This is a genomic window from Arthrobacter sp. Soil762 (assembly GCF_001428335.1).
Lineage (GTDB): Bacteria > Actinomycetota > Actinomycetes > Actinomycetales > Micrococcaceae > Arthrobacter.
Genome location: NZ_LMSG01000018.1, coordinates 1 through 225,166 on the forward strand (window position 1 = coordinate 1; position 225,166 = coordinate 225,166).

The 225,166-nt window shown below is 65.8% G+C and carries 214 protein-coding genes, 1 tRNA gene and 2 pseudogenes (1 of these 217 cut by a window edge); 112 read left to right on the forward strand and 105 right to left on the reverse strand.

Annotated elements, in window-relative coordinates; translation table 11 throughout:
* From ASG77_RS12605 to ASG77_RS12645, 9 genes are all read right to left on the reverse strand, one after another.
* Positions 1–228, reverse strand: a 228-nt coding sequence (locus tag ASG77_RS12605; protein WP_156380326.1) for a hypothetical protein, incomplete at its 3' end; no start/stop codon positions are given.
* Between the two features lie 209 nt (positions 229–437).
* The gene (locus ASG77_RS12610; RefSeq protein ID WP_056345995.1) at positions 438–1,136 is read right to left on the reverse strand and encodes a maleate cis-trans isomerase family protein; all 699 of its coding nucleotides are present in this window, start codon (positions 1,134–1,136) and stop codon (positions 438–440) included.
* 40 nt (positions 1,137–1,176) lie between these two features.
* Positions 1,177–2,619 (reverse strand): amidohydrolase family protein, encoded by a 1,443-nt coding sequence (locus ASG77_RS12615; protein WP_056345997.1) that lies wholly within the window; start codon positions 2,617–2,619, stop codon positions 1,177–1,179.
* A gap of 10 nt (positions 2,620–2,629) precedes the next feature.
* Positions 2,630–3,436 carry an aspartate/glutamate racemase family protein gene (locus tag ASG77_RS12620; protein ID WP_056345999.1) on the reverse strand — a complete coding sequence of 269 codons (807 nt, stop codon included), beginning with the start codon at positions 3,434–3,436 and terminating at the stop codon, positions 2,630–2,632.
* On the reverse strand, positions 3,433–4,116 hold the full coding sequence (locus ASG77_RS12625; RefSeq protein WP_056346001.1) for a GntR family transcriptional regulator: 684 nt from the start codon (positions 4,114–4,116) through the stop codon (positions 3,433–3,435). The genes ASG77_RS12620 and ASG77_RS12625 overlap by 4 nt, the downstream gene beginning before the upstream one ends.
* Before the next feature lie 103 nt (positions 4,117–4,219).
* Positions 4,220–5,569 (reverse strand): MFS transporter, encoded by a 1,350-nt coding sequence (locus ASG77_RS12630; protein WP_056346004.1) that lies wholly within the window; start codon positions 5,567–5,569, stop codon positions 4,220–4,222.
* Between the two features lie 394 nt (positions 5,570–5,963).
* Positions 5,964–6,305 (reverse strand): hydroxyisourate hydrolase, encoded by a 342-nt coding sequence (gene uraH, locus ASG77_RS12635; RefSeq protein ID WP_056346006.1) that lies wholly within the window; start codon positions 6,303–6,305, stop codon positions 5,964–5,966.
* Positions 6,302–6,799, reverse strand: coding sequence for a 2-oxo-4-hydroxy-4-carboxy-5-ureidoimidazoline decarboxylase (gene uraD / locus ASG77_RS12640; RefSeq protein WP_056346007.1), 498 nt, complete (start codon positions 6,797–6,799; stop codon positions 6,302–6,304). The genes uraH and uraD overlap by 4 nt, the downstream gene beginning before the upstream one ends.
* 171 nt (positions 6,800–6,970) lie before the next feature.
* On the reverse strand, positions 6,971–7,942 hold the full coding sequence (locus ASG77_RS12645) for a matrixin family metalloprotease (RefSeq protein WP_235564514.1): 972 nt from the start codon (positions 7,940–7,942) through the stop codon (positions 6,971–6,973).
* Positions 7,943–8,150: 208 nt separating this feature from the next.
* Here ASG77_RS12645 and ASG77_RS12650 point away from each other — a divergent pair, with 208 nt between their 5' ends.
* From ASG77_RS12650 to ASG77_RS12660, 3 genes are all read left to right on the forward strand, one after another.
* Positions 8,151–8,924 carry an oxygenase MpaB family protein gene (locus tag ASG77_RS12650; protein WP_056346012.1) on the forward strand — a complete coding sequence of 258 codons (774 nt, stop codon included), beginning with the start codon at positions 8,151–8,153 and terminating at the stop codon, positions 8,922–8,924.
* Positions 8,925–9,036: 112 nt separating this feature from the next.
* Positions 9,037–9,606 (forward strand): GNAT family N-acetyltransferase, encoded by a 570-nt coding sequence (locus ASG77_RS12655; protein ID WP_056346013.1) that lies wholly within the window; start codon positions 9,037–9,039, stop codon positions 9,604–9,606.
* A gap of 99 nt (positions 9,607–9,705) precedes the next feature.
* Positions 9,706–10,389, forward strand: a complete 684-nt coding sequence (locus ASG77_RS12660) for a DNA alkylation repair protein (protein ID WP_056346015.1) — start codon at positions 9,706–9,708, stop codon at positions 10,387–10,389.
* An 84-nt stretch (positions 10,390–10,473) separates the two neighbouring features.
* On the opposite strand, the gene ASG77_RS12665 is transcribed toward ASG77_RS12660, so the two are convergent.
* Together ASG77_RS12665 and ASG77_RS12670 are read right to left on the reverse strand one after the other, a co-directional pair.
* Entirely contained in the window at positions 10,474–10,671 is a 198-nt protein-coding gene (locus ASG77_RS12665; protein ID WP_056346018.1) for a hypothetical protein, read from the reverse strand.
* Positions 10,672–10,856: 185 nt separating this feature from the next.
* On the reverse strand, positions 10,857–11,399 hold the full coding sequence (locus ASG77_RS12670) for a TspO/MBR family protein (protein WP_056346481.1): 543 nt from the start codon (positions 11,397–11,399) through the stop codon (positions 10,857–10,859).
* A 141-nt stretch (positions 11,400–11,540) separates the two neighbouring features.
* Here ASG77_RS12670 and ASG77_RS12675 point away from each other — a divergent pair, with 141 nt between their 5' ends.
* Together ASG77_RS12675 and ASG77_RS12680 are read left to right on the forward strand one after the other, a co-directional pair.
* Positions 11,541–11,873 (forward strand): ArsR/SmtB family transcription factor, encoded by a 333-nt coding sequence (locus ASG77_RS12675; protein ID WP_056346020.1) that lies wholly within the window; start codon positions 11,541–11,543, stop codon positions 11,871–11,873.
* 12 nt (positions 11,874–11,885) lie between these two features.
* The gene (locus tag ASG77_RS12680; RefSeq protein ID WP_056346022.1) at positions 11,886–12,383 is read left to right on the forward strand and encodes an SRPBCC family protein; all 498 of its coding nucleotides are present in this window, start codon (positions 11,886–11,888) and stop codon (positions 12,381–12,383) included.
* A gap of 87 nt (positions 12,384–12,470) precedes the next feature.
* On the opposite strand, the gene ASG77_RS12685 is transcribed toward ASG77_RS12680, so the two are convergent.
* Both ASG77_RS12685 and ASG77_RS12690 read right to left on the reverse strand, forming a co-directional pair.
* Positions 12,471–13,763, reverse strand: a complete 1,293-nt coding sequence (locus ASG77_RS12685; RefSeq protein ID WP_056346024.1) for an MFS transporter — start codon at positions 13,761–13,763, stop codon at positions 12,471–12,473.
* 26 nt (positions 13,764–13,789) lie between these two features.
* On the reverse strand, positions 13,790–15,010 hold the full coding sequence (locus tag ASG77_RS12690; RefSeq protein ID WP_056346027.1) for a M20 metallopeptidase family protein: 1,221 nt from the start codon (positions 15,008–15,010) through the stop codon (positions 13,790–13,792).
* A gap of 145 nt (positions 15,011–15,155) precedes the next feature.
* Here ASG77_RS12690 and ASG77_RS12695 point away from each other — a divergent pair, with 145 nt between their 5' ends.
* Both ASG77_RS12695 and ASG77_RS12700 read left to right on the forward strand, forming a co-directional pair.
* Positions 15,156–16,193 carry an Lrp/AsnC family transcriptional regulator gene (locus tag ASG77_RS12695; RefSeq protein ID WP_082576022.1) on the forward strand — a complete coding sequence of 346 codons (1,038 nt, stop codon included), beginning with the start codon at positions 15,156–15,158 and terminating at the stop codon, positions 16,191–16,193.
* Positions 16,194–16,298: 105 nt separating this feature from the next.
* Entirely contained in the window at positions 16,299–16,892 is a 594-nt protein-coding gene (locus ASG77_RS12700; RefSeq protein ID WP_056346031.1) for a J-domain-containing protein, read from the forward strand.
* An 85-nt stretch (positions 16,893–16,977) separates the two neighbouring features.
* Here the strand turns inward: ASG77_RS12700 and ASG77_RS12705 are convergent, their stop codons facing one another.
* Positions 16,978–19,323, reverse strand: a complete 2,346-nt coding sequence (locus ASG77_RS12705; RefSeq protein WP_082576023.1) for a transglycosylase domain-containing protein — start codon at positions 19,321–19,323, stop codon at positions 16,978–16,980.
* 229 nt (positions 19,324–19,552) lie between these two features.
* Here ASG77_RS12705 and ASG77_RS12710 point away from each other — a divergent pair, with 229 nt between their 5' ends.
* Positions 19,553–20,194, forward strand: coding sequence for a PadR family transcriptional regulator (locus tag ASG77_RS12710; protein WP_056346033.1), 642 nt, complete (start codon positions 19,553–19,555; stop codon positions 20,192–20,194).
* Between the two features lie 21 nt (positions 20,195–20,215).
* Here the strand turns inward: ASG77_RS12710 and ASG77_RS12715 are convergent, their stop codons facing one another.
* Together ASG77_RS12715 and ASG77_RS12720 are read right to left on the reverse strand one after the other, a co-directional pair.
* The gene (locus ASG77_RS12715; RefSeq protein WP_056346036.1) at positions 20,216–21,517 is read right to left on the reverse strand and encodes an ammonium transporter; all 1,302 of its coding nucleotides are present in this window, start codon (positions 21,515–21,517) and stop codon (positions 20,216–20,218) included.
* 354 nt (positions 21,518–21,871) lie between these two features.
* Positions 21,872–22,666: a carbon-nitrogen hydrolase family protein gene (locus ASG77_RS12720; RefSeq protein ID WP_056346037.1), complete on the reverse strand. Its 795-nt coding sequence runs from the start codon at positions 22,664–22,666 to the stop codon at positions 21,872–21,874.
* Between the two features lie 32 nt (positions 22,667–22,698).
* On the opposite strand from ASG77_RS12720, the gene ASG77_RS12725 reads away from it, so the two are divergent.
* Positions 22,699–23,355, forward strand: coding sequence for a GntR family transcriptional regulator (locus tag ASG77_RS12725; protein ID WP_056346039.1), 657 nt, complete (start codon positions 22,699–22,701; stop codon positions 23,353–23,355).
* 85 nt (positions 23,356–23,440) lie between these two features.
* Here ASG77_RS12725 and ASG77_RS12730 read toward each other — a convergent pair whose 3' ends face one another.
* Complete coding sequence (locus tag ASG77_RS12730; protein WP_056346041.1) at positions 23,441–24,832, reverse strand: MFS transporter; 1,392 nt, start codon at positions 24,830–24,832, stop codon at positions 23,441–23,443.
* A 150-nt stretch (positions 24,833–24,982) separates the two neighbouring features.
* Here ASG77_RS12730 and ASG77_RS12735 point away from each other — a divergent pair, with 150 nt between their 5' ends.
* Together ASG77_RS12735 and ASG77_RS12740 are read left to right on the forward strand one after the other, a co-directional pair.
* The gene (locus ASG77_RS12735) at positions 24,983–25,669 is read left to right on the forward strand and encodes a DUF2848 domain-containing protein (RefSeq protein WP_056346043.1); all 687 of its coding nucleotides are present in this window, start codon (positions 24,983–24,985) and stop codon (positions 25,667–25,669) included.
* Between the two features lie 53 nt (positions 25,670–25,722).
* Complete coding sequence (locus ASG77_RS12740) at positions 25,723–26,121, forward strand: hypothetical protein (protein ID WP_056346045.1); 399 nt, start codon at positions 25,723–25,725, stop codon at positions 26,119–26,121.
* 14 nt (positions 26,122–26,135) lie between these two features.
* Here ASG77_RS12740 and ASG77_RS12745 read toward each other — a convergent pair whose 3' ends face one another.
* The gene (locus ASG77_RS12745; RefSeq protein ID WP_056346047.1) at positions 26,136–27,029 is read right to left on the reverse strand and encodes a hypothetical protein; all 894 of its coding nucleotides are present in this window, start codon (positions 27,027–27,029) and stop codon (positions 26,136–26,138) included.
* 105 nt (positions 27,030–27,134) lie between these two features.
* Positions 27,135–27,473, reverse strand: coding sequence for a YnfA family protein (locus ASG77_RS12750; RefSeq protein WP_056346483.1), 339 nt, complete (start codon positions 27,471–27,473; stop codon positions 27,135–27,137).
* A gap of 75 nt (positions 27,474–27,548) precedes the next feature.
* Between ASG77_RS12750 and ASG77_RS12755 the strand changes: the two genes are divergently transcribed.
* From ASG77_RS12755 to ASG77_RS22250, 7 genes and pseudogenes are all read left to right on the forward strand, one after another.
* Positions 27,549–28,583, forward strand: a complete 1,035-nt coding sequence (locus ASG77_RS12755) for an LLM class flavin-dependent oxidoreductase (protein ID WP_056346485.1) — start codon at positions 27,549–27,551, stop codon at positions 28,581–28,583.
* Positions 28,584–28,685: 102 nt separating this feature from the next.
* A complete protein-coding gene (locus ASG77_RS12760; RefSeq protein ID WP_056346049.1) occupies positions 28,686–28,889 on the forward strand; it encodes a hypothetical protein in 204 nt (67 codons plus the stop codon).
* A 133-nt stretch (positions 28,890–29,022) separates the two neighbouring features.
* Entirely contained in the window at positions 29,023–30,120 is a 1,098-nt protein-coding gene (locus tag ASG77_RS12765) for a ferredoxin reductase (RefSeq protein WP_056346051.1), read from the forward strand.
* Positions 30,121–30,133: 13 nt separating this feature from the next.
* Positions 30,134–31,321, forward strand: coding sequence for a fatty acid desaturase family protein (locus ASG77_RS12770; RefSeq protein ID WP_056346053.1), 1,188 nt, complete (start codon positions 30,134–30,136; stop codon positions 31,319–31,321).
* 97 nt (positions 31,322–31,418) lie between these two features.
* Positions 31,419–31,568 (forward strand): annotated as a pseudogene (locus tag ASG77_RS23040) (helix-turn-helix domain-containing protein); the annotation flags it as partial.
* Positions 31,569–31,580: 12 nt separating this feature from the next.
* On the forward strand, positions 31,581–31,907 hold the full coding sequence (locus ASG77_RS22245; RefSeq protein ID WP_200950763.1) for a helix-turn-helix domain-containing protein: 327 nt from the start codon (positions 31,581–31,583) through the stop codon (positions 31,905–31,907).
* Between the two features lie 14 nt (positions 31,908–31,921).
* Positions 31,922–32,758 (forward strand): IS3 family transposase, encoded by an 837-nt coding sequence (locus ASG77_RS22250; protein ID WP_056346057.1) that lies wholly within the window; start codon positions 31,922–31,924, stop codon positions 32,756–32,758.
* Between the two features lie 563 nt (positions 32,759–33,321).
* Here ASG77_RS22250 and ASG77_RS12790 read toward each other — a convergent pair.
* The 8 genes from ASG77_RS12790 to ASG77_RS12825 form a co-directional block, all read right to left on the reverse strand.
* Positions 33,322–34,167 (reverse strand): alpha/beta fold hydrolase, encoded by an 846-nt coding sequence (locus tag ASG77_RS12790; protein ID WP_056346061.1) that lies wholly within the window; start codon positions 34,165–34,167, stop codon positions 33,322–33,324.
* 106 nt (positions 34,168–34,273) lie between these two features.
* The gene (locus tag ASG77_RS12795) at positions 34,274–34,471 is read right to left on the reverse strand and encodes a hypothetical protein (protein ID WP_056346486.1); all 198 of its coding nucleotides are present in this window, start codon (positions 34,469–34,471) and stop codon (positions 34,274–34,276) included.
* 312 nt (positions 34,472–34,783) lie between these two features.
* Entirely contained in the window at positions 34,784–35,593 is an 810-nt protein-coding gene (locus ASG77_RS12800; protein WP_082576024.1) for an alkaline phosphatase family protein, read from the reverse strand.
* Entirely contained in the window at positions 35,590–36,675 is a 1,086-nt protein-coding gene (locus tag ASG77_RS12805) for an ABC transporter ATP-binding protein (RefSeq protein WP_056346065.1), read from the reverse strand. The genes ASG77_RS12800 and ASG77_RS12805 overlap by 4 nt, the downstream gene beginning before the upstream one ends.
* The gene (locus ASG77_RS12810) at positions 36,672–37,586 is read right to left on the reverse strand and encodes an ABC transporter permease (protein ID WP_156380316.1); all 915 of its coding nucleotides are present in this window, start codon (positions 37,584–37,586) and stop codon (positions 36,672–36,674) included. Before ASG77_RS12810 ends, ASG77_RS12805 begins: the two co-directional genes overlap by 4 nt.
* Positions 37,574–38,497 (reverse strand): ABC transporter permease, encoded by a 924-nt coding sequence (locus ASG77_RS12815; protein WP_200950764.1) that lies wholly within the window; start codon positions 38,495–38,497, stop codon positions 37,574–37,576. The genes ASG77_RS12810 and ASG77_RS12815 overlap by 13 nt, the downstream gene beginning before the upstream one ends.
* On the reverse strand, positions 38,494–39,657 hold the full coding sequence (locus tag ASG77_RS12820) for an ABC transporter substrate-binding protein (protein WP_200950765.1): 1,164 nt from the start codon (positions 39,655–39,657) through the stop codon (positions 38,494–38,496). Before ASG77_RS12820 ends, ASG77_RS12815 begins: the two co-directional genes overlap by 4 nt.
* 172 nt (positions 39,658–39,829) lie before the next feature.
* Positions 39,830–40,621 (reverse strand): GntR family transcriptional regulator, encoded by a 792-nt coding sequence (locus tag ASG77_RS12825; protein ID WP_056346070.1) that lies wholly within the window; start codon positions 40,619–40,621, stop codon positions 39,830–39,832.
* A gap of 287 nt (positions 40,622–40,908) precedes the next feature.
* On the opposite strand from ASG77_RS12825, the gene ASG77_RS12830 reads away from it, so the two are divergent.
* Positions 40,909–41,604, forward strand: coding sequence for an HAD family hydrolase (locus ASG77_RS12830; protein ID WP_056346072.1), 696 nt, complete (start codon positions 40,909–40,911; stop codon positions 41,602–41,604).
* A 185-nt stretch (positions 41,605–41,789) separates the two neighbouring features.
* Here ASG77_RS12830 and ASG77_RS12835 read toward each other — a convergent pair whose 3' ends face one another.
* From ASG77_RS12835 to ASG77_RS12845, 3 genes are read right to left on the reverse strand one after another with little or no spacing between them, the layout of a single operon-like run.
* Complete coding sequence (locus ASG77_RS12835) at positions 41,790–43,388, reverse strand: carbohydrate-binding domain-containing protein (protein WP_056346074.1); 1,599 nt, start codon at positions 43,386–43,388, stop codon at positions 41,790–41,792.
* 34 nt (positions 43,389–43,422) lie between these two features.
* On the reverse strand, positions 43,423–44,208 hold the full coding sequence (locus ASG77_RS12840) for a polyphosphate polymerase domain-containing protein (RefSeq protein ID WP_056346076.1): 786 nt from the start codon (positions 44,206–44,208) through the stop codon (positions 43,423–43,425).
* Positions 44,205–44,930: a DUF4956 domain-containing protein gene (locus ASG77_RS12845; RefSeq protein WP_056346079.1), complete on the reverse strand. Its 726-nt coding sequence runs from the start codon at positions 44,928–44,930 to the stop codon at positions 44,205–44,207. Before ASG77_RS12845 ends, ASG77_RS12840 begins: the two co-directional genes overlap by 4 nt.
* A gap of 335 nt (positions 44,931–45,265) precedes the next feature.
* On the opposite strand from ASG77_RS12845, the gene ASG77_RS12850 reads away from it, so the two are divergent.
* The gene (locus ASG77_RS12850; RefSeq protein ID WP_235564521.1) at positions 45,266–45,859 is read left to right on the forward strand and encodes a lytic transglycosylase domain-containing protein; all 594 of its coding nucleotides are present in this window, start codon (positions 45,266–45,268) and stop codon (positions 45,857–45,859) included.
* A gap of 39 nt (positions 45,860–45,898) precedes the next feature.
* On the opposite strand, the gene ASG77_RS12855 is transcribed toward ASG77_RS12850, so the two are convergent.
* The 4 genes from ASG77_RS12855 to ASG77_RS12870 form a co-directional block, all read right to left on the reverse strand.
* The gene (locus ASG77_RS12855; RefSeq protein WP_056346081.1) at positions 45,899–46,999 is read right to left on the reverse strand and encodes a bifunctional glycosyltransferase family 2/GtrA family protein; all 1,101 of its coding nucleotides are present in this window, start codon (positions 46,997–46,999) and stop codon (positions 45,899–45,901) included.
* 8 nt (positions 47,000–47,007) lie between these two features.
* Positions 47,008–47,988, reverse strand: a complete 981-nt coding sequence (locus tag ASG77_RS12860) for a phosphodiester glycosidase family protein (RefSeq protein WP_056346083.1) — start codon at positions 47,986–47,988, stop codon at positions 47,008–47,010.
* A 229-nt stretch (positions 47,989–48,217) separates the two neighbouring features.
* On the reverse strand, positions 48,218–48,625 hold the full coding sequence (locus ASG77_RS12865; protein WP_056346085.1) for a response regulator transcription factor: 408 nt from the start codon (positions 48,623–48,625) through the stop codon (positions 48,218–48,220).
* Between the two features lie 132 nt (positions 48,626–48,757).
* Entirely contained in the window at positions 48,758–49,501 is a 744-nt protein-coding gene (locus ASG77_RS12870; protein WP_056346087.1) for a GAF and ANTAR domain-containing protein, read from the reverse strand.
* 450 nt (positions 49,502–49,951) lie between these two features.
* Here ASG77_RS12870 and ASG77_RS12875 point away from each other — a divergent pair, with 450 nt between their 5' ends.
* The 7 genes from ASG77_RS12875 to ASG77_RS12905 all read left to right on the forward strand — a co-directional run bounded on the left by ASG77_RS12875 (position 49,952) and on the right by ASG77_RS12905 (position 56,731).
* Positions 49,952–50,407: a hypothetical protein gene (locus tag ASG77_RS12875; protein ID WP_056346089.1), complete on the forward strand. Its 456-nt coding sequence runs from the start codon at positions 49,952–49,954 to the stop codon at positions 50,405–50,407.
* A gap of 90 nt (positions 50,408–50,497) precedes the next feature.
* Complete coding sequence (locus ASG77_RS12880; RefSeq protein WP_235564525.1) at positions 50,498–51,328, forward strand: COG1470 family protein; 831 nt, start codon at positions 50,498–50,500, stop codon at positions 51,326–51,328.
* Between the two features lies 1 nt (position 51,329).
* Positions 51,330–51,830 (forward strand): hypothetical protein, encoded by a 501-nt coding sequence (locus ASG77_RS12885; RefSeq protein WP_056346090.1) that lies wholly within the window; start codon positions 51,330–51,332, stop codon positions 51,828–51,830.
* On the forward strand, positions 51,827–53,089 hold the full coding sequence (locus ASG77_RS12890) for a hypothetical protein (RefSeq protein ID WP_056346093.1): 1,263 nt from the start codon (positions 51,827–51,829) through the stop codon (positions 53,087–53,089). Before ASG77_RS12885 ends, ASG77_RS12890 begins: the two co-directional genes overlap by 4 nt.
* Before the next feature lie 146 nt (positions 53,090–53,235).
* Positions 53,236–53,826 carry an adenylate kinase gene (locus ASG77_RS12895; protein ID WP_056346496.1) on the forward strand — a complete coding sequence of 197 codons (591 nt, stop codon included), beginning with the start codon at positions 53,236–53,238 and terminating at the stop codon, positions 53,824–53,826.
* A complete protein-coding gene (locus ASG77_RS12900) occupies positions 53,823–54,695 on the forward strand; it encodes an NAD-dependent epimerase/dehydratase family protein (RefSeq protein WP_056346094.1) in 873 nt (290 codons plus the stop codon). The genes ASG77_RS12895 and ASG77_RS12900 overlap by 4 nt, the downstream gene beginning before the upstream one ends.
* A gap of 185 nt (positions 54,696–54,880) precedes the next feature.
* Positions 54,881–56,731: a S8 family serine peptidase gene (locus ASG77_RS12905; protein WP_235564527.1), complete on the forward strand. Its 1,851-nt coding sequence runs from the start codon at positions 54,881–54,883 to the stop codon at positions 56,729–56,731.
* Here the strand turns inward: ASG77_RS12905 and ASG77_RS12910 are convergent.
* Entirely contained in the window at positions 56,728–57,546 is an 819-nt protein-coding gene (locus ASG77_RS12910) for a FadR/GntR family transcriptional regulator (RefSeq protein ID WP_082576026.1), read from the reverse strand. The two genes, ASG77_RS12905 and ASG77_RS12910, sit on opposite strands and share 4 nt — an antisense overlap.
* Before the next feature lie 135 nt (positions 57,547–57,681).
* Here ASG77_RS12910 and ASG77_RS12915 point away from each other — a divergent pair, with 135 nt between their 5' ends.
* The 8 genes from ASG77_RS12915 (at position 57,682) to ASG77_RS21945 (ending at position 65,070) form a co-directional block, all read left to right on the forward strand.
* Positions 57,682–58,977 (forward strand): ABC transporter substrate-binding protein, encoded by a 1,296-nt coding sequence (locus tag ASG77_RS12915; protein ID WP_056346096.1) that lies wholly within the window; start codon positions 57,682–57,684, stop codon positions 58,975–58,977.
* Positions 58,978–59,108: 131 nt separating this feature from the next.
* Complete coding sequence (locus tag ASG77_RS12920; RefSeq protein ID WP_082576027.1) at positions 59,109–60,050, forward strand: carbohydrate ABC transporter permease; 942 nt, start codon at positions 59,109–59,111, stop codon at positions 60,048–60,050.
* Positions 60,047–60,946, forward strand: coding sequence for a carbohydrate ABC transporter permease (locus tag ASG77_RS12925; RefSeq protein WP_056346100.1), 900 nt, complete (start codon positions 60,047–60,049; stop codon positions 60,944–60,946). Before ASG77_RS12920 ends, ASG77_RS12925 begins: the two co-directional genes overlap by 4 nt.
* Before the next feature lie 7 nt (positions 60,947–60,953).
* The gene (gene dgoD / locus ASG77_RS12930) at positions 60,954–62,102 is read left to right on the forward strand and encodes a galactonate dehydratase (RefSeq protein WP_056346102.1); all 1,149 of its coding nucleotides are present in this window, start codon (positions 60,954–60,956) and stop codon (positions 62,100–62,102) included.
* Between the two features lie 5 nt (positions 62,103–62,107).
* Positions 62,108–62,842: a bifunctional 4-hydroxy-2-oxoglutarate aldolase/2-dehydro-3-deoxy-phosphogluconate aldolase gene (locus tag ASG77_RS12935; RefSeq protein WP_056346501.1), complete on the forward strand. Its 735-nt coding sequence runs from the start codon at positions 62,108–62,110 to the stop codon at positions 62,840–62,842.
* Entirely contained in the window at positions 62,839–63,822 is a 984-nt protein-coding gene (locus tag ASG77_RS12940; RefSeq protein ID WP_235564529.1) for a sugar kinase, read from the forward strand. Before ASG77_RS12935 ends, ASG77_RS12940 begins: the two co-directional genes overlap by 4 nt.
* A 59-nt stretch (positions 63,823–63,881) precedes the next feature.
* Positions 63,882–64,772, forward strand: a complete 891-nt coding sequence (locus ASG77_RS12945) for a helix-turn-helix transcriptional regulator (RefSeq protein ID WP_056346104.1) — start codon at positions 63,882–63,884, stop codon at positions 64,770–64,772.
* Positions 64,773–64,848: 76 nt separating this feature from the next.
* A complete protein-coding gene (locus tag ASG77_RS21945; protein ID WP_156380317.1) occupies positions 64,849–65,070 on the forward strand; it encodes a hypothetical protein in 222 nt (73 codons plus the stop codon).
* 193 nt (positions 65,071–65,263) lie between these two features.
* Here ASG77_RS21945 and ASG77_RS12950 read toward each other — a convergent pair.
* The 4 genes and pseudogenes from ASG77_RS12950 to ASG77_RS12960 form a co-directional block, all read right to left on the reverse strand.
* A pseudogene (locus ASG77_RS12950) lies at positions 65,264–65,932 on the reverse strand (SDR family NAD(P)-dependent oxidoreductase); the annotation flags it as partial.
* 12 nt (positions 65,933–65,944) lie between these two features.
* Complete coding sequence (locus tag ASG77_RS23045; protein ID WP_442854245.1) at positions 65,945–66,103, reverse strand: hypothetical protein; 159 nt, start codon at positions 66,101–66,103, stop codon at positions 65,945–65,947.
* 25 nt (positions 66,104–66,128) lie between these two features.
* Entirely contained in the window at positions 66,129–67,166 is a 1,038-nt protein-coding gene (locus ASG77_RS12955) for a zinc-dependent alcohol dehydrogenase family protein (protein WP_056346106.1), read from the reverse strand.
* 118 nt (positions 67,167–67,284) lie between these two features.
* Positions 67,285–68,406: a hypothetical protein gene (locus ASG77_RS12960; protein ID WP_056346108.1), complete on the reverse strand. Its 1,122-nt coding sequence runs from the start codon at positions 68,404–68,406 to the stop codon at positions 67,285–67,287.
* 129 nt (positions 68,407–68,535) lie between these two features.
* Between ASG77_RS12960 and ASG77_RS12965 the strand changes: the two genes are divergently transcribed.
* Both ASG77_RS12965 and ASG77_RS12970 read left to right on the forward strand, forming a co-directional pair.
* Positions 68,536–69,315 (forward strand): phosphatase PAP2 family protein, encoded by a 780-nt coding sequence (locus tag ASG77_RS12965; protein WP_056346111.1) that lies wholly within the window; start codon positions 68,536–68,538, stop codon positions 69,313–69,315.
* 5 nt (positions 69,316–69,320) lie between these two features.
* Positions 69,321–69,647 (forward strand): MmcQ/YjbR family DNA-binding protein, encoded by a 327-nt coding sequence (locus ASG77_RS12970; RefSeq protein WP_056346112.1) that lies wholly within the window; start codon positions 69,321–69,323, stop codon positions 69,645–69,647.
* Here the strand turns inward: ASG77_RS12970 and ASG77_RS12975 are convergent.
* A complete protein-coding gene (locus ASG77_RS12975; RefSeq protein ID WP_056346114.1) occupies positions 69,644–69,964 on the reverse strand; it encodes a MerR family transcriptional regulator in 321 nt (106 codons plus the stop codon). The genes ASG77_RS12970 and ASG77_RS12975 overlap by 4 nt on opposite strands.
* Positions 69,965–70,104: 140 nt before the next feature.
* Here ASG77_RS12975 and ASG77_RS12980 point away from each other — a divergent pair, with 140 nt between their 5' ends.
* The 3 genes from ASG77_RS12980 to ASG77_RS12990 all read left to right on the forward strand — a co-directional run bounded on the left by ASG77_RS12980 (position 70,105) and on the right by ASG77_RS12990 (position 71,390).
* Positions 70,105–70,527: an Hsp20/alpha crystallin family protein gene (locus ASG77_RS12980; RefSeq protein ID WP_056346505.1), complete on the forward strand. Its 423-nt coding sequence runs from the start codon at positions 70,105–70,107 to the stop codon at positions 70,525–70,527.
* 76 nt (positions 70,528–70,603) lie between these two features.
* On the forward strand, positions 70,604–70,969 hold the full coding sequence (locus tag ASG77_RS12985; protein ID WP_056346116.1) for a J domain-containing protein: 366 nt from the start codon (positions 70,604–70,606) through the stop codon (positions 70,967–70,969).
* A 43-nt stretch (positions 70,970–71,012) separates the two neighbouring features.
* Complete coding sequence (locus tag ASG77_RS12990; RefSeq protein WP_056346119.1) at positions 71,013–71,390, forward strand: hypothetical protein; 378 nt, start codon at positions 71,013–71,015, stop codon at positions 71,388–71,390.
* Here the strand turns inward: ASG77_RS12990 and ASG77_RS12995 are convergent.
* The gene (locus ASG77_RS12995; protein WP_056346129.1) at positions 71,382–72,863 is read right to left on the reverse strand and encodes an AAA family ATPase; all 1,482 of its coding nucleotides are present in this window, start codon (positions 72,861–72,863) and stop codon (positions 71,382–71,384) included. The genes ASG77_RS12990 and ASG77_RS12995 overlap by 9 nt on opposite strands.
* Before the next feature lie 96 nt (positions 72,864–72,959).
* Between ASG77_RS12995 and ASG77_RS13000 the strand changes: the two genes are divergently transcribed.
* The gene (locus tag ASG77_RS13000; protein ID WP_056346136.1) at positions 72,960–74,507 is read left to right on the forward strand and encodes a GH1 family beta-glucosidase; all 1,548 of its coding nucleotides are present in this window, start codon (positions 72,960–72,962) and stop codon (positions 74,505–74,507) included.
* On the opposite strand, the gene ASG77_RS13005 is transcribed toward ASG77_RS13000, so the two are convergent.
* From ASG77_RS13005 to ASG77_RS13015, 3 genes are all read right to left on the reverse strand, one after another.
* Positions 74,504–75,355, reverse strand: a complete 852-nt coding sequence (locus tag ASG77_RS13005) for a formate/nitrite transporter family protein (protein ID WP_056346143.1) — start codon at positions 75,353–75,355, stop codon at positions 74,504–74,506. The two genes, ASG77_RS13000 and ASG77_RS13005, sit on opposite strands and share 4 nt — an antisense overlap.
* Before the next feature lie 39 nt (positions 75,356–75,394).
* Positions 75,395–76,477, reverse strand: a complete 1,083-nt coding sequence (locus ASG77_RS13010; RefSeq protein ID WP_056346145.1) for an App1 family protein — start codon at positions 76,475–76,477, stop codon at positions 75,395–75,397.
* A 66-nt stretch (positions 76,478–76,543) separates the two neighbouring features.
* Entirely contained in the window at positions 76,544–77,275 is a 732-nt protein-coding gene (locus ASG77_RS13015; RefSeq protein ID WP_056346147.1) for a DUF72 domain-containing protein, read from the reverse strand.
* 150 nt (positions 77,276–77,425) lie between these two features.
* Between ASG77_RS13015 and ASG77_RS13020 the strand changes: the two genes are divergently transcribed.
* The 3 genes from ASG77_RS13020 (at position 77,426) to ASG77_RS13030 (ending at position 80,367) form a co-directional block, all read left to right on the forward strand.
* Positions 77,426–79,237: a glycoside hydrolase family 15 protein gene (locus ASG77_RS13020; RefSeq protein WP_056346148.1), complete on the forward strand. Its 1,812-nt coding sequence runs from the start codon at positions 77,426–77,428 to the stop codon at positions 79,235–79,237.
* 114 nt (positions 79,238–79,351) lie between these two features.
* On the forward strand, positions 79,352–79,645 hold the full coding sequence (locus ASG77_RS13025; RefSeq protein ID WP_056346150.1) for a YegP family protein: 294 nt from the start codon (positions 79,352–79,354) through the stop codon (positions 79,643–79,645).
* Positions 79,642–80,367, forward strand: coding sequence for an HAD family hydrolase (locus ASG77_RS13030; protein WP_235564534.1), 726 nt, complete (start codon positions 79,642–79,644; stop codon positions 80,365–80,367). Before ASG77_RS13025 ends, ASG77_RS13030 begins: the two co-directional genes overlap by 4 nt.
* 88 nt (positions 80,368–80,455) lie before the next feature.
* Here ASG77_RS13030 and ASG77_RS13035 read toward each other — a convergent pair whose 3' ends face one another.
* The 3 genes from ASG77_RS13035 to ASG77_RS13045 are packed head-to-tail and all read right to left on the reverse strand — an operon-like array spanning position 80,456 to position 83,465.
* Positions 80,456–80,833, reverse strand: coding sequence for a sterol carrier family protein (locus ASG77_RS13035; RefSeq protein ID WP_056346152.1), 378 nt, complete (start codon positions 80,831–80,833; stop codon positions 80,456–80,458).
* 1 nt (position 80,834) lies between these two features.
* Complete coding sequence (locus ASG77_RS13040; protein WP_056346154.1) at positions 80,835–81,851, reverse strand: asparaginase; 1,017 nt, start codon at positions 81,849–81,851, stop codon at positions 80,835–80,837.
* A gap of 36 nt (positions 81,852–81,887) precedes the next feature.
* Positions 81,888–83,465, reverse strand: a complete 1,578-nt coding sequence (locus tag ASG77_RS13045) for a molybdopterin-dependent oxidoreductase (protein WP_056346156.1) — start codon at positions 83,463–83,465, stop codon at positions 81,888–81,890.
* A gap of 105 nt (positions 83,466–83,570) precedes the next feature.
* On the opposite strand from ASG77_RS13045, the gene purD reads away from it, so the two are divergent.
* Both purD and ASG77_RS13055 read left to right on the forward strand, forming a co-directional pair.
* Complete coding sequence (gene purD, locus ASG77_RS13050; RefSeq protein ID WP_056346510.1) at positions 83,571–84,899, forward strand: phosphoribosylamine--glycine ligase; 1,329 nt, start codon at positions 83,571–83,573, stop codon at positions 84,897–84,899.
* A gap of 1 nt (position 84,900) precedes the next feature.
* Complete coding sequence (locus ASG77_RS13055) at positions 84,901–85,854, forward strand: phosphoribosylaminoimidazolesuccinocarboxamide synthase (RefSeq protein ID WP_056346158.1); 954 nt, start codon at positions 84,901–84,903, stop codon at positions 85,852–85,854.
* A 37-nt stretch (positions 85,855–85,891) separates the two neighbouring features.
* On the opposite strand, the gene ASG77_RS13060 is transcribed toward ASG77_RS13055, so the two are convergent.
* The gene (locus tag ASG77_RS13060; RefSeq protein ID WP_056346161.1) at positions 85,892–87,166 is read right to left on the reverse strand and encodes a helix-turn-helix domain-containing protein; all 1,275 of its coding nucleotides are present in this window, start codon (positions 87,164–87,166) and stop codon (positions 85,892–85,894) included.
* 132 nt (positions 87,167–87,298) lie between these two features.
* Between ASG77_RS13060 and ASG77_RS22255 the strand changes: the two genes are divergently transcribed.
* Entirely contained in the window at positions 87,299–87,472 is a 174-nt protein-coding gene (locus ASG77_RS22255) for a hypothetical protein (protein WP_200950766.1), read from the forward strand.
* A gap of 182 nt (positions 87,473–87,654) precedes the next feature.
* Here the strand turns inward: ASG77_RS22255 and ASG77_RS13065 are convergent.
* The 5 genes from ASG77_RS13065 to ASG77_RS13085 form a co-directional block, all read right to left on the reverse strand.
* Positions 87,655–87,731 (reverse strand) — tRNA-Pro (locus ASG77_RS13065).
* A gap of 81 nt (positions 87,732–87,812) precedes the next feature.
* Positions 87,813–89,711, reverse strand: coding sequence for an ABC transporter ATP-binding protein (locus tag ASG77_RS13070; protein WP_056346163.1), 1,899 nt, complete (start codon positions 89,709–89,711; stop codon positions 87,813–87,815).
* The gene (locus ASG77_RS13075) at positions 89,708–91,516 is read right to left on the reverse strand and encodes an ABC transporter ATP-binding protein (RefSeq protein ID WP_056346166.1); all 1,809 of its coding nucleotides are present in this window, start codon (positions 91,514–91,516) and stop codon (positions 89,708–89,710) included. The genes ASG77_RS13070 and ASG77_RS13075 overlap by 4 nt, the downstream gene beginning before the upstream one ends.
* Positions 91,517–91,598: 82 nt before the next feature.
* Positions 91,599–92,546 (reverse strand): metallophosphoesterase, encoded by a 948-nt coding sequence (locus ASG77_RS13080; protein ID WP_056346167.1) that lies wholly within the window; start codon positions 92,544–92,546, stop codon positions 91,599–91,601.
* Positions 92,547–92,553: 7 nt separating this feature from the next.
* The gene (locus tag ASG77_RS13085) at positions 92,554–94,821 is read right to left on the reverse strand and encodes a transglycosylase domain-containing protein (RefSeq protein ID WP_056346511.1); all 2,268 of its coding nucleotides are present in this window, start codon (positions 94,819–94,821) and stop codon (positions 92,554–92,556) included.
* Between the two features lie 37 nt (positions 94,822–94,858).
* On the opposite strand from ASG77_RS13085, the gene ASG77_RS21950 reads away from it, so the two are divergent.
* From ASG77_RS21950 to ASG77_RS13095, 3 genes are read left to right on the forward strand one after another with little or no spacing between them, the layout of a single operon-like run.
* Complete coding sequence (locus ASG77_RS21950; RefSeq protein WP_099093395.1) at positions 94,859–95,014, forward strand: DUF4177 domain-containing protein; 156 nt, start codon at positions 94,859–94,861, stop codon at positions 95,012–95,014.
* 2 nt (positions 95,015–95,016) lie between these two features.
* The gene (locus tag ASG77_RS13090) at positions 95,017–95,574 is read left to right on the forward strand and encodes a RidA family protein (RefSeq protein WP_056346169.1); all 558 of its coding nucleotides are present in this window, start codon (positions 95,017–95,019) and stop codon (positions 95,572–95,574) included.
* 17 nt (positions 95,575–95,591) lie between these two features.
* Positions 95,592–96,503 (forward strand): NUDIX hydrolase, encoded by a 912-nt coding sequence (locus ASG77_RS13095; protein WP_056346170.1) that lies wholly within the window; start codon positions 95,592–95,594, stop codon positions 96,501–96,503.
* A 106-nt stretch (positions 96,504–96,609) separates the two neighbouring features.
* Here ASG77_RS13095 and ASG77_RS13100 read toward each other — a convergent pair whose 3' ends face one another.
* Positions 96,610–97,287, reverse strand: a complete 678-nt coding sequence (locus ASG77_RS13100) for a Crp/Fnr family transcriptional regulator (protein ID WP_011693220.1) — start codon at positions 97,285–97,287, stop codon at positions 96,610–96,612.
* A 264-nt stretch (positions 97,288–97,551) separates the two neighbouring features.
* Between ASG77_RS13100 and ASG77_RS13105 the strand changes: the two genes are divergently transcribed.
* Positions 97,552–98,736: a MarP family serine protease gene (locus tag ASG77_RS13105; RefSeq protein ID WP_056346172.1), complete on the forward strand. Its 1,185-nt coding sequence runs from the start codon at positions 97,552–97,554 to the stop codon at positions 98,734–98,736.
* A 45-nt stretch (positions 98,737–98,781) separates the two neighbouring features.
* Here ASG77_RS13105 and aroQ read toward each other — a convergent pair whose 3' ends face one another.
* The 5 genes from aroQ to ASG77_RS13130 form a co-directional block, all read right to left on the reverse strand.
* A complete protein-coding gene (gene aroQ, locus ASG77_RS13110) occupies positions 98,782–99,240 on the reverse strand; it encodes a type II 3-dehydroquinate dehydratase (RefSeq protein WP_056346174.1) in 459 nt (152 codons plus the stop codon).
* Positions 99,241–99,360: 120 nt separating this feature from the next.
* Positions 99,361–101,553 carry an alpha-galactosidase gene (locus tag ASG77_RS13115; RefSeq protein WP_056346176.1) on the reverse strand — a complete coding sequence of 731 codons (2,193 nt, stop codon included), beginning with the start codon at positions 101,551–101,553 and terminating at the stop codon, positions 99,361–99,363.
* A 95-nt stretch (positions 101,554–101,648) separates the two neighbouring features.
* On the reverse strand, positions 101,649–102,992 hold the full coding sequence (locus ASG77_RS13120; RefSeq protein ID WP_056346178.1) for an ABC transporter substrate-binding protein: 1,344 nt from the start codon (positions 102,990–102,992) through the stop codon (positions 101,649–101,651).
* A gap of 48 nt (positions 102,993–103,040) precedes the next feature.
* A complete protein-coding gene (locus tag ASG77_RS13125; RefSeq protein ID WP_056346179.1) occupies positions 103,041–103,967 on the reverse strand; it encodes a carbohydrate ABC transporter permease in 927 nt (308 codons plus the stop codon).
* A gap of 9 nt (positions 103,968–103,976) precedes the next feature.
* Positions 103,977–104,918: a carbohydrate ABC transporter permease gene (locus ASG77_RS13130; protein ID WP_056346181.1), complete on the reverse strand. Its 942-nt coding sequence runs from the start codon at positions 104,916–104,918 to the stop codon at positions 103,977–103,979.
* Positions 104,919–105,131: 213 nt separating this feature from the next.
* Here ASG77_RS13130 and ASG77_RS13135 point away from each other — a divergent pair, with 213 nt between their 5' ends.
* On the forward strand, positions 105,132–106,331 hold the full coding sequence (locus ASG77_RS13135) for a Gfo/Idh/MocA family protein (RefSeq protein ID WP_056346183.1): 1,200 nt from the start codon (positions 105,132–105,134) through the stop codon (positions 106,329–106,331).
* 17 nt (positions 106,332–106,348) lie between these two features.
* Positions 106,349–107,368, forward strand: coding sequence for a LacI family DNA-binding transcriptional regulator (locus tag ASG77_RS13140; RefSeq protein ID WP_056346513.1), 1,020 nt, complete (start codon positions 106,349–106,351; stop codon positions 107,366–107,368).
* On the opposite strand, the gene ASG77_RS13145 is transcribed toward ASG77_RS13140, so the two are convergent.
* The 5 genes from ASG77_RS13145 to acs all read right to left on the reverse strand — a co-directional run bounded on the left by ASG77_RS13145 (position 107,365) and on the right by acs (position 113,749).
* Positions 107,365–108,153 carry a DeoR/GlpR family DNA-binding transcription regulator gene (locus ASG77_RS13145; protein ID WP_056346185.1) on the reverse strand — a complete coding sequence of 263 codons (789 nt, stop codon included), beginning with the start codon at positions 108,151–108,153 and terminating at the stop codon, positions 107,365–107,367. The two genes, ASG77_RS13140 and ASG77_RS13145, sit on opposite strands and share 4 nt — an antisense overlap.
* 54 nt (positions 108,154–108,207) lie before the next feature.
* Positions 108,208–109,122, reverse strand: a complete 915-nt coding sequence (locus ASG77_RS13150) for a carbohydrate ABC transporter permease (RefSeq protein WP_056346187.1) — start codon at positions 109,120–109,122, stop codon at positions 108,208–108,210.
* The gene (locus ASG77_RS13155; protein ID WP_056346189.1) at positions 109,119–110,090 is read right to left on the reverse strand and encodes a carbohydrate ABC transporter permease; all 972 of its coding nucleotides are present in this window, start codon (positions 110,088–110,090) and stop codon (positions 109,119–109,121) included. The genes ASG77_RS13150 and ASG77_RS13155 overlap by 4 nt, the downstream gene beginning before the upstream one ends.
* 130 nt (positions 110,091–110,220) lie before the next feature.
* Entirely contained in the window at positions 110,221–111,531 is a 1,311-nt protein-coding gene (locus ASG77_RS13160; RefSeq protein WP_056346191.1) for an ABC transporter substrate-binding protein, read from the reverse strand.
* Positions 111,532–111,739: 208 nt separating this feature from the next.
* Positions 111,740–113,749: an acetate--CoA ligase gene (gene acs / locus ASG77_RS13165; RefSeq protein WP_056346515.1), complete on the reverse strand. Its 2,010-nt coding sequence runs from the start codon at positions 113,747–113,749 to the stop codon at positions 111,740–111,742.
* 407 nt (positions 113,750–114,156) lie between these two features.
* Here acs and ASG77_RS13170 point away from each other — a divergent pair, with 407 nt between their 5' ends.
* Genes ASG77_RS13170 through ASG77_RS13180 form a run of 3 tightly spaced genes read left to right on the forward strand, consistent with a single transcriptional unit; the run spans position 114,157 to position 116,932 of the window.
* Positions 114,157–115,425 carry an ABC transporter permease gene (locus ASG77_RS13170; RefSeq protein WP_056346193.1) on the forward strand — a complete coding sequence of 423 codons (1,269 nt, stop codon included), beginning with the start codon at positions 114,157–114,159 and terminating at the stop codon, positions 115,423–115,425.
* An 8-nt stretch (positions 115,426–115,433) separates the two neighbouring features.
* The gene (nth, locus tag ASG77_RS13175; protein WP_056346195.1) at positions 115,434–116,258 is read left to right on the forward strand and encodes an endonuclease III; all 825 of its coding nucleotides are present in this window, start codon (positions 115,434–115,436) and stop codon (positions 116,256–116,258) included.
* On the forward strand, positions 116,255–116,932 hold the full coding sequence (locus ASG77_RS13180; protein WP_056346197.1) for an NUDIX hydrolase: 678 nt from the start codon (positions 116,255–116,257) through the stop codon (positions 116,930–116,932). Before nth ends, ASG77_RS13180 begins: the two co-directional genes overlap by 4 nt.
* Here ASG77_RS13180 and ASG77_RS13185 read toward each other — a convergent pair.
* Entirely contained in the window at positions 116,929–117,159 is a 231-nt protein-coding gene (locus tag ASG77_RS13185; protein WP_327019626.1) for a YegP family protein, read from the reverse strand. The genes ASG77_RS13180 and ASG77_RS13185 overlap by 4 nt on opposite strands.
* A 102-nt stretch (positions 117,160–117,261) precedes the next feature.
* On the reverse strand, positions 117,262–118,974 hold the full coding sequence (locus ASG77_RS13190) for a bifunctional 3'-5' exonuclease/DNA polymerase (RefSeq protein WP_056346199.1): 1,713 nt from the start codon (positions 118,972–118,974) through the stop codon (positions 117,262–117,264).
* A gap of 96 nt (positions 118,975–119,070) precedes the next feature.
* Here ASG77_RS13190 and ASG77_RS13195 point away from each other — a divergent pair, with 96 nt between their 5' ends.
* The 8 genes from ASG77_RS13195 to ASG77_RS13230 all read left to right on the forward strand — a co-directional run bounded on the left by ASG77_RS13195 (position 119,071) and on the right by ASG77_RS13230 (position 124,727).
* Entirely contained in the window at positions 119,071–119,286 is a 216-nt protein-coding gene (locus ASG77_RS13195; RefSeq protein ID WP_056346200.1) for a hypothetical protein, read from the forward strand.
* A gap of 116 nt (positions 119,287–119,402) precedes the next feature.
* On the forward strand, positions 119,403–120,563 hold the full coding sequence (gene ssd / locus ASG77_RS13200) for a septum site-determining protein Ssd (RefSeq protein ID WP_082576031.1): 1,161 nt from the start codon (positions 119,403–119,405) through the stop codon (positions 120,561–120,563).
* Positions 120,560–121,813: a TadA family conjugal transfer-associated ATPase gene (locus ASG77_RS13205; RefSeq protein WP_082576032.1), complete on the forward strand. Its 1,254-nt coding sequence runs from the start codon at positions 120,560–120,562 to the stop codon at positions 121,811–121,813. The genes ssd and ASG77_RS13205 overlap by 4 nt, the downstream gene beginning before the upstream one ends.
* Entirely contained in the window at positions 121,810–122,691 is an 882-nt protein-coding gene (locus ASG77_RS13210) for a type II secretion system F family protein (protein WP_056346202.1), read from the forward strand. The genes ASG77_RS13205 and ASG77_RS13210 overlap by 4 nt, the downstream gene beginning before the upstream one ends.
* A complete protein-coding gene (locus ASG77_RS13215; RefSeq protein WP_056346203.1) occupies positions 122,688–123,296 on the forward strand; it encodes a type II secretion system F family protein in 609 nt (202 codons plus the stop codon). Before ASG77_RS13210 ends, ASG77_RS13215 begins: the two co-directional genes overlap by 4 nt.
* Before the next feature lie 173 nt (positions 123,297–123,469).
* Positions 123,470–123,832, forward strand: coding sequence for a DUF4244 domain-containing protein (locus tag ASG77_RS13220; protein ID WP_156380318.1), 363 nt, complete (start codon positions 123,470–123,472; stop codon positions 123,830–123,832).
* 89 nt (positions 123,833–123,921) lie between these two features.
* Positions 123,922–124,371, forward strand: a complete 450-nt coding sequence (locus ASG77_RS13225; protein ID WP_442854247.1) for a TadE family type IV pilus minor pilin — start codon at positions 123,922–123,924, stop codon at positions 124,369–124,371.
* The gene (locus tag ASG77_RS13230; protein ID WP_082576034.1) at positions 124,368–124,727 is read left to right on the forward strand and encodes an Rv3654c family TadE-like protein; all 360 of its coding nucleotides are present in this window, start codon (positions 124,368–124,370) and stop codon (positions 124,725–124,727) included. Before ASG77_RS13225 ends, ASG77_RS13230 begins: the two co-directional genes overlap by 4 nt.
* Here ASG77_RS13230 and ASG77_RS13235 read toward each other — a convergent pair.
* Positions 124,700–127,129: a DEAD/DEAH box helicase gene (locus ASG77_RS13235; RefSeq protein ID WP_235564536.1), complete on the reverse strand. Its 2,430-nt coding sequence runs from the start codon at positions 127,127–127,129 to the stop codon at positions 124,700–124,702. The two genes, ASG77_RS13230 and ASG77_RS13235, sit on opposite strands and share 28 nt — an antisense overlap.
* 27 nt (positions 127,130–127,156) lie before the next feature.
* The gene (locus tag ASG77_RS13240) at positions 127,157–127,849 is read right to left on the reverse strand and encodes a GNAT family N-acetyltransferase (RefSeq protein WP_056346207.1); all 693 of its coding nucleotides are present in this window, start codon (positions 127,847–127,849) and stop codon (positions 127,157–127,159) included.
* 95 nt (positions 127,850–127,944) lie between these two features.
* Between ASG77_RS13240 and ASG77_RS13245 the strand changes: the two genes are divergently transcribed.
* Both ASG77_RS13245 and trhO read left to right on the forward strand, forming a co-directional pair.
* Positions 127,945–128,403 carry a hypothetical protein gene (locus ASG77_RS13245; protein WP_056346210.1) on the forward strand — a complete coding sequence of 153 codons (459 nt, stop codon included), beginning with the start codon at positions 127,945–127,947 and terminating at the stop codon, positions 128,401–128,403.
* A 51-nt stretch (positions 128,404–128,454) separates the two neighbouring features.
* Positions 128,455–129,348 (forward strand): oxygen-dependent tRNA uridine(34) hydroxylase TrhO, encoded by an 894-nt coding sequence (gene trhO / locus ASG77_RS13250; protein ID WP_056346211.1) that lies wholly within the window; start codon positions 128,455–128,457, stop codon positions 129,346–129,348.
* A 51-nt stretch (positions 129,349–129,399) separates the two neighbouring features.
* Here the strand turns inward: trhO and ASG77_RS13255 are convergent, their stop codons facing one another.
* Both ASG77_RS13255 and ASG77_RS13260 read right to left on the reverse strand, forming a co-directional pair.
* A complete protein-coding gene (locus ASG77_RS13255; protein ID WP_056346213.1) occupies positions 129,400–129,993 on the reverse strand; it encodes a hypothetical protein in 594 nt (197 codons plus the stop codon).
* A gap of 131 nt (positions 129,994–130,124) precedes the next feature.
* Positions 130,125–130,562, reverse strand: a complete 438-nt coding sequence (locus tag ASG77_RS13260) for a hypothetical protein (RefSeq protein ID WP_056346215.1) — start codon at positions 130,560–130,562, stop codon at positions 130,125–130,127.
* A 138-nt stretch (positions 130,563–130,700) separates the two neighbouring features.
* Between ASG77_RS13260 and ASG77_RS13265 the strand changes: the two genes are divergently transcribed.
* The 5 genes from ASG77_RS13265 (at position 130,701) to ASG77_RS13285 (ending at position 137,703) form a co-directional block, all read left to right on the forward strand.
* Positions 130,701–131,537 carry a MerR family transcriptional regulator gene (locus ASG77_RS13265; RefSeq protein ID WP_056346217.1) on the forward strand — a complete coding sequence of 279 codons (837 nt, stop codon included), beginning with the start codon at positions 130,701–130,703 and terminating at the stop codon, positions 131,535–131,537.
* A complete protein-coding gene (locus ASG77_RS13270) occupies positions 131,530–133,260 on the forward strand; it encodes a DUF7059 domain-containing protein (RefSeq protein ID WP_056346219.1) in 1,731 nt (576 codons plus the stop codon). The genes ASG77_RS13265 and ASG77_RS13270 overlap by 8 nt, the downstream gene beginning before the upstream one ends.
* 156 nt (positions 133,261–133,416) lie before the next feature.
* Positions 133,417–136,146 (forward strand): type I DNA topoisomerase, encoded by a 2,730-nt coding sequence (gene topA, locus ASG77_RS13275; RefSeq protein ID WP_056346221.1) that lies wholly within the window; start codon positions 133,417–133,419, stop codon positions 136,144–136,146.
* Between the two features lie 47 nt (positions 136,147–136,193).
* Positions 136,194–136,646: an SseB family protein gene (locus ASG77_RS13280; RefSeq protein WP_056346223.1), complete on the forward strand. Its 453-nt coding sequence runs from the start codon at positions 136,194–136,196 to the stop codon at positions 136,644–136,646.
* A gap of 52 nt (positions 136,647–136,698) precedes the next feature.
* Complete coding sequence (locus ASG77_RS13285; protein ID WP_056346226.1) at positions 136,699–137,703, forward strand: Ppx/GppA phosphatase family protein; 1,005 nt, start codon at positions 136,699–136,701, stop codon at positions 137,701–137,703.
* 42 nt (positions 137,704–137,745) lie between these two features.
* Here ASG77_RS13285 and ASG77_RS13290 read toward each other — a convergent pair whose 3' ends face one another.
* The 5 genes from ASG77_RS13290 to ASG77_RS13310 all read right to left on the reverse strand — a co-directional run bounded on the left by ASG77_RS13290 (position 137,746) and on the right by ASG77_RS13310 (position 144,818).
* Positions 137,746–139,191 (reverse strand): amidase, encoded by a 1,446-nt coding sequence (locus tag ASG77_RS13290; RefSeq protein WP_056346227.1) that lies wholly within the window; start codon positions 139,189–139,191, stop codon positions 137,746–137,748.
* Positions 139,188–140,453, reverse strand: a complete 1,266-nt coding sequence (locus ASG77_RS13295; RefSeq protein ID WP_056346229.1) for a M20 family metallo-hydrolase — start codon at positions 140,451–140,453, stop codon at positions 139,188–139,190. Before ASG77_RS13295 ends, ASG77_RS13290 begins: the two co-directional genes overlap by 4 nt.
* Positions 140,454–140,498: 45 nt before the next feature.
* Positions 140,499–141,863 (reverse strand): MFS transporter, encoded by a 1,365-nt coding sequence (locus tag ASG77_RS13300; protein WP_082576035.1) that lies wholly within the window; start codon positions 141,861–141,863, stop codon positions 140,499–140,501.
* A 379-nt stretch (positions 141,864–142,242) separates the two neighbouring features.
* The gene (locus ASG77_RS13305) at positions 142,243–143,160 is read right to left on the reverse strand and encodes a LysR family transcriptional regulator (RefSeq protein ID WP_056346231.1); all 918 of its coding nucleotides are present in this window, start codon (positions 143,158–143,160) and stop codon (positions 142,243–142,245) included.
* Positions 143,161–143,195: 35 nt separating this feature from the next.
* Positions 143,196–144,818 carry a PucR family transcriptional regulator gene (locus ASG77_RS13310; RefSeq protein WP_082576036.1) on the reverse strand — a complete coding sequence of 541 codons (1,623 nt, stop codon included), beginning with the start codon at positions 144,816–144,818 and terminating at the stop codon, positions 143,196–143,198.
* A 126-nt stretch (positions 144,819–144,944) separates the two neighbouring features.
* Between ASG77_RS13310 and ASG77_RS13315 the strand changes: the two genes are divergently transcribed.
* The 3 genes from ASG77_RS13315 (at position 144,945) to proC (ending at position 148,990) form a co-directional block, all read left to right on the forward strand.
* Complete coding sequence (locus tag ASG77_RS13315; protein ID WP_056346233.1) at positions 144,945–146,432, forward strand: CoA-acylating methylmalonate-semialdehyde dehydrogenase; 1,488 nt, start codon at positions 144,945–144,947, stop codon at positions 146,430–146,432.
* A gap of 29 nt (positions 146,433–146,461) precedes the next feature.
* On the forward strand, positions 146,462–147,853 hold the full coding sequence (locus ASG77_RS13320; RefSeq protein WP_056346235.1) for an aspartate aminotransferase family protein: 1,392 nt from the start codon (positions 146,462–146,464) through the stop codon (positions 147,851–147,853).
* Between the two features lie 303 nt (positions 147,854–148,156).
* Positions 148,157–148,990 carry a pyrroline-5-carboxylate reductase gene (gene proC, locus ASG77_RS13325; protein WP_056346237.1) on the forward strand — a complete coding sequence of 278 codons (834 nt, stop codon included), beginning with the start codon at positions 148,157–148,159 and terminating at the stop codon, positions 148,988–148,990.
* Here proC and ASG77_RS13330 read toward each other — a convergent pair whose 3' ends face one another.
* Positions 148,991–149,677, reverse strand: a complete 687-nt coding sequence (locus tag ASG77_RS13330; protein ID WP_056346240.1) for a potassium channel family protein — start codon at positions 149,675–149,677, stop codon at positions 148,991–148,993.
* On the reverse strand, positions 149,670–151,103 hold the full coding sequence (locus tag ASG77_RS13335) for a TrkH family potassium uptake protein (protein WP_056346242.1): 1,434 nt from the start codon (positions 151,101–151,103) through the stop codon (positions 149,670–149,672). The genes ASG77_RS13330 and ASG77_RS13335 overlap by 8 nt, the downstream gene beginning before the upstream one ends.
* Before the next feature lie 103 nt (positions 151,104–151,206).
* Here ASG77_RS13335 and ASG77_RS13340 point away from each other — a divergent pair, with 103 nt between their 5' ends.
* Complete coding sequence (locus ASG77_RS13340) at positions 151,207–152,418, forward strand: acetoin utilization protein AcuC (protein ID WP_056346244.1); 1,212 nt, start codon at positions 151,207–151,209, stop codon at positions 152,416–152,418.
* 79 nt (positions 152,419–152,497) lie between these two features.
* Positions 152,498–153,040 carry an ArsR/SmtB family transcription factor gene (locus ASG77_RS13345; RefSeq protein ID WP_056346246.1) on the forward strand — a complete coding sequence of 181 codons (543 nt, stop codon included), beginning with the start codon at positions 152,498–152,500 and terminating at the stop codon, positions 153,038–153,040.
* Positions 153,041–153,136: 96 nt separating this feature from the next.
* Here the strand turns inward: ASG77_RS13345 and ASG77_RS13350 are convergent, their stop codons facing one another.
* On the reverse strand, positions 153,137–154,474 hold the full coding sequence (locus ASG77_RS13350; protein WP_056346248.1) for an alpha-hydroxy acid oxidase: 1,338 nt from the start codon (positions 154,472–154,474) through the stop codon (positions 153,137–153,139).
* A 96-nt stretch (positions 154,475–154,570) separates the two neighbouring features.
* Here ASG77_RS13350 and ASG77_RS13355 point away from each other — a divergent pair, with 96 nt between their 5' ends.
* Complete coding sequence (locus tag ASG77_RS13355) at positions 154,571–155,293, forward strand: FadR/GntR family transcriptional regulator (RefSeq protein WP_056346532.1); 723 nt, start codon at positions 154,571–154,573, stop codon at positions 155,291–155,293.
* 6 nt (positions 155,294–155,299) lie between these two features.
* Here ASG77_RS13355 and ASG77_RS13360 read toward each other — a convergent pair whose 3' ends face one another.
* Entirely contained in the window at positions 155,300–156,334 is a 1,035-nt protein-coding gene (locus ASG77_RS13360) for a LacI family DNA-binding transcriptional regulator (protein ID WP_056346250.1), read from the reverse strand.
* A 307-nt stretch (positions 156,335–156,641) separates the two neighbouring features.
* Here ASG77_RS13360 and ASG77_RS13365 point away from each other — a divergent pair, with 307 nt between their 5' ends.
* From ASG77_RS13365 to ASG77_RS13385, 5 genes are read left to right on the forward strand one after another with little or no spacing between them, the layout of a single operon-like run.
* Positions 156,642–158,078: a Gfo/Idh/MocA family oxidoreductase gene (locus tag ASG77_RS13365; protein ID WP_056346252.1), complete on the forward strand. Its 1,437-nt coding sequence runs from the start codon at positions 156,642–156,644 to the stop codon at positions 158,076–158,078.
* Positions 158,079–158,105: 27 nt separating this feature from the next.
* Positions 158,106–159,074, forward strand: a complete 969-nt coding sequence (locus ASG77_RS13370; RefSeq protein ID WP_056346254.1) for an NAD-dependent epimerase/dehydratase family protein — start codon at positions 158,106–158,108, stop codon at positions 159,072–159,074.
* The gene (locus ASG77_RS13375; protein ID WP_056346257.1) at positions 159,071–159,976 is read left to right on the forward strand and encodes a 5-dehydro-4-deoxyglucarate dehydratase; all 906 of its coding nucleotides are present in this window, start codon (positions 159,071–159,073) and stop codon (positions 159,974–159,976) included. Before ASG77_RS13370 ends, ASG77_RS13375 begins: the two co-directional genes overlap by 4 nt.
* The gene (locus ASG77_RS13380) at positions 159,976–161,085 is read left to right on the forward strand and encodes a mandelate racemase/muconate lactonizing enzyme family protein (RefSeq protein ID WP_056346259.1); all 1,110 of its coding nucleotides are present in this window, start codon (positions 159,976–159,978) and stop codon (positions 161,083–161,085) included. Before ASG77_RS13375 ends, ASG77_RS13380 begins: the two co-directional genes overlap by 1 nt.
* Before the next feature lie 60 nt (positions 161,086–161,145).
* On the forward strand, positions 161,146–162,597 hold the full coding sequence (locus tag ASG77_RS13385) for an aldehyde dehydrogenase (NADP(+)) (protein ID WP_056346261.1): 1,452 nt from the start codon (positions 161,146–161,148) through the stop codon (positions 162,595–162,597).
* A 28-nt stretch (positions 162,598–162,625) separates the two neighbouring features.
* Here ASG77_RS13385 and ASG77_RS13390 read toward each other — a convergent pair whose 3' ends face one another.
* The 11 genes from ASG77_RS13390 to ASG77_RS13440 form a co-directional block, all read right to left on the reverse strand.
* Positions 162,626–163,555, reverse strand: a complete 930-nt coding sequence (locus ASG77_RS13390; protein ID WP_056346263.1) for a carbohydrate kinase family protein — start codon at positions 163,553–163,555, stop codon at positions 162,626–162,628.
* Complete coding sequence (locus ASG77_RS13395; protein WP_056346264.1) at positions 163,552–164,904, reverse strand: glycoside hydrolase family 32 protein; 1,353 nt, start codon at positions 164,902–164,904, stop codon at positions 163,552–163,554. The genes ASG77_RS13390 and ASG77_RS13395 overlap by 4 nt, the downstream gene beginning before the upstream one ends.
* A gap of 61 nt (positions 164,905–164,965) precedes the next feature.
* Positions 164,966–166,330 (reverse strand): glycoside hydrolase family 172 protein, encoded by a 1,365-nt coding sequence (locus ASG77_RS13400; protein WP_056346266.1) that lies wholly within the window; start codon positions 166,328–166,330, stop codon positions 164,966–164,968.
* Positions 166,331–166,361: 31 nt separating this feature from the next.
* Entirely contained in the window at positions 166,362–167,264 is a 903-nt protein-coding gene (locus ASG77_RS13405) for a carbohydrate ABC transporter permease (protein WP_056346268.1), read from the reverse strand.
* Entirely contained in the window at positions 167,257–168,210 is a 954-nt protein-coding gene (locus tag ASG77_RS13410; RefSeq protein ID WP_056346270.1) for a carbohydrate ABC transporter permease, read from the reverse strand. Before ASG77_RS13410 ends, ASG77_RS13405 begins: the two co-directional genes overlap by 8 nt.
* Positions 168,207–169,511: an ABC transporter substrate-binding protein gene (locus ASG77_RS13415; protein WP_056346272.1), complete on the reverse strand. Its 1,305-nt coding sequence runs from the start codon at positions 169,509–169,511 to the stop codon at positions 168,207–168,209. Before ASG77_RS13415 ends, ASG77_RS13410 begins: the two co-directional genes overlap by 4 nt.
* A gap of 92 nt (positions 169,512–169,603) precedes the next feature.
* A complete protein-coding gene (locus tag ASG77_RS13420; protein WP_056346274.1) occupies positions 169,604–170,599 on the reverse strand; it encodes a LacI family DNA-binding transcriptional regulator in 996 nt (331 codons plus the stop codon).
* A 155-nt stretch (positions 170,600–170,754) separates the two neighbouring features.
* The gene (locus ASG77_RS13425) at positions 170,755–171,759 is read right to left on the reverse strand and encodes a LacI family DNA-binding transcriptional regulator (RefSeq protein ID WP_056346276.1); all 1,005 of its coding nucleotides are present in this window, start codon (positions 171,757–171,759) and stop codon (positions 170,755–170,757) included.
* Between the two features lie 131 nt (positions 171,760–171,890).
* On the reverse strand, positions 171,891–172,127 hold the full coding sequence (locus ASG77_RS13430) for an alpha/beta fold hydrolase (protein ID WP_056346278.1): 237 nt from the start codon (positions 172,125–172,127) through the stop codon (positions 171,891–171,893).
* Positions 172,128–172,231: 104 nt separating this feature from the next.
* On the reverse strand, positions 172,232–172,654 hold the full coding sequence (locus ASG77_RS13435; RefSeq protein WP_056346280.1) for a DUF309 domain-containing protein: 423 nt from the start codon (positions 172,652–172,654) through the stop codon (positions 172,232–172,234).
* Positions 172,655–172,856: 202 nt separating this feature from the next.
* On the reverse strand, positions 172,857–173,294 hold the full coding sequence (locus ASG77_RS13440; RefSeq protein WP_056346282.1) for a VOC family protein: 438 nt from the start codon (positions 173,292–173,294) through the stop codon (positions 172,857–172,859).
* A gap of 181 nt (positions 173,295–173,475) precedes the next feature.
* Here ASG77_RS13440 and ASG77_RS13445 point away from each other — a divergent pair, with 181 nt between their 5' ends.
* Positions 173,476–174,402 (forward strand): SDR family oxidoreductase, encoded by a 927-nt coding sequence (locus ASG77_RS13445; RefSeq protein ID WP_056346285.1) that lies wholly within the window; start codon positions 173,476–173,478, stop codon positions 174,400–174,402.
* A gap of 52 nt (positions 174,403–174,454) precedes the next feature.
* Here ASG77_RS13445 and ASG77_RS13450 read toward each other — a convergent pair whose 3' ends face one another.
* The 4 genes from ASG77_RS13450 to ASG77_RS13465 all read right to left on the reverse strand — a co-directional run bounded on the left by ASG77_RS13450 (position 174,455) and on the right by ASG77_RS13465 (position 179,466).
* The gene (locus ASG77_RS13450) at positions 174,455–174,781 is read right to left on the reverse strand and encodes a YegP family protein (protein ID WP_056346287.1); all 327 of its coding nucleotides are present in this window, start codon (positions 174,779–174,781) and stop codon (positions 174,455–174,457) included.
* 245 nt (positions 174,782–175,026) lie between these two features.
* On the reverse strand, positions 175,027–176,187 hold the full coding sequence (locus ASG77_RS13455; RefSeq protein WP_056346288.1) for a M24 family metallopeptidase: 1,161 nt from the start codon (positions 176,185–176,187) through the stop codon (positions 175,027–175,029).
* The gene (locus tag ASG77_RS13460) at positions 176,184–178,280 is read right to left on the reverse strand and encodes a DUF6807 family protein (RefSeq protein WP_056346290.1); all 2,097 of its coding nucleotides are present in this window, start codon (positions 178,278–178,280) and stop codon (positions 176,184–176,186) included. The genes ASG77_RS13455 and ASG77_RS13460 overlap by 4 nt, the downstream gene beginning before the upstream one ends.
* Positions 178,281–178,296: 16 nt before the next feature.
* Positions 178,297–179,466 carry an acetylxylan esterase gene (locus tag ASG77_RS13465; protein ID WP_056346292.1) on the reverse strand — a complete coding sequence of 390 codons (1,170 nt, stop codon included), beginning with the start codon at positions 179,464–179,466 and terminating at the stop codon, positions 178,297–178,299.
* Positions 179,467–179,853: 387 nt separating this feature from the next.
* Here ASG77_RS13465 and ASG77_RS13470 point away from each other — a divergent pair, with 387 nt between their 5' ends.
* From ASG77_RS13470 to ASG77_RS13480, 3 genes are all read left to right on the forward strand, one after another.
* Positions 179,854–180,798: a carbohydrate ABC transporter permease gene (locus ASG77_RS13470; protein ID WP_056346294.1), complete on the forward strand. Its 945-nt coding sequence runs from the start codon at positions 179,854–179,856 to the stop codon at positions 180,796–180,798.
* Positions 180,788–181,738, forward strand: a complete 951-nt coding sequence (locus ASG77_RS13475; protein WP_056346296.1) for a carbohydrate ABC transporter permease — start codon at positions 180,788–180,790, stop codon at positions 181,736–181,738. Before ASG77_RS13470 ends, ASG77_RS13475 begins: the two co-directional genes overlap by 11 nt.
* A gap of 266 nt (positions 181,739–182,004) precedes the next feature.
* Positions 182,005–183,312, forward strand: a complete 1,308-nt coding sequence (locus ASG77_RS13480; RefSeq protein WP_056346298.1) for an ABC transporter substrate-binding protein — start codon at positions 182,005–182,007, stop codon at positions 183,310–183,312.
* An 804-nt stretch (positions 183,313–184,116) separates the two neighbouring features.
* Here the strand turns inward: ASG77_RS13480 and ASG77_RS22590 are convergent.
* The 3 genes from ASG77_RS22590 to ASG77_RS13495 form a co-directional block, all read right to left on the reverse strand.
* The gene (locus ASG77_RS22590; RefSeq protein WP_056346299.1) at positions 184,117–185,073 is read right to left on the reverse strand and encodes an HNH endonuclease signature motif containing protein; all 957 of its coding nucleotides are present in this window, start codon (positions 185,071–185,073) and stop codon (positions 184,117–184,119) included.
* Entirely contained in the window at positions 185,070–185,591 is a 522-nt protein-coding gene (locus ASG77_RS22595; RefSeq protein WP_056346301.1) for a hypothetical protein, read from the reverse strand. Before ASG77_RS22595 ends, ASG77_RS22590 begins: the two co-directional genes overlap by 4 nt.
* 231 nt (positions 185,592–185,822) lie before the next feature.
* On the reverse strand, positions 185,823–187,856 hold the full coding sequence (locus ASG77_RS13495) for a beta-galactosidase (protein WP_056346303.1): 2,034 nt from the start codon (positions 187,854–187,856) through the stop codon (positions 185,823–185,825).
* Positions 187,857–188,035: 179 nt separating this feature from the next.
* On the opposite strand from ASG77_RS13495, the gene ASG77_RS13500 reads away from it, so the two are divergent.
* The 6 genes from ASG77_RS13500 (at position 188,036) to ASG77_RS13525 (ending at position 194,626) form a co-directional block, all read left to right on the forward strand.
* On the forward strand, positions 188,036–189,319 hold the full coding sequence (locus tag ASG77_RS13500) for an ABC transporter substrate-binding protein (protein WP_056346304.1): 1,284 nt from the start codon (positions 188,036–188,038) through the stop codon (positions 189,317–189,319).
* 45 nt (positions 189,320–189,364) lie between these two features.
* Positions 189,365–190,315, forward strand: coding sequence for a carbohydrate ABC transporter permease (locus tag ASG77_RS13505; RefSeq protein WP_056346306.1), 951 nt, complete (start codon positions 189,365–189,367; stop codon positions 190,313–190,315).
* Positions 190,312–191,229 (forward strand): carbohydrate ABC transporter permease, encoded by a 918-nt coding sequence (locus ASG77_RS13510; protein ID WP_056346308.1) that lies wholly within the window; start codon positions 190,312–190,314, stop codon positions 191,227–191,229. Before ASG77_RS13505 ends, ASG77_RS13510 begins: the two co-directional genes overlap by 4 nt.
* 28 nt (positions 191,230–191,257) lie before the next feature.
* Entirely contained in the window at positions 191,258–191,917 is a 660-nt protein-coding gene (locus ASG77_RS13515; protein WP_056346310.1) for a hypothetical protein, read from the forward strand.
* A 42-nt stretch (positions 191,918–191,959) separates the two neighbouring features.
* On the forward strand, positions 191,960–193,219 hold the full coding sequence (locus tag ASG77_RS13520) for an MFS transporter (protein ID WP_056346312.1): 1,260 nt from the start codon (positions 191,960–191,962) through the stop codon (positions 193,217–193,219).
* A 117-nt stretch (positions 193,220–193,336) separates the two neighbouring features.
* Positions 193,337–194,626, forward strand: coding sequence for an ABC transporter substrate-binding protein (locus ASG77_RS13525; protein WP_082576039.1), 1,290 nt, complete (start codon positions 193,337–193,339; stop codon positions 194,624–194,626).
* Here ASG77_RS13525 and ASG77_RS13530 read toward each other — a convergent pair.
* From ASG77_RS13530 to ASG77_RS13545, 4 genes are all read right to left on the reverse strand, one after another.
* The gene (locus tag ASG77_RS13530; RefSeq protein WP_056346317.1) at positions 194,619–195,824 is read right to left on the reverse strand and encodes a Gfo/Idh/MocA family protein; all 1,206 of its coding nucleotides are present in this window, start codon (positions 195,822–195,824) and stop codon (positions 194,619–194,621) included. The genes ASG77_RS13525 and ASG77_RS13530 overlap by 8 nt on opposite strands.
* 295 nt (positions 195,825–196,119) lie before the next feature.
* Positions 196,120–197,523: an FAD-binding oxidoreductase gene (locus ASG77_RS13535; RefSeq protein ID WP_056346319.1), complete on the reverse strand. Its 1,404-nt coding sequence runs from the start codon at positions 197,521–197,523 to the stop codon at positions 196,120–196,122.
* Between the two features lie 105 nt (positions 197,524–197,628).
* Positions 197,629–198,093, reverse strand: a complete 465-nt coding sequence (locus ASG77_RS13540; protein WP_056346322.1) for an iron chaperone — start codon at positions 198,091–198,093, stop codon at positions 197,629–197,631.
* 90 nt (positions 198,094–198,183) lie between these two features.
* Positions 198,184–199,215 carry a LacI family DNA-binding transcriptional regulator gene (locus ASG77_RS13545; protein WP_056346323.1) on the reverse strand — a complete coding sequence of 344 codons (1,032 nt, stop codon included), beginning with the start codon at positions 199,213–199,215 and terminating at the stop codon, positions 198,184–198,186.
* 150 nt (positions 199,216–199,365) lie between these two features.
* Between ASG77_RS13545 and ASG77_RS13550 the strand changes: the two genes are divergently transcribed.
* The 8 genes from ASG77_RS13550 (at position 199,366) to ASG77_RS21410 (ending at position 207,226) form a co-directional block, all read left to right on the forward strand.
* A complete protein-coding gene (locus ASG77_RS13550) occupies positions 199,366–199,713 on the forward strand; it encodes an L-rhamnose mutarotase (protein ID WP_056346326.1) in 348 nt (115 codons plus the stop codon).
* A 95-nt stretch (positions 199,714–199,808) separates the two neighbouring features.
* Positions 199,809–200,987 carry an L-rhamnose isomerase gene (rhaI, locus tag ASG77_RS13555; protein WP_056346329.1) on the forward strand — a complete coding sequence of 393 codons (1,179 nt, stop codon included), beginning with the start codon at positions 199,809–199,811 and terminating at the stop codon, positions 200,985–200,987.
* A 3-nt stretch (positions 200,988–200,990) separates the two neighbouring features.
* Complete coding sequence (locus ASG77_RS13560; RefSeq protein ID WP_056346331.1) at positions 200,991–203,057, forward strand: bifunctional rhamnulose-1-phosphate aldolase/short-chain dehydrogenase; 2,067 nt, start codon at positions 200,991–200,993, stop codon at positions 203,055–203,057.
* Positions 203,054–204,526 carry a rhamnulokinase gene (locus tag ASG77_RS13565; protein ID WP_056346332.1) on the forward strand — a complete coding sequence of 491 codons (1,473 nt, stop codon included), beginning with the start codon at positions 203,054–203,056 and terminating at the stop codon, positions 204,524–204,526. Before ASG77_RS13560 ends, ASG77_RS13565 begins: the two co-directional genes overlap by 4 nt.
* A gap of 44 nt (positions 204,527–204,570) precedes the next feature.
* Positions 204,571–205,245: an acetylxylan esterase gene (locus ASG77_RS13570; protein ID WP_056346335.1), complete on the forward strand. Its 675-nt coding sequence runs from the start codon at positions 204,571–204,573 to the stop codon at positions 205,243–205,245.
* Positions 205,246–205,508: 263 nt separating this feature from the next.
* Positions 205,509–206,615 carry a 3-deoxy-7-phosphoheptulonate synthase gene (locus ASG77_RS13575; protein ID WP_056346337.1) on the forward strand — a complete coding sequence of 369 codons (1,107 nt, stop codon included), beginning with the start codon at positions 205,509–205,511 and terminating at the stop codon, positions 206,613–206,615.
* Between the two features lie 143 nt (positions 206,616–206,758).
* Positions 206,759–206,971: a helix-turn-helix domain-containing protein gene (locus ASG77_RS13580; RefSeq protein ID WP_056346339.1), complete on the forward strand. Its 213-nt coding sequence runs from the start codon at positions 206,759–206,761 to the stop codon at positions 206,969–206,971.
* A gap of 156 nt (positions 206,972–207,127) precedes the next feature.
* The gene (locus ASG77_RS21410; RefSeq protein ID WP_003792170.1) at positions 207,128–207,226 is read left to right on the forward strand and encodes a 30S ribosomal protein bS22; all 99 of its coding nucleotides are present in this window, start codon (positions 207,128–207,130) and stop codon (positions 207,224–207,226) included.
* A gap of 88 nt (positions 207,227–207,314) precedes the next feature.
* On the opposite strand, the gene ASG77_RS13585 is transcribed toward ASG77_RS21410, so the two are convergent.
* Positions 207,315–208,133, reverse strand: coding sequence for an HAD family hydrolase (locus ASG77_RS13585; protein ID WP_056346534.1), 819 nt, complete (start codon positions 208,131–208,133; stop codon positions 207,315–207,317).
* Between the two features lie 150 nt (positions 208,134–208,283).
* On the opposite strand from ASG77_RS13585, the gene ASG77_RS13590 reads away from it, so the two are divergent.
* On the forward strand, positions 208,284–208,538 hold the full coding sequence (locus ASG77_RS13590) for a glutaredoxin family protein (RefSeq protein ID WP_056346340.1): 255 nt from the start codon (positions 208,284–208,286) through the stop codon (positions 208,536–208,538).
* A gap of 90 nt (positions 208,539–208,628) precedes the next feature.
* Complete coding sequence (locus tag ASG77_RS13595) at positions 208,629–209,354, forward strand: redox-sensing transcriptional repressor Rex (RefSeq protein WP_056346342.1); 726 nt, start codon at positions 208,629–208,631, stop codon at positions 209,352–209,354.
* Positions 209,355–209,409: 55 nt separating this feature from the next.
* Here the strand turns inward: ASG77_RS13595 and ASG77_RS13600 are convergent, their stop codons facing one another.
* The 3 genes from ASG77_RS13600 to ASG77_RS13610 all read right to left on the reverse strand — a co-directional run bounded on the left by ASG77_RS13600 (position 209,410) and on the right by ASG77_RS13610 (position 211,787).
* Positions 209,410–210,228: a hypothetical protein gene (locus tag ASG77_RS13600; protein ID WP_056346344.1), complete on the reverse strand. Its 819-nt coding sequence runs from the start codon at positions 210,226–210,228 to the stop codon at positions 209,410–209,412.
* Between the two features lie 180 nt (positions 210,229–210,408).
* Positions 210,409–211,128, reverse strand: a complete 720-nt coding sequence (locus tag ASG77_RS22600) for a hypothetical protein (protein WP_156380321.1) — start codon at positions 211,126–211,128, stop codon at positions 210,409–210,411.
* A gap of 110 nt (positions 211,129–211,238) precedes the next feature.
* Positions 211,239–211,787 carry a YceI family protein gene (locus tag ASG77_RS13610; RefSeq protein ID WP_056346346.1) on the reverse strand — a complete coding sequence of 183 codons (549 nt, stop codon included), beginning with the start codon at positions 211,785–211,787 and terminating at the stop codon, positions 211,239–211,241.
* 202 nt (positions 211,788–211,989) lie between these two features.
* Here ASG77_RS13610 and ASG77_RS13615 point away from each other — a divergent pair, with 202 nt between their 5' ends.
* From ASG77_RS13615 to ASG77_RS13660, 10 genes are all read left to right on the forward strand, one after another.
* Positions 211,990–212,670 (forward strand): histidine phosphatase family protein, encoded by a 681-nt coding sequence (locus tag ASG77_RS13615; RefSeq protein WP_056346348.1) that lies wholly within the window; start codon positions 211,990–211,992, stop codon positions 212,668–212,670.
* A gap of 1 nt (position 212,671) precedes the next feature.
* Positions 212,672–213,307 carry a TlpA family protein disulfide reductase gene (locus tag ASG77_RS13620; RefSeq protein ID WP_056346349.1) on the forward strand — a complete coding sequence of 212 codons (636 nt, stop codon included), beginning with the start codon at positions 212,672–212,674 and terminating at the stop codon, positions 213,305–213,307.
* Between the two features lie 15 nt (positions 213,308–213,322).
* Positions 213,323–214,078 (forward strand): cytochrome c biogenesis CcdA family protein, encoded by a 756-nt coding sequence (locus tag ASG77_RS13625; RefSeq protein ID WP_056346351.1) that lies wholly within the window; start codon positions 213,323–213,325, stop codon positions 214,076–214,078.
* Positions 214,078–215,835: a cytochrome c biogenesis protein ResB gene (gene resB, locus ASG77_RS13630; protein WP_056346353.1), complete on the forward strand. Its 1,758-nt coding sequence runs from the start codon at positions 214,078–214,080 to the stop codon at positions 215,833–215,835. Before ASG77_RS13625 ends, resB begins: the two co-directional genes overlap by 1 nt.
* Positions 215,835–216,986, forward strand: coding sequence for a c-type cytochrome biogenesis protein CcsB (gene ccsB, locus ASG77_RS13635; protein WP_056346355.1), 1,152 nt, complete (start codon positions 215,835–215,837; stop codon positions 216,984–216,986). The genes resB and ccsB overlap by 1 nt, the downstream gene beginning before the upstream one ends.
* Positions 216,987–217,141: 155 nt before the next feature.
* Complete coding sequence (locus tag ASG77_RS13640; protein WP_056346539.1) at positions 217,142–219,241, forward strand: Hsp70 family protein; 2,100 nt, start codon at positions 217,142–217,144, stop codon at positions 219,239–219,241.
* 3 nt (positions 219,242–219,244) lie between these two features.
* Entirely contained in the window at positions 219,245–221,299 is a 2,055-nt protein-coding gene (locus tag ASG77_RS13645; protein WP_056346357.1) for a LuxR C-terminal-related transcriptional regulator, read from the forward strand.
* Positions 221,300–221,463: 164 nt separating this feature from the next.
* Positions 221,464–222,561 carry an IniB N-terminal domain-containing protein gene (locus ASG77_RS13650; RefSeq protein ID WP_056346360.1) on the forward strand — a complete coding sequence of 366 codons (1,098 nt, stop codon included), beginning with the start codon at positions 221,464–221,466 and terminating at the stop codon, positions 222,559–222,561.
* Between the two features lie 111 nt (positions 222,562–222,672).
* Positions 222,673–224,697, forward strand: a complete 2,025-nt coding sequence (locus tag ASG77_RS13655; protein WP_082576040.1) for a dynamin family protein — start codon at positions 222,673–222,675, stop codon at positions 224,695–224,697.
* Positions 224,694–225,166: the beginning of a dynamin family protein gene (locus ASG77_RS13660; protein ID WP_056346361.1), read on the forward strand. 1,021 nt of this gene lie beyond the right edge of the window; only the first 473 of its 1,494 coding nucleotides appear in the window; the start codon lies at positions 224,694–224,696; the stop codon falls past the right edge of the window. Before ASG77_RS13655 ends, ASG77_RS13660 begins: the two co-directional genes overlap by 4 nt.

Here is a 225,166-nt window from a genome sequence, read left to right on the forward strand (position 1 = left end):
CGGGATGGTGTTCACGTAGTCCGTGGTGGTCACCATCGGCACGCCGACGCTCTGCGCGCCGGCGCGCTGCAGCAGGCTCCGCATGATGTATTGGGCACGCTCGGTGCCCTGTTCCTGAATCAGGGCATCCAGGGACTCCAGCCATTCGGCGGTCTCTTCCGGATCACGATCGGGCAGCTGGTTTGTCAACCCGCTGAGGATATGGGAGGTCTCTTCTCCTGCAGCCACGTCCAGCCTCTTTTCATCGTTGAATGGTTGGCTCAAGTTTTCGTTCTGTGAGAAAACTTTATTGCATCTCGAGATTATCTAGGTGACGATCCGCGCGTCAAGGCGAGCTGGCGGTCACATTTGGCTGCTAACGGAGCCACAAGCAACGCGGGGTCGGATACGGCCCATTAAGCCGCCCAGAATCGGCCGTATCTGACCCCGCGTTGCTTTCAGGCGGACGTGAGGAGCCTGCCCCAGCGCCGGTCCAGCAGCGGTGCACCCGCCATCCTGAGGCAATGCCACAGGGTTACGGCCACCGAGTCCAGGACCGGTACACCGGTTCGCTCCTCCACTTCGGCCGTGATGTTGGCACCGTACAGGTTGGTGCACAGGTAGATCAGAGCATCCGGATTCGAGGCTGCGAGTTCCAGCGAGCCCGGCAGCATCTCGGCGTCGGTGACAGAGGCGAAGGACTCGTTGTCGCTCAGGTCCAGGTGCCGGTGGTCGATGGTCTTGACGCCGGCCTGCGCGTAGGACTCGATCACGGCCTCGTTGACGTCCCCGGTGTATGGAGTGAAGAGCCCGATGCGTTCGGTGCCGAAGGACTTGAACGCCTCCATGTACGCCAGGGTGGACGTGGTGGCCGGGATGCCCGTGGCGTCCGTGATTCCCTGCACGAGCCGGCGGTCATGGTCGGCGCCGAGCCAGGATCCGGAGGTGCCGTTCCAGGCAATGACGTCCACGTCCGACGTTGCGAGCAGTTTCGCGGCGGCGTGCATCCCGGCGGCGTCGAACTGCTTGTCCGAGGAATCATCCAGCGCGATGCGGGTGACATTGATGCGGGTGAAGTGCAGCGTGACGTCGCGGCGGTCACCCAGGATGCGGTAGCTCTGCGGCTCCAGGCACGTGTTGGAGGACGGCACGATCATGCCGATACGGATGGGGCGGTTGGCGGAAGGTATGGGGCTCCTAGGCAGAAATCGTGACGGTGGCGGGCGCTGCAGGGGTCAGCGGGGACAGGGCGTCGCGGTGTTCGGTGAAGCCGTTGCGGGCCACCAAGCGGCCCACGGGGCCGGGATCGTGGAAACCGCCGGTGTCCAGCACCACGCGCCCGGAGGAGACGACGACGGCGGGCCAGCCGGTCAGTGCCTTCCCGTCGAACGGCGAGAAATCAGTTCCCATGTGCAGCGCACCGCCGTCGACGAGGCGTTCGGTGGCGGGATCGAAAACGACGAGGTCGGCGTCGAACCCTTCCACGATGGCGCCCTTGCGCGGCAGTGCGTTGATCCGTGCGGGACCGGCGGAGAAGACCTCCACGAAGTCCTCCACGGAGCCGCCGGCCGAGGAAAGCGCCGTGAAGGTCACCGGCATGCGGGTCTCGACGCCGGGCAGGCCGTGCGGCATGAAGCGGACGTCGTCCGTGCGGTCGCGTTTCTGCGAGAGGTCGTAGCAGGAGTGGTCCGAGGCCACGGTGTGGATCGCCCCGGCGGCGAGGCGTTCCTTGAGGGCGGCTACGGTTTCGGCGCTGCGCATGGGCGGGCAGCAGGCGTACCACTCGGGGAACGTGCCGCCGTAGACGGTGTCATCCAGGCTCAGGTAGTGCGGGCATGTCTCGGAATAGGCTTCCTGGCCGCGGCTGCGGGCCTCGGTGACCAGGTCCACGGCGCCGGGAGTCGACTGGTGCACGAAGTAGACCGGCGCCCCGGTGTATTCGGCCATGGCGAGGGTTTCCCTGACGGAGATTTCCTCGGCCAGCTCGGGGCGGGTCCGGTGCAGGTGCTCGATGGCGATGCGTCCGTCCGCGGCGTGCTGCTCTGTGCAGTCGGCAATGATGGGGTCGTGCTCGGCGTGGATGTAGGTGAGGCCGTCCAGGCGGACCATTTCACGCATGACCTTGAGGATGGTGTCGCCGTCGGCCATGGTGGAGCCGCGGTTGGTGGTGTACATCTTCACGGAGCGCACACCTTCGGCGGCGAGCTGCTCCAGCTGCCACGGCACGGTTTCGTCCCAGCTGACCACGGAGCCGTGCAGTGCCACGTCGCAGCGCGATTCGGCGGCCAGGCGCTTCTTGTTCAGCACGGCGTCCAAGGGGGTTTCCTGGGCGTCGCGCGGGATGCCGAAATCGATGATGGTGGTGGTGCCGCCCCACAGCGCTGCCGTGGAGGTGGTGCGGTAGTCGTCCAAGGTGCGGAAGCGGCCGGTCACCTGGGCCACGTGGCAGTGGCCGTCCACGCCGCCGGGGATCACCAGCTGGCCGCTTGCGTCCACGGTGCGTGTTGCTGCGGGCACGGGCTCGGAGGCGTCGAGCAGCTGCACGATGCGGCCGTCCCGGACCACAATATGGGCCTGTTGGCGGCCGAAGCTGTTGACCACGGTGCCGTGGGCGACGACGAGATCTGGGGTGTGGGACATCGTTGTCCTCCTACTTCTGGGTGGCGGGCTGGGCGGTCGAGATAACGGCGGCGTTCGACTGGGCGGCGGCGTTCTGCGCGTCGGCCAGGGCGGCGTCGAGGTTTTCGGACAGTCCGCTGCGGCGCTTGACGGGCGGCGGAGCAAAGGCGCCCTGCCGGTGGAAGCCCGACTGCAGGGCAACCACGGCTTCGGTCATCCGGATGCCGGCGGAGATGCCGTCCACCACGGGAACGGGGATCTGTCCCTCAAGTTCGCGGGCGAGCCCGGCGAGCGGGGCACCTGCCAGGATCACGACGTCGGCCCCGTCCTCCGCGACAGCCTGCCGGCTGAGTGCCAGGAGTGTGTCCTTGAAGTCGGCCTGGACGGAGCCGATCGAGTTGAGGCTCTGGTTGATGGAACGGATCGAGGCCAGGCGGCCGCCGAGCCCGAAGTGCTCAACGCAGTCCCGGTACCAGGCGGTGATGCGGTCCGAGATGGCGATGATGGAGAAGCGCTGGCCCTGGAGGGCGGCGGCGCAGAGGGCGGCCTCGGTGATGCCGATGACCGGCACATCCACCAGTTCCTTGAGGGCCGGCATGCCGGGATCGCCGAACGCCGCCACCACGACGCCATCCACCTGGCCGTGATACTCGGCGATGATTTCGGCGACGGCGCCGGCGGCGATGAGGGATTCGAAGCGGGTTTCGATGTACTCGACGCCGTGCCCGGCGGTCCGCACGAGCAGTTCGGTGTCCGGCCCGGCCGAACGCACGGCCTCGGCTTCGATCAGCGCCGTGACGTCGGCACTGGTGTTGGGGTTGATGACCAGGAGTTTCATGGTTTTTTCCGATGCTGCTTGGGCTCGGCGGCGGTGGAGTCTTCGGGGAACTGCTCGCGGTACTTGCCGATGTGCGACGCCGATTGGGCGGCGGCGCGTTCCGGGTCGCCGCTGGCGATGGCGGCGTACAGGTCGCGGTGTTCCTGGATCAGTTCCGGGAGGTCGCTGACGTGGCGGAAGAGCCAGTGCATGCGGCCCTGAAGAGGTTCCAGCGCTGAGCGGAGAAAGTCGTTGTTGGCGATGCGGGTGATGGCGTCGTGGAATTCGCTGTTGGCGCGGTGGGCTTCCAAGATGGATCCCTTGGCGAGGCAGCGGTCGGCCTCGTCCAGCAGGCCCTGGAGTTGTTCGAGGTCCTGGGCCGTGGCGCGGGCCGCGGCCAGCCGGCAGGCGAGGACCTCAAGGGACTGGCGGACGTCAAAGAGGTCTTCCACATCTTTGGCGCTCAGTCCGCTGACCTCCATGCCGCGGGAAGCGCGGTCCCTGGTCAGGCCTTCCTGGCGGAGCATCCGGAGGGCCTCGCGGACGGGAAGGCGCGAGACGTTGAATTCGGCGGCGAGATCCCGCTCCACCAGCCGGGTGCCGGGCGCATAGTGGCCTTCGAAAATCCTCGTACGGAGCGTGTCACGCACGGTCTCCCGGAGGGGGCGGTCCGTGTTGTTCGTGTCGTCTGCGATAAGCAATTCTGGCTCCATTCGTGGTTCTTTCAGGCAGTGCGCCCGGCGTTCCCGGCCGGTGTCCGGCCTTTCGGCGGTACAGGCCGTCGGGCCGGCCCGGTCAGGCGAGTTAGACCGGGAGGCGCTTGTTGTAGTTCAGTGTCAGCACGGAGACTCCCATGATGACCGCGGATCCTACAAAGTACAGCAGTGCCCAGGTGTAGGAGCCCGTGGCCCCGACAATCAGGCCTACCACAATCGGGGTGACGAAGCCCGCGATGTTGCCGCTGAAGTTCATGGCGCCGCCCAGGACGCCGGCATTGGTCCGGCCGCCCAGGATGGAGGGGATGCTCCAGAAGAGGCCCACCCAGCGGAGGAAGAACATGACCACGGACAGCAGGACTACCGCCGTCGTCGGATCCGCCACGATGGTGACGCCTACCAGGCCGCCGATGACCACAACGCTGGAGATGCCCAGCAGGGTACGCATGACCAAGTTGGCCGAGGCGCCGGAGTTGCGCCACTTGTCGGCGATGTGGCCGCCCAGGATTTCACCGACGAAACCGGCTCCGAAGATCACGAAGGTGGACCAGCCGATGGTCTTCAGGTCGAAGCCCTTGGCCTGGGCGAGGTAGAGCGGGCCCCAGGTGAGCAGGCCGTAGAACACGCCGTTGAAGCCCAGCCAGCCGAAGCACATGGCCCAGAAGGAACGGAACTTCAGGTACGGGAGCAGGGCGCGCTTGCCCGAGGCACCTTCCTTCGCGGCTTCGGCATCTTCCGCGGCGTGCGAGGCCTCAATGTATTCGGCCTCGGCGGCGTTGACGCCGCGGTGCTGGCGGGGGTTGTCCCGGATGTACCACCAGACGGCCAGACCCATGAGGACCGTTGCGGCGCCGGCGATGATGAATGCCGTGCGCCAGCTGCCGGTTGACGCGATGAGCCCGGCGATCAGGATGCCGCCCAGACCCGCCCCGAGGGGGGCGCCGGCGTCCAGGATGGTGGCGCCGCGGCCGCGTTCCGACTTGTGCATCCAGATGGCGTTGAGTTTGCCGCCGGCCGGCATCACGCCGGCTTCGGTGACGCCGATGCCGAGCCGGGCGATGAACATGCTCAGGAAGCCGCCGGCCAGGCCGGATGCGGCGGTTGCTGCACCCCAGCCCACGCAGGAAGCTGTCATGACCTTGCGCGGACCGAACTTGTCGATCAGCCAGCCGACCGGGATCTGCATGAGCGCGTAGGTCCAGAAGAAGGCCGAGAGCAGGAGGCCCACGAGCTCGGGGGCGAGATTGAATTCCTTCTGGATGATGGGCAGGGCCACCGAGATGGAGCCCCTGTCGATGTAGTTGACGGCGACGAGGACCAGCAGGAGCAGGAACATTTTCCAGCGGACGTTGGTGCGACGTTGCACGCCGTCCTTGCCGGTTTTGCCGGTTTTGTCGTCGGGAAGCGGTACAGCGGTTTCAGTATTTTGAAGAGACACAACTTCTCCTTTGCAGAGAGGAAGATTGCAGACGGGAAGAAAGGCTGGGTGTTCGCGGGGCAGGAGGCCGGCTGGTGGGGCGTCCTGGAGCCTAAATCCGGAGAAGCCTGGTTACGAACTGCGGCTTGGGACCCGGATCGCGATCTTTTGGGATCCCAAGTTGGGATCCCAAAATTTAGAATAGAAGTGACCCGTACCACTGTCAAGGAATTTGTTCCGTTATGGCCCACCCGGGCCAAATTACCGATTGTGACCGCTGCCGGCGTTCCGGCTGGCGGTGCGGTCGCGGCCGACGTGGAGACGTTGGGGAGCCGGACGATGGGCGCGCGAAAGGGCCCGCGGCGTCGCCGCGGACCCGTTCCGGCATGGCAGTTTCCGGCAGGGGCCGGTGGGCTCAGCTGCCCCGGTACGTGGAATAGGCGAACGGGCTCAGCAGGAGCGGCACATGGTAGTGGGCCTCCGATTCCACCACGTCAAACGTGAGGGTCACCTCCGGGAAGAACGTTTCGGTGCCGGTGGCGGCGTAGTACTTGCCCGTGTCGAACGCCAGGCGGTAGGTTCCCGAAGGCAGTCGCTGAGGTCCCAGCTGCTTGATGCGTCCGTCCGCGTCGGTGGCGCCCCCGGCGATCCGGACCCAGCTCTCGCCGTCGAGTACGTGGAGGGTCACCGGGACCTCGGCCGCCGGTTTTCCGGAGCCTGTATCGAGTACATGGGTGGTGACGTGGGAGGTGCTCATCTGCCCATCAGTCCTTCGAGTCGGAGCAGTGCGATTTCCCGCAACTGCTGGCCAATGATTGATTGTTCCGCTTCGGGGGTATGGGTGAGCCGGGTGTTGAGCGCGGCCAGGATCTCCTCGCGGCTGCGGCCGGCGGCGCGGATAAGGAACACCTGCCCGAACTTCTCCTCGTAGGCCCGGTTGCCTTCCGCCAGGGCCTCGGCCACGGCAGCGTCGGCCACGCCCAGTCCGGCTTGTTCCGACTGGGACAGCTTCGCTTCCGCGCTGTCTCCCTGCGCCCGCTCGCCGATCCGCGGGTGGTGGGCGAGGGCTGCTTCGATCTCCATCGGGGTGAAGGGGTTGGCTGCGCCGCCGCCCGCCGCCAGGAGCGCGTTGAGGCTGGAATAGGGCCGCGCGTCGGCGAGCTCGTCGATCCAGCGTTGGATGTCCAGGCAGGGGCGCAGGAAATCGGCAGCCTCCGGGCGGCCAGCCGTGTTGAACTGTTCAAGGTGCATAAAACAGATCCTCGTGTTTGATGCTGGCATCCACGGTGTAGGGCTATGCGGATACTTTATTCCGCATCATGGAACTGTTATTTCAGCATATGCAAAAGTCAACCGCACGCGCCAGCGGGTGTCAACTGACCCGCAAAACGGTCAGCCGCACCGACGTGAATACGTCGGGGATTACAGCCGCGGGACGCATTCCCCGGTTCCCAGCAGCGCCAGCCCGGCGCGGTCGCCATCGCCGAAGTCGAACTGCCCGCTGTTTTTCTCATGCATCAGTTGCGTGGAATCGTCCACGTGGTCCAGCCCCAGGACGTGCCCCAGCTCGTGCATGATGATGGCGCGGATGTGGGCAGGTCCCTCCGGCCAGGCCAGTGTTTCCGCGAGGCCCGGCGCATCGAGGGTCACCTGGCCGGCGACGTACACATAGGGCTCGCCGGGAATATGGGCGTAGGAGCTTCCACCGGTCCCTGCAACCTTCCCTGCCAGCTTGGGTGCTTCCGCCGGGGACGACCACGCAATGAGAATCGGCGCCCATTGCTTGCCGTAGCGCGCTGGCTGGTACGCTTCGCGGGCTTCGGATGGCGCCTCGGACGTGGTTCCGTCATACACGAACTGCAGTCCCGAGGCCGCGGAAACTGCGGACACGGCCTCCTCGATAAGTACGTCTGTTCCTGGCGGCGCGTAGTCCGGCCGGACTACGTAGTGCAGCGGACGGCAAGGGTCATAGGCCACAAAGGCCTGGCCCGGTTCCGGGGATTTCTGCAGGACATAGGCGGTGGATCCGCTGGTGGCTGGCGGCAGTCCGAGCGGGGCTGATGCGGCCTCGAACCCTGGTGGCGGCACTTTGGCGCCTGGCAGGTGGGGCATGGCTGCCGGCAACACATACCGGTCGAAGAGGGTCGGCGTGAAGTAGAGACCCACCACGAGGGCGATGCCCAGGACCGTGGTGGTGCGCGATGTCCACTTGCGCCCGCGGACTTTCCGGCGGTGGACGGTCCTCTTTGCCGAGATTGGCGAGATGGGGGCACCGCGCCACGGCTCGGGCGCTGGCGGCTTGCCCAGTGCCTCATCGATTGCCCATTGCGGAATGCGCCCGCTGGGCGAACGGCGGATGCGGGGAAACTCCCTGTCGCCAGAATCTGATTCCAACAGTTCCCCCTTGCGCTGCCGTGCCATCTCCTTTGATGGTCTGCCCAGCATAGCGGCGGTCCCGTTGATCCGTACGAGATTACCCGTGAAGTGCGGGGCTACTCCTCGATGGTCACGCAGACGGGATACATGTCGCTGTCCTTGAGGTAGCCCGCATTGACGGAGTCGCGGGGGAAGTAGTGGTTGCCTTCTCCGGTATCGTGGGTCCATGGTGCGGAACCTGGCCGACATAGGCGCTGAAGGTGTATTGCTCGCCGGGGCGGGCCGCGCCATCCTGCTGCAGATCGCGAACCCCGCGGTGGGCCATGGCGTCGCCGAGCACAGTGACTTTATTGCCCGTCCCCTGGACCGCTTCCGGGCCACCGTCACCTACGTCTACGCGGTCGTTTACGGAACAGAGGCGCAGGTCGCGGCCGTTCGCCGCAGCGTCAACCGGGCCCACTCCACGGTCCGCCGCAAGCCCGAAGCCGGCTCCCACGGGTACAGCGCGTTCGATGCCCAGGCGCAATTATGGGTGGTGGCCACCCTGTACGACACAGCCATCACCGTCTACGAGAAAATCTACGGCCCGCTGGACGACGAGGCAGCCGACCTCATGTACAGCGACTACGCAAGAATCGGCACCGTCCTGCAACTGCCGGCGAACCTGTGGCCGGCCGACCGCGCAGCCTTCAGGACATACTGGGACACGTCCCTGCTGACACTGGAACTGGACGCCGTCACCGCCGGCGTCGGCCGCAACCTCCTGTACCCGCCGGCCGGGCCGCTCTGGCTGCGGATGAGCATGCCCCTGATCCGGTTCATCACCGCCGGGCTGCTGCCGGACCACTTGCGCGCCGGCTTCGGGCTGCCGTGGAGCGACCGCCACAGCCGCCTGTTCGACCGCACCACCCGGTGGTCCGCCCTGGTGTATCCACGGCTGCCGCGGCCGGTCCGGCACTGCGTCAAGAACTACTGCCTCGGCCGGCTCCGCACCTCGTAGGACCCCCCCGCGCGGGGAAGCGGACGACGGCGGGGGGCGCCGTCGTCGTCTGTCCTCGCCTGGTCTCAAATAGGATTGACGGACGATCGAAATCGAAGGGTTTGAGCTGTCCATGAAGGTCACCACCACAACGCTCCAGATGCTCCAACCGCCAGCTTGGACGGCGCGCCCGTTGCACGATGAGGCACGGCTGGACCGGGCTGTTGGGGTCACCCCGGAGTATGCCCGTTTCCTCTATGGCCTGGTGGGCGGACCGTGGCACTGGACGGATCGGCTCGAGTGGACACGGCAGCAGTGGGCCGAGGAGCTCGCCGTGCCGGGGACGGAATTCTGGGTCCTCTATGGGGAGGGCGTGCCGTGGGGCTATGTCCACCTTCAGCCCGTCGTCGCCGAGGATGGAACGCACGTTGAGGTCAGGTACTTCGGCCTCTCAGAGCAGGCGATCGGACGGGGTCTCGGCGGCGGGCTGCTGGAACACGCCATCACGGCCGCATGGTCGCTGGCACAACGCTGCGGCCTCCCGCAGGTGTCCCGTGTCTGGGTCCACACCTGCACGCTGGACGGTCCCGCGGCCCTGGCAAACTACCAGTCCCGCGGGTTTGTGCCCTGCGGGACCGAGGACGCGGACACGGAAGTGGCGGAGGAGCCGCTCGGTTCCTGGGTGGCCACCGGCGGTCGGTAATGGCCGCATAACTGACGCGGACCACTGACGGCCGCATCTGCTGCAAACCCGCTGGCAGCCGTAGGCTGGAACCGACAAAAGGGTGACCGAAGGGGTGACATGTCGGAAACGATAACGGCCGGGCTGCTGGGCGAAGTGATGGCCGAGCTGGCCGTGCTTGAGGACCCGAAGATGCGCGAGGCGAACGAGAAGCGCGGCGACGACCACGGGGTGAACCTGTCCAAGCTGCGCGCGGTCGCGAAGCGGCTGAAGACCCAGCAGGAACTCGCGCGCGAGCTCTGGTCCACGAACGACACTCCGGCCAGGCTGGTGGCCCTGCTGATCTGCCGGCCAAAGGCCTTCGAACGCGACGAACTGGACACCATGCTCCGCGAGGCGCGCGCCCCCAAAGTGCACGACTGGCTCGTGAATTACGTCGTGAAGAAGAGCCCGCACGCCGAGGACCTGCGCGTGGCCTGGATGGCTGATCCGGATCCGGTGGTCGCCAGCGCCGGCTGGGCCCTGACCAGCGAACGGGTGGCGAAAAAGCCCGCAGGGCTCGACCTCCCTGGGCTGCTGGACATTATCGAGGCCCAGATGAAGGACGCCCCGGACCGGCTGCAGTGGGCCATGAACCACACGCTGGCCTTCATTGGGATCGAGCATCCCGAGCACCGGGCCCGGGCGCTCGATATCGGCGAACGGCTCGAGGTCCTCAAGGACTACCCGACGCCCCCGAACTGCACGTCACCCTTCGCGCCGGTCTGGATCAACGAGATGGTGAGCCGCCAGGCCACCGCGTAAGGCTGTCAGCCCGGAAGCAAAACGAAAGCGGACGACGCCGGGAACCTCCCGCCGTCGTCCGCTTCAGTTTTAGCCGTGAACCGATCAGACGGTGACGAGCTGGCGTTCCTGGCCACGGACGCTGACCGTGAAAGTGTTGGGGCCGCTGCACTGGACCGCAATGCGGCATTTGGTGGTGTTCGCCTTGACCGAGAGGTCGTGCACAACGCTCTCAAGGGTGTGCTCAAGGGAAGACCGGTCCCAGATTTTCAGCGTGATGGAGTCAGTGTTCTCAAACGTCATTGTCAGTACTTTCGCTCATGCAGTTAACGGCTCCGCGTCGTCCTTGAGGGGGCCGCATCCTCGTCGGTGAGGATTGCTGATCTTGGTAGTGCGGGAACGGGGTCCCGATCTCATGCTTCATGCTCGCCGCCGACATTTGCAACCGAAACGGCGAAAGTGTGAGCGATTACACGCTCGGGCCGGCCTTAGTTACTGACGGCAGCGTAAAGGTTCAGGGACGCCGAAAACACCAGCCACGAGACGTTCGGCAGCATCAGCAGTCCAGCCGTTGGGCTGATGGGTCCAAAGCGCAGAACTGTCAGGGCCGCTGTGAGGAAGAGGGCGGCGAGGACGGCCAGGGCCAGCCAGAGCGCCGCGGTCCCCAGTATGGGATACAGCCCGAAGAACGTCATGGGCCAGATTAGGTTCAGGGCCAGTTGGAGCCCATAGAGCCTTAGTGCGCGGCGGCGGGGGTGGCGCCGCTGCCGCCACACCAGCCATGCCGCCACGGCCATTGCCGCGTAAAGGACCAGCCAGACCGACGTGAACATCAGCCCGGGAGGCGTCCAGGGGGCTTTGTCCGCCAGGGCGTACCAGCCGCCGGCAGCCGTTCGGATCGGGAGGGACCCCACGAACGACACGGCCCAGGAAAGCGCGAGGAAGCCGATCAGGGCGGCAACCTGCCGCCGTCGGGACGGCCCGTCCGGGACTGCCGGACCTTGCGCTTCGGTGGGGACAGTGTCAGGCACTGACCCACTGTGGACAACGGCGGGTACCCGCGTCAAACCCGGAGGCATCGGAGGTCTCCGTCAGGGTCCCTTCGAGATGGCATTTCGGGGGCAGCATTCAAGCCTTGACACCCCTCCGCCACCGGCGTATCGTACAACCAAATGGTTGTAGATCAGCTCAGAGACGCGGACGTGGGCCGCCTGTTCCAGGCGCTCGCGGACGCCACCCGGAGGGACATTGTCCGGCGGGTGACGGCGGGGGAGTCTTCCGTCTCCGGCCTCGCCGCCCTCTACGCCATGAGTTTCGCCGCCGTCCAGAAGCATGTGGCGGTGTTGGAGCGCGCTTCCCTGGTGACCAAGGAGAAACGCGGAAGGGAGCAGATTGTGCGGGGAAACCACGAAGGACTGGAAAAGGCCCGCCGGCTGCTTGACGAGTATGAAGCGATCTGGCGGCAGCGCGCCGAGCGGATCGCAGACATTCTGGCTGAAGGATAGGAAGGTTGCGCAATGCCTGTTATCGGTTCCACCAAGAATCTCGAGGCACTCAGCCTCACCCTCGTGGCGGAGTTCGACGCCGTCGTCGAGCGCGTCTGGCAGATCTGGGAAGACCCGCGCCAGCTGGAGCGCTGGTGGGGTCCGCCCAACTATCCGGCCACGTTTGACCGGTTCGACTTCCAGCCCGGCGGGCGGGCCGGCTATTACATGACCACGCCCGAAGGCGAGAAGCCCCGAGGCTGGTGGAAATTCAGAACCATCGAGGCACCGCGCAAGCTCGAATTTGATGACGGCTTCGCTGACGAAACCGGAGCGCCCGTGGATGCCATGGGCAGTGCCCATGCCGCTGTTGACCTCGAGGATCTGGGTGGCCGCACCCGGATGACCATTATGTCCACGTTCGACTCCGAAGAGCAGATGGAAGAAATGGTCAAGATGGGCATGGAGGAAGGCATAAAGGAGGCTGCCGGCCAGATCGACGCCGTCCTCGCCGAACACGCCCGCGCCTGAATAGCGCTGACGGTTTTCACTCAAAAGGGGAGAGTACGACGGCGGGACGCCCCGCCGTCGTGCTCTCCCCTTTGTTGTGGGTACCGCTTAGTGTGTCAGGTCCTTGCCCTTCGTCTCCGGGATGGTGAACACAAACGCGATGCTGATGGCCAGCAGGACCACCGCGTACACGTTGAAGAGGTTGCCCTGTCCGATGGAGCCAAGCCAGGCCTGAAGGTACGGTGCGGTACCCCCGAAGACTGCGACGCAGATGGAATACGGGACGCCCACGCCGACCGTGCGGATCTTGGTGGGGAACAGTTCGGCGTATACGGCCGGGACGATTGCTGCGCTGCCGGCGATGAAGAACAGCATGACGGACATGGTGACCGCGAGCTGCCACGGAGAGTCCTTCAGCAGCCAAGTCATGGGGAAGTGGAACAGCGCGGCGCCGGCGGCGCTCATGATCATGACGGGCTTGCGGCCGATACGGTCCGAGAGTTTGCCCCAGAACGGCAGCGCGGCGATGAACAGCACGTTGGCGATCACGCTGGCCCAGAGGGCCTCGCCGCGGTCCATCTTGAGGACCGACGCGGCATAGCTGGGAGTCACGACGCCCCAGATGTAGTAGGTCACAGTCAGGCCGACGGTCAGGCCAATCACCTGCAGGGCCTGCTTGCGGTGCTGGTAGATCTGTGGCCACATCGGCTCGTGCTTTTCCTTGGGCGATTCTGCCTCGAACGCCGCCGTTTCCTTCATGCGGGCCCGCATGAACAGGGCGTAGAGGCCCATGGCGCCGCCGATAAGGAATGGCACCCGCCAGCCCCAGGCGTTCATGTCGGCCGTGCTCAAGACGTTGGAGAGGATGGCGCCGAGCATGGTTCCGGCCAGGATGCCGACCGTGCCGGACGTATAAATGAGCGTTGCCCAGAATCCGCGCTGTTCCTTGGGCGCCATTTCCGAGAGGTAGGTCTGCGACGACGGCAGCTCTCCGCCGTGGGCAAGGCCCTGGATAAGCCGGGCCACCAGCAGCAGGACCGAGGCGAAGGCACCCACGGCCTCGAAAGTGGGGGCGACGCCGATGATCAGGCTGCCCAGGGCGGCGAGGCCCACCGCGAACGTCATGGACGTCTTGCGGCCGATCCGGTCACCGATCCAGCCGAAGACGAAGCCGCCGAACGGGCGGGCGACAAAGCCGACGGCGAAGATCGCCAGGGTGGCGAGGAAGGCCGACGTCGGATCCGCCTTGCTGAACAGTGCGCTCGCGATGAACGGCGAGAACGTGGCATAGATGGCCCAGTCGTACCATTCAACGGCGTTGCCGATGCCGGTGCCGACGAGGGTGCGCAGGTGGGACTTGTGAACCTGGACGTCGGCTGGGACGCCTGCAGTAGTGGTCATCGTGTGCTCCAAGAAGTGAGGGAAGGTTAGTTGGCCGAGGCCAGGGCCGCGATGCGGGAGACGGCCAGCTCTGCGTAGAGAGCGGTTCCGTCGGACAGCACTCCGTCGTCAAAGGCTGCGTACGGGGAGTGGTTGAAGGAGGTTTCGGTGTGGTCGGCGCCGGGGGCGACGGCGCTGAGCCCGATAAACGTCCCGGGTACTTCCGCCAGCACCCTCGAAAAATCTTCAGAGCCACTGAGCGGGGTGGCCCAGCGGGTGAGCCGAGAGGTTCCAAAGAGGTCTTCGATGGTCTTCTCCGCGGTGCGTGTCTCGTCGTCGTTGTTGACGGTGAGGGGGTACTCGTGACGGTAATCGACGTCCACCTCGAGGCCGTGGGCGGCGGCGATGCCTTTCAGCAGCGTGGGAGCGGCGGTCATCATCCGTTCCCTGGCGGCGTCCGAGAAGGTCCGGATGGTGGCTTCGATGCGCGCCGTTTCAGGAATGATGTTGCGTTTTGTGCCGGCCTGGAGGACGCCGACGGTCAGGACCACTGGATCGAACATGTTGAACTGGCGGGTGATCATGACCTGCAGGGCAGTCACCATTTCTGCGGCCGCCGTGACCGGGTCCTTGGCCGTGTGCGGGGCCGAGCCGTGGCCGCCGGCGCCAAGAACCGTGACAGTCAGGGCATCCGAAGCGCTCAGCATCACCCCTGGCTTGGTGCAGAACCGGCCGTGCGGCTCAAGGGCGGAAAAGACGTGCATCCCATAGGCGGCATCAACCCGGCGCCCGGCCGCCTCCAGCACGCCCTCGCGGATCATGTGGCTTGCTCCGTCAAAGCCTTCCTCGCCTGGCTGGAACATCAGCACAACGTCGCCGGCCAACCGGTCCCGGCGCTCCGCCAAAAGCGTGGCTGCTCCGGCGAGCATGGCGGTGTGGAGGTCGTGGCCGCAGGCGTGCATGGCGCCGTCGATCTTCGATGAGAACGGGGCACCGGTCCGCTCCTGGACAGGGAGGCCGTCCATGTCGGCACGCAGGAGGACCGCTGGTTTCGTTGCCGATGCGTGCGGCGCGGAGCCGCGCAGGACCGCGGTGACCGACGTCGTGCTCTTGCCCAGGGTGATTTCGAACGGCAGGCCGTCGAGCGCCTTGAGGACTTTTTCCTGGGTCCGGGGGAGGTTCAGCCCGATCTCCGGCTCCTGATGCAGCTCGTGGCGGAACCGGGCGATCTCGCCCTGCAGTTCCTTGGCGTCGGTGGTGATCGACATCTGCTCTCCTAATTTCTGAACGGTTGGTCAGTGACCCGCTTCCATTGTGAAGTGATGCGGTTCACAAGCTGCGAAATAGCTGGAAAAAATCAAAAGTATGATGGAAATGGCAGGATTCATTCACTGAAGCGTGGGGAGTGGCGAGGTGGTGCTCAGCGAGGAAGACCTGGCCCTGATCAACGTGCTGCAGATTGCACCGCGGATCAGCTGGTCCGATGCGGCCACGGTGCTGGGAGTGCACGCCACCACGCTGGCCGCACGCTGGGACAGGCTGAGGTTGTCCGGGGCGGCCTGGACGACGGCCCACCTGATCGGCGATCCCAAGCAGATGTGCCTGGCGTTGGTGGACGTGGACTGCGAAATGCGGCTGCGGGACGACGTGACCGCGGCGCTCGCCGCCATCCCGGAAGTGGTCACGGTGGAGGAAGCTGCAAGCAACAGGGACCTCATGCTGACAGTCATAACGCCCACACTGGCCCGGTTCACGGAGGAGGTGCTTCCGCGGTTCAAGGAGATCCCCGGACTGCTGAAGTACCGGACCTCGTTGTGCACCCGACTGCACTCCGGTGGCTATACGTGGCGGCTCAACATTTTGGACAAGGCGAAGCAAAAGGCGCTTTATGCCTTAGCCGGCCCCGAGGCCACCGGCTCGGCGGCCCCGATGACCGGAGCTCCACTCCCGCCCAGCCACCTGGATCTGATCCCGTTCCTTGCGCGGGACGGGCGCGCGGGCGCCGCGGACATCGCCCGGAGCCTGGGCAGGAGCCCGGCGACAGTCCAGCGGCAGCTAAACAGGGTGCTGGCCAGCGGGCTGCTGTCCTTCCGTTGTGAAATTGCCCAGAAGCTCTCCGGCTATCCGGTGAGCTGCCAGTGGTTCGCCAACGTGCCGGCGGGCCAGCACGAGGCTGCTGCCGCCGAACTCCGCAGCCTCCGCACGGTCCGGCTCAGCGCGTCCACTACAGGGAGCACAAACTTTGTCATCCTCATGTGGCTGCATTCGCTGGCCGATGTGATGAACGCCGAGTTGGCCCTCCAGCAACGTATCCCGCAGATCGAACTCGTGGAGAGCGTCGTGATCCTGAACACCGCCAAGCGGGTGGGCTGGATGCTGAACCCGGATTCGACGGCGAGCGGCGCGGTGGTGGTCTCCGGCACGGAGCTGCCGTCTTTGGGGCTCCAATAAGCCGTGGTGTCCGCCGCGAGTGTCCGCTCCGTTGAAACCTGCGGTCCACGCCTGAATACTGGAAGCCTGAAGGGTCGGGACGGGCAAGGAGGCGGTGAAGGGACCATGGGCGGCGGAGACAGTGCCTTCAAGCGCCGGCTGGAACGGGCTGCGGAAGTGCGCTCCTACCGCGGGGCCGGCATCAGTGCCGAGGAAGAGGCCGAACTCGAGGCCGCCGAGGCCAAGGAACGGGACAAGCGCATAAAGGTCGACGATGCGCGGCGGGCGGAGTACCTGATCCGGGACGCCATGGCACAGGGCAAATTCGACAACCTCAAATACGCCGGCAAGCCCATCCCCGGACTGGGGGAGGCCTACGATCCTGACTGGTGGGTGAAGGGCCTGATCCAGCGCGAGAACATCAGCGGGCTGGGCCCCAAGGCCATCCTGCTCCGCACCGAAGACGCCGAACTGGACGGCCGCCTTGATGCCCAGTTCACCGAAAAGCAGGTCCGCGACATCCTCGCCGACTTTAATGCCCGGGTGATCGACGCCCGCCGCCAGCTCCAGGGCGGCCCTCCCGTCATCACCAAAACGCGGGACGTCGACGCTGAGGTGGCGCGCTGGCACCAACGCCGCGCCGCCCGCTCACAGGATGCCCTGCCTGAACCGGAGCCGCAGCGCTCCTGGTGGCAGCGGCTCTGGCGCGGCACCACATAGCTGAGCGGGCGAGGGGAACGCGCGACGTAGGTAACGGTCGACGGCGGTGCCTCCCGCCGTCGTCGGCTGTCAGGGTCTTCGGCTCCTAGCGTCTTCCGCCCGGGAAGCCGTTCTGAGGCGGAATGCCCGGAATCTCGGGCATGGGCGGCGGGACGGGCGCGGGCTCAGGAGCAGGGGCAGGAGGTGGCGCGGGTGCGGGCTCGGGCGCGGGGACGGGAGCTGGTGCGGGCGCCGGGGCGGGTGCAGGCCTCGGCGCGGCCGGTGCGGGAGTCGGTTTCGGCGGAGCAATCATGGATGCCGGCGGGGCCGGGAACGGGTTTGCCGGGTAGAGCGGGGCGGCCTGGAGCATGTAGTTGACCCACTGCGGCCCGGCGATCATGTAGCCGTCCAGACGGGGGTAGAACTGGCCGTTGATGGTGACGTTCTGGCCGGGGCGGTTCTGGCCCTCCAATGCGTCGCCAAAGAAAGACGCTGTAGCCAGCCCCGACGTATAGCCCACCACCCAGGTGGAGCCGTTGTTGTTGGACGTGCCGGTCTTGGCGGCAACGGGCATCAGCGTGTGGATTTTGGGGTTGATCCACACGCCGGAGCCGACCTTCAGCACGTCCTGGAGCACCGCGTTGACGCCTCGGGCAACCTCCGGTTTGACGGCGTCGCGGCACTCGCTGGTCTGGCCCGGGAGTTTCCCGCCCGACACGTCCGTCACCTCAAGCACGGCAATGGGGGCGCAGTACCGGCCGTCGTTGGCGAAGGTGGCGAAGGCATTGGCCAGGTGGACCGGGGCGACGCCGATGGCGCCGAGGAGATTGCCCAGCTGATGCATGTTGATCTGCGCGCCATCGAGTCCGCTGTGCAGCCCCACGGTGTCCACCATCTTCTGGATGCCGCAGAAATCGAGCTGGGTGGCCGATGCGAAGGTGGCCGTGTTGATCGAGTTGTACAGCCCGTAGTTCACCGGCATGGGGCGGTAGTAACCCAGATCGGCATTCTGCAGGTCATCGGCGGCGCCCAGTTCAGGGTTGTTCTGGGCCGTGCTGTAGGCGCCCAGCACCCTTCCGCAGCTGGAACGCCACGGGAAGCCCAGCGGATACACCCGGCGGGACGCGTCCACCATCCCTGTCAGCGGCTTGCCCTCATTCAGCCACTCTGCGAAGGTGAACGGCTTCATGGTGGAGCCTGGCTGGAAGCCGCCCGCGCCGTTAAGGTCATTGCCTTGCGGATCGCGGGAGTCCACATTGAAGTTCAGTTGGGTATCGAACCTGCCCTCGGCCGGCAGGAACACCGTGTTCTGCGCCATGGCCAGGATTTTCCCGGTGCCCGGCTGGACCGTCACGAGGGAGGCGCCCCAGCGGTCAGGATTCGCCCCGGCGGTGGCGTCCACCTGCGCCTGGGCCGCCGCCTGGAGCCTGCTGTCCAGCGTGGTGACGATGGTGAGCCCGCCGCGGTACAGCTTCCGCTCGCGCTCGATCAGGGTGGTGCCGTAGGCCGGGTTGTTCAGGATCAGATGCGAAATGTAGTCGCAGAAGTAGGGTGCCATCTGGGCGTGGGCGCAGCCCTGCTTCCCCGGACTGAGTTTGAGTTCGATGGGCGTGGCCGCGGCGGCGTCGTGGTCCGCCTGGGTGATCTTGCCCGTGGCCAGCATCTCGGAAAGGACCTGGTTCCGGCGGCTGGTGGCCTGCTCCGGATTGACCGCGGGGTTGTAGTAGCTGGGGCTGTTGACCAGCCCGGCCAAGAGGGCCGCCTGCGGCAGGTTGAGATCCGCGGCCGTGGTGCTGAAGAAATACCGTGCCGCCGCCTCGATTCCGTACGCCTCGCGGTTAAAGAACACGATGTTCAGGTAGCCCTCGAGGATCTGGTCCTTGCTGAACTTTTTCTCCAGCGCGATGGCCAGCTTCATCTCCCGGAGCTTGTCCCCGATGCTCTTCTGGCCGCTGAGGATCACCTCGTCGGTTTTGTCCTGGGATACGAAGGACTCGTTGATCACGTTGGTGACGTACTGCTGGGTGATGGTGGAGGCGCCCTGCCTGCCGGCATTCGTGAGGTTGAAGATGGCAGCCCGGACGATCCCCTGCGGGTCGATACCCGGGTGCTCGTAAAAGCGGCTGTCCTCGATGGCCACGATGGCATCCCGGACAAAAGGCGATATCCGGTCCAGGGGGATCCTGGTCCGGTTCTCGGTATAGAACGTGGCGATCGGCTGGCCTTCGGAGGTGAGGACTTTGGTGGATTGCGACGGCGGCGCGACGATCAGTTCCGAGGGCAGATTTTCAAAGTAGCTGATGGAGGTGCTGACTCCGTAGCCGACAGTCGCGACAGCGGGGACCACCAGGCTTGCGGCCAGGACGCCGCACATGGCGCTCGCAGCAAAGAATCCGATGACCCTTCCCAGGGCGGCGGCCAACCGGTGCCTGCGTTTCTTTTGCTGCGCCATTGTTCAGCCCCAAGCTCGCGACGTGTGAACAGGATACGCCGCTGCACCTGCAGCATCCAGATGCTGGACGAACTGATGCCAAGCCGGTACTTTCCGTCCCTAAGTCCGCTCCGGGCCTTGTTGCGCGATACATACCGATATATCGTTAAGTGTCGGTGAGTAGTTGACCGATAACCATTCAACAAGGGCCAAGAAGCATTCAAAAAGACAGAGAAGGGACGATGCCACCATGAAAGGCATTCACGACGACAAGTTTTTGGAACCGCTGTTCGGGCGGGGACAGTTTGAGCGCGGACGGTTTGAGCGCGGCAGGGGCCGCCGCGGACCGCACGGGCACCGCGGGGGAGGGGTTGGCCCGGGCTTTGGCCCACGGGGCGGATTTGGTCCCGGTTTTGGACCTGGCGGAGGGTTCGGTCCCGGCTTTGGGCCCGGTCCCCGGCGGGCAAGCAGGGGGGACGTCCGGTGGGCCATCCTGTCACTGCTGGCCGAGGCCCCGTCCAACGGTTATGGGCTGATCAAGACCATCGCGGAGAAAACATCCGGCGCATGGCGGCCCAGCCCCGGGTCGATCTACCCCACACTCCAGCAGTTGGTGGACGAGGACCTCATTGCGCCCCTCAGCGAGGGCCGGCGGACCGACTTCACCCTCACCGACGCCGGCAAGGCCTACGTGGCCGAGCATGCGGAGGAACTGGAGAATGCGTGGAACAGCGATGCGGAAGGATCCGGACCCGCCTTCCACCAGAGTGTGGGCAAGCTGATGGGGGTCATCCATCAGTTCCGCACGGCCGCTACGGAAGAACAGCGCAATGCTGCGGTGGAAAAGCTCGACGAAACCCGCCGCGCGCTCTACCGGATCCTGGCCGACTGAGCGCTTTTGAAGCCTGTGGCCTCAGGCGAACGTGTCTTCCTTGGCGGGAGCGGCAGCAGGTGCCGTGACGCCGCGACCCAGCGGGTTGAAGTGGCTACCCAGCCCGCCGAAGGTGTAGGCGGTCTCGGCATGCTCGGAGAGATCCACCCCCGCCATCTCGGCCTCGTGGCTCACCCGGAACCCGATGGTCCTGTTGATTGCCCGGCCGATCACCAGGGTCACACCGCCGGAGAGAACTACGGTGACCACTACCGCCACGGCCTGTGCCGTCAGTTGCTGGAGACCGCCGCCGTAGAAGAGGCCCCCGCCCTGGCCGTCCACGGGGAGAGCGACGAAGCCCAGGGCGAGTGTGCCGATGAGCCCGGCGCCGAGGTGCACTCCCACCACGTCCAGGGAGTCGTCCAGCCCGAACCGGTACTTCAGGTCAACAAACACGCAGCAGGCTGCACCGGCCACCAGGCCCAGGCCGATGGCGGCCACTGGGCTGATGTTGGCGCAGGACGGTGTGATGGCCACCAGGCCGGCAACGACGCCGGACGCGGCACCGAGGGAGGTGGGGTGGCCGTGCCGGATCTTTTCGACGACCAGCCAGCTGAGCATGGCCGCGGCGGGGGTGACCAGGGTGTTGATCCAGATCAGGCCTGCCTGCTCCGCGGTGGTGGCGGCGCCGCCATTGAATCCGAACCAGCCGAACCACAGGATGGCCGCGCCGAGCATGATGAAGGGGACATTGTGCGGGCGGTGGCTGGGATCCTTGGCGAAGCCGTGGCGCTGGCCAACCACCAGGGCCAGGACCAGGGCGGCCGTCCCGGAGCTGATTTCCACCACTGCACCGCCGGCGAAGTCGATGACCTGGCCGAAGGTCTCGGTGATGGCGCCGCCGGCGCTCATAAGCCCGCCGCCCCAGATCATGTAGGCCAAGGGGCAATAAACCAGCGTGACCCACAGCGGCACGAACACTGCCCAGGCGCTGAACTTGGCGCGGTCGGCGATGGCCCCGCTGATGAGCGCTACCGTGATGATGGCGAAGGTGGCGCTGAAGCCTGCCTTGATGAGGTCAGGGGAGCCCATGAGGTTCTGCAGCCCGAAGTTGGCGAAGGGGTTGCCAAAGACGCCCAGGATTCCCTCGCCGGTGGTCATCGAGTATCCCCACAGGACCCACACAACTCCCACGATGCCGGCGGAGATGAAGCTCATCATGATCATGTTCAGCGCTGCCTTGGCGCGCGTCATGCCGCCATAAAAGAGACCAAGTCCGGGTGTCATAAGCAGCACCATTGCCGCCGCGATCATCATCCAGACGTGTTCCGCAGTGATCTCCACCGGTGGGTCCCTTCCATTGATCCTGAATACGGGGACTTTCCTACCTGGCCCGCGCAATCCCCTCGATCAATATTTGTCGCCGCGTGTTTCCGTTTGCGCTTCGCTAAGTTGCGGATACGTTACGGCCCGGCGGCTTGCGTGAAGATCGCATGACGGTGATGTTTCCGGCGTGTAAACGGGACCTGTTGAACGGCGCCGGGACGGGAAGCCCTGAGACTCCGATGCCAGCGATGGCGGGCGCCGGTCCGCGCACGAGGTGAGAAGCCGCCGTCGGACGCTGAAAGGTCAACGTTTCCTGAAAGTGAACGGCGGCTCACTGCCGTGGGGCGCCGCGGGAGAGGCCGCTCGGCGGGGTCAGAAGGTCCGGGCGTTGGCCAGGACGGGCAGTTGGCCGCGGACCTCGGCAATGACGGCCGGGTCAATGTCGACGACGGCGAGTTCCGGTTCGCCGCCGAGGGCCAACAGGGCGGCACCCAGGGGAGAGATGACGGCGCTGTGGCCAACGCCGGTGGGAGCCTTGCCAGCGGAGGCGATGCCGACGCTTGCCGGGTCGCCCTGTCCGCAGGCCACCACGAAGGTGGTGCTGTCCAGCGCGCGGGCCCGGACCAGGAGGTCCCACTGTTCAGTCTTGCCCTCGCCGGCACCCCACGAGGCGCAGACGATGTTGGCCTGGGCGCCGGCTTTGGCGTTGGCCGTGAACAGTGCCGGGAAGCGCACGTCGTAGCAGGTGGCCAGGCCGAAGGTGGTGCCGTTTACCTCGAAGGTCACGGGGGCTGTTCCGGCGTCGACGGTATCGGACTCCGCGAAACCAAAGGCATCAAAGAGGTGGATCTTGTCGTAGGAAGTCTCGACGCCCGGGCCGGTGACCAGCAGGGTGTTCCGCACGCGGCCGCCGTCGCCCGGGGTGAACATGCCCGCCACTACCGTGATGTCCAGCCCTTGGGCAATGCTGCGGACGGCGGCGGCCCACGGCCCGTCCAGCGGCTCGGCAATGTCCTTCAGGCTGTTGCCGAAGGCGCGCATGGCGGCTTCCGGGAACACCACGAGCTCCGCTCCGGCGGCTTTGGCCCGCGTGGCGTAGTCTCGGATGAGCTCCAGGTTGGCGGCCAGATCGGCTCCGGTGATGATTTGGGCCACTGCTAAACGCATGAAATTACTCCAGTCTGTTGTATACATAATGTATGCGAAAAAGTTCGGGGACGGCGGCGTCCGGCCGCGAGAAGGCGTACGCGTACCTGCGCGAAAACATCCTGGTTGACCCGGAGGTGCAGGGGAAGTTCCTGAACGAGCAGGAGCTGGCCGCTGAGATCGGCGTCTCGCGAACTCCGGTCCGGGAGGCGCTCCTGCTCCTCGTCTCCGACGGCCTGGTGGAGCTGATTCCGCAGCGCGGGGCGTATGTTCCGCCCGTGACGGGCCGTGAAATGTCGGAACTGATGGAACTCCGGGGTGTGCTGGAAAGCCATGCCGCCCGCCTGGTTATCGAACAGCGCCGCGTTCCTGCGAAAACGATGCAAGACACCCTTGACCAGCAGGCCCAGCTTCCCGAGGAGCTGAATGCGGAGGCTGCGCAGGAGTTCATCCGGCTGGACACCCTCTTCCATCAGCTTCTGATCGACGCCGCAGGCAATGAGCTCATCTCCCGAACGTACAGCAAGCTCCATGTCCGGCAGATCCTGGTGGGCGTCTCGGCCTTGTTCCGCACCGGAGACCGGCGCGGACAGGTGTGCGCCGAACATCAGGGCATCCTCGATGCCCTGATGTCCGGCGACGCCGCGAAGGCGCAGGAGGCCATTGACCATCACCTGGCTGTCACCCGGGATATCCTGCTCCGCACCTGAGGGAGTTTTTGTCCACATAACGCGAGTTGAGAGTCGTTTGGGTGCATTGTGTGGACAAAAACTCCGGTCTTGTGAGTGGGAATCGTCAGTTGCCGTGGCCGATAGCCGACTGCTGGCGCTCCAGTGCGGATCCTTCCAACAGCAGGCGGTAGTCCTCGTCCTCCACAGTGTTGGAATCGCGGCCGAGGGCCAGGCCCACGGCGGTGACGCCTGCGGCCACGGCCACGTAGATGGCCACCGGAATCCAGGTTCCGAACTGGGCCAGCAGCAACGTGAACATCAGGGGTGCGATGGCGCCGCCGATCACACCGGCGAAGGTGTAGGCCAGGGAGCTGCCGGTGGAGCGGAGCCGGGGTGAGAACTGTTCCACGATGAAGGCAGCCTGGGGGCCGTACATAAACGAGTGCGCCATAAGGCCCAGCACAATGCCGATGATGAGCATCGGTTGGTTGTCGGCGCCCAGGACGCCGAAGAAGACGAACGTCCACACCGCGCCCACCACTGCTGCGGTGCCGTAGACCTTACGGCGGTTGAATCGGTCGGACACGGCGCCGGCCAGCGGGATCATAAAGAGCTGGAATGCTGAGCCGATCAGGACTGCCGTGAGCACCTGGCTGCGTTCGTAGCCGAGCGTCTGGATGCCGTAGGTGAGGGTGAAAACGGTGAACAGGGCGTAGAGCACGTCCGGGCCCACCCGACACAGCGTGGCGGCGATGAGGGGCCGGAGCTCAGTGCTGAAGACCTCGCGGACAGGGGCGTGGGGCTGCTCGCCGTGGGCCTCGATGGCCTTGAAGATGGGGGTGTCTTCCAGCTTCAGGCGGATCCAGAGACCGAAACCGACCAGCACGGCCGAGACCAGGAACGCGATGCGCCAGCCGAAACCGATGAACTGTTCCTCGGTCAGTGCGAGGGTCAGGACGGCAAGGGCGCCGTTGGCCATCAGGTTGCCGGCGGGCGGGCCCACCTGGGCTGCAGACGCCCAGAACCCGCGGCGGTGGGGATCGCCGTATTCACTGGAGAGCAGGACGGCCCCGCCCCATTCGCCGCCGACGCCCACACCCTGCGCGAAGCGGAGCAGCACCAGGATGATCGGGGCAGCGATGCCGATGGTTGCGTAGCCTGGCAGCACGCCGATCAGGACGGTGGCCACACCGATGATCATCAGGGTGGTCACCAGCACCTTCTTGCGGCCGATCCGGTCACCCAGACGGCCGAAGATGATGCCACCAACAGGCCGGGACACGTAGCCCACCGCATACGTGGAGAAGGCCAGGATAGTGCCCGTCAGGGGATCGGATGACGGGAAGAACACGAGGGGAAATACGACGGCGGCCGCGGCCGAGTAGACGGCGAAGTCATACCACTCGAGGGCGGTGCCGGTGAGGCTGGCAGCGAAGGCCTTGTACAGGCCCTTGGGGTGAATCGGCTTGTCCGGACGCGGCGCTGCGCCGGAAGCCGGAACTGGGACGTTAGCCATGGGTGTTGTCCTCCACGAGATGTTTACGGGTGACGCCTGTCACGCTGGCGTTAAATGTATACATTACGCATACTGGATGTACATTGGCCACCGTTTCCGGTTTCCAGTTTGTAAATTTCTCCAGCAGGACACGCAAAGGATGGACAGAACATGACGACTCTGAGCTTCGAACTTCCCGACGGCAGCACCAAGACAGTCCAGGTCAAGCACCTCCTCAACGCCGGCTACGCAGGGCGCGAGCAGGAGGAAGTGCAGGCCCATATTGCCGAACTGGCTGAGCTGGGCGTTCCGGGCCCTACCACCACGCCGGCGCTCTACCCGGTCTCGCCGTACCTGGCGCAGCAGGTTTCCGAAGTCCGCGTGCAGCATGCCCGGACCTCCGGGGAAGCCGAATGGGCGCTGGTAATCACGGACGACGGCGTACTTCTGACGGTCGCATGCGACCACACGGACCGCGAGCTTGAGGTCCATGGGGTGGCCTGGAGCAAGAACGCCAGCCCGGACGTCCTGGGCCGCAAGGCGTGGCGGCTGGAGGACGTGCGCGGCCACCTGGACCAGATCACGCTGAAGGGCTGGGTGGGCGAGGGCGAAACCCCGGACACGCTGATCCAGGACAGCTCGCTGGAAGCCCTGCTGACTCCGGACTACTGGCTGGAGGTGCTGACCGAGCGCGGCCTGAACGAGCCGGGGACGGTCCTCATTTCCGGCACGGTGGCCATGACCAGCGGCGTGAACCAGTTCGCCCGCAGTTGGAAAGTGGAGATGACAGACCCCGTGACAGGAGCCACCGTGGATGCCCAGTATCTGGTGGAGCAGATGGCCGAGCCCATCGGCTGATTCCGCCGGACGGGGGCACGTTGGGGGGCGAAACTCCCGGTAGCATCATTGCTATGCCCACTGCGCTTGAAATGGCAGGTCCCATCCTGGAAGTGATGACCTGGCTGTGCCTTCCGCCGGGGCTTGCCCTGCTGTTCTACTCGGGCATCCTCCGGCGGTTTGTGCACCCCTGGACCGTTTCGGAAGCGGTGGTCTATGCAGACGCGACCGGCACGGGCTTCCGCTGGTTTGACCGCAAGTTCCAGGTCCACCACGCCCCGATGTCACCCCACGACATCAAGGACCTGGCCGTGGGCGACACCCTGCCGATCTACTACCACCCCAAGCGCCCCACTCAGTGGCAGACCGCAGCGCCCGAACCGGTGGGGCGGACCGCCGTCGTGCTTGGCCGCGTGCTCACCGGGATCGGTGCCGCGGCACTTATTGCCGGCTTCCTGCTGCCCATGTTCTGAGCCTCCGCGGCTGATCAGCCCGCCCGGGACGAGATGGAAACCACCGCGCTGATGAAAACAGGAAGCGCGGCGGCGCTGATCAGCACTATCGCCCCGGCACCCACCCAAGCTGGCACTGTCCGGCGGGGCCGCGCGGATCTCAGCCAGGAAACCGGAACGACGCTCAGCCAGAGGAACAAGAGGAGGTACCCAAGGACGACGAGGACTGCGAACGGTGGAAACAAGATGGCACCAGCGAGCAACGGAACATAGAATTTAGCCGCTCCTGGGCGCCACAGCGGAAGGCGCCTACTCCACCAACCCGCCGCGGCAGCGACTACGGCGCCGTGAAGGAGGGCGAGTCCGGCATACAGTGCCACCGACAGCCAGCCGGGCCCAACGATGTTGAAATCGATGTTGTCCGCGCGCAGGGGATCCATCAGGGACCCCACCCACACGAGCAGGAGCAAACCGAACAGCGGTCCGGCGAGGCGTCCGCGCGGGAGCCAGCGGCGCACGAGGGGAAACAGGATCGCCGCCAAGAAGCCGGCGGGCAGGGCTCCAAAGAACAGCAGGGCCATGGTCCCCCCAACGCTGGGAATTCCCACGAATGCCTGGGCCTCCGTTAGCCGGCCCTGTGCGGAAGCGGGGGATGTGTCCGCCAAAATGCGCATGACCAGCCGCCCGCCGGGCCAGGCGGCAAGCAACGCCGAGACCAGTGCGGAAAAGGACACGACGTTGGCCCACCAGAGAAACCGGCGCAGCGCGTGCAGCTTGAAGTCAGTCCTGAAGTCCTGCTCCGTGGTACCCATGGAACGGTGGGGCCGTGCGCTGGACGGCTCACGGATGCTGCGGCCTCCCCACAGCACCACCACCAGCAGGCCAAGGAGCAGAAGAAGGGTGGACCCCACCACGATTGTCATGGCCATCGCTGATCACCATCCACATCCATCCAAACGATGGATCAATTGTGCTCTTGATTGGGGGCGCTGGCTACCGGTATTGGGCGTTTCCGAGCGCGGTGAGATACCGCCTCAGCCCCCGTTCCGCGGGGCAAACATGATCACAGCCACCCCGACCAGGCAGATGACGGAGCCCGCGATGTCCCACCGGTCCGGGCGGAAACCGTCGAAGATCATCCCCCACGCCAGCGAACCAGCCACAAACACGCCGCCGTAAGCGGCAAGGATCCGGCCAAAATGGGCATCAGGCTGCAGGGTGGCCACAAAACCGTAAAGGCCCAGGGCAATGACACCCAGCCCTGCCCACCACCAGTCCTTGCCCTCACGGACTGACTGCCACACGAGCCACGCGCCGCCGATCTCGGCAGCAGCGGCCAGGACGAACAGCACAGTCGTTTTGGCGATCGCCACGGTTTCAGCAGGAATACTCACAGGCTCATCATGCCAGCCGGGAATGCGGCCACCCGGCGGGAGGTTGGGCCTTACATGCAACGCATCGGATTCCTTTCCTTCGGCCACTGGGGCCCCGGCCAGGGCTCCCGCACCAGAACCGCCGGCGAGGCCCTGCGCCAGGGCATTGAGCTGGCGGTGGCCGCCGAGGAACTCGGAATCGACGGCGCCTTCTTCCGGGTGCACCATTTCGCCCGTCAGCAGGCGTCTCCCTTCCCGTTGCTGGCAGCCATCGCGGCCCGGACCAGCCGGATAGAGATGGGCACGGGCGTGATCGACATGCGGTACGAAAATCCGCTGTACATGGCCGAGGAAGCCGCCGCCACGGATCTGATCAGCGGCGGCAGGCTGCAGCTGGGCATCAGCCGTGGTTCACCCGAGCCCGCCCGGAACGGGGCCGCCGCCTTCGGCCACCAACCGGCCGCAGGGGAGACCGCCGCGGACATGGCCCGCCGGCACACAGCCCAGTTCCGGCACGCCATCAGCGGCGCCGGCGTGGCCGAGGCGGACCCGCGTTACGCCGGCGGAGCCATTGGCCTGTTGCCGGTCCAGCCGCAGTCGCCGGGCCTCACAGAGCGGATCTGGTGGGGCGCCGGAAGCCGCAACACCGCCGTGTGGGCGGCCGGCCTGGGCATGAACCTGATGAGCTCCACCCTGCTCACCGAGGACACCGGCGTCCCCTTCGACCAGCTGCAGGCGGAGCAAATCCAACTCTTCCGGGAGGCCTGGACCGCGGCAGGACACAGCCGCCAGCCGCGGGTCTCCGTCAGTCGGAGCATCCTGCCAATCGTGGACGACGAGGACAGCAGGTATTTTGCGGGCAGCGCGCTGCGGGACAGCCGGGATCAGGTGGGCGTCATCGACGGCCTGACGGCACGCTTTGGCAAGACCTATGCGGGCGCTCCGGATGTCCTGGCCGAGCAGTTGGCGGCGGACGCCGCGGTCCAGGCCGCCGACACGCTGCTGGTGACAGTGCCCAACCAGCTGGGTGTTGACTTCAATGCCAAAATGCTGGGAAACATCGCCCGGTACATTGCGCCCGCCGTCGGCTGGACCCCGGCCCGTTCCTGATCCGGCGTAATTTCCGCTGGGTGATCCGCCCGGAAGGGAATATCCTGAGAAGGTGCGGGCCATTGAGGCCCGGTTATTACTCACGGCCTAGAGAGGCTCACCATGTCCGAAAAACTACACCTGACACCGGAAGACGAGTTCCCGGATGATCTTTCCAGCATCCCGGACCGGGAGCTGCAGGTTCTGGACAGCCAGGTGCAGCGTCAACTGGACTATGAGTACGTGGCCGACGGCGAACCGAATCCGGAGACGGAGTTCCGGCACCACGACCTTGATGAGGAATTCGAAGACCGGGACGCCCGCTGACCCGGGAACCATCAGCAAGCCACAGCCGTTAGGCTTGTAGCGGGCTTGGGGGGCTAAGGCCCCAACATTACTGCGTGACTGCGGAACGGTCAGGAGAGAGACATATGGCTCGCGCCGCTTTAGGTTTGACTGCATGATCCGGTTACGTCAGCTGGCACAGGCGGCTTCCGTACTGACAACGCCATTGGCACCGGAAGATATTCTGGCGCTCTTTAACCCTGTTTTCTCCGCGCGTCAGCTGCGTGGAGTGGTGACCCGTGTGGTCCAGGAAACGGCACAGTCGGCCACCATCTTTTTCCGTCCCGGCCGCGGCTGGCATTCCCACCTGGCTGGCCAGTGGGCGCGCATCGGCGTTGAGCTGGACGGCGTCCGCCACTGGCGCTCGTATTCGCTGAGCGCCCCTGCCGGCAAGGACCCGGCCATCACCGTCACAGACGTCGGCGCTGTTTCCGGAACCCTGGTCCGGACCACCAAACCGGGCGACGTCCTTTTCCTGGCACCCCCGCAAGGCGACTTTGTCCTGCCCGAGCACCCCAGGCCGCTCCTGATGATCACCGCCGGCAGCGGCATCACTCCGGTGATGTCCATGATCCGCACGCTTGTTCCCCGCCGCCCGGATGCCGACGTCGTTTTGGTGCACTCAGCCCGCACGCCCGGCGACAGCCTCTTCCGCGAGGAACTCGCCGAACTGGCTGACCAGTTCCCCAACTTCCGGCTGGCCCACTGGTACACCGGCGAGCAGGGCCGGATGGACCTGACCAACACGGCCGAGCTCGATGAGATCTGCCCGGACTGGAAAGAGCGTGCCGCCTACGCCTGCGGTCCGGACAGTTTCCTGGACGATGCCGAGGCCCTGTGGAAGCAGGCGTCCCTCACCGCCGGCGCGCCCGGATCAGAGGTTGCGCTCGCCGGCGATCCCGGCAACTTGATGATTGAGCGGTTCAACACCACCTTCGCCGGGGGTGTAGGGCACGACGGCGGCCTGGTCACCTTTGAGGCGTCGGACCGGGAAGTTGACGCCGACGGCGATACCCCGCTGCTCGACGTCGGCGAAGACGCCGGGGTGCTGATGCCCAGCGGCTGCCGGATGGGAATCTGCCACAGTTGCCTGACTCCGCTCCTGGCCGGACAGGTCCGTGACCTTCGCACCAACGAGGTACACGGCGAACCCGGCCAACTAATCCAAACGTGTGTCTCGGCAGCCGCCGGACCCGTCAACCTCGAACTCTGAGGAGCAATACCGCATGTCAGTAGTTTCAGAAAGCAAGAAAGTTTCCGAAGGCAGCACCGCCCCCACCGGAGCGGCAAAGACGCGACCCGGAGCGCTGGCCGAGTCCGGCAGCCCATTGGTCCGCCCTCCTGCCGCAGCGCACCTTAGCGACGAACAGGTAGCTGAGCTGGGCCGCGAACTCGACGCGATCCGCGACGAAATCCTGGCCAAGCGCGGTGCCTCCGACGCCGCCTACATCCGACGCATGATCAAGATCCAGCGCGGGCTGGAGATCTCCGGCCGCGCGGCACTGCTGGTCAGCAAGAACAAGGCGGCCTGGGTCACCGGCACCACACTGCTGAGCCTGGCCAAGATCCTGGAAAACATGGAGCTCGGCCACAACATCCTGCACGGGCAGTGGGACTGGATGCGGGACCCCGACATCCATTCCACCACCTGGGAGTGGGACTTCGTCACCCCTGCGCGCGCCTGGCAGCACACCCACAACGACCTCCACCACCGCTGGACCAACGTGGTGGGCAAGGACAACGACGTCGGGTACAACCTCCTGCGTATGGACGAGAACCAGCCGTGGAAGCCCCATAACCTGGGCAACCCGCTGTACAACGCCATCCTTTCCCCGCTCTTCGAATGGGGCATCGCGATCTACGACCTCGAGCTTGCTGAGTACCAGGCAGGCAAGAAGTCCAAGGAAGCGCTCGTCAAGGACCTCAAGGCCCTGGGCCGCAAGGTGGTCACCCAGTTCACCAAGGACTACGCCGCCACTCCGGCGGTCGCCATGCTGACCGGTTCCGGTAAGCAAGCGCTCTACGGCACCCTGACTGCCAACGCCGTCCGCAACGTGTGGGCACACGCCGTGATCTTCTGCGGCCACTTCCCGGAAGGCGCTGACACCTTCACCGAGGAAATGGTGGAAGGCGAAACGCGCGGTGACTGGTACGTCCGCCAGATGATCGGCTCCGCCAACATCTCCGGTTCCAAGTTCATGCACCTGATGACCGGCAACCTGTCGCACCAGATCGAGCACCACCTCTTCCCGGATCTGCCGTCCAACCGCTACGCCGAGGTTGCTCCGCGGGTCCGCGAGATCTGCCAGCGTTACGGCCTGAACTACACCACGGGTCCGCTGCTGAAGCAGGTGGGATCGTCCTGGGCGAAGGTCTTCAAGCTGGCGCTGCCGGGCAAGGCTGCCAGGGCTTGAGCTGACTAAGCCTTAACGAGTGGAAGGGCCAGGCGAAATGAACTGCTCCCCGAAAGTTGGACTGAAAATTCAGTTCTGACTTACGGGGAGCAGTTTCATGTTAAAGGGCAGTTCGTTGTCTGAGGAGCAGCGCGAGGCCGCTGTGGCGCTGTTTGAGATCGGTTGGGGCGCCAGGGCTGTAGCGAAACGGCTCGGGGTGGGTACGAAGGCAGTCCTCCGCTTGTACGACAGATGGCGCGTTCGCGGAGATACTGCTCTAGTGACCAAACCAGGCAACCGGGTGTATTCGTTCGAGATCAAGCTCAACGCTGTGCAGCGATATATTTCCGGCGAGAACAGGATTGCTCTTGCCAAAGAGTTCGAACTGTCCTCGCCACACTTGATTACCGTGTGGGCCGGCCACTACCGAGCTCAAGGCGAGGAAGGCCTGCGCCCGAAACCGAAAGGCCGGCCCAGGACAAAACCAGAGGCGCCAGCGCAGCCGGAACCGGAGCTGCAGCGGTTACGGCGTGAGAACGAACGCCTGCGTGCAGAGGTGGCCTTCCTGGGAAAAGTAAGGGCCTTGGGGGACGGGGAACAGCGCTAAAGGTTCGCGCTGTCATGGCTCTCAAGGCTGAGCATCGGTTGGAAGTTCTTTTGGACGTAGCTGGGTTACCCCGGTCCACGTTCTTCTACCACCAGGCCCGCCTTCAAGACCCCGATCCACGGGCATCTCTGAAGGCCGCCGTCACGGAGATTTTCGAGAAGAACCACGGCCGGTACGGGCACCGCCGGATCCATATCGAACTGCTCAAGCAAGGGTGGACGGTCGCCAAGAAGACCGTGCTGAAGCTGATGCGTTCCCTGCGGCTGGTCTGTAAGGTCCGAAGCAGGAAGCGGTATAACTCCTACCAGGGCGAGCAAGGCGTTGTGGCCCCGAACCTGCTGAAACGCCAGTTCGACGCGGATGTTCCAAACCAGAAGTGGGTTACCGACGTAACGGAGTTCAGCGTGGGTGACCGGAAGCTCTACCTCTCACCGGTCATGGATCTTTTCGACCGGCAAATTATCTCCTACACCATTGGCACCTCGCCCAATCTGGCGCTGGCCAACGACTCGCTGCGTGCCGCTTTGGCCACACTGGAGGACGGTCAAGAACCACTCGTGCACTCCGACCAAGGATTCCAGTATCAACACAACTCCTGGCGCTCCCTCCTGGAGAACGCCGGCGCGGTCCAATCGATGTCCCGCAAAGCCAACTGCTACGACAACGCCGTCATTGAGAATTTCTTCGGACACCTCAAGGAAGAGCTCTTCCACCGGGTCCGGTTCCTCAGCACCGACGCACTCGCAACAGCGCTGCACGAATACATCCGCTGGTACAACACCGAGAGAATTTCGACCAAGCTGAAGGGCCTGAGCCCGGTACAGTACCGCGCTCACGCCCTCGCGGCTTAGGCCACCAAGTCACCGCTGGGGCGATAGCTGGCCCATTTCCAACCTTCGGGGTGTCGGTTAGGGTTGGGCCATGACGCGCGGCGGGCGCCGCAACTCTTGGTTGCGGATGACGGACTCGATGGGCTTGACCGAGCCTGGAAAAAAGCCTGAGATGCCTGGGCCGCGGCTCCTTCTGTTCCAAGTCGTCCTGTGGTTTGCGATGACTTTGGTCTGGATTGGGATGCTCACTCAAACGCAGGGTGAGGATGCGCAGGTTCTGTATGGAGCCCTGGTTGCGCTGTCTCTCGTGTTAACCGTGGCCAACTTCGTTTTGTTGCGCCGGGCCAGGAAGCGTACGGACAACTCAGGGGCCGACGGACAGGCTGATAAACCCACACGATAATGTCACGCAGACGGCGACCTGTTGACGGTGGGAGTACGGCAACGCGAAGAAGGCTCCGTCCCACTTGGGACGGAGCCTTCTTAGAAGAGCCGATCGATGGCCGCTAAAGTGGAGACATCGCATTTGCGAGTCCAACTTTCGGGGACCAGTTCAAAACGCCTGGCCCTTCCACTCTTTTTTGTTATCCGGTCTGCTTCTTCAGGAAGGCGAGCAGGGCTTCGTTGACTTCCGCGGCGTGCGTCCACAGCAGCCCGTGCGGGGCGCCGTCGATCTCCACGTACTCCGCTGACGGCAGGGCCTTGGCGAACCGGCGGCCGGTGACGTCGATGGGGAGGATGTTGTCCTCGGTGCCGTGGACAATCAGCGCGGGGACATCGATCCGGGGGATGTCGCCGCGGAAGTCGGTCAGCCAGGTGGGCTGCGCGGCGACTGATGCGGTGGCGCCGGCTCCTGCGGCGATTTTCCAGCTGGCGTCCAGGACTTCCTGGCTGAGCCGCGGCGTGCCCAGGAACGTGTCCGAGTTGTAGAAGTTCTTGAAGAATTCCGTGAAGAACGCGTACCGGTCCGCGGTGACGGCTTCGGTGAGCCCGTCAAAAACGTCCTGCGGTACGCCTTCCGGGTTGTCCCCGGTTTTCAGGACGAACGGTTCCAGCGATCCGAGGAACACTGCGCGGGCCACCCGGGCGGAGCCATACGTGCTCAGGTAACGGGCAACCTCGCCGGTTCCCATGGAGAAGCCCACCAGCACGGCGTTGTTGATGTCCAGCGATTCCAGGAGGGTTTTGAGGTCGGCGGCGAACGTGTCGTAGTCGTAGCCGCTGGTGGTCTTGCTGGACTTGCCGAAGCCGCGGCGGTCGTAGGTGATCACGCGGTAGCCGGCCTCCAGAAGGGCGGTGGTCTGCTTTTCCCAGGAGGATCCGTCCAGCGGGTAGCCGTGGATCAGGACAACGGGCTGGCCGCTCCCGTGGTCTTCGTAGTAGAGCTCGGTATCGGTGCTGTTCTCGGTTCCAACGGTGACGAATGCCATCTCGGCGGTCCTTTCGAATCTTCGGGATCAGTTTCGGGCGCAAGCAAAAGCCAGCACCCGGCATTCCCTACTCTAGGGACCGCCCGCCGGGGCACCAAGGAAATGGCTACTGGGAGGGTTGGGGCAGCTCGCAGCCGACCTGCGGGTTGACGCCCAGGTAGTTCAAGGGCCCGGCGACGATGGTCACGGCCACCGTTCCCGCCGCGGCGCAGGACCCTGGAGCCCCGCCGAAATAGCCGCGCTGCCAGGCGGCGATTCCTCCGATGATCAGCCAGATGACAATCAGTGCTCCGAGAAACTTCATGGTGTCCTCCCATGTCGTGGCCGCCTGTGCGTTCAAGTATGCGCCGATATCCGGAAAGCTCACAGGACCAAAAACGCCGGCCCCCTCCCACCCCCGGACGCTCTCTCACTTAATACCACTTAATTCGCAACGCTCTCTCACTTAATGTGGTGAAATCACAATCGCTCTCTCACTTTTCCAATGAAGACGTCTCCGGCCATCGGCCATCGGCCGATGGCACCCCGGCGACGGCAAGAAGGGCTGACCGGACCTGGTTGTCCATGGATGGGTCCACCACGCGCAGGGCATCGGAAGCCCCGCCGCCGAGAAACTTTAGTCGGAGAGGCAGCTCAACAGCAGGGGGGCAAGCTGACTGGGCGTCAGCGTGGCCGGCCAGCCCGCCAGGGAGCCGCCGAAGCGGGTGGCTGCCACAAAGGATGTCCGCTCCACCTGGCTGTCACCGCCGTGTCCGCCCTCATCCAGGTGCCCGTGGTCAGTCGTCAGCACCATGAACCAGTCCTCGCCCAGAACCTCTACCCTGTACCGGATAGCGGACCGGATCCGCGCAAGATGGTTGTCCACCCGGCCCATGGCTGCCGCGTACTCCGGTGTGTGCGGCCCGTAGACATGCCCCTCGTCATCGGCGTCGCAGAAGTAGACAAAGGACAGGTCCGGCCCCCGCCCGGAAATCGCATCGACGGCATGGTCTGCGACCTCGGCATCGACGAGTTTGTAGCCGTAGGTCTCGCCGTCGCGGGCAATCACCCGATGCTGCCCGGAGCGCTGCTGCTCGCGCCGCTCCCAGATCACGGGACCGATACCCGACGGGTCCACCAGCGGGGGCCAACCCCCTGCGGCCAGGGTGGTGGTGGTTTGGTCCGCAAAGTAGGCCTGGCTGAGAAAATCCGGGCAATGCAGCAGGGCATGGCCCACGAAGTGGTTGTCCTTGACCTGATGATCGGCATGGGGACGGCCCGTCAGCAGGGTGGACCAGCCGGGTCCGGACAGCGTCGGCACCTCCATGCGCAGCTCGTTGAAGACCCCGTCAGCGATCACCGCATCCAGGGTTGGCATCAGGCCGCTGCCCCGGGCCAGGTCCACGCGCAGGCCGTCGATGCCCACAAGGCAAATTTTCGGGCTCACGCGGCGACCTCTTCCTTGGCCTCGGCACCGTTGCGGACCCCATCCACCAGCGCAGTGTTGTGCCTGGGGGAGACGTCCACGCGCTGGGCAATGGTGAAGTTGGCCGCCTCATGCGAGGGCAGGTCCACGCGCAGCATTGAGCCGCCAAGCGAGACATTCGCACTTGTCACGGCGCCGCGCAGCACCAATGACCTGATGACGCCCGGCCCGTCGCCTGCCCCCTTCAACTCCAGGTCTTCCGGGCGCACCAGGGCCTCCAATTCCGTGGCCGGCAAGGCCTCCGGGGCCGCGTTGGATATGGCCATACGCCGGCCCAGAACCAGCACCTGGGCGCCGAACCGATCCGCCGGTATGCGGTTCACGGCTCCGACAAACTCGGAAATGAAGGCCGTCCGGGGACGCTGGTAGACATCCTCCGGCGTGCCCAACTGCTCGATCCGGCCGTTGAGCATCACGCCAACTCGGTCGGCCACGGTCAGGGCTTCTTCCTGGTCGTGGGTCACCAGCAGCGTGGTGGTTCCTGCCTGTGTCTGGATCCGCCGGATTTCGTCGCGCAGATGCACACGGACCTGGGCATCGAGTGCGGAGAGCGGCTCGTCAAGCAGCAGCACGCGTGGCTCGATCGCCAGCGCGCGCGACAGGGCGACGCGCTGCTGCTGGCCCCCGGAGAGCTGTGAGGGGTATTTGTCCCGATGTTCGCCCAGCCCGACCGTCTCGAGAAGTTCCGTGGCCCGCGCCGTGCGTTTTCCCGCGCTGGTTCCCCTGATCCGCAGCCCGTAGGCGACGTTTTCCAGGGCCGTCATGTGCGGGAACAGGCTGTAGGCCTGGAACACAATTCCGATTCCACGGTTGCGCACGCTGGTATGGGTCACGTCCCGGCCGGCAATCCGCACCGTTCCGGCATCCGGGGATTCCAGGCCGGCCAGGACACGCAGGATAGTGGTCTTGCCACACCCGGACGGTCCCAGCAGCGCCAGGAGCTCTCCGCCATCGAGGGTCAGGTCCAGCCTGTCCAGCACCACGCGGCCGCCGAAACTCTTGCTGATTCCGGTCAATGAAACTTCGGCTGCTTCCCGGGTCATCGGGATATTCCTTTCGTAGCGGAGCTCTGCTCCGCGGGGGTGGACTCTTGAGTTGGCAGGTCCTTGGAGGTCTGCCGTGTGGAGCGTGCCGGGCCACTTTTCCGGGTCCGTTTGGCGGAGGCCCCGGAGAGGGCGGCCAGCAGCAGCCAGGTGACGACGATGGACAGGAAGGACAACGCCGCAGCAGCGCGCGGCTGGTTCATGCCCACCTGCACCATGAATACCGGAAACGTTGAATGGAGCAGCAGGCTGGCGAGTGCGTATTCGCCCAACACCAACGCGCAGGACAGCAGGCTTGCCCCCAGCATCGAGGCACGCAGATTGGGCAGAATGATCCGCGCCAGGGTCTGCAGGGGCGTGGCTCCCAGACTGGCGCTGGCCGCGAACAGGGTCCTGATGTCCAGGGCCCGGATACCGGCATCCAGCGTCCGGTACACCAGCGGCAGGGTCAGCACCATGTAGAACGGCACCAACGAGTACGTGCTGACCAGAAAGCCGGGGGCCATGTTGCGGAAGAACAAGTTGGCGCCGCTGACCAGGGCGATGGCCGGCACCACGTAAGGAACCACGGAGAGCCATTCGGTCAGCGGCAGCATCCTGGGCGCACGGAGGTGCAGGAAGAGCAAGGTGGGCACCAGGAGAAGCAGTGACGCCAGGGTGCTGAGCGCGGCCAGCTGAAGGGTGCTGGACAGCTGCGGCAGGAAGCTGGTGTTCTGCACGGCGACGTCAAGGGAATCCAGGGTGAATCCCTTGCCCGGGAGCGTGAAGCCGAAGGCCGCGGAGGCCACCAGCGGCGTGAAAAAGAGAATGAGAGCGACGGCGAAGATGGTCGCCTGGGCCGCGCCCGTCACACGGGGGCGGCGGCGCCCCGACAGGGGCTTCGCTCCAGCGGGGGTGTCTAGCGCAGCCATTTGTTGCTCCTCCGTTCCAGCAGTGTCCTCAGGCCCATGGCAGCGACCACGATAACGATCATGCCCGTGACCAATGCGGCGGCGAAGCTGTCGTCCGTCATCACGTTGCCGGAGATGAAGAATCCGATCAGGATCGGCACCAGGTTGACCCGGCCGCCGGCCAGTGCGTAGGCCGTGGCATAGGCGCTGAAGGAATTGGCGAACAGGAGCAGGAGTGCGCCGATAATAGGCGGCCACATGATGGGGAATGCGATGTCCCTGAGGTAGCGGAACCGGCTGGCGCCCAGACTGTACGCGGCCTCGGACCACTGCTTCTTCAGGGCACCGAAGGCCGGCAGCATCAAGATGGCCATCAGCGGAACCTGGAAATACAGGTAGACCAGTGCGATGCCCCAAAAGGACGCCAGCTGGATGCTGTCACTGAGGCTCCAGCCGGTCAGGCTGAGAATCATCCGGGTCACCAGGCCCTGGACCCCGATGGCGGCGACGAACGCGAATGCCAGTGCCACACCGCCCAGTTGGGACGCCACTGCCGAGAAGGAGAGCACCAGGTTCCGAAGCCACTTGGGCCGCTCGGACGTGGCCAGGGCCCAGGCCAGAATGAGCCCCAGCACGCCGCCGGCCCCGGCGGTCAGCAGGGAAAGCCGGATGGTCTGCATAAACGCATCCCGGTACTGCGGTTCGAAAAGCCTCGCCATGGAGGCAAGCGAAAAGCTCCCGTCCACCTGGAAGCTGGTCCACACGTTGGTGGCAATCGGGGCAATGAGGAAGACTGCCAGGAACAGCAGGTACGGCATGGCCCCCAGCCAGCCGGCCACGCGGCCAAACCGGCGCCGCGTCGCCGTCGGACGCTCATGTCCCGACGGCGCCGCACCGGCCGCACCTGTGGCGCGTTCGGCTTGGAGCGTCACAGCGAGGCGACCTTCGGGCCCCACTGGTCGATGATCAGGGCGCTGGCAGCAGCCCCCTGCGCAATCGTCGGGAACTTGATCTTGGCAATCACGTCCGCGCTGGGCAGCTTGGCCAGCGCCTCATCCGAGAGCTTGCCGGCAGCCTTGAGCTGGACGAACCGTGCAGGCACGGCACCGCCCAGGGCAAATTGTTCGGATCCTTCGTCGCTTGTCAGCCAGTCCACCCAAAGCCGCGCGGCGTTGGGCCGCGGGCCCTTTGTGGTGACCGGTTGGGCGTAGTAGTTGCCAAAGACGCCTTCGGAGAACACCTGGGTTTCCAGCGTGGCGCCGGATTTCGCCAGTTCGCCTGCCATGCCCAGGAAGTTGTAGTTCCAGTCGAAGACGACGGCGGCCTGGCCGGTGCTCAGTGCCGAGACGGGAGAAGTGATGCTCGCCAGGTTCCCGGATTTGGCCAGCTTTTCGAAGAAATCGATGCCCGGCTGGATGTTGTCCAGGCTGCCGCCGTGCGCCAGGGCCGCCGCGTAGACGGCCGCGATGGACGAGGCACCCTTGCGGGGATCACCAGGGAGGGCGATTTTGCCCTTGTACTTCGGGTCCAGAAGATCGGCCCAGGACTTGGGGCTTTCGACGATCTTGGTGTTGGTGCCGACCTGGACCACGCCGTAGTACGCCCCGACCCACATCCCGTCGGGGTCCTTCAAGTCGGCCGGGATCTCCTCGAAGTTGCTCGGCTTGTAGGCCTCGATCAGCTTCTGGTCGATGGCGGGCTTGGTGAAGGAGTAGCCGATATCAATCACGTCTGGCTGGGTGTCCTGCCCCTTGAGGTTTTTCACCGCAGTGAGCTCATCGGCGCTGGAGGCGTCCGGGTTGGCGACCGGGGTCTCGATGCCGTACTTCTTTTTGAAGCCCTCGAACTGACCCTTGTAGTTGGCCCAGTCCCCCGGCACGGCGATCAGCTGGACCTTGCCTTCCTTCTGGGCGCCGGCGATGATCTCAGCCAGGTTGGTTCCTGCTGTGGCGGTGCCACCCTGCGTGCTGCCGCAGGCAGTCAGGGAGCCGCCCACTGCGGCAAGGCCTGCCAACCCCAGGGCGCCGCGCATCAGTCCGCGGCGGGAGACTGCTGACGAAGGTGAAGCCGTCGAAATGGCTTGGGGATTCATTGGTGTTCTCCAGGTTTCTAGGCGGCGCAGAGGCCGGCGGGGAGACTCCAACGTCGCAGCGCAATGTTGCTTCCTGATGAAGGCAAAGTGTCATGCAAATGAACTATGGTCTAGACCATAGTTCATCTGCATGAGTCCACTATGGCCTAGGGTCGGGCGGGAGATTCGGCGGCTACCGCCCGGAGGGGTCCACTCGGCCGGAAACGATGATCCGCAGCCGATCAGTGCGGATCACATCCTCCGAGTACTCCACCGGCCGGCCGTCCTCGCAGAGAGCGGTTCTCTTGATGGTCAGCACCGGAGCGCTGGGGCCGATTTCCAGCAGCTTCGAATTCGCCGGGCCAGCCACGGAGGGGTTCAGCTCTTCAATGGAGGAGAACGGCGCGAGGCCATACTCTTCGCCCATAACCGCATACATTGAACCGGTGAGATGCCGGCTCAGCAGCCCGGGGAACAGGTCCGCCGGGAAGTGCGATTCCTCCAGGACCACCGGCGTCGAGGCGGCGTAACGGAGGCGGCGAATCCTGTGCACTTCAGCGTCGGGCGGCAGCTGCAGGGCCTCCGCAACCAGCCTGCCGGCGGGGCCGGTTTCGGCGTCGAGCAGGCGGGAGGACGCGCTGTGGACGCTCTTGAGCAACTGGGCACTGAGCCCCATCAGATTCGAGATATCCACCGAGGCCCTGGGCTCCGAAACGAAGGACCCGCCGCGGCCGCCAACGGCCCGGATGAGGCGCCCTTCATGCTGCAGGGTGTCCAGGGCCTGGCGGAGAGTCATCCGGCTGATGCCCAGTGCACTCGCCAACTGCCGTTCGGGGGGAAGCTTGCTGCCCAGGGTCAGCGAGTCGGCCAGAATTAGGTCCGTCAACCAGCCGTGGACCACCTGATGGGCCGGCAAGGACGGATCGAAGGTGAGATTCTGCGCCTGCTCCAGCAACTCGTCGGTGTTGATTTTCGACTCCTTCATAGCGCCCCGGTGAGGCCTCCAGTGAAGCGAATGGCCCCGAAACCAAGCATAGGTCCATTCGCCGGCCAGTTTCCGGCCAGCCGCGGCGCAGCTCCGGCGGGCGTACGCAGGCGTCCGTCGGGAGTGTCCGCGGGGGCGTGGGCGGCGGCGGATTAATCCCGGCTACACTGTCATGCGGGACCAAATGGTCTAGACCAAACGTTGCTTGTCGTTGAGCGCACTGAACGGCGGTCGCGCCGCAAAAATTGCCGCCGGAAGCACCACCATCTGCAGATTGGAATCACGCTATGGGCGCAGCCGCCGCCAGCACCACATCAACCCTGGCCACCTTTGATGGCGCTCTCTTTGACTTCAACGGCACGCTCTCCGATGACGAGAGCGTGCTGCGGGATCTGTTCATCGAACTGGCCGACACCGAATGCGGCGTCACCATCACCGAACGGCAGTACCAGGAGGACCTGGCGGGCCGCAGCGACCGCGAAATCATGGCTTTGATCCTTGCCCTGGCCTCCGGACCGGCGCGCAGGGTGGATGAGTTCCTGGGACTCATCGACGCGTCCTACAGTGCCCGGGTGGCACGCGAGAGCCTGATCCGGCCGGCCACTTGTGAGCTGGTGCGCGCCCTTCACGCCGCGGGACTGAAGTTGGCCGTGGTGACAGGGGCCAGCAGACCGCAGGTACTTCCTGCCTTGGAACGGGCGGGCCTGCTGGACCTGTTCGGCGTCGTCGTGACGGACGAGGATGTTTCGGAGGGCAAGCCGCATCCGGAAGGATTCCAGCGCGCTGCCGCCGCGCTGGGGCTGGAGAACCCTGCCCGCATTGCCGTGTTTGAGGACTCGCTGCCGGGCCTGGGCGCCGTGGCTGCCGCGGGCATGGTTGCCATCTGCGTCGAGGGCACCCATCCCCGCGAGGTACTGGCGCAGCACGCCCGGATCCTGGTCCCGGCGCTCGGACCTGAATGCCTGGAGCTGGAGTTGGGGTAATTTCGGATCGAGTTCCGTTAGGTTCTCAGGTCTACGGGCAGGGCCGCGGCCCCGCCATTCAGGACGCTCTCTCACTTAATGCCACTTAATTCGCAACGCTCTCTCACTTTCTTGAAAAAAGTGAGAGAGCGTTGGTCAAAAACCTGCGTTAAGTGAGAGAGCGTCTGAAGGGGCAGGGGGTGGGATTAGGGGCGGGCGCCGAAACCGCCGCCGCCGCCCGGGCCCTCGGAGGCGGTGTACTCGCCGGCGGTCACGGTGCCCACCTGATCGGCGCCGTCCAGGGAACCTTCGCCTACCCCGGCGCTGACCGTGGCCGTGCCGCCGGTGTAGACGGTGTACTCCTCGCCTTCAGTGATCGAGGCGAAGGAGAACACGAGCGACGCCGTCGCCTTGGTGGTCACGAAGGCACCCACCACGTTGCCCGCGGAATCGGCGATCTGCACCACCGTGCCGGCCGGAACAGCCGATCCGAGGGTGACCTGCACGCCGGACTGCGTCGAAGAGGTGCCCGGCGTGATCACCATGGCCACGCTGCCGGCCGCTGCCACGGTTCCGCCGGTGACGGTCAGTTCGCCGTTGACGTCCAGCGCCCCGTTGCCGGAGTTGGTGGGGCCGTTGACCACCACGGTGCCGCCGGAGATGCTGGCGTTGCCGTTGGAGTCCAGGCCGTCGCCCTGCGAGTTGATGGTCAGTGAGCCGCCGGTGATGTCCACGGTGTAGTCGCCCACGGCCATCTCGCCACCGCCTCCGCCCATGCCGCCTTGGGCCGAGATGGAGGTGGAGGACCCTCCAGACGCGTTCACGCCGTCGTCGTTCGCGGTGACGTTGGCCGTGCCGCCGGACATCACGATGTGCTGGGCCTCCAGGCCTTCCTCGGACTCCTCGACGGTGGTGACGCCGGCGGCGATGGTGAGGGTGTTGAAGGCCTTGATGCCGTCGTCGGCCGCGCTGACGTTGAGGGTTCCGCCGTTGATGAGGACCCAGCCGCGGCCTTCGTCTTCCTCGTTGTCGGACTTGAAGCCGTCGTCGCCGGCGGTCACCTGGTAGGCGCCGTCGAGCAGGACCGCGTAATCCTTGCCGACGATGCCGTCGTCCGTGGCGTCCACGGTGACGTTGCCGGCGGCCAGCACAAGTCCGTCCTTGGAGGAGATGCCGTCGTTGAAGTTGCCGTCCACGCTCAGCGAACCGGTGCCGGCGATGGTGAGGTCCGCCTGGGAGTAGAGTGCCGCGTTCGGGGCGTCCGCGGCCGTGTCCGTGTAGGTGGAGGCGTCGCTCAGGGAGTTTGACGTGCCGTCCTTAAGGAACACGATGGCCTCATTGGCGCTCTGCACCACAAACGGTGATCCGGTGGAGCTGGAGATCTCGGCACCGTCCAGAATGATGCGCACCACGTCTTCCGCGCCGGCGGCCACCACCACCTGCCCGTCGGACAGCGATCCGCTCAGGCGGTAGGTGCCCGACGCGCTGATGGTGACCGTGTCGCCGTCGACCGTTGCAGCGTCCGACGACGCCCCGGAGGCGACGCTGCTGGCACCGTCCGCCAGGGTCACGGCTACTTCGGCGGCCGCGTCCCAGGTGAGGTCATCGGCGTCGTAGTGTGTGTCGGCGGCGAGGGTGTCCAGGGAAACCGCGGCCTGTGCCGTGCCGGAGGTGGTGGACGAGCTGCCGTTGGTGGTGGTCCCGGTGATGGACGTCCCCGTGGCGGTGCCGGCGGCGGAGCAGCCGGCCAGCCCAACGGCGAGGGCGAGGGCGGTGACGGACAGGACGCTGCGGAAGCGGTTCATGGTGTGTTCCTTCGAAGTTGGTGGGGGAGCCGGGTCAGGCGGCGGGGCGGAGGTTCATGGTGCGGCGGAGCGTGCGGTTCCAGCGGTTGGCCGGCAGGTCCGGGCAGAGCGCCGCCATGCCGGTGGCGAACTTGGAGATCCTGGAGGGCCGGACGCCGTGGGCCCAGAGGTGCCGGTCCAGCGGGCCTGAGGCCGAGCCGGACTTGGTTTCCAGGATCACGGCGCCGTCCAGGACCCACGCCTGCTCGCCGGGCCGCTGCCAGGTGACGTCGGTATCGATGGTGGCCCGGCTGCCGGATTCCGGGAGGTAGAGCGTGGTGCGGTGGTAGCGGGTTTCGAGGACCGGCCCTAGGGGTCCGGCGGGCGCTCCGCCCACGGCGGCGAGGGTTTCGTGGACGTAGTCCAGGCCTTCCGCGGTCATGCGGGCGCGGTCCGTGAGCTCGTAGGGGATGCGTTCCTTGACGGTGGCTTCGCGGGCGCCTTCGGTTTTGACCTCCAGGAAGCTGATGGCGCTGTCCACATACGTCCTGGTGCGGACCTTGTACCGGCGCCGGCGGCCGTGGGCGGCGAGGAGATAGCTGTCCAGCTGCGCGGTGTCGAAGTAGACGGAGTCGTAGGCGAAGCAGCGGGAGCCGTCCATCTCCAAGACCCGGACCTCGGCGTCGAACGTGGCCAGGAGCTGCTGAGCCAGGTCCTCGGGGACCACGTACTTGCGGTCCACCCGGGTCTGCAGCGCGGCTTCGGCGTTCAGTTCCTCCAGCCCCACGGCCGGCAGTCCGCCCAGGCTGCTCACGACGCCGGCGCCTGCTGGGGCGTTCATGCCGCACCGGCCGAGGCATGGACGGGAGCGGACGCACGGTCGGGAGTAACGACGGGAGCGGCCGACGGCGGCGCTGTTTCCTCTGCCGGGACCGTCACCGGAGGTGCCGGTACTGCGTGCCGGGGCGCCGCCGTCGTGATGGCTGAGATGGTGGCCTGAGCTGCAGGCTGGACGATGCGGGGGGTGTAGGCGTAGCGCACGTCCACGATAGTTTTGTCGTTGACCAGGTCCAGTTCCTGGACGGTGGCGGTGTGGACCTTGCCCTGCAGGACTTCCTCGAGCCGTGCGTACAGTTCGCCGTCCTCCGCCAGGGCCCGGTCCAGGATGACCGTCTGGTGCCGGTGGGCGGGGAGCACCCGGGGGTGGTCGCCGACGAACATCACCAGCAGGATCAGGCCCATCAGCGAGGCGGTGAGCCACACCGGCTCGATGCCGAGGCCGGCGATCAGTCCGAGCGCCAGGGCCGAGAAGTAGTAGGCCACCTCGTGCTGGGCCAGCTCGGTGGAGCGGAGCCGGATGATGGACAGGACGCCGAAAAGGCCAAGTCCCAGGCCAAGCCCGGCGGCGGAGCCGGACAGTGCTGTGGCCACGGCCAGGACGCCCACATTCATGCCCAGGTACGAGACCACCAGGTCGCGGCGACGGTGGCGGCGGAGGTAGAGGACGAACGTGAGGATGCTGATGGCCGCAAGGTCTGCGGCGATGAAAATGAGCGAAGTCATCGGGATTCTCCGGAATCTGTTGGTGGGCTGTTCTCTACAATCCCGGGCCAAACTGTGCAGGTGCTGTGACGGAACCTAGGCCCGAATATGAGTGCCGGCTGGGCGCTCGACTGCTGTTTCCCGGGCGAAATTGATCGATAAGATCAAACCCGTGACTGACTCCCGCACCACCGCAGTACTCCGCATGAGACGCCTCTTGGTTTTCTGCGTGTTCGCGATCTGCGTCATCACCGCGGTGTCATTCTGGGGCACTCGGACAGCCCGGTGGGGACGCCCGCGGGGCTCTTCCTCCTCCGCCACGGTCGGAGGCGAAACTCGAAACGCTCGCCACCGGCATGTCCCCTGCCGTGAATGTCACCCGGAACGCGGACGCCGAGTGGCTTATCCGGGCTGCCGCGCAAACCGGTATACCCGCCCGCGCGCTTCGGGCTTACGTGGGCGCGGCCGGTGCGGCCAATCATTCCGCTCCGGGGTGTGGGATCGGCTGGAATACGGTGGCGGCAGTCGGCTTCGTCGAATCCGCCCACGGAGCTTACGGCGGCGGAACCCTGACTCCCGCAGGGCAGGCGAGCGGGCCAATTGTCGGCCCTAGCCTGGACGGGAACGGATTTGCCGCCATCGCAGACACGGACGCCGGCGTCCTGGATGGCGACCCTCACTGGGACCGCGCCGTCGGACCCCTGCAGTTCATTCCCTCCACCTGGGAGCTTGCGGGACGAGACGGGAACGGTGACGGCGAAGCGGATCCCTTCAACATCGACGATGCCGCCGTCAGCGCGGCCGGCTACTTGTGCGCCCATGGCCGCGACCTCACCGCCGCGAACGGATGGACTGATGCCATCTACTCCTACAACCAGTCCGATTCCTACGTGGACCAGGTGCGGCACCAAGCCACCTCCTACGCAGAGAAGACGGGCACCACCGGATAAGACAACGCGGCTGCTGCCGTCGCAAGAGCAGTACCTCGACTACCGGCGCAACGGCCCGGGGTGGTGGCCGCGGCTCAGGTCCAGAGCCTGGTCCTGGGACTCCCGTGCGGCGCTCCTGGCCGTGCGCCGGGAAAAGAGAAAGCGCTGCTGCACCACGTAGCTGACGGTCAGGAGCGCGATTTCGGCGAGGATTTTCGCCGGCAGAGCGGCCACGGAGAGGGCGTCCAGGGCGTAGATGAGGCCGTAGTTGGCGGGCAGCAGGACGAGCACCAGGCTGAAGTAGCGCAGCCCTGCGGCAGCGGCGGGCCTGTCCCGGCCGTGCTGGAACACCACCCGGCGGTTGACGAGGAAGTTCACGGCCGAGCTCACGGCCCGGGATCCCACCACGGCGAGCAGCAGCGAGTCGGTCACGAGGGTCAGGAGCAGGAACACCACGGTGTCCACGAGAAACGCGGTGAAGGAGGACGCCAGGAACTTCAGCAGCGGCGCGTAGATGCGGACCGAGTCCGCCACCGGCCGGAAATGGGACCCCGAATTGTGGTCCACATAGACCGTGGCGATGTCCACCGTGGTGATCGCATAGCCGGCCTGTTTGGCTTCGAGCAGGAGGTTCAGTTCGTATTCATAGCGCTCGCCACGGACGGACCGCAGCCACGGGAGCATGGCTGCCGGGTAGCCGCGGAGGCCTGTCTGGGTGTCGGAAATGCGCTCGCCGGTGGCCAGCGTGAACAGCAGCCGGGTGGCGCTGTTGCCGAATTTGCTGCGGGCCGGGACGTTGCCGGTGAAGTTCCGGGTCCCCAGCACCATGGCGGGAGAGCCGGGCTGCACCGCTGCCGCAACGCGGAGAATGTCCACGATGGTGTGCTGGCCGTCGCTGTCAGCACACACCACGTTCCGGTCCGGGAGGTGGTCGGCGATGAACCCGAACCCGGTCTTCAGCGCGAAGCCCTTTCCCCGGTTGCGGGAATACCCGATGACGTGGCACCCGAGTGCCTTGACGCCGTCGAACACGTCCTTGTACTCAGGCCCGCTGCCGTCATCAACCACCACCACGGTGGCCCACGGCTCGGCGTCGCGGATGGAACGGATCAGGGCCGGCAGCTGCTGGTCCGGCTCGTACGCCGGGATCAGGATGATCATGGCGGGCCCTACTCCGCGATGTAGAGGATGTCGGAGGTGCCGCGTTCCTTGTTTTCGCCCAGCGGGTTGTTGACCAGTTCGCCATTGAAATACATGGTGGACGACCCGCCGCCGTCGAGGTTGTACGCGGTGGTGGCGCCAAGGCCCTGCATGATTTCCGCAAGCCCGGTCATGGTGACGCCGGCGCTGTAGCCGGGGCTGCGGCCGTCCACCACCACAAACACCAGGTGGTTCGCGTCGATGATGCCGACGGCGGTGCGCGGCTGTTCGCCCTGGATGGAGTGGTTGCCGAAGTTGGTGTCCACCTCCACGTCCTCGATGCCCGCAGCCACCTCGCCGTTGTCCAGCAGGGACGGGCCGAAGGAGAGGGTGTTCCAGACTCCGTCCGCCACCAGCTGGGCTGCGGTGGTGGCGGTTTCGTCGTAGACCTTGACGGTGCCGTCGCGGTAGAAGGCCAGGCCCTGGCGGGCGCCGTCGTCGCGGAACACCACGCCGTTGCGGATCACGATGCCCGTGTCGCGGAAGCCGTAGTAGTCGCCGTTAATGGCGAAAATGGCGTCCTTGGCCGCCGCGATGGCGGACGTGGTTTCGGTGATGTTCTCGCCGAAGCTGTTGTTGGCGAAGGCTGACTGGAGGGTGGTGGCATCGCCAAGCACGACGTCGGCAACGTAGTAGGTGACGGTGCTGTCGCCGCTGCCGGTGGTCGCCGTGGAGATGTTGATGTTCGAGCTGTCCGACACGTAGGACGTGTCCGTGGTGACCGCGGTGGCGCTGGAGTCAGTGGTCGTGTCCGCCGTCGTGCCCTGGCTGGTTCCCGTTTGGCTGGCCTGGTACGCGGAGACGTCCGAGATTTCCACGTGCTGGACCACAAACCGGTCCAGCGCCCAGGCCGTGGCACCTCCTGCCGAAAGCGTCAGGGCCACGGCCCCGGCGACGACGGCGCGTCGGACGCGGCTGCCCTTGCGTGGTTTGTTCTTGAGAGGAGTCATGCCTCATTTGTAGGCAGCCAAGCTATCGCTTCGATTTGCCGATGATGTGCTGAGGCTGTGAATGGGGGCGGACCTTCTCTACGGCCAGGTGGCTCCAGACGCCTGGGCCGGCAGCGGAGTCGCCGGAGAGCGTCCTGGAAGCCGGAAGGCTCCCGGCGGACGGGCAGCTCTCCGGCGAATTCGCGCAGGATGGGGTGGGCAAGCGAGTGGGCAGGCGCCAGGGCGCCGCTTACTGCTGCCGTTGCGGTGTCGACTGCTGGCGGGCGGGGGCATCCGCAGGGCAGAGCTGCAGTGCGAGCTCCTGCAGTTCCTTGGGGTGGAACGGCTTGGTCAGGTAGGCGGCAGCGCCGGAGGCCATTCCGGCCAGTATGTCGTCTTCCTCGGACCTGGCGGTGAGGAACAGCATGGGAGCGGTGCTTAAGGCACGGATTGCGCGGGCTACGACGTGCCCGTCCATGTCCGGCAGGCCAAGGTCCAGAGTGATCAGCGCAACCGAGGGTTCAGCGGCCGCGGCAATTCCTTCGGCGCCGTTGGCAACCGAACGAACGGAAAAGCCTGCGCGGGTCAGGACCACCGTGATGAGACCGCGGATGTCATCGTTGTCCTCGATGACAAGACAGATGCGTTTTGTTTCCATGAAAGCCCCTCAGCCAACCTTGCCCCAAGTGTACGGGGCCGGTGGGGGGAAGGGCGTCATTATGACGTACGCCGCAAACCGCCGCCGGTCACCTCGCGGACACCTCGATGGCCGCCGCCGGCGGGGCCGGGTTCAGCCGTCGTAGTGCGTCCGGGCCGGCCCCTGGCCCAGCGCATTCACCACGTCCGCGGCGACGATATGCAGCTTGGAATTACGGGTGCTGGACGCCGCTTTGAGGAGCTCGAACGCGTCCTGCTGGCTGCACCGGTTCTGGGCCATGATGATGCCCACCGCCATGTCGATCACCGTGCGTGATTCGAGGGTGGCACGCAGATGCGCCGCAGTCTCGCTGTAATGCGCGAAACGCACCGCAAGCCGCAGGGCAAGGGAGGTCTGGCGGACGAAATCCTCGGCAGCCTTCAGGACGCGGCCTTCGAAGCGGGAGGTCCGGTGGGAGTAGACGAGCAGGGTGGCTTTGGTTTCCCCCTCCAGCCGGAACGGGATGGCCAGGACTGACCGGATGCCTTGGTCCAGGACGGCTTCGCAGTATTCGGGCCAGCGCGCTTCGTCTTTCATGTCAGGAACATGGACTGTCACCTGCTCCAGCGAGGCAGCCATGCCCGGGCTTTGCTCGGACTGGTATTCAATCTGGCTGACAGCGCCAGCAGCGGCGCCGCTGCTGGCAATAGTGGCCGCCTTGCGCTGACGCAGGAGAGTGATGCCGCACAGTACTTCGTCGCCGGGTTCGGAAAGGGTGCGGGCCGACACCCGGGCGAGCTCATCCAGGAACTCCTCCACGTCGGAGCTGTTGAGGAGTTCTTCGTGGAGGTGCTCGGTGATTGATGTAGCTGTTTTTGCTGTTGACTCGCTGGCCACGGTTCTTAGTGCCATTCGCTCAGGTCAAACGACCCGGTAACCCTCCGCATAACCCTGCCGTAGTGGCAAAAGGGTGGCGACGGTCGCTGGGTCGACGAACTGTCCAACGGCCTGCTGCTAAACCGATATCCAGAAGTATATACAGGCCAGAGCCTTGGGAAGCGCCACAAGGCGGCCAGGCCAGGGAGGGGTTCCCGAGCGCCCGCGCGAGAGTCCTTGCACATCGGACACCTCACGCCTCGTCGACGAAAACTGAGTACCCTGCCCGTCATCCAAGAGGTCGTCGCCGGCGAAGCCCGCAAAAGTCCAGTACTGCTACGCGTTGTTGGGATCACCAGCGCCGGGAAGTATGGGCGTCATCGATCAGCCGGAAGCAAGGTCCCTTAGTGGTTCCCGATGGCCGTGCGTCTCAGCATCTGTCTTTATCCCCCAGCCAAAGGAGTCTCTCTCATGCGCAAAATGACCAAGAAGAACAAGGTCCTGGCAGCAGCCGGTGCCATGGCACTGGTAGCCGGCGGCGGCGGTGCCGCCTACGCCTACTGGACAACACTCGGTTCCGGTTCCGGCGAAGCCACCAACTCGGAAGGGAAAGGCAAGGTGGACCTGACTGCCCACTTCGCGGGCGGGCTGGCCCCGGGAAACACTGTTGACGTGGTCTACAAGGCTGACAACGGAACCACCAGCAGCACCAGGGTGGGCGAGTTGACCGCCAACGTGACAACGAGCGACGACCTCTGCCTCTCTGACTGGTTCCATGTCTCTGCCCTAACCGACGACGCCCTCGTGGCAGCCACCTCGACTGGGACAACGGTGGGCAGCGGAGTTCTCGAATTCTTTGACCTTCCGGACGTCGACCAGGAGGCCTGCAAGTCCGCAGTGATCACGGTTAACGTCACCAGCGTCTAAGAAGCTTCGCCGGCGGGGAGGAGCAGAACCTCCCCGCCGGCGAATTCCACCTCCTCCCACTCAATTAAGAACTTGCCAGAAGGGCTGAACGTGCAGAAATATTCTGGGTACTTCCGCACAGTCATGCGAAGAACCACCACCGTAGCGAAGGTGCTGCTGGTGGGTCTTGTAGTGATGCTCGTTTCGGCGGGCACTATCTTCGCGGCCAGCCAGGGCAACAACACTAAGGGCGTCACCATCCAGGTGAATCCCTCCAGCCGGACGGTTGACCGGGGCGACCCGGTCAACTATTCGGTGTCCCTGACCTCCACCAACGGGTTCAGCGGCAGCGTCACCCCCACTGTTTCGGGCCTGCCGGCCAGTACGACGGCGGCCTTCGCACCGGCGTCGGTGACGCTCGCTTCGGGCAAGACCGCCGCCGTCACGCTCACGGTGGCGACGTCGGCAACCACTCCGGACGGCAAAGCGGACCTGACCATCACCGCGGCCATCGGCGCAAGCCAGGCCGCCGCCGTCGTGGTCCAACTGCACGTCCTTTCGTCCAAGAAGTCCTTCACCATTTCCGGGAATCTGGGCACACAGCTCACGCCGGGTGCCACGCTGCCGCTGAATCTTTCTTTTGCCAATCCCAACAACAAGAGCCTGGCGCTGACCAGCCTGTCCGTCGCCATCACCGGCATCACCCGGACCCAGGCGGCGCTGGCAGCCGAGCTTCCCTGCACGGCGTCGGACTACGTAGTGACCAACTACGCCGGCTCCTACCCCTTGACGGTTCCCGCGGGCTCCCAGTCGCTCTTTTTACTCGACATCCGTGAGGACCTGTGGCCCAAAATCGCCATGCTGGACACAGCGCTGAACCAGGACGGCTGCAAGGGCGCCACCCTCCAGCTCGCCTACTCCGGAGCAGGAGAGGGGAACTGAGATGACACGCACAACGAAAACCACCTCCCGACGGCTGGCTGCCAGAACTGCGGCAACAACCGTCACCCTCTGCCTCGCCACGGGAGTGGGGGGCGCGTACGCCTACTGGGCCACGGTGGGTGCCGGGTCGGGTGCTGCAACCAACGGCACCATGGCAACCGTCACCGTAGAAGCCCTCGTGGCCGGCGACACCCCGCAGAACACCCTCGTCCCGGGCGGCACCGCCGATGTTGCCGTCCGGGCGCACAACCCGAACAGTTACCCGGTGCAGGTTTACGCCATCCGCGGCAATGGCGCCGTGACCGTCGACGCGAACCACTCTGCCTGCACCGGCGTGACCTTCACCAGCCCTGCGGCCCCACTGAACCCGGTGGTCAGCATTCCGGCAAACTCATCCGTCGTGATCACGTTGCCAGGCGCCGCCGCCATGTCCTTGAACTCCCCGTCAATTTGCCAAGGCGCCACGTTCAGCCTGCCCGTTACTTTGGAGGCACGGAAATGAACCGCCCCATCCCTCCCAGGCGGCCGGTGTTTGAGCCTGTCGAAACCAGGCCACGACTGCTCCGCCCGAATCGTAAGGCCCGGATTGCCGGCGTTGTGGCTGCGGCACTCGTCATTTCCTGGGGCGCCCCGGCGGCCAACGCCTACTGGCAGACACTCAGCAGCAACAACGGCGGCGCCAGAGCCGATGCCATCCTTGCCGTGGCCGCTCCGACGGCGTCCCCTTCGGCAGGTGCCGCCTCCGTCAGTTGGGCCCAAAGCACGACGGCGGCGGGCCGGCCGGTCTCCGGCTACACCGTTGCCCGCTACTCATCCCCGACCGGCGGGACCAAAGTTGCCGCCGGGGGAGGCTGCGGGGGAACCATCGCAACGCTGACCTGCAGCGAGGCTGCACTGCCCGCCGGCACCTGGTACTACACGGTTACGCCGGTTCTGGCATCGTGGACCGGGGTTGAAAGTGCCCGCAGCGCCGGTGTCACGGCCGCGGATACGACACAGCCTGACGCGCCTACGATCAGCGCTCCCGCGATCGTGAACAGCGCGAACGTTACCAGCGTCCCAGTCAGCGGAACAGCAGAAGCTGGCTCGTCCGTGACCGTTTCCGGCACGGATGCAGGAGCTGCACACACGTCCTCGCAGACGCTGACTGCCAACAGCTCCGGCCAATGGACGGCTGCCGACTTCAACCTGACGTCGTTCAACAATGGCACGATCACCTACACGGCCTTGGCAACTGATGCGGCAGGCAACGTCAGTGATCCTGGAACGGCGACGTCGACCAAGGACACGGTGGCGCCCGCCGTAGTGAGCGTTTCCCTCTCCAACGGCGGAACCCAGTTCACGCCTGACGCCGGCGACAAGGCCGTGCTGACATTCTCGGAGCCGCTGCTTCCCCCGACCATTTGCGGTAATTGGACGAACACTTCCGGCAGCCAGACGGCGAACGGCACCGTCACTATCGCCGCCGGCAACGCCCTGAGCTTCGCCGCGACCGACCCTGGCTGCCCTTCCGTCAGGTTCGGGTCGGTGGCGCTGAGCAGCAGCTACTCTGCGGGAGGTGCTCTGACCTTCAATTCGTCTCTGACGTGGAACTCGGGCACACGTCAACTCACCGTCACCCTTGTTAGTTTGACTGGCGGCATTCCGGTATCGAAAACCGGGAACGTCACGCCAACCTACACTTCGCCCTCCGGGCTGACGGATGGCGTCGGAAATCCGCTTCCCACGACGCCGTTCGCCGGGTCCAACTCCCGGTTCTAACCGCCCCCCAATCCAACGCCAGCCTCCAGGTGCCCTCCCGGAGGCTGGCGTTGTGCTGCGACTTGTGGGCAGAATGAAGGACACGTTGGCGCTGCCGACAGTGGACCCGAGACCAGCCGGCAAGGACGCCGTGGAGGGACATGAAAATGACCAGACTGCTCATCATCGGGCCGCCGGGCTCAGGGAAAGGCACCCAAGCGGTGCAGATCGCCAAGCACTTCCGCATTCCAACCGTATCCACGGGCGAAATCTTCCGGATCAACGTCAGCCACGCGACGCCGCTGGGCATAGAGGCCGCCAAGTATCTCGACGACGGCGCTTTTGTCCCGGACCATCTCACCAACGCCCTGGTCAAGGACCGGCTCCTCGACGCAGATCTGCAGCCCGGTTTCCTGCTGGACGGATACCCCAGGACGGCTCCCCAGATCATGGAACTGGACAACATACTGGCGTCCCAGGGCCACCGCCTCGACGCCGTGGTGGAACTCCGCGCACCGGATTCCGAACTGGAGCAACGGATGCTGCAGCGGGCCAAGGAGCAGGGCCGGAAGGACGACACCATCGAAGTGTTCCGGCACCGGCTGGACCTCTACCACCGCGAAACCCACGAGGTCGTGGCGGTCTACGCCGGCCGGGGCTTGCTGGTTTCGGTGGATGGCAGCGGTGACCCAAGTGCCATCACCACACGCGCCATTACCGCCGTCGAAAAGTTCCTGTCCACCCGGGTGTCCCCATGAGAATTGCAGTGACCGGCGGCAGCGGAAAACTGGGACGGCATGTGGTCCGCAGGCTGACCAACGACGGCCACCAGGTGCTGAACCTGGACCGGGCGGGGGAGCGGCATCGCGGGTTGGCAATCGTGGACCTGCGCAACTACGGCCAGGTCCTTGACGTGTTCCTGGGTCTCGACGACCGGCATGACGGCTTCGACGCAATCGTCCATCTGGGAGCCATTCCGGCGCCTGGCATCATCCCGGATGCTGCCACCTTCGAGAACAACATGCTCTCGACCTACAACGTCTTCCAGGCGGCGCGGCGGGCCGGCATCAAGAAGGTGGTTTACGCCTCCAGCGAGACGGTGCTGGGACTGCCGTTCGACGTCTACCCTCCCTACATCCCGGTGGATGAGGAATACCCGGCCCGGCCGGAGAGCACGTACTCACTCGTGAAGCACCTCGAGGAGCAGATGGCGATCCAGCTGACGCGCTGGGATCCGGAGCTCAGCATTGCGGGCCTGCGGTTCTCCAACGTTATGGATCCTGAGGACTACGAACGGTTCCCGTCGTTTGATTCGGACGCCAGTGCGCGGAAGTGGAACCTCTGGGGCTACATCGACGGGCGCGACGGCGCACAGGCTGTTGCGCGTGCGCTGGAAAACGGCCAGCCCGGGTTCCAGGCTTTCATCATCGCGAATGCGGACACTGTCATGACGCGTTCCAGCGCCAGCCTCGCCGCGGAGGTGTTCCCCAACGTCACTGTGACCAAGGAGTTGGGCGAACACGAGACTATGTTGTCCATCGACAAGGCCCGGCGCCTGTTGGGCTACGAGCCCGAACACTCGTGGCGGACCTACCACTCCAACAGGACCACGCCCACGGAAGACTGAATCGCGGAAGGCTGAACCCGAAAGCAGGCCACTGGGGGGTCCCTCAAGAATTCCGCAGGCGCCGAAAGGTTGGCGCAGGATCAGCTCAATTCCCGGCCGCGGCGCATGGGGGGCTCCTAATCTGGTGATAGGCGGGGATTTGTTGCCGCCAGCATCAATCCAGACCGTCACACTAGGACCCCGCCATGCGCACCTTCCGTTTTGTGCTGACCGCTGCCGCCATGCTGATTTCCGCGGTGGCCCTGACCGCCTCGGGCCTGCCCGCCGCCGCCGTTGCACCGCCCCTTGCCCCGGCCGGCAACGACGCAAGCGTCCGCTATCTGGTCCGCTTCACCGCGGAAACGGACGTCCCGGCCGAGGCGGCGCGCCTCAAGTCCCAGGGCCTCGGCGTCGGCCGCTCCTTTTCGCACGCCCTGCGTGGCGCCGTGGTTACGGCGACGCCGGCGCAAGCCGCGGCATTGTCCCGTGCGGCGGGCGTCGCGTCGGTTGAGGTGGATGCGCCCATCACACTCTCCACAACGCAGCAGCCCGCGCCATGGGGGTTGGACCGCGTGGACCAGCGGCCCCTGCCCCTTTCGGGTTCCTATACGTGGACCGCCGCCGGCGCCGGAGTCAACGCGTACGTGGTGGACACAGGCGTGCTCGCCTCCCACTCAGAGTTTGCCGGCCGCGTGGCAGCAGGCTGGACGGCCGTGGCCGATGGCCGCGGATCCGGCGACTGCAACGGCCACGGCACCCATGTGGCCGGAACCGTGGCCGGGACCACCTACGGCGTGGCAAAGGCGGCGACGATCGTCCCCGTCCGGGTGCTGGACTGCTCCGGCTCCGGCTTCAACTCCGACGTCGTTGCCGGCCTGGACTGGATCGCCGCCAACCACTCCGCGGGAGCTCCCGCCGTGGTGAACATGAGCCTGGGCGGAGTGGCCAGCGCGGCCGTGGATTCGGCGCTCCAGGGTGTCATTAACGACGGCGTTACTGCAGTGGTTGCCGCCGGCAACTCTGCCGCGGACGCCTGCGGGAGCTCGCCGGCGCGGCTCCCCGCAGCGGTCACGGTGGCAGCCAGCGATTCCGCCGACCGTCAGGCCTCCTTCTCCAACTTCGGTTCCTGCGTGGATCTGTATGCACCCGGCGTCGGCATTGTCTCCGCGTCGTACAGCTCGGCCACCGCAACCGCCTCCATGTCCGGCACGTCCATGGCAGCGCCCCACACGGCAGGCGCCGCGGCCGTGTTGCTGTCCCAGAACCCGGCGCTTACACCTGCCCAGGTCGCTGCGTCGTTGACCTCGAACGCCACTGCCGACGCCATCACGGGCATCGGAACCGGCACGCCGAACCGCCTGCTTTACGCCGCCGCGGCGGCTCCGGCACCTGCGCCCGCACCGGCTCCCGTGGCGCCTGCCCCCACAGTTACGGCCAAATCACCCGCAGCACAGTCGACGGCGGTACCCGTGGCCAGCAATGTGACGGCCACGTTCAGCCAGGCCGTCCAGGGTGTTGGTGCCGGAACATTTATGCTCCGGAACGCCGCCGGCACCGCCATCCCGGCAACGGTCAGCTACAACGCGACAACGAAAACGGCCACCCTCGATCCCTCCGCCAACCTGGCCGCGGACGTCACCTTCACGGCGACGCTGGTGGGCGGCGCCACCGCCATCCGCGACACCGCAGGCACGCCCTTGGCCAGCACGAGCTGGACGTTCACCACCGGCCCGGCGCCCACGGTCACGGGGTTCACGCCGGGCAGCAACTCCCAACTGGTCAGGCGGAACAACAACCTGTCGGTGACCTTCAGTGAGCCGGTCCAGGGCGTCAACACCGCCACGTTCACGGTGAAGAACGCGGTCACTGGGGCTCTGGTCCCGGCTGCCGTCTTCCGCAACGGAACCACCAATCAGTGGATCCTGGACCCGCAGAACACTCTGGCAGCGAAGACGAAATACACGGTGACCGTGACCGGGGGCGGAACGTCCATCCGCGACCTCGCAGGCAATCAGTTGGCCACGAAGACGTGGCAGTTCACCACGGGTTCGTTCTAGCTGTCGGTTGTGGAAAGGGAGGCCGACGGCGGCAGTTGGGGGGCGCCGTCGGCCTCTGTTGTGTGTTGCGGGAAAGTATCCGGCGTCACGCCCTGATGGTGCTTGGACCAGATATGGCCCACCTCCTCAGCGAACTGTTCCATGATCCTGCTCATGGCGGCATGGGCGGCGTCGGCCTCACCGCGCTGGATGGCGCTGGCCACGTCAACGTGAAGCTGAAGTGCTTCGTGGTGCGGCAGGTCTGGCATCAGGCCGTGTTCCGTCCGGCCGGTGAGGACCTCGGCCACAAGATTCTGGAGCTGGGCAAACATGGCGTTGCCGGAAGCCTTGAGCACGGCGGCATGGAACTCCACGTCCAGGCGGAGGAACTCCTCCTGCTCTCCGCGCTGGCCCGCGGCCCACAGCCGCGCAGCCAGTGAGACAAGATCGCTGCCGGCATCCCATGAGGCCCGCTCGGCTGCGAGCCGGGCGGCCTGCGGTTCGATCGCGCCACGGAGCTCGTTGAGGGCCTGAAGCTGCTCCAGCCGCCGGGACGAGGCCAGTCGCCAGCGGATCACCTGGGGATCGTAAAGGTTCCAGGCCTCTTCGGGCTGCACCACGGTGCCGAACCGCCTGCGGGATGCCAGCATGCCTTTGGATGACAGAACCCGGGCCGCTTCCCGGACCACCGAGCGGGAGACCTTGTGCTGCGCCTCCAGCTCGTCCAGCCGCACCACCGAATTCGGCGCGAGTGTCCCCTCGGCAATGGCGAGTCCCAAACTCTGGACCAACGCGGTATGCCGGTCGGTAGGGGACTCCGCCTTTGGGGTTTTCATAAATAAATCATACTGGTTACCAAAAGGGGTTGTTTAAGTCTGCCTTATTTACCTATGCTCTCTTCCAGAGCAGATGTAAAGATGCATTTGTAGACGGCTGGACAGTGACGTCAGCCTCGAAGCAAGGGAGTCGTCATGAAGCGACGTTCAGTAATGAAGTACGCGGCAGTCGCCGCGGCACTTTCCATGGGGCTCACCGCCTGCGGTGGCGGCAGCGGCAGCAGCGACGCCAAGGAATCCGGCATCGTCCGGGTAACTCTCGCAAACCACGTCTGGACCGAAGGCATCAAGGCCGCCATCCCGGAATTTGAGAAGTCCTCAGGGCTCAAGGTCGAACTGACCCAGCTCGGCGAAGACCAGCTCTCGGACCAGTACAACGTCAAGCTCAACGCCGGCAGCGACGAGATCGACGTGATGATGTACCGCCCGCTCCAGGAAGGCAAGGCGTTCGCGAAGAACGGCTACCTCGCGGACCTGACCAGCAAGGTCTCCTCGGATTCCGGCTGGGACTGGAAGGACTACCAGGAGGGCCCGGTCAAGGCCACCACCGCTGACGGCAAGGTTGTGGGCGTCCCCATCATCACCGAGCGCGAAGTCCTCTACTACCGCAAGGACCTGCTCAAGGCCGCCGGCCTTGAGGTCCCCAAGACCATGGAGGAGCTTGAGGCGGCCGCCAAGGCCATTAAGGAATCCAACGCGGACACGGCCGGCTTTGTGGCCCGCACCGGCAAGTCCGCCGCCGTCACCCAGTTCTCCAGCTTCCTGTACAGCTTCGGCGGCGACTTCACCGATTCCAGCGGCAAGTCCACCGTCAACTCGGACGCCGCCAAAGAGGCCTACGCGTACTACGGCGGCCTGATCAAGAACTACGGCCCCGCCAACGTCAGCACGGATATGAGCTGGCCCGAAGCGATGGCCATCTTCACCCAGGGCAAGGCCGCCTTCTACACCGAGGCAGACTCGCTCTACAAGAACGCCACCGATCCGGCCAAGTCCAAGGTGGCCGAGACTGTCGGGTTCGCCGCCCTGCCTGCCGGTCCCGCCGGTTCCAAGCCGTACAACATCCCGTCCTGGGGCCTGGCAGTGAACGAGGCTTCGGGCAACCAGGACAACGCCTGGAAGTTCATCCAGTGGGCCACCAGCAAGGAACGCACCCTGGCCGCACAGAAGGCCGGCGTCCCCGGACCCCGCGCCTCCGTCTGGGCTGACTCCGCGGGAACTTCCACGTACCCGAAGGACCTGGCCGAAGCCATTGCCGCCAGCGCCAAAAACGGTGTGGGGCACGACCGTCCCGAGGTAGTCACCGTTGGCAAGGCCCGCGAAATCGTGGGCGAGCCGATCGTTGCCAGCATCACCGGCGCTGACGCTTCCGCCGCAGCCGACTCGGCCCACGTGGCCTTCCAGAAGTTCCTGGACAGCGAAAAGAAGTAACGCACGCGGTGCACGGGGCCTCAGCCAATGAGGCCCGGTGCACCCAACAGCCCCGGCGGGACGGCAGTGACGCTGCCGTCCCGCCCCGGCCACTCTTCACCCCCCAACTCCTTAGGTGAACCATGTCTGTAATGACTCCTCCCCGCAGCGCGGCCCGGAACGCACGCCGTGCTCCCGGTGCCCGCGAAAAATTCTCTGACTGGGCCAACCGGCACCGCAAATGGCTCTTCGCAGCCCCGGCGATGGCCTTCGTCGGCGTCCTGATCATCTTCCCGCTGGCCTGGACGCTGTACCTGAGCCTCACCGATTCGCAGGGCTCCGTCCGCGCAGCCACCGAGTTCATCGGCCTGGAAAACTACCTGACGGTCCTGTCCGACGTCGAACGCTTCTGGCCCGCTGTGGGCCGCACACTCACCTTCACCGGCATCGCCCTGGTCTGCGAAGTGGCCCTCGGCATGGGCATCGCCCTGCTGCTGTGGCGGCCCTTCCGCGGCGAGAAGTGGGTCCGCGTGGCCATCCTGCTGCCGCTCGTGGCAACCCCGGTAGCCGTCGGCATGATGTGGCGGCTGATCTTCGACCCCAACATCGGGTTCGCGAACCAGCTGCTCGCCGCTGTGGGCATCCCCGCCCAGCCCTGGCTCTCCGGCCAGGACACCGCGCTCGGCACCACCATCTTCATGGACGTGTGGCAGTGGACCCCCATGGTGGTCCTGATCCTGCTCGCCGGCCTGACCTCCCTCTCCGAGGAGCCCGACGAGGCGGCACGCATGGACGGAGCCAACGCGTTCCAGCGATTCTTCTTCATCACGCTGCCCCTGATGATGCCCACCGTGATTGTGGCCATCCTGCTCCGGGGCATCGACGCCCTGAAGACCTTCGACATCCTGTACGCCACCAAGGGCAAGGGCGGCGGGTCCTTCCACGAGGTGGAGACCCTGAACGTCTACGCCTACGGCCTGAGCTTCGACTACAACCAGTACGGGTTGTCCTCCGCAGTGCTGATCCTGTTCTTCATGATCATCATCGGCTCCATGTGGCTGCTGACCATGCGCAAGAAAGCGGTAAGCAAATGACCGTCCTGAACGAAAACACCAAAACCCAAACGTCCGCCGGGCAGCCCCGGCAGCCCCGGCCGGTCCGCCGCCCGAAGAAGCCCCTCGGCACCCGCGCCTACAAGGTCTTCCGCGTCGCGGCCCTGATCGCCGTGGTGCTGTTCCTGGTGGCACCGCTGTTCTGGATGCTGCTGGCCTCGCTGAAGACCAACGTGGACATCTACGACACCGCCAAATCGTTCATCTTCAGCCCCACGTTCGAGAACTACGCAAACGTGCTGCAGCGCAACAACTACTTCGTCTTCATCTTCAACAGCTTCTGGGTGGCCTTTGTCTCCACGGCCCTGTCTCTGGTGCTGGGCGTCCCGGCCGCGTACGCCATGAGCCGGTTCACCATGCACCGCTCAGCCCTGGTGGTCCTGATGGCCCGCGTCATCCCGGGTGTCTCCCTGCTGGTGCCCTGGTACTACGTGTTCTCCAACCTGAAAATGGTGGGCGGGTTCGAGGTGCTGATCCTCAGCCACATGTTCGTTGCCCTGCCGCTGATCGTGTACATCATGATGAGCTACTTCGATTCGCTCCCGCTGGAACTGGAGGAATCGGCGCAGGTGGACGGACTCACCCCCATCGGCGCGTTCCAGCGCATCACGCTGCCGCTGTCCGTGGCCGGCATGGCCACCGCCGGCATCCTGTCCTTCATCTTTTCCTGGAACAACTTCATGTTCGCCCTGGTGCTCTCCGGGTCCAAGACCAAGACGCTGCCGGTGGCCATCTTCGACTTCGTCTCCTACGCCAGCATCGACTGGGGCGGGCTGATGGCGGCCGCCACCGTGGTGACCATCCCCATCATGATCATCGCGCTCTTCACGCAGAAGTACATCGTCTCCGGCATGACCGCCGGAGCTACCAAGGGCTAGGTCCGGCATGACACTCATCAGCAGAATAGAAACCTTCCTCGTCGCGCCGCGGTGGCTGTTTGTCCGGATCGAGACCGAGAGCGGGATTGTCGGCTGGGGCGAGGCAACCTGCGAGGGACGCAGCGAAACGGTCCGCACCGCCGTCGGCCAGCTCTCGGAGCTGCTGATCGGCAACGACGCCCTCCGGATCGAAGACCACTGGCAGGTCATGACCAAGGGCTCCTTCTACCGCGGCGGACCCATCCTGGCCAGTGCCGTCTCCGGGCTGGACCAGGCCCTCTGGGACATCGCGGGCAAGCACTTCAACACCCCCGTGCACCAGCTCCTGGGCGGCCACGTCCGCGACAGGATCCGGATGTACGGCTGGGTGGGCGGGGATGAGCCGAACGAGGTGGCGGACCAGATCAGCGCCCAGCTGGAAGTGGGCCTGACCGCCGTCAAGATGAATGCCAGCGGCCGGATGAGCCCCGTCGCCTCGGTGGCCGAGATCGAAGGCGTTGTCCGCCGTGTTGCCGCGGCCCGTGAGGTGCTGGGGGACCACCGCGACGTCGCGGTGGACTTCCATGGCCGCTTCAGCCTGGCCAACGCCCGCCGGGTGGCGCCGCTGCTGGAACCGTACCGGCCGTTCTTCCTCGAAGAACCCGTGGTTCCGGAAAACACGCACCTGCTGCGCGAATTCACGTCCTCAACCACGACGCCGGTTTCCACCGGTGAGCGGCTCTACAGCCGGCAGGAATTCCTGCCCGCCCTGCAGGCCGGCATCGCCGTGGCCCAGCCTGACCTTTCACACGCCGGCGGCATCACCGAGGTCCGCAAGATCGCCTCGCTCGCCGAAATCTACGACGTCCAGCTGGCCCCGCACTGCCCGCTGGGGCCGCTTGCCCTGGCAGCCTGCCTGCAGGTGGGCTTCGCGACGCCCAACTTCCTGATCCAGGAACAAAGCATCGGAATCCACTACAACAAGGGCGCCGAAGTCCTGGACTACGTGGTGGACAAATCCCCGCTGAAGTTCGTGGACGGCCACATTGAACGGCTGACCGGCCCCGGCCTCGGCATTGAAATCGATGAGGCCGTGGTCCGCGCGGCGGACAAGCGCGGCCACGCCTGGCGCGGGCCGGTCTGGCGCCACTCGGACGGAGCATTTGCAGAATGGTAAACAACATGACTGACAGCACTGACGTTTCTAACAGCACTGACATCACGCCCGAAAGCCTGCTGGCCGGAATCCGGGAGTCGCGGCTTGTGGGAATCGTGCGCGGCACGGACGGGCCGGCCGCGGCGCAGGCGGCCCTCGCCGCGATGGCGGAAGGGTTCAGGTTCGTCGAAATCGCCCTGACCACGCCGGGGGCGCTGGCGGCGATCCGGGAGGTCCGCGCAGCCGCACCGGCGGGCTGCTACGTCGGCGGCGGAACCGTGCTGACCATGCAGGACGTGGACAACGTCTCCGAGGCCGGCGGCCAGTTCATGGTCACGCCGTCCCTGGCCGCATCCATCCAGGAATCGGCGCGGCAGGGAATCCCAGTCCTGGCGGGCGCCCTGACGCCCAGCGAGGCGTACGAAGCGATGAACCGCGGGGCCACAGCCATCAAGCTGTTTCCCGCCTCCATCGGAGGCCCGGGCTACCTCAAGGCGCTGCGTGATCCCTTCCCCGGGATCCCGTTCATCGCCGTGGGCGGCGTGGGTCTCGACGAAGCCGCAGGTTACTGGGAAGCCGGCGCGATCGCCGTCGGGCTCGGCGGGCCGCTGTTCGGTGATGCCGGCTCCGGCGGCGACCTCGCCCCGATGCGCGGGCGTGCCCGAGCCTTTGTGGACCTGGCGGACTCCTTTGCCCGCCGGACGGCCGCAGCGGCCGCCGCAGTGACCGCCGCCGCAACCGCCGCAGCGGGCGTGCGGTGAGCGCCGCCGTCGACCTTCTGACCTTCGGCGAATCCATGGTGTCGCTGCGGTCAGCCGGGCCGCTGTCCACCGGCGGCAGCCTGGCCATGCATGTGGCCGGTGCTGAATCGAACGTCGCCGTGGGCGTCGCACGGCTGGGACACACAGTCACGTGGGCCGGTGCAGTTGGCTCCGATCCGCACGGCGAATTCATCCTGCGGCAGCTCCGCTCCGAGGGCATCGGGACGCAGTGCCGGGTGGATCCGTACCGCAGCACGGGCGTGATGTTCCTCGAACAGCGGACCGCGGACGTCACCCGGGCCTTCTACTACCGTGCCGGTTCGGCCGGTTCCACCGTCAGCCGGGACGACGTGGACAGTGCCCTCGCTGCCGGCCCCCGCGTGCTGCACCTGACCGGCATCACCCCGGCGCTCAGCCCGGAAGCCCGGAAGGCGTTTGAATACGCTGCCGAGCGCGCCGCAGCCGACGGAGTGGTGATCTCCCTTGACGTCAATTACCGCAGCCGGCTCTGGACCCGGGACGAGGCCCGTGCCGTGCTGGGCCCCATCGCCCGGCACGCCAGCATCCTGATAGCGTCCGACGACGAACTGGACCTCGTGGCGTCCGCCGCCTTGAGCGGCTCCGATTCCCTGGGGAACGACGACGCCGAAACCGCGCTCGCTGTCTCGTTGCTGGAGCAGGGGGTCGGGGAAGTCGTGGTCAAGCGGGGAGCCGCCGGCGCCGGCGTCCACACCGCCTCCGGACGGTTCGAGGCGCCCGCCATCTCGGTGACAAGCATCGATACCGTGGGCGCCGGGGACGCCTTCACGGCCGGCTACCTCTCTGCCCTGCTCGACGGCGAGGACGTTGCCGGCCGCCTGCAACGCGGCGCCGTTATGGGGGCCTTCGCCGTCAGCACGGCCGGCGACTGGGAGGGCCTGCCCAGCCGGGCTGAGCTCGCCATGTTGGGCACCACCGCCAGCGGAACCACCCAGCGGTAGGAGCAGGCAGGTACTGACAGTGCCTGCCGCCCGGGACCGCTGGCGCTTACCGTAGGGGTATGGGAGACGTGCGCGCGGACATAAAGGAGTTTCTAAGTTCCAGGCGGGCGCGGATTTCGCCCGAGGAAGCCGGGTTGCCTGCGTATGGCGGGAATCGGCGGGTAGCCGGCCTGAGGCGTGAGGAAGTGGCGATGCTGGCCGGCGTGTCCGTGGACTACTACGTGCGCCTGGAACGCGGCAACCTCGCCGGGGCGTCCGATAGCGTGCTGGATGCCCTCGCACGCACGCTGAAGCTGGACGAAGCCGAGCGGGAGCATCTTTTTGACCTCGCCCGCGCCGCCGGGCCGGCTCGCAGGAGCCGGAGCAAGCCGTCCGGTACTGTCCGCACTGAAGTCCAGCAGGTCCTCGATGCAATGGCTGACGCGCCGGCGTGGGTCCGCAACGGCCGCCATGACATCCTGGCTGCAAACCGGATGGGGCGGGCACTTTACGCACCCGTGTTCAAAAGTGCGCACCGGCCAGTGAACACCACCCGGTTTACCTACCTTGACCCGGCGGCCCGGGAGTTCTGGCGCGATTACGATCAGATCGCCAACGATGCCGCCGCGATGCTGCGGCTTGAAGCAGGCCGCCACCCGCACGACCCCGAACTGATCCGGCTCGTTGGCGAACTGTCGACACAGAGCGAGCTGTTCAGGGACCGGTGGGCTTCCCGGGACGTGGTCTTCCACCGCAGCGGGCTCAAGCGGCTGCATCACCCGGTGGTAGGTGACCTCGACCTGAACTACCAGTCCATGGAGCTTCCCAGTGAGCCGGGCCTGGTGCTGAACGTCTACACCGCAGCTGCGGGCTCCCCGACGGCCGACGCCTTGCAGCTTTTGGCCTCCTGGGCTGCCACGCACGATGACGAGTTCGCCGAACCAGCACCAACTGCCAAGCACCCGCAGTAGGGGAGGCCAACAGAATGAACAAGATGAAAGTGTCTTTCATGATTGCGGCCGTGTGGCTACTTGCCGGGGTACGAAATTGACGGTCCGCGAAGTCTACAAGGGTGACTTAAAGCCTGGTGACCGGGTGAACTATTCACGGGTCGGTGGAACCGTGATCTTCGATGAGTACTGGAGCAGCCTAAATCAGCAGCAGAGAGACAAAATCCTCCATCTGAATAACGGCCAGAGGCCGACTGCGAAGAAGTACATCCAAAAGAAGGTTCTCGATGATGTCGACATCGAGGCCGGCAAAGAGTAATTTGTCTTCCTCTCACCGCAGTCCTCCAAAGATGGAAAACTCCACGAACATTCCATGGACGGGTTTCAGTTCGGGCTCAGAGAGGTGAAAGGCTCCGGTGCTGAGACGACGGTTCTCAACAATGAGACCAAAACCTGGGAGAGCCTCGATAGTCTTGCAAAGCTGCCTTAAGCCTGCCCTTGCTTCTGCGTGCTCATCGTTGGTCTGCTCCGATGCCGGTGCTGATGCTGACGTCCCGCCATTGGTCCAGCTGGGTGCGCTCGGCCTGCGCGACGGCGGCGAACAGGTCAAACGCATCGTTGCCGAGCACCATCAGGGCTGGCGGGTTGGGGCTTTCGGCGACCGCCAGGATGGCTTCCGCTGCCTTGGCAGGGTTGCCCGGTTGCGTGCCGTGCATCGTGTCATTTTCCTTGCGGCGCTTCCCGGCTGTCTCCGCGTAGTCCCCGATCGGCGTCGCTGACTGGGCCAGCGAGCGGCCGGCGAAGTCGGTGCGGAACGCGCCGGGCTCGACGACGGTGACGTTGATCCCGAGTGGCTTCAGTTCCTTGTGGAGGGAGCCGGACAGGCCCTCCAGGGCTGCCTTGCTGGCGGAGTAGTATCCGGATCCGGCCGGTGAGATGCGCGCCCCAATGGAGGAGATGTTCAGGATGGACCCGGCCCTGTTGGCGCGCATTCCGGGGAGGACGGCTTTGATCATGCTGACAGCGCCGAAAAAGTTAGTGTCGAACAATTGCCGGATGTCGGCGTCGTCCGCTTCTTCAACCGCGGCACGGTATCCGTAGCCGGCGTTGTTGACCAGCACGTCGATGCTGCCGAAGCGCGCCCTGGCCTGCTCGACAACAGCGCCGATCTGGGCGGTATTGGTGACGTCGAGCTAAAGGGGGAGGGCGATGTCCGGGTAGGCGGCTGCGATGTCTTCCACGGCGGCGACGTTTCGGGCGGTGACGACGGCGTTGTGGCCGTTGGCGAGCACGGCCTGGGCGAGTGCGCGCCCGGTTCCGGTGGAGCAGCCTGTGATGAGCCAGGTAGTCATGGCGTGTTTCCTTTCGAGAATGACGCTACGGACGGACCAGGACCTTCAGGGCTTGGCGGGAATCCATGGCGCGGTAGCCGTCGGGCACGTCGTTCAGGCTGATGGTGCGGTCGAACACCTTGCCCGGGTTCACGGTGCCGTCCAGGACGCCGGGCAGCAGCGTCTCAATGTAGGCGCGGACGGGGGCGGGGCCGCCGGTGAGCGTGATGTTCGGGCCGAACATGGAGCCGAAACCGATCGGAGCGTCCTCGTACTGGGGCACGCCTACCCGGCTGATGACGCCGCCGGGGCGGATCACGCCGAGGGCCTGGTCGTACGCCGGCCGGTGCCCCACGCACTCAAGAACGGTGTGCGTTCCGTCGCCGCCGCTGAGCTCGCGCACTTTCTCGATGCCGGCCTCACCGCGCTCGGCGACGACGTCGGTGGCACCGTATTCGAGGCCCAGGTCGGTGCGAGCCTTGTGCCGGCCCATCAGGATGATCTGCTCGGCACCCAGCTGCTTGGCGGACAGCACCGCCATCAGCCCGACGGCGCCGTCACCGATGACCGTGACAGTGGTCCGGGCGTTGACGCCTGCCTTGATGGCGGCGTGGTAGCCGGTGCCGTAGACGTCGGAGAGGGTCAGGAGCGAGGGCAGCAGCTCGCTGTCCTCACCCACCGGGGCCTTGACCAGGGTGCCGTCGGCGAACGGGACGCGGATGGCCTCGGCCTGGGCGCCGCCGATTCCGTTCGAGGCCCAGAACCCGCCGTGGCGGCAGGACGTCTGCAGGCCTTCGCGGCAAAAGACGCAGGTCCCGTCGGACCAGGCGAACGGCGCGATGACGAAGTCGCCCTTTTTCAGGGTGGACACGTCCTTGCCCGTTTCCTCGACGACGCCGATGAACTCGTGGCCCATGGGGCTGCCCTGCCGGGACGAGGGCATGCCGTGGTAGGGGTGCAGGTCGGAGCCGCAGATACAGGAATTGACGATCCGCACGATGGCGTCGGTCGGATTCTGGATGACGGGATCGGGCACGTTCTCCACGCGCACGTCACCGGCGCCATACATGATGGTTGCTCGCATTTTCGTTTCCTCATCACTTCGTCGGGGGCTGGAGCCCGGGTGTTCCTTTAATAGCCAACCGCACATTGCGCACGTGTGGGAGTGGCTGTTGATACAGGTACCCGCAGTGCCTCACAGCTCAGACGTGCAGCTCAAACTCCGTATGTCCGTGCCGGATCCCGTTGATCTGGAGCTCCAGTGCGTGGACGCCCGCATGGTGCACCCGGGTGGTCATCTGCCGGAAGGCATGACGCTTCGACAGTGTGCGGGTCTCACCGGCGGCGAGGGTGAGCGCCGCGATCTTGAAGACCTTGGCCGATTGTGTGCCGTTGGCTTTGACGTAATGGACCACGTAGTCCACGGCGAGCCGGGCGTCGTAGTTCCCCGTGTTGGCGATCGCGAAGTCGAAAGCCAGTTCTCCCGGTATTGCCACCGAGTTCCGGTCCAGCCGGGGCCCCGTGACAGCCACCGACGCCGGCGTGAACCCCTGCAGCGCGAGCGCACCGGGGTGGGCCTTCTTGATCAGAGTCCGCAAGCCATGCCTGACCACCCATGCGGTGTTGGCGTCCGGGGCGGCCAGCCAGCGAGCCGCCGTTGCCACCACCAGAGCGGGCGCGTGCCGCGCCACGTCGTTGAGGTGGTTCGCCACCGAGCGCCGCACGTACTCCGAAGGGTCCCGGTACAGGGCGTCCAGAATCGGGAGGGACGCCTCCGGATGAAGGACGACGGCGGGTACCCGTACCGCCCAGGGGAGGTACGGCCGGGTCCCCTCGCTGGCCAGCCGTCTGACATGCTCGTCCGGATGCCCGGTCCAGTCCCGGATGATCTCGAGGGAATGCTCCAGGTCCGAGGCCAGTAGCCGGCGGATGGCGAATTCGCCGGTGAGCCTCGGGGTCAGTTCGGCCAGGAGGGCCAGGCAGTCGTCAAAGTCGCGGCCGGGCTTCACTCCGTCACTCGGTTCAAGCGCCAGGGTGACGGCGGCCTCGGACACCGGCCAGAGGATCCACCCCGTGAAACCGGCTCCGGCAAGGGCGCTCCGGAAGATGCGTGCCGCCGTCGGATATCCCCGCTCCGGAAGCTGCCGTACATCCGACAGCAGCGCACTGCTGACCGCATCGGTCCGGCCGCGCAGGCTCAACTCATCCAAGTGTGCGGCGGCAGCAGCGACGTGCGGCCAGTCCGATCCGGGAGCGGCCTCCGCCAGGATTCCGGCCAGAGTTTCCACGCCCTGCCGGTTGATCAGCTCATTCATCGCGCCCATTGAGTCAGGCTACCCCGGCGGGCTGACGCCCGGCGGGAGGGCCAGCGCTGTGCAGGGCAGGGCCAACTCCATCCGGAAGGGATAATCTTCACGTTAAGCACTCGTCAACGGCGCACGGACGGAAACACAGTGGCAGAGCAGGCAGGCAAGAACAGTTTTTGGCGGACCTTCAATGACAAGTTCGTGGTGGAGGAACGCTTTATGGAACCGGCCGCACGCAAGGCCCTGTACCGGACGGCTGTGGTGCTCATTGGCGTGGGCGCCCTGCTGTTCCTCGCCACCCTGGTGGGCGTTCTGCAGAGCAACACCGGCCCCTGGGGTCCCGACGAATCCATCCGCGACTGGCTGCTCTCGCTCCGGTCAGAGGCCCTCACTGCCGTGATGATCTTCCTTGCGGTGATCTTTGGCCCTGTTGCGCTGCCCATCATTGTGCTGGTGGTGACGGTGGCCTGGGGGTTCGCGGCAAGGCACGCGTGGCGGCCCATCCTGCTCGCTGCCGCGATGCTCACCGGCGTCGTGACATCGCAGATCATTCTGGCGATCGTCCAGCGCTCGCGGCCACCGGTGGAACTGATGCTGTTCGGCGCCGACCACACGTACTCGTTTCCGTCCGGCCATGTGCTGGGTGCCTGTGACTTCCTGCTGGTGACCACCTTCCTGGTGTTCTCCCGGCGGAAAAACCCGAGGTCGGCCGTCATCGGCTTCGTGGGTGCGGGCATCGGCGTTGTCCTGGCAGCGCTGAGCCGCCTGTACCTCGGCTACCACTGGCTCAGCGACGCCATGGCCTCGGTCTCCCTCTCGCTGCTGATCCTCGGTGCCGTCATCGCCCTGGATACGTGGCGGACCGCCCGGATCCCCGGCGAACGGATCACGGGCGAGCTGTCCAAAGCGGACGCTCCGGGGGACTAGCAACGATGGCAACCGAGTCGGATGTCCGCAGCATGTGCCTCGCCCTGCCCGGTGTCACCGAACGCAGCAGCTGGGACCAGCCGGCGTGGTTCGCGAAGACCCTGATGGCGCGCATGTGGGAGGACGGCGTGCTGACGGTGAAGACCACCGAGCGGGAGGCCTTGGCGGGCACGGAGCCCGACACGTATTTCTGGACCCCGCACCATGAGCGTTCGCCGCAGCTGGTGCTGGTCCGGCTGGCCCGCATCGGAACTGAGGAACTCGGAGAGCTGCTCGAGGAGTCCTACCGGCTGGCGGGCGGTCTGGGGTCCGGACCAGCCGCAGGACACTAGAGCCCGGGGAATGACCGCGCACGCTTGAGGGCACGGTGCAGCCTGGCGTTGGCGGCCTCAAGTTCCAGGACTTTTGCGATGCCGGCCAGGTTGAGTCCTTGCTCCAGCAGTTCCCCGATGTGCAGGAGTACGGCGATATCGGCATCACTGTACTGGCGGGTACCACCTGAGGTTCGGGCGGGCGTGAGCAGGCCCCGTGTCTCGTAGAGCCGGATATTCTGCTGGCCTGTGCCTGTTAGCTGGGCCGCCACGGAGATGGCATACAGTGCCCGTCCTGCCGTGGGCAGCGGTTCACGCCCTGAAGTGGACCCTGTCATGTCAGCTCCAAATTTCCTCCCAAGTGCCTTGCTTCAGTTTCCCACAAGTGCTATAAAAAATCTGTATCAACCACCATAGATATGCGGGTGGTGGGTATGTGATCAAAATCAACAACTTCACGCTGAAGGAGTGGGAAATGATGTTAATGCGTACGGACCCGTTCCGTGAGCTGGACAGGCTCACCCAGCAGGTCTTTGGAACCGCGGCCCGGCCGGCGGCAATGCCCATGGATGCCTGGCAGGAAGACGGCGAATTCGTGGTCGCGTTCGACCTCCCGGGCGTCAAGGTGGACTCCGTGGACCTGAACGTCGAGCGCAATGTCCTGACGGTCCGGGCGGAGCGCCTTGATCCGACCCAGCCCAACGTTGAGCTGGTGGCCTCCGAACGCCCACGGGGTGTGTTCAGCCGCCAACTGATCCTCGGCGACACCCTGGACGCGGACCACATCAAGGCCAGCTACGACCAGGGCGTCCTGACACTACGGATCCCGGTGTCGGAGCAGGCCAAGCCGCGCAAGATCGAGATCGAAACAAAGAGCCAACTGCACGAGATCGGAAGCTAGCCGTTCCCCGGGGCGCGGGCAGCCTGCTGCGCGCGCCCCGGCGCAGTGCCGACGAGAATTCTTCCGAGAAGCCGCCATGACCACCCAGCCGGACTACTATGACGTGCTGCGGGTGAGGCCCTCCGCCAGCCAGCAGGAGATCTCCCGTGCCTATCGGGCGCTCATGCGCACCCATCATCCGGATCTCGACGGCGGTGCAACAGGCGGCGCAACAGTTGGCCGCGACCTGTCGCGTGCCGAGCTGCTGCAGATCATGCAGGCCTACTCCGTCCTGCGTGACCCGGCGCGACGCGCAGCCTATGACCGGAGCGGCACCGGCATCAACGCGCAGGGCGCGGGTCCGGTCGTCATCCCCGTCAGAAATGTCAATCGCCGGGACGAGCAGGCTGGCAACACCATCAGAATTATGCCCATGCGCTGGGAAAGCGGTCCGTGGACGTAGGCCCAAAAGACGACAGCCATCAACCGCGAGGAGGCGGACAAAAATGACCGAGTGGCGCCGCTACGATTCCTACCTGATCCCCGCGTTCCACGAACGCTTCGAGCAACGCTGGGGCCAGGGCACCGCGCCGTTCCTGAACCCTGAAGCCCACGAAGAGCCGTTGCCCCGGGCCCAATGGATCAACCCCGTCACCGGCGCGGCCCTGGCCGTGGTGCCCGTGTGGACCGCAGATGACGAACAGCAGCGGTCCTTCGGAGTGTTCTACCTTCCGCCCGCCGGCGATATCTGGGTGCTCCGGCCCGGATATACCGGCTACCTGGAGCCGGCCGAAGGCGACACGGAGCAACTCGTCACGCTCCGGAACGATGCCTACCGGAAGGCTGTTGCCCACGCCAAGGAATTTCTGTTCGGCTCACAATGAGTCGGTCGATCCAGCGAAACCAGGCCCGGAGAAGCCGTGCCCCGGGAAACCATGCCCCGGGAAGCCGGGTCCTTGGAAGCTGGGCGAACCGGCCGCGTCCGTGCCGCTGCCCAGCAAGCTGCGGGTGAGGGTTTCGGCGTCAGCCATCAGGTCCTCCACGGCGGCCGCCAGGTGCGAATCGGACACCGGCGCGTCATCCAGCGCCGCAGCCACCACCGCCCGCCGGACCAGTTCACGGGCGAAGGAGGCCGTGGTTCCCGCCGTCCGTTCCGCGGCGGCGTCCAGTGCCGCCGGGCTGAACGCCACCAGGCGGCCGTACAATTCCAGCAGCCTGACCCGCTCGGCATGGGCCGGCAGCGGAATCTCCACCGCGAGGTCCACCCGGCCCGGGCGCTGCGCCAGCGCCCGCTCCAGCATGTCAGGCCGGTTGGTCGTGAGGACAAACGCGACGTCGGCGTCGTTATCCAGGCCGTCCATGGCGTCCAGCACCTCAAAGAGCAGCGGCTGCGGCCCGTGCCCGAAACTCCGGTCCTCGGCAATAAGATCGCAATCCTCCAGCACGACGATCGAGGGCTGCAGCGCCCGCGCCATGCGGGCCGCCTCGGAGATCCTGGCGAGCGATCCGCCCGAGAGGAGGATCGCCGTCGAGCCTTCACTCTGGCTCAGGAGGTGGCGCACGGTGTGCGTCTTGCCGGTCCCGGGCCGGCCGTAGAGCAGGATGCCGCGTTTGAGGTGCTGGCCGCGCTGTTTGAGGGACACCCGGTGCGTGGCGATGCCCACGGTGTGGTCCGCGACCTTCTGCAGCAGGCCGTCGGGCATGATGACGTCCGACGCCGGAAGGCTGGGGCGGTGGTGGAACGTCACCCCCGCCGTGCTCGGCCCATACTCGGACATGACGAGGGAGATGACCTGTCCCTTCAGGACGCTGTTGTTGTCCATCCGGAGCCGGAATTCGGCCAGGAACCCCGTGGCTGTTTCCGGCCGGGCGGCCAGCACTTCCAAGGTGGCGGACTGGCGCCCGGTATGCGGGGCCGCGTCGCGCTGCAACACGGCCAGCCTGTGCCCTTCGCGGCTGAAGAGCCAGAGCCCAATGGCCACCGCCTGGCGCTGCTGGTCAGGTCCCACGGCAAGGTTCGTGTACTCGGGCTGGGAGAGCGGAAACTGGGGAAACAGCTGCGACTGCTGCACCATGTCGCTGAGCGACTGGTGGTGCCGCTGCCCGCCGCCGCCGATGCCCACCAGGCGGCTGCCCGGATCCTGACCGGCAAACTCCGCCATCAGGATGTCCGCATCCACAAACCGGTGCGGCGGGATGTTTTCCACCACCACGGAGAGGCCTTCAGCCGGCTCGCCCAGGTGCTCCGTTAGCGCCTCAAGCAGCTGCTTGCCGGCCTGCTGTCGCTGGTTTCCGGCCCGCGCCAGCTGAACCAGCTCGGAAAAATCGTCGATGAACTTCCCCAGTTTTTCATCCATGCTCAGACCCTAGCAGCGACGCTCGTCAGCAGCCCGGCCGTGTGACATTCTGGGATGTACGCCTTCCACGTTTCCTCTTTCATAAGGGCTGACTCGATGCACATTTCCGCCAAGGACCTTGCCGCCCTCATCCCTGCGGACTTCACCCTGGGAGTGGCCACCGCGGCCTTCCAGATCGAAGGCGCGCTCACCGAGGACGGCAGGGGCCCGGCGGGCTGGGACGTGTTTTCGGCCAAGGAAGGTGCCATCGTGGACGGCCACAGCCCGGCCGTTGCCTGCGATCACTATCACCGCATGCCCTACGACGTTGCCCTCATGAAGCAGCTGGGCGTCGACTCGTACCGGTTCTCACTGTCCTGGCCCCGGATCCAGCCCAACGGCAGCGGGCCGGTGAACCCGGCCGGGCTGGCCTTCTACGACCGGCTCCTGGACGAGCTCCTGGCCAAAGGGATTTCGCCCATGGTCACGCTCTATCACTGGGACACCCCGCTGGCGCTGGACGACGCCGGCGGCTGGCTGAATCGCGATACCGCCTACCGCTTGGGGGAGTTCGCCGCGATCGCCGCTGCTGCTTACGGCGACCGCGTTGCCCGCTGGGTCACCATCAACGAGCCCGCCACGGTCAGCACCAACGGCTACACCATGGGCCTGCACTCACCCGGCGAAGCGCTCATGCTCAACGCACTGCCCACCGTGCACCACCAGCTTCTGGGCCACGGGCTCGCGATGCAGGCTCTGCGGGCGGCCGGGGTCCCCGGCGAGATCGGGATGACCAACGTGTACTCGCCCATGGTCCCGAACTCCGTCAACCCCCTGGACTGGATGAGTGCGGGCCTGATGGACATCGCACAGAACCGGTTGTACGCGGACCCCGTCCTCACGGGCCAATATCCGGACATCATCCGCGCCGCGAAGTTCTTCGGCTCCTTTGACCATCCGGACGAGGACATGGAGATCATCTCCCAGCCGCTGGATTTCTACGGCCTGAACTACTACATGCCCACGAAGGTAGCTGTCGGCCCGGGTGATGGGGCGGTGCCGGCGACCATGGCGGAGGCCCTGGGCAGTGACCTGAGTGCGGCCGGCAATGGCGCCACGCCGTTCCACGTCGAGGCCTGGCCGGAGGCGGACATCACCTCCTACGGCTGGCCGGTCAAACCCGAGTACATGGGGGTGGCGCTGAAGGAGATGGCGGAGCGGTTCCCGAAACTCCCGCCGGTGATCATCACCGAGGGCGGGGCCAGTTTTGAGGACATCATCGTCCGGGACAAGTCCACCAACACCACGTTCATCCCGGACGAGCGGCGCCTGAAGTACCTGTCGGACCACATCGAGGCCGCGCTGAAGGCCACGGCTCCTGGCGGTGAAGCCGAGGGTATTGACCTGCGTGGCTACTATGTGTGGTCGCTGCTGGACAACTTCGAATGGTCGGCAGGCTACAACCAGCCGTTCGGGTTGCTCCATGTTGATTTCGAGACCCAGGAGCGAACGCCGAAGGCGTCCTACTTCTGGCTTCAGGAGCTCATCGAGGAGCGGAACCTTGCCGCAGCGGCGAGTGCCGCCGTCGCGCAGGCCGCCAGTGAGGAACCGGACGTAACGGAAGCGCCCGACGACGGCGTGACCACCTCGGGTGCCACGGCCTAACCGGAGTGGTGTGCGTCCTCCGGGTCCTCGGGTGAGTCATCGCGCCGTTCCTTCAGCAGCTTGCTGGCGCTCACCAGCCGTAGCGCTGTCACCAGCAGGATCCCGCCAAGCATGTTAAAGGCCACCACATAGGAAAACCAGCCGAGCCATTCAAGGTAGCTGATGTCAGCACCCGTGTGGATGGCACCGAAGATCAGCAGCGAGTCCAGGATCGAGTGGAAGAGCTGCAGCCCGTAGAGCAGGAAAGCGCCAACGACGGCGGCCGCGATCTTGCCGGTGACGCTGTCCGTCCCGTGCTGCATGCGGGTCATCAACGTGATGGTGCTCCCCGCCAACACGGCAAGACACACGGTTTTCCAGTTAAACCCGGCGTCCAAATAGTGGTTGGCTTCCTTCGTGATGACCTCGCTCCACTGCGGGAACGCTGTCATGATCAATGCCATGAACAGCCAACCGCCCACCAGGTTGGCAATGAGTGTGCCGCCCCAGAGCTTCCCGAGCTGCGCGTAGCTTGCCTCCCGTGCGACGACGGCGGCAATGGGTACCAGGAAGCCCTCCGTGAACAGTTCGCTCTTGGCCAGCAGGAGGGCGATGAGGCCCGCACTGAAGGCCAGTCCCGCGAGAAGGTGGTTCCCGGTCTCATAGAGAACGCCGAGGTAGGCCATGATGCCAACGCCTATTTCAAACCCGCCGAACAAGCCAGTGATGAGCACGTCCCGAAAGGAGCGGTTCAGCCGCTGCGCGCCTTCCTCAACCGTGCGGTCGAAGGATTCCTCCACCTCCTCCTCAACCGGGCCTGGATTGTCGCCAAGTTCCCGCCGCCGTGCATCGCCGTCGGTGTCGCTCATGCGTGTCGCCTATCCGCCTGAAAGAGTGTGGTCACGCATCTACAGCAGGTCCAGGACCTTGAGCTGCTTGGCCATCCCCGCGCCGTCCGGCGAATAGATCCAGGGCACCACAGAGGTGGTGTGGTCGCCGTCCTCGGAGTGCCCGCCGGCGAAGACGGACTCGCTGACGGAGAGCTGCCGGATGGCGATCGCGGCCACCTTGTCGGCGTTTTCCTGGGCGAAGCCTGAGTAGATCTGTTCGTCGTGCTGGCCGTTGTCGCCGATCAGGAGCCACCGCATGTCCGGGAATTCCTTGGCGAGGCGCTCCAGGTTGCGGTGCTTGTGCTCCTGCCCGCTGCGGAACCAGCGGTCCTGGGTCAGGCCCCAGTCCGTGAGCAGGAGGGCGCCGGATGGATACATGTTCCGGCCCAGGAACCGCGCCAGGGTGGGGGCAGCATTCCACGGACCCGTGGACAGGTAGATGACGGGCGCGTCCGGGTGCTCAATGGTGAGCCTTTCCAGCAGGACCGCCATCCCCGGCGTCGCCATCCGGGCCCGTTCGCTGAGGACAAACGTGTTCCACAGGGCCAGGAAGGGCCTCGGCAGGGCGGTGACCATCACGGTGTCGTCGATGTCGGACACGATGCCGAACTTCGCGTCGGCACCTATCACCTGGATCCGCGTCTCCACGGGTTCGGTCCCGTCAGCCCTCAGGACGGCGGTGTGCCAGCCCGGCGGGAGCTGCACGTCCACCACGGTATCGATGAGCCCGCCGCGGTCCGCCCGGACCCGGGTGGTGACGCCGCCGATGGTAATTTCCACCTCGATGAACTGCAGGGGGACGCTGGTGAAGGCCCGCCAGCCACGGACGTTTTGTGTGCCGTTGCGGGCCGCCTGCTCAGCCCTGCTGCCCGGGGCCGGATTCTTGGTTAACAGGACGCGGCCGAGCACGCGTACCCAGCCGGTCGAACCGTAGCCCTGGTACGCGATGGTCTGGGGTGCGAAATTCCAGCCCTTGGCGAGCTGGATGCGGACCGCGTTGACGACGGCGGAGATCCGGTGCGCCAGGCGTAAGAGCTGGGTGCCGGACAGCGGTGCGGGGTGCGGAGTGTTCTGCGGTGAATTCTGAGGAGCCCTGTCCATGCCTCCACTCTGCCACAGCGCAACCGCGCGCCGGGCACCCTGGCGGTCCCGCCGTCGTGCGTGACGTCAGCCTCCACCAAGGAGCCAGCTGAGGGTGTCGGCGTTCCGCACGGCGTTCCCGCCGCCGTCGTTGTTGAAATAGGCATAAACGTCCTTGCCGGCCGCCGACCATTCGCGGATCCGGTCCGCCCACCATTGCAGATCGCTATCGGAGTAGGAACCGCCATACAGGTGCTGATGGTCAGGCCCGTGGAGCCGGATGTAGACGAAGGGCGCTGTGGCGCGGAGGATGCACGGCAGCTGGGCGCCGCTCATGATGCAGTAGGCGGCCTGGTGCCGTTCCAGCAAGGCGTAGACGTCCGGATGGTCCCAGCTGGGGTGCCGGAACTCCACGGTCACCCGGATCCACCACGGGACCGCGGCGAGGAAGTGATCCAGCCGGGCATCATCGCGCTGCAGCTGCGGTGGCAGTTGGACCAGCAGGACAGCGCGTTTGTCGCCCAGTTCGTGCCAGCAGCGGGCAATGCGCTCCAGCCAGACTTCGGGTCCGTAGAGTTTCTTGCCATGCGTCAGGCCGCGCGGAGCTTTGACGGACATCGCGAACCCGTCCGGGAGCCGGCGCCGCCAGCTGGCGAAGGACGTGTCCGGGGGCCACCGGTAAAAGCTGGCGTTCAACTCAACAGTGCCAAACCGGGAAACGTAGTGCTGGAGCCTGTCCCGGGCCGGGAGGCCTGGCGGGTAGAGCACGTTCTCCCAGTGGTCATAGCTCCAGCCGGAAGTGCCGATATGGACAGCCACGGTCAGCTGACCCGCAGGGGAGAAGGGTGAACCATGATGCCTCCGGTGTTCGTGGACCGGCCGTCAACTCAGGCTACACCGCTGTGCTTTGCCACTATCATCCACGGTTGTTTTCTCCGGCAGGGCCCATCCGTGTGGCAGTGTATGGGAATGGCGCGCATTGAAGATTATGCAGTTGTTGGCGACCTCCACACCGGCGCCCTGGTCAGCACCGAGGGTTCCATCGACTGGCTTTGCCTGCCGCGCTTCGACTCGCCGGCATGTTTCAACGCGCTCCTGGATACGCCGGAGGCCGGGCGCTGGCTACTGGCCCCCGAGAGTGGCGGCACCTGCACCAGGCGCGGCTACCGGGAGGGGACCCTGATCCTCGAAACAGAATGGGAAACCCCGGAGGGTACCGTCAGGGTTATTGACTTCATGCCGCCACGTGACGCGGTGGCGGACATCGTGCGGATCGTCGAGGGCGTAAGCGGAAGCGTCAGGATGCACGGCGAACTGGCGCTGAGGTTCGACTATGGGCATATCGTTCCCTGGGTGCGACGCGACAGGCACGGCCTGCATGCCATCGCCGGCCCGGACTCCGTCTACTTCGTTACCAAGGCGCCGCTTCACGGCGAGAACATGCACTCCGTCAGTGACTTCACAGTCCAGGCGGGGGAGCGCATCCCCTTTGTCCTGACGTGGGCACCCAGCCACGTTCCCCGCCCGCACACGGTGGACGCAGAGGTAGTGCTGGGCACCACCCTGGCCTTCTGGCGCGGCTGGGCATCCCAGTGCACCGTCCAGGGAAAGTACCAGGATGCCGTGGTCCGTTCGCTGGTGACCCTGAAGGCGCTGACCTACGCTCCCACGGGCGGCATCGTCGCTGCGGTCACCACGTCCCTGCCGGAACAGCTGGGCGGTCCCCGCAACTGGGATTACCGCTTCTGCTGGCTGCGGGACGCCACCATGACGCTGCAGGCGCTCCTGGCCGCCGGCTACACCACCGAGGCGGCCGCCTGGCGTGACTGGCTGCTCCGCGCTGTGGCGGGCGATCCGGCCGACCTGCAGATCATGTACGGAATCCACGGCGAACGAAGGCTTCCGGAAGTGGAACTGCCGTGGCTTGCCGGGTACGAGAATTCAAAACCGGTACGGACCGGCAACGGCGCCGCCGAGCAGCTTCAGCTGGACGTCTGGGGCGAGGTCCTGGACTGCCTGGCGCTGACCAGGAGCTCCCTGCTGAAACACACGGACGAGTCCTGGGACGTTCAGGTGGCCCTGATGCAGCACCTGGAGACCATCTGGGACCAGCCGGACAACGGACTCTGGGAGATGCGCGGGCCGCGGCGCCATTTCACGCATTCCAAGGTGATGGCCTGGGTGGCCGCAGACCGGATGGTTAAGGGCGTCCGCGATTTCGGCCTGCCCGGCCCCGTGGAACGCTGGGAGGCCCTTCGCGACACCATCCACCGGGACGTCATGGCCAACGGCTTCGACCCCGTCCGCAACACCTTTGTGCAGGCGTATGGCCGGCCCGAACTGGATGCCAGCCTGCTGCTGATCCCGCGGGTGGGCTTCCTGCCGCCGGATGATCCCCGCGTGCTGGGGACCATCGACGCGATCCAGCGGGAGCTGACCGAAGACGGTTTTGTGCTGCGCTACCGTCCCGCCGACAGCGACGACGGCCTCCCGGGAGACGAAGGAGTGTTCCTGGCCTGCTCCTTCTGGTTGGTGGAGGCCCTGCTGGGCGCGGGGCGCACCGAGGAGTCCACCGAACTCTTCGAACGGTTGCTGGAACTCCGCAACGATGTGGGTCTGCTTAGTGAGGAATGGGGCGTCAGGGCGCGGCGGCAGCTGGGCAATACGCCCCAGGCCTTCAGTCACTTCGCGCTTGTGACAAGCGCTCTTGAGCTTCATCAGGATACAGTTCGCCGAAGTGACACACCTATTCCCCCGGAGACAGAACGGGTAGGGCAATGAAGACCTTAACGGCCGGCCCGCTCTTCACCTCCGGGAGAAAGGTAAGTATACTTACTAGACTCGCGGAGCGCTCCTACAAGGCACAGCGCCGCGACTGAACGAGGGGTGGTTGTAATGGCCGGACATTTTGAACTGGTGGATGCGCCTGACGGCGGCTATCGGGTACGGATGTTGGATGGTTCAGGAAGCCTGATGGCAATCTCGGTGACTTTCCCAACGAAGCGCGCAGCGGTGGCCGGCATTGCGATGGCCCGCGAGATTGCCGGCACAGGTCTGATCAGGGACCACAGCCGCAACGGTGCCGGAGCCGTCATCCGGGACCGGCTTGGCCCCGCGTCCTCCCCGAAAGACAATGCGGCTGTCCGCGGCAAGAAGTTGTCCGGGGCCGCTCGCGTTGTAGCCGGGTGATCACCCAAAGCCACGCCTTGGTCCGCGGGCGGCGGTTCGGCGTCCTTTTTGACGTTGATGGGACCTTGGTGGACTCCGCCTACATCCACACGCTCGCGTGGTGGCAGGCGTTCCGCCAGCACCAGTATGACGTCCCCATGGCCGCCATTCACCGGTGCGTCGGGATGGGCGGAGCCCGCTTGGTGGACACCCTTCTTCCTGTTGGTCGGAACCGGGAGTCCGACGCCGAGATCCTGACCAGCCATGCGGCGGTCTTCGCGCAAAGCTGGCCGTCGCTGCGACCGTTCGACGGCGCCAAGGAGCTGCTGGCCCAGTGCCACGCCGGGGGACTCGCCGTCGCCCTGGCCTCATCGGCGCGAATGCAGGACCTGGCGGCCACCCGCAAGGCCCTCGGTGCGGACTCGTTCATCCATGCCGCCACCAGCGCGGACGATGCGAAGGCAAGCAAGCCGGCCCCGGACATCCTCGTGGCGGCGCTTGAAGCTGTTGGTGTGGCCGCGGCCGGCGCCGTGTATGTGGGCGATGCGGTGTGGGACATGCAGGCCGCTGCGGCGCTGGGTATCCCCGCCATCGGCGTTACGTGCGGCGGGACCAGCGCCGGCGAACTCCGCGAGGCAGGGGCGGCCGAGGTCTACAACGGCCCCCGGGACCTCCTGGACAACCTGCAGGCAAGCGCCATCGGCAGGCTGCTGACGCTGGAATCGAATCCCGCCGGCGCCTAATAGCGCGAGGGGACAGTTGCGGCCCTGCACGAGGGGGCTTAACTGTCCGTTCGCGCTGGTGCCGGGACGCTTGGGAGGGTGGGGCAGGTTAGAGGGGCAGCAGGCCTGAGAGGTCAGCGCGCAGGCCGGAGGCGGACACCTTGTGCGCCGCGACAGCGTCCGCCCAGCTCAACTGGCCGGTCACCATGCCAAGCCAGGTGGCGGCGTCGCACTCGATCACGTTGGGCGGTGTTCCGCGGGTGTGCCGCGGTCCCTCCACGCACTGGGTGACGCCGAACGGCGGCACACGCACTTCCACCGAGTTCCCCGGTGCCCGCGCGGTCACCTCCTCCAGCGTGTACCGCACGGCCGTGGCCGTGACGTTGCGGGGGAGCGGAACGTCCGACGGCGATGCGGCGGCTTCCTGCCACGCGGCCAGTGCCGCTGTGCCTTCTTCAATGCCGATCCGACGGCGCGCTACAGCCACGTCAGTCCAGGAGAGCGGACACGGCCGGGCCCAGGCGGATCTTGCCCACCTCGTGGCTGCCGCCCATCACCGGGGCCACCACTTTTTCGAGGACGCTGGAGACGCCCGGAATATCCACGGCGCCAACCGCGGCGAGGAGGGTCAGGCCCACCAGGGACGTGGCCCGCAGATTCCCGTCCAGCATCTTGATGGCCACCGAGACACCCTGGGGTGTGGCCATGGCCAGGACACCCTCGGCGCCGATCTTGGCGATGATGCCCAGCTCGTCCATCACGATGGTGTTGGCCTCGCCGCGGCCCTGGACGGCCCACGGGTAGTCGAGCATGGAGGTGGTGATGGTGGCAGCGCGGGCGTTGGAGTTCTTGTCGCCAGGGGCCTTGGCCAGCATCGAATAGGCGCGGGCCAGCCCGGTCAGCGAAATAGCAGCAACTGGAGCACCGCAGCCGTCAATGCCCAGATGGGCGATGTGCTCGCCGCTGTATTCCTCGATCACGCTGCGGATGCGCTGCTGCAGGGGATGGTTGGGCTCGAGGTAGCTGTGGGTGTCCCAGCCGTTTTCCGTGCAGGCCCAGAGGAAGGCGGCGTGCTTTCCGGAGCAATTGAAGGCAAGCTTTGACTTGCCCTTTTCGGAACGGACCAGCCAGTTGCGGGCCGTCTCGTCCTGGGGCCAGGCGGAGGGGCACTGGAGCTGGTCCTCCCGGACGCCGGCGGCCTTGAGCATCCCCTCCACCACATCCATGTGGTCCAGGGAACCGACGTGGCTGCCGCAGGCCAGCGCCACCTGCGCGCCGCGCAGGGGGACCCCGGACTGCATCGCGGCCAAGGCTTGCAGCGGCTTGAGCGCGGACCGTGGGTACAGGGGAGTCCGGATGTCGCCGAGTTCGGTGACGACGGACCCGTCGGCGGACAGGACGACGGCGGAGCCGATGTGCCGGGACTCCACAAAACCGCTTCGTTCAATAACGGCGAGTTCGACGGCGGAGTCCACAGTGAACGTGGCATGCGGGTTGTGCGGCATATTGCCAGTCTAGGGGCGGAATCCTCTAATGCCGGGCTACTCCACGGTGACCATGACCGACTGCCAGCCGGAGGCGCCGTCGGGTACCGGATCGGCCCGCTGATCGGTCTGGACCTCGCCCGTTCCGTCGGTGGCGCGGACCTTGATGTAGTGCGGTCCCGGTGTGGCTTCCCAGTCGAAGGACCACTGGCGCCACGTGATGAGGGACGCCTCGGCGGACAGGACGGCCTCGGCCCAGGGGTTGTTGTCGATCTGGACTTCCACTTTGGTGATGCCGCGGGTCTGCGCCCATGCGGTGCCGCCGATCGCCACGCGGCCGGCGGGCACCTTGGCGAAGGACTTCGGGACTTCCACCCGGGCCATGGTCTTGATGGGGCCGCGCTCGGACCAGCCGCGCTGGGTCCAGTAGGCCTTGCTGTCCGCGAACCGTGTGACCTCCAGGTCCACCACCCACTTGGTGGCGGAGACAAAACCGTACAGCCCGGGCACCACCATGCGCACCGGATAGCCGTGCTCCAGCGGCAGGGGCTCGCCGTTCATGCCGATCGCCAGCATGGCGTCGCGGTCATCCTGCAGGACCTCCAACGGCGTGGAGGCGCTGAAGCCATCGATCGACGTCGACAGCACCATGTCCGCGCCGTCCTTGGGACGTGCCCGCTTGAGGACCTCGCGGATGGGCAGGCCGAGCCAGCGGGCGTTCCCGGCGAGGTTGCCGCCCACGGGATTGGAGACACAGGTGAGGGTCACGTGCGATTCGATGAGGTCGGCGTCGAGCAGGTCCTGGAAGGTGAGGCGGACCTCTTCCTCCACGAGCCCATGGACGCGGAGCTCCCAGTCATCAGCGTTGATTTCGGGGACGCTGAGGGCGGTGTCGATCCTGTAGAAGTCACCGTTGGGCGTGATCCAGGGTGTCACGCCGGCAGCGGGGGACTGGACGCCGGCGGGAACAGCCGCGGCGGCCTTGGCCGGGGTGGGCAGCTGCAGGGCCTCGCGGGCCTTGGAGATGTTGCTGCGCGCGGCGCTGAGCAGGCGTCCGCCCGTGGCCGCGATCCCGGCGCCGACCACGGTGATCCCGGCGGCGGCGAAGAAGCGGCGGCGGCTGGTGGCGGGGCGGTCAGGTTCCTCGGCGCCCGTGTCGGCAGGCGCCTCGGGCCAGGACTTCAGCTGCCACAGCGGTGCGATCAGCAGCCGCAGCACTACCAGCCCGGCAATTGTGCCCAGCACGGTGGGGATGGCATCCAGCGGCTTCACGCTGGCCCGAGTCACCACGCTGGCGACGATCACCGCGCCCATCAGCAGCACACCGGCAACGCCCAGCGCCCACTTGCGGTAGGCCACCACACCAAGCACGCAGGCCAGCAGGAAAATGGTCAGGCCCATCCCCACAAACAGCGCGGCTTTGTCATTCGTGCCGAACGTGGCGATGGCAAAGTCCTTCATCCACGGCGGCGTGAAGTCGATGAACGTGGACCCCAGCGCGATAACCGGGGTTGCCCGGGCGGTAAAGAACGCTCCGATCAGCTCCGCAACGGAAAGTACGACGGCGGCAGCCGCCACGCCTGCCACCGCGGCCATTGCGGCGGGGTCCTTGAGCCACTTCAGAAGCTTCTTCATGCCTTGGATTCGTTGCGGAAGGCACGGGGGATGGCCGGGCGAGGACACAGCTTAGAAACACCCTCCTTAGGAAAGGGCGGGGTGCACAAAGTACCCTTGGAGACTGTGAAGGTACTCGTCATTGGCCCTGGAGGCCGCGAACACGCCATTGTCCGCTCCCTGCTCGCCGACCCCAACGTTTCCGAGGTCCATGCGGCTCCCGGCAACGCCGGCATCAGCAAGTTGGTCCCCACCCACAACATTGACGGGAATGATCCCGACGCCGTCGCGGCGCTGGCCACCAAGCTCGGCGTGGACCTCGTGGTGGTGGGCCCCGAGGCGCCGCTGGCTGCCGGGGTTTCCGACGCCGTCCGCGAGGCCGGCATCCCGGTCTTTGGCCCCAGCAAGGCCGCAGCCCAGCTGGAAGCCTCCAAGGCGTTCGCCAAGGAAGTTATGGCCGAAGCGGGAGTCCCCACGGCCATGGCGATGGTGGCCACAAACGCCGAGGAAGCCGCCGCGGCCCTGGACACCTTCGGCGCGCCATACGTGGTGAAGGATGACGGCCTCGCAGCCGGCAAGGGCGTGGTGGTCACCAACAACCGCGACGAAGCCCTGGCCCATGCGCAGACGTGCTTCGACGCCGCCGGCACCGTGGTGATCGAGGAATTCCTCGATGGCCCCGAGGTGTCGGTCTTTGTCCTCTGCGACGGCCGCAACACCGTGGCGCTGTCCCCGGCACAGGACTTCAAACGCATCTTCGACAACGACGAAGGCCCCAACACCGGCGGCATGGGTGCCTACACGCCGCTGGAATGGGCCCCCGCCGGGCTGGTCCAGGAGGTCATCGACCGGGTGGCCCAGCCCACGGTCAACGAGATGGCGAACCGCGGCACCCCGTTCGTGGGTGTGCTGTTTGTTGGCCTGGCGCTGACCACGCGCGGGACCCGCGTCATCGAATTCAACGTCCGCTTCGGCGACCCCGAGACGCAGGCGGTGCTGGCCCGGCTCAAAACCCCCCTCGGTGCGCTGCTGCTGGCAGCCGCCAAGGGCGAACTGGACAAGGCAGACGAGCTGCGCTGGTCCAAGGAGACCGCCGTCGCCGTCGTCGTCGCGTCCGAAAACTACCCGGACTCCCCGCGCACCGGTGACCGCATCCGCGGACTCAAGAAGGTGGACGAGCTCGACGGCGTGCACGTGATCCACGCAGGCACCGCGTTCGACGACGACGGCAAGGTGATCTCGGCCGGCGGCAGGGTGCTCGCCGTCGTTGCCCTCGGCAGCGACCTGGTGGAGGCCCGGGAACGGGCGTACGACGGCGTGGAGCTGGTTCAGCTGGAAGGCTCCCAGTTCCGGACGGACATCGGCCGCAAGGCCGCCCGCGGCGAGATCAAGGTAACGGCCCTGGCCACAGGATCAGCCACCGCAGCGCTCCCCGTCACGAAGGCGAAGGCATAACATGACTGAGAACTCCGCACAGGAACCACAGCAGCCCCGCGGTTTCCGCACTGAAACCCTGGACCTGCCGGGCTGGACGCACGTGTACTCCGGCAAGGTCCGCGACCTCTACGAACCGGCGGACGAAGCCATCCGCCAGCAGGTGGGCCAGGACTGCGTCCTGGTGGTGGCAAGCGACCGCATCAGCGCCTACGACCACGTGCTGGCCAGCGAAATCCCGGACAAGGGCCGCATCCTCACGCAGTTGAGCCTGTGGTGGTTCGACCAGCTTGACGTGGTCCACCACGTGCTGGCGTCCACGGTAGAAGACGGCGTTCCGGCGGCCGTGGAAGGCCGCGCGATGATCTGCAGGAAGCTGGACATGTTCCCTGTGGAATGCATCGCCCGCGGCTACCTCACCGGCACCGGACTGATGGAGTACAAGGCCAAAGGAACGGTCTGCGAGATTCCGCTGCCGCCGGGCCTGGTGGACGGATCCCGGCTGCAGCAGGCAATCTTCACACCGTCCGCGAAGGCCGAGGTGGGCGAGCATGACGAGAACATCTCCTACAACGATGTTGTGGCCATGGTGGGGGACGACATCGCCGCACGCCTCAGCGAGCTGACCCTGAAGATCTACACCGGCGCCGAGAAGATCGCCCGCGAACGCGGCATCATCCTGGCCGACACCAAAGTGGAGTTCGGCTACGACGCCGTGTCCGGGACCATCACCCTGGGCGATGAGGTCCTGACGCCGGATTCCTCGCGTTTCTGGGATGCGGCGACGTATGAGCCGGGGAAGGCGCAGCCTTCCTATGACAAGCAGTATGTGCGCGACTGGCTGACGTCGGCCGAATCAGGCTGGGACAAGAACTCCGATGTGGCACCGCCCGCCCTGCCGGCAGACGTCGTGGCCCGCACGCGCAGCCGCTACGTCGAGGCCTACGAGAAGATCACCGGCAGGACGTTCGCCTAGGCCGTTTTTGACGGCCCGGCTTCGGGCCGGGCCCGTCCTAGCTTGCTTTGACGTCTTTCGCTGCCGCTGCGGCCCTCTGCTGGGCGAGCCTGATTTCGAGGACCGCATCCAGTGCCTGCTGGACGCGGTCCGAGGCTCCTGCGGCACTGAAGGCCTTCTGCGCTTCCTCGAGGTAGACCAGGGCTTCGTCCGCCTCGCCGGCGGCCTTCAGGGACTTGCCCAGCAAGAGTGAGACTTCCCCGGCCGTGTGCTTGGCTAGCGCGCCGGATTCGGCGTGGATTTCCCGGAGCTTGTTGATGGCAGCCACGATGTCGCCCGTGAGATACAACCAGCGCGCGCGGATAAACGCAACTTCGAGCTCGTCGCTCTTGTTGCCGCCCACAATGGACAGCGCCAGTTCGGCGCGCTCGATGCTGGAAAGCGTTTCCGGTTCTACGATTCCGGAGGACAGCCGCACGGCGGCCGAGGCCTTGTTGAAGCGGGCCCACAGATCAATGTCGTTGGCAGGGGACAGCATGCGGGCGGCGCGCTCGTGGTACTTGATGCCCTCGGGGTAATCGTGCCGCATAAAGGCCACGTTGCCGATCACCCAGGCAACCTCACCGGCGAGCTGGGACATAGAGTGCTCGTCCATTTGGCCATTCATAGCCTGGCAGTATTTCCAGGCCTCATCCAGGCGGCCGCTCTCCGCCAGTGCCCCAATCAGCGCGCGGTAGGCGCCGATGATCAGCGTGGAGCCGTTGGGCAGCTGGCCGGAGAGTTGGACGGCCGCCAATGCGTGTTCCACGGCAGTGCTTAGCTGTCCCTGCCCCTGGCAGATCGCCGCGAGCATCTGGCGGGCACGGACGGCGAGGCCGGCAGACTCCGTGGCCATGGGGTGCTCCAGGAGGTGCTGCATGATTTTTTGGCATTCCTGCCAGTTGCCCTGCTTGATCAGGCATTCGGCCTGCATGTAGGTCATGTTCCACCACGCGCTGGTGTTCTTGCCTTCCAACGCTATCTGGGCCGCGTTGGCAGCGTGGGTGGCGGCCAGCGGATAGTCCCTGAGGTCCCAGGCCTGCCGCGCGTAGAGGCCGGCCAGGACGTACTCGGCGTCGCTGACCGTGATGGGCTGGCTCCAGGCTTCCAGCGCCTTGGGCGCCAGCTCCAGCCTGCGGGCGAGCTCCCCGATCACCTCGGCCGTCGGCTCACGGCGGCCGGTTTCGAGGAGGGAGATATAACTGGGGGAATACAGGTCCTTGCCCAGTTCAGCCTGTGTCAGCCCACGTTCGAGACGCTCCGCACGGAGCTTCTCCCCGAATCCGTTGCCCACGGGATTTCCTCCTAATTCTGGACAGTCTTTGTACTCAATGCTTGACAGTCCCTGTGGAAAACATTTTACAATGTATGTCAACAAGGACAGTGCTGACTTTGTAACGAATCCGACTCGTATTAAGGAACTTATATGTTGAAGAAGATTGCGGCCGCTGGCGTACTCGCTGCTGCCCTGGCATTTTCTGCGGCGGCCCCGGCTGTCCTGTCGGCAGGTTCCATCGCCGACACCACCGGCGTGTCCGTGGCTGTTGGCAACTGGCCCGATCCCATGTCCAAGCCCGTCAAGGACAAGAGCGGCACCTAAACCACCAACGTTGGCAACTGGCCGACCCGATGTAAGAAATCCTCTCAGGAGGCGCGGCCCCGGGGCATGGTAATCATGCCCCGGGGCTATTTCTTTGCCCGGCCACGTGACGGTTCTGCCCGGGTACTTTACCGCTGGGAGACACAAAAGAGGGCCTCCCCTGGGGGAGACCCTCTTTGAATTGGTCGGGATGACAGGATTTGAACCTGCGACCTCGTCGTCCCGAACGACGCGCGCTACCAAGCTGCGCCACATCCCGATCCGCTGCAAAAGCAACTTTACAAGGATAGCCGACACCGGGCCCGGATGCGAAATCGGCGGCGCGGGCCAGGCCAGATCCTCAGACCAGGGAGTCCTTCCAGGCGCCATGGAGGTCTGCGAAGCGTCCGCCGCCGCCGATGAGTTCCGCGGGGGTGCCGTCCTCCACCACGCGGCCGTCGTGGACCACCAGGACGCGGTCGGCAGTTTCAACGGTGGAGAGGCGGTGCGCGATGATCAGCGCCGTCCGGCCGCCGCCCGCAGCAGCTGACCCCTCCGCCGCAGACCCCGCACCTGCTGAGCCCGGCGCACCTGCGGAAGTGCCGGCGTCGGACGTTGCCCGCAGAAGGCGCGCCAGGCCGCTCTGGACGAGCCGCTCAGAGGGGATGTCCAGCGACGACGTGGCCTCGTCCAGGATCAGCACCGCCGGCCGGGCCAGGAACGCCCGGGCGAAGCTGATCAGCTGCCGTTGCCCGGAGGACACCCGGCCGCCGCGCTTGTTGACATCCGTGTCATAGCCTTCGGGGAGTTCGGTAATGAACTCATGGGCGCCCACGGCGCGGGCGGCATCCTCGATCTCCGAACGGGTTGCCTCCGGCCGGCCCAGGGCAATGTTGTCCGCCACGGAGCCGCTGAACAGGAACGCCTCCTGCGTGACCATCACGATGTTCCGGCGCAGGTCCGTGGTGGTGAGGCTGCGCAGGTCCACTCCGTCCAGGGTCAGGGAGCCGGAGGAGACGTCGTAGAAGCGGGCGATCAGCTTGGCAAGCGTGGATTTCCCGGCGCCGGTCTGCCCCACCAGGGCAACGGTCTGGCCGGCAGGGATGTGCAGGTCCATGGTGGGGATGACCACGGGGCCGTCGCCGTAGCGGAACTCCACACCCTTGAAATCGACGGCGCCCCTGGCATCGCGGAGCGCCACCGGGTTCTTGGGCGGACGGACCGTGGGAACCTCCTCCAGCAGGCCGGACACCTTCTCCAGGGCAGCCTGGGCGCTCTGGAAGGAGTTGTAGAACATGGCCATCTGGTCCACCGGCTGGAAGAAGCGTTTGGTGGACAGGATCAGTGCCAGCAGCACGCCCACGGCAAGGTCCCCGCCCAGCACACGGAACCCGCCGAACAGGAGCACCACGGCCACGCAGACGTTGCCGATCAGCACCAGTCCGGGCTGGAAGATGCCGTTGAGGTTGATGGAGCGGACCGTGACCAGCCGGTAGTCCTCGGCCAGCCGGCCGTACGTCCCGGCGTTTTCAGTTTCCTTGCGGAAGGCCTTCACTGCGCGGATCCCGGTCATGGTCTCCACAAAGTGCACAATCAGCCGGGCGGACACCACCCGGGATTCGCGGAATACGATCTGGGAGCGCTTCTGGTACCAGCGCGACAGGAAATACATGGGGACGCCGGCGGCCAGCACGATCAGCCCGCTGCGCCAGTCCAAGGCAAACACCGTGGCAGCCGTGAAGACCATAAACAGCAGGCCCGAGGCCAGGGAGCTGACGCCGGAGTCGAGGAGTTCCCGCAGCGCTTCCAGGTCCGAGGTCTGCCGGGCGATGATCCGTCCCGACGTGTACTTTTCGTGGAATTCCAGGCTCAGGCGCTGCGTGTGCCGGAAGACCCGGACGCGCAGGTCCAGCAGCATCGCCTGGCTGAGCCGCGCGGTGGAGGTGACGTAGAGGGCGGTGAGTCCCGCCGTCGCGATCGCTGCGAGCAGGTAGGCGACGCCGGTGAGCACCAGAGGGAGGTTGTCGCCCGCCTGCAACGACGGGAGCGCGTGGTCGATGCCGAACGCGATCAGTGCAGGCCCGGCCACGCGCGCGGCCTGGGACAGGACCACGGTGGCGATGGTCAGCCAGAACCTGAGCCGCACCGGACGGATCAGCGTGGCCAAAAGGGCGAGCGACCGCCGTCGTACGGTTCTGCTGTCCGCCTTGCTGAGGTGGGTATTGTCCTCGTTGGCGGTGCCGAAGGTTGCGTTACTCATCGGATGCTGTCCTCTGACTCGTCCTCAAGCTCCGACAGTTCCGAATCCAGGTCCCGTGGTTCCTGGTCCAGGCTGGCAATGACATAGCGGTAATGGGGGTTGTGCGCCAGCAGGTCCGTGTGGGTTCCGACAGCGGCAATACGGCCATTCTCGAGCAGCGCCACCCGGTCGGCCAGCGCCACGGTGGACGGACGGTGAGCGACGATCAGCGTGGTGGTGTCCTTCAGGACCGCGCGGAGCCGGGTTTCCACTAGCTCCTCGGTGTGCACGTCCAGTGCCGACAGCGGATCGTCCAGGACCAGGACCCGGGGCCGCGCCGCGATGGCCCGGGCCAGGGCGATCCGCTGCCGCTGCCCGCCGGACAGGCTCAGGCCCTCCTCGCCGATGAGTGTGTCCACGCCCTCCGGCAGCGAGTACGCGAAGTGCGCCTGCGCCACATCCAGGGCTTCGTCCAGGGCTGCCTCGGTCCGGTCCGGCGCCCCGAGGAGCACATTCTCGCGGACGGAATTGGAGAACAGCGTGGTGTCCTCGAACGCGACGCCCACCACGCGCCGGAGCCCGTCGACGTCGAACTCGCGCAGGTCAACCCCGTCGATGGTGATGGAGCCGCCGGTGACGTCGAACAGGCGCGGGACCAGCTGGATCAGCGCGCTCTTGCCGCTTCCCGTGATGCCCACCAGAGCCATGGTCTCGCCCGGCCGGACGTCCAGATTGATCTCTTTGAGGATGGGCTTGTGCGGCGCGTCCTCGAACGCGAATGTGGCGTTCTTGAAGCTGAGCGCGCCCTTCAGCTGCGAGGGGGTGCGCGGCGCCGGGGGACTGGTGATGGTGTTGACCGAATCCATGACCTCGAAGTGGCGGTCGACGGCGGACTTGGCGGTGAGTGCCATGGCCAGCAGCATGCCGGAGAACTCCACCGGCGTAGCGATGACGGCGGCGGTGGCGAAGAAAGCCACCAGGGCGCCGATGCTCAGCTGGCCGCTGGCGCAGAGCATCACACCCACCACCAGCCCGGCGCCGAGCGCGAGTTCCGGCAGCAGGGTGACCACCATGGTGAACGTCGCCTGGTGCTTCGCCTTCACGATCTCGGTCTGGCGGAGTTCCTCGGCCTGCTCGTTGAAGTTCTCCAGGGCCTCGCGGCTGCGGCCGAAGGCCTTCAGGACGCGGATGCCGTGGACGGATTCCTCCACCGTGGTGGCGAGGTCGCCGGCCTGGTCCTGGCTACGCCGCGCCACCTTGCTGAAGCGCGTCCGGAACCGGAACCCGTAGGCCATGATGGGCACCGCAGCGGCCAGGAAGATCAGGGCCAGCTGCCAGCTCATGGAGAACATGACCACAATGCCGATGACCACCGTGAGCGTGGTGACCACCAGCATGATGGCACCGAAAGCCATCCAGCGGCGCAGGAAGTTCAGGTCCGTCATGGCACGCGACAGCAGCTGGCCGGAGCCCCAGCGGTCGTGGAAGGACACGGTCAGGTCCTGCAGGTGCCCGTAGAGCGAGACCCGCATCCGGGTTTCCACGGTGGTGGCTGGGTTGATCACAAACTGCCGGCGGAGGGCCACGAGTCCCGCCTCGGCGATGCCCAGGACCAGGATGACGACGGCGGCAGTCCAGACGGCGTCCGACGCGCCACCGGGTTTGAGGGACTCATTTACGAGGACCCGCAGCACCTGCGGGATGGTCAGCGCCACGACGCTGGCCAGAAGTGCGCAGAGTAGCCCCATCACCAGCCGGGGGATGATCGGCCTCACGTGAGGGTAAAGACGGCTGATGGATCTGAAAAATGAGGTCTGCTTGGCCATGCCCGCTTCTCAAGCTCTAAATCGAATGTAGTTTCCCTTAGCAACTACCCTATGCCATGGCGTGAGCAGGTTCACACGTTCGTTATTCGGGGGAGGTGAGCGTCAGCAGGACGGCCTCGGGTTTGCAGGCGATGCGGATGGGAGCGAACCGGGAGGTGCCGATGCCGCCCGAGACGTTGACCGGCGTCGTACGTCCGTTGCTTTCCCAGTTGTTGAGTCCCTTGGCCCGCCACGTGGGGAGGTCGCAGTTGGACACCAGGGCACCGTAGCCGGGGATGCAGAGCTGGCCGCCATGGGTGTGGCCCGCCAGCAGCAGGTCCGCGCCGTCCTGCGTGAAGTGGTCCAGGACCCGCTGGTACGGGGCATGGATGACCGCAACCCGGAGGTGCGCGTTCTGGTCCTGGTCACGGGTGCCGCGGGGCCAGCCCGCGTAGCGCTCCCGGCCCAAGTGCGGATCGTCCACGCCGGAGAAGTCGAAACGGATGCCCTTCAGTACCACCGATTGGTGCCGGTTGGTGAGGTCCACCCAGCCGCCCATGCCGAATCCCGATCGCAGCCGCGGCCAGTCCAGCTCAGTGGCTTCGGGCTTCGCCTTGGATGGCCCCAGCAGGTAGGACGCGGGGTTTTTGAAGCTCGGGCCGAAGTAGTCGTTGGATCCCGGGACGAAAACGCCGGGAAATTCCAGCAGCGGGCGCAGTGCCTTGAGCAGGGGTTCCACCGCTTTGACATGGCTGAGGTTGTCCCCGGTGTTGACCACCAGGTCCGGCTCCAGCGACGCCAGCGACTCGAGCCAGCGTGCCTTGGTGTCCTGGCCCGGGACGAAGTGGATGTCGCTCAGGTGCAGGACGCGGAAGGGCGCGTGGCCTGCCGGCAGGATGGGCAGTGTCTCCTCGCGCAGGACAAACTGGTTCTTCTCCCACAGCCCGTATCCGAAGGCGGCGATCCCCGCCGCAGCGCCCGCGCCGGCGGTGACGGCAAAGCCGCGCCCAATGTTCCGGACGCGGCTGGCCAATGCAGGGCTGACTGCCATGGGAGGGCTACTTCTTCTCGCCGTTGCCTGGGGCAGACGGCGCGGTGGACGGCTCCGTGGCCGGGGCCGTCGCAGGCGCGGTGGCCTGCGTTGACGGCGTGGTCCGGGCAGGCGTTCCGCTCACCATGTTGGTGGGCGGTGCCGTGAACGGGTTAGTGCCATACGCCGGAGCGACCTGGGCCATGTACTTGGAGAACATGGGACCGGCGATCATGTAACCGTCGATCGCTTCATAGCGTTTCCCGTTGATGGTCAGGTTCCGGCCGGGCCGGAGCTGGTCACCCAGCGGGTCGCCGAACCATGCTGCAGTGGCCACACCGGTGGTGAAACCGACCACCCAGGTGGAGCCGTTGGTGTCGTTGGTACCGGTCTTGGCAGCCACCGGGAAGTTGGTTTTGGTGGAGATCCGGGGCTTGATGAGGGATCCGGACCCCTCATCCAGAACCTTCTGCAGGGCATACGCGACGCCCCGGGCGACCTCCGGTTTGACGGCATCACGGCAGCTCGTGGCCTGGGCCGGGAGCTGTGCGCCGGTCTGGTCCGTGACAGAGGTGATGGCGATGGGCTCGCAGTACTTGCCGTCGTTGGCGAACGTGGCAAACGCGGATGCCATGGTCAGCGGGGCGGTCTGCGTGGAGCCGATCAGGTTGGCCAAAGTGGTCATCTTGACCGGCGGGTTGGGATCGTCACCCACCGGCAGGCCACCGTGGATACCGACGGCGTCCACGATCTTCTGGATGCCGCAGAGGTCAACCTGCGCCGCCGACGCGAAGGTGGCCGTATTGATCGAGTTCTGCAGGCCGTACAGGACGGTCATGTTCCGGTAGTAACCGTCGTCGGAGTTCTGCAGGTCAAAGCTGCCGGGAATCCTGGCGTCATACCAGCCCACAGTGGGTTCCGCACAGGTGTTCTTCCATGGGAAGTTCTGCGGGTATTTGCGCGTGGCGGCGTTGAGGTTGGTGTTCATCGACTTGCCCTCGTTCACCCACTGGGCGAATGTGAAGGGCTTCATGGTGGAACCGGGCTGGAATCCGCCCAGGCCGTTGAGGTCGTTGCCGTCCTTGTCCAGCTTGTCCACGTTGAAGTTCTGGGTCTGGTTGAACTTGCCTTCGGTGGGCAGGAACGACGTGTTCTGCGCCATGTTCAGAATCTTGCCGGTGTTGGGCTGCACGGAGACGATGGACGCACCCCAGTTGTCAGGGTTGACGCCGGCGGCCGCATCCGACTCGGCCTGTGCCACGTTCTGGGCGTTGACGTCCAGCGTTGTGGTGATGGTCAAACCGCCGCGGAACACCATCTGCTCACGCTCTTTGGGGGTGGCGCCGTAGGCCGGGTTGTTCAGAAGCAGGTGCAACACATAGTCGCAGAAGTATGGTGCCGTGCTGGCGTAGGCGCACCCCTGGCGAGACGGCGTGACCTTCGGCTCCACCGGGGTGGCCACGGCGGCGTCGTGGTCGGCCTGCGTGATCTTTCCGTGGTCCAGCATGAGGCCCAGCACCAGGTCGCGGCGCTGCTTGGCGTTGTCCGGGTTGGTGATCGGGTCAAAGGCCGCCGGGCTGTTCACCAGGCCAGCCATGAGTGCTGCCTGCGGGAGGGTCAGATCCTTGGCCGTGCTGCTGAAGAAGAATTTGGACGCGGCCTCGATGCCGTAGGCGTCGCGGTTGAAGAAGACGATGTTGAGGTAACCCTCGAGGATCTGCTCCTTGGAGAATTTCTTCTCCAGGGCGATCGCGAGCTTCATTTCGCGAAGCTTGTCACCCACGCCCTTGTTAACACCGTTGAGCTTGATGTCGTCAGTGTTTCCCTCGGCGGCGAGGTTGGCGTTGAGTACGTTGTTCACGTACTGCTGGGTGATGGTGGAGGCACCCTGTTTGTTGCCGCGGGCCGTGCTGACCATGGCGCGGAGGATGCCGGTGGTGTCCACACCGCCATGCTCGTAGAACCGGCTGTCCTCGACAGCGATGATCGCTTCCTTCATGAACGGCGAGATCTGGTCGAGTGCAACCTTGGTCCGGTTTTCCTCGTAAAGGTTCGCGATCAGGCTGCCGTCCGCGGCGAGGATCCGGGTGGACTGGCTGGGCGGGTCCACCTGCAGCTCTGCCGGGAGGGTATCGAAGAACTCGATAGAACCGCTTGCTGCGCTGCCGGAAACGGCCGCAGCCGGAACCAGCAGGCCCGCCACCAGGACACCACAAATCGCGCTCACACCAAGGAAACCAAATATCTTTCCGAGGGTAGTGGCCGTGTCGAAAATGGGGTTCTTACGAGTCACCATGTTTTCCACTTTACCGGCAACGACTAGTCTTTCTCTCATGACCAAATGGGAGTACGCCACGATTCCGCTCATTATTCACGCCACCAAGCAGATCCTGGATCAGTGGGGAGAGGACGGCTGGGAACTCGTCCAAGTAATCACCGGACCGGACGGCAATGGCCTGGTTGCCTACCTCAAGAGGGAGAAGCAGTAGCAATGAGCACACCCGCAGAGACCACGTCCGGCCCTGTATCCACGCCGGAAAACGGGTCTGATTCAGCGCCGGTGTCCGCCGTCGAGCAGCGCCTCGCCGAGCTGGGACTGACCCTTCCCGAGGTGGCTGCTCCGGTCGCCGCCTACGTGCCGGCCGTCATCACCGGCAGCCATGTTTACACCTCCGGCCAGCTGCCGTTTATTAACGGCAAACTCGAAGCAACCGGCAAGGTCTCCACCGGCACAGAGGGCGCCTCCGATGAGCCCACCGTGTCCCCGGAGGACGCCAAGGCTTACGCGGCTGTCTGCGCCATCAACGCGCTGGCGGCCATCAAGAGCGTCATCGGCGATCTGGACCGTATCACCCGCATCGTCAAGGTGGTGGGGTTCGTGTCCTCCGATCCGGCGTTCACCGGACAGCCCGGCGTCATCAACGGTGCGTCCGAGCTCCTCGGCCAGGTCTTTGGTGACGCAGGCAAGCACGCCCGCTCCGCCGTCGGCGTGACGGTCCTTCCACTCGACTCTCCCGTAGAGGTCGAACTGATCGCTGAATTCAGCTAAGGACCCGGTTCACTCAATTGCCTCAGCTCGCCCGACGCTTGTTTGCCCTTCCTCCGGATCTTGAAGGGGCTGCCCAAAGCTGGCTCGAACACGGCGAGCGGACCCCGCGTGCCGCCCGCTACGCATCGTCCGTGGTGCTGCTGCGGGATTCGCCCACCGGCCTGGAGACGTGGCTTGGGTACCGGCCCGGCTCCTCGCCGCTGGGCGTCCTCGCGTTCCCCGGAGGTTCCCTGGAGGCGTCCGACGACGATGCCGTCGGTTGGCTGGGCCCCTCACCCCAGCACTGGGCCGAGCAGATGGGGACGGACGACGTCGGGCTGGCGCGCCGCCATGTGGTGGGCGCCATCCGCGAACTGTTTGAGGAAACCGGCGTGCTCCTGGCCGGGCCGGACATGTCCACCACCGTGGAAGCCACGTCGACGCAGGACTGGATGCGTGCCCGCGTGGCCGTCGCCGACCAGGAGAAGACCTTCACGGACATGCTCGCCAAGCGGGGACTCTCGCTGCGGACCGACCTGCTGAAGCCGCTCGTCAACTGGCGCAGCCCCGACTTCGCGCACCGCCGCTTCGACACCCGCTATTTCGCCGCCACCGTCCCCATGAACCAGCAGCCGAGCCTGCTGGAGAGCAAGGGCGTCTGGGGCCGCTGGGTGTGCGCCACCAAGGCCATCGCTGCGCGCAGCACCACTGCCCTGGGCGATGAAGTGGGCCAGGAGAACACCGTTGGCCTTACCCTCGGCCAGCTCCTGGTGCCGGGGTCGGAGATCATGCTGGAGAAGATGGCCGCAGCGAACGGCTGCATCGCCTACCTCAGCTACAAGCGCAAACCCCACGTGTACCAGGCACGGCTGGTCGAAGAAGAGGGCACGCTTATGCTCGAAGTCGAGGCCGCCAAAACCGTAGCCGGAGACCCCCAGCGCGAACGCTAGTCCGCGGATCGCCCTGCTCAATTGCCAGCGACACGGAAAAGGCCTGGCGACACCCGTATTCCGGTGTCGCCAGGCCTTTTCCGTGTCGCAGGAATTAATCCGCGTCTTAGCGGGAGCGCTGGCGGAGGCGCTGCATGTCGAGGATCACTACGGCACGGGCTTCGAGGCGGAGCCAGCCGCGCTGGACGAACTCTGCCAGAGCCTTGTTGACCGTCTCGCGGGAGGCGCCTACCAGCTGGGCCAGCTCTTCCTGCGTGAGCTCGTGGGCTACCAGGACGCCGTCTGTTGCCGGGCGGCCGAAGCGGTCGGCCAGGTCCAGCAGAGCCTTGGCCACGCGGCCGGGGACGTCGGAGAACACCAGGTCCGAGAGCGAATCGTTGGTGCGGCGCAGGCGACGGGCCAGGGCCTGCAGCAGCTGCGCCGAAACCTCGGGGCGTGTCCGCAGCAGGGCGTTGAGGCTTTCGTTCTTCAGGCCAGCAAGGCGGGTTTCGGAGACAGCCGTGGCCGTGGCCGTACGGGGGCTGGGGTCAAAGAGTGCCATTTCGCCGAACAGTTCACCCGGGCCCAGGATGGCGAGCAGGGACTCTCTGCCATCGGGGGACGTGCGGCCCAGTTTCACCTTGCCGGAGACGATGAAGTAGAGCTGGTCGCCCTGGTCGCCCTCGCGGAATACTGATGCACCGCGGGAGAGGTCCACCTCGGTCAGCTCGTCCGTCAGCAGGCGGAATGCTTCGTCGTCGAGCGTGGCAAATAGGGGTGCTCGGCGCAGTACCTCGATGTCCATGAAATCTCCTGAATAAAAATTGTCGGCTGTGGCGCTTTTGCCATTGTTTCAGAATTTTCAAGGTTCTGTGACGTACTTGGCAGCGGAAACGCCGCTGACAGTGTGTAATGCGGGCACGATCCGTCGCACGGCCGCGCCCGGGGTGTGATTTTCGCAACCGAACGTGAGGCGGACCTGGCCCGAACGGCAGGGGACCGGCGCGCACAGAACAATGTCAGGCCGCGCCACTAGAATTGGGATTCAATCGTACTAGAGGAGCGCTCAGTGTTTGGCTTGACTGTTCTGGACCTGGCGCTGATCCTGGCCCTGCTGTCTTACCTGATCTATGGCCTGCGCAACGGCTTCCTGGTAACCCTCGGGGGTATCGCCGGCTTTGCCGCGGGCGCCGTAGCTGCCTTCTTTGCCGTTCCACTGGTCAGCAACTTCGTGGAAGACTCCGGCTGGAGGCTGACCGCCATCGTGGCCGCCGCCGTCGTTCTGATGGCTCTGGGCCATGGCCTCGGGACCATGATCGGGCGCAAAATCCGCGGCGCCGTGCGGATCAAGCCGCTGCGTGCTGTGGACCGACTGGTGGGTGGGGCCGTCAACGTGGTGGTCTCGGCGTTGGTCATGTCCATGCTTGCCTTCAGCGTCAGCGCCCTGGGCGTTCCGTTTGTGTCCCAGCAACTGGCCGAGTCCAAAGTCATCCGGTACATCGACGGGCTGACCCCTGTCCCGTTGAAGACCACCATGGCGCAGCTGCGGTCAACGGTGATCGGCAACGGAATCCCCACGCTGCTGGAAGGTCTGGACCAGGGGCAGCCAGTGGCGGTGCCCAATGCCAGCACCGATACTCCGGCGCTGAACCGGGCCGCACAGTCAGTCCTGAAAATAGCGGGAACCGCCTACCAATGCGGGCAGAACCAGACCGGTACCGGCTTTGTGGTTTCCCCCGGCCGGGTTGTGACCAATGCCCATGTTGTGGCGGGCGTGTCGCAGCCGGTGGTTGAAATTCCCGACGGCGGCGCGATGCCCGGGCGGGTTGTGTACTTCGACACCAGGCACGACCTCGCTGTTTTGGCCGTTGACGGGTTGCCTTCCGAACCACTCACGCTGACGTCCGACCTTCCGAACGGCAGCCCGGCAGCTTTCGCGGGGTACCCTCACGGCGGTCCGTTCCAGTCCAACCCCGCCACGGTCCAGGACATCACCTCGGTTCTGGTGCCCGACATCTACGGCGAAAACCCGGCCCCGGAAGAGATCTACCGCCTGGCCGGCAACGTCCAGCCCGGGAACTCGGGCGGCCCGCTGCTGACCATGGAGGGCCTGGTGGCCGGCGTCATTTTCGCCAAGGCAACCTCGGACACCGAAATGGGTTTCGCGATCACCATGAATGACCTGTTCCCGGTCGCATCCCAGGCGGCAAGCCTCAGCGCTCCAGTCTCCTCCGGGCAGTGCATCCAGAAGTAGCCCGGGCGGCCTGAGCCACACGAGCCTGCGCCACACAGCGCCGGGCTACAGCGCTTCGGCCAGGTAATCGATGGCCAGCTTGTATCCGAACACGCCAGCTCCCACGATCACCGCGGCGCAGACAGGTGACAGGAAGGAATGGTGCCGGAATTCCTCGCGCTGGTGCACGTTGGTGATGTGGACCTCGACGGCGGGAAGCTGCACCGCTGCCAGAGCGTCACGCAGGGCCACGGAGGTGTGGGTGAAGGCGCCGGCGTTCAGCACAATCCCGACGGCGGTGCCGCGGGCTGCGTGGATGACGTCCAGGAGCACACCCTCATGGTTGGACTGGACGCATTCCACCGTGAAGCCGTGGGCCTGCGCCGTGGTGGCGGCCAGCTGCTCCACGTCCGCGAGGGTGGAGGTGCCGTACTTCTCCGGCTCCCTGGTACCGAGGAGGTTCAGGTTGGGGCCGTTGATCACGAGGATGGTGCCGCGCCCGGCAGCAGTGGTGGCTTCAGTCATGGATGCAAATCTAGCGCCTGGGGCGGCCTGCCGCGCATTTCTTACGAGCAGCGGACGCCATCGACTGCTCCGTAGGTGCCCTTTTCGGCCGGGAAAAGGGCACCTTTGGAGCAATCGATGTCAGAGGGCCGTGAACCGCAGGACCAGGGCGTGTTCCGGGTTGAGGATGGGCATCGGCAGGCCCACTTCGGCCAGGAAACGGCCACCTGCAACCGCCCCGTCCGCTATCCAAGCTGGGGGCTTGACCTGGGTGAACGTGTGGGCGTAGTCGGCGTCGCCGGGCGCCGGGAAGATGGCCTCCACCCGGTAGTCCCGCTCCGGTTCCAGGCCGGGGATGGTGATCCGTCCGGTCTGTTCCGCGAACGCGGTGCCCGTGCTGACCAGGGCGAACAGCGCCGCCGTCGTGCCCTGTGCAGGTCCGGCCGAGCCAGCCACGGAGGCCACCACGCCGTGCAGCATCAGGGAATCGCCGGGCACGTCCGCGCGGACCATGCGTCCGGCGTGGATCAGGCCGCGGTGTTCCTTGTAGAGGGCGATGAAGCGTTTGAGTTCCTCGCGCTCGGCGCCCTGGACCCCGCGGACATCCCATTCCATGCCGAAGTGGCCGAACAATGCCGTGATGGCACGGAACGACAGATCGTGCGTGCGGGCCGTGGTGTGCGAGGTGGTGGGGCCGACGTGACCGCCCACGAGCTCCGGCGGGACCACCAGCCCGGTCCAGCGCTGGATGGTCTGCCGTTCCAGGGCGTCGTTGCAGTCCGAGGCCCAGATCCGGTCGGTGCGTTCCAGGATGCCCAGATCCACCCGGGCGCCGCCGGAGGAGCAGCTCTCAATCTCGACGCCGGGGTGGGACTTCTTGAGTTCGTCAAAGAGCCGGTACGCGGCCAGGGTCTGTTCGTGGACCGAGGAGCGGCCGGCATGGCCGTGCTCCAGCTGGTCCCGGTTCTGGTCCCACTTCAGGTAGCTGATGTTGTTCTCGCGCAACAGGGCGTCGACGCGGTCAAAAATGTACCGCCACGCGTCAGGGTTCACGAGGTCAATCACATGCTGGTTCCGCCATTCAATCGGCAGGCGGCCGCCGTCCTTGTAGCTCTGGACGGAAGGACCAACAATCCATTCGGGGTGTGCGCGGACAATATCGGAGTCCAGGTTGACCATTTCGGGTTCCACCCAGAGCCCGAATTCCATCCCGCGCGAGGTCACGGCATCAATCAGGGGCGTGAGGCCATCGGGCCAGAGTGATTCGTCGACGTACCAGTCGCCCAGGCCGGCGTGGTCGTCGCGGCGGCCGCGGAACCAGCCGTCGTCGAGCACAAAACGCTCTACGCCCAGTTCGGCGGCGGAGTCAGCCAGCTCGATCAGCGTTGAGAGGTTGTGGTCGAAGTAGACCGCTTCCCAGGTGTTGAGCACCACGGGACGGGGTTTGCCGCCGCCAGATGAGGGGAGAACGTGGTGCGGGCGGGACCGGAACCAGCTGTAGAACGCCTCGCTGATGCCGTCCAGGCCGCGGTCCGAGTACGCGGCGAACAGTGCAGGCGTGGTGTAGCTGGCGCCGGGTGCAAGGACGACCTCGGCCGGGCCCAGGAGCTCGGAGCCGCCGATCATGGTGCGTCCGTCGCCGATGCTGTCGGCGAACTGTTCGTGGTTGCCGCTCCAGGCCAGGTGCGTGGCCCAGACCTTTCCGTGTCGGTTGCCGAAGCCGGGGGTGCCTGCGGCGAACAGCAGCGAGGAATCGTGTCCGGTGCGGCCGTGCCGGCCGGTGCGGACCCAGGTGCCCTGCTGGATGGGGCGGCGCTGCGGGTGGCGTTCCCGGCACCAGCGCCCGGTCAGGTCAAGGAGTTCGACAGCGTCCGGCGCCACCGGGAGGACGGTGGCCAGTTCGTCGAGCTGGTAGGGCGTGGCGCCGTCGTTGGTGAGGGTGTGGCGCAGCTCCAGCAGGCCGCCGTCGTGCAGTGTCAGTGCGGAGGAGACGGTGAGGCCGGCGTCGGAATCGGCCTGGACGATGACGGCGGAGTTGCCCTCGGTGCGCGCTGTCACGAGGCGGAGGCGGGCCGAGAAGTCAAAGCCGGAGACGCCGTCGGCGGTGCGGTGGCCGCGGAGGGCGGGACGGCCGCGCCAGCTGGAGGATGCCTGCGGCAGGAGGCCGGCGGGCACGTTGGCGTCGATGGCGGAGTGCGGGATGGGTTCGCCCAGAATGGCGAGGTCCGGCAGGGTGCTGCCAAGATCCGCGCCCCAGTGGATGACCTCGGCCTCCCCGCTGTCGAAACTGACCACCAGGCTGGTGCCGGCGGAACGGAGGTGGAGGGGATCCATTGATGTTGTCCTTTGCGGGGTGTGGGAGTAAGAGAATAAGGCTGTGCGCCGCGGGAACACAACGCCCGCGGCGCACAGCCGGTCAAGCTGGTGGCCTACTTGAAGAGGGCGTTGACCTGTTCGTTGGCCTGGGTCAGGGAGCTGGCCGGGGCCTTGCCGGACACTACGGCGTCCATGGCGGGCTCCATGATGCCCTTGACCTTGGCGGTGTTGTCCGTGATCGGGTACAGGAACGTGCTCTTGTTCCTGACGTGCTCGGTGAACGCGGAGACGTCCACGTTCTTGGCGGCGAAGGCAGCGGCAGCCTTGTCGGAGGAAGCCTTGAGCGCGGGGAAGACGACGGCCTTGGACGCTACGACGTCCTGGCAGTCAGCGGAGGCGAGGTACTCAACCCACTTGATCGAGGCGTCCTTCTTCTTGGTTCCGGCCCAGATCGAGTCGGCCAGGCCGTTGAACATGGAGGCACGCTTGCCTTCGGGGCCTACCGGGGTGGGGGCGATGCCCACCTCGATGCCCTTGTAGCCGGTGTACTGGCCGGTCATCCATGAACCGTGGGCGTTGATGGCGGACTTACCCGCTGCGAAGGTGTCGGCCATCGCAGCGCCGACGGTGGTCTCCAGCTTGGGCATGAAGCCCTTCTGGGCCAGTCCGGCGAACCACTCCATGCTTTCCTGGAACTTGGGATCGTCGTAGTTGTAGTGGGTGCCCCACGGGTTCTTGTCCGTGTGGGACCAGCCGGTGGTGTTGGTGAGGTAGCTCCACTCCGTCTGGCCGGAGGAGTCACCTCCGCCATTAAGTCCGAGGCCGTAGACGGCGACGTTGTTCTTGTCGAAGCCGGCCTCGTCGCCGCGCTTGCCGTTCTTGTCAACGGTCAGGTGGGCGATGACCTTTTCGTAGGATCCGCCATCTTCGGGGTTCCAGGTGAGGTCCTTCATCTGATCCTCGGTGACGCCGGCGCTGGCGAGCATCGCCTTGTTGTAGAACAGGCCAATCGTGTCCCAGTCCTTTGGCAGGCCATAGCGCTTGCCGTCCTGGCCAACCCAGAGGTCCGCGAGGCCCTCGTTGTACTGGGTCAGGTCAATGTTGTCCTTCTTGACGGCGTCGTCGATGGCCAGCAACTGCTTGTTCTCTGCGAGCTCGCCGTAGCGTCCGAGGTGGTTGGTGAAAACGTCCGGGGCAGTGCCGCCGACAAAGCCGTTGGTCAGCGTGCTCCAGTAGTCGTCCCACCCGCGCTGAGTGATCTTGACCGAGATGTCCGGGTTGGCCTTCGCGAAGTCGTCGGCACACTGCTGGTAGGCGGGCAACTGGTTGGCGTCCCACAGCCAGTAGTTGATCTCGCCCTTGGCTGACTCTGCCGAGGAGGATGAGCCTCCGCCACAGGCGGACAGGGACAGTGCCATAACTGCGGCGACGGCGACGGCGCCGAGGGATTTCTTCATGGTTCTACTTTCCGTTTGGGAGTTGGGGAGTGGGGTTTTTGGGGGTGGTTACTTGATGCCGGAGAAGCCGATGGAGTTGACGATCTTCTTGCCGAAGGCGGCGAAAAGGACCAGGACGGGAAGGGCCGAAACCAAGACCGCGGCCATCAGGCCAGACCAGTCCGGCGCGCCCTGCGGGGACTGGGACTTGAAGACGCCCAGGCCCACCTGCAGGACGCGTACGTCATCCTGGGAACCGACCAGCAGCGGCCAGAAGTATTCGTTCCACTGGCCGATGAAGGTGAGCAGGGCCAGCGTGGCGAGGGGTGCCGCGGCATTGGGGAGGACGATCTGGAAGAAGATGCGCAGGTGCTTGGCGCCGTCGAGCATGGCCGCCTCTTCCACTTCGCGGGACATGTTCAGGAAGAACTGGCGCAGGAAGAAGATGGCGAACGGCGTCATGAAGAGGTACGGCAGGACCATGCCGAGCATCGTGTTGAGCAGGTCCAGGTTCTTGATCAGCAGGAAGTTCGGCAGGGCCGTGAAGATCGGCGGGACCAGCATGGTGCCCAGGAACAGGCTGAACACGAGGTTCCGGCCCTTCCAGCGAAGCCGGGCAAAAGCGTAGGCAGCCATGGCGCTGAAGAACACGGCCCCTGCAGTGGTGATGGAGGAGAAAATGACGGAGTTCCGGAGGTAGAGCCAGAAATCGATGGCCGCACCGGAACCGCCTTCTGCGACGGCGTCGGCCGGGCTCTGCAGCCCGAACACCCGCATAAAGGCGCCAAAGGTGAATTCCGCGGGAAGCAGGCTGGCCGAGTTGGAAGCCAGAGCCGAGTTGGTGGACAGCGCCGTGCGGAGCACCCAGAGGAACGGGACGACGGAGACCGCAATGGCGAGGACAAGGAGGGTCCAAGCGCCGGCGGTGCGGGGATTGAACGGACGACGGCGGCGGGCCGGGGCCTGCTGCGGTGCGCGGCTTGTGGTGGTGGTCATGCGGGGCTCCTAGTCCAGGTCCGACTCGTTGCCCTTGAGGAACTTCATCTGGATGAAGGCCACCAGGGCGAGGATGAGGAAGAGAATGACGGCGATCGCGGATCCGTAGCCGAAGTCCGACTCGGTAAAGGCGCGTTGGTAGATGTAGTACTGGATGACCCGGGTGGCGTTGACCGGCCCGCCTCCAGTGGTGACGGAAACGGTGTCGAAGACCTGGAAGGAACCGATCACGGTGACAACCAGGACCATGACCAGGACGGGCCGCAGCAGCGGAAGGGTGATCTTGCGGAAGGTCTGGAACGGTGAGGCGCCGTCGAGTTTGGCTACCTCGTAGACATGGCCCGGGATGGCCTGCATGCCGGCGAAGATGAGCAGGGCGGTGTACCCCATGTGGCGCCAGGTGTTGATTACGGCCTGGGTGGGGATGGCCCACTCCTCGCTTCCAAAGAATGCGACGCGGGGGAGGCCGGCCCATTCGATGAACTGGTTGACGACGCCGATCTGATAGTCGAGCATCCAGAACCAGAGCAGTGCCGCGATGATGTTTGACATCATCCAGGGCAGGAGCAGCGCGCCGCGGATCAGGGTGGACTTAGCGACCTTGTTCATCAGGAGGGCCAGGCCCAGGGCCAGGGCGGTCTGGAGGACGATGTTGAGGAAGACGTACTGGCCTGTGACGGCCAGGGAATTCCAGAACAGCGGGTCCTTGGCGATCGCCGTGTAGTTGTCCATCCCCACCCATGTTGGGTCTCCGAGGATGTTGTACTCCGTGAAGCTCAAGTACACGCCGCGGATGGTTGGGACAACGTAGAAGAAGATGAACCCGATCATTGCCGGGGCGATGAAGAACAGGGCGATCTTGAGGTCGCCGAGCCGGCGGTAACCGCCGCGCGGCTTGGGTGCTCCGGTCTGGGGCGGGGCGGATCTCGCGTTTTTGGCAAGGGTGGTCATCGTCGACCCTTTCCTGACTGTGATGTGGATAACAACTGCTGAGAAATCTACACGAGTAGATCAGGGGTGGCAAGTGCTAATTTTCGAGCTGCATTCAAAGGAATTTATCCAGTGACTGGGGCATTGACTCGAGTAGATTCAAGTGAAACACTGGGAATTCTGATGGACAGCGCTTGCCTGGCGCTCCTTCACAGCACCCACGGAAGGTAGACAATGACGTTTTCAATCGGCGTAGTAGGAGTTGGCCAGTTCGGCGGCCAGTTCGCGCACCTCTTCAATCTCCACCCCGGCGTCAGCGCCGTCTACGCAGTGGATGAGCTTCCGGAACGGGCGGCCGAGGCCGTGGACCGCTACCACCTGGCGGGGTCGAAGGCGAGCTTCGAAGACCTCCTTGCCTCCGACGTCGACGCCGTGGCCATCTTCACCCAACGTTGGACACACGGTCCGCTGGTGGAGCAGGCGCTTCGCGCCGGCAAGCACGTCTACTCAGCCGTCCCCATGGCCATTTCCGAGGAGGAAATCGACCGGATCATCGGCGCTGTCCGCGAAACCGGCCTTGTCTACATGATGGGGGAGACCAGCTACTACAACCCGGCCACCGTCTATGCACGCAAGCAGCATGCGGCCGGCAGCTTCGGGCGGATCTTCTACAGCGAAGGGGACTACGTCCACGACATGGACCTGGGCTTCTACGATGCCTACCAGTACAGCGGCGGTGACCGCTGGAAGGAAACCGCCAGCTACCCGCCGATGCTGTACCCGACCCACGCGGTGGGCGGAGTCCTCGGTGCCGTCCCGGCCCATGCCGTCAGCGTCAGCTGCGTCGGAGTCAAGGATGACCGCAATGACGGCGTCTTCGACAAGGAGGTCAGTATGTTCGGCAACGACTTCTCCAACGCCACCGCCCTTTTTGAACTCAACGACGGTGGCGTCATGCGCACCAACGAGATGCGCCGCGTGGGCTACCCCTCACACATCAGGGAGTCCCGGTTCCGGTTTTTCGGGACGGAGGCCAGTTTTGAACAGCTCGCAAACGTCTCGGTCTGGCAGGACAAGGAAGACGTCCATGACATTTCCGAGCAGCTGGAATCACGGCCCACTATGTCCCTGGATGATCCGTCACTGGCCAACGTTGCGCCCGAACTGAGGGACGCCTTCGTCTCTGGACTCTCGCGGGTCCATGACGCAGATCGGCTTCCGGAGGAGTTCCGCGGCGCACCGAACGGCCACGAGGGAAGCCACCACTTCCTGGTGGATGACTTCGTGACAGCGGTCAACACCGGCACCCTGCCGCCGGTCAACGCCTGGGTTGCCTCCCGGTTCACGCTGCCCGGTATCGTGGCGCACCAGTCCGCCCTCCGCGGCGGCGAGCGGTTGCCCATCCGTGACTTCGGCGACGCTCCGGGGATCTGATAGCTAGCATGTACACCATGACGACTCCCGTAGTGCAGGCCCCGCGCGGCCCGGTGACCCGCAAGGACGTTGCCCGGTACGCGGGCGTCAGCACCGCCGTCGTCAGCTATGTAGTTAACGGCGGGCCCAAGAAAGTGGCTCCGGCCACGGAAGCGAAAGTCCAGGACGCCATCCGACGGCTGGGGTACCGTCCGAACGCTGCCGCGCGGGCCCTGAAACTCGGGTCGAGCGAAACCATAGGGCTGGTCATCCCGGACAACAGCAACCCTTTCTTCTCGCTCCTGGCACACGCTGTCGAAGATGCTGCCGCCGAACTGGGCTACGCCCTGCTGCTTACCAACTCGGATGGAAACCTCGCGAAGGAACTCCGGAACGTGCGCAACCTTGCGGCACGCCAGGTTGACGGCGTCATACTTTCCAGTGTTTTGATGGAACCGGGCCTGACGGACCTCGAATCGGCGGAGATACCTGTTGTTCTCCTGAACCACAGTGCCGATGCGCCCGGATTCAACAGCGTGGGCGTGGATCTGGTGGCGGGCGCAAAATCGGCCGTTGAACACTTGATCGGCCACGGACACACCAGTATCGCCCTCGCAATGGGTACAAACACCGGCAACTATTATGACGGCCGTGAAGAGGGCTGGCTGCAGGCTCTGGCCGGGGCAGGCCTGCCTGAAGGCCCCATTGTCCGTACCGCCTTCACCCGGGAAGGCGGCTACGCCGCAGGAAAACGCCTCCTGGCTTCCGCAAACCGCCCGACGGCCATTTTTGCCACCTCTGACCTGCAGGCGGTCGGTATCCTCCGGGCACTCCATGAGGCGGGTGTCTCCGTGCCCGGAGACATTGCGCTGGCCTCGTTCGACGGCTCAGCTGAAGCGGAGTACAGCTGGCCTCCCCTTACAACAGTGAAACAGCCGGCAAAGGCGATGGCGGACGCCGCTGTCAGCGCCCTCATCGGCGCCCATCGCGGCCACGAATCGGAACATCTCATCTTTCCTGCCGAGTTGCAGATCCGGCAGTCCTGCGGCTGCCCCTAGGCTGCAGCGAGCCGAAGCCTGCCAACTTTCTCCTTCAGGACACGTTGCGCCTCAGGACCCAGCCCGAAATCACTGATTACCTCGTCCACTTCGTCCAGTGACGCAATGGAACTGATGCCCAGCAGCCCCCACTTGGTGTGATCGGCAAGGACCACGGTTTTCCGGGCGGCTGCGACGAACGCCCGGTCCGTCTCGGCCTCCAGGAGGTTGGGTGTGGTGAAGCCGGCGTCGGCGTCCATGCCGTGAACGCCCAGGAACAGCACGTCCAGGTGCAGCTGTTTGAGCGCTGCGGTGGCGATGGGGCCAACCAGGGCGTCCGACGGCGTGCGCTGGCCGCCGATCAGGATCACCGTGGAGCTGTAGCGGGCCGGGCCCGTTGCCGCAGCATGGTGGAACAGGTCAGCGATGCGCACCGAGTTGGTGACCACCGTGATCTGCGGGCCATTGACCAGTTCCTTGGCGAGCGCCCACGTTGTGGTCCCGGCGCTCAGCCCCACCGCCATCCCTTCCTGGACCAGTGCGGCCGCTTCAATTGCAATGGCACGCTTCTCCGCTGTCAGCTGCGTGGACTTAAGTTCGAAGCCTGGCTCGTGGGTGCTGGCATCGCCGGGGAGCTTGGCGCCGCCGTGGATACGCTCCAGTTTGCCGCCCTCCTCCAGCAGCTCGATGTCCCGGCGGACCGTCATCAGCGAAACACCCAGTTGCTGGGCGAGGTCCGAGACGCGGACAACCCGTTCGCGCTGGACGGCGTCCACGATTGCCTGGTGGCGTGCTGCGGGGAGCATGTATTCCTTTCGGGCTGAGGCGGGTGTGAAATCCCCGTCACGTTCCATGATGGTCTACCCCTTGCTTGAACCAAGAGTCAGCCCCGCAACAAACTGCCGCTGCAGGAGCACATAGATCACCAGCGTGGGAATGACAGTGATGACTGCGCCGGCGGCCAGGAGGTTGTAGTTGCTCAGGAATTCGCCCTGCAGGTTGTTGATGGCTGTGGTGATCGGAAGCCGGTTGCCGCTCTGGATGAAGATGAGGGGCCAGAAGTAGTCGTTGTAGATGAAGATGACCTGGAGCGTGCCGAGGGCGGCGAACGCCGGCCGGCAGAGCGGCATGATGATCTCCCGGTACTGCCGCCAGATGCCGGCCCCGTCCACCAGGGCAGCCTCGGTCAGGTCCGCGGAGAGCGCCTTCATGTAGTTGGACAGCACAAAGGTGCAGAAACCCATCTGGAAGGCGGTATTGACCGCGATCACAATGATGTAGGTGTTCAGCATGTTTCCGGAATCGCTGAATGAGTACGGCACTTCGAAGTGCTTTGCCATCTCGAAGAGCGGAGCGGCGAGGACCTGCGGGGGAAGCAGGTTGCCGGCGGTGAACATGATGAGCAGCGTGATGTTGAACTTCCAGTTCACCCGGCTGACGGCGAAGGCCATGAGGGAGGCAAGGAACAGGGTCAGCAGCACGGCCGGGACGGTGATGATGACCGAGTTCCAGAAGTACGTGGAAAACCCTCCCTGGGTCCAGGCCTGGGCGAAGTTGTCGAAGTTGAAGTCGCCGGCGAAGCTGAAATAGCCGTACTGGTTTGTCGAGTCCACCGGACGGAGTGCGGTGAAAAGAGACCAACCCAGCGGGATCAGCCACATCACCGCCATAACGGCCAGGAAGATGTGGGTCCCGTAGTGGCGCTTCGGCCTGCTGCCGGAGCGGGGCGCCGCTGCGGCGGGAGTGCGGCCGGTGCGGGCTGTGGTGGTGCTCATGCTTTGTTCTCCTTGCCGAAGGTGCGGCTGAGGTAGAAGACGATGGGAACAAGGGAGATGACCAGCAGCACCACTGCCAGCGCCGAGCCGACGCCGATCACCTGACCTTCGCCCACGAGGTTCTGGATCACCAGGGCGCTGAGCATTTCCAGGCCGTTGGTTCCGCGGTTGATGACGTAAACCACGTCAAAGGCGCGCAGCGATTCGATGATGGTGATCACCACGATGACGATGTTGATGGGGCGCATGGCCGGGAACACCACGCGGAAGAAGGTCTGCACGGCGTTGGCTCCGTCGATGGCGGCGGCTTCCTTCAGGGTCGGGTCCACGCCCTTCAGCCCGGCCAGGTATAGGAGCATCACGTAGCCGGCATGCCGCCAGGTCGCTGCAACCAGGGCGGCCCAGATGTTCACGGAGGAGTCCCCGAACCAGTCAACGGCCTGCGGTGTCCCCGCTGTGCCCAGGAGGAAGTTCAGGAGGCCGTTGTCACGCTGGTAAAACAGCTGCCAGATGATGCCGATCAGGGCGAGCGACAGCATCACGGGTGCGAAGAAAATGCTCTGGTAAATCCTGCTGCCGCGGATGTTCTGGTCCAGAAGTACGGCAAGCAACAGCCCCAGCGGCGTGGCAATCAGTGCCAGGAACAGGAGCCACAGCATGTTGTGCTGCACTGCTGGCCAGAACGGCGGGTAGTCCTGGGAGATGAACTGGTAGTTGTCCGTACCCGCCGGGCGGATGTTGCCCAGGTCCAGGCCGTTCCACCGCGTGAAGCTGAGCCCCACGGACATCAGCGTCGGCAGCCACACGAGGGTCAGTTCGATCAGGGTGGGGATGCCCACCATCAGCGACAGGACGAGCTTGTCCCGTCCGGACAGGCGGCGGACCCGCCCCCCTTTTGCCCGGCGGATACGGCCGTTGCCGGGTTCCCGCGCCTCCGGCGGTATCAGTTCTTGTGCAGTGCTGCTCATGGAAGTCTTCCTCTTTGGGTGGGGACGCAGGAAGGGAACGACGGCGGGAGCCTGCGCCGCCGTCGTCGTTCCCTCCATGGCTGGTCGCCTTGGAAACGGCGCTGACAGGGCTGGAAGTGCGGCCCTGGATTTACTGCGCGGCGTAGAGCGTTTTGGCCTGGGCCTCGAGGTTTTTGACGTCTATTTTGCCGTCCTTGATGAAGCTCTGCAGGGCCGGGATCATCACGTTATTGGCCATGGCGGGCAGGGCGTCCCGGTCGAAGAACTGGCTGATGTACTTCGCGTCCGCGATGGTGTCCGCACATTTCTTGTTGAGCGGGCTGAACTTGGACGTGTCCGTGCCCTTGGCGGTGGCGATGTTGGACGCATCCACGGCGGCGTAGGCGTCCTGGGCATCGGCGGTGCCGAGGAACGCCATGAAGTCGCGTGCCGCCTTGTTGTCCCCGCCCTTTTTGGACAGCAGGAGGCCGTCAATGGGGGCTTCGACGGCGTCGCGGCCTTCCATGGCGATTTCCGGAAAGGCGAAGAAATCGATGTCCGCCAGCACCGCCGGGTCGGTGAATTGCTGGGTGACGAAGGAACCCAGCAGGTACATGCCGGTCTTCTTGGCTTCCAGCGCCTTGGCGGCGTCCTGCCAGGTCTGGCCGAGGGCTGCCGGATCCTGGAAGGGAAGGAGCGCCGCCCAGGTGTCGAAGACCGCGCTGACCTTTTGCTGGTCCCAGGATTCCTTGTGCGCGCACAGGTCCACATGGAACTGATAGCCGTTGAGCCGCATGTTCATGTAGTCGAACGTGCCCATGGCCGGCCAGCCGTCCTTGTCGGCGAAGCCGATGGGAATGATGCCATCTGCCTTCATCTTCGTGGCGAGGGCTTTGAGGGCGTCAAAGGTCTCCGGCACCTGGTACCCCTTTTCGGCCCAGAGGCTCTTCCGGTAGAAGAACCCCCACGGGTAGTTGTAGTTGGGTACGAAGTACATCTTGCCGTCCGGTCCGGTGGAGGCTTTCTTCAGCGCATCGGAGTAGTTGCCGCCGATGGTTTCCCAGACGTCATCGATGGGCGCAAGGAGCCCTTTGCCTGCGTAGTACTGCATGCGGTATCCGGCGAACCAGGTGAACGTATCGTCCGGGGAGCCCTGCAGGTAGGAGTTGATCTTGTTCTGGAAATCATTGTGGGGCACCACGTTCGTGGTGACCTTCTTGCCGGTCTTGGCCGTGAAGGCGTCGGTGACAGCCTGGTACGCCCGCTTGGGGACGTCATCGGAGGACCCGGAACCGAAGGTAAGGCCGGAGGAGTCGGAACCCGTGGCGGATGGCGTACTTCCGCCCGTGCAGGCTGCGAGCAGGGGAATGCCGGCCAGGCCTGCTGCGCCTATGCCAACGGTCTTGAGGATGCTTCGCCTGCTGGGAAAAGCAGTTGCAGACGCATCAAACTGTGAAGCCATGTTCTCTCCCTTGAAAAATAGCCGCATGTGAGACACCTCACATTGCATCTGACTATAAACGTTCAAAACAGAACATGGAAGAACGGCAAATAACATTCTTGGTGTTGATTTTTTGAATCGTCCCAAACAGCGAGCGGCCCCGATTCTCCCGTGGGGACGGGAGAATCGGGGCCACTCGATGGCGCCGGGCCGGGTTGTGAGGCAGCTGTTACTTTCTGAGCGACTGCGCGATCTGCTGCATCACTGTGGTGTCGGCCAGGGTAGTGGCGTCGCCGGATTCGCGGCCTTCGGCGATGTCCTTGAGCAGGCGGCGGACGATCTTGCCGGAGCGGGTTTTGGGCAGTTCCGGGACCACGAGGATGATTTTGGGCTTGGCGATGGGCCCGATTTCCTTGCCCACGTGGTTGCGGAGTTCCAGGATCGTGGCCTCGCCGGAGTCCACGGCGTCGCCGCGGAGGATCACGAACGCGACGACGGCCTGGCCCGTGGTCTCGTCCGCGGCGCCCACAACGGCGGCTTCGGCCACGGAGGGGTGGCTGACCAGGGCGGATTCGATCTCGGTGGTGGAGAGCCGGTGCCCGGAGATGTTCATAACGTCATCCACGCGGCCCAGGAGCCAGATGTCGCCGTCCTCGTCCTTCTTGGCGCCGTCGCCGGCGAAGTACATGCCTTCGAAACGGGACCAGTAGGTCTCCTTGAAACGCTCGGGGTCGCCCCAGATGCCGCGGAGCATGGCAGGCCAGGGCTCGCGGATCACCAGGAAGCCGCCGTGGCCGTCCGGCACGGATTCGCCCTGCTCATCGACGACGTCCACCGCGATGCCGGGGAGCGGGGTCTGGGCTGAGCCGGGCTTCGTGGCGGTGACGCCGGGCAGCGGGGCGATCATCTGGGCGCCGGTTTCGGTCTGCCACCACGTGTCAACGATGGGTGCTTTGTTGCCGCCGATCACGTCCCGGTACCACATCCAGGCTTCCGGGTTGATGGATTCGCCCACGGAACCAAGGACCCGGAGGGAGGACAGGTCGTACTTGTCCGGGATCTCCCGGCCCCACTTCATGAACGTACGGATGGCCGTGGGTGCGGTGTACAGGATGGAGACCTTGTACTTCTCGACGATCTCCCACCAGCGGCCCTGGTGAGGGGAATCCGGGGTGCCCTCGTACATGACCTGGGTGGCGCCGTTGATGAGCGGCGCATAGGCGACGTAGGAGTGGCCGGTGACCCAGCCGACGTCGGCCGTGCACCAGAAGACATCTGTTTCGGGGTGGAGGTCGAACACCGCCTTGTGAGTGTAGGCGCCCTGGGTGAGGTAGCCGCCCGTGGTATGCAGGATGCCCTTGGGCTTGCCCGTGGTGCCGGACGTGTACAGGATGAACAGCGGGTGCTCGGAGTCGTGTCCTACCGCCTTGTGCTCGGCGGAGGCCAGCTCCACGGTGTCCGCCCACCAGTGGTCCCGGCCTTCGTGCCAGTCCACGTTCTGGCCGTTGCGCTTGACCACCACAACGTTCTGGACCGTGTGACCGGCGACGGAGAGGGCGTCGTCCACGGCGGTCTTGAGCGGACTGGGCTTCCCGCGGCGGTAGGTGCCGTCCGCGGTGACAACGAGCTTGGCTTCGGCGTCCTCGATCCGGGAGCGCAGGGCGTCGGCTGAGAACCCGCCGAACACCACGGAGTGCACCGCGCCGATGCGGGCGCAGGCCAGCAGCGTGATGACGGCCTCCGGGATCATGGGCAGGTAGACGGCCACCCGGTCACCCTTGCCAACCCCGAGGGACTCGAAGGCGTTCGCGGCCTTCTTGACCTCTTCGGTGAGCTGGGCGTACGTGTAGGTGCGGGTGTCGCCGGGTTCACCCTCGAAGTAGATGGCCACCCGGTCCCCGAGTCCGTTCTCAACGTGGCGGTCCAGCGCGTTGTACGCGGCATTGACTTCGCCGCCCACGAACCACTTGGCGAACGGCGGGTTGGACCAGTCCAATGCCTGGTCGAAGTCTTTGCTCCAGGTGAGCAGCTCGCGGGCCTGCTTCGCCCAGAAAGCCGGGCGGCCGGCGTCGGCCTCTGCGTAATCAGCGGCGGTGACAACGGCGTCGGCAGCGAATTCGGGGCTGGGGGCGAAAGTGCGGTTTTCGTGCAGCAGGTTTTCAAAGGCGTCGCCCTGCTGGTCGGTCTGCACGGACGCTGCGGGGGCGGTGGCCGTGGAGCCGGGAGTGTCCTGAGACATGGTGAACCTCATCATTCATCGGTCTTTTCAGCGGCTGCCGTCGCCCGGCCGTGCTCCGCCGCTTTGCGCGGCATCGGGCAGCGGCCGATCACGGACATTCCGCAAAGAGCTGTTCCGGAATCAAGCCTAATACGCGCCGGGGCTGCGATGTGTTCGCTGTCACAAAGGCGCCCGCGAACGGCATTTATTTAGCGGTGAGCGGTTTATGGACCCTGCGAACCGGCGTCCCGCCGCTGCGGATCAGCTAGTGATCGGCCATGCGGTTGACTAGGCTGAGATTGAATTGTGACTTTCTACGGAGCTGTCGGATCCGGTGTATCACTGCCGGACCTGGCCGTTGCCGCCGTTTCGGACGGCACAGTTTTGGGACGGAACCGTCCCGGTGCCGCCACGCTAAGGAGTACAGAATGAACCAGCAAAGCTTCGGCCAGAAATTTGGCCGCGCAACCGAGGCAGGGCCTGGCACCACACCGGGGGGCGGCTCAGCAAAGGGCGTGCAGAAGCCGGCCGGCGCCAAGCCGGGAACCACCAACCAGGCCGTGCTGGGTCCGTTCACACTGCGGGACCTGACGGTATTCGCCGCCACCCTCATTCTTCTGGTCGCCTCGCTGCTGCCCATCTTCTTCGGCCGGTTTAATCTCTGGAATGCAGGCAGCCTGTTCTTCCTGGGCCTCGGCATTGTGCTGCCGCTGATTGTCACGGCACTCTTTGTTGCCCGCCGGCTCGCTCCCGCCACGAAGGTCCGCATCGGGTCGCTGTCCGTTGACCAGTTCGGGTCTGTGGTGGCTTCCTTTGCACTGGCGTTCTTCTTCGTTTCCACGGCCGCGGCTTTTGTGCCCAGCCTGTTGGTGGGCCTGGTGGGTTCCGTCGTGTTGTTCGCGGGCACCGTGCTGAGCCGCTTCATCCCGTACTTCGCCGGCGACTTCCTGGGGCGCGACGAAACCCCGGCCCACGTGATGGCGCGCGACTCGGCTGTCCCGCTGCCCAAGCCGCACACGCCCAAGGAACCCAAGCCTGCGGCCGCGCCCGTTCCGGAAGCTTCCGCGCCTACCGCCACACCTGCAGCCACTTCTGCGCATGCTGCCGCCCCCGCCGCTTCGGCTGCGTCAGCGGCCGTCTCATCCGCCCCGGAGGTCAACGAGTGGACCGCTGGCGGCGACCCGAGCCCCGCAACCCAGGCGGCCGACGTCGTGCCTTCCCCGTCAGCGGTGGGCACCTCTGCGGCGCCCGCCGTTGCGGAGACTTCTGCGGGTGACATCCCGACGGCGGCTGCTGCTGCCCCTGCGCCGGCCGCTACGGCGTCCGCCGCCGCTGCCCCTGAAGCGGCAACCCACGACGCCGGCACAGGCGTCGCTGCCCCGGCTCGCCAGTCTGCCGCGGAACCTGCAGCGACGGCCGTGCATCAGCAGGTGCGCCGCGTGGAGCCCATCGGCGCCACCGTGGATCCGGCATCCAGGCCGGAAGAATCGTACGAAGAGCCGGCGCATGAGGCGTTCTGGTTTGCCGTGGCACAGCACCGGACCGCGGTGGACCCCCAGACCGGAGCTCCCGCCTTTGTGATTGAACCGGGCGGCTGGGTGCTCGCACTGGAAGACCGGGGCCACGAATTCCTGGTCCAGCACACCGACGGACGAGTGGGCGTGCTGCGCGACCTCAGCAACATCGAGCGCGGCTAGCCGGCCCCGTGGCCACGTCCCGTAGACCCGGATCCGGCCCGGCCACAACAGCCCCGGAGTCTTTGCTGGCGTTGAAGCGCCGGGCGCGGCGGATCAACAAGGCCCTGGCGGAGAAGTATCCCTATGCCCACGCGGAGCTGGATTTCCGGAACCCGTTTGAACTGGTCGTGGCCACCGTCCTGTCGGCCCAGACCACCGATGTGCTGGTCAACCAGGTCACCAAGATCCTGTTCGCGCGGTACCCGGACGCCCGGGCCATGTCAGAGGCCGATCCCGCCGAGCTGGAAGCGATCCTGCAGCCCACCGGCTTTTTCCGGGCCAAAACGAAGAGCGTGCTGGCCCTGAGCACCCGCCTGGTGGACGAGTACGACGGCGTGGTCCCCGGCCGTCTGGAAGACCTGGTGACGCTGCCGGGAGTGGGGCGTAAGACTGCCAACGTGGTGCTCGGCAATGCCTTCGGCGTCCCGGGGATCACTGTGGATACCCACTTCGGCCGGCTCGCACGGCGCTTCGGCTGGACCACGTCCGAGGACCCGGTGCAAGTCGAATTCGACGTCGCTGAGCTGTTTGAGCCCAAGGACTGGACCATGCTCTCGCACCGTGTGGTGTTCCACGGGCGGCGGGTGTGCCACTCACGGAAGCCAGCCTGCGGCGCGTGTCCGGTAGCGGACTGGTGCCCCAGCTATGGGTTGGGCGAGACTGACCCCGTCAAAGCTGCCAAACTGCTTAAATACGAGTTGGCGCCCGGGAGCGAGAGCCTCCTGGAACGGTTGCTGGCCGAGACGCACCGCGCCGCTGAAATCCGGATGGAATCGCAGAGGCGGGTCCCGTGAGCGCGCGCCAGGACCTGATCGACCTGGTGCGCAGATCGGACAGCGGCGACGTCACCGCGCCGAACACTGCCTGGGCGGCACTGACCGTGGATGAAACCATAGCCCGCAAGGCGGCAGTCCTGATGCTTTTCGGTGTGCTGGACGACGTTCCCGCGGCCTCCGGCAAACCCCTGGCCGCGGCAGATCTTGATGTCCTGCTGCTGGAACGCGCGCACACCCTGGATTCCCACCCCGGCCAGGTCGCCTTTCCCGGCGGTTCCATCGACGGGGACGAAACCCCGGTTGCCGCAGCCCTGCGGGAAGCCGAGGAGGAGACCGGACTGGACTCCGCCGGTGTGGAGGTCCTGGGCGTGCTGCAGGAGCTTGGGCTGGCCCGCAGCAACTTCCTGGTGACGCCGGTGCTCGGATGGTGGGCGTCGCCGTCGCCGGTGCACGTGGTGGACTACGCCGAATCTGCCCAGGTTTTCCGGATCCCCGTACGGGACCTGCTGGACCCGGCCAACCGGGTGACCGCCACGGTCAGCCGCGATGGCAGGACCTTCAGCAGCCCTGCTTTCGCCGTCAGTGGCGTGCTGGTCTGGGGCTTCACCGGGATCATTCTGGATGGCCTCTTTGACCAGTTGGGCTGGGCCGTGCCGTGGGACCGGACCCGGCTCCACGAGGTGGTCTTCTAGCTCGGCTGTGGCATATGCCGAAGGTCAACAACAATGCCGGTGGCTGCGTTTTCACGCAGGGCAATGATGCCGTCCTTCAAGGCACCGAGATGCTTGAAGTCGGGCGAAACCGCCACGGTGTTTCCGTTTGAGTCGGTAAGCCTGAGCCGATAGCACCCGTCACTTACCCGATGTATTTCAAACCTGCCCGCCATAGGCCGGACCTCCCCTGATATGCGTCTTTGCATGAATAGCTGGACCGTCTGCTTCAGTCCTGCACTGATGTAACCATGGTCACAGCGGTTCGACCATCTACTCACGGGTAGGTTTCTTCCGGCTAACCGAATTTGCTATTTTGCGTTGTCGTAGGAGTCCACCACGGCCACGCTGACGGGGAATTCCACCGGGATGGGGCCGAACAGCAGTTCCTTCGCGGCGGCGGCAGCTTCCTCGACGGCCCGGATGCAGGCCTGGACGCCGGCCTCGGGGGCATGGACCATCACCTCGTCATGCAGGAAGAACACCAGTTCCGCCTGAACGGAACCGTCGGCACGCAAGGCCCGGAGCCGCCGTCGTAATTCCGCCAGCCAGCACGCCGCCCAGTCAGCGGCGGATCCCTGCACCACAAAGTTGCGGGTGAAGCGGCCGCGGGAACGGGCAATGGATTCCGCGCGGCGCTGCTCCTCGGCAGTGGCCGACTGCTGGCTCCGGTACCACCCTTCCGACGGCGGCGGGCTGCTCCGGCCAAGCCGGGTGGTCACGGTGCCGCCGGCCTCGCCGTCGCGCGCCGCCTGCTCCACGAAGCCGACGGCGCGGGGGTAGGTCCGTGCCAGCTGCGGCATCAGGCGCCCTGATTCCCCCGTGGTGGCGCCATAGATGGCGCCGAGGAGGGCGACCTTCGCTTTGGCGCGATCGCCGCCGAAACCCTGGGCGGCGATGCCGGCGTACAGGTCCTTGTCGCGCGCTGCTTCCGCCATTTTGGAGTCCTGCGCCAGCGCCACCAGCACACGGGGTTCCAGCTGGGAGGCGTCCGCGACGATGAGCTTGTGGCCGGGATCCGCGTGGACGGCGCCGCGTATCTGCCGCGGGATCTGCAGGGCACCGCCGCCCCGCGAGGCCCAGCGGCCGGACACCACACCGCCCACAACATACTCGGGCTGGAAGCGGCCCTTGGCTACCCATGCGTCCAGCCAGGCCCAGCCGTTGGCGGTGTGCAGGCGGGACAGTTTCTTGTAGGCGAGGAGCGGTTCGATGGCGGGGTGGCTGGACTCCATCAGCTCCCACTGCCGCGTGCTTTTCACCTCGATGCCGTTGCGGTGCAGGGCGCGCATCAGTTCCTGCGGCGAGTCCGGGTTCAGTCCGGGCGAGTTGAGCAGCCCCCGGAGTTCGGTGTTCAGGGCCTCCAGCTTCGCGGGGCGGTGACCGGCCGGCGGGCGCGGCCCGAGGTGGCCGGCCAGGATCTGCTCATGCAGGTCCTCGCGCCAGGGGACGCCGGTGTGTTGCATCTCCGCGGCGATCATGGCGCCGGCGGATTCGGCGGCCAGCAGCAGCTGGAGCCGCTTCCGCTTGTTTTCTTCCGGAGCGGCATCGGCCAGGGCAGCCTGCTGGGCGGCGTATTCAGCGCGGAGCTCAGCAAGGCCCTGCCGTGGGGCGCGCTGGCGGACATCGTCAAAGAGCGCGCCCTGGTCCGCCGGCGGGGGCGGCGGCTGGAGCGTGCGGGGCAGCCCCTGGGGATCGTCGAGCGGTTCCTTCTCGGCGTTCCGGGCGTACTCCGTGTGGGCGGTGAACTGCGAATACGCCAGGATATTGCCGCACAAACCTAGGTCATAGCAGCGCTCCAGTTCCACGCCGGCCGCCAGCAGGGCGGGGTACCAGGCCTGGGTCCGGTTCCAGATCCAGCGGGGCGGCGCCTCGCGGGGCCGGTTTTCCAGTTGGCGTACGACGCCGGCCAGCTCGCTTGCGCTGATGAGGCGCGGTTCGGGGCGGTCGGGGTGGGGATCGCCCGCCTGGGTGACCTGCTGGAGGGCTGCGCCGTGGGCGTGGGCGGCGAGCAGCAGATACATAGGTCCAATTCTGCCCTGCGGCGGGGACATTCAAGCCCCAACCCCATGGCGTCAACATGTGTTGACGGCCCTCCATTCGTCAACTAAAGTTGACGAATGGAGGTAGGACGGATGAAAACGCTGGTCGCATCAATGGACGGGAAAGGTCCCGCTGAAGCGCTGTACGCAGTGGCGGAACTGCAGAAGGAGGTCGGCCGCGCCGAAGCGGCCCTGGTCCGCAAGGCGAGGCAGGCCGGTCTGTCTTGGGAAGCCATTGCCCTGTGCCTTGGGGTCAGTAAGCAGGCCGTCCACCGCAAATACGGGAAGCAGTAACCGGTCCGGCCGTTCGGCCCGTCTTTCTGTCCGTCCTGTCGGCCGGGTGGGGGAGTTGTCCACATACGGTGGCAGGGCCCTGTTTCTCCCCCTTGAGTTCGGTGGAGAGTTGCTGCATGAGCAGGCACCAGCTATCGCCACCCCCTTCCGAGCGGCCTTCCGCCCAGCTGTCCCGTGCGCCTGCCTCGGCACACGCCGCGGGAGCCTGGCTGCCCGACCCCGCTGGTGCTGAGGTTCTCCTGGTCACCGGCTATGACTTTCTGCAGGGCGAAGTGGAGCGTATTGTGGCTGCCGCCGGCGGCCAGCTGCGGGTGGTGGCGGACGTGGCTGATGCCGCCAAGTACTGGGACGCCGCGGCCGCAGTATTGGTGGGGAGCGATGTCCGCGAGCTGCCGCCGCGGCGGCGGGCCCCTGCCGTGTTGGTGGGCCTGAACGGGGAGGGGGACAGTCTCTGGCACCTGGCCACAGCCCTCGGCGCGGAGCGGGTGGCGGTGCTTCCGGATGCCGCGGCCTGGCTGGCAGAGTACCTGAGCCGGTCGCGGTCACCCGAAGCGGGAGGACTCGTCCTCGGGATAACAGGGGGCTGCGGCGGTGCCGGTGCCACCACCGCGGCAATCTGGATCGCCCAGGCGGCAGCCGGGCTGGGTGTGCGCGTGTTGCTGGTTGATGGCGACCCGTGGGGTGGTGGCCTGGAACTGGCACTGGCGGCTGAGGAGACGCCGGGGCTGCGCTGGCCTGACCTGTCCGACGCGAGCGGAAGCATCGATCCCGAGCAGCTGGCTGACTCACTGCCGGTAGCCGGCGGGTTTTCCTTCCTGTCCTGGCCCGGCAGCGGCGACCGTCCGGCACCGGTGGATGCCGCCACCACAGGTGGCGTACTGGATGCGGCCCGGCGGGGCTATGAACTGGTGGTGGTGGACATCGGCCGGGGCGCCGAACCCGTGCGCATGTTTGCCTGGGACTGCGACCGCATCCTCGTGGTTGTGCCGGCGCAGCTGAAGGCCGCGGTAGCCACAGCCCGGCTGCTGCACGAACTTCCGCCGGTCGAGGCGGCCCTCCTCGTACGGGGCAAGGCCGGTGCCGCGCTGGACGCCGGACTGATTGCGGACGCCGTCGGGCTGCCCGTCCAGGGCCGCGTACCGGAGCTGCGCGGCGTTACGGCTGCCGGGGAAAACGGCAGGCTCCTTGACGTGGGCAAACGACGGAGTGTCAGGCATTTCGCCGCCTCAGTGCTCGATCTGCTGGACGGCGACATCCCTGTCGGAGACCTGCCGTGAGCGCGCAGCGGCCCGTCCCGCCCCCGTCGCCCCAGGACCAGCGGACGGGGGCACGCCGTCGGCAGGCCCGCGTCCTGGATCCGCGCTTCTTGGATTCGGCGCTGCTGGAAACCGTCCGTGAGTCAGTCATGGCCGACGCCGGACCTGTCACCCCGTCCCGGGTTGCCGCCGCCGTCCAGGCCACCGGCCGGCTGCTGGGGACTGCCGGCTCCCTTGCCGCCGTGGAACGGATCAGCGCCGAGCTGAACGGGCTCGGCCCACTCCAGGAACTGACGCGGGACGTGCACGTCACCGACATCTTCGTCAACGCCCCGGACTCGGTCTGGATCGACCGGGGTCAGGGCCTCGAACCGGCAGGGGTTTCGTTTTCCGGCGAGGCACAGGTGCGGGCCTTGGCATCGCGGCTGGTGGCCGCCGGCGGCAGGCGGCTGGACGACGGGTCCCCGTGCGTTGATGTCAGGCTTGAAGGCGGATACCGCGTCCACGCAGTCCTGCCGCCGATTTCCACCGCAGGCACCTTGCTGAGCGTCCGCATCCGGCGGGAGCAGGTCTTCTCCATGGACGAACTCCGTGCCGGCGGCATGTTCGGCAGCACGGTCCAGGAGGTCCTTGAACGGGTTGTTGAGCAGCGGCTGAGTTTCCTGATCAGCGGGGCCACGGGTTCCGGAAAGACCACGTTGCTGTCCACCCTGCTGGGGCTGTGCTCCCCGGCGGAACGGCTGGTCCTGATCGAGGACGCGTCCGAACTGAACCCCGTCCATCCGCACATTGTGTCGCTGGAGTCCCGTCACGGAAACCTCGAAGGCGGCGGCGAAGTGGATCTCGGCGAACTCGTCCGGCAGGCACTGCGGATGCGGCCGGACCGGCTGGTGGTGGGGGAATGCCGTGGGGCCGAGGTGCGGGAACTCCTGACCGCCATGAACACCGGCCACACGGGCGGGGGAGGGACCATCCATGCGAACGCTGCCACCGCTGTCCCGGCCCGCCTGACGGCTTTGGGAGCTCTGGCAGGCATGGGCCAGGACGCGGTCCGGCTGCAGGCAGCCAGCGCCTTGGACGTTGTGGTCCACGTAGAGCGGTCCGGCCACGGGCGGCATGTTGCCTGCGTGGGCGTGGTGCAGGACGGTCCCGACGGTCTAACCGTGGTTCCGGCGTTGGAGGCCAGACGCGGCCAGGTCGGCACCGGTCCAGCCTGGGAGGCGATGAGCAAGCGGCTGGGACTGTCCCTCGAGGCGGGTGCCGCCGTATGACACTTCTGCTGGCCGTGGTCCTCGTGCTGGCGGTCGTGCTGCTCTTCAGCCCGCCCGGCGGTGCCACAGGCCGTTTCCGGCGGGCCGTGGGGAGCACAGGACCAGGCTTCGCCTCTCGGGTTCAGGGCGGGGCCGGTGGCCCCAGGACGGGCGTCGCGTGGCGCAAGGTGCTCGGTAACCGACCGGAACGGAACGACCTGTCACTGACCCTTGTGGTGCAGCAGCTTGCTGCGCTGCTGAAGGGCGGCCGCACTCCGGCACGGCTATGGGATGAACTGTGGCTGGTCCACGCTGGCCGTCGGGAGCCAGATTCCGCAACTGCGGGCGCAGGTTCACGCGCATCGCAGGACCTTGGCGGAAGGGCGGAACCAATCCGCGGGTCAGCGGCAGGGCCCAGCGGTCCGAGCCTCAGCGCAGGTTCCCTGGTGATGCTTGGCGCCGTCCGGGCAGCAGCGTTCCGGGGCGCACCCGTGTCGGAGGCGATAAGGAAGGCTGCGCAATCGGAGTTTTCGCGCGCGGACAGCAGGGAGTTACGGATCTGGTGTGAGCTTGCCGCCTGCTTTGACATTGCCGAAGCCAGCGGCTGTCCACTGGCGGATGTCCTGGCGAGGTTTGCGGCACAGCTGGAGGTGGAGGACGATGCCGAGGCCGCACGGCAGACAGCGCTCGCCGGGCCCAAGGCCACGGTCGGTCTCCTGACGTGGCTCCCGCTGATGGGACTGGGCCTGGGAATAGCGTTGGGCGTGGATCCCTTGGCCATCCTGATAGGGACCCCGCTGGGACTGGCGGCGCTCGCAGCGGGTGTGGGCCTCACCATCGCCGGAAGAATCTGGTCCGCCCGCCTGGTCGGTGCTGCCGCCGGGGCCCGTGTGCCATGACGGACATCCTTGTGCCGGGGCTGGCCTTGGCCGTTGTCCTGGCTGCTGCCGCCTGCCTTGCCCTTTCGCAGCCAAGCCGGGTCCGAAAGCGGCTGCTCAGACTGCGAGGGGACGTGGGCGCCGGGCCGCATGGGGCCGATGAAGCACTCACTCAAGGCGGCCGCCTTCACGGATTGCGTGACACAGCCATGATGCTTGAGCTCGTGGCCGCGATGCTGGACGCGGGGTCTGGCATTGGCCGGTCCCTGGAACTCGTCGCGGCCTCGGCCTCCACGGACTACGGCAAGGCGCTGCGTCCGGTGGTGTCTGCGCTCGCCATCGGAGCCGACTGGGAAACAGCCTGGCGCAGTTCCGAAATCCGTCTTCCTGAAATCCTGGAATTGCGTGACGCCCTGGGATTCGCCGCCCTGACCGGAGCGCCGTCGTCGGCCATCCTTTACGCACAGGCCGCGAGGTTGCGCCGGGAAAGATTCCGCGCTGCGGAGAAACGGGCGGCCTCGCTCGGCGTGAAGCTGGTCATTCCGCTGGGCCTGTGCTCGCTCCCGGCCTTCATCTGCCTGGGCGTAGTCCCGGTCCTCCTGGCCCTGGTGCCGTCCGGGTCCTGACAGCGGGATTTGAGCTACGGTCCATTCCTCCACACCCCGTCCCGTCCTCCACAATCCGCTCAAAGCGGCGCTTATCCACTTACGGGATGTTTGCACTTACCGAGATCTGCGGAGCCGGGAAGAGTCGAAATCAGCCGGCAACTCGGCCGGAGCACAGAAGGGAAACCGTCACCATGACCATCATCCAAAACAGCCTTTCCGCCGCCCCTGCGCCGGAGCTCAGCGCGGGAGTTGCGGGTACCGCCGCATGGGACTCCGTGGTACTTGCCAATGCAGGACTGGACGCTTGTACCTGCCAACGGGAGGAGGCCCCAGAGGCCGTTGGTAACGTCGTGGAGCTTTACCCCGGTGCCAGCGAGGCGAAAAAGCGCCGGCCCCGGCTCACAGCTTCAGAGGCCGGAATGGCGACGGCCGAATACGCCATAGCCACCCTTGCCGCTGTTGGCTTCGCCGGACTTCTCGTCTTCATTCTCCGCAGCGACGAAGTGCGCGGATTCCTGTTGAACCTCATCCGCACGGCGCTGGCCTTGCCATGAGTCTGCCGCCGGCAGCGTTGCCACGGGCTGATGACCGGGGCAGCCGCTGTGGCCGCTGCCGGAACCAGGGTGTGGAAAGCCGCGTGGCTCTGGGACCGGCGGCCGCGTTCCGTCGCCGGTTCCGTCGCCGCCGCCGTGGTCCGGGGAACGCCCACGGCGCCGTGACGGCGGAGTTCGCGGTAGCGCTGCCGGCAGTTCTGTTGCTCCTCGCACTGCTCTTAGCGGGAGCCTCCGCGGGCGTCACGCAGCTCAGGCTCGAGGAGGCGGCGCGGGCCGGCGCCAGGGCGCTGGCCCGCGGCGAGGACGCGGCTTCAGTGCAGGGGATCGTCAGGACCTTGGCGGGGACGTCGGCAACGGCGTCCGTTGGGACTGAAGGTGAGTGGCTCAGCGTCACGGTGGCCGACGGGGTGGGCGGGCCGCTGGGGGCAACTGTGCCCTGGACACTCACGGCCAAGGCCACCACGCGGAGCGAAACGCCGGCTGCCGCGGCCAATCCGGGGTTGGAGCCGGGCGGGACCGCGGACGAGGCGCCGTTGTGAACAGGCAATTCCGGGACAACCCGGAGCGCGGTTCGGGAACAGTACTGGCGGCGGGACTGGCGCTGGTTGTCATCATGGCGATGGCCCTGATGTTGTTGTTCGCACAGTCCGCGGTGATGGCCAGCAGGGCAGCGGCAGCGGCGGACCTCGCTGCCCTTGCCGCGGCCGATGCCCTGCGCGGGATCACTTCGGGAGACCCCTGCACGGTGGCCGCCGAGGTAGCGGTCCGCCATGAGGCGGCACTCGTCAGCTGTACGGAAGGGGCCGGCCAGACCGTCAGGGTCCGAACAGAGCTGAATGCACGCACACTCGTTGGCGCCGCCACAGGTCAGTCGCGGGCCGGACCGCCGCCCTGAGCGGCTGTGGTGCTGAACGGCTCCGTGCTCGCCAGGAATTCCGCACTGCGGAGAGGCATTTCGCGCGCGTCTTTGAGGAGGACGTCGATGAGCGTGACGGCGGCAGCCTTGTCCAGCGGATTGTTCTTGTTCCCACATTTGGGGGACTGGACGCAGGACGGGCAGCCCGACTCGCATTCACACGCCTTGATGGCGTCGCGCGTCGCCGAGAGCCACACCTTTGCCTTGTCGAAGCCGCGTTCGGCAAAGCCGGCACCGCCGGGGTGCCCGTCGTACACAAAGATGGTGGGCACGCCGGTGTCGGCGTGGATTGCGGTGGATACTCCGCCGATGTCCCAGCGGTCGCTGGAGGCCACGAGCGGCAGCAGGCCGATCGCTGCGTGTTCGGCGGCGTGCAGGGCCCCCGGGAACTGCGCCTCGATGAGCCCGGCGCCCGTCAGCGAACGGTTCTCCACCACAAACCAGACGGCCTTCGTGAACAGGTCCCGGGCGCCCAGCTCCAGCGGCTCCTCGCCCAGGATTTCGTTTGAAATCAAGGCCTTGCGCTGAAAGGAAACCACCTGTGTTGTCACTTTCACATCGCCGAAGTGGACGGCGATATCGCCCCAGTGCTCGGTCCGGAGTGTTTCGAGCACTTCGATCTGGGTCACGTCCCGGGCCGTTGTGTAGTAGTCGGGGTTGGCGCGCCGGACCACCACGCAGTGGTCGTCTTCGTTCAGGTCCTCCACCACATAGCTGTCGCCCTGGTGCACATAGATGGCACCTGTGTGCGCCTGGTAGTGCGTCTGGGGCGAATCCATGGTCCCGAGCAAGGAACCGGTGTCGGCATCAACGATGCTCACCGGCCCGCCGCCGTCGGCGCGGAGGTTCACCATGGCCGCAGCGCTCTGGGAGTGCGTCCAGAACCAGCCCGCCGGCCGGCGGCGCAAATAGCCCTGCGCCACAAGCTGCCCCAACAACTTCTCTGCGGTGCCGCCGAACAGGCCCAGCTCAGCCACGCCCAGCGGAAGCTCCGCGGCGGCGGCACAAAGATGGGGACCCAGCACGTACGGATTGGAGGGATCAAAGACGGTCGCCTCCACCGACACGTCGAAAATCGCCTCGGGATGGTTCACCAGGTAGGTGTCGAGTGGATCATCGCTGGCCACAAACGCGGCAATGGCATCCTGGCCCGCGCGCCCTGCCCGGCCGATCTGCTGGAACAGCGATGCCCTGGTGCCTGGCCAGCCCGCCACCAGGACGGCATCCAGCCCGGAAATGTCGATCCCCAGTTCAAGGGCGGATGTGCTGGAGACACCCAGGAGTTCGCCGGAGCGGAGGGCCTTTTCCAGGGCCCGGCGTTCCTCCGGAAGGTACCCGGAGCGGTAGGCGGCCACGCGTTGGGGAAGACTGGGATCCACCTCGTCCAGAAGGCGCTTGGTGATCGAAGCGATCGTCTCCGCACCGCGGCGGGACTTGATGAAAGCGATGGTCCGGATCCGGGACGAAACCAGGTTCGCCAGCAGATCGGCCGTTTCAGCAACGGCGGTGCGGCGTTCCCTGGCGCCGTTCTCGCCCTTGAGGTCGGTCAGGGCAGGCTCCCAGAAAGCCACCGTAGTGGAACCGTGCGGCGAGCAGTCCTCGGCAACGGCCCGGACCGGCGCCCCGATCAGGCGGCCGAAGGAGGTGCCTGGCTCAGATGCCGTGGCAGAGGCGGCGATGAACACCGGACCGGGGTGGGTGGTCCCGGCACCGTAGTACGCGCAGATGCGGCGCAGCCGGCGCATGAGGTTGGCCACGTGCGAGCCGAACACCCCGCGGTAGCTGTGGGCCTCATCCACGATCACGTACCGCAGCCGCCGGAAGAAGCTGGCCCACCAGGCATGATTGGGAAGGATGCCGAAGTGGAGCATGTCCGGATTCGCCAGGATGAAGTTGGCATGGTCCCGGATCCACCGGCGGGACGCGGGGTCGGTATCGCCGTCGTACGTCTCGGCCCGTACGGTGGGCAGATCCAGGGAACGGATGGCTGCGAGCTGGTCGGCAGCGAGTGCCTTTGTGGGGGAGAGATAGAGCGTCACGGCGCCGTCGTCGTGGATCTTTCCCGGTTCGGACAGGACGCGCAGTTCGGAGCGGTGGATGGCGTCAAGCGCCGGCAGCTGGTAGGCCAGGGACTTACCGGAGGCGGTGCCGGTGGCGATCACCACGTGCTCGCCGCCGTGGGCCAGATTGGCGGCCTTGATCTGGTGCCGGTACGGCTCGTGGATGCCCAGGGAGCCGTAAGCGGCCACCAGATCCGGATGTGCCCACGCCGGCCACGGTTCATGGACCGCCTGCCGGGCAGGGATGGTGCGGACATGACGCAGCTGTTCCGGGTCCGGGCCTCGGCCCAGCAAGGGAATCAGGGAGTCATGGGGGTTCACCCCAACATTCTTTCACCCGGGGAAAAATCACCCCACGGAGAGGTCGGCACCCTCATCGGACGTGGACAACATCAGTACGCGGCAAACAGTTGACCAGCCCAGGTGGGAATAGAGCTTCTGGCCGTCGATCGAGGCCAGCAGCAGGCCGTTCTCCACATACGGTCCGATGGCCTGCGCCGCAAGGGCCTTCATGATGAAGCTGCCCAGGCCGCGGCGCTGGAACGCTGGTTGGACCACAATCTTGTCGAACACTGCAGTCTCGCCCACCACAAAAACCCTGCCGCTCGCCGCTACCGTGTCACTCGAGCGGACCACCGCGTGGTGGACGCCGTCGAGCTGGGAGGTGACCAGGTTCAAATCATCGTCGGAGAGCCACGGATCTTCCGTATCCTGCGTGGCCATGTCCACAATCATCATGGCTTGCGATGCGGACGTGACGTTCAGCCCGTGTTTTTGGGCCAGTGCACTGAAGCGGGCAACGTCATTAGTGAGGATGGTCAGGACCCTGGCCGGGGCCTCGGCGGTCTTCGCGGCCAGGGCAGCGAACTCGTCAGCGGAGGGGTCATGGGCGAAGTATTCCCACTCCCCGGTGGTGTCGGCCCGCAGTGCAGCGGGGAAGCGGCCCTCAACAGAGGTCTGGTAACCGCGGCAGCCGGCCCAGCCAGCTACCCAGACTTCAAGAAGGCGTGTGATGTCTCCAACCAAGGCGTCCGGACTCATGTCATGAGAGTATTCCAGCCCCGACACAAGCAACAGGGGTAGGCTGCCCCCGATGTGACTTGCTTATGCAATCGTGACAGGACAAGGCTGACCGAATGCCCGCCGCCAAGGAACTGTCCAAGAGCACCTTTCCGCTGCCCCTGCTGGTCTGTGTCGCCTTAATGGTGGCCATGGTCGGCGGCGCAAGATACTGGGAGAAGGCCACGGGTGTGGGCTACTTGCTCTGGCTTGCCGGCGGGCTCGTCCCGCTGGTGGCCGGCGCCCTGATCTACCGGAATTCGAAGCGCCCGCTGGACTTTCCGGGATCACGCTTCGAGCCCGCAGGAGTGCGCCGGCCGGGATTCGGTGGGCTTCTCACCGCGCTGGTCCTGTTTGTTGTGCCGCGCCTCGTTGGTGACGGTGCGGCAGAACTCGCCCTCAACAATGGCGCTGATGCTTTCGCGGCCGCTGTGACGGCAACCGCGGTGCCCTTCGCCGTCGTCGTTCTGGGCTACCGGGCGGCTGAAACCGCCCTGAACAGGCGCGACGCCGCCATCGCAGCGGGCCAACCTTAGCCCCGGCCACCAGGCGGGTCCGGTGCCCGGCAACCCAGTACCCTTAAATACGTGGCTTTGAACCGAATTGTGCTCTTTTACGGCTTTACCCCCATCGCTGATCCGGACGCGGTGCGGCTCTGGCAGCGTGCCCTGTGCGAAAAACTCGGGCTGACCGGACGCATCCTCCTTTCCAAGGACGGCATCAACGCCACGGTGGGCGGCGAGATCGGCGCCGTCAAGCAGTATGTGAAGACCACACGCGAATACAAGGGTTTCCACGGCATCGACGTGAAATGGTCCGACGGCGGCGCGGAGGACTTCCCGCGGCTGAGCGTTAAGGTCCGGGACGAGATCGTCTCCTTCGGCGCGCCCGGCGAACTCAAAGTGGATGAGCACGGCGTGGTGGGCGGCGGCACCCACCTGAAGCCCGAAGAACTCCACGAACTGGTGGAAGCCACGAAACAGGCCGGCGAGGACGTGGTGTTCTTCGACGGCCGCAACGCCTTCGAGGCCCAGATCGGCAAGTTCAAGGACGCGATCGTCCCTGACGTGGCCACCACCCACGATTTCATCAAGGAGCTCGACTCCGGCAAGTACGACGCCCTCAAGGACAAACCGGTGGTTACCTATTGCACCGGCGGCATCCGCTGCGAGGTGCTCTCCAGCCTGATGGTGAACCGCGGCTTCAAGCAGGTGTACCAGCTCGACGGCGGCATCGTCCGCTACGGCGAAACGTTCAAGGACCAGGGCCTCTGGGAAGGCTCGCTCTACGTGTTCGACAAGCGCATGCACCTGGAATTCAGTGAGGACGCCAAGACCATCGGTGAGTGCGTACGCTGTGCCGCGCCCACCAGCAAATTCGAGAACTGCTCCAACCCGAGCTGCCGCACGCTGACGCTGTACTGCGCGGAGTGTGCCGCCAGCCCGGAGACGCTGCGCTGCCCCGAAGGCTGCGCGGCCTGAGCTGCGTGGCCTGAACGGCGCGGCCGGGTCAGAGCCGGCAGGCAGAAAAGTTCAGAGCCGGGCCAGCCGGTAGGCGAAATTGGCGGGGGACGGCGCTTCGACCTGGAAATGCAGCACCGTTTCCTTGGACAGGTAGATCACGCTTTCGCGCCGCGATCCGCAGCGCAGGCTGAGGTCCACCATGGTGAATTCGTCATTGCGGACTTTGAATTCGACGCGCCGCTGGCTCCGGCACACCAGCACCAGGACGTAGGTTCCGGTGGGGAGGGGCGCCGTCGCCTCCGTTCGGATTTCCTCGGCGCGCAACAGGCCGAATGTCCTATGCGCCACCTGCAGGCCGGGCCCCACCTGGGACTCCGTCAGCCAGGCCTCCATTTCAGCCGCGCTGACGGGATCGTTCCGCCACAACTCAGCGCGTGGCCCCGGCTCGGTCACCTCCGGCGCGGCCGGGGCCTCGGCGGGACGCCACCCTTCGTTGTACGTGTATTCACATCCGGCGAGCGCAGTTCCGACCACCAGGGCGCCCGCCGTCCAGAGCACGACGGCGGCCCTGACCCGGGTGCGCACGGAGACTGACCGGGACGGGCAAGTGCCCGGACGAAGTACCGCCCTGCGGGGCGGCGGCGCCCCCTGCGTTGCGGGCATACTCCGACTCTATGCCCGGCACGGACCCCAATCCAGAGCCTCGGGGAAGTGAGGGGAGTGCCGGTCAGGGGGAGGGCGCCAGCGTAGCGGTCACCTGTTCGGCGGTCACCTGCACGGTGGATTCGAAGGGACTAACCCGCGGTTGCCAGCTGGTAGGCGTAGATCAGCGGTGCGTCGACGCTGGAGGCGCTGAGCTGCAGCGGCCCGGATTCCGGGAGTGTGATCTTGATGGACTCCCGCGCGCCGTAGCAGGCGGCCCCGAGGTCGGCGAGTTCCTTGCCGCCGGACCGTACTGCGAGGAAGGCCTTGCCGCCGCCTTCGCAGACGAGTGTCAGCGTGTACTTGCCTGCCGGCACGTTCTCCGTATGGTCAATGGGTTGGGCATTGAGAATCTTGCCGGAGTCCTCGGCAACAATGCCGCTGGCCGACGGCATCGCCGTGGCTTTCCAGGCCGGCACATCGGCGTTCTCCACCGAAAGCTGCTGCGCGCAGGCAGTGAGGCCCAGGAGGACAGCTGCTGCAGCCACAGTGGAGAGGGCACGCGGCATGGAGGAAGGAAACGGAACCATGCTTCCAACTTACCCGGCTCCATCTGTGCTCCGTGATTCAGGCCCTTGACCTTGACGCTACGTCAACATTTATCGTTGAACCATCAGCGGAACAGAACGTCCGGACCATCATGCAAACAGAGCAGGAAGGAGGAACACATGGACTGGTCCATCCAGGACATCGCCCGGATCGCAGGGACCACCAGCAGGACGCTGCGGCACTATGACGACATCGGCCTGCTCAAGCCCAGCCGCACCGGCCACAACGGTTACCGCTACTACAACCAGGCGGCGCTGGTGCAGCTCCAGCGCATCCTGCTCCTGCGCGGGCTGGGGCTGGGCCTGCCGGTGATCAGCCGGGTGCTCGAAGACGAAACGGACGCCGCCCAGGCTCTCACCGGGCATCTCGAATGGCTCAAGCAGGAACAGGACAGGCTGGCGCGGCAGATCGCGTCGGTCACACAAACCATCGAAGCAGTGAAAGGAGGGGGCGAAATCATGGCGGAAGACATGTTCAACGGTTTCGACCACACGCAGTACAAGGGCGAAGTGGAGGAACGCTGGGGCAAGGACGCCTACGCGAAGGGGGATTCGTGGTGGCGCGGCATGAGTGCCGACGAGAAGGCGGCGTGGAAGCAGCGCTCGCAGCAGCTGGGAGAGGACTGGATCGCCGCCGCCACGGCGGGTATCGCTCCCGACAGTGCGGAGGCCCAGGACATCGCCAGGCGGCACATCGAATGGCTGACCGGCATCCCGGGCACCCCGGCGTCGGACGTCACAGGCAAGGGTGACGGGAAGAGCGGCACCGGCAAGGGTGACGTCCAGGCGTACGTCACCGGGCTCGGTGAAATGTACGTTGCGGACGCCCGATTCGCCAAGAACTACGGCGGTGCGGAGGGTGCCGGCTTCGTCCGGGATGCGCTGAAGATCTACGCGGCGGAGAACCTAGCCCGTCAGGAGGAAGCCGGCCCGCCAATAGACTTGGGCGGTGACTGATTCCACGCTTTTCCTGGCCGGCAACACCCCCGATGCCCCGCGCAGCGACCTCCCCGAACTGCTGACGGCGCTCGCCGCGGACCTGCGCCGGGTGGACTACACGCTCGACGGCGTGGCGGGGCTGCTGGGCGAGTCAGCCTACCGCGCGCTGAACCGGGACCAGATCATCCCGGCGCTGCTGGCCACCGAAAGCGCCGTTCAGATTGATGCGGCAGGGGGTGAGGCTGCGCACGGTGAGAAGACGACGGCGGCGCTCGCCGCCGTCGTGCGTCTCTGGCTCCTGGCGGAACCGCAGACGCGGGAAACGCTCGACGCCGCCCTGCCGGGAATCCGAGCCGACGGCCTGGTGGAGCTGGGGCTGCTCGAGCCCGTGCCCGGCCCAGAGCTGGCCGGCCCTGAGCTGCCCGGCGCCGATCAGCCGGCGCAGGACTTGCTGCAGGCGAAAGCGGATCTGCGGCCGTACGGCTGGGACTCAAATGAGGACGGCAGCGGCGGCGCCGAGCTCTGGGTGGCCAGCGACCTCGCCGCGCACCAGCAGGCCGGCATGCTGCGGCACGACCATGTGCTGGGGATCGGGCAGGCGTCCACCACGCTGGTGCAGACCACCGTCCGCCGCCACGTCGCCAAGGCCCTGGACCTGGGCACGGGCTGCGGCATCCAGTCCTTCCATCTCCTGCACCATGCCGAGCATGTGACGGCAACGGACATCTCGGAGCGGGCGCTGGCCTTCACCCGGTTTAACCTCCTCCTTAATGCCGAGGCCCTGCACCTGGACCCGGACAGGCTGGAGGACCGGGTCAGCCTTCGGCTGGGGTCTCTCCTGGAGCCGGTGGCGGGGGAGGAATTCGAGCTGGTGGTGTCCAACCCGCCGTTCGTCATCACCCCGCGGACCTTGGACGAAGCCGCGTCCGGGCAGTTCACCTACCGTGACGGCGGGCTGCCCGGGGACGACATCGTCGCTTCGCTGGTGGCCGCCCTGCCCTCAGTCCTCGCGCCGGCCGGAACAGCCCAGCTTTTGGGCAATTGGGAAGTCACCGCGGGGACGCAGTGGTCGGACCGGCCGCAAAGCTGGGCCGGTCCGGACGTGGACGCCTGGTTCATCCAGCGCGAGCAGGTGGGCCCGGAGCAGTACGCCGAAACGTGGCTGCAGGACGCGTCCGAATCCCGCGACCGGAAGCATTACCGGGACGCCTACGCCGCCTACCTGGCGGACTTCGCTTCCCGGAACGTGGAGGGCATAGGCTTCGGCATGATCTGGCTGCGCCGGCCGACGGCGGGACGACCCGCCGCCTCCATCAGCCGTTTCGAGGAAATCACGTACCCCATTGAGCAGCCCATCGGGCCTCACCTGGGCGCCGCCGTCGAGCGTTCCGACTGGCTGGCCGCCAACAGCCTGGCGGACGCGCACCTGCTCGTGGCGGACGACGTCACCGAGGAGCGCCATCAGCGCCCCGGCGCCGAGCACCCCGGCGTGATCCTGCTGCGTCAGGGTGCGGGCCTGCGCCGGACCAATCTGCTCAGCACCGAACTCGCCGGATTTGTCTCCGCGTGCGACGGTGACCTCTCCGTCGGTCAGATCATCGGAGCCCTTGCGGCGCTGCTCGGCGGGAGCCTTGCCGGGGAGGACGGGTTCGACGGCGACGCGTTCCGGACCAGGCTGCTCGACGACGTCGCGAACCTGGTCAGCGACGGTTTCCTGGTTCCTTCCGAGCCTGCTGAATAGCGGTTTGGCCAGCCCCGGAACACCCCAAATCGGGGTCCCGGGCGGGTCTCATGAACCAGTGGGTTTTCCACATGAATGCGCACTATTGTCCAAAATATGGTGAACTAGGCCAATATGGGCTCATCTGCCCGAGCAACCTTTTTCTGTAGGAGCACCGTGCCAAGCAAGGCCAAAACAGGCAAGAAACTCGTGATTGTGGAGTCTCCGGCCAAGAGCAAGACCATCGCCAAGTACCTCGGCGAGGGCTTCATCGTAGAGGCCTCCATTGGTCACATCCGCGACCTGCCGCAGCCGTCTGAGCTTCCTGCAGAACTGAAGAAAACCTCGGTGGGCAAGTTCGCCGTCGACATCGAAAACGACTTCAAACCCTATTACGTGGTGTCCGCGGACAAGCGGAAAAAGGTCACCGAGCTGAAGGCCGCGCTCAAAGATGCCGACGCTCTCTATCTCGCAACCGATGGGGACCGCGAGGGCGAGGCCATCGCGTGGCACCTGCTGGAAGTGCTCAAGCCCAAGGTCCCCGTGTACCGGATGACGTTCGGCGAAATCACCAAGGAAGCCATCCACCGCGCCATGGACAACCTGCGCGATGTTGATACGGCACTGGTGGACGCGCAGGAAACCCGCCGCGTCCTGGACCGTCTCTACGGCTACGAGATTTCCCCCGTACTGTGGCGCAAGGTGGCCCGCGGCCTGTCCGCCGGGCGCGTGCAGTCCGTGGTTACCCGCATGGTGGTGGACCGTGAACGCGAACGCATGGCCTTCAAGGCCGCCTCGTACTGGGACCTGACGGGCCAGTTCGGCGCCGGTTCCGGTTCGTTCAAGGCCAAGCTCGCTGCCGTTGACGGCGCCAAGGTGGCCAGCGGCCGCGACTTCAACGACGACGGCGTCCTCACCTCGCGCAATGCGGCGCACCTCAACGAGGAACTCGCCACCTCACTGGCCGCCGGTCTCCAGGACGCGGACTTCCGCGTCCGGTCCGTGGACACCAAGCCGTACACGCGCCGGCCTGCCGCGCCGTTCACCACGTCCACGCTGCAGCAGGAGGCTGGCCGCAAGCTCCGCTTCTCCTCCAAGAGCACCATGCAGGTGGCCCAGCGGCTGTACGAAAACGGCTACATCACCTATATGCGTACCGACTCCTCGGCGCTGAGCGACGAAGCCGTCACGGCCGCCCGCCGCCAGGCCTCCGAGCTGTACGGCCCGGAGTACATCCCGGCGTCGCCCCGCGTGTACACCAGCAAGGCCGCAAATGCGCAGGAAGCCCACGAGGCCATCCGCCCCGCCGGTGACTCCTTCCGCACGCCGGCGCAGGTGGCCAAGCAGCTCTCCGGTGACGAGTTCCGCCTGTACGAACTGATCTGGAAGCGCACCGTCGCCTCCCAGATGGGTGACGCCAAGGGCTCGACGGCGACCATCCGCCTGGGTGCCGTGGCCACCGATGGCCGGGACGCTGAGTTCTCCGCCTCCGGTACCGTCATCACGTTCCCGGGCTTCCTGGCCGCCTATGAAGAAGGCAAGGACGAAAGCCGCGGGGACGACGACTCCGACGAAGCCCGGCGGCTGCCGAACGTGGCCAAGGACGATGCCCTCACGGCGTCGGACATTGTGGCTGTGGGCCACGAGACATCGCCGCCGCCGCGCTTCACCGAAGCGTCGCTGACGGCCGAGCTGGAAAAGAAGGGCATCGGCCGCCCGTCTACCTATGCCTCCACTATTTCCACCATCCAGGACCGCGGCTACGTCCGGAAGCAGGGTTCCGCGCTGGTCCCCAGCTGGATCGCCTTCTCGGTGATCCGCCTGCTTGAGCAGCACTTCACGGACTATGTGGACTACGAGTTCACGGCGGACATGGAAGGCGACCTGGACAAGATCGCCAACGGCCAGGCGGTTGGGTCCGCATGGCTCAAGCACTTCTACTACGGTGAAGATTCCGATCCGGGCCTGCTCAGCATCGTGAACAACCTGGGCGAGATCGATGCCCGGGAAATCAACTCCATTCCCATCACGGATGAGATCACGCTGCGGGTGGGCAAGTTCGGTCCGTACCTGGAAAGCTCCGCTGCCACGGTGGACGCCAAGACCGGCGAAATCGTGGAGAACTCCCGCGCCAACGTCCCCGAGGACCTGGCGCCCGACGAACTGACGGCGGCGAAGGCCATCGAACTGATGGAAACAGCTGCGCCGGAAGAACGCGTACTGGGCGACGACCCCCACACCGGGCACAGCGTTGTCGCCAAGAACGGCCGCTACGGCGCGTACGTCACCGAAGTCATCCCGGAGATGACCGAGGAACAGCTGGCCAACCAGCCCGTGGAGTACTACAAGAACGGCAAGCCGAAGCCGCCGAAGAAGCCCGTCAAGGCCAAGCCGCGCACCGGTTCGCTGTTCGCATCCATGACCGTGGATTCTGTGACCCTGGACGAAGCGCTGCAGCTGATGAGCCTGCCCCGCGCCCTGGGTGAGGACGCCGAAGGCAACCTCATCACCGTGCAGAACGGTCGCTTCGGCCCGTACCTGAAGAAGGGCACGGACTCCCGCTCCATCGGCACCGAAGAGGAAATCTTCAGCATCACGCTGGAGCAGGCGCTGGAGATCTACTCGCAGCCCAAGCAGCGCGGCGCCCGAGCCGCGGTGGCGCCGCTGGCCGAGTTCGGACCGGACCCGGTTTCCGAGAAGAACATCGTGGTAAAGGAAGGCCGCTTCGGCCCGTACATCACCGACGGCATCACCAACATCACCGTCCCGCGGTCCACGTCCCTGGAGGAACTGACCCGCGAACAGGCCATTGAACTCCTCGCCGAGAAGCGGGCCAAGGGTCCGGTCAAGCGCGCCACAACGGCCCGCAAGGCCCCGGCAAAAAAGAAGGCTCCCGCCAAGAAGTAAGTACGGCCGGAATTGCGCCGGGCTCTCCAACGTGGTCGAGTAGATACATGACTGAACAGCCCGGCACAGCCGATCTCACGCCGCTCAACGACCTCGAAGAGAAGCTCGCCCTCGGCGGCCAGCCCGATGGCAGCCCGGTGGACGTCATCCTGTCCTTCCTCAACAGCGAGGTCTACGTCATCAGCACCGACGGCATCGAAGGGGAGGATTCGCAGGTGGAGCCGCTGGTATTGGCGAACGCCGACGGCGAGCCCGTCCTTGCGGTGTTCTCGCACCCCAGCCGCGTTGACGAGCAGTATCTTGAGGCGGCCCCGAACGTCCTGGGGACCCAGGGTGCAGCCATCATCGCCAACATTGGCGAGGAATTGGGCATGGTGATCAACCCCGGCGCTGCGTACGGGTTTGAGATCAACCCGGAGGGCGTCGCCAACATCAAGCGCGACTTCAAGCGGGCGGATGAGCTTCCCGACGGCGCACCCGAGGACGCCTCCGCAAACTGACATCTTTAGTGCAGGTTGTGAGTGAGGGCCCGGGCGGGGGAATAATGGCAGGATGCGGCTAGGCGTCCTTGATATCGGGTCAAACACTGTCCACCTTCTCCTGGTGGATGCCCACCCTGGCGCGCGTCCGGTGCCTTTCGCGTCGCACAAACGGCCCATATCCCTGGTCCAATACCTGGATACCGACGGCAACATCACCGACGAAGGGCAGCACGAGCTGACCGAATTCGTCCTTGAAGCCTGGGAGTTTGCCGCCAGGCACAAAGCGGACGACCTGCTGGCTTTCTGTACGTCTGCCATCCGTGAAGCCACTAACGGCCCTGCCGTGCTGGCCCGGGTCAAGCACGAAACCACTGTCACCCTGCAGGAACTGACCGGCAGCGAAGAAGCCTCCATGACCTTCTTCGCCGTCCGCCGCTGGTACGGCTGGGGTGCGGGACCGATCCTGAACCTGGACATCGGCGGCGGCTCCTTCGAAATGGCCTTCGGGCAGGACGAACTGCCCGAAGTGGCCACTTCGGTGCCGCTGGGCGCCAGCCGCCTGACCCGCGACTGGCTGGCTGAGGACCCGCCTTCCGCCAAGAGCGTCAAAGAGCTGCGCCGCTACATCCGGGCCACCCTCGCCCCGGCAGTCAGGCAGTTCGACGGCTTGGGCCGCGCCAACGTTGTGGCTGGAACCTCCAAGACCTTCCGGTCGCTCGCCAGGGTCGCCGGAGCAGCCCCCAGCGCCGCAGGGCCGTACGTGAAGCGCACACTTAACGCCACGGATCTGGGCGTCTGGGCGCAGCGCATTTCAGCCATGAAGTCCGAGGACCGGCTCTTTCTGCCGGGCGTGTCAGAGGCCCGCGCGCACCAGCTACTCGCCGGAGCCCTGGTAGCCGAGGCCGCCTTGGAAATGTTCAAGTTCAAGAAGATCAGGATCTGCCCGTGGGCGCTGCGTGAAGGGCTGATCCTGCGCCGGCTCGACCAGCTGGTCTTCGCCGGCCCGCTGGATCCGGCCCCGCATATCGCGGAGCCCGCCGCGGCACGGCAGGCGATCGGGGCTTCACCCGCCTGAGGCCCGGGCTGGCCTAGGGCGCAGACACCGGGGCCGCCTGGCTCATGAGTGGCTCATCAGCAAGAGCTCCGGACGGCGTGCGGCCCAGGGCCGCACAGCTTCCACGGCGGCGCCAACGGCGAAGACCGTGGCGTCGTCGAACGGGTGGCCCACAATCTGCACCCCGGTGGGGATGCCACAGTCTGCCAATCCGCTCGGTACGGCCAGCACCGGGCAGCGGTTGGCGATATTGAACGGCGCCGTCATGTGGCCCTGCCAGTAATGTTCCAAATGCACCTCGCCGGCTTCAATGCCGTCAAGGTACATGCCGTCAGCGTCGAGCGCGGCAATGGCAGAGGTCGGGCAGATCAAGGCATCGAAGCCAGCCATCGCAGCGGCCAGTTCAGCCTGGAGGCGCGTCTCCGCCCTAATGCCGTCGACGAAGCGGTTTTCTTCTGCAGCTTTGCGAGCGTCCGCCATGAAGCGTCGGGTGTAGGCAGCAAGCAGCTCCGGTGCGTCTGCGGTGTCATCGTCCATGGCCGGGCCCAGGAGGTAACCAAAATGCGTGAACATCGTCGCGCTGATATCTGCGGTGGTCCAGGGCAGTTCGATCTCTTCAACCACAGCTCCGGCTGCGCGCAGGGCGGAGGCCACGGCGCGGGTGTTGGCCTCTATGTCCGCGGCCACGGGGTAGTTCCCCAGCCGGATGCACAGCGCGATGCGCATGCCGGGCACTGCCGAGGTAGCGTCGGCAGCCGGAGGGCAGGACAGTCCCGGACCGCCGGCGAGGGAAGTATGGTCCCCGGGATGCCGGCCGGACATGACGTTCGCCAGCAAGGCAGTGTCCGCGACCGTCCGCGCCATCGGGCCGTCGCCGCGGTAGTGGTCGGCAGAGAGCGGGGCCAGACCGGGAATCCTCCCATATGGTGCTTTGTAGCCGACGGTTCCTGTGAACGACGCCGGCAGCCGGGTTGAGCCGGCGATGTCGGAGGCGGTGGCGAGCGGCGTGAGTCCGGCGGCCAGGGCCGCACCCGAGCCGCCCGAGGAGCCACCCGGGGAAAACCGCTGGTTCCACGGGTTGCGGGTGACACCCCACAGCGGACTGTGGGTGACCGTGGCACAGCTGTATTCCGGCGTGGTGGTGCGCATGTGGATGATTCCGCCCGCCCGGCGGATCCGATCGATGACGGGATGGTCCGCCTGCGCAAGCTCGCCCTTACGGGCCACCAGTCCCTGCGAGAGGGTGAGTCCCTTGATCCCGTGCTTTTCTTTTGCGGCGACCGGCAGCCCCAGCAGTGGCGTCAGGTCCCGGCCCCGCGCGTATGTCGCGGCCGCCTGACGTGCGGCGGGCAGCGCTTCTTCGAAGAGGGTTTCTGTCAGGGCGTTGATCTGGTCGTTGACGGCTTCCGTCCTCGCGATCACCGCGTCCAGGAGCTCCACGGGCGAGAGCTCCCTGGCGCGGAAGAGCCGCAAGGCTGTGGCGGCGTCGAGGTAGTGCAGTTCGGTCATGCCAGCGCCTCCGCCGGCAGCGGGAAGGACTCTGCGAGGGCCCCGTGTGTGAGCTCTCGGGCCACGCCGGTGAGCATGTCCACACCGACAACCATGTCGGCGTCGGTGGTGAATTCGCGTTCGCAGTGCGAGACGCCATCCACGCTGGGGATGAACAGCATCACGGACGGTGCCACCGTGTTCATGGCAACGGAATCGTGCCCGGCCATGGTCTGGATCCGCCGCACGGAGAGCCCCAGATCAGCCGCCACTTTGTCCGCGAGTTCCAGGCCGGCCTCGGGAAAGTGGCGGATGGGGCGGATATCGAAGTCCTTGATGTTGACCTTGATGTCATGCTCGCGCGCCAGCACATCGATGTCCTCGATGAGCTTGGCGCGTGCTGCCTTGACGATGTCCGGATCGCCAGAGCGGAGGTCCGCCACGAGGTGCACCCGGCGCGCCACCACGATGGGTGAGTTCGGCTCCAGCGTCAGCTGTCCCACGGACGAGACGAGGGCCTCGTCCGCGAAGTCCTTCGTGACATCGTGCACCATAAGGATGATCTTGGACGCTGCAACAAGGGCGTCGTGGCGGTCGGCCATGGCGGTGGCGCCGGTGTGTGACTGTTCTCCAAGCACCTCGATGTCCAGCTTCTGGGTGTACCAGCTGCTGTCAACCAGGCCGATCGAGATCCCTTCGCGCTCCAGGATCCGGCCTTGCTCGATATGGATCTCCGCGTAGCCGGCAACCTCGGGCCCCTCGGCCGTGCCGAGGTACCCGATGCCGTCCAGCGCCTCACGGACCGTGACCCCCTGCAGGTCCGCCACATCCAACATCTGTTTCCGCTGCAGGAGTCCCGCAAACACCGAACTTCCCATGATGCTCGGCGCGAACCGGCCGCCCTCCTCATTGAACCAGTTCACCACCGCCAGGTTGAACCGCGGCGCGGCCCCGCCCTCCGCAACCTCGGCATCCAGATGCCGGGCCGCGTGCAGGGCGGCGACGACGCCGTAGGCGCCGTCGAACCGGCCGCCGAGCGGCTGGCTGTCGAGGTGGGATCCGATCAGCACATAGGGCGCCCCCGGCGTCCACTCCAGCAGCCCGAACATGTTGCCGATCCCGTCCACCCGGAGTTCCCATCCGGCGTCGCGCACCCACCCGGCGAACCAGTGGCGTGTCTGCGCATCCTCCGCCGTGGCTGCCTGGCGGTCGACGCCATTGTTGGAGGTGGCGCCGATGGTGGCCACATGGTGGAAGTCTTGGAGGAAAACTGCTGAGTTCATGGGAAGTCCTTTGTATGTTGCGGTGGCGAGGAGCAGGCGGCGGGCTTAGCCCATGCGGCCGCGCGTTTCGGGAACCTTGGTGAACAGCACCAGAAGGAGCACGACGGCGGCAGCGGCGGCCATGTAGAAGCCGGGGGCGTGCGGCACTCCGGTGCCGCCGACGAGGGCCGTGCCGATGAACGGTGCCGTGCCGCCGAAGAGCGCGTAGGCGCCGTTGTAGCTGATCGCCGCCGAGGTGAAGCGCGTCCGGGTCGTGAAGATTTCGACGAAGAACGTGTAGCAGCCGCCGCCGTAGATGCACAGCGCCACCACGAAGACCGCCTGTCCCAGGAGGGCGAGCGGAAGGCTGCCGCTGGTCACGAGCATAAAGCTCGGCACCGAAAGCAGGGCCAGCGCGGCGGACCCTGCAATGAGCATCGGTTTGCGGCCGAAGCGGTCCCCGATCCGGCCACCGATGGGAAGCAGGACGGCGTAAAGGGCAAGGGCGGCGGCGTTGACCAGGAGGGACTGCTCACGGCTCAAGTGGCCCGTGGTCTGCACGTAGGACACGAAATAGGCCGAGAGGAAATAGAAGCCCATCGCGGTGAGACCCATGACGAAAATGACCTGCACCATGCGGAGCCTGTTTTCGCGGAAAGCCTCGCGGACCGGGCTGAATTCCTTGGTCCGGGACGCCTTGGCCTCGTTGAACGCATCGCTTTCCACCGTGCGGCTGCGGATCCAGACACCGAAGAGGGCCAGCGGCAGTGCCAGCAGGAACGGCAGCCGCCAGCCCCATGCCATGAAGGATTCGTTGGGCATCGATTGGCTGAGAATCAGGATCATCGACCCGGCAACCACCGAGGGCAGCGCGGTGGCGGCGATGGTGATGTTGAGCCAGAACCCGCGGCTTTCGACGGGCGCATGCTCGAAGACGAACGATGGCGCTCCCACGGACTCGCCACCCGCGGAGAAGCCCTGGACTAGGCGGCAAAGGACCAGCAGGACAGGTGCCCAGGCGCCGATCTGGCCGTATGTAGGGAGCAGCCCCATCAGCGCGGTTGCGCCGCCGATGGCGATGAGGGTGATGGTCAGGACGCGGCGGCGGCCGATCCGGTCACCGAGAGCTCCGAAGAACAGCCCGCCGATGGGACGGACCACGAAGGCGACGCCGAAGGTGGCGAAGGTGGCGAGCATGGCGGTGACGGGATTGCTGCCCGGGAAGAACAGCTGCGAGAAGATGACGGCGGTGAGGCCGTAAAGGGTGAAGTCGTAGAACTCGATGAACTGGCCGATGCTGCCGCCGGCCAGGACCCGCTTCTGCATCTTGGTGATGCGGGGGGTTCCGGACCGGGAAGCGTCCCGGTCCGGGGTCGTCGTCGGGGTGGTCCCGGGGACCGGTGACTGGTCCTTGAGGTCGTTGATCGTCATGACAGCCACGCTAGTTTCGCGGTGTTTCCGATGTCCCCTGCGGTGTTACGGGCCCGGGAAATGAAATCTGCTGATGTTGCCGCGGTGTTGCCGGCAGGCCACGGTCCGGACATACGTCGGACACTTTGGGCGTGAATCGGAACCATTGAATCTCCTTTGATCAACATGGTTGTCGCGCTTCGGGACTCGGCCAAGGGCCGTCTTTGAGCGGGATTTGCCGTTGGAATCCCGCCGGCACCACCGCACTGCACCAACTGTGTGTGATCCGGTTCACATCTGTCCAATTGATTGTTTTGACCGAACCGATGGATTTTATCGATGCCAAATGTTCCGGATTTGCGAGCCGCAGTCGTCGATGGGCCAGGGGAGTCCCCCGCAGTTACTGCCGGGCGGCTCCATAAAGCCGGATGCACGTCTCCTCAAAAGCGAGGGCCCTGCGGGTGGGCTGGACTCCCTCCGGCCGGACCAGCATCACCTCGATCGGCGGGAAGTCATCCGTCAGGGTCAGGGCAACCACCCTGCCGCCGGAATACGTCAGGTCACTGTGGAGTCTCTGGTTCAGCATGGCGTAGCCGTGCCCCTTCGCGACAAACGAGCGGACCGTTTCATATCCGGCAAAGCGGTGCCGGACGTTGGGCACCACCCCGGCGATCGCGTACAGCTGCTCGTAGTATTCCCGGCTGTGCGGGAGATCCAGCACCACCGAGGGTTCGCCGTCGAGATCCTGCAGCGCTATGCTCCGCTCGGGCCGGGACGCCGCCGGGTGCTCAGCATGGACCAGCACATGAGGGGGCACACGCTCGAGAACCGTGTGTGTGAAGCCCCGGCCCAGGCCGAGACCATACATCAACGCGACATCGCACTGCCCTTCGAGGAGGGCTGTCTGCAGGCTCGCCAGGTCGGCCTCAAGGAAGGAGACCTCGACCCCCGGATGCTGGACTTCGAAGGTCTGCAGGATTGCGGGAAGCCGGAAGGGCGCCAGCGGCGCGAACACGCCCACCTTGAGCTCTCCGACCAGGCTTGTCGCAAGCCCCCGGGCGGACTCGTACAGCGAATCCGCATGCTCCAGCAGCACCTTGATGTCCTGGGCAATCTGCCGGCCGGACGGTGTCAGCCGCAGGCCGCGCGTCCTGAGCCGGACAAACAGCTGGGTCGACAGGCTTGCTTCAAGCTGGGCCATTGCGGTGGACAGGGTGGACTGTGTCACGAGCAGTCGTTCGGCTGCCGCTGTCATGTTTTCGAGCTCGGCCACCACCGCGAAATACCGCAGCTGGGTCAAGGTAAAGGGCTTTGCCATTCGTCAATGCTCGCATTCTGCGCGGATCCGCGCGGTCACAGGCCCCGGAGCCGGTGCAGGAGAAGGGCGACATGCAGCGAGGTCCGGGATTCCGCGTCGTCGAGGTCCACGCCGAGTAGCTCCTCAAGGCGGCCCAGCCGGGAATACATGGTGGGGCGGCTCAGGTACCCACTGCGCGCCATGGCTGATTTGTTACCGCCGGACTCGAGGTACCGGCCCAGCAACTCGAGCAGCCCGCCCTTGCCTTTCGCCTCGGCCTGCAGCACTGCAGAGAGCTCCGATTCGACGAACTGCTGCACCCTCGGATCATTGCGCAGCAGGGCGAGCAAGCCGCGGAGCCGGACGTCCGTGGCACGGTAGAACGGCTTGCCGGGTTCGCGGAGGGTCGCCGCGGTTTCGGCCACATGTGCGGCTTCGTCGATGCCCGCCGCCGCTTCCAGCAGCGAGGTACAGTTGCGCCCGACGCCGATGGTCCAGTCAGGCGGCACGTCACCGGCGTGGGCGGCCAGCGCGTCCGCGAGGCGGTGCAGCGTCGGTTCCTCAACCTGCTTTGCAGGAAGGGCCAGAATCATGCCCACCGAGCCGGACTGGATGCTCGCTGTCAGCGCAATGCTCGCGGTGGATTTCAACACCCGGGCCAGCAGCTCCAGCAGGGCCCGCTCCTGTTGCTGCCCCGCGAGCGGATCCCCGGGTGGTGCCGCGGTCCCGGGAAAAGCGGTCCGGAACACCACCGGCACGTAGTAGGGTGAGCGTCTGAGGCCCAGTGCGGCGGCGCGGGCCTGCGCTTCGCCCTCGCTCAGCCCGCGGGGCTGACGCAAGGCATTCAGGAGCCCGGCCTGCGCCTGATGGCTCAGCTCGCGCCGGTCCCGTTCAGCCAGGCGGTTGATGGCCAGCGTCTGGGCGGCGCGTTCCAGCACCATGGCCGCCGCGTCGTCGTCCTCCAGCGGCACAGGCACCACAAGCCGGCCCCACAGTTGCCGACGCACTCCGACCGGCGTCTGCAGCCACGCCTCCGGACCGGTCCGGGACGTCGCCGACGGGGACGGCGTGGTCCGCGACCGCCGCTCCCAGTCGGCGAGCAGCTCGGTAGTACGGAGTTGCCGGGACGAATAGGCGAGGACAAGATGCGAAAGGTCCTCCAGGACCACCGGAGCGCCGATCATGGCGGCGGCCCGCTCCACGACTTCCTCGGTCCCGGCACTTTCCAGGCTCAGCACCGTGAAGGCTTCGTGGACGTCGCGGGCCCGTTCCACCCTTTGCAGCTGCTCGGCAACGATCATCCGATGCACAATCTCCGTGATCTCCACGAAGCGCACGCGCCGTTCCACCACGATCACGGGTAGGGAAGTGCTCAGCGCCGCCATGCGCAGGGCGTCCAGGCTGCGCTTCCGGTTTCCGATGACTTCCACGATCAGGCCGGAGGCTGCTGCGTTCTCCAGGGACCGGATGAACGACGCAGTGAGGCCGGGGTTCTTTTCCAGTTCCATGCCCGTCGTGAGAACAAGCTCTCCGCCGGAAAGCAACCCGGAAATGTCGAGCACTTCGCTCACGTGGACCCAGCGCACGGGGGTGTCCAGGCCGCTGGGGGCACCCAGGAGCCGCGGCTTGGCCTCCCGCAGCACGGGGAGCTCGAGAATGGAGCGGACGGTGGGCAACATTTACAAAGTGTAAAGCAGGATGCCATTTCCTTTACAGGCCGCAACTTACGTCAGGCCTCCGCAGCGGACACACTGGACGCAACGCACACAGCACCCAACCCTTTTCTGAACAAACCAGGAGAACCCGTGAACACGATCGAGCACTGGATTAACGGAAGCTACGTTCCCGCCGGCGAGCGCACCGCCCCCGTCACCAACCCGGCCACGGGCAAGATCACCGCGCAGGTGGCACTGGCGAGCACGGAGGACGGCAACGCCGCCGTCGCCGCCGCCAAGGCTGCCTTCCCGGCCTGGCGCGATACCTCCCTGGCCCGCCGCGTCCAGATCATGTTCGCGTTCCGCGAGCTCCTGAACGCCCGCAAGGACGAGCTCGCCGCGATCATCACCTCGGAGCACGGCAAGGTCCTGGACGACGCCCTGGGCGAAGTCACCCGCGGCCAGGAAGTGGTGGAATTCGCCTGCGGCATCCCGCACCTGATCAAGGGCAGCTACACGGAGAACGCCTCCACCAAGGTGGACATCCACTCCATCCGCCAGGCCCTGGGCCCGGTGGCCATCATCAGCCCGTTCAATTTCCCGGCCATGGTGCCCATGTGGTTCTTCCCCATCGCCATCGCCGCCGGCAACACCGTGATCATCAAGCCCAGCGAAAAGGTCCCCACGGCCGCCAACTGGATGGCCGAGCTGTGGAAGGAAGCCGGCCTGCCGGACGGCGTCTTCAACGTCCTTCAGGGCGACAAGGTCGCCGTCGACACCCTGCTCACGCACCCCGACGTCAAGGCCGTCTCCTTCGTCGGCTCCACCCCCATCGCTAAGTACGTCTACGAGACCGCCACGGCCAACGGCAAGCGCGTCCAGGCCCTGGGCGGCGCCAAGAACCACATGATCGTGCTGCCCGACGCCGATCTGAACCTCGCCGCCGATGCCGCCGTCAACGCCGGCTTCGGTTCCGCTGGCGAGCGCTGCATGGCCATCTCCGCCCTCCTTGCCGTGGGTGACATCGCCGACGAACTCGTGGCGAAGATCGCCGAGCGCGCCCGGGGGCTCCGCACTGGCGACGGCCTTCGTGGCTGCGACATGGGCCCGCTGGTCACGTCCCAGCACCGTGACAAGGTGTCCGGGTACGTCGACGCCGGTGAAGCGGCAGGTGCCACGCTCGTCGTCGACGGCCGGAACATTGCGCCTGACGCCGAGGGCGACGGCTTCTTCGTCGGCCCAACGCTGTTCGACAAAGTCACCACCGACATGACCATCTACCGCGACGAAATCTTCGGCCCTGTCCTTTCGGTGGTCCGCGTGGACAGCTACGACGATGCACTCGCCACCATCAACGCCAACCCGTATGGCAACGGCACCGCAATCTTCACCAACGACGGCGGAGCGGCCCGCCGCTTCGAGAACGAGGTCGAGGTGGGCATGGTGGGCATCAACGTCCCCGTCCCCGTCCCCATGGCCTACTACTCCTTCGGCGGCTGGAAGAACTCGCTGTTCGGAGACACCCACGCGCACGGCGCCGAGGGCGTCGGCTTCTTCACCCGGGGCAAAGCCGTCACCACCCGCTGGTTGGATCCGAGCCACGGCGGCATCAACCTCGGCTTCCCGCAGAACGCCTGATCCACGCCATTCGAACAGGAGACAGAGACATGATTTCCACCATAGACAGCGTGCTCCTTCCCGAACGGACCGAGCCGCACCCCGCCGTCGACACCGCCGCGGCCCGGCGGGCCTACGCGCTGGACCGCAAGCACGTTTTCCACTCCTGGTCCGCCCAGGAGCTGCTGGACCCGATGGTCATCTCGGCTGCTGCGGGTTCGTATGTGTGGGACGGTGAGGGCAACCGGTACCTCGACTTCTCCTCACAGCTGGTCAACACGAACATCGGCCACCAGCACCCTGCCGTGGTTGCGGCCATAGCCGCCCAGGCGGCCAAGCTGTGCACCATCGCCCCGAGTTACGCCAACGAGGCCCGCTCCGAGGCGGCACGGCTGATCGCCGCGCGCACCCCGGGCGAGCTGAACAAGATCTTCTTCACCAACGGCGGCGCCGACGCCAACGAGCACGCCGTGCGCATGGCCCGGCTGCACACCGGTCGGCAGAAGGTCCTCTCCGCATACCGCTCGTACCACGGCGGCACGCAGCTGGCCGTCAACATCACGGGCGACCCGCGGCGCTGGGCCAACGACACCGCCAGCACCGGCACCGTGCACTTCTTCCCGCCGTACCTGTACCGCACGGCCTTCCACTCCACCACGGAAGCGGAGGAGAGCCAGCGCGCCCTGCAGCACCTCGAGCAGCTCATCGTGCTCGAAGGGGCCGCGACCATCGCGGCCCTGATGCTGGAGAGCATCCCAGGCTCGGCCGGCATCTACGTGCCTCCCGCCGGGTACATGCAGGGGGTGCGGGAACTATGCACCAAGTACGGCATCATGTTCATCGCGGACGAGGTCATGGCCGGCTTCGGCCGCACCGGCAAGTGGTTCGCCGTGGAGCACTTCGACGTCGTCCCGGACCTGCTGACCTTCGCCAAAGGCGTCAACTCCGGTTACGTTCCCTTGGGCGGCGTGGCGATCAGCCCGGAAATCGCGGCGACGTTCGCCACCAAGCCCTACCCGGGCGGCCTGACGTACTCGGGCCACCCGCTGGCCACCGCGGCAGCCGTTGCCACCATCAACGCGATGGAAAAGGAAGGCATCGTGGACCACGCAGCCGCCCTGGGTGGTGACATCATCGGCCCGGCGTTGGCCGGTTTCGCCGCACGGCACAAGTCCGTGGGCGAAGTCCGCGGCACGGGTGTCTTCTGGGCCATTGAACTGGTCAAGGACCGTGCGACGCGCGAGCCGCTGGCCCCATACGGGGCCTCCAGCCCGGAGATGAACCAGCTCATTGCCGCCTGCAGGTCCCGCGGCCTGATCCCGTTCGCGAACTTCAACCGCATCCACGTGGTCCCGCCATGCAACATCAGCGTGGAGGACCTGAAGGCCGGCCTCGCGATCCTGGACGAAGTGCTGGACATCGCAGACACCTTCGCTGTCTGAGAAACCGTATGCCGGGACCTGTGCCGATCTGACCTGAACATCGTGTTCAACGCGAAAGCGCCGGCGTCCGCAGCAGGAAAATGGGGGAAAACCTGCTGCGGACCACCGGCGCCTCGGGCAAACATCCCCATGCTTGCCGCATCACTCGCACCCTCAATGAGGTAATAACTACGTTAGGCGGCGAAGTTGTGTGCAAGCTGCAGCGAACATGGGAGTCCGCTGTGAATCGGTTTCGGCGGGTTCCCGCTTTTTCCGATTCGTTCCATCTCTGCAGCCGCCCACTCGAACTGCAATGATGGAACCATGAGCAACCGAATCGCCTTTCTGGGCTGTGGATCCATGAACGAAGCCATCCTCTCCGGCCTTCTGGCCGCCGGGACCAACCCCGCCGACGTCATAGCTACAGTCAGGCGTGCGGATCGCGCCGAGGAACTGGCGTTGCGCCACCTCGGTATTACGGCCGTCGCCGGCGAAGAGGAACCCGACAACAACAAGGACGCGGCCAAGGGATCCGCCGTCGTAATCCTTGGCGTCAAACCGGTGGGCATCGTCGACCTGGCCCGCGAAATCAGCGGCTCCCTGTCCCCGGACGCCATTGTTGTCAGCGTCGCCGCAGCCGTATCGCTGGCGCAGCTGGAAGCCGCACTGCCTCCCGGACAGCCGGTGATCCGCACCATGCCGAACACCCCTTCCAAACTGGGCCGCGGCGTCGTTTCCGTCTCACCCGGAACCAACTGCACGCCGGAACAGCTCAAGACCGTCAAGGACATCCTGCGGGCCGCGGGCACCGTGGTGGAGGTGCCCGAGGAGCAGGTGGACGCGTTGTCGGCCATCAGCGGCTCCGGTCCCGCCTACGCGTTCTACCTGGCCGAGGCGATGGCAGCGGCGGGTGTCGAACTGGGCCTGGATCCCGAGTTGTCGCTGCTCCTGGCCCGCGAGACAGTCGCAGGCGCGGGCTTTATGCTGGCCGAGCCGGGCGCCGACCCCTCAGCCCTGCGCAAGGGCGTGACCAGCCCCAACGGCACCACCGAACGGGCCATCGCCACCTTCGACGACCGCGGCATTCCGGCCATCATCGCCGCCGGCGCCCGCGCCGCAGCGGACCGCTCGGCGGAGATCACCAGGCAGCTCGGCTGACTACGGCCGCGCCGCGAACCGTTCCAGCAGGTCCACGTGCCCGGACACGATCAGCATGTCGCGGGAGGACACCTTGGTTTCGGGTCGGGCGTAGGTGAAGTCCTCGCCGGGCGACTTCACGCCCACGATGGTCACGCCGTACTTGGAGCGCACCTTGGACTCATCCAGTGTGAAGCCCACCGTCTCGCGCGGCGGGTACATTTTCACGATGGCGAAGTCGTCGTCGAACTCGATGAAGTCCAGCATGCGGCCGGAGACCAGGTGCGCGGCACGGACGCCGGCGTCAGCCTCGGGGTAGATCACGTGGTTCGCGCCGATCCGGGTGAGGATCTTGCCGTGTGATGGCGTGATGGCCTTGACCCAGAGGTGCTCGATGCCCAGGTCCACCAGGTTCACGGTGATCAGCACGGAGGACTCGATCGAGGTGCCCACGCCACAAACGGCGGAGCTGAACTCCTGTGCACCGAGCTGGCGCAGCGCATCAATGTTGGTGGCATCGGCCTCCACCACGTGCGTGAGGAGCGGCGCCCATTTCTGGACCAAGGACCGGTCGCGCTCGATCGCCAGCACCTCGCGGCCCTGTTTCACGAGCTGCTCGGCGGTGGACGAGCCGAAGCGGCCCAACCCGATCACCAAGACCGGCGCGTTATGGGCGGGGCGGTTGGGGGCGCCTGAGGAATTAGCCAATGATGGGCCTCTCTTCCGGGTAGTGGAATAGCTGGCTGCGCTGGCGCAATGCCAGCCCAGCGGCAAGGGTAACGGTGCCGACGCGGCCCGCGAACATCAGGGCCGTGAGGACATAAACGCCCGACGGCGGCAGTTCGGCGCTGAGGTTGGTGCTCAGCCCCACGGTGGCGAAGGCGGAAATGGTTTCGAACAGGACCCGGTCCAGGGATGCGCCGCTGATCTGCAGGAGCAGGAACGCCGAGACGGAGACCAGCGTGGCGCCGGCCACGATCACGGAGATAGCCACCCGCATGGTGCCCTGCGGGATGGTGCGGCCGTACACCTTCACGTCGGAGTCGCCGCGGGCCTCCGCGGCGATGGCGAGGAACATTACGGCGATGGTGGTCACCTTGATGCCGCCCGCCGTCGACGCCGAACCGCCGCCGGCGAACATAAGGGCGTCGGTGAGCAGCATGGTGGTGGATTCCATGTGGTTCTGGTCCACCAGGTTGAACCCGCCGGACCTCGTCATAACGGACGCAAACAACGAGTGGGCGATCTTGTCGCCGAGGTCCATGTGGGCGATGGTCCGCACGTTGTCCCACTCCATCAGCGCCCACAGCACGGTGCCGGCGGCCAGCAGGATGAAGGACACCTGGATGGTGAGCTTGGTGTGCAGGTTCCACATTTTCCAGTTGAGCCCGTTCTGCTGCAGGACCATCACCACGGGGAAACCCAGGCTGCCCAGGAACACGCCGAGCATCAGCGGGATGAGGATCCACAGGTCGGTCTCGTAGGGCACAATCCCGTCCGAATGAGGCGTGAAGCCGGCGTTGTTGAACGAGGAAATGGAGTAGAAGACTCCGTGCCACACCGACTGCCAGAAGGGCTCGCCCAGCGTCATAAACCGGGGGACCAGGGCCAGTGCCAGCACGCCCTCGATCACCACGGACGTCACGATGACGATCCGCAGCAGCGTACCCACTTCACCGAGCCGGCCGGCGTTGTTCATGGCCTCCTGCGCGATGAGCTTGCCGCGGACGCCAAGCTTCTTGCTCACCATGAGGGCCAGCAGCGACGCGAGCGTCAGGGTTCCCAAACCGCCCACGAAGATGCCGATCAGGATGACCAGCTGGCCGAAGAAGGACCAGTGCACCGCCGTCGAAACAACCGTCAGGCCGGTCACGCAGACCGCAGACACCGCGGTGAACAGGGCCTGATGTATCGGAGTGGCCGCACCGGTGGCGGAGGAGACGGGCAGGGAGAGGATGAACGTGAAGACCAGGCAGACCGCCCCGAAGGCACTCAGGGCAAGCCGGGCGGGCGACGTATTGGCAATATCGTCAACGAAGTCGCGTACGCGGGTGAAGATCCAGAGACCTTCGCGCTCCGGTGCGGCGGGGTGCCAGCTGGCCGGGTTCCGGGGCCTCGACTGGCGTTGCGTCATGGGGGCTTTTCCTCGGTTGAAACTGTTTCCTCCAGTAGTAAACCACTAATGCCCGCGTAATGGCCGGGCTGGGGCAGTGGCGTCCTCCGGTAGCCTGTCATTGATGACATTCCTGCCCGGTCTCAGCCAGCCCGCGCCACCGACGATGGTGGTGTGGAATTCAGCCATGACGGCCTACAATTTCGGCCCGGGCCACCCCATGGCTCCGGCACGGCTGGACCTGACGGCCCGGCTTTCCCGCAGCCTCGGCCTGTTGGACCTTGCGCATGTGTCCGTGGAGGCTCCGGAGGTTGCGTCCGATGCCGAACTGGAAACGGTTCACTCGCCTGAGTTTGTGGCTGCGGTCCGCCGGGTCAGCGACGACCCGACCTCGCCGGATGAAGCCCGCGGACTGGGCACCGACGACGATCCGTCCTTCGCCGGCATGCATGACGCCGCCGCGAGGCTTGCAGGAGGATCTTTGGTCGCCGCGTCCGCCATCCTGGACGGATCCGCGCTCCACGCCGTGAACTTCGGCGGGGGCATGCACCACGCGGCCCGCGACCGCGCCAGCGGCTTCTGCATCTACAACGACTCCGCCTTGGCCGTCCAGAGACTGCTCGACGGCGGCATCCGCCGCGTGGCGTACATCGACGTCGATGCGCACCACGGCGACGGGACGGAAAGCATTTTCTGGGACGACCCCCGGGTCCTGACCATCTCCCTGCATGAAAGCGGACTCACGCTTTTCCCCGGGACCGGCTTCGCGAACGAGATCGGCGGTCCGCAGGCTGAGGGCAGCGCCGTCAACGTTGCCCTGCCGTCGGGCACCGGCGATGCCGGCTGGCTGCGGGCTTTCCACGCCGTGGTGCCGCAGCTCGTGGGCGCGTTCCAGCCGGAAGTCATCGTCAGCCAGCACGGCTGCGACTCGCACCGCCTCGACCCGTTGGCCCATCTGAACATCAGTGTGGACGGCCAGCGTGAGGTGGCCACCGCCGTCGGGAATCTCGCTGCCCGGCACTGCGGGGGCCGATGGATCGCCACGGGCGGCGGCGGGTACAGCGTCACCGACGTTGTGCCGCGCTCCTGGAGCCACCTGATCGCCATCGCCGCCGGGCGCCCCGTTCCGCTCCGGACCTCGGTGCCGGAGGATTGGCGCATGTATGTTTCGGACAAGTTCGGCGTGGACACCCCGGGCCTGATGGGTGATGACGTGGAGCTCTGGTGGCGGTCCTGGGAAGTGGGCTTTGACCCCAACGACGCCGTGGACCGCACCGTCATGGCCACCCGCAAAGCCGTTTTCCCGTTGCACGGCCTTGATCCCTGGTTCGACTGATCCTTCTTCAACCCACGCGGGGCGGTCACGGGCGAAATAGTTGATGCCTGGCGGCGTATATGTCGCTAGGGTGGGAGTCATGGTGACAGACGACGTATTTGCCGTCATTGCGGAAGCAACCCGGCGCGACATTTTGGTATCCCTGCGCGCCGGGGACAAGGCAGTGGGCGAGCTGGTGGAAGAACTTTCCGCAAGCCAGCCCACCATTTCCAAGCACCTGAAAGTACTCCGTGAGGCGCAGCTGGTCAGCATGCGGGCGCAGGGCCAGAAGCGCTATTACGCGCTGAACTCCAAACCGCTGGAGGGGATCGTCAGATGGCTGGAGACGTTCGACGTCGGCCCGGCGGCCGCCGTCGCCAAGTCACCTCGCGCGGAGGCGGACGCCGGCACTGAGCGGCCCGTGGCTACCCCGCTGTCGGACAACGTGGCCGTTGCCGCCGTCCTCGAGCGCCCGGGCGCCGAACTGAGCCCCGCCGTCGTGATTCCCGGCGGCACGGTGGCCCCGCTCAGCGACGACACCGTGCCGCAGCAGATCGGCCGCACTGTGGGGCGCGCGGCCACGAAGGCCGCGGACCTGCTGGCCAACCTCCCGAATCTCCCCAAGTTCGGCCGCAAAAAGTAACCCGTCCCAAACCGCTGAGTTTTTGTCCAGATAATGGGCGGAATATCAGCCTTTGGTGCCACTATCTGGACAAAAACTCGGGGTGGGCGGTGCGACTTACTTGGTGAGCAGGCGCACGTGGTCCGGGGTCAGCTCGGAGATCTTGCTGACGCCCAGAAGCGCCATGGTGCGGGCCATATCCTTCTCAAGGATCTGCAGGGTGCGGTCCACACCCGCCCGGCCGCCGGCCATCAGGCCGTACAGGTACGCGCGGCCAATCAGCGTGAAGTCCGCGCCCAGGGCCAGCGCGGCGACGATGTCGGCGCCGCTCATGATGCCGGTGTCCAGCATGATGGCTGCGTCCGAGTTGTCCTTGGTGAAGGCTTCCTTGACGCCGGGCAGCAGGTGGAACGGGATGGGTGCGCGGTCCAGCTGACGGCCGCCGTGGTTGGAGAGCACCACGCCGTCGGCGCCGTGGTCCACCACTTTGCGGGCGTCCTCAACGGTCTGGATGCCCTTGACCACCAGCTTGCCCTTCCAGGTTTCGCGCAGCCAGTCCAGGTCCTCGAACGTGAGGGTGGGGTCGAACATCGAGTTGATGAGGTCTGCCACGGTGCCCGTGTAGCGGGAGAGCGAGGCGAAGGTCAGCGGCTCGTGCGTGAGGAAGTTGAACCACCAGGCGGGGCGGTAGGACGCATCCAGGACGGTCTTGATAGTCAGTGCCGGCGGGATGGTCATGCCGTTGCGGACGTCGCGCAGGCGGGCGCCGGCGACGGCGGTGTCCACGGTGACCATGAGCGTATCGTTGCCGGCCTTGGCGGCGCGTTCGATCAGTTCCAGCGAACGGTCGCGGTCCGTCCACAGGTACAGCTGGAACCAGTTGCGGCCGTTCGGGGCGGCGGCGGCCACGTCCTCGATGGACGCGGTGCCCATGGTGGAAAGGGTGTACGGAATGCCGGCGGCCTCGGCTGCCTGCGAACCGGCGTATTCGCCCTCGGACTGCATCATGCGGGTGAAGCCGGTGGGGGCGATGCCCACGGGCATCCGGGAAGGCTTGCCCAGGATGTTGGTGCTGAGGTCGATGCTGGCGACGTTGCGCAGGATGCCGGGCCGGAACTCGATGTCCAGGAAGGCTTCGCGGGCGCGGCGCAGGGTGATTTCGCCCTCGGCGGCGCCGTCCGTGTAGTCGAACGGGGCCTGCGGGGTGCGACGTTTGGCCATGTCCCGGAGGTCCCAGATGGTGCTGGCGCGCTTGAGCCGGGCTTCCTTGCTGAATTCGGGCTTCTTGAACTGCATCAGCGGAGCCAGGTCCGAGTACTTGGGGATGCGGCGCTTCAGCGCAGCCGGCACCGCTGAAGCGGCTGGCTTCGGCGCCACGGCTGTGGAGGCCGGGACGTCCGTGGCGTCCGGGGCCGGCGTGACCTCGGGACTGTTCGGCTGGATGGTGTGGGTCATGGCTGCCTCCGTTGGTGGGCCTGGCGCGGGGGGTCGGGCTGTGGTCTAACCACACTCTAGGCCATGTGGTCCAACCACATCAACTACGATAGCGATATGCGTACGCACCAGCTTGTCCTGACCTGGATCGAAAAGCAGCTCTCCGACGGCCAGCTGAGTGTAGGCGGACGCCTACCCTCGGAACGGACACTCGCCGAGCAGCTGGCGGTGTCCAGGACCTCAGTGCGCGAGGCCATCCGGATTCTGGAGGCCATGGGGGTGGTCCGGGCCGGGGTTGGCTCCGGCCCGGAAGCGGGGACGGTGGTGATTTCGGATCCGACGGCGGCGCTCGGCTCCGCGTTGCGGCTCCACGTTGCCACGCAGCATCTGCCCGTGTCCGACATCGTGGAAACACGCATCCTGCTGGAGACCTGGGCGGCTGCCCGGGCAAAGCCCGACGCTCCGGAGCTGGACCTGGCCGCCATGCTCCTGGGCGAGATGGACGCCGTCGAACGCGTTGCCCGGACGGCGGATGATTTCCTGGCGCTGGATATCCGGTTCCATCTGGCCCTCGCGGACGCCGCCGGCAATGCCGTGGTCAGCGCCATGATGGGCTCGCTGCGCGAATCCATCCAGGGCTACACCGCCCGGTTTACGGCCAATCTCCCGGACTGGGATGCCACGGCGTCGCGCCTGCAGGCGGAGCACCGGGAGATTCTGGCCGCCATCAGGAACGACGACGGCGCGCGCGCGGCCACGCTGGTGGCTGCCCACATCGAGGGGTACTACCGCGAGGGCGGGGTTGGGCGCCCGGCTGGCGGGCGCCCGGCGGAGGAATAGTGCGGGTCAGCCGTGGGCCGCAGTTCGTGGCGCCTTGGCGGGGCCGCTGCTGGCCCGGATTTCCAGGCGCGGCTGGTATCGGCTGCCCGGGGCGTCGTGGTCTTCCTTGCGGATGAGTGCCCGCAGTTCACGCCAGGCCTGGCCGCCGAGCTCGGCAATCGGAACCGCCGCGGTGGTCAGGGTGGGTGTGGTGTAGCGGGCGAACGGGATGTCGTCGAAGCCGGTGACGGAGATGTCGCCCGGAACGTCCACACCGCGTTCGTGCAGGCCGCTCATCAGGCCCATGGCCACGAGGTCGTTGAAGGCCAGGATGCCGGTGGCGCCGCTGGCCAGGACCGGGTCCACCGCCCCGTGGCCGGTATCGAAGTCCGAGCCGCCGTCGAGCATGGTGACATCCACCTGCGGGTGCCGGGTTTTGAACGCCTCCAGGCCCTCGAGCCGGAGCCCGTGGGAGGCGCTGCCTGCCGGGCCGGCCAGGAAGGCCAGGCGCGTATGGCCGAGGCCCACCAAGTGCTCGGCGAGGTCCTGGACTCCCTGCCCGTAGTCCACCACGAGGCTCGGAATCCCGGCAGCCGCCGTCGTCCGGTTGATCAGGACGAGCGGGTGCAGCGACGGCGCGATTTCCTCGAGCTCGGCATCGCTCATGCGCGGGGCGCAGAGCACCAGGCCGTCGCAGCGCCGGCGGGCCTCGCCGGCCAGGATGGCTTCCTCGCTGGAGACCTCGAAGGAATCGGCAATCAGGACGCGGTAGCCGTCCTCCGCCGCAGCCCGGCTCAGGCCGCGCAGGATCGCCTGGAAGGTGGGGTTTGCAAGGTCCGGCACCACAATGCCGATGGTGTCCGTTTTTCCCAGCGCGAGGCTGCGCCCCACGGGATTGGGTTGGTATTTGAGCTCGACGGCGGCCGCCCGCACCCGTGCCGCGATGTCCGGGTCCACGGTGAAGTTGCCGTTCATGACGCGCGAAACAGTGGCGTGCGAAACCCCCGCCTTCACGGCAACGTCCGCAATGCCGATCCTGCCGGTTGCCGATTTCCTGGCCATGGCCCTGCCTTTCGTAAGTCCCGGTCCCCGTGATTACCGGCGCCCGTGGGACAGCATACAACGCCGTCAGAAACCGGTTTCCATCTGTTCGGCGCGCCGGATGGGCTTAGCCACCGCCGCAGCGGGGCCTTTCTGTAAGAAAGCGCTTTCTCTTAGAGAGGATAAGGGTTGACGGGACCGCACGTCTATTGATAGAAATCATGTAGCGGCAGTGAGAAAACGCTTTCTCGCCTGCCAGCACCACAGTCCAGCGCACCACCAGCGGCCGCAGCACGGCCGGGTATTGAAGCCTTCGAAAGGGACCCTCATGGTCAACACAGCCGACTCGAGTTCTGCTACCGCTGCCTTCACTTCAGCGCCGGAGCCAGGCACAAGTACCAGGGCCCGCATCGCCCTCATCGGCACTGGTGGCCGCTCCGAGATGTACATCCGGGCCATCTTCGGCAAGCACGCTGATACCGCGGAACTGGTGGCCTTCTCCGACGTCAACCCCGGCCGCGTGGAGTTCTACCAGAAGCTCATCCAGGAACTCGGTGCGCGCGGACCCGCCGCTTCCTTTGACCCCGCAGACCTCACCGCCTTCATCCAGGCCAACAACATCGACCGTGTTGTGGTGACCACGCCGGACTACACCCACGCGGACTACATCGTGGAGGCACTCGAGGCGGGCGCCGACGTCGTCGTCGAAAAACCCCTCACCATCGACGCCGAAGGCTGCCGCCGCATCACCAAGGCCGTGGCAGAAACCGGCCGCAACGTGGTGGTCACTTTCAACTACCGCTACTCACCGCGCAACAGTGCGCTGAAGGAAATCATCCAGAGCGGCGTGATCGGCAAGGTCACCTCCATCGACTTCAGCTGGGTGTTGGACACCGTGCACGGCGCCGACTACTTCCGCCGCTGGCACCGCGAAAAGAAGAACTCCGGCGGCCTGCTGGTCCACAAGGCATCCCACCACTTCGACCTCGTCAACTGGTGGATCAACGACGTCCCCGAGCGAGTCTTCGCCTCCGGCGGCCTCAAGTTCTACGGCGACAAGAACGCCGCCGAGCGCGGCCTGGGTCCCCGTCCGGAGCGCGGAACGCCCGACGCCGAAACCCCCGTCATCGGGGACAAAACAGTCGAAAAGGATCCGTTTGCGCTGGACCTGCGTGAGGATGAGCGCCTGAAGGCACTCTTCCTGGACAACGAGCACTACGACGGCTACCGCCGCGACCAGGACGTCTTCACCGGCGGCATCACCATCGAGGACAACCTGGCACTCGTGGTGGAGTACCAGGGCGGCCCGCGCCTGAGCTACTCCCTGAACGCCCACAGCCCGTGGGAAGGCTACCGCGTGGCAGTCAACGGCACCGAAGGCCGGGCCGAACTCGAAGTGGTGGAACGCGCCGCCGTCCTCAACAGCACGGACAAAAAGACCGTGGTGGACCCGAGCGCCACCCCCATCGAGGAGGAAGACGCCGTCCGCCGCAACGGCGAACGCCTGGTGGTCCAGCGCCACTGGGAAGCAGCCTACGAGGTGCCCATCGTCAACGGCGAGGGAGGCCACGGCGGCGGCGACGACCTGCTCCTCTCCGACCTCTTCAACGGTCCCGGCGAAGATCCGCTGGGCCGTCCGTCCGGCTACCTCGACGGCCTCCGCTCCGTGTCCGTGGGCATTGCCGGCAACCTTTCGCTGGAGTCCTCCCTTCCCGTCCGCATCGAGGATCTCCACCTCGGCGCAGACCTTCGCCGCGACGCCTAGTCCGCCCGAAATCCAAAAGGAACCAACATGAGCAGGATCTTTGTCACCGGCGGCTCCGGCCGCCTGGGGCGCAGCGTTGTGGCGGGGCTCGCCGAAGCGGGCCACGAGGTCATTTCGGTGGACCGCGACGCCATCCCGGCAGACGAGCTGCCCGCCGGTGTTGTGCAGGAAACCGGCGATCTGCTGGCCGCGGGCGAGGCGCTGCGCCTCCTCCGGGAGGCAAAGCCCGACGCCGTCATCCACCTTGCAGCGATCGCCGTTCCGTTCAGCGCGCCCGAGGACGTCATCTTCGCCACCAACACCCGCCTTGCCTACGCTGTCATCAGCGCGGCCACGGAACTGGGGATCGGCAAGATCGTCACGGCGAGCAGCCCCACGGTGCTGGGCTACGGCTGCCCGGCGGGCTGGCTGCCGGACAGCTTCCCGCTGGATGAGCGCAGCGCGCCGAAGCCCTGGAACGCGTACGCGCTGTCCAAACTGATCGCCGAGCAGACCGTGCAGATGTTTGCCGCGGCGCAGGGGGCGAAGATCCGCTACGCCGCCTTCCGGCCCTGCTACGTCATCTCACCGGAGGAATGGGAAGGCGCGCCCACACAGCAGGGCCACACCCTGGCCGAACGGCTGGCCGATCCCGCCCTGTCCGCGCCCGCGCTGTTCAACTACGTGGACGCCCGCGATGTGGCCGACTTCCTGGACGTGCTCCTGCAGAAAATGGACACCATCCCGAACGGCGAAACCTTCTTTGTGGGGGCGGCGGACGCCCTCGCCACGGCACCGCTGGCGGAGCTGATGCCCCGCTTCCTGCCCGGAAGCGAGGCACTGGCCGCCGGCCTGACCGGCACCAGCCCGGCCTTCTCCATCGCCAAAGCCCGTCAACTGCTCGGCTGGGAACCCAAGCGCAGCTGGCGGACCGAACTGAAAACAGATTCCACCCTCAACGACGAGACATCCGCCCGGCTGGTAAGCGCCGGCAGCGGTGCCAAGGAGACATTATGAAATTCGACGGCGTACTGTTCTTCCCCGTCACCCCGTTCACGCCGGAAGGCACCGTTGACGTGGAGCTCCTCAAGGAGCACATTGGCTCGCGGCTGCCGTTCGGACCCGGCGGCGTGTTTCCTGCCTGCGGCACCGGCGAGTTCCACGCACTGAGCATCGACGAGGTGCGCACCGTGGTGACCGCCGCCGTCGAGGTTGTGGCCGGCAAGGTGCCGGTGGTGGCCGGCGCCGGCGGACCGCTGGGGCATGCCCTTGCCGCCGCCCGTGTTGCCGAGGAAGCCGGCGCCGACGCACTCCTGGTCCTGCCGCCGTACCTGGTCACCGGACCCACTGACGGCCTGGTGGCGTACATCGAGGCAGTGGCGGACGCCAGCAGCCTCCCGGTGATCGTGTACCACCGCGGCAACGCCAAGTTCACCGCCGCCTCCATGGTCTGCCTCGCGGCCAACCCCAAGGTGATCGGCTTCAAGGACGGGCTGGGCGATGTGGGCCTGGCCCAGGAGATTGTGTCCGCGGTCCGCGCCACGGGGCGCGAGGACTTCGCGTTCTTCAACGGGCTCCTGACCGCGGAACTGACCCAGGGCGCCTACCGGGGCCTGGGCATTCCGCTGTACTCCTCGGCGGCGTTCGCCATGGCACCGGAGATCGCCAAGGCATACTACGACGCGTACATGGCCGGCGACGAGGACCGCCGCAACGCCCTGTTGGAGGGCTTCTATGCCCCGCTGGTGCGGCTCCGGGACCAGACCCCCGGCTTCGGCGTCTCGCTGGTCAAGGCCGGCCTGCGGCTGGGCGGGCTTCCTGTCGGCCCGGTCCGGCCGCCGCTGGTGGACCCCACCGAGGACCAGCTGCTGCAGCTGAAGTCCATCCTGGCCAAGGGCTACGAGCTGGCCGGCCGCTGATGAGTGCGCCCGCACACGATTCCGTCCGGACCGCTCCGCGCATTACCGGTCTGACCACCCGCCTCCTGACGGTCCCGCTGCGCCGCAGCTGGGGAGTGGAGGCACCGGAAAACCACGTGATCGTTACGGAAATCCGGACGGACGACGGCGGCGCGGGGCATGGTTTTTCCTGGACACCCACTATCGGTCCGCAGGCCGTCAAAGCCCTCCTCGACTACGACATCGCACCCTTCGTTACGGGGCTGCCCGCCAATCCCGAGACGGTGTGGGACGCGTTGTGGAAGCGTCTGCATGAGGCCGGCGGCGGGGGACTGACCACCATCGCCATGGCCGGCGTCGACCTCGCCCTCTGGGACCTCCAGGCGCGCCGTGCCGGTACTTCGGTCACGGGCCTGCTGGGCCAGCGGCAGGAGTCCGCCGAGGTGTACGGCTCAGGCGTGAATCTGCACTACACGCTGGAGGAGCTGGTGGCCCAGACCGAGCGCTGGATTGCCGCGGGCCACCCGGCAGTCAAGATCAAGGTGGGCAAGCCCGATATCCGCGAGGACGCCGAGCGCGTGGCGGCAGTCCGCTCCGTCCTCGGACCGGACCGGAAGATTATGATCGATGCCAACCAGCGGTGGGACCTGCCCACCACGTTCAAGGCCCTGGACGTGCTCGCGGAATACGGGCTGGAATGGCTCGAGGAGCCCCTCCGCGCGGACGACCTCTGGGCCTACCGCAGGCTGCGGAAGCATTCACCCGTGCCCATCGCCCTGGGCGAAAACCTGCACACCATCTACCGGTTCCGCGATTTCATTGAGGCTGAGGCCGTGGACATCATCCAGCCCAACATCATCCGGGTAGGCGGCATCACGCCGTTCCGGCGGATTGTGGAGCTGGCCCGGACCAACAGCATCCGCGTGATGCCGCACCTGCTGCCGGAACTGTCCGGACAGCTCGCCCTTACCCTGGCGGAGCCCACCCTGGTGGAGGACGTGGAAGACGCGTCCTTCGAACAGCTGGGCATCCTGGCCGGGCCGTCACCGGTCCGCTTCAGCAACAGCCGCCTCACGCTTTCGGACCAGCCGGGACTTGGCTTCCGGTTCACCGAGGACCCGCAGGGCTGACAGCTCCCAATCACGACTGACCGCAGACATGACAACTCCGACGAAAAGCAGGTATCGCCAGTGACAACTGCAACCCTTTCACTTTCCGAGCTCACAGCTGCCGCCACCCGGGCCGCCTCCATCGCGGCCGCCGCATCGGACGCCGAGCGCGCAAGCTGGCTCAACGCCGTCGCCGACGCCTTGGACGCCAACGTCACCGAACTGGTGGCGATCGCCGATTCGGAGACCAGCCTCGGCACTGCCCGGCTGACCGGCGAGGTGGCCCGCACGTGCGGGCAGCTGCGGCTGTTCGCACGCGTGATCACCGAAGGCTCCTACCTTGAAGCGGTCATCGACCACGCGGACCCGTCCGCCACCCCGCCGAAGCCGGACCTGCGCCGCATCCTGCGTCCCGTCGGCCCGGTGGCCGTCTTCTCGGCGTCCAATTTCCCGTTCGCGTTCTCGGTGGCCGGCGGCGACACTGCGTCGGCACTGGCGGTGGGCTCCTCGGTGATCGTCAAGGCCCACTCGGGCCACCTGAAGCTGTCGGAGCGAACGGCCGAAGTGGTCACCGAAGCCCTGCGTTCCGCCGGTGCGCCGGAGGGGCTGTTCGCGCTCGTGGCAGGCCGCGAGGTAGGCACCGCGCTGGTGCAGGATCCCGCCATCAAGGCCGTAGGCTTCACCGGGTCCATCCCCGGCGGCCGGGCGCTGTTTGACCTCGCGGTTTCGCGGCCCGATCCCATCCCGTTCTACGGCGAGCTGGGCAGCCTGAACCCGGTGGTCATCACCGCGGCCGCGCTGGCTGAACGTTCCGGCCAGCTCGCGGCGGGACTTGCAGCATCATTCACCATGGGCGCCGGCCAGTTCTGCACCAAGCCCGGCCTGGTCTTCATCCCGGCGGGCACAGAATTCGCCGCGGAACTGGCTGAGGCCAGCAAGGACAAGCCGACGGCGGCCATGCTCACCACCCGAATCTCGGATGCCTACCCGGAAGGCCTGCGCAGCGTGGCTTCGCTGCCCGACGTGACCATCGTCAGCGGTTCGGCGGACCAGGACGCAACCCTCGACGGCGCCGCGCCCGTGGTGTTCTCCACCTCCGCCGCCAACGCCCTGGAGCGCCCGGACGAGCTGCTGGAGGAGTGCTTCGGCCCCACCACGATGCTGATCGAATACTCTGACCAGGAAGAGCTCTCCGCTGTCCTGGCCAAGGTCCCCGGCAGCCTGACCGCCACCGTCCACGCCAACGCGGGCGAGGACATCGGGGACCTCGTGGAGCAACTGTCCGGCCTTGCCGGCAGGGTCCTGTTCGACGGCTGGCCCACGGGCGTGGCAGTGAACTGGGCCCAGCAGCACGGCGGCCCGTACCCGGCCACCACGTCCCTGTTCACTTCGGTGGGCGCGACGGCGGTCCGCCGCTTCCAGCGGCCTGTCGCCTACCAGGATGCTCCCGAAACGGTCCTGCACCCGGCACTGCGCGAAAGCAACCCGTTGGGCATCCCGCGCCGCGTGGACGGTGAGCTGGTTCTTCCGTAGCACCTGGATCGCTCTCCCCAACAACCGCTCAGGGTGAGACAGCCAGCGCCGCGTCCAGCTCGGCTGCTGTCGGCGGGTTTGCTCCGTGCCGTGTGACGGTGATTGCCGCTGCCGCAGCAGCCATCACTCCCAGCGTTTCAAGATGAACCTGGCCGAAGTCCTGTGCGGGATCCTTCACCAGGCTGGCGATGAGCGAGGACATATAGGAGTCGCCGGCGCCCACAGTGTCCGCCGTAGCCACCCGAGGGGCGGGGACGTGCACGTGGGCAGACTTCGAATAGAGGTCCGAACCTTCCGCTCCTTCCGTCACGACGACCACTTTCACCCCGAGATCAAGGATTCGGCAGGCAACGTCAGCTGTTTCGAGTCCCGGGTAGAGCCAGGCAGCGTCCTCGTAGCTGAGCTTCACCAGGGTGGCCAGGCGTGCGTTGTCCTCGAAGGTCCGTTGCGCCCGGGAGTGTTCTCCAATGATGTCTGGCCGGATGTTGGGGTCGTAGGTGATCAGGCACTTGCCGGCGAAGAACTCCAACAGGTCATGCACGCGGGTGGCGCCGGGCTCCAGGAAGGTGGCAAGGGATCCGGTGTGCAGCACCTGGGGCACGAACGTGGGCGTCGCCTGAGGCAGCGTCCACTCGATGGCGAAGGTATATTGCGCCGAGCCTGAATTGTCCAGGGTGGCCGTTGCCGTGGAGGTCCGGTCCAGGCGGACGGCGCCTGGCATCACCTGGACTCCGGCGGACTCCAGGTGCCGCCGGATGGTGTCCCCGCGCTGGTCGGACCCCAGTACCGTCAGCAGCCCGGTGTTCGCCCCCAGCCTGCCAACACCGAACGCAACATTGAGGCCCGACCCGCCGGCAAACTCCAGTGGACCCTCCGCCGTGGTGATGATGTCAATGAGGGATTCCCCGACGACGACGACATCCGGATTGCCGCGTCCGGAACCCGTTCCAGTGGTCATGGCTGTCCTGACAGGGCAGCCTGCCGCGCGGTGCCCGCGACGCCGGCTGCCGGCGTCTGGATGCTTAGGAGCTGCGGCGGGGCGGCAGCGTGGGCCACTGTCAGAGTTGCGGGCGAGTCCACGATGGGGAGAGGGACCGCCATGATCCCCTGGCGGCCGGAGATCTCCAGAACGCCAGCGTCAATGATGACGCGCAGCTCGGATCCCTCATCGGCCGGGAAGAACACATCGGCGAAGTCCGGATTCCCGCCGGCCGTGACTTCGATGCCGTCGCCATCGTGCCGGAGGGCGGCCAGTGTCCCGTCCAGGGTGGCCAGGCTGATGACCGTCCCGGTGGTGACAGTGCAGCGCAGGTCCGCGCCGGCGTCCAGCACTGCCTCGAAAACTCCGTCGGACACCTGCTCCAGGTAGCCCGGCGAGGAGTACCCGGCGAGGTCGGTGTGCGGCATGGCAACCAGGGTGTCGCCGTCGAGAGTGAGCGTGTGGGGGACGCTCAGCGCGCTGGCCCACTGTCCGTCCGGGCTGATGACGCCCCGGACCCAGAAGATCAGCGACGGCGAGCCATCCTTGTCCCTGAAGAAAGAAGGGGCGTAGTAGCTCTTGCCGAAGCTGAGCTGTCCCCAGGAGCGCGCGGTGAATTTGCCCTCCGCGTAGCTGCCCACGCCGTAGGCCACGTAGTGCAGGACGTCGTCTTCCCAGATGGACGTGACCAGGACGTGGGCGCCGTCGATCTCAAACAGCTGCGGGCATTCCCACATCGTGCCGGTCCAGACGGGATCCGTTTCCGTGCCGGTCCGCTGCGCGGCGATGCCGTCCAGGCTCCACTGGGCAAGGTCCGGGGAGCTGTAGGAAACCGCGGCTGCGGTTCCGCCCTCCAGCCCGGCGCCCACGAACATCCGCCACTGCACGCCGTCGCGGAAGACAAACGGGTCCCGGTAGGCCACAACGCCCAGGTCCGGCGCGGTCATCAGCTTCCCGCCCTTGGTCCACGAATCCCAGGAGTCGCTATCCGGGGTGGCGGATCGGACGGTGCCGATGCCGAGGTCCGGTTCGGTGACCGAGGTGTAGAACATGGTGGCGGCACCATCGGTGCCGGTGACGATGGAACCCGACCAGACGCCGTCGTCCCCGTCCCCGGGTGCGACGGCCACTCCCTGCTCCGTCCAGGCAATCATGTCCGGGGAGGTGGCGTGGCCCCAATGGCAGCTGGAGGCCCACGTGGTGCGGCCGGGGACGTACTGGTAGAAGAGGTGGTACTGGCCATCCTTCCAGGTGACGCCCAGGGGATCGTTGATCCATCCTTCGGCGGCAGTGAAGTGGAAGGCCGGGCGGGGTTCCTGCGCGTTCATGCTGATCCTTCTATGCTGGCTGTGCTGGAGGGGTTTGCTTGGTTCACTTAGGGGGACTGGGTCATGGCGCCAGGACGCTGTTGGCAGCCAGGAACCGCTGGCGGACCTCCCGGGCCTGCTCGGCGTTGGCCTTTTCCCACTGGTCGATTTCGGCCCGGCGTTTGTTCCGGACTGCATCCCGCGTTTCGGTGAACTGCTTCATCCGTTCGGCGGAGGCGTCGCGGGCGGCCTGCTGGACCGGAGTCAATTCCGGCAGTGGGCGCTCTTCCACCTGGTCGCGGGGCCGAAGCGGCAGGCGATCCTCCACAGCGTCGATGTCCAGCACGGGGGAGGGGAGGGTCTGGTACCAGTAGGCGGTGGAGGACCAGTCATCGGAGAGGTGGTTGGCGTGGCCGTGTTCGAAGGTGACCTTGATGCGTTTCTGGAACCGGATGGGATCGGTCATGTGGAAGCGGTAGCTGTGGTGGAAGCCGGGCACGTTTTCTTCGTGGACCATGGTGCCGTTCATCAGGAAAGCGTTGTGCTGCATGCCCCAGGCGTGGCCGAAGTAGTCCTCCATACCGGTGCCGTGCAGGCTGGGCGGCCAGGTGTCGTCGTCGATGAAGATCATGTCATCGCCCTCGCCCCACCAGGAGCCCTGGAAGTGGCGCACGGCCAGGTTGCAGCCCACGTAGTGGCCTTGGCCCTCTGTCTCCAGGACCACGTAGTTGTCCTCGCCGGAGAGGTTGGGGATGGCCACCTCGATGCTGTTGGTCTGCAGGTCCGGGCCCCAGCCGGCGTTGGGCTTCTGCCGGCGCCAGTGGGCGTGGAAGTACGCGGTGTCCTCCGCGAGCGGCTCGGTGTAGAGCTCGTAGTCGATGTAGAAGTACTGCAGATACGGGATGTCGTTCTGGTTTTCGACGGTGATGCGGGCACGGGAGTTGAAGGGCATCTCGAAGTAGCTGTTGAACGCCGCGCTGCCGCCGAAGGTGTTCAGCTCCCCTTCCTTGGCGGAGACGGAGAGCGGCAGCGAATCGTAGGAGCCGGACAGGGAGTTCAGCAGGCCGAAGAAGTCGCCCAGCGGTGCGATCACGCTGGGGGTTTCCTGGTCATCCCAGTACATCCTGATGACGATCTTGCGGTAGTAGTCCGGGTCCACCACTTCCCAGCTGACGCCCAGGGCGTTGTGGATTTCCAGCATCGGCACGCCCACGAGTTCGGGGGAGATCTGGCCGGGGCCCGGCTGGATCCGGCAGGACTGGGTCATCCAGATGTGCGTGATGGAGCCCGGGCCCTCGATGTCCGCCAGGACGCGTTCCTCGCCGGGCATGACGATCCAGTTGTCCCGGTTCTTGCCGGTCTGGTCCCAGCTGGAGGAGCGGGCCGTGCGGGCGGTGGAGAGCTTTGTCAGGCTTGAGAGCAGGCCTGAGCGGGGCGATGTAGCCATGGTGGTTGTACCTTTCGAAAAGAGTTGTTGGTTAGCCCTTGACGGCTGATTGGGTGAGGCTGGCGATGATCCACCGCTGGGCCACGAGGAAAACGATGAGTGCCGGGGCGATGGCTATGGTGGTTGCGGCCATGACCTGGGCCACGTTGCCGGCGCCGTACGGGCCGAGCATAAGGACCAGGCCGAGCGGCAGCGTGGCTGTGTCCGTGCTGTTGAGGAAGATCGACGGTGCGAAGTAGGCGTTCCAGCTGCCCAGGAATGTGATGACACCCAGGGTGCTCACGGCGTTCTTGGCCAGCGGCAGCGCGATCAGGCGGTAGGTCTGCCAGGCGGTTGCACCGTCCATCCGGGCGGCGTCGATGATCTCTTGCGGCAGGCCCAGGAAGAACTGCCGCAGCAGGAAGACGCCCAGTGCTCCGGTGATGCCGGGCAGGATCAGGCTGAGCGGGTTGTCCAGCAGGCCGAAGGTCCGCATCAGGAGGAACAGCGGAATGATCGTCACCTGGGCCGGCACCATCAGCGATGACAGCAGGCCCACGAAGATGGAGTTGCGGCCCGGAAACTCGATCTTCGCGAACGCGTAGCCGGCCATCGGTGCTGTGATGATCATGCCGATGCTCACCGCGATGGCGATGACGGCACTGTTGAACATGTTCCGCAGGATAGGGACCGGTCCGCTGACCGCCGCTGCGTAATTGCTCCAGTCCCACTCGCTGGGCAGCCACTGCGGCGGCAGGTCGTACGCCTGGCTGGCGTCCCGGAGCGAGGTGGTGAACATCCACAGGAACGGGGCGATCATCCCAATGGCGCCCAGGACCAGCAGCGCCACCGAAATGGACTTCCCGACGCCGGGGCGGGGCCGCCGTCGTACGTTTTTTCCGGAACCCCGTTTTCCGGAACGTGAGCGGGGCGAAAGGACTGCGGCGTTACTCATTGTTCACCCACGACTTCCTGAGGCGGAACTGAGCCATCGTCACCAGCATGATGATGAGGAACAGTGTTACTGCGATGGCGGAGGCGTAGCCCATGTCGAACTTGTTGAAGGCAACTTCGGCGATGTACATCACCACGCTGCGGCTGGCATCGCCCGGGCCGCCCCTGGTGAGCACGATGATCGATTCGTAAATCTGAAACGCGCCGATGATGGTGATGGTGATGTTGAAGAACGTTGCCTGGCTGATCATCGGCAGGGTGATACGGCGGAAGATCTGCCACTCGTTTGCGCCGTCCATCCGGGCAGCCTCCACCATGTCCTTGGGGACTTCCTGCAGGGCTGCCACATAGATCAGCATGGCGAACCCCACGTTCCGCCAGGTGTCCACGATGATCACCGACACCTTGGAGAACTCGGAGCTGTTGAGCCAGTCGATCCGTTCCCCGCCGAGCGCGGTGATGTAGTAGTTCAGGATGCCCGTGTCCTTCTGGAAGAGTGCCTGCCAGATGATGGACACGTACACCAGTGCCACCAGGTAGGGGAAGAAGTACGCGGAGCGGAAAACGTACGTCAGGACCCGGGGGAGCCGCTGGTTGATGAGTACGGCGAACAGGAGAGCGAACGCGTTTATGAGGACGACGGCGGCCCCGACGTACAGGACCGTGTTGCCGTAGGTGGTGGCCAGGCGTTCGTCCCGGAACATCCGGACATAGTTGTCGAACCCGACGAACTTTGGTGCGGTGAGGATGTTGTACTTGGTCAGGCTCAGATACAGGGCGGCCACCAGCGGGCCGAGGACGAAAACAAGGAAGCCGATCACGGTGGGGGCGGTGAACAGGTAACCGGTGAGGGCTTCCCGACGGGCGGCGGTCTGGCGCCCGGGCCGCCCCCCGCGCCCCGGAAGGGGCGCGGGCGGCAAAGCGGTTTTGGGGGCGGTTAAGGTCACTGCTGCAACGCCTCCTCAACATCCTTTTGGGCCTTCTCCAGGGACGAGTTGATGTCCTGGCCGGACATGATCTCGTCCATGGCCCGCATGAACGCCGGATCCAGCACGTTGTAGGCGCCAGGGGCCGCTACCGGCTTGGCGTAGGACAGGGAGTTGTAGAACTCCTCGGCATGCTTGGGGGAGGACAGGAACTCCTGTGAAGAAGCGGCAGTCTTGGTGGAAGGAACGGCGGACCCGGCGTCGGCCCATTGCTTCTGTGTCTGCTGGTCGGTGAGCATCTTGATGAACTCCCAGGACAGCTCCTGGTTCTTGGAGCCCTTGGAGACAGCGAACGCGCCGGCGCCGAAAACGGTGGACTTCGTGGTTCCCGTCGGCCAGGGGAGGATGTCATAGTCGGCGAAGCCGGCCTTCTCGAAACCGCCGGTGACGAAGTGTCCGGCCCCGGTCATGGCTGCCTTTCCGGCGGGGAACAGCTGGTAGGGGTCCGAACCCTTCGGCTGCGGCGCCACTCCGTGCTTGGTGACGAGGTCCCGCACCCAGCCCACAGTCTCCTGAAGCTTCGGGTCTGTCAGCTGGGCAGTTTTCAGGTCCTCGCTCATCATGGACGTGCCGTTGGAGTACAGCCAGGGTGTGATGCCGAAAGAGTAGTGCGGCATGGCGAACCCATAGACTTTGTCCGCCCCCGAACCGGTGGTCAGCTTCTTGGAGATCTCCAGGAAATCGTCCCAGGTCCAGTCATCGCTTGGCCGTTCGATGCCGGCCGCCTCAAACATCTTGGTGTTGTAGTAGATGACCATGGTGTTGAACGTGTTGGGCATCAGGTAGGTGGAGCCGTCCTTGCTGAATCCACCGAGCAGCTTCGGATCGATGTCCTTACGCAGGGTCTTGGCCTCGGGGTCGTTCTCGAGGAAGCCGTCCAGGGGCGCGAACAGTTCGTTTGTCAGGCCCAGCTCCACGCCCTCGGTGGCGATGTTGATGACGTCCGGGGCCTGCCCGGCAGCGGCCTGAGTCACGAGCTTATCGACGTATTCCGTCCACGTGGTGATGGGGGTGAAGTTGTTCTTCACCGTCACGTTCGGGTACTTCTCCTTGAAACGCCCGGCGACGCTGTCGTACACGGCTTTATCGCCCGGGTCCCCCCAGTTGGAGACGGAGATGGTGGCGGTGATGTCCTTGGCAGGGGCTGTGTAGGGGCCGTCTGCTGCCGGTGCTGCTGTTTCCGTGGCGCTCCCGCAGGCTGTGAGGGCCAGCAGGGCTACGGCTGCCACCGTGGCGATGGACGTGCGGACTGTTTTTCTCATGTGATGCTCCTTTGCATGGTGCGACCCGGGGGAGGGTGCGCTGTTGGGATGCGACGGCGGGGATGGTTGGTGGAGGATAGTTTGTTGGGCGGTTATTCGGTGGAGCGGCGGAATTCGATCTCAGAGTCGAGTCGAAGGATTTTGGTGGGAGCGGACGGGGTTTCCAGGCGCCGCATCAGCAAGCGGACGGCGCTTTCGCCGAGATGGAAAGCAGGTTGGCGGACAGTGGTGATCTGGGGTTCGAACAGGTCGGAGTAGGTAAAGCCATCGAACGTCGCGAATGCCATCGTCTCGGGCACCCGCAAACCTTCGTGCTGGACGGCGCGAAGGGCGCCGGCTGCCAGCAGGGTGCTGCAGGCCAGAATGGCGGTGGGACGCTCCGGGGAGCTGCGCAACAGCGTCCTGACACTGTCAAAGGTCGCTGCTGTCGTGACCGTTCCTTCGCACAGCAAACCTGCCGTTACTTTGATGCCCCGCGCCAGCATGGCGACGTGGAAACTGTCATAGCGCTCGCGGAGGGATGAAACCCGCAGGTCACCGGAGACCAGGAGGATCCTTTGGTGTCCACGGACAGTGAGGTGTTCAACCAGGGCTGCCATGGCCGAATGGTTGTTAACCCCCACCTGATCCACGTCCAAGTCGGCCAGCCGGTCCAGCAGGATCAGGGGCTTCTTCTCCTCACGGATCCGCTCCAGCAGTCCGTCGGCTGAACCGGCAGCCCGCGCTATGATCAGGCCATCCACGCGGCGGTCCAGAAGGGCTTCCACCGCTGAGCGTTCCCTGGCGGGATCTTCCGCCGAGTTGGCGAGCAGCAGGGACAGACCGTGCTGTGCCGCGGCTTCTTCCACGCCGTGCACCATGTCCGCAAATGCCGGCTCCCCGGCATCCGAGACGACGAGTCCAATGCTGTCGGTCCGTGCACGTCGCATGGAACGGGCCAGCGCATCCCTCCGGTAACCCGTTGTCTGCACTGCGCTCATGACGCGGGCTTTTGTCTCCGGCTCAACATGCCTGGTGTCGTTGAGGACGTGCGACACAGTGGACGTCGAAACGCCTGCAAGTGATGCGACATCGACGATGGTTGCCACTGCGGCTCCTTTTTAGCGAAACGATTGCGCGAACGTTTCGATACTAGAGACAAACGTTTCGATGTGCAATGGATCACAGGAAAAAGGTTGGGATCTTTGTTGGCGCTATTCCGGGCCGCTAGGTAGCGGCCGGAAAAGCCGGTTCGCGCGGGCTTCTAGAAGGCCGGCTTCGGGCCGGTGGAGGCGCGATATTCGATCGTGGGTACCAGCCGGACAACCGAGGGCTCGGCCAATTTGTCGGTGATTCTCTTGGTCAACAATTCGGCTGCTGTGGTGCCTACCTGAAAGGCGGGTTGGCGGACGGTGGTGAGCTGGGGTTGGAACAGGTCCGCGTAAGCGAAACCGTCAAAAGTGGCGAAAGCGATGTCCTCGGGCATCCGCAGCCCCCGCTGTTGGATGCGCCTGAGTGCGGCTGCGGCCAGGACGGTGCTGCAGGCTATCACTGCGGTAGGCGGCCGGGCCGAGGAGAGCGCATCCTGGATCCCGGCGTCGGTCTCTGCAGGGGCGGCCGCAATGACAGCCAACTGGTCCGACGGCGCGATGCCGGCGGCAGCCATGGCTTTGGTGAATTCATCGTGCCGTTCCTGCAGGGTGGCAACCCGGGTGTCGCCGGCGACCAGTAGGATCCGGCGATGGCCCTGCGACACCAAGTGCTCCACCAGCTCCCGGATCGGGCCGCGGTTTTCAACCCCCACCTGGTCATAGGGGTCATCGGACAACCGGTCCATCAGTACCAGCGGAGTGTCCTGACTGGCGAAGTCTGCGAGGGCTTCGGCGCCGGAACCGGCGGCACGGGCCAGGATTATGCCGTCCACCCGGCGCTCAAGGAGGGTCTGGACGGCACGTGCCTCACGGTCCGGATCTTCAGCCGAATTGGCCAGGAGAAGGGTGATCCCCTGGTGGGCGGCGGTTTCTTCGACGCCACGTATCATCTCGGCGAAGGCCGGCTCCCCGCCGTCCGAAACGATGAGGCCGATGCTGTCCGTCCGGGAGCGCCGCATGGCACGGGCCAAGGCGTCCTGCCGGTAGGAGGTTTCCTCGATGGCTTTCAGGACCCGCTGACGCGTCTCTTCGCCGACGTGCCTGGTTCCGTTCAGGACGTGCGAAACAGTGGAGATGGATACGCCGGCAAGCTTGGCCACTTTTACCATCGTCGTCATCGTCGCCGCCCTTGGGGAATCGTTTACGCGAACGTTTCGCGTAGCCTCCGCCAGTTTACTCACGGCGTCCGGGAACGAGCGAAAGGCCCCGTTCCTCCTGGTGGAAAGGATGAACGGGGCCGGCCTCTGGGCTAGAAGATGTTGCTTTGCGTCACCACATCGTCGTTGCAGGTCAGGCCGTCGGCCGTCGTGAGGCCCATCCCCGGCAGATCCGGATAGATCCGCCGGTATCGCGTGTCGGGAAGGATGGCCTCGATCGCCGCCTCGATCTCGCGATGATCAACACCGGCGCCGTGCAACGCAACGAGCGGCACGCCGACGCCATGCTCGACGTAATGGACCAGGACTTCGTTGATCCGGCACTCCATACCGACACCCTAATCGATGCCGACGACGCGAACCGTGCGGGGAATAGCCGGTTGAGGATCCCTTCCGTGCACTCGAGCCTGCCGCGAGGATGCTGGTCGCGAGCTCAGCGGGCGGTGTCCATCCGATCACGCGCGCAACTCACAACGGCGGACAGGTCGAGCCCGTAAGTCGGCCCTTCGTACTCCTCGAGTCGGGCCGCACCGCGCTCGAAGAGCCGGAGCGCGCCAACGCTGTTCCCCCGGGCGGCGTGGGTGAGCCCGACGCAGATCTGGGCAAGACCTTGCCAAAGGTTGCGTTCTTGGGCCGGCCCAGCTTTCCATCGGGCCTCAAGTACTTCGTGCGCGGCGAACGGCCGGCCCGCTTCCACCAAGCTCCGGGCCGAGACCAACGTCTCCGCCGGCGGCAGCGGCTCCTCGGAGACCGGCTCCACGCCAGAGCTTCCGTACGGCAGCGGCCGTCCAAGAGCGTCACGTGGCCGGGCCTGCCGCGGGCGCCTTGAAGCATCGCGATCCCTGTCGCCGGTCATTGCAGTTTCCGCTCTGAGCGTCCGTGGACCTTACTAACCTTCATCTGCCCAATGCTACGGCTCGGCCCTTCGAACATCCGTTCCACTGCAAAGGATGCCGTGGGGACGGCGGCCGCAAGTGAAGAAATGATCACCGCTGGTCGCGTCGCGGGGGTGATCCTGCGGAACCTCAACACAGGCTAATTGGGCCGATCGCCGGGTGTCAGTCTTTCTTCAGTTTCTCCGCGAGCATTACGAGGATTCCGCTGGGACCGCGGAGGTACGTGAGTTTGTAGACGTCACCGTAGGTCGCCACGCCGCGCAGCGGATGGCATCCGTGCTTCGCAGCTATCTCAAGGGCTTGGTCGATGTCGTCGACCGAGAAGGCCACGCGGTGCATGCCGATGTCGTTGGGCCGGGTTGGGTTCGTCTCGATGGCTTTGGGGTGGATGTATTCGAAGAGCTCCAGTTGACCCTGACCATCCGGGGTTTGGAGCATCGCAATTTTCGCGTGGTTGCCATCAAGCCCGACGGCAGTGTCGGCCCACTCGCCGCTGACGGTGTCACGGCCGACGACCGTGAGCCCGAGATCGGTGAAAAAGGCGATTGTTGCTTCGAGGTCGCGAACGGCGATACCGACGTTCTCAAGTTTGATGGCCATGCGTTGAAGCTACCAAGGCGGACCGATTAGCTCCAGTGGCGAGCCGGGACTGGACTGAACAAGTTCCGGGACGATTGCCCCAGGCCGATGGGCTTACGGAACGATGAAGGCTCTTAGCTGCCGAAACGTCAATGAGCGAGGCGGCCTTGCTTGCCCTGCATCCTGTCGCCAAACTGAAACCATGCAATGGTCCCCGGATCCTGATGCCCTGCGAGGCCGGGTTGCAGTTGTCGCAGGAGCGACCCGAGGCGCTGGACGCGGCATAGCCGCTGCTCTGGGTGAAGCCGGCGCGACGGTAATCTGCACTGGACGCAGCAGTGCGGCGGGCAGAAGTAGGTCGGACTACGACCGGCCCGAGACCATTGAGGAGACGGCCGATCTGGTCACACAGCTTGGCGGCGCCGGAGTCGCCATCCAGGTCGATCATCTCGACTCCGGAGAGGTCCGAAGCTTGGCCCAGCGGATCCGAACTGAATATGGCGGTCTCGATGTGCTGGTCAACGACATCTGGGGTGCTGAGGTCCTGAAAGGTGGCCCAGCCGAGTGGAACACCCCTGTCTGGGAGCACGACCTAGACAAAGGGCTGCGCATCCTGCGACTGGGCATTGACACTCATCTGATCACCTCGCACCATCTGCTTCCGCTGCTAATCACCAAGCGTGGGGGTCTTCTCATTGAGGTCACCGATGGGACTACCAAATTCAACGCCACTGAGTACCGGATCTCGGTGTTCTACGACCTGGCCAAGGTCGCGGTCAATCGGTTGGCCTTTTCTCAAGGCCACGAGCTGGCACCGCACGGAGTCACGGCGATCGCCATCACGCCGGGATGGCTACGGTCGGAGATGATGCTCGATAGCTTCGGAGTCACCGAAACCAACTGGCGCGACGCTTTGGACCCCGGCCTGGTGGGCGGATACCCAGACGCCCCCGCAGGTTTCGCTTTCTCGGAGTCACCCCGCTATGTCGGTCGGGCCGTAGCTGCGGTGGCAGCGGACCCTGACCGCGCGAAATGGAATCAGCAGTCGGTCAGCTCGGCTCAACTTGCCAGAGAGTACGGATTCACCGATATAGATGGTTTGCAGCCCGATGGCTGGAGCGCGCACTAACCAGGTAGATTCCTTGACGCTGCCCGGGCCGGGTTGTTGGAGTCGAGAGCAGTTAAACTGCGCCGGCCCACCGAGGTCCGCTGGTGGCGCGGTGGATTTCCCGGGAACGTGTGTGAAGGTCAGCAGCCGGAATGCGCCGGACTTCACGAACCTGGACAGTGACGTCACGTGCCTCCGGCGGCGTGGCCCGCCTCTCTGTCGGGGAAACATCGGCAATCAGTCCCATGCCGGCGTACTCACGCACGGCGGCGATCCCGGCAACAGCTGCGGTCTTGTTGTCAAAGGCCTTGGACACTGCCATCACGGTGCCATCCGGCGCGGTCAGACGGAACCTGAAATACGACTCCGCGTCAACGAACAGTTCGAACATTCCGGCCATAGCAAATCCTCCCGGTCTGCGGGATATCCGCCCCCGCGGCGTCGTTGCCACGGAGCAGAAACGGACGCGCCGTTGCGTCCCCTTCCCGCTGGTTTTGTCCTGCAATCCAAATGATGAGTTCATCGCGTGCTCAATGAGTCTCGCTCAAGACAGCCTGTGCCACAAGACCCACCGTTCGATCACCGACCCTGGAGAAGCCCGGGACGACCTTCCCGGGGCTTCTCTATGCCGTCTAACGGCAGGCCCTACAGCTGCATCGTCACTGGCCGCTTGAGGCCGTTCACGGTGGCAGCGGGCCAGCGGTCATCCACCGTCAGGACTTTGATGCCCGACTCGGTGAGCTGGACCGTGTCCTCGATCTTCACGCCGGGTCCCGACGGGTTCCAGGTGAACGGCTGGTTGAGGACGACGGTGTCGGTGGCTGCCGCGGTGACGCGCGGATCCCGCCCGGCATAGCCTGCCGGTCCGCCCTGGTGGTGCTGCTCCCACTGCTCGGCGCCGAAACCGTGGCGGACGTAGGCCGCCTTGATCTCGCCGAAGACGCGGTCCAGCCTGGCTCCGGGAACCGTTGCGTCGAAGATGTCCGCCTCCACGGCGGCGATCCGGGACTCGGCGTCGCGCTCTTCGGGGGTCCCGGCGTCGAACCTTACCCAGCGGGTGATGTTCGCGACCAGGCCGTCCCGGCGGGCGCACACTACGGCCATGGCGCGGCGGCCGAGCGGCGCGTGCGTGGCCAGCGGGTGGCGGAAGTCGCTCCGGGAGCTGCCGTTGCACAGGAGTACCAGAGGCTCCGCGCCCGCGCCAACCACGCGGCCGGCCAGGGCGGATACCAGTTCGAATTCGGTGGTGTCCGGCCGGGCGGTGGACAGCACATCGGTCATGATGCCGGCCAGTTCCGCGCTGAGGTGGGCGTAGCGGGCGGACTCGCCGGGCAGCAGGTGCTGCCGGGCAGCCCTCAGCTCGGTGGCCACCGAGGCCTCAGCCAGCGGGGTGCCGGAACCTTCTCCGGAAGAACGTCCGACGGCGGCGGCGGCCTCGTGGAGGTTCCCGTACCAAGGCGCGGTGTGGAGGGAGACACCGGCGGGGAGCTCCTCGGCCGCGATCCGCCCCGCCTCGTTGTTGAACGTCACCAGGTGGTCGCCGTCCTGGTCCACCAGCAGCGCGGCGATGGGGTCGCCGGCAAGGCTGATGTGGACGCGGCTGCCGTCCAGGTACCAGGCCAGGGCCGTGTGCGTGGTCAGCAGCAACGAGTCCTGCCCCTTGGCATCAAGAATGTCCAGTACACGGCGCCGCTTGATGGCACGGTCCGCGGTAGAGGCGGGCGGCGTGCGGCGGCCCTGGTCCGCAAAGGTTGCGGCTTCAGTCAGCTGCGACGGCGGCGTAGCAGCGGTGGTTGTCTGGCTCATGAGTTGTCCCCCTGTGTATTGATCAGTGTCTCGATGTCTTCCGAACCCAAAATCCCGTCGGCAATGAACACGGTCACGCTGCGGCGAACCGGGGTGCCGGGTTCGGCAATGACCGGCGCGTCCCAGGCCAGCGACTGGCCGACTCCCGCGTATCCGTCCACGCGGACGAACCACGGGTCCGTTGAACCCGCCGCGGCCACGAACACGAGTGTGGCCGCGCCGCCGTCTGGACTGGCGCCGCTTTGGTGAGTGCCGCCGTCGAACGTTCCCGTGAACCCGCCAGACCAGGCGAGCCACGGTGCGACACTCCCGTGCGCGGCGGACTCACCCGCCCCCGAAGGCGTCCAGACGCGCGCCCCGGAACATTCGGGAAGGCGCCAGAAGAACCCGCCGTAACCGCCCCCAACACGGCCGTTGGAACCGGGGCTGCCCAGGCTCACCGGCTGGTTGCCGGCGGGGGAGAGCGAAAAGTCCAGGGTGAGGCGCCAGACGGAAGGTCCGACGGCGGCCCACGTCCAGGTGCGCTGTTCGGTCAGGACGGGAGCGCCGTCGGGCCCGTTCCAGGCGAGGTTCTCGGTCAGCTTGCCGTCGGCTTGAGAAGGTTCGCCAGCGCGGACGATGCAGCCGTGGTCCGGGCGCCAGACGTACCCACCGGCGGCCCGGGTGTAGGTGCGGCCGCCCCAGAAGTTGACGCCGTCCACATCCTGGAGGGCCACCCCCACGCCCAGATGCCACACGTGGTCCAGCGGCTGGTGGTCCGTCACAACGGTCCCGGCCAGGGTGCGGACGGGGTGCAGGTACGGGCGGGGCGACGAGACGGCGCGGACGCGGCTGCCGTCCTGATAGTCCGCCACGGGATGCCCGGCAAGGTCAAAGGTCCGGACCGGAGGCAGGCTACCGGCCCAGGGGACCCCCAGCTCGGCAAAGGTGGCCTGTGCCTTGGTGGCGCGTTCGATCAGCGCGGCAATGCCGTGGACCACCGGGTGGGCATCATCGCCGTCGCCCTCCCAGCTGACATGGCCGGCGTCGATTTCCCGGGGCGCGGGGGCGGTGCGGATGGCTTCCAACACACACATAAAAGCTCCGGCATCCGGCAGTGCACTGAGCAGGGCAGTGCCGGGCAGGGGAGTGCCGGGGGTCCGCGCAGCGAGCAGGTTCTCCAACAGATCGGTCCGGCCGAACGTCTCGCGGCGCTCGCCGTCCGCCGTCGTGATGACCAGTTCGTCCTCGGTGTAGAAGAACGTGACGTCCCCTTTCGTCCCGTGGACCGTGATGGAAGGCCGCTGCTGTTCGGGGGCGCACAGCGTGAGCGCACACAACAGGGTGGTCCCGGCAGCGGTGCGGACGCGGATCACCGAGGTGTCATCGCTCTGGGTGTCGTTGGCGCGGTAGAGGTCCGTTTCCACGGAGGCGACGTCGGCCACCGTGTGGGCGCCGGCCATGTTCAGGGCGGTGGCCACGGCGTGCGCCAAGGCATTGGTGGCCACGCCGTCCACCACGTCGATGCCGTCCAGGCTGCGCTTTCCGGCCCACCGGGAACGCTTGAAGTAGCTTCTGGTCCTGACCCACATGCCGGTGGCGCTGAGTCCCAGCACGTCTCCGACGCCACCGGATTCGATGGTGTTCCGGATTGCCGGCAGGGCCAGCGAGCCCAGGCTCTGGAACCCCACCTGAACGAGCCGGCCGGCGGATTCGGCAGCGGCCAGCACCTCCTGGAACTGGGCCATGGACGCCACCGGCGGCTTCTCCACGTATACGTCGGCACCGGCGGCAATGGCAGCCAGTGCAAGGGGAGCGTGCGTCTGGATGGGGGTGGCCAGGATGACCACGTCCGGGACCGGCCCGGCCGCCAGCAACTGGTCCAGGGTGTTGAAGACGGCCACGGACCCGGCGAGCGTGCCCGTTTCCGGCGGGTTGGGGTCAGCCACTGCCACAAGTTCCAGGACGCCGGCCTCCTCGAGCCTGGCGAGGTTGGCCAGGTGCGATTCGCCAAAGCCGTGCACGCCCACGAGGGCAATGCGCGGGAGGGTTGCCGGAACGTCACCTGCCGCTGCAGAGCTAGCGGATGCCGTGGGGGTGGATTGCTGAATCATCAAGGGTCCTCGGTAGCTAAGGGGTGGGTAGGGGCGAAAGATGGTGGGCGGTGGGGCCCGCCGCGCCCAGGGTCCTGGACAGGTAGCTGATGGCTTCATTCTGCATCTCCGCGGTGAAGGCGTGCCCGCCGGGCCAGAAACTCCCGGTGTAGGAGCCAGCCGGGTGCAGGGACTCCAGGATCCGGTGGGCGTCCCGCATCCCTTCTTCCGGGAACAGCTCGTCGGCCAGTGCGTACTGCACCAGGAATCCGTCGGCGCCGGACCTGCCGGTTAGTTCCGGCCAGTCGCCCAGCTTCCAAAGGCCCGGGGTCTGGAGCAGCCAGGAATGGGCATCCAGGTAGGCAGGCAGCAGCGACTGGAACGTGGTCATCATGCACGTGACCACGTAGTTCCGGATCCGCGGGCTGAGGACCGCCAGGGCCAGTGCCCGGCCGCCGCCACCCGAGAACCCGATGCAGCCCAGCCGCTCCGCATCCACCCCGGGCAGGCCGGCAAGGACATCCAGCGCGGTCAGGTCATCGTGGGCCACCATCCCCGCCAGGCTGCTGCCCAGCAGGCCGGCGGTCTTGGCCACGGTGTCTTCATGGATTCCCGCGGCGGCGTTGTACAGTTCGGCGTCGGAAGGTACGACGCCGGCCTCCCGCCACTGCGACTTCCTCGCCTCCAGTGCTGATTCCGTCCGCCACGGCGGGGTGGACAGATCGAAGCGCCGGCTGCCCCACGCGAAGGCGTCGTGGGCCAGGACGGCGAAGCCCTGGCGGGCGACCTCCGTGGCCAGTGCGCGCCCTCCGTAGTGCCCGGCACGGGCTTCCGTCGCGGAGGGGTGGGGCTCGGGAAGCGTGACCAGCCGGTCTGCTCCGCCGAACTTGTTTCCGCCGTGGCAGTGCAGGGCCAGCACGCCGGGCAGCGGCCCGGAACTCCCGGCCGGCCGCAACAGCCAGCCCGTGGTGCGGGGGCCGAAGCCCAGCTGCCAGCTGAGCTGGGAGGTGGTGACGCCGTCGTACGTTCCCTCCCAATGGACGGTAACGCCCGCCGGGGAAACAACTGCCGGAACGCCCAGGGCGTCCGAAAGTTCCTGCGCGGCCGGTGCGGCTGCCGGGTAGCGCGGCCGGTCACGAACGTAGGCAGGCCAGTTCTCGTAGCCTGCAATCGCACTGGGCCGGACTGGCCGGGAATCCTTGCTCACTGACCTGCCTGTTGTTCGGGTGGAGACGGATGGGTGAGGGCGCGGTGGATCGGGATGAAGATGAACTGTGGGTAGAGTGATCCGTTGCAGAAAACGCTTTCTCAAAAACTAACAAAGGGCTATACAGGAGTCAAGAAACCGTTTACTTTTGGTACGGAGCCGCTTTCAACGTCCCGCGTGACGGAGGCCGGATCCGGACAGCTGCACCCCAAGTGAGTCCGCCGCCGGAGACGATGCAAATATGGATCGCCCAGTGCGATCAACCCAGACGTGGAGGGCCACGATGACCAAAGGAGGCCACATGGCCGCTAGACACATACCCAGGACGCCGTGCCCGGCAGGAATGCCGGCTGCAGCGGGCCTGCTGCGTGAAACGGAGTTGCCGCAATGAGTGCCATCAGCGAACTGAGCACCCTCAAGCGCCGCAAAGGCCCGATGACGGCAGCGGAGAAAAAAGCGAACGGCCGGGATAACAAGGCCGCCTACATCTTCTTGCTGCCGTGGCTGGTGGGCCTTGTTGCCATCACCGTCGGTCCGATGCTGATGTCCCTGTACCTGTCCTTCACGGATTACAACCTGCTCCAGCCGCCGGAATGGGTCGGGCTGGACAACTTCATCCGCATGTTCGCAGACGCCCGGCTGCACAACTCGCTGGGCGTGACGTTCACCTACGTCTTTGTAGGCGTCCCGCTGCAGCTTGGTGTTGCGCTGCTGATCGCGCTGGTGCTGGATAAAGGCCTGCGCGGACTGCCGTTCTACCGTTCCGTCTTCTACCTGCCCTCCCTGCTGGGCGGTTCCGTGGCCGTTGCCATCCTGTGGAAGCAGATCTTCGGCACCACCGGCCTGGTCAACCAGGCCCTGGCCATGTTTGGCATCCAGGGTCCCGGCTGGATTTCCGATCCGAGCACCGCGCTGGGCTCCATCGTCCTGCTGCACGTGTGGACCTTCGGCGCCCCCATGATCATCTTCCTGGCCGGCCTCCGCCAGATCCCGGTGATGTACTACGAGGCAGCGAAGGTGGACGGCGCCAGCACACTCCAGCAGTTCTGGCGGATCACGCTTCCCATGCTCAGCCCCATCATTTTCTTCAACCTGGTGCTCCAGATCATTGGATCCTTCCAGTCCTTCACGCAGGCGTTCATCGTTTCCGGCGGCAATGGCGGCCCTTCGGACTCCACGATGTTCTTCACGCTGTACCTGTACCAGAAGGGCTTTGGCCAGTTCGACATGGGCTATGCCTCCGCAATGGCGTGGTTCCTGCTGGTCATCATCGGTGTGTTCACCGCCATCAACTTCATCGCTGCAAAGTATTGGGTTTTCTATGACGACTAAGCTTGAGACGCTGCCCGCCCCGGACAAAAACACCGCCGGCGCCGGTAAGCCTACGAATCACCGCAAGCCCGCGAAGCGCCGCGAATCCCGCGGCACGCTCGCCTTCAGCAGGGCTGCCCGCACCAGGGCCTTGATCAAGCACGGCATCCTGATCCTCGCCGGCGGCCTCATGATCTACCCGCTGCTGTGGATGGTTGTCTCTTCGCTCCGGGCCAATGAGCTGATCTTCCGCGAGCCTGGCTTGTGGCTCAACAGCCTGGAGATGAGCAACTACACGGACGGCTGGTCCGCGCTGACGCACCCGTTCGGGCACTACATGCTCAACTCGGCCATCGTGGTGATCGGCTCCATCCTGGGAAACCTGATCTCCTGCTCCATGGCCGCCTACGCCTTCGCCCGTCTCCAGTTCACGGGCAAGAAGCTGTTCTTCGGCATCATGCTGCTGACCATCATGCTCCCGTTCCACGTGGTGATCGTGCCGCAGTACATCCTGTTCTCCCAGATCGGCTGGGTAAACACGTTCTGGCCGCTGATCGTGCCCAAGCTGCTGGCCACCGACGCGTTCTTCGTGTTCCTGATGGTCCAGTTCATCCGCGGCATCCCGAAGGACCTGGATGAAGCGGCAAGGATCGACGGCGCCGGCCACCCGCGCATCTTCCTGCGGGTCATCCTGCCCCTGATGGTGCCGGCCCTGGCCACCACCACCATCTTCACCTTCATCTGGACGTGGAACGACTTCTTCGGCGCCTTGATCTACCTGACGGATCCGGACATGTTCACCGTTCCGGTGGCGCTGCGCGCCTTCGTGGATTCGCAGTCCGCCACCAGCTGGGGATCGCTGTTCGCGATGTCCATCGTGTCCCTGCTGCCGGTGTTCCTGGTGTTCCTGTTCGGCCAGCGGTTCCTCATCAAGGGCATCGCCACCACAGGCATCAAGTAGATCCAGCGGTACTCCTTGCTCCAGCCAGTGGCCCGTCCCCCGAGGACGGGCCATTTGGCATATGCCGCCGTGCCGGGTCGCGTGGAAGATCCGCCGAGGCCAAGGCAGTAAAAACATCTTGTAATACAAGTCATACACTTGTAGTATGAGAGTTAAGAAAACGCTTTCTCGTTTACTTTCCCCCATAACCGGATCAACGAAGATCGGAGTACCCAGTGGCGCTTTTTCACCGCACTGAGTCAGATGCCAAAAATCGTACGGCAGAGTTGCCATCCATCGGCGCACCCCGCCGTTTCCGCAAGACGGGCGTCGTTGCCGCGGCAGCCGCCGTCGTGCTTGCCCTGAGTGCCTGCGGTGGAGGAGCCTCCCCGCAGAGTGATGGCGGACCTGTTGAGCTGCGCTTCTCCTGGTGGGGCAGCGACAAGCGCGCCCAGCTGACGCAGGCGGCCATCGCGGCGTTCGAGGCCGAGAACCCCAATATCAAGATCAAGCCGGAGTACGGCGACTGGAGCGGTTACTGGGACAAGCTGGCCACCCAGGTTGCCGCCAACGATGCCCCGGACATCATCCAGATGGACGAAAAATACATCACGGAGTACTCAACCCGCGGTGCGCTGCTGGACCTCTCCAAGTACCAGATCGACACCTCAAAGCTGGACGAAGCGGCCCTCAACGCCGGCAAGAGCGAAGACGGCCTGACCGGCATCGCCGCCGGCATCAACGCGGCCACCATCCTGGCCAACCCCGCAGTCTTCAAGGCCGCAGGCGTTGAGCTTCCCGACGACAAGACCTGGACCTGGGAAGACTTCGGCCGCATCTCCGCCGAAGTCACCGAGAAGTCGCCGAAGGGTACGTACGGCTCTGCCGCCTACGGAACGGACGAGGCCTCGCTGGGAGTCTGGCTCCGGCAGAACGGCAAGTCCCTGTACACCTCCGACGGCAAGCTGGGATTCGAGCCCTCGGACATCGCCGACTGGTGGGCTTTCCTGAAGGAGCTCAGCGAGAAGAAGGCTGTGCCGTCCGCATCGGAAGTTGTGGAAGCTGAGGCCGCAGCGCTTGACCAGAGCGGCCTGGCCACGGGCAAGAACGGGCTCGCGTTCTGGTGGTCCAACCAGCTGCCGGCGCTGGAGAAGGCTGCCGGAACCGAGCTGCAGATCCTGCGGTTCCCGTCCGCCACCGGGAAGGCTGCCGACGCCAAGCTCTGGTACAAGGCATCCCAGTTCTGGTCGGCTTCATCGCGCACCAAGCACCCCGTGGAAACGGCCAAGTTCATCAACTTCCTGGCCAACAACACCAAGGCAGGCGAGGCCCTGCTTGCCGACCGCGGCGTCTACCCGAACTCCGACGTCCGCGCCGCCATCGAGCCAAAGCTGACCCCCGCCGATATCAAGGTGGTCAAGTTCATCGACCAGATCAAGGGCGAACTCGGCGAGGCTCCGGCCCCGCCGCCGAAGGGCGCCGGCGCCATCCAGGAAATCGTCAAGCGCTACACCTCCGAGGTCCTCTTCAACCGCCTGTCCACTGACGAGGCCGGCAAGAAGGCCGTGGATGAGATGAAGTCCGCCATCAGCTAAGTCCCGCGCCGTCGTCGGGCTCTTCCGGGTGCAGCTTCTGAAGGAAGCTTCAGCAGGAAGCGTACGACGGCGAGTGGTCACCACAGTCCCGGCTGGAACCTTTGGTTCCGGCCGGGACTGTGGTGTTTAAGGTCTGTGTCCGGAGTCCGGCTTTCCCGGTGGCCATGAGTGCTGGACGGGTTCCGGTCCTCGTGGTCCACTGGGAGCACTTCAATTCATGGGGGAGAACATGAAGGCATTGGGTTGGACCGCCGCGGCGGCAACACTACTGATGTTGACTGGTTGCGCAAATAATGTGCCCACCGTGAATCCGGCGCCGAAGACGCTGGAAGTTAGTCCGCCCAGTGCCGTCCCCACTGGCAGTCCCACTCCATCCGCTCAGGCCTCAGGGGCGCCGGTTCAAGCGATCACCATCCCGCTGGGCAAGCAGAAGCAGACTGGTGTCGAGGCATGGCTGACCATCAGCGGCTTTTCCGGGCCTCCGGGTTCGCAAGTTACTTACGACGCGTCAGGGTCCGCAGGCGTCGTGGTCAAGTATGAATGGGATTTGGACGGCGACGGAAGCTACGACAGGACCACCACTGATCCTGTCCTCAAACACACTTACGGGGCAGAGTTTGAAGGAGTCATGATCCTGCGGGTAACAGGGATTGCCGGCGGCACCGACGTTTTGGAGACCCCTGTTCGCATCAGCACAACGCCCCCGTATCTGGCAGCGGCCTCAAACGTTCGTATCGAAGTTCTCTCTACGGTGGGGACGATCAGTGAGGTCAGAGTCACTTGGGAATCCAGTGACCCCACGGTTTACAGATGGGGAGTGGCTGTTGACGGTATCCCGGCAGGCATGCGTGAGGGATCGGTCCGCTCCGTGAACGTCACAGATGTGCACCACGAAGAAGAAGTCCTGATAGAAGTCATTGGCTTCACAGCCGGCGGCGCTATGGGTGAACGCGCGGGCGCAGTCTTGGCCGCGGCCGAGTAGTAAACCTCGCAGGCTTGTCCGTGGCTTTCATTCGCGTTGTGGTGGCGGGGGTGGTTTGAAGTAGTGGTTTTGTTGGGGTTTTTGGGTGGGGTCGATGTGGCGTGGGGTGTGAACCACGGGACGCCGTTGCGGGTGTGGATGGTCCATTGTTCTTTGTGGATCAGGTGGTGGTGATGGGAGCAAAGGAGCGCTCCGTTGCCGACGTTGGTGGGGCCGTCGTGTGACCAGTAGGTGATGTGGTGGGCCTCGCACCAGGGGGCCGGGATGGTGCAGTTGGGGAACGTGCAGCCTTGGTCGCAGGCGGTGAGGGCGAGGCGTTGGGCAGGCGTGAAGAGCCGCGTTTTGCGGCCTTGGTCCAGGATTTCGCCGTGGGTGCCGAGCAGGACGGGGATGATGTCGGCGTCGCAGGCGATTTTGCGGAGGGTGGTGGCGGCGACGGGCCCGGTGAACGTGAAGCTGCCCGCGCCAGCGCCGACGCCGGTGTTGCCGGCGTCCGTGGCTGGGCCCTGAGCGGTGGCTGCGTGGGGGAGGAGATCTTGGTAGTTGATGGTGGCGAGGATTTGGGGGCGGTTCCCGCCGGTGGTGGGCAGTAGGTTGGTGCTCAGGGCGGCTTTGAGAGCGCCGATAATGCCGTCGAGTTGTTTCTGGGAGCGGGTGCGCCGGTCCAGGTCGAGGTCTGCGTCCTTCCAGACGTTGTTGCCTTGCCCCGTGGCGGGGGTCCCGGTCCCCGTTCCGGTTTCTGTACCTGTGGTGGTGCGGGGGTTGGTGGCGGCGTTCATGATGGTGGCGAGGTGTTCGTATTGGTCGGTGGGGTGGTGGCCGGCAGGATGCTGTGCGCGAGGTGGATGCGGCGCTGGGCTTCGCTGCGTCCGATCCGGAGCCGGAGGCGCAGGAATTCGGCGGTGGTTTTGCAGCCGTCATCGGCCGGTGACCGCGGTATAGGGCATCTGATGGTTCCGGCGGCGTCAGTTTCGTTCAGGGTTTCAACGCCGTTGTCCCACCCGGTGATCCAGCCTCGGGTGGTCCGAGTGGTTCCAGCGGCGGTGATGGCCTGGGTGCGCGTGCGGTCCACGGCGCCTGCGGCGAGAATCTGGAGGTAGTCCACGGTCCGGGAGAGGTCCTCGACGAGGCCGGCGAAATCGGCGGCCTCCACGTAGCCGGCCATCGCAAGCCTCCCGGGAGCCGAGGTCGCGGCTGCGTTCACTGCGTTGATCACCGCAGCCAGCCCGGCGTCGGCCGTCGGAACGGCGGTGTCACCGCCGCCGTTCCGAGTGAGCCGATCCCCAATAGCCTCCATAGGAATACTCTGTCGTGGGGGTACGACATTATTGCCGCTGTGGCCAACGCCAGCGTTTGAAGCGCCCCCCAATGGGGCGGCAGCGAGCGTCAGAACGGCAGCACTGCCGCCGCCGTCCGCAAGCCGATCCCCGAGAGCTTCCATAGGAATACTCTGCCGTGGGGGTACGACATTCTTACGAAGAAGGTCCCGGCCGTGGGAAAACGGGGATCCGGGACGACCAGCAGAGCCTCAGTCCTCCGCGATCACTGCAACCCCGCCGGCCTCAACAGTCCCCGTGAACGGCGCGCCGGTCAGCAGGTCAACGCCGGCCGCCTCCACGGCGGCGGCCGAGCGTGAGTGGTTGATCGCGAATAGGAAACTGCCGCCGCCGTCGGAGCGTCGACGAACGAGTTCCACCCCGCGGTCGGCCGTGGTAACTGGCGCCACTCCGGATTCGGCCAGCAGCCGGTCCACGACCGCCTCGATGCCGTCGCGGTCCGGGAACGTGGCGAGGTACCAGGCTGCACCAGCGCGCGCACCATCACCAGCGCCAACCGCATGCCGCGTCAGGGCCGGCACGCCCTCCAGCGGATGCTCCGTGAAAGTCTGCACGGCCTCAGCGCCCGCGAGGTTGACGTGCTCGCTCCAGATGGAGGACACGCCGCCGTCGCTCAATTTCAACTGCCCGCCGGCCAGCAGCGGGTGGAATTCCTCCACCCTGATCCCCAGCAGGTCCCGGAAGGCGCCGGGGTAGCCGCCCAGCCGGACGTGGTCCTGTTCGTCCACGATCCCGCTGAAATACGTGACCAGCACCGTGGCTCCGGCCCGCGCCGCGGCAGCGATGTTGGCAGCGGCCGCGTCAGTCACCGAATAAAGCGTGCACACCAGGACCAGGCCGTAGCCCTCCAAGGACGAAGAAGGATGGAGCAGATCCACCGCGATCCCGCGCAGGAACAGCGACCGGTGGAACGCCCGCAGCACGTCGAGATACTTCACGTCCTCGCTCGGTTTGGAGTCGATTTCGCTGGCCCACCAGGCTTCGTAGTCGAACACGATCGCCACGCGGGATTCCACCCGTGAGCCGCGCACCGGAGCGAGCCGCTTCAGCACAGACCCGAGCTCCACCACCTCGCGCCACACGCGCGTGTCACGGCCGCCGTGCGGGACCATCGCGGAGTGGAATTTCTCGGACCCGGCGAAGCTCTGCCGCCACTGGAAAAACATCACCGCATCCGCCCCGCGGGCCACGTGGGCCAGGGAGTTGCGCAGCATTTCGCCGGGCATCTTGGGCTGGTTGCGTGGCTGCCAGTTGACGGCCGACGTCGAATGTTCCATCAGGATCCACGGGTCACCGCCCGCAATTCCCCGGGTCAGGTCCGCGCTGAACGCGAGTTCGATCTGACGCTCGGGATCCGCGGCCACCAGGTAGTGGTCGTTGGCGATGACATCCAGGTCCTTGGCCCACTCGAAATAGTCCAGGGCCTTGGTGGCGCTGGACGCCATCAGGTTGGTGGTGCAGGGGACCCCGGGGGTGACCTCCCGCAGGACCGCCACCAGCTCCCGGTAGTAGTCCATCAGCGCCCACGAATTGAACCGCTGGAAGTCCAGCTGCTGGCCCGGATTCAGCGTGGAAGGCGCGACGCCGGGCGGCAGGATTTCCTCGAAGGAACCGTAGTTCTGGGACCAGAACGCCGTGCCCCAGGAGGCGTTCAGCGCCTCGATGCTGCCGTACCGGCGCTCCAGCCACGTGCGGAAGGCCGCGGCGTCTTCCGCGCCATGGAACTCGGAGACGTGGCACCCGAGCTCGTTGTCCACATGCCACAACGCCAGCGCGGGGTGGTCCTTGTACCGCTCGGCGATCACGCGGGTGATGCCGGTGGCATACCGGCGGTAAACGGCCGACGACGGTGTGTAGTGCCGCCGGGAGCCCGGTCCCAGCACGGTGCCGTCAGCCGTGACCGGCAGGATTTCGGGGTGCTTCCGTACCAGCCACGCGGGCGGAGCCGCGGTTGCCGTGGCCAGGGCCACCTTGATTCCGTTAGCGGCAAGGTTGTCCAGCACCTCATCCAGCCAGCCGAAGTTGTAGTCACCCTCGGCCGGTTCCAGCAAGGCCCAGGAGAAAATCCCGACACTGAGGAAACTGACGCCGGCTTCCTTCATGAGCTCCAGGTCTTCCAGCCGGACGTCGGCGGGCCACTGCTCGGGGTTGTAATCGCCGCCGTACGCGATCCCTTCCACGTTGCTCCAGACGCTGGCCGGACCGGAATTGCGCTGCATGCTCATGGGACTCCTTCGTCTACGGGATGGACTAAACGTACCTGAATCCAGAGGTTTGGGAAAACGCTTGCCCAAACTTCGGAATGCCGGTATTGTATCGTTTCAGAAGACGTGTAAGCCAGCTCACAACTTACGTTGTAAACACAGAAGCCACGGGCCTGCACAACTCGAGCAAGGAGGCTCTCATGATCAACAGAAGGAATTTCCTCACCACCGTAGCCATCGGCACGGCATCCGCGGCAGCACTGGCTGCGTGTGGCTCGCCGGCCCCCAGCCAGACGGGATCGGCGGAGAACCCGGTCACCATCAACTACACCTGGTGGGGCAACGATGACCGCGCCGAGCGCACCCGCAAGGCGATCGCGCTGTTCGAAGGAAAAAACAAGGACATCAAGGTCAACGGCAACTTCACTGACTTCGGCGGCTACTGGCAGAAGCGGGCCACGGAAGCTGCCGGCGGCGGCCTCCCCGACGTGATGCAGTGGGACCTGTCCTACATGCGCGATTACGGCCAGCGTAACCAGCTCCTGGACCTGGGTACGGTCAAGATCAACACGGACGCTTTCGACAAGTCGCTCCTGCCCTCCGGGCAGATCCGGGGCAAGACCTACGGCATCCCCACCAGCACCAACGCCTTCGCCGTCTACTACGACCCCGCGAAACTCGCCTCCCTTGGCATCGCAGAGCCGGACGGCACGTGGACCTACAAGGAATACAACGACTTCCTGGCCGAGGTCGGAGCCAAGGGCAACGGCGCTCTCTTCGGCGCCACGGACTACACCGGCGTCTGGTGGATGTTCAACATCTGGCTGCGCCAGAACAACATCGAGGCCTTCACCGAGGACGGCAAGCTCGGCTTCAGCAGGGACGACCTGAAGAAGTGGTGGAACCAGACTGCGGCTCTCCGCGGCACGCCTGCCATCGTGTCCGAAGAGCGCGTCACCCAGCTCGCCCCCAAGTCACCCTTTGGCTCGAACGTGACCGCCACGGAGGTCACTTGGGACAACTTCATGGCCGGTTACCTCGGTGACAGCGGTGCCAAGGAGCTCAAGCTCGTTCCGGTTCCCTCCGATGATCCGGACAACCTGGGCCTGTTCCTCAAGCCGTCCATGCTGATGGTTGCCAGCGCCAAGACCAAGTACAAGGATGCTGCCGCCCGGTTCATCGACTTTATGGTCAACGACCCCGAGGTCGGCCAGATCTTCAAGACCTCCCGCGGTGTTCCGGCCTCCAAGACCCAGCGCGACGGCACCACGTTTGAAGGCACGGACAAGCTGGTTGTGGATTACGAGAAGTCCATCGAGAAATACCTCAAGGACGCTCCGGAACCGCCCATCGTCGGATTCGGCACGCTGGAAACGTCCTTCAAGCGGGTCAGCTCCGACCTGAACTACGGCAAGCTCACCATTGACGGCGCGGCTGACGCGTGGTTCAAGGAAGCCGAAGACCTCATCAAGCAGAACGCCTGAGCAGCGTATTGTCTGCCCGACGTTCACAACTGACGGATTGAACTCGTGACTCAAAGCCCAACCCTGAGCAGGCGTTCGACGCAGTCCGCCCCTGCTCCGCGCAAGTCAAAGCGGAGCGGGGCGGATGCCCGCGCCGGCTACACCTTCCTGTTTCCCTGGCTGCTGGGATTCATCGTCCTGACCCTGGGCCCGATGGTTTCCTCGCTGTACCTGTCCTTCACCAACTACAACCTTTTCGATCCGCCCAAATGGATCGGGCTGGATAACTACGCCACCATGTTCCAGGACGAGCGGTTCCTGCAGTCGGTGGGCGTGACCGTGGGCTATGTGGTCTTCGGTACCCCGCTGAAGCTCGCCGCGGCCCTGGCCGTGGCCATGCTGCTGAACAGCAAGCGCAAGGGGCAGGGGTTCTACCGCTCCGCGTTCTACGCCCCGTCCCTGATCGGCGCGTCCGTGTCCATCGCGATCGTCTGGAAGGCGATGTTCGGCGATTCCGGTCCGGTGGACCAGGGACTGTCCTTCTTCGGGATCAACCTCGGCGGATGGGTAGGCAACCCGGCCATGACCATGCCGATGTTCATCCTGCTGACCGTGTGGCAGTTCGGCGCCCCGATGGTGATCTTCCTCGCCGGCCTGAAGCAGATCCCGAACGAGCTCTACGAAGCGGCGTCGATGGACGGTGCCGGCCCGGTGCGGAAGTTCTTCAACATCACCTGGCCCATGCTCTCCCCAGTGGTCTTCTTCAACCTGTTGATGGAAACCATCCACGCGTTCCAGATCTTCAGCTCGGCGTACATCATTTCCAACGGTGAAGGCGGCCCGGCCGGCTCCACCCTCTTCTACACCCTCTACCTGTACCTGCGCGGCTTCAGCGACTTCCGGATGGGTTACGCCTCGGCGATGGCCTGGCTGCTCCTGATCGTCGTCGGCCTGATTACCCTGGTCATCTTCCGCACGTCCAAGTCCTGGGTCCACTACAGCGGTGATTCGAAATGACAATTATGGCAACCCCCAAGCAGTCGGCCCCGATGCTCTCGACGCAGGACTACAACCCGAAGTCGGAATCCACGGGCACCAAGCGCGTCAAGAGCGTGGCCTTCCATGCCGTCGCCCTGGCCCTGACCGGCGTGGTGCTCTACCCGGCGCTGTGGATGATCGCCTCGTCCTTCAAGCCGAACTCCGAAATCGGCGGCACCAACACCTCGCTGTGGTCCAGCAATTTCAGCTTCGATAACTTCGTCACGGCCATGGACGGGATCGGCGGGGTGACCACCCTGCAGTTTTTCACCAACTCGCTGATCCTGGCCATCGGCGCCGTCGTCGGCACCGTCCTGTCCGCTTCCGTGTCGGCCTATGCCTTCGCCCGGATCAAGTTCCCCGGCCGCAGCATCTTCTTCGGCATGATGATCGCCACGCTGCTGCTGCCGTTCCACGTGGTGATCATCCCGCAGTACATCATCTTCAACCAGCTCGGCCTGGTGGACACCTACATTCCGCTGCTGATCGGCAAGTTCCTGGCGGCGGACGCGTTCTTTGTGTTCCTGATGGTCCAGTTCATGCGCAACCTCCCGGCCGAACTGGACGAGGCAGCCCGCATCGACGGCGCCGGCCACGTACGGATCTTCTGCTCCATCATGCTGCCGCTGATGAAGCCGGCCCTGATCTCGACGTCGATCTTCTCCTTCATCTGGAGCTGGAACGACTTCCTGGGCCCGCTGCTGTACCTGAACACCCCTGAGAAGTACCCGCTGCCGTTGGCCCTGCGCCTGTTCGTTGACCAGACCCAGAGCTCGGACTACGGCGCCATGATCGCCATGTCCGTCCTGGCCCTGCTCCCCGTGCTGATCTTCTTCCTGGTGTTCCAGCGCTACATTGTTGAAGGCGTCTCCACCCAGGGCCTCAAGGGCTGACGGCGATGACGGAAGCTACAGACAGAAAATGAGCATCATGGACAGCACCACACCCGCATCCGGCCAGAGTGAACCGAGCCCGGTAAACCGCTTCGCCCTGTTTTCCGAAACCCTCCTGGCCGGGCTGCTGGTGCTGGTGCTGTCCATCCCGCTGGTCACCATCCCCGCCGCCTTCGCGGCCGGGATCGCCCACCTGGAACGGCACCTCGCCGGCCGCGACGATTCACTGCGCGGTCTCTGGGGCACGTTCCGCTCGGCCCTCCCGGGCAGCTGGAAGCTGGGACTCACGACGGCGGGGGCCGCCGTCGTGATTGTCCTTAACCTGTTGCTCGCAACGGTGGGTCAGCTGCCGGGCAGCGCGGTGGTCCTGCCGGCCACGCTGATCATGGCGGCGGCCGGAGTGGTCCTGCTCCTGCGCACCGCGGCTGCCTGGTCCGACGTTCACCGGTCCGGCGTTCCCTGGTCCGACGTCGACGGCGAGGAGTCCTCCGCGCCGCGAACCTGGTCCGCGGCCCTTGGCACCGCCAAAGCCCTCTCGCTGCGCGACTGGACAGGCTCGCTGCTTCTTGCCGCGGCGCTGTTCGCGTCGGTGGTGTTTGTCTGGATGCTCGTGGCACTGTTTGTGGTGGTGCCCGGCATGCTGATCCTGGCCTCAGCCGCCGTCAAGATGCGGACCAACCGCGCCTAGCAAGTCCCTGCATTTGACCTTTACTACCGAGTTGAGCCAGACGTGTCTTCCGACAGCCCAAAGTCCGCAGAATCCCTTCACACCTCCCAAAGCCGGGCCCGCTGGTACCAGCCGCTGACGCAGCACAACTACCGCCTGTACATGGGCATGACCTTCGCCGGAAGCATGGGTGTGTGGATGCAGAGGCTTGCCCAGGACTGGCTGGTGCTTCAATTGACGGGGAGCCCGGCCGCCGTCGGGATTGCCGTGGCGCTGCAGTTCCTGCCGATGCTGGTCATCGGTCCGCTCAGTGGCCTGCTGGTGGACATGTTTCCCAAGCGCAGCGTCATGATGGTGTGCCAGTCCGTGATCGCGCTGCTGGCTCTGGGGCTGGCGGTCTGGGACGCCGGCGGAAACATCACCGTGTGGGCGGTGTACGGAAGCTGTATTGCGCTGGGAGTGACGTCCGCCGTCGACGGTCCGGCGCGCCAGGTCTTTATCAACGAAGTGGTGGGCGACGCCGGGCTGAGGCCGGCCATCGGCGTCAACAACGCGATCGGCCAGTTTGGCGCCATGGTGGGACCGGCCCTCGGCGGCGTGGTGATCGCCCAGGCCGGATCCGCCGCCGCTTTCGCCGCGAACGCCCTGCTTTCCGTGCTGGTGATGGTCATGATCGCCGCGGTCCGGCCGGCACTCCTGCACCTCACGGCCCCGGCATCCCGGGGACGCGGACAGCTGCTGGCCGGCTTCGGGTACGTCCGGGAGCGGCCATCGCTGCTGCTGATCATTGTCCTTGCCGGCCTGCTGGGGGCCTTCGGCATGAACGGTCCGGTGGTGCTGACGGCCTTCGCCGAGCGGGTGTGGCACAACGGTGCGGCGGGGTTCGGCCTGTTCAATACCGTGGGTGCCGTCGGCGCCCTGGCCGGTGCGCTGCTCGCTGCCCGGCTGAGGACCATGGGCCGCAAGGGAATCGTGGCCGCAGCCGGACTCTTTGGACTTTCGCAGCTCGTTGCCGCGCTGATGCCCAACCTGGTGGCTTTCACCGTGATGCTTGCCGTCGTGGGCCTGATGACCCTGGTGTTCCTGACGAGCGCCGCCACGGCTGTGCAGGTGGAGGCGGGCCCCGAAGTCCGGGGGAGGGTGATGGCGCTTTACCTGCCATTGCTGCTGGGCGGGCATGCTTTGGGTGGCCTGCTGGCGGGCTGGCTGACTGAGGAATTTGGTGTGCGGACAGGCCTGGTGGTCACCGGTGCGCTGGCCATGCTGTCCGCGGCCGTCGTCGGACTTTTGTTGTGGCTGAATTCGAGGCGTGCGCGGAACTGACAGTCCTGTGAGGAAAAGTAACTTTGTGTGAGTTCTTGACGCGTGGTGCAGCTCACACCTAGTCTGTGAGAAAGCGGTTTCTGAGACGCTCCCGACTGCCAGATCAAAGGACAACGAATGCTTTCACGCGCCCGAAAATCCAGAATTCCAAAAGTTGCGGCTGCCATGGCCGTCCTGGCGCTGGCCCTTTCGGGCTGCGCCGGGAGCTCGCCGGCTGCCTCCGACGGACCGGTCACCCTGCGTTTCAGCTGGTGGGGCTCCGACACCCGCCACAAGATGACCCAGAAGTTGATCGACGCCTACGAAGCGAAGAACCCGAACATCAAGATCGAAGGGGAGTACGGCGACTGGTCCGGATATTGGGACAAACTGGCCACCCAGGTGGCCTCCCAGGACGCCCCGGACATCATCCAGATGGATGCCCAGTACCTCGGTGAATACGCCGAACGGGGGGCGCTGCTGGAGCTGAAGGACGTGGATCTGTCCAAGTTTGACCAGGCCTCCGCAGATGCAGGAAAGACCGAGGGCGGCCAGTACGCCGTGACCGCCGGCATGAATGCCCTGGTGGTCCTGGCCAATCCCGCGCTGGTGTCCGCCAGCGGGGTGTCCCTGCCTGATGATTCCAGCTGGACCTGGGACGAATATATGAAGACCGCGGCCGACATCACCAGCAAGAGCAAGGAAGGCATCTACGGCTCCGGGGCCTTTACCGGTGACGCCTCCTTCAACCTCTGGATGCGCCAGCATGGCAAGTCCCTCTTCACCAACGACGGCGGCCTGGGCTTTGATGAGGCCGACGCCACCAAGTACTTCGAGATGCAGGCCGAGATGCGGGACGCCAAGGCTGTTCCGCCCGCGTCGGTGATGACCGAAGACGGCAGCGCACCGCTGGACCAGCAGGGCCTGGCAACGAACCGGTTCGCCATGGGTTGGGTGTGGTCCAACCAGCTGGCCGCGCTGACCAAGGCGTCAGGGCAAGCGCTGGAGATCCACCGGCCGCCGAGCGTCGAGGGCGATGCGTCCAAGGCCGAACAGTTCTATAAGGCATCGCAGTTCTGGTCTGCCAGTTCGCGGTCCAAACATCCGGTCGAAACCCAGAAGTTCATCGACTTCCTGGCCAACAGCGTCGAAGCCGGCGAAATTGGGCTGGCAGACCGCGGCATCCCGGGCAACTCGGAAGTCCGCGCGGCCGTGGGCCCGAAGCTGACGCCAACGGAAGCGCTGACGGCGAAGTTCATCGACGACATTGCCGATGAAGTAGGGGAGGCCCCAGCCGTGCCTCCCGCCGGATCCAGTTCGGTCTCCGAAGTCCTGACCCGGTACGCCAACGAGGTCCATTTCAGCAGGATTTCCCCGCAGGACGCGGCGAAGAAGTCGATCGAGGAGATCAAGAGCTCGCTTAACTGACCGAGGCGGGTGCTGAAACGGCCCAGGGCATGCCGAGTTCGCTGAAGGTTGCGTGCTCCCGGGTGGCACGATCCAGGGCGTCTTCGATTCCAATGACTACGGCGTGGACCGCATCGCCGTCGCCCTCCCAGTACAGGTGCTGCGGCCCAATCGGAATGGGCGCCGGTGCCGTCCGGATGGCTTCGAGGACCAACATAAAAGCGCCGCTGTCTGCGATGGGGCTGATCAGCGTGGCACCTTCGTTCCGGTGCGCAATCAGGTTGGCGGTGAGGTCGTCCCGGCCGTAGGTCTTCTCCGTCTGTCCTGCCGGAGTGCTCACCACCAGCCGGTCCTCGGTGTAGTGGAACACCGCCGTGCCCGCAGAACCGTGCAGGGTGACATAGGGTTCCACGGATTCGCTGGCGCAGATGGTCAGGGCGCAGGTGACGGGCAGCCCCGTAGCGGTGCGGACCCGGATGACGGAGGTGTCGTCGGATTCGATGTCGTTGGCGCGGTACAGGTCTGTTTCCACCGACGCAACGTCGGCCGTGGTCCGGGCGCCGGCGATCCGCAGCGCGGTGGCCACCGCGTGGGCCAGCGGATTGGTGGCGACCCCGTCAACCACGTCGATGCCGTCAATGCTCCGCTTCCCGGCCCAGCGGGAGCGCTTGAAATAGGCCCGGTCGCGGACCCACCGGCCTGTTGCCGAGATGCCCTCAAGGGTGCCGATGGTGCCGTTGGCGACGAGTTCCTCGAGGGCCGCCAGTGCGTGCGAGCCCAGGCTCTGGAAGCCGATCTGCACGCTGCGCCCGGACGCCTGGGCGGCGTCACACAGGATGTTGAAATCAGCCAGGGAAGCGACCGGGGGCTTCTCCAGATAGAGGTCCGCTGTTGTGGCCAGGGCAGCGAGGCCCAGCGGGGCATGGGTCTGGATGGGTGTGGCCACGATGATCACGTCCAGATCCGGCGTGCCCGCCAGAAGTTCCGTGAGCCCAGGAAACACTGCGGCTCCTGCTGGCACGGACCCCGGTTCCGGCGGCTGGGGATCGGCTACCGCTACGAGTTCGACGACACCGGCGGCCTGCAGCCGTTCAAGGTTGCCCAGGTGGTGGGCGCCGAAGCCGTGGACGCCTACCAGCGCCACTCTCGCCGCTGAAGCCGCGTGTCCGGGCTGGCCGGACCGGCCGGACTGTGACGCGGCGGAACGTGGTGTTGCCATGGGGCTCCGTTTCTGCCCCGGAGGACACTAGTTTGGGCAAGCGCTTTCCCGACTCCAGTGTGCGGCATAACCATGGTGATAGTCCAGTGCGTCTTGCAGGCTGTAGTTACATGCCCAGTGGCGCTGCCCAGTTGCCGTTCCGGCCGCCACTGCCGCCTTCCTGGTACTTTCCACAACGTGCGCAGCGGCGGTAACGGCCGCCGTCGTCCGTGCTTTGGATGTGCCAATCGTGGCGCAGATTCATCTTGCACAACAGGTTTTGGAGCATGACCTTCTCCGATCCATGGCTAAGTGTTCAGTCGGGTTTGATGTTCTGGTTGAGGCTGAAGAAGTTGGTGGGGTCGTACTTGCGCTTGAGTGCCTTGAGCCGGTCGTACTTGGCGGCACCATAAGCGTCCCTGACGCGTTCCTCGCCCTCTTCCATCAGGAAGTTGACGTAGACGCTGGTGTGGTGGGGCGCGAGGGCAGACCAGTAGTCGCGGGCCCATTGGCGCTCGGCATCGAAGCCGTCGGCGGTCTTGCTGTTGCCGTTGATGTTGAACGTGAACCCGGCCTGGCGGCCGTTGAACGCGGTAGCACCGTCGTCGATCCTGCCCACCGCGCCGCCCATCTGCCACAGGGCGATGCTGGTGACGGGCGAGGTGATGTGGCTGCCGTGCTCGGCCACGATGTCGATGACCTCATCACTGAGGGCTGCGACGTCACAGGACCTGACGTAGTAATGCCAGCCGTGCGGGAAGGACGGATCGAACGTGCTCTGATGCTCCAGGAACGGCTTTGGCCGGCAAAAGTCGAGCACGGGTGAACCGAATTCCTTGAGCGGCCGCAGGACCCGTTCGCCCTCCTCAACCGGGCCCGCGTAGCAGGCGGTGACCGCAAAGACGAGCTTGCCCACCAGTTCAGGCGGGACTATCGGCAGGGCCGGTGCCCTGCGCTGCACGGCGATGGTCATAAGCTCGTCGGGGCAGTCTGCGATCCAGTCCCGGTAAAACCGCAGCACCTCCGGGGCGTCCTCCATCGGCCAAAAGACCGGCCCGGCCATAACGTACGGACCCACAGAGACAAGCCGGAACTCGAAGTCGGTGACAATGCCGAAGTTCCCGCCGCCACCCCGCACGCCCCAGAAGAGGTCCGCGTTCTCGTTCTCGCTTGCCTTGACCAGCTCGCCGTCGGCGGTGACCACGTCTACGGACAGCAACTGGTCGATCGTGAGTCCATACTTGCGCATGACCCACCCGATGCCACCGCCGAGGGTCAGGCCCGCCACCCCGGTGTGGGTCACGACTCCAGACGGGACAGCGAGACCGAACTCCTGCGTCTCCCGGTCGAGCTCGCCGAGCAGTACGCCGGCCTGGACACGTGCCGTTCTCGCCTCGGGGTCCACCCGGATGCCCTTCATAGGCCCGAGATCGATGAGCATTCCGTCATCGCACACTGACAGCCCGGGGAAGCTGTGACCGCCTCCCCGCACGGCGACCCGCAGGTTCTGCGAGCGGGCGAACCGGATGGCAGCTCGCACGTCTGCGACGCCGGTACAGCGGGCTATCAGTGCGGGACGGCGGTCAATCGACCCGTTCCACACCCTGCGGTGCACGTCGTATCCAGCATCGTCCGGGCGGACGAGTTCGCCCCGAAACGATTTCTGTAACTCGTCGACAGCTACGCCGTCGATCTCCGTCCTTTGTGCCACTGGACTCACGGACCTCTCGCTCCTTCCAGCAGAGTCCCACCGTTGGCACGAACTGGCAAGAGGAAATTGCGGGAGCTTGGGCGTCCCGGTCCCTGTCCCGGGCTGGCCTAGCCGCTAGCTGACAGCCTTCTTCACGAGCTCGATGACTCTTGCTTCGTCCGCGTCAGTGAGCTTGGTCAGGGCGTAGGACGTGGGCCACATGTTGCCGTCGTCGAGGTTTGCGGGGTCGCTAAATCCGAGCGTCGAGTACCGTGCCTTGAATTTGTCGGCGGGCTGGAAGAAACACACCACCTTGCCGTCCTTGGCGTAGGCAGGCATTCCGTACCAGGTCTTCGGCGCGAGCTCCGGCGCGTTGTCCTTGATGATGGCATGCAGCCGTTCGGCGATGGCGCGGTCCGGGTCCGACATCTCGGCGATCTTTCCGAGCACATCGCTTTCGCCATCCGGCTTAGCGGCGCGGGCACCCTTTCGCGATGCGGACTTGAGCTCCTGGGCCCGTTCCTTCATTGCGGCGCGTTCGTCCGCATCGAAGCCGTCGTACGACTTGGTGCTCGTGCCGGTCTTGTTCATGTCTGTCATTGCGGGTTCCTTCCTTGGCGGTCTCTTGGGGTCCACGCTAGTGTCCGGGCGTCAAAGAGGCTTCTCCAGAACTGCTCGAATCGGAGATCCCTAGCGGGCGGAGGATCCCTTCGCGGGGGCGGTGCTCTGACGGACCACCAGTTCGGGGGTGAAGATGACCGCCCGGTGCTTTGGATTCTCGGACTCGAGTTCCTCGGCCAGCAGCTCGATGGCTGTGCGCCCCAGGGCCTCGGTTGGCTGCCGGATGGAGGAGAGGGGGACGACGGCGGAGACGGCGAAGTCGATGTCGTCGTACCCGATCAGCGCAATGTCCTCCGGGATCCGCAACGTGTGCGTCATGGTCAGTGACTGCATCACACCCAGGGCAAGTAGATCGTTGGCGCAGAAGATGCCGTCCGGCAGCTCGCCGGGCCCCCGCTCCACCAGCAGGTTGCCAACACTTCGGCCTGCCAGCACCGTTTGTCCGTCGGAATCGAGGACTTCAAGAGTGGCATCCGATTCCTCCTTCACGGCACGTTCTGCGCCCTGGAGCCGGTCCGCCACCTGGCGGATGGAGGTGGGGCCGCCCACAAAGGCGAGCCGACGGCGGCCGGTGTCCAGCAGGTGCCGGGCAGCGAGGTAACCGCCGGCGTCGTCGTCCACTGAGACGGAGCTGTACTTGCTCTCATCGGCGAGCCGGTCCACCAGGACGGTGGGGACGCCGCGCTCGCGGAGCTGGTCGATGCGGGCGGTGACATCTCCAACGGGCGAAATCAGGAGGCCCTGCACGCGCTGCTCCTGGAACAGGTCGATGTAGTTGGATTCCCGGCTGGCATCATGGCCGCTGTCGCCCAGCAGCACGGCGCTGCCCTGGAGCGCCGCGGCGTCCTCCGCGGCACGGACCACCGACGTGAAGAAGGGGTTGCCGACGTCGAGCACGATCAGACCAATGGTCCTGCTGTGGCCGGCGCGCAGCTGGCGGGCGGCGTCGTTGCGGACGAACCCGAGCTCATCGATGGCCCGCAGCACCCGTTCCTTGGTCCGCTGCGAGACCCTGTCCGGGTAGTTCAGGACGTTGGAGACCGTGCCTACGGCCACGCTGGCGTGGTTGGCGACGTCCTTGATGCTGGCTGAGCGATTCATGTTTCTCCGTGCTGATATGCCGTGTCCAGTACTTTTCGCTGGTCTGGGGGACCGGGGCCGGGAAATGCTTGACACCTTAGTTGTCTCAAGGGTACTTTGAATCGTATTAATGAAACGATTCAAAACAACCAAAGTTCAAGAGAGGCGTAGATGAGGGTGTGTTTCCGCTCCTCAGTCCAGCCAGGGCTGATCGACGAATACCGACGGCGGCACGCGGCTGTGTGGCCCGAAATGCTCAGCGCGCTCCAAGACGCTGGCTGGCGCGACTACTCGCTGTTCCTGGGCGCGGACGGGCTCCTCATCGGCTACCTGGAATGCGACGATTTCGACGCCGTCCGGGCGCGGATGGCCTTGACAGCGGTCAATACACGCTGGCAGGCCGAGATGGCCGCTCTGTTCGACAATCCGGACCAGGCGCCCGACGAAGGATTCCAGGTCCTCGAGGAAGTCTTCAATCTTGACGACCAGGTGACGGCGGCGGAGTCCACCAACAGCTGACGCACTGGCCCCGCCGGCCGGCTGCAAAAACTCGGAACCCTTCACTAAAGACCACAGCACAACAGGCCACATCACTAAGACCGGGAAGAACCAACATGAATGACGTAGCAACGGCGCTGGGCAGGCTCGGGGAGCTTGCCATCGAGGTCCCTTCGTGGGCTTATGGAAATTCAGGCACGCGCTTTAAGGTGTTCGGCACGCCGGGTACCCCGCGGTCTGTTCAGGAGAAGATCGCGGACGCGGCCAAGGTGCATGAGCTGACCGGCTTGGCCCCCACGGTGGCCCTGCATATCCCCTGGGACAAGGTGGATGACTACGCCGCTCTCAAGGAGTACGCGGCCGGCCTGGGCGTGGGCTTGGGCACGATCAACTCCAACACCTTCCAGGATGATGAGTACAAGTTCGGTTCCCTGACGTCGTCGAACGGGTCGGTGCGGCGTCGGGCGATTGCCCATCACCTGGAGTGCATCGAGATCATGCATGCCACGGGCTCGCAGGACCTGAAGATCTGGCTGGCGGACGGCACCAACTACCCGGGCCAGGACGATCTCCGCGGCCGCCAGGACCGGTTGGCCGAGTCGCTGCAGGAGATCTACGCGGGCCTGGGCGAGAACCAGCGCCTGGTGCTGGAATACAAGTTCTTCGAGCCGGCTTTTTACCACACCGATGTTCCGGACTGGGGTACCTCCTACGCGCAGACCCTGGCTTTGGGTGAGAAGGCGATGGTCTGCCTGGACACCGGCCACCACGCGCCGGGCACCAACATCGAGTTCATCGTGATGCAGTTGCTGCGCCTGGGCAAGCTGGGCTCCTTTGACTTCAACTCCCGCTTCTACGCCGACGATGACCTCATTGTGGGTGCAGCGGATCCGTTCCAGCTGTTCCGGATCATGTATGAGGTCATCCGTGGTGGCGGCTTCGGCACGCCCGCAGGAGAGAACTCACACGTGGCCCTCATGCTGGATCAGTGCCACAACCTGGAGGAGAAGATCCCGGGCCAGATCCGCTCGGTCCTGAACGTCCAGGAAATGACGGCCCGCGCGCTGCTCGTGGACACGGCGGCCCTGGGTGAGGCGCAGCGGTCCGGCGACGTCCTGGCCGCCAACGGCGTCTTCAACGATGCCTTCTACACCGACGTCCGGCCCATCCTGGCCGACTGGCGTGAGTCCCGCGGCCTGCCCGCGGACCCGATGGCGGCGTTCAAGGCCAGCGGTTACCAGAAACAGATCAACGAGGACCGCGTCGGCGGCCAGCAAGCCGGATGGGGCGCATAAGCAATGACTGCACAGAACACAGTGACGCTGAACACGGGCAACAAGACCGTTGAAGAGCTGATTGCGCGTTCCAACCGCCTGGGTGCGGACAAGCGGAACACCAACTTCGCCGGCGGCAACACCTCCGCCAAGGGTACGGAGAAGGACCCGGTGACGGGCGAGGACGTGCAGCTTTTGTGGGTCAAGGGCTCCGGCGGGGACCTGGGTACGCTGCAGGCCGGGAACCTCGCGGTGCTCCGCCTGGACCGGCTGAGCGCCCTGAAGAACGTGTACCCGGGCGTTGACCGTGAAGACGAGATGGTGGCCGCATTTGACTACTGCCTGCACGGCAAGGGCGGTGCCGCGCCGTCGATTGATACGGCCATGCACGGGCTCGTGGACGCCGCGCACGTGGACCACCTGCACCCTGACTCCGGTATCGCCATTGCCACCGCGGCGGACGGCGAGGCCCTGACCACCAAGATCTTCGGCGACAAGGTTCTCTGGGTTCCGTGGCGCCGTCCGGGATTCCAGCTGGGCCTGGACATCGCCGCGATCAAGGATGCCAACCCGCAGGCCATCGGCACCATCCTGGGTGGGCACGGCATCACCGCCTGGGGCGCCACGTCCGAGGAAGCTGAGCAGAACTCGCTGTGGATCATCGAGCAGGCCGAGAAGTACATTGATGACAACGGTAAAGCCGGTCCCTTCGGCCCCGCGCTGCCCGGCTACCGCGCGCTCCCCGAGGCCGAACGCCGCGCCAAAGCCGCCGCGCTCGCCCCGGTGATCCGCGGCCTGGCCTCCACCGACAAACCGCAGCTGGGGCACTTCAGTGATGACGCCGTCCTGCTGGACTTCCTGGAAGCTGCCGAACACCCGCGCCTGGGTGCCCTGGGCACCTCCTGCCCGGACCACTTCCTGCGCACCAAGGTCAAACCGCTGATCCTGGACCTGCCCGCGGACGCCTCGATCGAGGACTCCGTCAACCGGCTGCGGGAACTCCATGCCGCGTACCGGGAGGATTACCAGGCCTACTACGACCGCCACGCCGTACCGGATTCGCCGGCGCTGCGCGGCGCGGACCCGGCCATTGTGCTGGTCCCGGGCGTGGGCATGTTCTCGTACGGCGCGAACAAGCAGACCGCCCGGGTTGCCGGGGAGTTCTACCTCAACGCGATCAACGTGATGCGAGGCGCCGAGGCCATCTCCACGTACGCTCCGATCGAGGAATCCGAAAAATTCCGGATCGAATACTGGTCCCTCGAGGAAGCCAAGCTGGCACGCCTGCCCAAGCCGAAGAGCCATGCCTCCCGCATCGCGCTGGTGACCGGCGCGGCGTCGGGCATCGGCAAGGCCATCGCCACCCGCCTCGCCGCCGACGGCGCCTGCGTCGTCATTGCCGACCTGAACCTCGAGAACGCCCAGGCCGTCGCCGCGGAGCTCGGCGGTCCTGACGTCGCCATCGGCGTCCAGGCCGACGTGACCGACGAAGCCCAGATCGCAGCCGCGATCCAGGAAGCCGTCCTGGCGTTCGGCGGACTTGACCTGGTGGTCAACAACGCCGGGCTGTCCATCTCCAAGCCGCTGCTGGAAACCACCGAGAAGGACTGGGACATCCAGCACAACGTCATGGCCAAGGGCTCCTTCCTGGTCTCCAAGGCCGCGGCGAAAGTCATGATCGCCCAGGACATGGGCGGGGACATCATCTACATCTCCTCCAAGAACTCCGTCTTCGCGGGCCCGAACAACATCGCCTACTCCGCCACCAAGGCAGACCAGGCCCACCAGGTCCGGCTCCTCGCGGCAGAACTGGGCGAACACGGCATCCGCGTCAACGGCATCAACCCCGACGGCGTGGTCCGCGGCTCCGGGATCTTCGCCGGCGGCTGGGGCGCCAAACGCGCCGCCGTCTACGGCGTGGACGAGCAGGAACTGGGCAAGTACTACGCCCAGCGCACCCTGCTCAAGCGCGAAGTCCTGCCCGAGCACGTGGCCAACGCCGCCGCGGTCCTCACCAGCAACGAACTGTCCCACACCACCGGACTCCACATCCCCGTGGACGCCGGTGTGGCCGCAGCCTTCCTGCGATGAGCACCACTGATAGTCGTGTCGACGGCGGTGGTACTTCTGCCCACGGCGTCTTCGCCGCCGTCGACATCGGCGCCTCCTCCGGCCGGGTCATTCTGGGCCGGGTCAACGGGACGGGGGTGGAGCTGGAAACGGTGCACCGTTTTCCCAATGGTGTGGTGGATCTCGACGGCGGCCTCCGCTGGGATTTCGACGCACTGTTCGCCGAGGTGGTGGCGGGCCTCGCTGCCGCGGCCCGCGTCGCCGGGGAGCGCGGCGAAATCATCACCAGCATCGGGATTGACACCTGGGCTGTGGACTATGGCCTGGTTAATGCCGCGGGCGAGCTCACGGCCCAGCCCTACAGCTACCGCGATGACCGCAGCCGCGCCGCCGTCGCACCCGTGCACCGGAAACTGGACCCGGCCAGGCTCTACGGGACCACGGGATTGCAGTTCCTGCAGTTCAACACCGTCTACCAGCTGGCCACCGAGCGGGATCTGGTCGGTCTGCAGGCGCTGCTGATCCCGGATCTCATCGCGTTCTTCCTGACGGGCCGGCGCCGCACGGAATCCACCAACGCCTCCACCACAGGTCTGTTTGACGCTGTCGAGGGGGAGTGGGCCTCCAAGTTCCTCACCGCCCTGGGCCTGCCCAAAAGGCTGTTCCCGCCGCTGATCGAGCCCGGCGAAACGGTGGGCACCCTGCGGCCGGATATCGCGTCCAGGGTGGGACTGCCTGCCGGCACCAAGGTGGTGGCCGTCGGCTCGCACGACACCGCCTCCGCCGTCGCCGCCGTCCCGGCCCAGGAGGAGAACTTCGCGTACATCTCCTCCGGCACCTGGTCCCTGGTGGGGCTGGAACTGAGCCATCCGGTCCTGACCGAGGCCAGCCGGGAAGCGAACTTCACCAACGAGCGCGGCGTGGACGGCACCATCCGCTACCTGCGCAACATGGGCGGGTTGTGGCTGCTCAGCGAATGCCAGCGGACCTGGGCGGCGGAAGGCCACACTCCAGAACTCGCTGATCTGCTGGCCGCCGCGGCGGCGCTACCCCCGGGCGGTCCGCAGATCAATCCGGACGATTCCGCCTTCATCGCCCCTGGCACCATGCCGGACCGTATCAGCGCCGCGGTCCGCCACGCCGGGGACATCCTGCCCAATGACCCGGCCGCCATCGTGCGGTGCATAATGGACAGCCTCGCCACCGGCTACGCTCGGGCCATCGCGGACGCCGAACGCCTGGCGGACCGTACCGTGGACGTGATCCATGTCGTGGGTGGCGGCTCCCAGAACGGGCTCCTCTGCCAGCTCACGGCGGATACCACCGGCAAAAAGGTGGTGGCCGGGCCGGTGGAAGCGACCGCCGTCGGGAATGTCCTGGTCCAGGCCCGTGCTGCCGGGCACATCAGCGGGGGGCTCACGGAACTGCGCCGCCTGGTGGTGTCTTCGCACGAGCTGCAGACGTTCACGCCGCAGCTCTCCCGCCTGTAACCACCCGCCACCCAGCAGCAACTATCCAGCGCGAACCACCCAGCATGCCCCTCTTCGACCTTCCCCTTGACCAGCTCCGCGGCTACACCTCGAGGGTCACGCCTCCCGCCGATCTCCAGGCCTTCTGGGACGCCACCATCGACGAGGCCAGGACGTTCCCCCTCAACGCAACCTTCGAGGCAGTTGAGAACCACCTGTTGGTCATCGACACCTTTGACGTCACGTTCGCCGGCTACGGCGGCGCGCCGATCAAGGGCTGGCTGCACCTCCCGGCGAACCGCAGCGCCGGAACCCGGCTGCCCGTCGTCGTGCAGTACATCGGATACTCGGGCGGCCGCGGGCTGGTCAACCAGGACACCAAGTGGGCGCAGGCAGGCTATGCGCATTTCATCATGGACACCAAGCCAGGGCGGCGGCATTGTGCGGAAATCGCAGCCTCCCTGGGCAGGCACCGTGACCGGTATGAGCCGATGCTCGCGGTGCTGAACTATTTCGACGGCGTCAATCTGGCCAGGGCGGCCACCGCACCGGCCCTGTACTCGGTGGCGCAGATGGACGATGTCTGCCCGCCGTCCACCGTGTTCGCCAGCTTCAATGCCTACGGAGGCGGCTCCGCGGCACCAAAGGAGATCGAGGTCTACCGGTTCAACAACCACGAGGGCGGCCAGGAGCACCACTGGATCAGGCAGCTGCAGTACCTCCGCGAGCTTCTGGGCTGATCGTATTGGCGGTGGCTGACTTGTGCCCGGATGTCCACATGTGTCGGCCGTGATTTTGCGGCGATCGCAGCCCGCGGTTATGGTTTGCCTATGACAAACCGTTGGTATGCGTATTTTTCGTTGGCTCTGGAGGAGCCCGCGTCTAACTGACACGCATCCATCTTCCTTCAGAGCCAACAGGGCAGAGACCATTCTCTGCCCTTCGCCATTTCTCCGGCGGGTTCTGATCTGGGCCCGCTTCCTATCTGGAACAGGACCCGAACATGAGCACCGCGACAGCCACTCCCGCAAAATCCACGTCCAATCTGCGCGTCAGCGAATTCACTGCGCTGCCCTCGCCCCAGGAGCTCATCGCCGAGCTGCCTCTGGACGCCCGGGTGACGGACGTCGTCGAGCGTGGCCGCGACGAAGTCCGGGCCATCATGGACGGCGTGGACGACAGGCTGCTGGTCATCGTTGGCCCGTGCTCCATCCACGATCCCAAGGCTGGACTGGAATACGCCCGCCGCCTGGTCAGCCAGGCCGAGAAGCACCGTGACGACCTCCTGATCGTGATGCGCACGTACTTCGAAAAGCCCCGCACGACGGTGGGCTGGAAGGGCCTGATCAACGATCCGCGCCTGGACGGCAGCCACGACATGGTCACCGGGCTCCGGACCGCCAGGGAATTCCTGCAGCAGGTCACCGCTCTGGGTCTGCCCACGGCCACCGAATTCCTGGAACCCATCAGCCCGCAGTACATGGCGGACCTGATCTCGTGGGGAGCCATCGGGGCGCGCACCACCGAGAGCCAGATCCACCGCCAGCTTGCCTCCGGTCTCTCCATGCCCATCGGCTTCAAGAACGGGACCGACGGCGACCTCCAGGTCGCGCTCGACGCGTGCGGCGCCGCCGCTGCCGCCCAGGCATTCCTGGGGATCGACGGCGACGGCCGGGCCGCGCTGGTGGCCACCGCCGGGAACCCGGACACCCACGTCATCCTCCGCGGTGGACGGAAGGGGCCCAACTACTCAGCGGCCGACGTCGAAAGTGCCTCCGCCAAACTCGCCGGCAAGGGGCTCAACCCCCGGCTGATCGTGGACGCCAGCCACGCCAACAGCGGCAAGAGCCACCACCGGCAGGCGGAAGTGGCGCTGGAAATCGGCGCACAGCTGGAGGATGGCGGCGAGGCGGCACAAGCCATCGCAGGCGTCATGCTGGAGAGTTTCCTGGTGGGTGGTGCACAGAACCTGGATGTCGCCGAGCATGCGGCTGGCCGGGCGGAACTGGTCTACGGGCAGAGTGTCACGGACGCGTGCATGGATTGGGACGTCTCCATTTCGGTCCTCGGTCAGCTGGCGGCGTCCGCCAGGAAGCGCCGGACCGCTTAATGATTGCCCGGATGACTTTCACTACAGCCCCATGAACCTCTAGAGTATCTAACACATGGTTGGTGGATGGCTCAGCATCGGCACACCGCATTATGAATCAAAGCTGGGGTACTGTCGTCATCCATCAGCAAAGGAATAGGGAAATGTCCGCAGAACAGAACTTCTCGAACGCGAAGTTCCTGACCGTGGCCGAAGTGGCCGAGGTCATGCGCGTCTCCAAAATGACCGTCTATCGGCTGGTCCACTCAGGCGAAATGCCCGCGGTGCGTTTCGGCCGGTCGTACCGCGTGCCGGAGCGCGCCGTCGAGCAGTACCTCAAGGGTGCTGTGGTGGACGGGCACTCCGAAACCGCCTGAGCATTACCTGCGGTCAGTGGGCATCGCCAAGAAGCGGTACCCTGTTAAGGAACGTTTTACGTCATTGTAAGAATCTGTCAGTTGTTTCAGTCTGTAGCTCTGTCCACGGACCATTTCCATCAGACAGGTACTGCATCTAGTTTGTGAGGAACTTTCGTGGGTTCAGTTATTAAGAAGCGTCGCAAGCGTATGGCCAAGAAGAAGCACCGCAAATTGCTTCGTAAGACCCGTCACCAGCGCCGCAATAAGAAGTAGAGATACTTCGACAAGCGTGAAATGCCCGTTGCCTTCCCGGCAGCGGGCATTTTTTTGCGTCCGAGCGGTAGCAGCCGGGCAGTCGCTGCTATGCCCGGGGGCCGCGGATGCGGGCGAAGCCTTTCCAAAGTCCGTAAATTACGCCGCCGGCCGTTGCTGCCTTGAGCCCCAGGGTGGCGGCGCGGCGGCCGGAACGGAAGTCGTAGACCGGCCAGTTGTTGTCCCGCGCGTGGCGGCGGAGCCTGGCGTCGGGGTTGATGGCTACCGGGTGCCCCACCAGGGTCAGCAGCGGGATGTCATTGTATGAGTCGCTGTAGGCCCAGCACCGCTTGAGGTCCAGGTCTTCGGCGTGGGCCAGGGCCTGCACTGCCACTGCCTTGGCGGAACCGTGCAGGATGTCGCCCACCAGCCGGCCGGTGTACATGCCGTCGGCAACCTCGCCCACGGTGCCCAAGGCCCCGGTCAGGCCGAGCCTGGTGGAAATGACCGCGGCAACCTCGATGGGGGTTGCGGTAACCAGCCAGACCCGCCGGCCCACGCGCAGGTGCTGCTGCGCCAGTGCCCTGGCGCCGGGCCAGATCCTGGACGCGATCATTTCGTCGTAGACCTCTTCGCCCAGTGCCTTGACGTCTTCCACGGTTATGCCCTCGGCGAGAGTGAGGGCGGAGTCGCGGACAGCGTGGACATCGTCCATGTTCTCGCCGCGCGCCACAAATTTGAACTGCTTCCACGCGAACCCCGCAGCCTGCGTCAGGGTGAAGGCGCCGCGTTGGTGCATCTTGCGGGCAACATGGAAGAGGCTGGCGCCCTTCATGAGGGTGTTATCGACGTCGAAGAAGGCGGCTTCGCCGGTCTGCATCAACGCATCCGGCTGGGTCACCACAGCGACGTACTTCTCCTCGGGCATGTCCACGAGTCTAGTCAATACTCGGTGACCAAGATTTCAGTGCCGGCGTGAGTGCCAGTGCACGCCCGGATACCCGCGTCGCCGTACGCCCCGCCGTCGGCCGCTGTCCTCTGCCCTGTTCTCTGCCCTGAAGGGGGATACGGTTAATGCATGGCAAAACCCGAGGTAGTCCTCATCACCAAAGCAGACTGTCACCTGTGCGCAGGGGCGCGCGACGCCGTCGGACGCGTTACTGCCTCGCTGGGACTCGGGTGGACAGAACAGCAGGTGGACGAGCTGCCGGAACTGAGTGAGCGGTACGCGGAGGAAATCCCCGTAGTCCTGGTGGATGGAATCCAACGCGATTTCTGGAAGATCGACGAAGCCCGGCTGGAGCGCGTCCTCAAACGCGCCATGGCCCAGTAGGAAAGCGGCCTCGCAGAATGACACCGGCTTTGTTGGCATCAGTGGCGGGGCTCTAGAGTGGAGTCACGACGCGATGGGATGGAGGGGATAGTGACTTCACTGGATTCATCTCCGCAGGCTGTCCAAGGTTCAGAAACTGGCCACAGTACACAGCCCGTCCACGGCGCCGAGTCCACCAAGCAGATACCGCCCGCAGCAGTGGCCCGGCTGACCATCTACCTGCGCGCCCTTAACACGCTGCTGTCCGACGGCGTCGAACGGGTATCTTCGGAATCGCTGGCGGAAGCGTCAGGAGTGAGCTCGTCAACCCTTCGCAAGGACCTTTCCTATGTGGGTTCCTACGGCACGCGCGGAGTGGGCTACGAAGTGCAGTACCTGAGCCGCCACATCTCCGCGGCGATGGGGCTGACCCACGACTGGAAGGTCGCCATTGTTGGCGCTGGTAACCTCGGCAAAGCCCTGGCCCGTTACGGCGGCTTCGAGTCCCGCGGGTTTGACGTCGTGGCAATTTTCGACGCCGACCAGATGGTGGTGGGAAATGAGGTGGGCTGGCTGCGCGTCAGCGACGCTGCGGACATGGAGGCCGTGTTGCAGCGGACGGGCGCCAACATGGTGGTCCTGGCGCTTCCAGCCCACGTGGCGCAGGCCGTGTGCGACCGCGTGGTGGCGGCCGGCGTCCACAGCATCCTGAGCTTCGCCCCCGTTATGCTGCAGGTCCCCGAGGGCGTCAACCTCCGTAAGGTGGATATGGCCACCGAACTGCAGATCCTCGCCTATCACGCACAACGGGCGCAGACCCCGGACCAGACCGCCTAGTTCGTCGGCGGCTGATGGGGCCCACGCCCGTTAGGGTGTGGATGGCTCGTTGGTACTACTGCCCGTAGGGGTTGCCAGGCGTGGTGCCCGGGGCGCCGTACGGGTTAGCGAACGGCTGCTGCTTGCGGAAGTAGGGTGCCGCGGCCGGCAGGTAGAGCAGCACGATCGCTGCGATCCCGGCCAGCGTCCCCACGGTTCCAAAGCTCGGTGGTCCGAAGAGGCCAAAAATGGACAGTGCCGCAAAAACCGTACCGAGGATGCGGGCCCAGTTCTTGCCCTTACGGACGAAGAACGCCACCAGCGCGTACAGCCCAGCGCCGATGATGGCGAAGACCACGAGCGACCCGGCGAGGACACCCTTGAAATCGTCGAAGGCAAACTCCGTGCCGGTAGCGCCACCGCTGCGCATGGCGTCTTCGAAGGCGCGGCGCATGGCCGGGTCATCGAGCATGCCAATGCCCATCAGCAGGCTGATGACATACACAACACCCGCGCCAATCAGCAGCCAGAACGAGATGTTGACCAGCTGGGGAACCCCGTTGGATCCCGTGGCCTGCGGCTGTTCGGACGGGTACTGCGCGTAGGGGGACTGCCCGTACGGCTGCTGGCCATAGGGCGGAGGCGTGGGCTGGCCGAACTGCGGCGGGTTGTTCTGGCCATACTGCGGGGCGTTTTGCCCGTACTGGGGTGCGTTCTGCCCGTACTGGGGTGCCGGGGGAGTCTGCTGGCCATACTGCGGGGCGTTTTGCCCGTACTGTGGCGCCGGCGGTGTGGGCTGCCCGAGCTGCGGGCTGTTCTCGCCGTATCGGGGCGCTGGCGGCTGGTTGCCGGGCTCGGGCTCGTTCGGAACGGGAGGCGGGACAGGCGTGCTCATGAGCGGTCCTTTGCAGGTCGGATGTCAGTTCGGCTGCTGGGTGCAGTCCAACTGGCCTGCCCCCAGTACGGCTTACTTCCCACCGTACCCCCGGCGGGTGCCGCGGGGGATCATTCCGGAGAGGTATTCCCGCGGAACTCAGCGGGGGTCGCGCAAGACTGTGTTTCTTCTGGATCCGGTCTACGCGCGGCCCTTGGCGGCGTTGAACCAGGCCTGCGAGTTCGGAAGCCACATGAGCACCGTTGCCGCGGCGCTGATGAGGAAGCCCAGCCAGTTGTTGCCGATGCCTTGGCCCATCCCGCCGCCGCCCACGCTGCCGCCAAGCACGGCGAGCACCAGCGAAACGCCGGCCACGATGGTGAGCGCAAGTCTTGCCCATTCCTTGCCCTCCTTCATCTTCAGGACCAGGACAATCTGGGCCGCCGCCAGGGCCAGTGCCACCAGGACGAGCAGGAGGACCACAACGGCCAGCCCGGGTGCCACGACGAACAACGCCAGCGAGCCCAGCACCCCGAAGAGGCCGCCAAGGACTCCCAGCATGCCGCCGATGAGCCAGATCCAGTACGAGACCTTGAGCTCGGTGGGCAGCCCGGTCACGCTGAACATGCCGGAGAATCCGGCCTTGGGCATCACGTCGTTGAAGTTGCGGGGACCGTCTGTGGGCATCTCAAAATGGAAGCCGCCCGGCTGGCCCGGCTGGTTGTATGGCTGGCCGGGCTGCGGGTAGGCCTGTCCCGGCGCGGGATAAGCCTGGCCCGGCTGCGGGTAGGCCGGTGGCGGCTGGTAGCCGGCCGGAGGAACGTTGCCGGCCGGCGGCTGAGTGACGGGCGGCTGGGCACCGGGCTGCTCAGCGCCGGGCTGCTGGGGCTGCTGGGGCTGTGGTACTTCACTGTTGCTCATGGGTCTCACTGTAGACCGCGTATCCGCCGGTATCTAGGGGATAAAACAAAGCACCCCGGCCGCCAGATTCCGGGGAAACATGGCGGCCGGGGTACTTCAGGACGAAAGAACTATGCTGCGGGTGCGATGAACGCGAGCTCCAGGTTGATGGCAACCTTGTCGCTGACCAGCACGCCGCCGGCTTCCAGCACGGCGTTCCAGGTCAGGCCGAAGTCCTTGCGGCTGATGGTGGTTTCAGCGGAGACACCGGCGCGGGTCATGCCGAACGGGTCCACGGCCACGCCGTTGAACTCGGTTTCGAGGGCAACCGGGCGGGTGACGCCCTTGATGGTGAGGTCCCCGGTCAGCTCGTAGCTGTTGCCCTTGGCCACGAGGCCGTTGGAGACGAAGGAGATTTCCGGGAAGGTCTCGACGTCGAAGAAGTCTTCGCCGCGGACGTGGCCGTCGCGGTTGACATCGCCGGAGTCGAAGCTGGCGGTCTGGATCGTGGCGATGATCTTGGAATCGGCCACGTTGTCGGCGAGGTCCAGGGTTGCCACGGCATCCTTGAACTGGCCGCGGACCTTGCTGATGCCTGCGTGCCGGACGGTGAAGGCGATCTCGCTGTGCGAGTTGTCGAGGGTCCAGGTGCCGGTGGTGACGTCTGCGGGAAGAGTCATGGTGTTTCTCCTTGGGTTTGTCGGGTGGTACTTCCGGATAGCTTGACGCTTCATCTGTTGAATCCTCAACTATCCGCTGCATCCAGTATAAACATGCGTTTGCATGTTTTGTTCCCGGTTCCGGAACATTTTTCCAAAAATTTGAGTTCTACGGAATGTAGAAGATTTCGGATCGCACGCCATCTTTGAGAAACTGGTACACATGCCCCAATCCACTGTCCATCTGCTCCGCCACGGCGAGGTCCACAATCCTGACCGCGTTCTGTACGGCAGGCTGCCCGAATTCCACCTCTCCGAGCTGGGCCGGGAAATGGCGCAGATGCTTGCCGACCACTTCGCCGAACGTGCCGCGCGCGGGGCCAGGATCGTCTACCTCGCGGCGTCGCCGCTGGTCAGGGCGCAGGAGACGGCGGCCCCCACGGCTGAGGCGCTTGGCCTGGAGCTCCACACGGACAGCCGCATCATTGAAGCGGAAAACTACTTCCAGGGCATGAAGGTCACCAAGGCCGAGCTCCGGAAGCCCAAGCACTGGCCCCACCTGGTCAACCCGTTCCGGCCGTCCTGGGGCGAACCGTACAAGGCGCAGGCCGCGCGGGTCATGTCAGCTGTTGAGGACGCCCGGCTCCGGGCCATCGAACTGGCCGCCGGCGACTACGGAACCGACGGCGCGGAAGCCATCATGGTCAGCCACCAGCTCCCCATCTGGGCCACCCGCCTCAGCGCCGAAGGCAGGCCGCTGTGGCATGACCCGCGCAAACGCGAGTGCACGCTGACGTCCATCACCTCCCTGGTGTTCGACGACGACGGCTCGCTCCTGCGCGTTGAGTACAGTGAGCCCGCTGCCGTACTTCTTCCCGGTGCCGCCAGCACCCCCGGAGCCTGACATGACTGACCCTCGCGCAACATCCCCCGCAATTTCAGGCACAGCGTCCCGCCGTGCCGTTCTCGCGGCCGGGGGCGCCGCCCTGACCGCCCTGACCCTGGGCCTGTCCGCCTGTGCGCAGGAAGACGCCCTCGCCAAGCAGGCCAAAGCCGGCGACAACAAGAACTACGTGGCCGGGGACGGCTCGGTGACCGAGTTCACCGCGGCGGACCGCAAGGCCGCCGTCGCCATTAACGGCACGCTGTTCAGCGGCACCCAGATAGCCCCCGCGGACTTCCAGGGCAAGGTGACCGTCCTGAACTTCTGGTTCGCCGCCTGCGCACCCTGCCGCGTTGAAGCACCCATCCTGGAAGAGCTGCACCAGGACTTCAAGGACCAGGGCGTGCAGTTCTTCGGCGTCAACCTCCGCGATGAAAAAGGCACGGCAGAGGCCTTCGACAAGACCTTCAACCTGACCTACCCCAGCTTCGACGACAAGAACGGCGGCGTGCTCCTGGCCGTCTCCGGCCTGGTCCCGCCGGGAGCAGTCCCCACAACGCTGGTCCTGGACAAGCAGGGCCGTGTGGCCTCGCGCGTGCTGGGCGAAATCCAGAAGGGCACCCTCAAAGCCCTCATCACCGCCGCCGTGGCAGAGTAGCGGCGGCCCCGGACCGTGAACAGCCCCTTCGCCGAAACCATCCTGAACGGCTCGCTCCTGCTTGCCATCCCGGTGGCGCTGCTCGCCGGCCTGGTGTCCTTCCTGTCGCCGTGCGTGCTGCCCCTGGTGCCCGGCTACCTGGGCTACGTCACCGGCCTGAGCGGCGTGGACCTGGAGAAGCAGAAGCGCGGCCGGATGCTGGCGGGCATCGGGCTTTTTGTGCTGGGGTTCTCGGTGATTTTCGTGCTTCTGGGCGGCGCGTTCGGCCAGCTCGGCACCCTGATCACCGGCTCGCAGAATGCCTGGATCACCCAGCTGCTGGGGCTCCTGGTCATCCTTTTGGGCGTGGTGTTTATGGGCGGTTTCGGCTGGCTGCAGCGTGATGCGAAGATCCACGCCAAGCCGCCGGCCGGCCTGTGGGGTGCGCCGTTGCTGGGCCTCACGTTCGGCCTGGGCTGGGCCCCGTGCATCGGGCCCACCTACTCCGCCGTCCAGCTCCTGAGCCTGTCCGGCGGTTCCTCCGCAGCCAAAGGTGCCCTCCTGGCGTTTGTCTACAGCCTGGGCCTGGGCATCCCGTTCCTGCTGATCGCCCTGGCGGTCCGGCGCGGCATGGGCGTGATGTCCTTCTTCCGCACGCACCGCCTGGCCATCCAGCGGATCGGCGGCGGGATCCTGGTGGTGCTGGGCCTGCTGATGGCCAGCGGCGTCTGGGGCGCCTGGGTCACCGAGTTGCAGTACTGGTTCCAAACCGATGTGAAGTTGCCGATCTGATGAGCGAGCGCGTGAAAGCAAACAAAAAGTCCCCGGCCCCCGTTGCCGCCGCCAGAACTGAGGCGGCGCTTCCAGTCCTGGGGCCGGTGGAGATGCTGCGCTGGGCCTGGACCCAGCTGACCAGCATGCGCACTGCGCTGTTCCTGCTGCTGCTCCTGGCGGTCGCCGCGGTGCCCGGCTCGCTGTTCCCGCAGCGCCCGGCCAACCCGTCCATCGTGACGCAGTACATCAAGGACAACCCGGACTACGGGAAGCTGCTGGACACCCTGCAGCTCTACGACGTCTACTCGTCGGCCTGGTTCTCGGCCATCTACATCCTGCTGTTCATCTCACTGATCGGCTGCGTGGTCCCGCGTGCCATCGCCCACTACAGGGCCATGCGCTCCCAGCCGCCGCGGACCCCCAAACGTCTCTCCCGCCTCCCCGAGTACGGCACCCTGGTGGTTCCCGCCGACGCCGGCCTCCCGGCGTCGGACGCCATCCGCAGCGCCGCCGGGGTGCTGAAGAAGCGCGGCTACCGCGTTGAAGTGAGGGACGACGACGGCGCGCGGCCCTCTTTGGGCGCCGAGCGCGGCTTCGCCAAGGAAGTGGGGAACCTGGTATTCCACACGTCGCTGATCGGCGTGCTGGTGTCCGTGGCCGTGGGCGGCCTGTTCGGCTACAGCGGCCAGCGCATCCTGGTGGAGGGCGACACCTTCGTGAACACCCTGGTGGGCTATGACCAGTTCACCCCCGGCACCAACTTCCAGTCCAGCCAGCTGCAGCCGTACTCCATCCAGCTGGACAAATTCGACGTCCTGTTTGACCGCGAATCACCAGGCAAAATCGGCCAGCCCATCGACTTCAACGCCGAAGTCACCACCCGGGACACCCCGGACTCGCCCGCCAAGCAGGAAGTCCTGAAGGTCAACGATCCCGTGACCCTGGGCGGCACCAGCATCTACCTCACCGGCAACGGCTACGCGCCCGTGGTGACTGTCCGTGACGGCGCCGGCAACGTGGCCATGCAGGGTCCCGTGGTGGCCAAGCTCCAGGGTGACAACTACTACTCGTCCCTGGTGATCAAGGTCCCTGACGCACGGCCCGAACAGCTGGGCTTCGTGGGGTTCTTCCTGCCCACGGCGTTTATCACCGAGGAGGGCGTGTCCTTCAGCGGCGATCCGGACCTCTTCAACCCGCAGCTGACCCTGAACTCGTACTTCGGGGACCTTGGTTTGGACGCTGGCTCGCCGCAGAATGTCTTTGAACTGGACGTCAGGGACCTCACGCCGCTGAACGCCCGAAACCTGGACGCCGGCGGCATTACCCTGGCTCCGGGCAGCACCTACACCCTGCCGGACGGCAAGGGCAGCATCAGCTTTGACAGCGTGAAGCGCTACGTGGGCGTGGACATCCACCACAACCCGGGCCAGCTGTACGCCCTCATTTTCGCGCTGCTGGCCGTGGGCGGCCTGATCGTCTCGCTCTACGTGAACCGGCGCCGCGTCTGGGTGCGGACCGGGACCCACGAGGACGGCCGGACCATGGTGGAGTATGGCCTGCTTGCCCGCGGTGAGGACCACCGGCTCGCCGCGGAAGCGGTTGCCGTCAGGAAGCTGCTGTCCGAAGAGTGGCAGCTTGCGGATTCTGATTCCGGCGAATCTGCTGACGATTCCGATTCCAGCGTCACCCAGCAAACTCCCAGCCGCCAGGGCGATAATGGCGCAGACTCTGTCACCACCCCAGCGGGCCCCACCGGGCCGAAAAAGGACCAGTAATGCCGTTCGCCATCAACGAAACCATGGGCCAGTACAGCGAGCTGTTTATGCTGCTCGCCGCCGGCACGTACACCGTGGCCTTCATCGCCTTCGCCTGGGACCTCGCGAAGAGCAGCAGGGCGCTGCGCGCCATTGACCTGAAGGCGGCCGAGGCTGCCGGGACCAAGGTGCCCGCGATGGCCGGCGCCGGTGCGTCTGCTGGTTCTGCTGCTGGTTCAGCCGCGGCAGCCGACGGGGGAGCAGCGGACAGTGTGGCAGCGGACAGGGTGGACTCGCATCTGGCCGGACCGGTGGGACGGGCCGAGCGGCCGTCGTCGTCCGTTGCCAAGCGCGGAGGCGACGCTTCCGGGGCCGGACAGACGGCCGACGCCGATATGCGCTACGCCGCGGAACGGCGCGTTCCGGCGCGCGTCGCCGTTGCCCTCACCGTCCTCGGCGTGCTGATCCATGCCGCCGGCGTCATCACGCGCGCCTTGGGTGCCGGCCGGGTGCCGTGGGGCAACATGTACGAGTTCCTGACCACCGGCGCTTTTGTGGCCGTGGCCGTGTTCCTGCTGGTGCTGATCCGCCGTGACCTGCGGTTCCTCGGCACCTTTGTGGTGGGCCTGGCCATCATCATGCTGGTGGCCGCCTCGGTTGCTTACTGGACCCCCGTGGGCCACCTGGTCCCTGCGCTGCAGAGCTACTGGCTGATCATCCACGTCTCCATCGCGGTGCTCTCCTCCGCGCTGTTCACCCTCACGTTCGCCATGTCCGCCCTGCAACTGGTGCAGTCCCACCGGCAAAAGACGGTGGCAGCCGGCGGTGCCGACAAGCTTGGTTTTATGCGGCTGGTTCCCTCGGCACTGAGCCTGGAAAACCTGTCCTACCGGATCAACGCCATCGCCTTCATCGGCTGGACCTTCACCCTCATGTTCGGTGCCATCTGGGCTGAAAAAGCCTGGGGCCGGTTCTGGGGCTGGGACACCAAGGAAGTCTGGACCTTCGTGATCTGGGTGGTCTACGCAGGCTACCTGCACGCCCGCGCCACGCGTGGCTGGACCGGCACCCGCGCCGCGTGGCTGTCGATCGTTGGCTACCTCTGCGTGGTCTTCAACTTCACCATCGTCAACCAATTCTTTAACGGTCTGCACTCCTATTCGGGCCTCTGAACTGGGGTTTCTCCCGCTGTCGTTGGCAACGGTGGATTGATACGCCAATCGATGTATGAATAAGGGTGTTGCCCCGCAGACGGTGATGCTACCTTGGTGGGAGTTGTCAGTGATGAAGCTCGCAGACAGCTAGTTGCGTTTTTGCCGAGGTGCCCATGAACTATGTCCTCGCCGTTGATGTAGGGACCAGTTTCACCGCCGCCGCCATAGTCCGAATTGATCACGATGCTTCGCGTGTTCCGGAGAGCCTGCCACTTGGGCTCCGCGGAACGGCTGTGCCGTCGGTGGTCTACTACCCCGAGGAAGGCCCCATCCTGGTGGGGGAGGCGGCCGAGCGCCGCGGCCTTGACTCCCCGGAGCGGGTGGTGCGGGAGTTCAAACGGCGGGTCGGAGACGACGTCCCCATTGCCGTCGGCACGCTTTCCCTTCCTGCTGAGGACGTCTTCGCCACTATGGCGCGATGGGTTGCAGACCGGGCTGAAGAACGCGAGGGCGCGCCGCCGTCGGACATTATCCTTTCCCACCCTGCCTCCTGGGGTGCGCACCGAACGCAGCTCATCCTCGCTGCCCTGGCCTCAAAAGACCTGACCAAGGTCACGCTGATCAGCGAACCGGAAGCGGCGGCGCTGCACTATGCCGCCCAGGTGCGGGTGGAGGATGGCAGTACCATCGCCGTCTACGACCTCGGTGGCGGGACCTTTGACACCGCCGTCCTGAAGAAAACGGACGCCGGCCACTTTGAACTGCTGGGCCGGCCCGAAGGGATCGAGGGGCTGGGCGGCGCCGACTTCGACGCAGCCGTCCTGCGGTACGTTGCCGATCACGCCGGGCAGGGCCTGGCAAATCTTGACCCGTCGGCGCCCGGCGCCCTGGCGGCCCTGTCGCGCCTGCGGCGGGAGTGTGTTGAAGCCAAGGAGGCGCTGTCCGCGGACAGCGAGGCGAGCATTTCGGTGCTGCTGCCGGGAATCCAGCAGCAGGTGCGGCTGGTCCGGTCCGACTTCGAGGCGATGATCAGCGAGCCCATCCGGGAAACAGTGGACGTCCTGGAGCGTTCGCTTCAGGACCTGGGGCTCACCCCGGACTGCCTGTCCGCGGTGCTTCTGATCGGCGGCTCATCGCGCATTCCCCTGGTGGCACAGCTGATTTCGGAGCAGCTGGACCGTCCGATCGCCGTGGACGCCGATCCGAAGTCATCCATCTGCCTCGGCGCGGCGGTTGCCGCCCTTCGCGCTCAGCCGGAGGGGGCCGCGCAGTCCGCTGTACTGACCGCACAGCTGGCTGACGCCGTCGTACTCACGCAGGGTGACGGGCATCATGGAGCTGCTGGCCGACGAGCCAGCTGGTCCCGGCATGCCGACGCCGGTGCTGCAGCACTCGCCGCCGGCGCCCATACCACCGGTGCCCATGCCGCCGGGCGCAAGGGCGGCGCGCACGGGCCACGTCCGACCGTGCGGCTGAGTGCGGTAGCAGCGGTAGCGGCGCTCTTTACCGGGCTGACGGCGACTGCAGCCCAGGGCCCGGAGGGACTCGGCAGCCTCTCGGCAATGTTCGCCGCGCCGGCAGATGCGGCGAAGGAATCCCCAAGCGCTGCTCCTCCTGACGGAACCGGCGGACCTGGCTCCGGTGGCCCCGCGACAGGAGCAGGCGCGGCAGGAGCAGGAGCAGGCGCAGCGCAGCTACCCGTGCAGGGGATTGAAGCCAGCGCTCTGCTGCAAGACAGCAGCGCGCCGGACAGTTCCACGGGACTGGACATTGCTGCCTCGTCCACCAGCAGGCCACTTACCGAAGCAGGCCAACCAGCCGCCGGCGGGGCCGCTGCCGGGACGGGCACTTCTGGTGAGCCTGCACAGGGTTCCGTAGGCTCCACCCCGGGTCCGGTGACCAACCCGACGACGGATCCGGCGCCGGGCCCGGTCCCATTGCCCGTCGATCCGGTACTTGATCCGACCACTGACCCGGCCCCTGGTCCTACGACCGACCCTGCGCCGGATCCGACCACGGACCCTGCACAGGATCCGACCACTGATCCGACCACTGATCCGACCACTGACCCGGTTCCGGATCCGACCACCGACCCTGCGCCGGATCCGACCACTGACCCCGCTCCCGATCCGACCACCGGCCCGGCTCCCGAGCCGTCGTTGGCACCTGCGCCGGAGCCCGATCCGACGACGGACCCTGCGCCGGTTCCCGACCCGTTCGCGGAACCGTCCCCCACCACGGATCCCGCGCCAACCACCGAACCGGCGGTCTGAGTCATGGCCGCCGATCATATGCAGCCCGAACGGGAACTGCATGAGGCAGGGACGCCGGCTCCCGCCGGAGCCGCTGACATGGCACAGCAGTTGCGGGGCGAGAATGCGGCAGTCCGTGAACTCCTGCTGGCGCTGTCCGTGGGGTTCACCTTGCCGGGTCCGCTGCCCGGTGAGCTGGCGCACAAGCTGGAAAGCCCTGACAGTCCGGGCCTGGACGCCGTGGTAAACCGCGCCGAGGCCTCGGGCCTGCTGCTTGCCGACGGGACCGTCGTCGGCCCCGTGCAACACGCGCTCCTGAACGGCACGCCCACAGCCCGTGTGCATGCATTGCAGCGGGAACTCGTCGGTTTTGTTTCGGCCGAGGGCCGGCCCTTCGGCGACCTTGCCCGCGAGCTGGCGAGGGGCGGACTGGCGGACCCGAGGGTCGCCGCCGAACTCGAAGCCGCAGCGGACAAAGCACTGCAGCACAACCCCGGTCTGGCCGCCCAGCTGTACAGCGAAGCGCTGCTGGCAGGGGCGGACGAACTGCGCATCGCTGCCCGCCGCGCCCAGGCCGCAGCCGCCACGGGCGACCTCGACGCCGCCGGCCGGATTATTGACGGGCTCCTGGTGAGTTCCGATCCGCCGGATGTCAGACTTGGCGTGGATGTTGCTGCTTCCGTCTGGGCACAGCGCGGGCTGCTGGTCCGCAGCGCCGACCTCTATGCCTGGCTTGGTCCGGCGAACATGGGCCGGTCCGCCCCGCTTGCCGCGGTGGTCATGATCGGCAGCGGCGACCGGGCGGGCGCGGAAGAGGCCTTTCCCGCCGGGTCGGCGCCGGTGTCGCCCACCTTACTGGCGGTGGCGCTTTCGCATACGGGCAAGGGCGTGATGGCGTCGATGGAGCGGGATCCACACAAGGGCCTTCCCCTGCTGATCCATGCTTCGGACATGCTCAACGCGTCCGGTTCGGCGCTGCCCCTTCCGGACACCCCTGGAGCGTTGGCCGCGTTACTGGCCCTCCACAGCGGTGAATCCCACGTAGCGGACACCATCATCCGCTCCGCCGTCGCCGCGAGGCAGGGCGGTGATGCCGCCAAGCCACGGCTCCACCTCTTGCAGGCGTGGTCGGCCATGCAGCAGGACGATGCTGGCGAAGCACGGCTGGCCATCAACGAAGCCTCCAAGGCCAACCACTGGCCGCTGGTTCCCAGGGACGAGTTCCTGTGCGCGGCCCTGGAAGTGGGCCTTGCGCGGCGTAGCGGCGACGTCCATGACTTGGTGATGGCCTGGGAGCGCGCCCGCGAAGCGATGCTGCACTCCGCCGTCGACCTTTACAGCCTTCTGCCGTGGGGCGAACTGATGATTGCTGCCGCCCGGTTGCGGGAGACACGGCGCGTCGCGGATTATCTGGATGACGCGTGGGCTTTGCTGACCAAGCTGGGGGAGCCACCCCTGTGGGCCGTTCCGCTTCACTGGGCGGCGGTCCAGGCTGCCCTGCTGAACAAGAGCCCGGCCGACCTTGCCCCGCACGCGGCAGCGCTGGTACGGGCCGCGGACTACAGTCACATGGCCGCTGTGCTCGCCGCCGCAGGCAAGGCATGGGTCAGCGTCCTGGCCGGCCGGTTCCAGGCGACGGATGTGGAGAACGCCGCCCGGGGACTGAAAGTGGTGGGCATGCCGTGGGAAGGGGCCCGGCTGGCGGGACATGCTGCCGCGCAGGTAGACGAGCGCAGGGACATGATGCGGCTCCTTGCCTGCGCCAGGGACCTCCACCCGCAGGGCAGAACCACCGGGCCACCCGACGGGCTGGCACCGGAAGCACGCCGCAGCGCCGCCGAGAACAACCATGGCGCGCATCCTGACGCCTCGGGGCTCAGCGAACGCGAAAAGGAAGTGGCGCGGTTGGTCCTGGAAGGAAAGACGTACCGGGAAATCGGCGAAGCCATCTACATTTCCCCCCGGACCGCTGAACACCACATTGCCAGGATGCGGCGGAGGCTTGGGGCCGAAAACCGCTCCGATCTGCTGGTGCGCCTGAGGCTGGCGCTAAGGGCAGATCATCAGGGCCCGGACTGAGCCCTGCTGCCCCTAGCCACGAAACAGGCAAACCCCTAATGCGGGGCATCCGGGTACGGGGACACAACCCGATGCCAGGCCCCTACGAAGGACCTTAGGTTTGATTTAAGCCCGGCACCGAGGCCTGGCGATCCACAACTCCGAGAAGATTTGAGGACCATCCAATGCCTACACTCGCAAACCAGCTCGTCCAGTTCCTGATGGGTCTGTTCAACAACCCCGCCGCTGCTCAGGAGTTCCTGAACGATCCGGAGCGTTCACTCGAGGGTGCCGGCCTGCGCGAAGTCTGCTCGGCCGATGTTGACGCCGCTATGCCGGTTGTCCTGGACTACGCACCCATCACTGTCAACGCTTCTTCCTTCGACCGGGAGTACAACACCGGCGGGAACACGTCGTGGACCGGCGGCAACGGCGGCGCCGGCCACACCCCGCCTCCTGCAGGCGGCGGCGCAGGCCACACCCCGGGGCACGACCACCATGACGATCACGCTCACGCTGTCCAGCAGCTGCACCACGTGGTGAACAACTACTCCTACACCTCAACGGTGGATGACCGGGACACGATCACGGACCAGTCGGTCAATCAGAACATCTGGGCCGACGGCGACGTGAACCAGTGGTTCGGCAACGAGGCTGTCATCGCATCCGGCGATCAGGCCCTGGCTGCCGGCGACGACAACAACGTCCGGGACTCCTACAACACCACCGACTCCTACAACACGGACAACACCACGGACAATTCCACGGACAACTCGATCACGGCCGGCGGCGACGTCAACATCGGCAACAGCGATCTGGATGTGGCAGATTCGTTCAACACCGACGTTGACCTTGATGTCGCTGATTCGTTCAACGACAATTCCGATAATTCCGATAACTCCGATAATTCGGACAACTCGGATAACTCCGTGGATAACTCGGAAGACAACTCGGTGAAGATTGAGGATTCCTTCCAGGACAACTCCGATAACTCGGACAACTCCATCGAAGACAACTCCACCGAGGACAACTCCCTCGTAATCAACGACAACTCGGACAACTCCATCGAAGACAACTCCACCACCGAGGTTGTCGTTGAGGATTCCTTCCAGGACAACTCGCAGGCGGAGACCACCGAGGTGGAGGTGGTTGATTCCTTCAACCCGGTTGAGGTTGTGGTTGAGGATTCTTTCCAGGACAACTCCACCGAGGACAACTCGACGCACACTGACGTGGCTGTGGACACCGACGTCGCGGTCGAAGATTCGGAGATCAGCCTATAAACATCAAGTTCCGGGTACCGGGAGCGCCCGGCAGGAGGCCATCGACCTCCTGCCGGGCTCTTCGCGGATCATCCCCCGCCCCACCCGCACCCCTGCTGCAAAGGACAGATCATGGCTGAATCGCAACGACCGGGAGGCCCTGGACGTGCGCCGGTGCCCGTGAACGCCGGCCAGCTGGCGTTGCTGGTGGAGCAGGGCATCGAGCTGGTGGGGACAGGGGACCGCGCGGACCTGCGGAAACGCCTGGACCAGACCCTGCGCCGGCTGAGGGATCCGAGTATCCGCGTGATCGTGGTGGGGGAATTCAAGCAAGGAAAAAGCAAACTTATCAACGCCCTGGTGAACGCCCCGGTGTGCCCTGTCGACGACGACATCGCCACCTCGGTGCCCACCGTGGTCCGCCACGGGGAACCCGCGTCCGCCGCCATCCTGCTGCCCAAAGCCGGCACAGAGCCCGGCGACGACGCCGCACTGGAGCGGCAGCCGATCAACCTAGCGGACCTGGCGGCTTACGTTTCCGAGCGGGGCAACCCCGGAAACGTCAAGAAGCTGGTAGCGGCCGAAGTTTTCCTGCCCCGCAAGGTCCTGGCCGGCGGGCTGACGGTCATCGATTCGCCGGGTGTGGGGGGACTGGGCTCCTCGCACACATTGACCACCCTCACAGCCTTGCCCACGGCGGACGCCATGCTGCTGGTTTCAGATGCCTCGCAGGAATACACCGAGCCCGAAATGCGGTTCCTGCGCCAGGCCATGCGGATCACCCCGAGCGTTGCGGGCATCCTGTCCAAAACGGACCTGTATCCGGACTGGCGGCGTGTGGAGGCCATGGACCGTGCCCAGCTCGCGCAGGTGGCGCCGGACATCCCGCTGTTCGCGGTTTCCTCGGATCTCCGGCTGGAGGCTGCACGCCTGCAGGACAGCGAACTCAACGCCGAGTCGGGTTTCCCCGTGCTGATCGGCCACCTCCGGAATGAAATTGTGGGCAAGGCGGAGCGGCTGCAACGGCGCTCCGTCAGCCAGGACCTGCTCTCCGTGACTGAGAACCTGCGCCTGTCCCTGCGGTCCGAGCTGGGAGCGCTTGAGGATCCTGACGGGACGCCGCGGATGATTGCTGGGCTGGAGGAGGCGAAGTCACAGGCAGATGAGCTGCGCAAACGTTCCGCCCGGTGGCAGATTACGCTCAACGACGGCATCGGCGACCTGATCGCGGACATGGAGTACGACCTCCGGGACCGCCTGCGGCGGATCCAACGCGAAGCCGAGGCCGCTATTGACCAGGGCGATCCCGGCCCCACCTGGACCCAGTTTTCCGCGTGGCTCGAGGAGTGCGCCGCCGCCGCGATCTCGGACACGTTTGTGTGGACCAGCGAACGCGCGCAGTGGCTGGCCGCACAAGTGGCGGAGCATTTTTCAGAGGACGAAGTGGCCCTGCCGGTGCTCCACATCTCGGACACCGACGACGCGTTGGACCCGGTGGACAACATGCCAAGGCTCGACGACGGGCACCTCAACCCCCTGCAGAAGGTCCTGATCGGCATGCGCGGATCCTACGGCGGCGTGCTGATGTTCGGGCTCCTGACCGGGATTTTTGGCATGGCCCTGATCAATCCCCTGTCAGTGGGCGCGGGCCTGCTGCTGGGCCGCAAGGCGTACCGTGAGGACAAAGAAGCACGGCTGAAGCGCCGGCAAGCCGAAGCCAAGGCGCTGGTCCGCCGGCAGCTGGACGATGTCACCTTCCAGGTGGGCAAGCAGCTCAAGGACCGGCTCCGGCTGGTGCAGCGTTCAACCCGGGACCACTTCACGGAAATCGCGGACGAACACCATCGCTCCCTGGCGGATTCGGTGGCGGCGGCCCAGAAGGCAGCCACCACCTACACGCTGGAAAAGGACATCCGCATCCGCGAGATCAAGGCCGAGCTCAAGAAGGTGGACGCCCTGCATCATGCCGCCGGCCTGGTGGCCGCCGAAGTGGCCCAATCCCCGGGGCCTCAGGCCGCGCAGTCTCCGGCCGGGCACGGCACGGCGTCGGGAAACCCGGCGTCGGGAAGTCCGACGACGGGCAGCCAGTCGGTGGGCACGGCGACGACGGGCAGCCAGTCGGTGGGCATGGCGCCGGTGGTTGCGGCGGGCAGATGAAGGAGTCCATCAGCGCGGGAGTGGCGGACCTGATCCAGGACGCCCTGCTCGTGTATGCGGACGACCCCGCTGCGGCTGCGGCATTGGAGACTTATGCCCGGCGGCTGTCCGAGCCCCTCAGGCTCGCTGTGGCAGGCATGGTCAAGGCGGGAAAATCCACGCTGCTGAACGCCATCATCGGGGAGGAGATCGCCCCGACCGACACCGGGGAATGCACAAGGATTGTGACGTGGTACCGCTACGGGCACACGCCGCGGATCACGGCCTACCCCATTGCCGGTGAACCGCGTATCCTGCCGCTGAAGCGCGTGGACGGCCGCCTGGTGTTTGTCCTGGGCAACGCCCGCGCCGAGGACATGGAACGGCTGGTGGTGGAGTGGCCCTCGCCGGCCCTGCGCGAGCTCACCCTGATAGACACCCCGGGAATTGCCTCGTTGTCCGAAGACGTCTCTGCCCGGTCCACCGATTT

What these genes read in the sequence shown, in the direction of transcription:
- ASG77_RS13290 (WP_056346227.1), bottom strand. Translation starts at nt 139,191, where the DNA reads ATGACCGAACTGCACTACCTCGACGCCGCCACAGCCTTGCGGCTCTTC.
- ASG77_RS12665 (WP_056346018.1), bottom strand. Translation starts at nt 10,671, where the DNA reads ATGACGTTTGAGAACACTGACTCCATCACGCTGAAAATCTGGGACCGG.
- ASG77_RS13340 (WP_056346244.1), top strand. Translation starts at nt 151,207, where the DNA reads ATGACATTCCTGCCCGGTCTCAGCCAGCCCGCGCCACCGACGATGGTG.
- ASG77_RS13360 (WP_056346250.1), bottom strand. Translation starts at nt 156,334, where the DNA reads ATGGCCAGGAAATCGGCAACCGGCAGGATCGGCATTGCGGACGTTGCC.
- ASG77_RS13240 (WP_056346207.1), bottom strand. Translation starts at nt 127,849, where the DNA reads ATGAGTCCGGACGCCTTGGTTGGAGACATCACACGCCTTCTTGAAGTC.
- ASG77_RS13470 (WP_056346294.1), top strand. Translation starts at nt 179,854, where the DNA reads ATGAGTGCCATCAGCGAACTGAGCACCCTCAAGCGCCGCAAAGGCCCG.
- ASG77_RS13425 (WP_056346276.1), bottom strand. Translation starts at nt 171,759, where the DNA reads ATGACGACGATGGTAAAAGTGGCCAAGCTTGCCGGCGTATCCATCTCC.
- ASG77_RS13210 (WP_056346202.1), top strand. Translation starts at nt 121,810, where the DNA reads ATGACACTTCTGCTGGCCGTGGTCCTCGTGCTGGCGGTCGTGCTGCTC.
- ASG77_RS13610 (WP_056346346.1), bottom strand. Translation starts at nt 211,787, where the DNA reads ATGACTCTTCCCGCAGACGTCACCACCGGCACCTGGACCCTCGACAAC.
- ASG77_RS13005 (WP_056346143.1), bottom strand. Translation starts at nt 75,355, where the DNA reads ATGAGCGACACCGACGGCGATGCACGGCGGCGGGAACTTGGCGACAAT.
- ASG77_RS13045 (WP_056346156.1), bottom strand. Translation starts at nt 83,465, where the DNA reads ATGAAGAAGCTTCTGAAGTGGCTCAAGGACCCCGCCGCAATGGCCGCG.
- ASG77_RS13560 (WP_056346331.1), top strand. Translation starts at nt 200,991, where the DNA reads ATGACTGCACAGAACACAGTGACGCTGAACACGGGCAACAAGACCGTT.
- ASG77_RS12700 (WP_056346031.1), top strand. Translation starts at nt 16,299, where the DNA reads ATGGGCGGCGGAGACAGTGCCTTCAAGCGCCGGCTGGAACGGGCTGCG.
- ASG77_RS13265 (WP_056346217.1), top strand. Translation starts at nt 130,701, where the DNA reads ATGGACTGGTCCATCCAGGACATCGCCCGGATCGCAGGGACCACCAGC.
- ASG77_RS13115 (WP_056346176.1), bottom strand. Translation starts at nt 101,553, where the DNA reads ATGGATCCCCTCCACCTCCGTTCCGCCGGCACCAGCCTGGTGGTCAGT.
- ASG77_RS12610 (WP_056345995.1), bottom strand. Translation starts at nt 1,136, where the DNA reads ATGATCGTGCCGTCCTCCAACACGTGCCTGGAGCCGCAGAGCTACCGC.
- ASG77_RS12620 (WP_056345999.1), bottom strand. Translation starts at nt 3,436, where the DNA reads ATGAAACTCCTGGTCATCAACCCCAACACCAGTGCCGACGTCACGGCG.
- ASG77_RS13100 (WP_011693220.1), bottom strand. Translation starts at nt 97,287, where the DNA reads ATGGACATCGAGGTACTGCGCCGAGCACCCCTATTTGCCACGCTCGAC.
- ASG77_RS13160 (WP_056346191.1), bottom strand. Translation starts at nt 111,531, where the DNA reads ATGGCTTCACAGTTTGATGCGTCTGCAACTGCTTTTCCCAGCAGGCGA.
- ASG77_RS12740 (WP_056346045.1), top strand. Translation starts at nt 25,723, where the DNA reads ATGCCCACTGCGCTTGAAATGGCAGGTCCCATCCTGGAAGTGATGACC.
- ASG77_RS12970 (WP_056346112.1), top strand. Translation starts at nt 69,321, where the DNA reads ATGGCAACCGAGTCGGATGTCCGCAGCATGTGCCTCGCCCTGCCCGGT.
- ASG77_RS13620 (WP_056346349.1), top strand. Translation starts at nt 212,672, where the DNA reads ATGACTGACCCTCGCGCAACATCCCCCGCAATTTCAGGCACAGCGTCC.
- ASG77_RS13400 (WP_056346266.1), bottom strand. Translation starts at nt 166,330, where the DNA reads ATGGCTACATCGCCCCGCTCAGGCCTGCTCTCAAGCCTGACAAAGCTC.
- ASG77_RS13090 (WP_056346169.1), top strand. Translation starts at nt 95,017, where the DNA reads ATGAGCACACCCGCAGAGACCACGTCCGGCCCTGTATCCACGCCGGAA.
- ASG77_RS12875 (WP_056346089.1), top strand. Translation starts at nt 49,952, where the DNA reads ATGCGCAAAATGACCAAGAAGAACAAGGTCCTGGCAGCAGCCGGTGCC.
- ASG77_RS13150 (WP_056346187.1), bottom strand. Translation starts at nt 109,122, where the DNA reads ATGAGCACCACCACAGCCCGCACCGGCCGCACTCCCGCCGCAGCGGCG.
- ASG77_RS12860 (WP_056346083.1), bottom strand. Translation starts at nt 47,988, where the DNA reads ATGACTCCTCTCAAGAACAAACCACGCAAGGGCAGCCGCGTCCGACGC.
- ASG77_RS13510 (WP_056346308.1), top strand. Translation starts at nt 190,312, where the DNA reads ATGACAATTATGGCAACCCCCAAGCAGTCGGCCCCGATGCTCTCGACG.
- ASG77_RS12820 (WP_200950765.1), bottom strand. Translation starts at nt 39,657, where the DNA reads ATGAATCCCCAAGCCATTTCGACGGCTTCACCTTCGTCAGCAGTCTCC.
- ASG77_RS13130 (WP_056346181.1), bottom strand. Translation starts at nt 104,918, where the DNA reads ATGACCACCCTTGCCAAAAACGCGAGATCCGCCCCGCCCCAGACCGGA.
- ASG77_RS22600 (WP_156380321.1), bottom strand. Translation starts at nt 211,128, where the DNA reads ATGAGCAACAGTGAAGTACCACAGCCCCAGCAGCCCCAGCAGCCCGGC.
- ASG77_RS12855 (WP_056346081.1), bottom strand. Translation starts at nt 46,999, where the DNA reads ATGATCATCCTGATCCCGGCGTACGAGCCGGACCAGCAGCTGCCGGCC.
- ASG77_RS13195 (WP_056346200.1), top strand. Translation starts at nt 119,071, where the DNA reads ATGGAGGTAGGACGGATGAAAACGCTGGTCGCATCAATGGACGGGAAA.
- ASG77_RS12755 (WP_056346485.1), top strand. Translation starts at nt 27,549, where the DNA reads ATGCAACGCATCGGATTCCTTTCCTTCGGCCACTGGGGCCCCGGCCAG.
- ASG77_RS13055 (WP_056346158.1), top strand. Translation starts at nt 84,901, where the DNA reads ATGACTGAGAACTCCGCACAGGAACCACAGCAGCCCCGCGGTTTCCGC.
- ASG77_RS13080 (WP_056346167.1), bottom strand. Translation starts at nt 92,546, where the DNA reads ATGGCAGTCAGCCCTGCATTGGCCAGCCGCGTCCGGAACATTGGGCGC.
- uraH (WP_056346006.1), bottom strand. Translation starts at nt 6,305, where the DNA reads ATGAGCACCTCCCACGTCACCACCCATGTACTCGATACAGGCTCCGGA.
- ASG77_RS13155 (WP_056346189.1), bottom strand. Translation starts at nt 110,090, where the DNA reads ATGAGCAGCACTGCACAAGAACTGATACCGCCGGAGGCGCGGGAACCC.
- ASG77_RS13220 (WP_156380318.1), top strand. Translation starts at nt 123,470, where the DNA reads ATGACCATCATCCAAAACAGCCTTTCCGCCGCCCCTGCGCCGGAGCTC.
- ASG77_RS13525 (WP_082576039.1), top strand. Translation starts at nt 193,337, where the DNA reads ATGCTTTCACGCGCCCGAAAATCCAGAATTCCAAAAGTTGCGGCTGCC.
- ASG77_RS12835 (WP_056346074.1), bottom strand. Translation starts at nt 43,388, where the DNA reads ATGAACCGCTTCCGCAGCGTCCTGTCCGTCACCGCCCTCGCCCTCGCC.
- ASG77_RS13085 (WP_056346511.1), bottom strand. Translation starts at nt 94,821, where the DNA reads ATGGTGACTCGTAAGAACCCCATTTTCGACACGGCCACTACCCTCGGA.
- ASG77_RS12680 (WP_056346022.1), top strand. Translation starts at nt 11,886, where the DNA reads ATGCCTGTTATCGGTTCCACCAAGAATCTCGAGGCACTCAGCCTCACC.
- ASG77_RS13320 (WP_056346235.1), top strand. Translation starts at nt 146,462, where the DNA reads ATGATTTCCACCATAGACAGCGTGCTCCTTCCCGAACGGACCGAGCCG.
- ASG77_RS12915 (WP_056346096.1), top strand. Translation starts at nt 57,682, where the DNA reads ATGAAGCGACGTTCAGTAATGAAGTACGCGGCAGTCGCCGCGGCACTT.
- ASG77_RS13070 (WP_056346163.1), bottom strand. Translation starts at nt 89,711, where the DNA reads ATGAGTAACGCAACCTTCGGCACCGCCAACGAGGACAATACCCACCTC.
- ssd (WP_082576031.1), top strand. Translation starts at nt 119,403, where the DNA reads ATGAGCAGGCACCAGCTATCGCCACCCCCTTCCGAGCGGCCTTCCGCC.
- ASG77_RS12675 (WP_056346020.1), top strand. Translation starts at nt 11,541, where the DNA reads ATGGTTGTAGATCAGCTCAGAGACGCGGACGTGGGCCGCCTGTTCCAG.
- ASG77_RS13020 (WP_056346148.1), top strand. Translation starts at nt 77,426, where the DNA reads ATGGCGCGCATTGAAGATTATGCAGTTGTTGGCGACCTCCACACCGGC.
- ASG77_RS12705 (WP_082576023.1), bottom strand. Translation starts at nt 19,323, where the DNA reads ATGGCGCAGCAAAAGAAACGCAGGCACCGGTTGGCCGCCGCCCTGGGA.
- proC (WP_056346237.1), top strand. Translation starts at nt 148,157, where the DNA reads ATGAGCAACCGAATCGCCTTTCTGGGCTGTGGATCCATGAACGAAGCC.
- ASG77_RS12910 (WP_082576026.1), bottom strand. Translation starts at nt 57,546, where the DNA reads ATGAAAACCCCAAAGGCGGAGTCCCCTACCGACCGGCATACCGCGTTG.
- ASG77_RS13405 (WP_056346268.1), bottom strand. Translation starts at nt 167,264, where the DNA reads ATGAGTAACGCCGCAGTCCTTTCGCCCCGCTCACGTTCCGGAAAACGG.
- ASG77_RS13335 (WP_056346242.1), bottom strand. Translation starts at nt 151,103, where the DNA reads ATGACGCAACGCCAGTCGAGGCCCCGGAACCCGGCCAGCTGGCACCCC.
- ASG77_RS12795 (WP_056346486.1), bottom strand. Translation starts at nt 34,471, where the DNA reads ATGAAGTTTCTCGGAGCACTGATTGTCATCTGGCTGATCATCGGAGGA.
- ASG77_RS22255 (WP_200950766.1), top strand. Translation starts at nt 87,299, where the DNA reads ATGTTGAAGAAGATTGCGGCCGCTGGCGTACTCGCTGCTGCCCTGGCA.
- ASG77_RS12945 (WP_056346104.1), top strand. Translation starts at nt 63,882, where the DNA reads ATGGGAGACGTGCGCGCGGACATAAAGGAGTTTCTAAGTTCCAGGCGG.
- ASG77_RS21950 (WP_099093395.1), top strand. Translation starts at nt 94,859, where the DNA reads ATGACCAAATGGGAGTACGCCACGATTCCGCTCATTATTCACGCCACC.
- ASG77_RS12770 (WP_056346053.1), top strand. Translation starts at nt 30,134, where the DNA reads ATGTCAGTAGTTTCAGAAAGCAAGAAAGTTTCCGAAGGCAGCACCGCC.
- ASG77_RS13655 (WP_082576040.1), top strand. Translation starts at nt 222,673, where the DNA reads ATGGCTGAATCGCAACGACCGGGAGGCCCTGGACGTGCGCCGGTGCCC.
- ASG77_RS12790 (WP_056346061.1), bottom strand. Translation starts at nt 34,167, where the DNA reads ATGGCATTCGTCACCGTTGGAACCGAGAACAGCACCGATACCGAGCTC.
- ASG77_RS12710 (WP_056346033.1), top strand. Translation starts at nt 19,553, where the DNA reads ATGAAAGGCATTCACGACGACAAGTTTTTGGAACCGCTGTTCGGGCGG.
- ASG77_RS13445 (WP_056346285.1), top strand. Translation starts at nt 173,476, where the DNA reads ATGCAATGGTCCCCGGATCCTGATGCCCTGCGAGGCCGGGTTGCAGTT.
- ASG77_RS12735 (WP_056346043.1), top strand. Translation starts at nt 24,983, where the DNA reads ATGACGACTCTGAGCTTCGAACTTCCCGACGGCAGCACCAAGACAGTC.
- ASG77_RS13295 (WP_056346229.1), bottom strand. Translation starts at nt 140,453, where the DNA reads ATGAACTCAGCAGTTTTCCTCCAAGACTTCCACCATGTGGCCACCATC.
- ASG77_RS12890 (WP_056346093.1), top strand. Translation starts at nt 51,827, where the DNA reads ATGAACCGCCCCATCCCTCCCAGGCGGCCGGTGTTTGAGCCTGTCGAA.
- ASG77_RS12660 (WP_056346015.1), top strand. Translation starts at nt 9,706, where the DNA reads ATGTCGGAAACGATAACGGCCGGGCTGCTGGGCGAAGTGATGGCCGAG.
- resB (WP_056346353.1), top strand. Translation starts at nt 214,078, where the DNA reads ATGAGCGAGCGCGTGAAAGCAAACAAAAAGTCCCCGGCCCCCGTTGCC.
- ASG77_RS13040 (WP_056346154.1), bottom strand. Translation starts at nt 81,851, where the DNA reads ATGCCGCACAACCCGCATGCCACGTTCACTGTGGACTCCGCCGTCGAA.
- ASG77_RS12990 (WP_056346119.1), top strand. Translation starts at nt 71,013, where the DNA reads ATGACCGAGTGGCGCCGCTACGATTCCTACCTGATCCCCGCGTTCCAC.
- ASG77_RS12935 (WP_056346501.1), top strand. Translation starts at nt 62,108, where the DNA reads ATGACTGACAGCACTGACGTTTCTAACAGCACTGACATCACGCCCGAA.
- ASG77_RS13355 (WP_056346532.1), top strand. Translation starts at nt 154,571, where the DNA reads ATGCGTACGCACCAGCTTGTCCTGACCTGGATCGAAAAGCAGCTCTCC.
- ASG77_RS13575 (WP_056346337.1), top strand. Translation starts at nt 205,509, where the DNA reads ATGAGCACCGCGACAGCCACTCCCGCAAAATCCACGTCCAATCTGCGC.
- ASG77_RS13580 (WP_056346339.1), top strand. Translation starts at nt 206,759, where the DNA reads ATGTCCGCAGAACAGAACTTCTCGAACGCGAAGTTCCTGACCGTGGCC.
- ASG77_RS12975 (WP_056346114.1), bottom strand. Translation starts at nt 69,964, where the DNA reads ATGACAGGGTCCACTTCAGGGCGTGAACCGCTGCCCACGGCAGGACGG.
- ASG77_RS13185 (WP_327019626.1), bottom strand. Translation starts at nt 117,159, where the DNA reads ATGCAAAGACGCATATCAGGGGAGGTCCGGCCTATGGCGGGCAGGTTT.
- ASG77_RS12805 (WP_056346065.1), bottom strand. Translation starts at nt 36,675, where the DNA reads ATGACCCGGGAAGCAGCCGAAGTTTCATTGACCGGAATCAGCAAGAGT.
- ASG77_RS13615 (WP_056346348.1), top strand. Translation starts at nt 211,990, where the DNA reads ATGCCCCAATCCACTGTCCATCTGCTCCGCCACGGCGAGGTCCACAAT.
- ASG77_RS13600 (WP_056346344.1), bottom strand. Translation starts at nt 210,228, where the DNA reads ATGAGCACGCCTGTCCCGCCTCCCGTTCCGAACGAGCCCGAGCCCGGC.
- ASG77_RS12865 (WP_056346085.1), bottom strand. Translation starts at nt 48,625, where the DNA reads ATGGAAACAAAACGCATCTGTCTTGTCATCGAGGACAACGATGACATC.
- ASG77_RS12655 (WP_056346013.1), top strand. Translation starts at nt 9,037, where the DNA reads ATGAAGGTCACCACCACAACGCTCCAGATGCTCCAACCGCCAGCTTGG.
- ASG77_RS12885 (WP_056346090.1), top strand. Translation starts at nt 51,330, where the DNA reads ATGACACGCACAACGAAAACCACCTCCCGACGGCTGGCTGCCAGAACT.
- ASG77_RS13530 (WP_056346317.1), bottom strand. Translation starts at nt 195,824, where the DNA reads ATGGCAACACCACGTTCCGCCGCGTCACAGTCCGGCCGGTCCGGCCAG.
- ASG77_RS13255 (WP_056346213.1), bottom strand. Translation starts at nt 129,993, where the DNA reads ATGCCCGCAACGCAGGGGGCGCCGCCGCCCCGCAGGGCGGTACTTCGT.
- ASG77_RS13430 (WP_056346278.1), bottom strand. Translation starts at nt 172,127, where the DNA reads ATGGAGTGCCGGATCAACGAAGTCCTGGTCCATTACGTCGAGCATGGC.
- ASG77_RS22595 (WP_056346301.1), bottom strand. Translation starts at nt 185,591, where the DNA reads ATGGAGGCTATTGGGGATCGGCTCACTCGGAACGGCGGCGGTGACACC.
- ASG77_RS12895 (WP_056346496.1), top strand. Translation starts at nt 53,236, where the DNA reads ATGACCAGACTGCTCATCATCGGGCCGCCGGGCTCAGGGAAAGGCACC.
- ASG77_RS13570 (WP_056346335.1), top strand. Translation starts at nt 204,571, where the DNA reads ATGCCCCTCTTCGACCTTCCCCTTGACCAGCTCCGCGGCTACACCTCG.
- ASG77_RS13215 (WP_056346203.1), top strand. Translation starts at nt 122,688, where the DNA reads ATGACGGACATCCTTGTGCCGGGGCTGGCCTTGGCCGTTGTCCTGGCT.
- ASG77_RS12810 (WP_156380316.1), bottom strand. Translation starts at nt 37,586, where the DNA reads ATGGCTGCGCTAGACACCCCCGCTGGAGCGAAGCCCCTGTCGGGGCGC.
- ASG77_RS13455 (WP_056346288.1), bottom strand. Translation starts at nt 176,187, where the DNA reads ATGAGCCAGACAACCACCGCTGCTACGCCGCCGTCGCAGCTGACTGAA.
- ASG77_RS13000 (WP_056346136.1), top strand. Translation starts at nt 72,960, where the DNA reads ATGCACATTTCCGCCAAGGACCTTGCCGCCCTCATCCCTGCGGACTTC.
- ASG77_RS12980 (WP_056346505.1), top strand. Translation starts at nt 70,105, where the DNA reads ATGTTAATGCGTACGGACCCGTTCCGTGAGCTGGACAGGCTCACCCAG.
- ASG77_RS13145 (WP_056346185.1), bottom strand. Translation starts at nt 108,153, where the DNA reads ATGCTCCCCGCAGCACGCCACCAGGCAATCGTGGACGCCGTCCAGCGC.
- ASG77_RS13120 (WP_056346178.1), bottom strand. Translation starts at nt 102,992, where the DNA reads ATGAAGAAATCCCTCGGCGCCGTCGCCGTCGCCGCAGTTATGGCACTG.
- ASG77_RS13390 (WP_056346263.1), bottom strand. Translation starts at nt 163,555, where the DNA reads ATGACCACTGGAACGGGTTCCGGACGCGGCAATCCGGATGTCGTCGTC.
- ASG77_RS22250 (WP_056346057.1), top strand. Translation starts at nt 31,922, where the DNA reads ATGGCTCTCAAGGCTGAGCATCGGTTGGAAGTTCTTTTGGACGTAGCT.
- ASG77_RS13280 (WP_056346223.1), top strand. Translation starts at nt 136,194, where the DNA reads ATGACTGAACAGCCCGGCACAGCCGATCTCACGCCGCTCAACGACCTC.
- ASG77_RS12845 (WP_056346079.1), bottom strand. Translation starts at nt 44,930, where the DNA reads ATGACTTCGCTCATTTTCATCGCCGCAGACCTTGCGGCCATCAGCATC.
- ASG77_RS12925 (WP_056346100.1), top strand. Translation starts at nt 60,047, where the DNA reads ATGACCGTCCTGAACGAAAACACCAAAACCCAAACGTCCGCCGGGCAG.
- ASG77_RS12905 (WP_235564527.1), top strand. Translation starts at nt 54,881, where the DNA reads ATGCGCACCTTCCGTTTTGTGCTGACCGCTGCCGCCATGCTGATTTCC.
- ASG77_RS13245 (WP_056346210.1), top strand. Translation starts at nt 127,945, where the DNA reads ATGCCCGCCGCCAAGGAACTGTCCAAGAGCACCTTTCCGCTGCCCCTG.
- ASG77_RS13350 (WP_056346248.1), bottom strand. Translation starts at nt 154,474, where the DNA reads ATGACCCACACCATCCAGCCGAACAGTCCCGAGGTCACGCCGGCCCCG.
- ASG77_RS13550 (WP_056346326.1), top strand. Translation starts at nt 199,366, where the DNA reads ATGAGGGTGTGTTTCCGCTCCTCAGTCCAGCCAGGGCTGATCGACGAA.
- ASG77_RS12850 (WP_235564521.1), top strand. Translation starts at nt 45,266, where the DNA reads ATGTCCCCTGCCGTGAATGTCACCCGGAACGCGGACGCCGAGTGGCTT.
- ASG77_RS13075 (WP_056346166.1), bottom strand. Translation starts at nt 91,516, where the DNA reads ATGGCCAAGCAGACCTCATTTTTCAGATCCATCAGCCGTCTTTACCCT.
- rhaI (WP_056346329.1), top strand. Translation starts at nt 199,809, where the DNA reads ATGAATGACGTAGCAACGGCGCTGGGCAGGCTCGGGGAGCTTGCCATC.
- ASG77_RS13415 (WP_056346272.1), bottom strand. Translation starts at nt 169,511, where the DNA reads ATGAGAAAAACAGTCCGCACGTCCATCGCCACGGTGGCAGCCGTAGCC.
- ASG77_RS12690 (WP_056346027.1), bottom strand. Translation starts at nt 15,010, where the DNA reads ATGTCGATCACCACCGACGCCAAGGAACTGCAGGGCGAGATCGCCCGG.
- ASG77_RS13345 (WP_056346246.1), top strand. Translation starts at nt 152,498, where the DNA reads ATGGTGACAGACGACGTATTTGCCGTCATTGCGGAAGCAACCCGGCGC.
- ASG77_RS13375 (WP_056346257.1), top strand. Translation starts at nt 159,071, where the DNA reads ATGAAATTCGACGGCGTACTGTTCTTCCCCGTCACCCCGTTCACGCCG.
- ASG77_RS13190 (WP_056346199.1), bottom strand. Translation starts at nt 118,974, where the DNA reads ATGTATCTGCTGCTCGCCGCCCACGCCCACGGCGCAGCCCTCCAGCAG.
- ASG77_RS12830 (WP_056346072.1), top strand. Translation starts at nt 40,909, where the DNA reads ATGGGCGCAGCCGCCGCCAGCACCACATCAACCCTGGCCACCTTTGAT.
- ASG77_RS12995 (WP_056346129.1), bottom strand. Translation starts at nt 72,863, where the DNA reads ATGGATGAAAAACTGGGGAAGTTCATCGACGATTTTTCCGAGCTGGTT.
- ASG77_RS13495 (WP_056346303.1), bottom strand. Translation starts at nt 187,856, where the DNA reads ATGAGCATGCAGCGCAATTCCGGTCCGGCCAGCGTCTGGAGCAACGTG.
- ASG77_RS12955 (WP_056346106.1), bottom strand. Translation starts at nt 67,166, where the DNA reads ATGCGAGCAACCATCATGTATGGCGCCGGTGACGTGCGCGTGGAGAAC.
- ASG77_RS12685 (WP_056346024.1), bottom strand. Translation starts at nt 13,763, where the DNA reads ATGACCACTACTGCAGGCGTCCCAGCCGACGTCCAGGTTCACAAGTCC.
- ASG77_RS13370 (WP_056346254.1), top strand. Translation starts at nt 158,106, where the DNA reads ATGAGCAGGATCTTTGTCACCGGCGGCTCCGGCCGCCTGGGGCGCAGC.
- ASG77_RS12720 (WP_056346037.1), bottom strand. Translation starts at nt 22,666, where the DNA reads ATGCGTTTAGCAGTGGCCCAAATCATCACCGGAGCCGATCTGGCCGCC.
- ASG77_RS13545 (WP_056346323.1), bottom strand. Translation starts at nt 199,215, where the DNA reads ATGAATCGCTCAGCCAGCATCAAGGACGTCGCCAACCACGCCAGCGTG.
- ASG77_RS12615 (WP_056345997.1), bottom strand. Translation starts at nt 2,619, where the DNA reads ATGTCCCACACCCCAGATCTCGTCGTCGCCCACGGCACCGTGGTCAAC.
- ASG77_RS13395 (WP_056346264.1), bottom strand. Translation starts at nt 164,904, where the DNA reads ATGAACGCGCAGGAACCCCGCCCGGCCTTCCACTTCACTGCCGCCGAA.
- dgoD (WP_056346102.1), top strand. Translation starts at nt 60,954, where the DNA reads ATGACACTCATCAGCAGAATAGAAACCTTCCTCGTCGCGCCGCGGTGG.
- ASG77_RS13170 (WP_056346193.1), top strand. Translation starts at nt 114,157, where the DNA reads ATGAACCAGCAAAGCTTCGGCCAGAAATTTGGCCGCGCAACCGAGGCA.
- ASG77_RS13515 (WP_056346310.1), top strand. Translation starts at nt 191,258, where the DNA reads ATGAGCATCATGGACAGCACCACACCCGCATCCGGCCAGAGTGAACCG.
- ASG77_RS13585 (WP_056346534.1), bottom strand. Translation starts at nt 208,133, where the DNA reads ATGCCCGAGGAGAAGTACGTCGCTGTGGTGACCCAGCCGGATGCGTTG.
- ASG77_RS23045 (WP_442854245.1), bottom strand. Translation starts at nt 66,103, where the DNA reads ATGACTACCTGGCTCATCACAGGCTGCTCCACCGGAACCGGGCGCGCA.
- ccsB (WP_056346355.1), top strand. Translation starts at nt 215,835, where the DNA reads ATGCCGTTCGCCATCAACGAAACCATGGGCCAGTACAGCGAGCTGTTT.
- ASG77_RS12840 (WP_056346076.1), bottom strand. Translation starts at nt 44,208, where the DNA reads ATGAACGCCCCAGCAGGCGCCGGCGTCGTGAGCAGCCTGGGCGGACTG.
- aroQ (WP_056346174.1), bottom strand. Translation starts at nt 99,240, where the DNA reads ATGACTGAAGCCACCACTGCTGCCGGGCGCGGCACCATCCTCGTGATC.
- ASG77_RS13500 (WP_056346304.1), top strand. Translation starts at nt 188,036, where the DNA reads ATGATCAACAGAAGGAATTTCCTCACCACCGTAGCCATCGGCACGGCA.
- ASG77_RS13475 (WP_056346296.1), top strand. Translation starts at nt 180,788, where the DNA reads ATGACGACTAAGCTTGAGACGCTGCCCGCCCCGGACAAAAACACCGCC.
- ASG77_RS13460 (WP_056346290.1), bottom strand. Translation starts at nt 178,280, where the DNA reads ATGATTCAGCAATCCACCCCCACGGCATCCGCTAGCTCTGCAGCGGCA.
- ASG77_RS12760 (WP_056346049.1), top strand. Translation starts at nt 28,686, where the DNA reads ATGTCCGAAAAACTACACCTGACACCGGAAGACGAGTTCCCGGATGAT.
- ASG77_RS13365 (WP_056346252.1), top strand. Translation starts at nt 156,642, where the DNA reads ATGGTCAACACAGCCGACTCGAGTTCTGCTACCGCTGCCTTCACTTCA.
- ASG77_RS13540 (WP_056346322.1), bottom strand. Translation starts at nt 198,093, where the DNA reads ATGACAGACATGAACAAGACCGGCACGAGCACCAAGTCGTACGACGGC.
- ASG77_RS12650 (WP_056346012.1), top strand. Translation starts at nt 8,151, where the DNA reads ATGGTGCGGAACCTGGCCGACATAGGCGCTGAAGGTGTATTGCTCGCC.
- ASG77_RS12920 (WP_082576027.1), top strand. Translation starts at nt 59,109, where the DNA reads ATGACTCCTCCCCGCAGCGCGGCCCGGAACGCACGCCGTGCTCCCGGT.
- ASG77_RS22590 (WP_056346299.1), bottom strand. Translation starts at nt 185,073, where the DNA reads ATGAACGCCGCCACCAACCCCCGCACCACCACAGGTACAGAAACCGGA.
- ASG77_RS13140 (WP_056346513.1), top strand. Translation starts at nt 106,349, where the DNA reads ATGACGACTCCCGTAGTGCAGGCCCCGCGCGGCCCGGTGACCCGCAAG.
- ASG77_RS13135 (WP_056346183.1), top strand. Translation starts at nt 105,132, where the DNA reads ATGACGTTTTCAATCGGCGTAGTAGGAGTTGGCCAGTTCGGCGGCCAG.
- ASG77_RS13565 (WP_056346332.1), top strand. Translation starts at nt 203,054, where the DNA reads ATGAGCACCACTGATAGTCGTGTCGACGGCGGTGGTACTTCTGCCCAC.
- ASG77_RS13285 (WP_056346226.1), top strand. Translation starts at nt 136,699, where the DNA reads ATGCGGCTAGGCGTCCTTGATATCGGGTCAAACACTGTCCACCTTCTC.
- uraD (WP_056346007.1), bottom strand. Translation starts at nt 6,799, where the DNA reads ATGCACCTTGAACAGTTCAACACGGCTGGCCGCCCGGAGGCTGCCGAT.
- ASG77_RS13645 (WP_056346357.1), top strand. Translation starts at nt 219,245, where the DNA reads ATGGCCGCCGATCATATGCAGCCCGAACGGGAACTGCATGAGGCAGGG.
- ASG77_RS12725 (WP_056346039.1), top strand. Translation starts at nt 22,699, where the DNA reads ATGCGAAAAAGTTCGGGGACGGCGGCGTCCGGCCGCGAGAAGGCGTAC.
- ASG77_RS12765 (WP_056346051.1), top strand. Translation starts at nt 29,023, where the DNA reads ATGATCCGGTTACGTCAGCTGGCACAGGCGGCTTCCGTACTGACAACG.
- ASG77_RS12745 (WP_056346047.1), bottom strand. Translation starts at nt 27,029, where the DNA reads ATGGCCATGACAATCGTGGTGGGGTCCACCCTTCTTCTGCTCCTTGGC.
- ASG77_RS13310 (WP_082576036.1), bottom strand. Translation starts at nt 144,818, where the DNA reads ATGTTGCCCACCGTCCGCTCCATTCTCGAGCTCCCCGTGCTGCGGGAG.
- ASG77_RS13380 (WP_056346259.1), top strand. Translation starts at nt 159,976, where the DNA reads ATGAGTGCGCCCGCACACGATTCCGTCCGGACCGCTCCGCGCATTACC.
- ASG77_RS12730 (WP_056346041.1), bottom strand. Translation starts at nt 24,832, where the DNA reads ATGGCTAACGTCCCAGTTCCGGCTTCCGGCGCAGCGCCGCGTCCGGAC.
- ASG77_RS13435 (WP_056346280.1), bottom strand. Translation starts at nt 172,654, where the DNA reads ATGACCGGCGACAGGGATCGCGATGCTTCAAGGCGCCCGCGGCAGGCC.
- ASG77_RS13650 (WP_056346360.1), top strand. Translation starts at nt 221,464, where the DNA reads ATGCCTACACTCGCAAACCAGCTCGTCCAGTTCCTGATGGGTCTGTTC.
- ASG77_RS12985 (WP_056346116.1), top strand. Translation starts at nt 70,604, where the DNA reads ATGACCACCCAGCCGGACTACTATGACGTGCTGCGGGTGAGGCCCTCC.
- ASG77_RS13025 (WP_056346150.1), top strand. Translation starts at nt 79,352, where the DNA reads ATGGCCGGACATTTTGAACTGGTGGATGCGCCTGACGGCGGCTATCGG.
- ASG77_RS12900 (WP_056346094.1), top strand. Translation starts at nt 53,823, where the DNA reads ATGAGAATTGCAGTGACCGGCGGCAGCGGAAAACTGGGACGGCATGTG.
- ASG77_RS13590 (WP_056346340.1), top strand. Translation starts at nt 208,284, where the DNA reads ATGGCAAAACCCGAGGTAGTCCTCATCACCAAAGCAGACTGTCACCTG.
- ASG77_RS13125 (WP_056346179.1), bottom strand. Translation starts at nt 103,967, where the DNA reads ATGACCACCACCACAAGCCGCGCACCGCAGCAGGCCCCGGCCCGCCGC.
- ASG77_RS12825 (WP_056346070.1), bottom strand. Translation starts at nt 40,621, where the DNA reads ATGAAGGAGTCGAAAATCAACACCGACGAGTTGCTGGAGCAGGCGCAG.
- ASG77_RS13640 (WP_056346539.1), top strand. Translation starts at nt 217,142, where the DNA reads ATGAACTATGTCCTCGCCGTTGATGTAGGGACCAGTTTCACCGCCGCC.
- acs (WP_056346515.1), bottom strand. Translation starts at nt 113,749, where the DNA reads ATGTCTCAGGACACTCCCGGCTCCACGGCCACCGCCCCCGCAGCGTCC.
- ASG77_RS13440 (WP_056346282.1), bottom strand. Translation starts at nt 173,294, where the DNA reads ATGGCCATCAAACTTGAGAACGTCGGTATCGCCGTTCGCGACCTCGAA.
- ASG77_RS13300 (WP_082576035.1), bottom strand. Translation starts at nt 141,863, where the DNA reads ATGACGATCAACGACCTCAAGGACCAGTCACCGGTCCCCGGGACCACC.
- ASG77_RS12960 (WP_056346108.1), bottom strand. Translation starts at nt 68,406, where the DNA reads ATGGGCGCGATGAATGAGCTGATCAACCGGCAGGGCGTGGAAACTCTG.
- ASG77_RS13305 (WP_056346231.1), bottom strand. Translation starts at nt 143,160, where the DNA reads ATGGCAAAGCCCTTTACCTTGACCCAGCTGCGGTATTTCGCGGTGGTG.
- ASG77_RS13010 (WP_056346145.1), bottom strand. Translation starts at nt 76,477, where the DNA reads ATGGACAGGGCTCCTCAGAATTCACCGCAGAACACTCCGCACCCCGCA.
- ASG77_RS13260 (WP_056346215.1), bottom strand. Translation starts at nt 130,562, where the DNA reads ATGGTTCCGTTTCCTTCCTCCATGCCGCGTGCCCTCTCCACTGTGGCT.
- ASG77_RS13450 (WP_056346287.1), bottom strand. Translation starts at nt 174,781, where the DNA reads ATGGCCGGAATGTTCGAACTGTTCGTTGACGCGGAGTCGTATTTCAGG.